This is a genomic window from Rossellomorea aquimaris (assembly GCF_000935355.1).
In the GTDB taxonomy this organism is placed as follows: Bacteria; Bacillota; Bacilli; order Bacillales; family Bacillaceae_B; genus Rossellomorea; species Rossellomorea aquimaris_B.
Genome location: NZ_JXZC01000002.1, coordinates 229,130 through 459,815 on the forward strand (window position 1 = coordinate 229,130; position 230,686 = coordinate 459,815).

206 protein-coding genes, 1 tRNA gene, 1 other RNA gene, 2 pseudogenes and 4 riboswitches (2 of these 214 cut by a window edge) are annotated in these 230,686 nt (G+C 43.4%); of the genes and pseudogenes, 50 read left to right on the plus strand and 160 right to left on the minus strand.

All coding sequences use genetic code 11. From position 1 onward, the window contains the following. The 3 genes from qoxB to TV75_RS08270 form a co-directional block, all read right to left on the minus strand. On the minus strand, positions 1-972 hold the 5' portion of the coding sequence (gene qoxB, locus TV75_RS08260) for a cytochrome aa3 quinol oxidase subunit I (protein ID WP_044338258.1). The gene continues 993 nt to the left of window position 1, outside the view; 972 of the gene's 1,965 nt are visible here — the first part of the coding sequence; its start codon is at positions 970-972; its stop codon lies off the left edge, out of view. A 16-nt stretch (positions 973-988) separates the two neighbouring features. Beyond that, positions 989-2,005 (minus strand): cytochrome aa3 quinol oxidase subunit II, encoded by a 1,017-nt coding sequence (gene qoxA / locus TV75_RS08265; protein ID WP_052504467.1) that lies wholly within the window; start codon positions 2,003-2,005, stop codon positions 989-991. A 363-nt stretch (positions 2,006-2,368) separates the two neighbouring features. Continuing rightward, entirely contained in the window at positions 2,369-3,196 is an 828-nt protein-coding gene (locus TV75_RS08270) for a DUF2935 domain-containing protein (RefSeq protein ID WP_253275495.1), read from the minus strand. Positions 3,197-3,344: 148 nt separating this feature from the next. Here TV75_RS08270 and TV75_RS08275 point away from each other — a divergent pair, with 148 nt between their 5' ends. Further along, the gene (locus TV75_RS08275; protein ID WP_044338259.1) at positions 3,345-3,833 is read left to right on the plus strand and encodes a hypothetical protein; all 489 of its coding nucleotides are present in this window, start codon (positions 3,345-3,347) and stop codon (positions 3,831-3,833) included. 121 nt (positions 3,834-3,954) lie between these two features. Here the strand turns inward: TV75_RS08275 and TV75_RS08280 are convergent, their stop codons facing one another. Beyond that, positions 3,955-4,473, minus strand: a complete 519-nt coding sequence (locus tag TV75_RS08280) for an undecaprenyl-diphosphatase (RefSeq protein ID WP_044338260.1) — start codon at positions 4,471-4,473, stop codon at positions 3,955-3,957. Between the two features lie 260 nt (positions 4,474-4,733). Here TV75_RS08280 and TV75_RS08285 point away from each other — a divergent pair, with 260 nt between their 5' ends. After that, positions 4,734-6,146 carry a PQQ-dependent sugar dehydrogenase gene (locus TV75_RS08285; protein WP_044338261.1) on the plus strand — a complete coding sequence of 471 codons (1,413 nt, stop codon included), beginning with the start codon at positions 4,734-4,736 and terminating at the stop codon, positions 6,144-6,146. A 2-nt stretch (positions 6,147-6,148) separates the two neighbouring features. On the opposite strand, the gene TV75_RS08290 is transcribed toward TV75_RS08285, so the two are convergent. From TV75_RS08290 to TV75_RS08310, 5 genes are all read right to left on the minus strand, one after another. Beyond that, positions 6,149-6,709, minus strand: a complete 561-nt coding sequence (locus TV75_RS08290; RefSeq protein WP_044338262.1) for a hypothetical protein — start codon at positions 6,707-6,709, stop codon at positions 6,149-6,151. 199 nt (positions 6,710-6,908) lie between these two features. Further along, positions 6,909-7,187 carry a glutaredoxin family protein gene (locus tag TV75_RS08295; RefSeq protein ID WP_044338263.1) on the minus strand — a complete coding sequence of 93 codons (279 nt, stop codon included), beginning with the start codon at positions 7,185-7,187 and terminating at the stop codon, positions 6,909-6,911. A 28-nt stretch (positions 7,188-7,215) separates the two neighbouring features. Beyond that, positions 7,216-9,672, minus strand: coding sequence for a heavy metal translocating P-type ATPase (locus tag TV75_RS08300; protein WP_044338264.1), 2,457 nt, complete (start codon positions 9,670-9,672; stop codon positions 7,216-7,218). A gap of 18 nt (positions 9,673-9,690) precedes the next feature. Beyond that, positions 9,691-9,906 (minus strand): heavy-metal-associated domain-containing protein, encoded by a 216-nt coding sequence (locus tag TV75_RS08305; RefSeq protein ID WP_044338265.1) that lies wholly within the window; start codon positions 9,904-9,906, stop codon positions 9,691-9,693. Between the two features lie 23 nt (positions 9,907-9,929). Continuing rightward, positions 9,930-10,391 (minus strand): CopY/TcrY family copper transport repressor, encoded by a 462-nt coding sequence (locus TV75_RS08310; RefSeq protein WP_156142356.1) that lies wholly within the window; start codon positions 10,389-10,391, stop codon positions 9,930-9,932. A 462-nt stretch (positions 10,392-10,853) separates the two neighbouring features. Between TV75_RS08310 and TV75_RS22305 the strand changes: the two are divergent. Then, a pseudogene (locus TV75_RS22305) lies at positions 10,854-10,969 on the plus strand (response regulator transcription factor); the annotation flags it as partial. Between the two features lie 20 nt (positions 10,970-10,989). Continuing rightward, positions 10,990-11,910: a F510_1955 family glycosylhydrolase gene (locus TV75_RS08315; RefSeq protein WP_044338497.1), complete on the plus strand. Its 921-nt coding sequence runs from the start codon at positions 10,990-10,992 to the stop codon at positions 11,908-11,910. A 140-nt stretch (positions 11,911-12,050) separates the two neighbouring features. On the opposite strand, the gene TV75_RS08320 is transcribed toward TV75_RS08315, so the two are convergent. From TV75_RS08320 to TV75_RS08385, 15 genes are all read right to left on the minus strand, one after another. After that, complete coding sequence (locus tag TV75_RS08320; RefSeq protein ID WP_437176707.1) at positions 12,051-13,550, minus strand: MATE family efflux transporter; 1,500 nt, start codon at positions 13,548-13,550, stop codon at positions 12,051-12,053. Positions 13,551-13,903: 353 nt separating this feature from the next. Next, positions 13,904-14,267, minus strand: a transfer-messenger RNA (tmRNA) gene (ssrA, locus tag TV75_RS21455). Between the two features lie 150 nt (positions 14,268-14,417). Beyond that, positions 14,418-14,888, minus strand: coding sequence for an SsrA-binding protein SmpB (gene smpB / locus TV75_RS08325; RefSeq protein WP_044338267.1), 471 nt, complete (start codon positions 14,886-14,888; stop codon positions 14,418-14,420). Positions 14,889-15,007: 119 nt separating this feature from the next. Continuing rightward, positions 15,008-17,353 carry a ribonuclease R gene (rnr, locus tag TV75_RS08330; RefSeq protein WP_044338268.1) on the minus strand — a complete coding sequence of 782 codons (2,346 nt, stop codon included), beginning with the start codon at positions 17,351-17,353 and terminating at the stop codon, positions 15,008-15,010. Positions 17,354-17,380: 27 nt separating this feature from the next. Next, on the minus strand, positions 17,381-18,127 hold the full coding sequence (locus TV75_RS08335) for an alpha/beta hydrolase (protein WP_044338269.1): 747 nt from the start codon (positions 18,125-18,127) through the stop codon (positions 17,381-17,383). 363 nt (positions 18,128-18,490) lie between these two features. Continuing rightward, a complete protein-coding gene (secG, locus tag TV75_RS08340) occupies positions 18,491-18,718 on the minus strand; it encodes a preprotein translocase subunit SecG (protein ID WP_044338270.1) in 228 nt (75 codons plus the stop codon). A gap of 158 nt (positions 18,719-18,876) precedes the next feature. Then, positions 18,877-20,169, minus strand: a complete 1,293-nt coding sequence (gene eno, locus TV75_RS08345) for a phosphopyruvate hydratase (RefSeq protein ID WP_044338271.1) — start codon at positions 20,167-20,169, stop codon at positions 18,877-18,879. Between the two features lie 13 nt (positions 20,170-20,182). After that, positions 20,183-21,718 carry a 2,3-bisphosphoglycerate-independent phosphoglycerate mutase gene (gpmI, locus tag TV75_RS08350; protein ID WP_044338272.1) on the minus strand — a complete coding sequence of 512 codons (1,536 nt, stop codon included), beginning with the start codon at positions 21,716-21,718 and terminating at the stop codon, positions 20,183-20,185. Next, on the minus strand, positions 21,711-22,475 hold the full coding sequence (tpiA, locus tag TV75_RS08355; RefSeq protein WP_044338273.1) for a triose-phosphate isomerase: 765 nt from the start codon (positions 22,473-22,475) through the stop codon (positions 21,711-21,713). Before tpiA ends, gpmI begins: the two co-directional genes overlap by 8 nt. A 63-nt stretch (positions 22,476-22,538) precedes the next feature. Next, on the minus strand, positions 22,539-23,723 hold the full coding sequence (locus TV75_RS08360; protein ID WP_044338274.1) for a phosphoglycerate kinase: 1,185 nt from the start codon (positions 23,721-23,723) through the stop codon (positions 22,539-22,541). Between the two features lie 182 nt (positions 23,724-23,905). Further along, positions 23,906-24,913: a type I glyceraldehyde-3-phosphate dehydrogenase gene (gene gap, locus TV75_RS08365; RefSeq protein ID WP_044338275.1), complete on the minus strand. Its 1,008-nt coding sequence runs from the start codon at positions 24,911-24,913 to the stop codon at positions 23,906-23,908. A 56-nt stretch (positions 24,914-24,969) separates the two neighbouring features. Continuing rightward, on the minus strand, positions 24,970-25,989 hold the full coding sequence (locus TV75_RS08370) for a sugar-binding transcriptional regulator (RefSeq protein WP_044338276.1): 1,020 nt from the start codon (positions 25,987-25,989) through the stop codon (positions 24,970-24,972). A 148-nt stretch (positions 25,990-26,137) separates the two neighbouring features. Further along, positions 26,138-26,383 carry a glutaredoxin family protein gene (locus TV75_RS08375; RefSeq protein ID WP_044338277.1) on the minus strand — a complete coding sequence of 82 codons (246 nt, stop codon included), beginning with the start codon at positions 26,381-26,383 and terminating at the stop codon, positions 26,138-26,140. Positions 26,384-26,504: 121 nt separating this feature from the next. After that, positions 26,505-27,845 (minus strand): RNA polymerase factor sigma-54, encoded by a 1,341-nt coding sequence (gene rpoN / locus TV75_RS08380; RefSeq protein ID WP_044338278.1) that lies wholly within the window; start codon positions 27,843-27,845, stop codon positions 26,505-26,507. A 311-nt stretch (positions 27,846-28,156) separates the two neighbouring features. Then, positions 28,157-28,228 (minus strand) — tRNA-Arg (locus tag TV75_RS08385). 570 nt (positions 28,229-28,798) lie between these two features. Between TV75_RS08385 and clpP the strand changes: the two genes are divergently transcribed. Then, positions 28,799-29,395 (plus strand): ATP-dependent Clp endopeptidase proteolytic subunit ClpP, encoded by a 597-nt coding sequence (gene clpP, locus TV75_RS08390; RefSeq protein ID WP_044338279.1) that lies wholly within the window; start codon positions 28,799-28,801, stop codon positions 29,393-29,395. A 96-nt stretch (positions 29,396-29,491) separates the two neighbouring features. On the opposite strand, the gene TV75_RS08395 is transcribed toward clpP, so the two are convergent. The 13 genes from TV75_RS08395 to TV75_RS08455 all read right to left on the minus strand — a co-directional run bounded on the left by TV75_RS08395 (position 29,492) and on the right by TV75_RS08455 (position 45,998). Then, complete coding sequence (locus tag TV75_RS08395; protein WP_044338280.1) at positions 29,492-32,368, minus strand: ATP-binding protein; 2,877 nt, start codon at positions 32,366-32,368, stop codon at positions 29,492-29,494. Continuing rightward, positions 32,352-32,726 carry a response regulator transcription factor gene (locus tag TV75_RS08400; RefSeq protein ID WP_044338281.1) on the minus strand — a complete coding sequence of 125 codons (375 nt, stop codon included), beginning with the start codon at positions 32,724-32,726 and terminating at the stop codon, positions 32,352-32,354. The genes TV75_RS08395 and TV75_RS08400 overlap by 17 nt, the downstream gene beginning before the upstream one ends. A gap of 3 nt (positions 32,727-32,729) precedes the next feature. Continuing rightward, entirely contained in the window at positions 32,730-35,963 is a 3,234-nt protein-coding gene (locus TV75_RS08405; RefSeq protein ID WP_044338282.1) for a hypothetical protein, read from the minus strand. Continuing rightward, positions 35,960-37,342: a glycosyltransferase family 2 protein gene (locus TV75_RS08410; RefSeq protein ID WP_044338498.1), complete on the minus strand. Its 1,383-nt coding sequence runs from the start codon at positions 37,340-37,342 to the stop codon at positions 35,960-35,962. Before TV75_RS08410 ends, TV75_RS08405 begins: the two co-directional genes overlap by 4 nt. Positions 37,343-37,368: 26 nt before the next feature. Next, the gene (locus TV75_RS08415; protein WP_052504469.1) at positions 37,369-38,412 is read right to left on the minus strand and encodes a HEAT repeat domain-containing protein; all 1,044 of its coding nucleotides are present in this window, start codon (positions 38,410-38,412) and stop codon (positions 37,369-37,371) included. Next, on the minus strand, positions 38,413-40,014 hold the full coding sequence (locus TV75_RS08420; protein ID WP_044338283.1) for a GGDEF domain-containing response regulator: 1,602 nt from the start codon (positions 40,012-40,014) through the stop codon (positions 38,413-38,415). Between the two features lie 368 nt (positions 40,015-40,382). Beyond that, entirely contained in the window at positions 40,383-40,640 is a 258-nt protein-coding gene (locus tag TV75_RS08425; RefSeq protein WP_044338500.1) for an HPr family phosphocarrier protein, read from the minus strand. Positions 40,641-40,668: 28 nt separating this feature from the next. Further along, on the minus strand, positions 40,669-41,610 hold the full coding sequence (gene whiA, locus TV75_RS08430; protein ID WP_044338284.1) for a DNA-binding protein WhiA: 942 nt from the start codon (positions 41,608-41,610) through the stop codon (positions 40,669-40,671). A gap of 57 nt (positions 41,611-41,667) precedes the next feature. Further along, complete coding sequence (locus TV75_RS08435; protein WP_044338285.1) at positions 41,668-42,630, minus strand: gluconeogenesis factor YvcK family protein; 963 nt, start codon at positions 42,628-42,630, stop codon at positions 41,668-41,670. Continuing rightward, positions 42,627-43,520: an RNase adapter RapZ gene (rapZ, locus tag TV75_RS08440; RefSeq protein ID WP_044338286.1), complete on the minus strand. Its 894-nt coding sequence runs from the start codon at positions 43,518-43,520 to the stop codon at positions 42,627-42,629. The genes TV75_RS08435 and rapZ overlap by 4 nt, the downstream gene beginning before the upstream one ends. A 43-nt stretch (positions 43,521-43,563) precedes the next feature. Beyond that, positions 43,564-44,022 carry an 8-oxo-dGTP diphosphatase gene (locus tag TV75_RS08445; protein WP_044338501.1) on the minus strand — a complete coding sequence of 153 codons (459 nt, stop codon included), beginning with the start codon at positions 44,020-44,022 and terminating at the stop codon, positions 43,564-43,566. Positions 44,023-44,455: 433 nt separating this feature from the next. Beyond that, complete coding sequence (locus tag TV75_RS08450; protein WP_044338287.1) at positions 44,456-45,172, minus strand: GDSL-type esterase/lipase family protein; 717 nt, start codon at positions 45,170-45,172, stop codon at positions 44,456-44,458. A 511-nt stretch (positions 45,173-45,683) separates the two neighbouring features. Next, positions 45,684-45,998 (minus strand): MerR family transcriptional regulator, encoded by a 315-nt coding sequence (locus TV75_RS08455; RefSeq protein ID WP_044338288.1) that lies wholly within the window; start codon positions 45,996-45,998, stop codon positions 45,684-45,686. A 182-nt stretch (positions 45,999-46,180) separates the two neighbouring features. Between TV75_RS08455 and TV75_RS21460 the strand changes: the two genes are divergently transcribed. After that, positions 46,181-46,333, plus strand: a complete 153-nt coding sequence (locus TV75_RS21460) for a Fur-regulated basic protein FbpA (protein ID WP_082051203.1) — start codon at positions 46,181-46,183, stop codon at positions 46,331-46,333. Positions 46,334-46,385: 52 nt separating this feature from the next. Here TV75_RS21460 and trxB read toward each other — a convergent pair whose 3' ends face one another. The 15 genes from trxB to hprK form a co-directional block, all read right to left on the minus strand. After that, entirely contained in the window at positions 46,386-47,333 is a 948-nt protein-coding gene (trxB, locus tag TV75_RS08460; RefSeq protein ID WP_044338289.1) for a thioredoxin-disulfide reductase, read from the minus strand. A gap of 150 nt (positions 47,334-47,483) precedes the next feature. Continuing rightward, positions 47,484-48,995 carry a tetratricopeptide repeat protein gene (locus TV75_RS08465; RefSeq protein ID WP_044338290.1) on the minus strand — a complete coding sequence of 504 codons (1,512 nt, stop codon included), beginning with the start codon at positions 48,993-48,995 and terminating at the stop codon, positions 47,484-47,486. Between the two features lie 123 nt (positions 48,996-49,118). Further along, positions 49,119-49,748, minus strand: coding sequence for a bifunctional phosphoribosyl-AMP cyclohydrolase/phosphoribosyl-ATP diphosphatase HisIE (hisIE, locus tag TV75_RS08470; protein WP_044338291.1), 630 nt, complete (start codon positions 49,746-49,748; stop codon positions 49,119-49,121). Further along, the gene (hisF, locus tag TV75_RS08475) at positions 49,745-50,503 is read right to left on the minus strand and encodes an imidazole glycerol phosphate synthase subunit HisF (protein ID WP_044338292.1); all 759 of its coding nucleotides are present in this window, start codon (positions 50,501-50,503) and stop codon (positions 49,745-49,747) included. The genes hisIE and hisF overlap by 4 nt, the downstream gene beginning before the upstream one ends. Then, positions 50,497-51,231: a 1-(5-phosphoribosyl)-5-[(5-phosphoribosylamino)methylideneamino]imidazole-4-carboxamide isomerase gene (gene hisA / locus TV75_RS08480; protein WP_044338293.1), complete on the minus strand. Its 735-nt coding sequence runs from the start codon at positions 51,229-51,231 to the stop codon at positions 50,497-50,499. Before hisA ends, hisF begins: the two co-directional genes overlap by 7 nt. Beyond that, positions 51,228-51,863 carry an imidazole glycerol phosphate synthase subunit HisH gene (gene hisH, locus TV75_RS08485; protein ID WP_044338294.1) on the minus strand — a complete coding sequence of 212 codons (636 nt, stop codon included), beginning with the start codon at positions 51,861-51,863 and terminating at the stop codon, positions 51,228-51,230. Before hisH ends, hisA begins: the two co-directional genes overlap by 4 nt. Positions 51,864-51,866: 3 nt before the next feature. Beyond that, positions 51,867-52,454 (minus strand): imidazoleglycerol-phosphate dehydratase HisB, encoded by a 588-nt coding sequence (gene hisB / locus TV75_RS08490; RefSeq protein ID WP_044338295.1) that lies wholly within the window; start codon positions 52,452-52,454, stop codon positions 51,867-51,869. A gap of 51 nt (positions 52,455-52,505) precedes the next feature. Further along, on the minus strand, positions 52,506-53,780 hold the full coding sequence (gene hisD, locus TV75_RS08495) for a histidinol dehydrogenase (RefSeq protein ID WP_044338296.1): 1,275 nt from the start codon (positions 53,778-53,780) through the stop codon (positions 52,506-52,508). A gap of 188 nt (positions 53,781-53,968) precedes the next feature. Then, positions 53,969-54,592, minus strand: a complete 624-nt coding sequence (gene hisG / locus TV75_RS08500; RefSeq protein ID WP_044338297.1) for an ATP phosphoribosyltransferase — start codon at positions 54,590-54,592, stop codon at positions 53,969-53,971. Then, the gene (locus tag TV75_RS08505; protein ID WP_044338298.1) at positions 54,589-55,776 is read right to left on the minus strand and encodes an ATP phosphoribosyltransferase regulatory subunit; all 1,188 of its coding nucleotides are present in this window, start codon (positions 55,774-55,776) and stop codon (positions 54,589-54,591) included. The genes hisG and TV75_RS08505 overlap by 4 nt, the downstream gene beginning before the upstream one ends. A gap of 752 nt (positions 55,777-56,528) precedes the next feature. After that, positions 56,529-57,068 (minus strand): acyltransferase, encoded by a 540-nt coding sequence (locus tag TV75_RS08510; RefSeq protein ID WP_044338299.1) that lies wholly within the window; start codon positions 57,066-57,068, stop codon positions 56,529-56,531. Further along, positions 57,065-57,715 (minus strand): pyrophosphatase PpaX, encoded by a 651-nt coding sequence (ppaX, locus tag TV75_RS08515; RefSeq protein ID WP_044338300.1) that lies wholly within the window; start codon positions 57,713-57,715, stop codon positions 57,065-57,067. Before ppaX ends, TV75_RS08510 begins: the two co-directional genes overlap by 4 nt. Further along, the gene (locus TV75_RS08520; RefSeq protein WP_044338301.1) at positions 57,687-58,652 is read right to left on the minus strand and encodes a nucleoside recognition domain-containing protein; all 966 of its coding nucleotides are present in this window, start codon (positions 58,650-58,652) and stop codon (positions 57,687-57,689) included. Before TV75_RS08520 ends, ppaX begins: the two co-directional genes overlap by 29 nt. A gap of 19 nt (positions 58,653-58,671) precedes the next feature. Then, positions 58,672-59,508 carry a prolipoprotein diacylglyceryl transferase gene (lgt, locus tag TV75_RS08525; RefSeq protein ID WP_044338302.1) on the minus strand — a complete coding sequence of 279 codons (837 nt, stop codon included), beginning with the start codon at positions 59,506-59,508 and terminating at the stop codon, positions 58,672-58,674. A 68-nt stretch (positions 59,509-59,576) separates the two neighbouring features. Then, positions 59,577-60,512, minus strand: a complete 936-nt coding sequence (hprK, locus tag TV75_RS08530) for an HPr(Ser) kinase/phosphatase (protein ID WP_044338303.1) — start codon at positions 60,510-60,512, stop codon at positions 59,577-59,579. 246 nt (positions 60,513-60,758) lie between these two features. On the opposite strand from hprK, the gene TV75_RS08535 reads away from it, so the two are divergent. Next, the gene (locus TV75_RS08535; RefSeq protein ID WP_253275497.1) at positions 60,759-61,439 is read left to right on the plus strand and encodes an N-acetylmuramoyl-L-alanine amidase; all 681 of its coding nucleotides are present in this window, start codon (positions 60,759-60,761) and stop codon (positions 61,437-61,439) included. A gap of 123 nt (positions 61,440-61,562) precedes the next feature. On the opposite strand, the gene TV75_RS08540 is transcribed toward TV75_RS08535, so the two are convergent. From TV75_RS08540 to uvrB, 6 genes are all read right to left on the minus strand, one after another. Further along, on the minus strand, positions 61,563-61,919 hold the full coding sequence (locus TV75_RS08540; RefSeq protein ID WP_044338305.1) for a phage holin family protein: 357 nt from the start codon (positions 61,917-61,919) through the stop codon (positions 61,563-61,565). Further along, on the minus strand, positions 61,919-62,122 hold the full coding sequence (locus TV75_RS08545) for a PspC domain-containing protein (RefSeq protein WP_044338306.1): 204 nt from the start codon (positions 62,120-62,122) through the stop codon (positions 61,919-61,921). The genes TV75_RS08540 and TV75_RS08545 overlap by 1 nt, the downstream gene beginning before the upstream one ends. 21 nt (positions 62,123-62,143) lie before the next feature. After that, positions 62,144-63,283, minus strand: a complete 1,140-nt coding sequence (locus TV75_RS08550) for a DUF4097 family beta strand repeat-containing protein (protein WP_044338307.1) — start codon at positions 63,281-63,283, stop codon at positions 62,144-62,146. A gap of 22 nt (positions 63,284-63,305) precedes the next feature. Beyond that, positions 63,306-63,620: a DUF4870 domain-containing protein gene (locus TV75_RS08555; protein ID WP_044338308.1), complete on the minus strand. Its 315-nt coding sequence runs from the start codon at positions 63,618-63,620 to the stop codon at positions 63,306-63,308. A 475-nt stretch (positions 63,621-64,095) separates the two neighbouring features. Then, complete coding sequence (gene uvrA, locus TV75_RS08560) at positions 64,096-66,969, minus strand: excinuclease ABC subunit UvrA (protein ID WP_044338309.1); 2,874 nt, start codon at positions 66,967-66,969, stop codon at positions 64,096-64,098. A 7-nt stretch (positions 66,970-66,976) separates the two neighbouring features. Next, on the minus strand, positions 66,977-68,959 hold the full coding sequence (gene uvrB, locus TV75_RS08565) for an excinuclease ABC subunit UvrB (protein WP_044338310.1): 1,983 nt from the start codon (positions 68,957-68,959) through the stop codon (positions 66,977-66,979). Positions 68,960-69,584: 625 nt separating this feature from the next. Here uvrB and TV75_RS08570 point away from each other — a divergent pair. Beyond that, a complete protein-coding gene (locus tag TV75_RS08570; protein WP_044338311.1) occupies positions 69,585-71,576 on the plus strand; it encodes an N-acetylmuramoyl-L-alanine amidase in 1,992 nt (663 codons plus the stop codon). A gap of 74 nt (positions 71,577-71,650) precedes the next feature. On the opposite strand, the gene TV75_RS08575 is transcribed toward TV75_RS08570, so the two are convergent. The 7 genes from TV75_RS08575 to TV75_RS22100 form a co-directional block, all read right to left on the minus strand. Then, a complete protein-coding gene (locus TV75_RS08575; RefSeq protein ID WP_044338312.1) occupies positions 71,651-71,881 on the minus strand; it encodes a CsbA family protein in 231 nt (76 codons plus the stop codon). A 72-nt stretch (positions 71,882-71,953) separates the two neighbouring features. Next, positions 71,954-72,595, minus strand: coding sequence for an HD domain-containing protein (locus TV75_RS08580; protein ID WP_044338313.1), 642 nt, complete (start codon positions 72,593-72,595; stop codon positions 71,954-71,956). A 73-nt stretch (positions 72,596-72,668) separates the two neighbouring features. Further along, on the minus strand, positions 72,669-73,424 hold the full coding sequence (locus TV75_RS08585) for an alpha/beta fold hydrolase (protein ID WP_044338314.1): 756 nt from the start codon (positions 73,422-73,424) through the stop codon (positions 72,669-72,671). A 70-nt stretch (positions 73,425-73,494) separates the two neighbouring features. Next, entirely contained in the window at positions 73,495-74,670 is a 1,176-nt protein-coding gene (locus TV75_RS08590) for a phosphoglycerate dehydrogenase (RefSeq protein WP_044338315.1), read from the minus strand. A 2-nt stretch (positions 74,671-74,672) separates the two neighbouring features. Continuing rightward, on the minus strand, positions 74,673-75,752 hold the full coding sequence (serC, locus tag TV75_RS08595; protein ID WP_044338316.1) for a 3-phosphoserine/phosphohydroxythreonine transaminase: 1,080 nt from the start codon (positions 75,750-75,752) through the stop codon (positions 74,673-74,675). A gap of 751 nt (positions 75,753-76,503) precedes the next feature. Next, positions 76,504-77,826 (minus strand): TrkH family potassium uptake protein, encoded by a 1,323-nt coding sequence (locus TV75_RS08600; RefSeq protein ID WP_044338317.1) that lies wholly within the window; start codon positions 77,824-77,826, stop codon positions 76,504-76,506. Positions 77,827-77,829: 3 nt separating this feature from the next. Beyond that, the gene (locus TV75_RS22100) at positions 77,830-78,486 is read right to left on the minus strand and encodes a potassium channel family protein (RefSeq protein ID WP_044338318.1); all 657 of its coding nucleotides are present in this window, start codon (positions 78,484-78,486) and stop codon (positions 77,830-77,832) included. Between the two features lie 243 nt (positions 78,487-78,729). After that, positions 78,730-78,865: riboswitch (cyclic di-AMP (ydaO/yuaA leader) on the minus strand. Between the two features lie 199 nt (positions 78,866-79,064). Here TV75_RS22100 and TV75_RS08610 point away from each other — a divergent pair. Continuing rightward, the gene (locus tag TV75_RS08610; RefSeq protein ID WP_044338319.1) at positions 79,065-79,913 is read left to right on the plus strand and encodes a DUF1206 domain-containing protein; all 849 of its coding nucleotides are present in this window, start codon (positions 79,065-79,067) and stop codon (positions 79,911-79,913) included. 99 nt (positions 79,914-80,012) lie between these two features. Here TV75_RS08610 and TV75_RS08615 read toward each other — a convergent pair whose 3' ends face one another. Continuing rightward, positions 80,013-80,903, minus strand: coding sequence for a polysaccharide deacetylase family protein (locus TV75_RS08615; RefSeq protein WP_172655680.1), 891 nt, complete (start codon positions 80,901-80,903; stop codon positions 80,013-80,015). 268 nt (positions 80,904-81,171) lie between these two features. Here TV75_RS08615 and TV75_RS08620 point away from each other — a divergent pair, with 268 nt between their 5' ends. The 4 genes from TV75_RS08620 to TV75_RS08635 all read left to right on the plus strand — a co-directional run bounded on the left by TV75_RS08620 (position 81,172) and on the right by TV75_RS08635 (position 85,874). Continuing rightward, complete coding sequence (locus TV75_RS08620) at positions 81,172-82,368, plus strand: hypothetical protein (RefSeq protein WP_044338320.1); 1,197 nt, start codon at positions 81,172-81,174, stop codon at positions 82,366-82,368. A 23-nt stretch (positions 82,369-82,391) separates the two neighbouring features. Continuing rightward, a complete protein-coding gene (locus TV75_RS08625; protein WP_044338321.1) occupies positions 82,392-83,084 on the plus strand; it encodes a response regulator transcription factor in 693 nt (230 codons plus the stop codon). Continuing rightward, positions 83,065-84,459 carry a sensor histidine kinase gene (locus TV75_RS08630; RefSeq protein WP_044338322.1) on the plus strand — a complete coding sequence of 465 codons (1,395 nt, stop codon included), beginning with the start codon at positions 83,065-83,067 and terminating at the stop codon, positions 84,457-84,459. Before TV75_RS08625 ends, TV75_RS08630 begins: the two co-directional genes overlap by 20 nt. Before the next feature lie 179 nt (positions 84,460-84,638). Continuing rightward, entirely contained in the window at positions 84,639-85,874 is a 1,236-nt protein-coding gene (locus tag TV75_RS08635) for a dicarboxylate/amino acid:cation symporter (protein ID WP_044338323.1), read from the plus strand. 46 nt (positions 85,875-85,920) lie between these two features. Here the strand turns inward: TV75_RS08635 and cobD are convergent, their stop codons facing one another. The 50 genes and pseudogenes from cobD to TV75_RS08885 all read right to left on the minus strand — a co-directional run bounded on the left by cobD (position 85,921) and on the right by TV75_RS08885 (position 132,789). After that, complete coding sequence (cobD, locus tag TV75_RS08640; RefSeq protein ID WP_044338324.1) at positions 85,921-86,997, minus strand: threonine-phosphate decarboxylase CobD; 1,077 nt, start codon at positions 86,995-86,997, stop codon at positions 85,921-85,923. Next, positions 86,972-87,937 carry an adenosylcobinamide-phosphate synthase CbiB gene (gene cbiB / locus TV75_RS08645; RefSeq protein ID WP_044338325.1) on the minus strand — a complete coding sequence of 322 codons (966 nt, stop codon included), beginning with the start codon at positions 87,935-87,937 and terminating at the stop codon, positions 86,972-86,974. The genes cobD and cbiB overlap by 26 nt, the downstream gene beginning before the upstream one ends. Continuing rightward, entirely contained in the window at positions 87,934-88,641 is a 708-nt protein-coding gene (locus TV75_RS08650; protein ID WP_052504471.1) for an adenosylcobinamide amidohydrolase, read from the minus strand. The genes cbiB and TV75_RS08650 overlap by 4 nt, the downstream gene beginning before the upstream one ends. Before the next feature lie 91 nt (positions 88,642-88,732). After that, on the minus strand, positions 88,733-89,929 hold the full coding sequence (locus TV75_RS08655) for a PDZ domain-containing protein (protein WP_044338326.1): 1,197 nt from the start codon (positions 89,927-89,929) through the stop codon (positions 88,733-88,735). Positions 89,930-90,165: 236 nt separating this feature from the next. After that, positions 90,166-91,611 carry a S41 family peptidase gene (locus tag TV75_RS08660; protein ID WP_044338327.1) on the minus strand — a complete coding sequence of 482 codons (1,446 nt, stop codon included), beginning with the start codon at positions 91,609-91,611 and terminating at the stop codon, positions 90,166-90,168. Between the two features lie 174 nt (positions 91,612-91,785). Then, complete coding sequence (metX, locus tag TV75_RS08665) at positions 91,786-92,859, minus strand: homoserine O-acetyltransferase MetX (protein ID WP_044338328.1); 1,074 nt, start codon at positions 92,857-92,859, stop codon at positions 91,786-91,788. A 407-nt stretch (positions 92,860-93,266) separates the two neighbouring features. Beyond that, on the minus strand, positions 93,267-94,562 hold the full coding sequence (locus TV75_RS08670) for an O-acetylhomoserine aminocarboxypropyltransferase/cysteine synthase family protein (RefSeq protein WP_044338329.1): 1,296 nt from the start codon (positions 94,560-94,562) through the stop codon (positions 93,267-93,269). A gap of 351 nt (positions 94,563-94,913) precedes the next feature. Next, a riboswitch (SAM riboswitch) is annotated at positions 94,914-95,031 on the minus strand. 95 nt (positions 95,032-95,126) lie between these two features. Beyond that, positions 95,127-96,266, minus strand: coding sequence for a trans-sulfuration enzyme family protein (locus TV75_RS08675; protein ID WP_044338504.1), 1,140 nt, complete (start codon positions 96,264-96,266; stop codon positions 95,127-95,129). Positions 96,267-96,392: 126 nt separating this feature from the next. After that, positions 96,393-96,776, minus strand: coding sequence for a DUF302 domain-containing protein (locus tag TV75_RS08680; RefSeq protein ID WP_044338330.1), 384 nt, complete (start codon positions 96,774-96,776; stop codon positions 96,393-96,395). Between the two features lie 99 nt (positions 96,777-96,875). After that, the gene (locus tag TV75_RS08685) at positions 96,876-97,457 is read right to left on the minus strand and encodes a peroxiredoxin family protein (protein ID WP_044338331.1); all 582 of its coding nucleotides are present in this window, start codon (positions 97,455-97,457) and stop codon (positions 96,876-96,878) included. After that, positions 97,450-98,067, minus strand: coding sequence for a hypothetical protein (locus TV75_RS08690; RefSeq protein WP_044338332.1), 618 nt, complete (start codon positions 98,065-98,067; stop codon positions 97,450-97,452). Before TV75_RS08690 ends, TV75_RS08685 begins: the two co-directional genes overlap by 8 nt. A gap of 22 nt (positions 98,068-98,089) precedes the next feature. Beyond that, on the minus strand, positions 98,090-99,148 hold the full coding sequence (locus TV75_RS08695; protein ID WP_044338333.1) for a HAMP domain-containing sensor histidine kinase: 1,059 nt from the start codon (positions 99,146-99,148) through the stop codon (positions 98,090-98,092). After that, entirely contained in the window at positions 99,141-99,827 is a 687-nt protein-coding gene (locus TV75_RS08700; protein WP_044338334.1) for a response regulator transcription factor, read from the minus strand. The genes TV75_RS08695 and TV75_RS08700 overlap by 8 nt, the downstream gene beginning before the upstream one ends. A 9-nt stretch (positions 99,828-99,836) precedes the next feature. Beyond that, entirely contained in the window at positions 99,837-100,550 is a 714-nt protein-coding gene (locus TV75_RS08705; protein ID WP_044338335.1) for a cytochrome c biogenesis CcdA family protein, read from the minus strand. An 81-nt stretch (positions 100,551-100,631) separates the two neighbouring features. Next, complete coding sequence (locus TV75_RS08710; protein WP_044338336.1) at positions 100,632-101,201, minus strand: class I SAM-dependent methyltransferase; 570 nt, start codon at positions 101,199-101,201, stop codon at positions 100,632-100,634. A 331-nt stretch (positions 101,202-101,532) separates the two neighbouring features. Continuing rightward, a complete protein-coding gene (locus tag TV75_RS08715; RefSeq protein WP_044338337.1) occupies positions 101,533-101,907 on the minus strand; it encodes a hypothetical protein in 375 nt (124 codons plus the stop codon). 60 nt (positions 101,908-101,967) lie between these two features. After that, positions 101,968-102,213 carry a type B 50S ribosomal protein L31 gene (locus tag TV75_RS08720; protein ID WP_044338338.1) on the minus strand — a complete coding sequence of 82 codons (246 nt, stop codon included), beginning with the start codon at positions 102,211-102,213 and terminating at the stop codon, positions 101,968-101,970. Between the two features lie 30 nt (positions 102,214-102,243). After that, on the minus strand, positions 102,244-102,513 hold the full coding sequence (rpsN, locus tag TV75_RS08725; RefSeq protein WP_044338339.1) for a 30S ribosomal protein S14: 270 nt from the start codon (positions 102,511-102,513) through the stop codon (positions 102,244-102,246). Positions 102,514-102,698: 185 nt separating this feature from the next. Continuing rightward, on the minus strand, positions 102,699-102,875 hold the full coding sequence (locus tag TV75_RS08730; RefSeq protein WP_156142357.1) for a hypothetical protein: 177 nt from the start codon (positions 102,873-102,875) through the stop codon (positions 102,699-102,701). A gap of 185 nt (positions 102,876-103,060) precedes the next feature. Beyond that, a riboswitch (cyclic di-GMP riboswitch) is annotated at positions 103,061-103,151 on the minus strand. 145 nt (positions 103,152-103,296) lie between these two features. Next, on the minus strand, positions 103,297-104,652 hold the full coding sequence (locus TV75_RS08735) for a murein hydrolase activator EnvC family protein (RefSeq protein WP_044338341.1): 1,356 nt from the start codon (positions 104,650-104,652) through the stop codon (positions 103,297-103,299). Positions 104,653-104,691: 39 nt separating this feature from the next. Then, positions 104,692-105,576, minus strand: a complete 885-nt coding sequence (gene ftsX / locus TV75_RS08740) for a permease-like cell division protein FtsX (RefSeq protein ID WP_044338342.1) — start codon at positions 105,574-105,576, stop codon at positions 104,692-104,694. After that, positions 105,566-106,252, minus strand: a complete 687-nt coding sequence (gene ftsE, locus TV75_RS08745; protein ID WP_044338343.1) for a cell division ATP-binding protein FtsE — start codon at positions 106,250-106,252, stop codon at positions 105,566-105,568. Before ftsE ends, ftsX begins: the two co-directional genes overlap by 11 nt. Before the next feature lie 509 nt (positions 106,253-106,761). After that, a complete protein-coding gene (gene cccB, locus TV75_RS08750) occupies positions 106,762-107,073 on the minus strand; it encodes a cytochrome c551 (protein WP_044338345.1) in 312 nt (103 codons plus the stop codon). Positions 107,074-107,154: 81 nt separating this feature from the next. Beyond that, positions 107,155-108,027 carry a YitT family protein gene (locus tag TV75_RS08755; protein WP_044338346.1) on the minus strand — a complete coding sequence of 291 codons (873 nt, stop codon included), beginning with the start codon at positions 108,025-108,027 and terminating at the stop codon, positions 107,155-107,157. A gap of 543 nt (positions 108,028-108,570) precedes the next feature. After that, positions 108,571-109,672, minus strand: a protein-coding gene (gene prfB, locus TV75_RS08760) for a peptide chain release factor 2 (protein ID WP_156142358.1) whose coding sequence is annotated in 2 segments (ribosomal slippage) — positions 108,571-109,599 and positions 109,601-109,672 — 1,101 coding nt in all. Because the reading frame shifts where the segments join, the coding sequence is not laid out codon by codon here. 496 nt (positions 109,673-110,168) lie between these two features. Next, positions 110,169-112,679, minus strand: coding sequence for a preprotein translocase subunit SecA (secA, locus tag TV75_RS08765; RefSeq protein WP_044338348.1), 2,511 nt, complete (start codon positions 112,677-112,679; stop codon positions 110,169-110,171). A gap of 463 nt (positions 112,680-113,142) precedes the next feature. Further along, positions 113,143-114,273 carry a YecA family protein gene (locus TV75_RS08770; protein WP_044338349.1) on the minus strand — a complete coding sequence of 377 codons (1,131 nt, stop codon included), beginning with the start codon at positions 114,271-114,273 and terminating at the stop codon, positions 113,143-113,145. Between the two features lie 129 nt (positions 114,274-114,402). Beyond that, positions 114,403-115,239: a DUF1028 domain-containing protein gene (locus TV75_RS08775; protein ID WP_044338350.1), complete on the minus strand. Its 837-nt coding sequence runs from the start codon at positions 115,237-115,239 to the stop codon at positions 114,403-114,405. Between the two features lie 155 nt (positions 115,240-115,394). Further along, a complete protein-coding gene (hpf, locus tag TV75_RS08780) occupies positions 115,395-115,973 on the minus strand; it encodes a ribosome hibernation-promoting factor, HPF/YfiA family (protein WP_044338351.1) in 579 nt (192 codons plus the stop codon). A 392-nt stretch (positions 115,974-116,365) separates the two neighbouring features. Then, positions 116,366-116,929 carry an REP-associated tyrosine transposase gene (locus TV75_RS08785; RefSeq protein WP_044338352.1) on the minus strand — a complete coding sequence of 188 codons (564 nt, stop codon included), beginning with the start codon at positions 116,927-116,929 and terminating at the stop codon, positions 116,366-116,368. 187 nt (positions 116,930-117,116) lie between these two features. Continuing rightward, positions 117,117-117,872 carry an ABC transporter permease gene (locus TV75_RS08790; protein WP_052504472.1) on the minus strand — a complete coding sequence of 252 codons (756 nt, stop codon included), beginning with the start codon at positions 117,870-117,872 and terminating at the stop codon, positions 117,117-117,119. A gap of 6 nt (positions 117,873-117,878) precedes the next feature. After that, positions 117,879-118,223, minus strand: a complete 345-nt coding sequence (locus TV75_RS08795; protein WP_044338353.1) for an MmcQ/YjbR family DNA-binding protein — start codon at positions 118,221-118,223, stop codon at positions 117,879-117,881. A gap of 85 nt (positions 118,224-118,308) precedes the next feature. Beyond that, entirely contained in the window at positions 118,309-118,650 is a 342-nt protein-coding gene (locus TV75_RS08800) for a flagellar protein FliT (protein ID WP_044338354.1), read from the minus strand. Further along, complete coding sequence (fliS, locus tag TV75_RS08805; protein WP_044338355.1) at positions 118,647-119,051, minus strand: flagellar export chaperone FliS; 405 nt, start codon at positions 119,049-119,051, stop codon at positions 118,647-118,649. The genes TV75_RS08800 and fliS overlap by 4 nt, the downstream gene beginning before the upstream one ends. A gap of 22 nt (positions 119,052-119,073) precedes the next feature. Next, complete coding sequence (locus tag TV75_RS08810; RefSeq protein WP_044338356.1) at positions 119,074-120,597, minus strand: flagellar hook-associated protein 2; 1,524 nt, start codon at positions 120,595-120,597, stop codon at positions 119,074-119,076. Between the two features lie 15 nt (positions 120,598-120,612). Then, positions 120,613-120,972, minus strand: a complete 360-nt coding sequence (gene flaG / locus TV75_RS08815) for a flagellar protein FlaG (RefSeq protein ID WP_044338357.1) — start codon at positions 120,970-120,972, stop codon at positions 120,613-120,615. 499 nt (positions 120,973-121,471) lie between these two features. Then, a pseudogene (locus tag TV75_RS08820) lies at positions 121,472-121,585 on the minus strand (flagellin); the annotation flags it as partial. Between the two features lie 337 nt (positions 121,586-121,922). Continuing rightward, entirely contained in the window at positions 121,923-123,023 is a 1,101-nt protein-coding gene (locus TV75_RS22500) for a flagellin (RefSeq protein WP_052504473.1), read from the minus strand. 157 nt (positions 123,024-123,180) lie between these two features. Beyond that, on the minus strand, positions 123,181-123,402 hold the full coding sequence (gene csrA / locus TV75_RS08830; RefSeq protein WP_044338358.1) for a carbon storage regulator CsrA: 222 nt from the start codon (positions 123,400-123,402) through the stop codon (positions 123,181-123,183). A gap of 4 nt (positions 123,403-123,406) precedes the next feature. Then, complete coding sequence (gene fliW / locus TV75_RS08835; protein ID WP_044338359.1) at positions 123,407-123,850, minus strand: flagellar assembly protein FliW; 444 nt, start codon at positions 123,848-123,850, stop codon at positions 123,407-123,409. An 18-nt stretch (positions 123,851-123,868) separates the two neighbouring features. Beyond that, the gene (locus TV75_RS08840) at positions 123,869-124,459 is read right to left on the minus strand and encodes a DUF6470 family protein (protein WP_044338360.1); all 591 of its coding nucleotides are present in this window, start codon (positions 124,457-124,459) and stop codon (positions 123,869-123,871) included. A 75-nt stretch (positions 124,460-124,534) separates the two neighbouring features. Further along, the gene (flgL, locus tag TV75_RS08845) at positions 124,535-125,440 is read right to left on the minus strand and encodes a flagellar hook-associated protein FlgL (protein ID WP_044338361.1); all 906 of its coding nucleotides are present in this window, start codon (positions 125,438-125,440) and stop codon (positions 124,535-124,537) included. Between the two features lie 10 nt (positions 125,441-125,450). Then, the gene (gene flgK / locus TV75_RS08850) at positions 125,451-127,013 is read right to left on the minus strand and encodes a flagellar hook-associated protein FlgK (RefSeq protein WP_044338362.1); all 1,563 of its coding nucleotides are present in this window, start codon (positions 127,011-127,013) and stop codon (positions 125,451-125,453) included. 29 nt (positions 127,014-127,042) lie between these two features. Continuing rightward, positions 127,043-127,537: a flagellar protein FlgN gene (locus TV75_RS08855; protein ID WP_044338363.1), complete on the minus strand. Its 495-nt coding sequence runs from the start codon at positions 127,535-127,537 to the stop codon at positions 127,043-127,045. A gap of 14 nt (positions 127,538-127,551) precedes the next feature. Continuing rightward, positions 127,552-127,821, minus strand: coding sequence for a flagellar biosynthesis anti-sigma factor FlgM (gene flgM, locus TV75_RS08860; RefSeq protein WP_367379307.1), 270 nt, complete (start codon positions 127,819-127,821; stop codon positions 127,552-127,554). Positions 127,822-127,934: 113 nt separating this feature from the next. Continuing rightward, positions 127,935-128,351: a TIGR03826 family flagellar region protein gene (locus tag TV75_RS08865; protein ID WP_044338365.1), complete on the minus strand. Its 417-nt coding sequence runs from the start codon at positions 128,349-128,351 to the stop codon at positions 127,935-127,937. Positions 128,352-128,412: 61 nt separating this feature from the next. Further along, on the minus strand, positions 128,413-128,790 hold the full coding sequence (locus TV75_RS22590) for a ComF family protein (RefSeq protein WP_367379308.1): 378 nt from the start codon (positions 128,788-128,790) through the stop codon (positions 128,413-128,415). 313 nt (positions 128,791-129,103) lie between these two features. Then, positions 129,104-130,597, minus strand: coding sequence for a DEAD/DEAH box helicase (locus TV75_RS08875; RefSeq protein ID WP_082051209.1), 1,494 nt, complete (start codon positions 130,595-130,597; stop codon positions 129,104-129,106). A gap of 223 nt (positions 130,598-130,820) precedes the next feature. Beyond that, entirely contained in the window at positions 130,821-131,672 is an 852-nt protein-coding gene (locus TV75_RS08880) for a DegV family protein (RefSeq protein WP_044338367.1), read from the minus strand. A 214-nt stretch (positions 131,673-131,886) separates the two neighbouring features. Then, entirely contained in the window at positions 131,887-132,789 is a 903-nt protein-coding gene (locus TV75_RS08885; protein ID WP_044338368.1) for a DMT family transporter, read from the minus strand. Between the two features lie 281 nt (positions 132,790-133,070). Between TV75_RS08885 and murB the strand changes: the two genes are divergently transcribed. Next, positions 133,071-133,991: a UDP-N-acetylmuramate dehydrogenase gene (gene murB / locus TV75_RS08890; RefSeq protein WP_044338369.1), complete on the plus strand. Its 921-nt coding sequence runs from the start codon at positions 133,071-133,073 to the stop codon at positions 133,989-133,991. A gap of 209 nt (positions 133,992-134,200) precedes the next feature. Here the strand turns inward: murB and TV75_RS22505 are convergent, their stop codons facing one another. The 5 genes from TV75_RS22505 to TV75_RS08910 form a co-directional block, all read right to left on the minus strand. After that, on the minus strand, positions 134,201-134,326 hold the full coding sequence (locus tag TV75_RS22505; RefSeq protein ID WP_299743027.1) for a hypothetical protein: 126 nt from the start codon (positions 134,324-134,326) through the stop codon (positions 134,201-134,203). 127 nt (positions 134,327-134,453) lie between these two features. Then, positions 134,454-134,915 (minus strand): DUF4878 domain-containing protein, encoded by a 462-nt coding sequence (locus TV75_RS08895; protein WP_044338370.1) that lies wholly within the window; start codon positions 134,913-134,915, stop codon positions 134,454-134,456. An 83-nt stretch (positions 134,916-134,998) separates the two neighbouring features. Further along, the gene (locus tag TV75_RS08900; protein WP_044338371.1) at positions 134,999-135,886 is read right to left on the minus strand and encodes a helix-turn-helix domain-containing protein; all 888 of its coding nucleotides are present in this window, start codon (positions 135,884-135,886) and stop codon (positions 134,999-135,001) included. A gap of 749 nt (positions 135,887-136,635) precedes the next feature. Next, the gene (gloA2, locus tag TV75_RS08905; protein WP_044338508.1) at positions 136,636-137,022 is read right to left on the minus strand and encodes an SMU1112c/YaeR family gloxylase I-like metalloprotein; all 387 of its coding nucleotides are present in this window, start codon (positions 137,020-137,022) and stop codon (positions 136,636-136,638) included. 75 nt (positions 137,023-137,097) lie between these two features. Beyond that, positions 137,098-138,024 carry a manganese-dependent inorganic pyrophosphatase gene (locus TV75_RS08910; protein WP_044338372.1) on the minus strand — a complete coding sequence of 309 codons (927 nt, stop codon included), beginning with the start codon at positions 138,022-138,024 and terminating at the stop codon, positions 137,098-137,100. Positions 138,025-138,191: 167 nt separating this feature from the next. Here TV75_RS08910 and TV75_RS08915 point away from each other — a divergent pair, with 167 nt between their 5' ends. Both TV75_RS08915 and TV75_RS08920 read left to right on the plus strand, forming a co-directional pair. Then, complete coding sequence (locus TV75_RS08915) at positions 138,192-138,410, plus strand: hypothetical protein (RefSeq protein ID WP_044338373.1); 219 nt, start codon at positions 138,192-138,194, stop codon at positions 138,408-138,410. Positions 138,411-138,526: 116 nt separating this feature from the next. Continuing rightward, positions 138,527-139,300, plus strand: coding sequence for a plasmid pRiA4b ORF-3 family protein (locus TV75_RS08920; protein WP_052504474.1), 774 nt, complete (start codon positions 138,527-138,529; stop codon positions 139,298-139,300). Here TV75_RS08920 and TV75_RS08925 read toward each other — a convergent pair. Continuing rightward, positions 139,297-140,349 carry a DctP family TRAP transporter solute-binding subunit gene (locus TV75_RS08925; protein ID WP_044338374.1) on the minus strand — a complete coding sequence of 351 codons (1,053 nt, stop codon included), beginning with the start codon at positions 140,347-140,349 and terminating at the stop codon, positions 139,297-139,299. The two genes, TV75_RS08920 and TV75_RS08925, sit on opposite strands and share 4 nt — an antisense overlap. A 74-nt stretch (positions 140,350-140,423) precedes the next feature. On the opposite strand from TV75_RS08925, the gene TV75_RS08930 reads away from it, so the two are divergent. From TV75_RS08930 to TV75_RS08955, 6 genes are all read left to right on the plus strand, one after another. Continuing rightward, entirely contained in the window at positions 140,424-142,034 is a 1,611-nt protein-coding gene (locus TV75_RS08930) for an ATP-binding protein (RefSeq protein ID WP_044338375.1), read from the plus strand. Beyond that, a complete protein-coding gene (locus TV75_RS08935) occupies positions 142,018-142,707 on the plus strand; it encodes a response regulator (RefSeq protein ID WP_044338376.1) in 690 nt (229 codons plus the stop codon). The genes TV75_RS08930 and TV75_RS08935 overlap by 17 nt, the downstream gene beginning before the upstream one ends. 441 nt (positions 142,708-143,148) lie before the next feature. Then, on the plus strand, positions 143,149-144,147 hold the full coding sequence (locus TV75_RS08940) for a TAXI family TRAP transporter solute-binding subunit (protein WP_044338377.1): 999 nt from the start codon (positions 143,149-143,151) through the stop codon (positions 144,145-144,147). Positions 144,148-144,189: 42 nt separating this feature from the next. Further along, the gene (locus tag TV75_RS21110) at positions 144,190-144,663 is read left to right on the plus strand and encodes a DUF1850 domain-containing protein (protein WP_052504475.1); all 474 of its coding nucleotides are present in this window, start codon (positions 144,190-144,192) and stop codon (positions 144,661-144,663) included. A 12-nt stretch (positions 144,664-144,675) separates the two neighbouring features. After that, on the plus strand, positions 144,676-146,841 hold the full coding sequence (locus TV75_RS08950; protein ID WP_253275499.1) for a TRAP transporter permease: 2,166 nt from the start codon (positions 144,676-144,678) through the stop codon (positions 146,839-146,841). Between the two features lie 15 nt (positions 146,842-146,856). Then, the gene (locus tag TV75_RS08955) at positions 146,857-147,648 is read left to right on the plus strand and encodes an SDR family oxidoreductase (protein WP_044338379.1); all 792 of its coding nucleotides are present in this window, start codon (positions 146,857-146,859) and stop codon (positions 147,646-147,648) included. Between the two features lie 49 nt (positions 147,649-147,697). Here the strand turns inward: TV75_RS08955 and TV75_RS08960 are convergent, their stop codons facing one another. After that, positions 147,698-148,768 carry an SDR family oxidoreductase gene (locus tag TV75_RS08960; protein WP_044338380.1) on the minus strand — a complete coding sequence of 357 codons (1,071 nt, stop codon included), beginning with the start codon at positions 148,766-148,768 and terminating at the stop codon, positions 147,698-147,700. Positions 148,769-148,954: 186 nt separating this feature from the next. Further along, entirely contained in the window at positions 148,955-150,955 is a 2,001-nt protein-coding gene (locus TV75_RS08965; protein WP_044338381.1) for a penicillin-binding transpeptidase domain-containing protein, read from the minus strand. A gap of 445 nt (positions 150,956-151,400) precedes the next feature. On the opposite strand from TV75_RS08965, the gene trhO reads away from it, so the two are divergent. Beyond that, complete coding sequence (trhO, locus tag TV75_RS08970; protein WP_044338382.1) at positions 151,401-152,366, plus strand: oxygen-dependent tRNA uridine(34) hydroxylase TrhO; 966 nt, start codon at positions 151,401-151,403, stop codon at positions 152,364-152,366. Positions 152,367-152,415: 49 nt separating this feature from the next. Here the strand turns inward: trhO and TV75_RS08975 are convergent, their stop codons facing one another. Continuing rightward, positions 152,416-152,949 carry a DUF6241 domain-containing protein gene (locus tag TV75_RS08975; protein WP_052504476.1) on the minus strand — a complete coding sequence of 178 codons (534 nt, stop codon included), beginning with the start codon at positions 152,947-152,949 and terminating at the stop codon, positions 152,416-152,418. Between the two features lie 220 nt (positions 152,950-153,169). Here TV75_RS08975 and TV75_RS08980 point away from each other — a divergent pair, with 220 nt between their 5' ends. Beyond that, complete coding sequence (locus TV75_RS08980) at positions 153,170-154,336, plus strand: 3-phenylpropionate MFS transporter (RefSeq protein WP_044338383.1); 1,167 nt, start codon at positions 153,170-153,172, stop codon at positions 154,334-154,336. Between the two features lie 232 nt (positions 154,337-154,568). On the opposite strand, the gene TV75_RS08990 is transcribed toward TV75_RS08980, so the two are convergent. Beyond that, the gene (locus TV75_RS08990; RefSeq protein WP_044338385.1) at positions 154,569-155,501 is read right to left on the minus strand and encodes a C40 family peptidase; all 933 of its coding nucleotides are present in this window, start codon (positions 155,499-155,501) and stop codon (positions 154,569-154,571) included. 485 nt (positions 155,502-155,986) lie between these two features. Here TV75_RS08990 and TV75_RS08995 point away from each other — a divergent pair, with 485 nt between their 5' ends. The 3 genes from TV75_RS08995 (at position 155,987) to TV75_RS09005 (ending at position 157,744) form a co-directional block, all read left to right on the plus strand. Then, positions 155,987-157,033 carry an acyltransferase gene (locus TV75_RS08995; protein WP_156142359.1) on the plus strand — a complete coding sequence of 349 codons (1,047 nt, stop codon included), beginning with the start codon at positions 155,987-155,989 and terminating at the stop codon, positions 157,031-157,033. Between the two features lie 147 nt (positions 157,034-157,180). Beyond that, on the plus strand, positions 157,181-157,432 hold the full coding sequence (locus tag TV75_RS09000) for a hypothetical protein (protein ID WP_437176706.1): 252 nt from the start codon (positions 157,181-157,183) through the stop codon (positions 157,430-157,432). A 69-nt stretch (positions 157,433-157,501) separates the two neighbouring features. After that, a complete protein-coding gene (locus tag TV75_RS09005; protein ID WP_052504477.1) occupies positions 157,502-157,744 on the plus strand; it encodes a hypothetical protein in 243 nt (80 codons plus the stop codon). 133 nt (positions 157,745-157,877) lie between these two features. Here TV75_RS09005 and TV75_RS09010 read toward each other — a convergent pair whose 3' ends face one another. Then, the gene (locus TV75_RS09010) at positions 157,878-158,294 is read right to left on the minus strand and encodes a hypothetical protein (protein ID WP_044338388.1); all 417 of its coding nucleotides are present in this window, start codon (positions 158,292-158,294) and stop codon (positions 157,878-157,880) included. Positions 158,295-158,653: 359 nt separating this feature from the next. Between TV75_RS09010 and treP the strand changes: the two genes are divergently transcribed. From treP to TV75_RS21470, 10 genes are all read left to right on the plus strand, one after another. Beyond that, a complete protein-coding gene (gene treP, locus TV75_RS09015; RefSeq protein WP_044338389.1) occupies positions 158,654-160,069 on the plus strand; it encodes a PTS system trehalose-specific EIIBC component in 1,416 nt (471 codons plus the stop codon). 336 nt (positions 160,070-160,405) lie between these two features. Further along, on the plus strand, positions 160,406-162,091 hold the full coding sequence (gene treC, locus TV75_RS09020) for an alpha,alpha-phosphotrehalase (protein WP_044338390.1): 1,686 nt from the start codon (positions 160,406-160,408) through the stop codon (positions 162,089-162,091). 235 nt (positions 162,092-162,326) lie between these two features. Continuing rightward, on the plus strand, positions 162,327-162,692 hold the full coding sequence (locus TV75_RS09025; protein ID WP_052504478.1) for a YwqH-like family protein: 366 nt from the start codon (positions 162,327-162,329) through the stop codon (positions 162,690-162,692). Beyond that, positions 162,689-162,967, plus strand: coding sequence for a DUF5344 family protein (locus TV75_RS09030; RefSeq protein ID WP_044338392.1), 279 nt, complete (start codon positions 162,689-162,691; stop codon positions 162,965-162,967). Before TV75_RS09025 ends, TV75_RS09030 begins: the two co-directional genes overlap by 4 nt. Positions 162,968-162,983: 16 nt before the next feature. Beyond that, complete coding sequence (locus tag TV75_RS21115; protein WP_052504479.1) at positions 162,984-164,453, plus strand: LXG domain-containing protein; 1,470 nt, start codon at positions 162,984-162,986, stop codon at positions 164,451-164,453. A gap of 19 nt (positions 164,454-164,472) precedes the next feature. Then, positions 164,473-164,718 carry a hypothetical protein gene (locus TV75_RS09040; RefSeq protein ID WP_044338393.1) on the plus strand — a complete coding sequence of 82 codons (246 nt, stop codon included), beginning with the start codon at positions 164,473-164,475 and terminating at the stop codon, positions 164,716-164,718. Positions 164,719-164,985: 267 nt separating this feature from the next. Then, a complete protein-coding gene (locus TV75_RS09050; RefSeq protein ID WP_044338395.1) occupies positions 164,986-165,294 on the plus strand; it encodes a DUF4176 domain-containing protein in 309 nt (102 codons plus the stop codon). Beyond that, positions 165,284-165,667 carry a DUF4176 domain-containing protein gene (locus TV75_RS09055; protein ID WP_253275500.1) on the plus strand — a complete coding sequence of 128 codons (384 nt, stop codon included), beginning with the start codon at positions 165,284-165,286 and terminating at the stop codon, positions 165,665-165,667. The genes TV75_RS09050 and TV75_RS09055 overlap by 11 nt, the downstream gene beginning before the upstream one ends. 11 nt (positions 165,668-165,678) lie before the next feature. Continuing rightward, on the plus strand, positions 165,679-165,927 hold the full coding sequence (locus tag TV75_RS09060; protein WP_044338396.1) for a hypothetical protein: 249 nt from the start codon (positions 165,679-165,681) through the stop codon (positions 165,925-165,927). Between the two features lie 72 nt (positions 165,928-165,999). Continuing rightward, entirely contained in the window at positions 166,000-166,167 is a 168-nt protein-coding gene (locus TV75_RS21470; RefSeq protein WP_082051210.1) for an aspartyl-phosphate phosphatase Spo0E family protein, read from the plus strand. Positions 166,168-166,204: 37 nt separating this feature from the next. Here TV75_RS21470 and TV75_RS09065 read toward each other — a convergent pair whose 3' ends face one another. After that, on the minus strand, positions 166,205-166,810 hold the full coding sequence (locus TV75_RS09065; RefSeq protein ID WP_044338397.1) for a hypothetical protein: 606 nt from the start codon (positions 166,808-166,810) through the stop codon (positions 166,205-166,207). Between the two features lie 118 nt (positions 166,811-166,928). Here TV75_RS09065 and treR point away from each other — a divergent pair, with 118 nt between their 5' ends. Beyond that, complete coding sequence (gene treR / locus TV75_RS09070; protein ID WP_044338398.1) at positions 166,929-167,651, plus strand: trehalose operon repressor; 723 nt, start codon at positions 166,929-166,931, stop codon at positions 167,649-167,651. Positions 167,652-167,818: 167 nt separating this feature from the next. On the opposite strand, the gene TV75_RS09075 is transcribed toward treR, so the two are convergent. Then, a complete protein-coding gene (locus TV75_RS09075; RefSeq protein WP_044338399.1) occupies positions 167,819-168,496 on the minus strand; it encodes a response regulator in 678 nt (225 codons plus the stop codon). A 29-nt stretch (positions 168,497-168,525) separates the two neighbouring features. After that, the gene (locus tag TV75_RS09080; protein WP_044338400.1) at positions 168,526-169,668 is read right to left on the minus strand and encodes a sensor histidine kinase; all 1,143 of its coding nucleotides are present in this window, start codon (positions 169,666-169,668) and stop codon (positions 168,526-168,528) included. A gap of 538 nt (positions 169,669-170,206) precedes the next feature. Here TV75_RS09080 and TV75_RS09085 point away from each other — a divergent pair. The 3 genes from TV75_RS09085 to TV75_RS09095 all read left to right on the plus strand — a co-directional run bounded on the left by TV75_RS09085 (position 170,207) and on the right by TV75_RS09095 (position 173,112). Beyond that, on the plus strand, positions 170,207-170,851 hold the full coding sequence (locus TV75_RS09085; protein ID WP_044338401.1) for a YigZ family protein: 645 nt from the start codon (positions 170,207-170,209) through the stop codon (positions 170,849-170,851). 370 nt (positions 170,852-171,221) lie between these two features. Beyond that, a complete protein-coding gene (locus tag TV75_RS09090; RefSeq protein WP_044338402.1) occupies positions 171,222-172,283 on the plus strand; it encodes a glycosyltransferase family 4 protein in 1,062 nt (353 codons plus the stop codon). Between the two features lie 355 nt (positions 172,284-172,638). Then, positions 172,639-173,112: an SRPBCC family protein gene (locus tag TV75_RS09095; RefSeq protein ID WP_044338403.1), complete on the plus strand. Its 474-nt coding sequence runs from the start codon at positions 172,639-172,641 to the stop codon at positions 173,110-173,112. An 11-nt stretch (positions 173,113-173,123) separates the two neighbouring features. Here TV75_RS09095 and TV75_RS09100 read toward each other — a convergent pair whose 3' ends face one another. The 4 genes from TV75_RS09100 to galU all read right to left on the minus strand — a co-directional run bounded on the left by TV75_RS09100 (position 173,124) and on the right by galU (position 178,511). Then, positions 173,124-174,935: an LTA synthase family protein gene (locus tag TV75_RS09100; RefSeq protein WP_044338404.1), complete on the minus strand. Its 1,812-nt coding sequence runs from the start codon at positions 174,933-174,935 to the stop codon at positions 173,124-173,126. A gap of 173 nt (positions 174,936-175,108) precedes the next feature. Then, the gene (locus tag TV75_RS09105; RefSeq protein ID WP_052504480.1) at positions 175,109-176,245 is read right to left on the minus strand and encodes a glycosyltransferase family 2 protein; all 1,137 of its coding nucleotides are present in this window, start codon (positions 176,243-176,245) and stop codon (positions 175,109-175,111) included. Between the two features lie 72 nt (positions 176,246-176,317). After that, entirely contained in the window at positions 176,318-177,628 is a 1,311-nt protein-coding gene (locus TV75_RS09110) for a UDP-glucose dehydrogenase family protein (RefSeq protein WP_437176708.1), read from the minus strand. Positions 177,629-177,638: 10 nt separating this feature from the next. Then, positions 177,639-178,511, minus strand: a complete 873-nt coding sequence (galU, locus tag TV75_RS09115) for a UTP--glucose-1-phosphate uridylyltransferase GalU (protein WP_044338406.1) — start codon at positions 178,509-178,511, stop codon at positions 177,639-177,641. A gap of 322 nt (positions 178,512-178,833) precedes the next feature. Between galU and TV75_RS09120 the strand changes: the two genes are divergently transcribed. Beyond that, positions 178,834-179,634: a glycosyltransferase family 2 protein gene (locus tag TV75_RS09120; protein ID WP_052504481.1), complete on the plus strand. Its 801-nt coding sequence runs from the start codon at positions 178,834-178,836 to the stop codon at positions 179,632-179,634. A 630-nt stretch (positions 179,635-180,264) separates the two neighbouring features. On the opposite strand, the gene TV75_RS09125 is transcribed toward TV75_RS09120, so the two are convergent. The 3 genes from TV75_RS09125 to TV75_RS09135 are packed head-to-tail and all read right to left on the minus strand — an operon-like array spanning position 180,265 to position 183,017. After that, the gene (locus tag TV75_RS09125) at positions 180,265-181,233 is read right to left on the minus strand and encodes a hypothetical protein (protein ID WP_044338408.1); all 969 of its coding nucleotides are present in this window, start codon (positions 181,231-181,233) and stop codon (positions 180,265-180,267) included. Between the two features lie 5 nt (positions 181,234-181,238). Next, complete coding sequence (locus TV75_RS09130; protein WP_044338409.1) at positions 181,239-182,612, minus strand: O-antigen ligase family protein; 1,374 nt, start codon at positions 182,610-182,612, stop codon at positions 181,239-181,241. A gap of 51 nt (positions 182,613-182,663) precedes the next feature. Continuing rightward, on the minus strand, positions 182,664-183,017 hold the full coding sequence (locus TV75_RS09135) for a hypothetical protein (protein WP_044338410.1): 354 nt from the start codon (positions 183,015-183,017) through the stop codon (positions 182,664-182,666). A gap of 225 nt (positions 183,018-183,242) precedes the next feature. Here TV75_RS09135 and TV75_RS21800 point away from each other — a divergent pair, with 225 nt between their 5' ends. Further along, a complete protein-coding gene (locus tag TV75_RS21800) occupies positions 183,243-183,398 on the plus strand; it encodes a hypothetical protein (RefSeq protein ID WP_156142360.1) in 156 nt (51 codons plus the stop codon). Here the strand turns inward: TV75_RS21800 and TV75_RS21120 are convergent. From TV75_RS21120 to TV75_RS09155, 4 genes are all read right to left on the minus strand, one after another. Next, the gene (locus tag TV75_RS21120; RefSeq protein ID WP_052504482.1) at positions 183,395-185,677 is read right to left on the minus strand and encodes a SpoIID/LytB domain-containing protein; all 2,283 of its coding nucleotides are present in this window, start codon (positions 185,675-185,677) and stop codon (positions 183,395-183,397) included. The genes TV75_RS21800 and TV75_RS21120 overlap by 4 nt on opposite strands. Before the next feature lie 64 nt (positions 185,678-185,741). Next, positions 185,742-186,545, minus strand: coding sequence for a hypothetical protein (locus tag TV75_RS09145; RefSeq protein WP_044338411.1), 804 nt, complete (start codon positions 186,543-186,545; stop codon positions 185,742-185,744). 12 nt (positions 186,546-186,557) lie between these two features. Next, entirely contained in the window at positions 186,558-188,618 is a 2,061-nt protein-coding gene (locus TV75_RS21125) for a cell wall-binding repeat-containing protein (protein ID WP_052504483.1), read from the minus strand. A 202-nt stretch (positions 188,619-188,820) separates the two neighbouring features. Further along, complete coding sequence (locus tag TV75_RS09155; RefSeq protein WP_044338412.1) at positions 188,821-189,918, minus strand: glycosyltransferase; 1,098 nt, start codon at positions 189,916-189,918, stop codon at positions 188,821-188,823. Between the two features lie 220 nt (positions 189,919-190,138). Here TV75_RS09155 and TV75_RS09160 point away from each other — a divergent pair, with 220 nt between their 5' ends. Beyond that, the gene (locus TV75_RS09160) at positions 190,139-191,572 is read left to right on the plus strand and encodes an oligosaccharide flippase family protein (RefSeq protein WP_044338413.1); all 1,434 of its coding nucleotides are present in this window, start codon (positions 190,139-190,141) and stop codon (positions 191,570-191,572) included. A gap of 16 nt (positions 191,573-191,588) precedes the next feature. Beyond that, a complete protein-coding gene (locus TV75_RS21805; protein ID WP_156142361.1) occupies positions 191,589-191,744 on the plus strand; it encodes a hypothetical protein in 156 nt (51 codons plus the stop codon). A 357-nt stretch (positions 191,745-192,101) separates the two neighbouring features. Here TV75_RS21805 and TV75_RS09165 read toward each other — a convergent pair whose 3' ends face one another. The 6 genes from TV75_RS09165 to TV75_RS09190 all read right to left on the minus strand — a co-directional run bounded on the left by TV75_RS09165 (position 192,102) and on the right by TV75_RS09190 (position 205,340). Then, the gene (locus TV75_RS09165) at positions 192,102-193,211 is read right to left on the minus strand and encodes an LCP family protein (RefSeq protein WP_082051213.1); all 1,110 of its coding nucleotides are present in this window, start codon (positions 193,209-193,211) and stop codon (positions 192,102-192,104) included. Between the two features lie 155 nt (positions 193,212-193,366). After that, positions 193,367-195,208, minus strand: coding sequence for a cell wall-binding repeat-containing protein (locus tag TV75_RS21130; RefSeq protein ID WP_052504484.1), 1,842 nt, complete (start codon positions 195,206-195,208; stop codon positions 193,367-193,369). A gap of 107 nt (positions 195,209-195,315) precedes the next feature. Continuing rightward, positions 195,316-197,367: a S8 family serine peptidase gene (locus TV75_RS21135; RefSeq protein WP_052504485.1), complete on the minus strand. Its 2,052-nt coding sequence runs from the start codon at positions 197,365-197,367 to the stop codon at positions 195,316-195,318. An 816-nt stretch (positions 197,368-198,183) separates the two neighbouring features. After that, a complete protein-coding gene (locus TV75_RS09180; protein WP_044338414.1) occupies positions 198,184-202,407 on the minus strand; it encodes a cell wall-binding repeat-containing protein in 4,224 nt (1,407 codons plus the stop codon). Positions 202,408-202,906: 499 nt separating this feature from the next. Further along, a complete protein-coding gene (locus tag TV75_RS09185; protein ID WP_044338415.1) occupies positions 202,907-204,220 on the minus strand; it encodes a cell wall-binding repeat-containing protein in 1,314 nt (437 codons plus the stop codon). Between the two features lie 172 nt (positions 204,221-204,392). Next, positions 204,393-205,340 (minus strand): NAD-dependent epimerase/dehydratase family protein, encoded by a 948-nt coding sequence (locus TV75_RS09190; RefSeq protein WP_044338416.1) that lies wholly within the window; start codon positions 205,338-205,340, stop codon positions 204,393-204,395. 304 nt (positions 205,341-205,644) lie between these two features. Between TV75_RS09190 and TV75_RS21140 the strand changes: the two genes are divergently transcribed. The 3 genes from TV75_RS21140 (at position 205,645) to TV75_RS09205 (ending at position 209,235) form a co-directional block, all read left to right on the plus strand. Then, on the plus strand, positions 205,645-207,021 hold the full coding sequence (locus TV75_RS21140; protein ID WP_052504486.1) for a cell wall-binding repeat-containing protein: 1,377 nt from the start codon (positions 205,645-205,647) through the stop codon (positions 207,019-207,021). A gap of 128 nt (positions 207,022-207,149) precedes the next feature. Beyond that, positions 207,150-208,550, plus strand: coding sequence for a cell wall-binding repeat-containing protein (locus TV75_RS21145; protein ID WP_052504487.1), 1,401 nt, complete (start codon positions 207,150-207,152; stop codon positions 208,548-208,550). A 127-nt stretch (positions 208,551-208,677) separates the two neighbouring features. Next, positions 208,678-209,235: a hypothetical protein gene (locus tag TV75_RS09205; protein ID WP_044338417.1), complete on the plus strand. Its 558-nt coding sequence runs from the start codon at positions 208,678-208,680 to the stop codon at positions 209,233-209,235. 43 nt (positions 209,236-209,278) lie between these two features. On the opposite strand, the gene TV75_RS09210 is transcribed toward TV75_RS09205, so the two are convergent. Then, entirely contained in the window at positions 209,279-210,424 is a 1,146-nt protein-coding gene (locus tag TV75_RS09210; RefSeq protein ID WP_044338418.1) for an acyltransferase family protein, read from the minus strand. Positions 210,425-210,544: 120 nt separating this feature from the next. On the opposite strand from TV75_RS09210, the gene TV75_RS09215 reads away from it, so the two are divergent. Beyond that, entirely contained in the window at positions 210,545-211,279 is a 735-nt protein-coding gene (locus tag TV75_RS09215) for a PIG-L family deacetylase (protein ID WP_044338419.1), read from the plus strand. 221 nt (positions 211,280-211,500) lie between these two features. On the opposite strand, the gene TV75_RS09220 is transcribed toward TV75_RS09215, so the two are convergent. The 7 genes from TV75_RS09220 to TV75_RS09250 form a co-directional block, all read right to left on the minus strand. Next, entirely contained in the window at positions 211,501-213,954 is a 2,454-nt protein-coding gene (locus TV75_RS09220) for a cell wall-binding repeat-containing protein (protein ID WP_044338523.1), read from the minus strand. A gap of 172 nt (positions 213,955-214,126) precedes the next feature. Then, positions 214,127-218,098, minus strand: a complete 3,972-nt coding sequence (locus tag TV75_RS09225; RefSeq protein ID WP_253275501.1) for a cell wall-binding repeat-containing protein — start codon at positions 218,096-218,098, stop codon at positions 214,127-214,129. Between the two features lie 240 nt (positions 218,099-218,338). Then, a complete protein-coding gene (locus TV75_RS09230) occupies positions 218,339-219,868 on the minus strand; it encodes an AbgT family transporter (RefSeq protein ID WP_044338420.1) in 1,530 nt (509 codons plus the stop codon). A gap of 184 nt (positions 219,869-220,052) precedes the next feature. Next, positions 220,053-221,360 carry a hypothetical protein gene (locus TV75_RS09235; protein ID WP_052504489.1) on the minus strand — a complete coding sequence of 436 codons (1,308 nt, stop codon included), beginning with the start codon at positions 221,358-221,360 and terminating at the stop codon, positions 220,053-220,055. Positions 221,361-221,366: 6 nt separating this feature from the next. Beyond that, positions 221,367-222,599: a M20 family metallo-hydrolase gene (locus TV75_RS09240; protein WP_044338422.1), complete on the minus strand. Its 1,233-nt coding sequence runs from the start codon at positions 222,597-222,599 to the stop codon at positions 221,367-221,369. Then, positions 222,596-223,918: an amidohydrolase gene (locus tag TV75_RS09245; protein WP_044338423.1), complete on the minus strand. Its 1,323-nt coding sequence runs from the start codon at positions 223,916-223,918 to the stop codon at positions 222,596-222,598. The genes TV75_RS09240 and TV75_RS09245 overlap by 4 nt, the downstream gene beginning before the upstream one ends. After that, the gene (locus TV75_RS09250) at positions 223,915-225,117 is read right to left on the minus strand and encodes a M20 metallopeptidase family protein (RefSeq protein WP_044338424.1); all 1,203 of its coding nucleotides are present in this window, start codon (positions 225,115-225,117) and stop codon (positions 223,915-223,917) included. The genes TV75_RS09245 and TV75_RS09250 overlap by 4 nt, the downstream gene beginning before the upstream one ends. A gap of 255 nt (positions 225,118-225,372) precedes the next feature. On the opposite strand from TV75_RS09250, the gene TV75_RS22510 reads away from it, so the two are divergent. Further along, complete coding sequence (locus TV75_RS22510; RefSeq protein WP_052504490.1) at positions 225,373-226,545, plus strand: SEC-C metal-binding domain-containing protein; 1,173 nt, start codon at positions 225,373-225,375, stop codon at positions 226,543-226,545. 102 nt (positions 226,546-226,647) lie between these two features. On the opposite strand, the gene TV75_RS09260 is transcribed toward TV75_RS22510, so the two are convergent. The 5 genes from TV75_RS09260 to TV75_RS09280 form a co-directional block, all read right to left on the minus strand. Beyond that, entirely contained in the window at positions 226,648-227,424 is a 777-nt protein-coding gene (locus tag TV75_RS09260) for a MetQ/NlpA family ABC transporter substrate-binding protein (RefSeq protein WP_044338526.1), read from the minus strand. A gap of 60 nt (positions 227,425-227,484) precedes the next feature. Further along, positions 227,485-228,150 (minus strand): methionine ABC transporter permease, encoded by a 666-nt coding sequence (locus tag TV75_RS09265; RefSeq protein ID WP_044338425.1) that lies wholly within the window; start codon positions 228,148-228,150, stop codon positions 227,485-227,487. Further along, positions 228,140-229,153 (minus strand): methionine ABC transporter ATP-binding protein, encoded by a 1,014-nt coding sequence (locus TV75_RS09270; protein ID WP_044338426.1) that lies wholly within the window; start codon positions 229,151-229,153, stop codon positions 228,140-228,142. Before TV75_RS09270 ends, TV75_RS09265 begins: the two co-directional genes overlap by 11 nt. Positions 229,154-229,224: 71 nt before the next feature. Then, positions 229,225-229,330: riboswitch (SAM riboswitch) on the minus strand. Between the two features lie 483 nt (positions 229,331-229,813). Next, positions 229,814-230,509, minus strand: a complete 696-nt coding sequence (gene chbG / locus TV75_RS09275; protein WP_044338427.1) for a chitin disaccharide deacetylase — start codon at positions 230,507-230,509, stop codon at positions 229,814-229,816. 20 nt (positions 230,510-230,529) lie between these two features. Further along, positions 230,530-230,686, minus strand: partial view of a GntR family transcriptional regulator gene (locus tag TV75_RS09280; protein WP_044338428.1) — the final stretch only. The gene runs 569 nt beyond the window's last position; only the last 157 of its 726 coding nucleotides appear in the window; its start codon lies beyond the right edge, outside the window; the stop codon is at positions 230,530-230,532.

Sequence of the window (230,686 nt, forward strand, 5' to 3'; positions counted from 1 at the left end):
AACGAAGCTTAACCCTGAAATGGCTACAAGTGAGATGATCATTGATTTATAACCAAACAATGTTTTTCTTGCAAATGTTGCAATGATTTCTGAGAAAATACCGAAAGCAGGCAAAATAACGATGTATACTTCCGGATGTCCCCATAACCAGAATAAATTCGACCAGAGCATCGGATTCCCTCCGGCTGTAAGCGTGAAGAAATGCGTACCGAATAATCGGTCAAATGTCATAAGCGCCAGTGTCACCGTTAAGATCGGGAAAGCAAATACGATGATGAATGCTGTGATCAATGTAGTCCACGTGAACATCGGCATGCGAAGAAGCGTCATGCCCGGTGCACGCATTTTGATTATCGTGACAACAAAGTTTATCCCCGTTAATAACGTACCAATTCCTGAGATCTGCAGTCCAAGGAGGTAATAGTTAATTCCCGGTCCCGGACTCCCTTCAATCGCTAGTGGTGCGTAGTTCGTCCATCCTGCATCCGGTGATCCACCGAATACGAATGACATATTGAATAGGATCGCCCCAAACATGAATGACCAGAAGCTTAAGTTATTCAAGAATGGGAATGCGACGTCCCTTGCACCGATTTGGAGAGGGACTACGACGTTCATTAGTCCAAGTAAAAATGGCATCGCCATGAACAAAATCATGATCGTACCATGAGTCGTAAAGATTTCATTGTAGTGCTGTGATGATAAGAATTCATTATTAGGCACCGTTAATTGCGCCCTCATTAAAAGGGCATCGACTCCTCCGCGGAAGAGCATGATCAATGCAGCAATGATATACATGATCCCGATTTTTTTATGATCAACACTCGTGATCCAGTCATTCCACAGCCATTTCCATTTTTTAAAGTACGTAAGGGTCGCTACGATCCCAATAACGGTGAAAACGATGGAAATGTTGGCTCCAAGAATCAACGGATCATTGAGTATTAAATTATCTTTAATAAAATCAAACATCTAGAGTCCTCCTTTCTTAGTGCTCATGTCCTTCGTTATTTTCATGGTCTTTATGCTCTTCATTTTCATGGTCTTCATGATCCTCCATGTCTCCGTGATCACCGTGATTTCCATGACTTGACTCAGCATCTTTATCCGCACCATGTGAAGAGGCCTCCACACCATATTTCTCACGGATCGCCATGGCATACTCAGAGTTCTTACCATGGTCGACTATGGATAAGTGAGTAGATGAGAAAGTCATCTTGTCGACGGTCTCAGGAAGCATAAGCTTTTCATATGTTTCTTCCGTCAGCTTAGGCTCATTTTCCTGAGCATCTTTTACCCACTCTCTATACTTCTCTTCTTCCAACGCAACAAAATCAAACTTTTGGTGTGTCATTCCTTCACCAGTGAAGTTTGAGTTTCTTCCATCATAAGTACCCGGCTCATCAGCCTGTAAGTATAAATCGTTCACCATTCCAGGCATTCCATAAATCTGTCCGCCGATTTGCGGCACCCAGAAGGAAGCCATGGAATCTGCAGCCGTCACCTTGAACAAAATGGGATGATCTTCCGGTACATTGACATAATTCACTGTCTCAATACCTTCCTCTGGATAACTGAAGATCCATTTCCAATCGGCAGCAGTCGCATGGATCACAATCGGATCTTTATGAGCAGTTGCTTTAGGAGCTTCCTTTAATTCATATAATGCCTTTGTATTTGGGATAGACAAGGCGATAACAATCAGTACAGGAATAAGCGTCCATATAATTTCTAATTTTGTACTCCCGTGCATTTCGGGCTTGTAATCACTATCCTTTTTACTGCTTCGATATTTTAGGAGAATAACAGTAAAGAAGGAAAGAACGACAACCATGATGCCAAGCATATAGTAGATTGACAGCATGATCAGATCTTTCTGCAAGGCCCCAACCGGCCCTTTCGGATCGAGAATGATCATTTCACTTCCCGAGCTGAATATGATGATGAAAAATAATGAAACCAGACTGATCAAGACAATCAAGTATGGCTTGAATTTATTGAACATAGGGAAATCACCCTCCTTTATGTCGGATTTATCACTGTAGACCTATACTATCAAATTCTATTAAAAGGTACCCTTGTTTCACCAAACTTTAAACAGATTTTCGAAATTTCGTCGAAGTTTATTCACAGAACGGTAACAATGTTGGAAAGAATTGCTCGGAAGACAAAAAAATAACTCTCAAAATTATTCAACAATAATTTTGAGAGCGTTTTATGGTTTGATTATTTAGAAAAATAACGTTTTACCCGATTATTCCTACTGCCATTCACCTTCCATTAATTCATTCGTATCCATGAATCTTTCCTGCTAAACATAAATGAATTCCTTTATACCGATAAACTTTCAAGTATCCCCTGCCATCTATTATAAATAGCTGGCTCTTTTTAATGAGCAAGTCCCGGCTGCCTCCTTGAGCTTTGGAGAATAATAGCTGAGCTTTTTAATGAAATAACAGGTTTCTGGAAAATGATGCTCTAAAAAACGGAGAGTGGTTTTATTCAGCAGTTTTTTCTTATTGTATTTCATGACCATCCCAGAGATATACTGACTCATTTCCAATGTCGTTTGACCAACTTCATAGGCGAATTCCCTCTGTCTGGCGAAGCCAGGTTGCTTAAATCTGAGATATCCTTTCAGATGCCGGTTTTGAATGATATATGCTTGATATTGGTTAATATAAGCCTCCGCCTGCCTGCTCGCGTTAATTTCAATGGGATCGAGTACGTTTTGAAATAACACGGCGTGCCCCAGCTGATCTTCAAGCCATAAATCCATCAAATCCACCAAGGGAAGCGGCTCCGGCTCTTCCCCCTTCTTCAGATACTCTAAAATCCGCAAGTATTCCTGGTTTTCTGCAAGCGTGCCATTTAGGTAGGTAGGGGATAAATTAAGATTCACTTTATTATCGATCCTTAACGATTGCAGCATGCCTTCAAAATCAAAATAGCCTTTGGCCACTGGCCAAACTTTATTTGAAAACCGGACCATGGTTTCATCCCGATGGTCTGCTGTACGCGGCACACGGTTCAATTGGTCGATTAGCCCCCCAAATAGTTGTATATATTGCTGTGAAACATCCACATACTCTGCTTCAGCTGCAGATAAGTGGTCCCTGATGAAATAAGCATGGTCCTGTAATACTTCAAGCCAGAATAAGTGCTCCTCCCATGTCGTGATCATTTGATTAGCCACATCTTTACCTCCTTTTTATTATTTATATATTTAATCAGGAGTTAAAAAAGAAGGACTTCATATAGATTAAAGAATGCTCACAAAGATACATAAGTTTTTCATAAAAAAGGAAGAATATTTACCACTATGATGTAAAGGATGTCCTTCTATGAAGAATAGGAAACAAATGATTACGTTAATGACCTTGCTCCCCTGGCTGTCCCTTCCACTTCTGCGCAAAAAAACGTTAAAAAGATTTCTACCCGGCACACTATTTATGTGCGTATATTTAGTAGCAGAGGGCATATTAGCTACCCGGAGGAAATGGTGGTGGTTCCCTTTTTCCATAAAACCGAATGTATTGGCTGAACTGCCATTGATCCTGGGTCCCTTTTTTGTTGGATCATTTTGGATTTTCAAATACACCTACGGGAAGTTCATGTTCTATTTTCTAGTTAATTTGATTGTTGATTCTTTCTTCACCATCTTCATGTTGAATTGGTTCAAGAGAATCGGATATGTCACCCTGATCAGGTTTACAAGGATACAACTGTCCTTACTCTTTTTATTAAAATCGGTATTGATGTATGGATTTCAGTATTTTTATGAAAAAGTTTTTTCAATGAGGAGGAACAAGGAGGAACAAGCGGAAAGTTAATAGGTCACCCTGTGGTCCCCGCAGGAAAAAAACCTCTCATCGTAAGAGAACGATGAGAGGTTTTTTATGCCGTTGCTATTTTCGTATATTTTATTTCCACGCCATTGAAATGAATCTACACTCAGTTCTGTGTTCTTTCATCCATAAATTTTCCAGTAGTTTTCCCCACTGCCATGCTGGTCATGGAGGCCATAATGGCACTTCCGATAATATCAGATGGATAATGATGTCCCAGCCAAATGCGGGAAAAACCTGTCAACACAGATAAAATCCACATGATCGAACCAAGGAAACGATCATAAAGAATAATGGACGTAGAAACGGCACATGCAAGCAAGGTATGCTTACTTGGAAATGAAGAATCCGTTTTTGAGGGAATGAGTATGCCGACCCTCCGTTTGGCAAATGGACGCGGTTTAAAGTAGAATATATTAACCAAAGTGTGAAGAAACAAAGTAATCCCCGAAGATACCACGGCATTCCAAGACACCCTTCTATAATGTTCATTTCGAAACCACATGAGTATCAAAACAAGTATATACACATAACGAATCTTTTTTGATAAAAAGATCATCAGCACATCAACCGGGGCCGAGCGTCCAGAAAGCAGGTTGATTGCCCTGAATAGTTTATAGTCCATAAGTATACCTCCATTTATAGATACCAATAAAATTCCCTTTTAAATCGTGATGTATGTAATAACCCGTATATGAATTCATTTTTATTGATTTAAAACCAATTCATAAAGACAGCAATAGTCAATACTTGTTCACAGCATCATCCGTAAACACGGGATGTAAACCAAGCTGACTCCCTCGATTCCCGCCTGATTTTGTACTAATAAAAGGTTCAAATCATATTCTGATAATAAGAAAATAATAAGAAGGAGGGCAAAGTCAGTTGATAAACCTAAAAGTTGGTTTACAGCCCATCGTAAGTAAGATCAATTTACCCACTGTTTTGAAAACGGCTATACTCCCGGGTGACTCAAAGGAAAGACTATTCATCGCAACCCAGGTTGGGGAAATCTTTTACATAAGAAATGGAGTGATCAGGACCTTTATAGATATACGCTCGCGAATTCTAAAATTGGGTGTTTCCGGGCGTGGATATGATGAACGGGGATTACTGGGGCTGGCGTTTCATCCAGATTTTACTTATAACGGTCTCTTTTATCTTCATTATTCAGCCGCCGGAACAGAGGGATCAGGTGCTCTTTCTGATTCTTTTAAGCCTGACCCGTGTGATTCTGCAACATTAAACCTAAGGTGGAGAAACAGAGAAAAGCAATATGATCATATTGATACGATCGAAGAATGGATGTTACAGTCGAATGGAAAACACAGGAAACGTCGGACATTGCTTAATTTAAGAAGACCATTTTATAATCATAATGGGTTCAATAGTTTAAATTTCTCACCCGAAACAGGTAAACTTGTTTTAACAACCGGAGATGGCGGGTCTGGCTATGATCCATTTAACTTAAGCCAGGACGACCTAGAAATCGCTGGGAAAATAATTGAAATTGATGTAAGTAAGGATACACCCATCATTGACCCGCCCATTGTCACTCGTTTCAATGAACTTCCTACATCTATTCAGGAAACGCTAACTGTAATGGCCAAGGGGGTTCGCAATATACCAGGTATTTCCTTTCAAAGATATAATAATCAATATATTAAATATGCGGGAAATGTCGGACAGAATCTGGTCGAGTCTATTTTCTCATTTGTTCATTATCAACCAATACAGGTTACTCAGCTAGTTCAAGCGTCTTCCATGAACTTTAAATATGACAAAGAAGGTTTTATTAACTTTGGCTGGCGGGGCTGGGAAGGTGATTTTCCTGCTTCGATTATAGGAGCCTGCCCACAAAATCCTGACTTGGATGAGAAAACCATTGCTTTTTACAATGAAGCTGTAACACTTTCAGGGAACCGACTTCATCCATTAACTAGTTATTTTCATAAAGACACCAGACCCGATACGTTTGAAGGAACCGCACTTACAGGAGTCCAGCCTTATATGGGGAAACGAATCCCTGGGTTAACAGGAAGCGTTGTGTTCACCGATCTTGCCCGGAAAGGTTCCACCCCTCAGGTTAGAGGGGCTTTAGCTTACACCACTGTAAGGGGAAATGGTAAACCAAATGAGTTTAGTGTGATACAGACCGATTATGAGTTTGGGTCTCAATCCTCCTATTATGTTAATTTGGGGACGAATCTGAAGCAAACAAGATTATATTTAGGGGTTTATCGCTCTACGAATGTGACTGACCTTAACCAAGGCACTGTTTTTGAAATCATTCCATAATCCTAAATAATCATCCTCTTTAATCTTTTATAAAGGATTAAAGCCATTTCAACCCATAACCAACTATAAAGAAAAGCAAATAAAAATATAATTCCCGTTGTAAGAAATGAAAAGGAACCAGGGGATGCCGGCCCTAATACGGGGAAGCCAAGAATAAATAGCAGACTCATAATTCCTACCATTAAAAGAATGGCACCTGTAGCAACGATACTTATTCTCTCCCCAAAAAAGTGAAAAGCCCCCCCTATACCTATTCCTAATAATCCTGTTGTAAAAGGGTATACAATTAGTTCAGTTGGCTGCAGGATGAATAACAACATCATTGTTAGAAAATAGGACATCATCCCAAATGGAATGGAAAAAATGGAACACAACAGAATAGGTGCAGTGGCAAGCGGACTTATTAAATATCCTATACCTGGTAAAATGCCGCCAGCAGCCTGCAGGATGGCAGCAATACAGGAAAAAATAGACACTAAACTGAACTTCATTGTTTTTTTATGATTTTTGAATATTCGTTGAGATGAACGAACGTCATCAGAAACAGGTTTAAAATCATTCACCTTTCCACCCCACTCAAATTGGTATCAGTTACCCTACATACTATTTACCATTTATTAGAGGCGGAACTATTATGAATGATCTATCTATTTCCCATCTTAGCATCGGTTTGGGGTGGAAAATAAGCTGTTACGTAATAATAAGTTGATTTCCTTTGCAAAAAAAAAGCCAGGCCATATTGGCCCGCTTTATAGTTGACTATTATTTTACCAACCATTTCTTGATTTCCTCTTTATTGTTTTCAAATCCAATAAAATTCTTTACAAGCTTTTTCTTACCGAATAGTCCTCTCTTGTAAAAGGCAAAGGATGGGACCACCCTTGTGCCGGAAACTTCTCTAAGGTCTTTTTCAAACCTTTCCTCTTCGCCTACATTTTTATGAACATAGTCAATGTTATGTCCGCTCAAGTATTCTTTAGCAGCTTGACAATCAGAACAGGTCGGACGGGTATAAAGCTCTAATATAAGGTTGTTACTCATTTGTATCCTCTGCTCCTTTCTTATAGAACTAAACTCCTGATGGTTTGAAGCCTTTCAGGCGAAGGGCGTTCAGCAACACGGATACGGAGCTGAAGCTCATCGCTGCTCCTGCGATCATAGGATTTAGTAAGGGGCCTCCGAACAGATACAGGATTCCCATCGCAATTGGAATACCTAGGATATTATAACCAAACGCCCAGAAAAGGTTCTGTTTGATGTTCTTTATGGTCGCTTTACTTAGTTCGACGGCTGTCGGTACGTCCATGAGGTCACTTCTCATCAGAACGATGTCCGCTGACTCCATCGCCACATCTGTACCGGAGCCGATGGCAATCCCGATATCAGCTTGCGCAAGGGCGGGTGCATCGTTTATTCCGTCTCCGACCATCGCCACTTTCCTGCCCTCTTCCTGAAGCTTCTTGACTTCATTGGCTTTGTCTTCAGGCAGTACTTCACTCAGCACGCGGTCAATTCCGACTTCTCTCGCAATGGCTTCCGCGGTCCGCTTATTGTCTCCCGTGATCATTGCCACTTGGAGACCCATTCTGTGAAGCTTTTCAATCGCTCTAACGCTTGTTTCTTTCACCGTATCGGCCACTGCAATGATGCCTGCGATTTCCTCTTCGATGGCGATGTACATCGGTGTTTTACCCTCGGCAGCGAGCCGGTCCGATACTTCTGCCAATTCACCGACTTCGACTCCATTTTCATCCATCAGCTTGCGGTTTCCGAGCAACAGATCGTCTCCGTCTACCGTCACTTCGATTCCCTGGCCCGTAATGGCATCAAAAAAGTCAGTCTTGCGGAGGGAAAGTCCTCTTTCCTCTGCCTCCCGGACAATCGCTTCTCCAAGAGGATGCTCAGATCCTTTTTCAGCTGAAGCAGCAAGAATGAGGAGTTCTTCTTCTGAAATGGATTCTGACGTGACGATATCCGTCACCACCGGCTTTCCTTCTGTGATGGTGCCGGTTTTATCGAATACGATGGTTTGGATTTTATGTGTCGTTTCAAGGGCTCCGCCGCTTTTAATCAACACGCCATTTTCCGCACCTTTTCCTGTACCGACCATAATCGCCGTTGGTGTCGCGAGTCCCAGCGCACAAGGACAGGCGATGACGAGAATCGAAATCGCGATCGTAAAGGCGAAAAGGCCTGATTCCCCTGCTATATACCAGGCGAGACCGGAAAGAATGGCAAGAACGATGACGATAGGAACAAAATAACCAGAAATGATATCCGCCATTTTGGCGATCGGGGCTTTTGAACCCTGAGCCTCTTCGACCAGCTTGATGATTTGCGATAATGCCGTATCCTTCCCGACTTTGGTTGCCTCGTATCGGATGGTGCCATTTTTATTAATGCTTGCACCGATGACGCTCGAGCCACTCGTTTTCTCAACAGGGATACTCTCCCCTGTCAGCATCGCTTCATCGACAGAGGTCTTTCCTTCAATCACCACTCCATCGACTGGGATTTTTTCACCAGGCTTTACGATGATGATGTCTCCGACTGCCACTTCTTCCACCGAAATCTCGACTTCTTCTCCATCTCTTACGACAGTCGCTGTTTTAGGGGCGAGCCCCATCAGCTTCTTGATGGCTTCAGATGTTTTCCCCTTCGAAAGAGCCTCAAAATATTTCCCCAGTGTAATGAGGGTGAGGATGACGGCTGCCGATTCGAAATAGAGGTTACCCGCATACCCTTCACTGCCTGCTATGATCATGATGGTAGCGAATAAGCTGTAAAAGAAGGCCGCCCCGGTCCCCAATGCAACCAGTGAATCCATGTTGGGATGTCGTTTGACAAGTGTCTTAAACCCTACGCTAAAGAAAGGTCTCCCCATCATCATGACGGGAACGGTGAGAACCAGTTGAAGTAAGGCAAATCCAGACGGGTTCATCATCGGATCGATGGCCTCGGGTAGAGGCATCCCGAACATATGCCCCATGGAAACCAGCAGCAGGGGCACTGTGAAGACGGCTGAAACCCAGAAGCGTTTCCACATCGTCTTGATGTGCTGCTCTTTCTTATCCCTGTCTTCGTCCACTGTATCTTCTGCGTCAGCGTCCTCATGCGCTTCGTACCCGGCATCTGAGACCGCTTCCTTGATATCGGACACGGTGACGACGGAAGGATCATACTCTATGACCATTTTCTCTGTCGCCATATTGACATTCGATTCTTTGACTCCATCAAGCTTTCTTGTGGCCTTTTCCACGGATTGCACACAGGATGCACAGGTCATGCCTGTCACACTGAATGTCTTCTTTTCCATATCGGTGACCGCTTTATAGCCTGCGTCATCCACGGCTTTCTTAATGTCTTCAAGTGAGAGTTCGTTTTCATCATAGGTAATATTCAGTTTCTCCGTTGCAAGGTTTACGCTTGCTTGTTGAACACCAGGTAATTTCTTTGTTGCTTTCTCAACGGCCTGGGAACATGAGGCACAGGTCATCCCTTCGATGCTTACTGTTTTGTCCGTCATTGTGCCAACCACCTTTTATTATTTACTTGGTTGTGTTGCATATCCCGCATCGGAAACGGCTTTACTCAAGCTCTCAGGAGATTGCTTCGATTCATCATACTTCACCTTTGCGGCTCCATTTTCGAGATCCACTTTTGCTTTTTCCACTCCATCCAGACCATTCAGGACCGTTTCTACCTTTTTCACACAATTTCCACATGTCATTCCAGATACGTTCAATAAAGTTTTTTCCATTGTTAAAACACTCCTCGATTTTTTTAATGATGGCATTTCATACCGGGATCTTTCTTGCATGTACACTGTCCGGGTACGCAATTGCATGCGATCTCATCAACAGCATCCTTTTTCTTCGTTTGTAGAACTTGTTGGAGCAAGGCAATGTCATCATGACTCAGCGTTGCTTCTTCAATCAAATCGGCAATCGTTTTGCCGACTGCCCTGCTGCATATATGAGTGAATAATCCTGACTTCAGTGTTTTAAGGCTTTCCTCCTCACTGACACCTGCCCTGTAGATGAACCGGTTGCCGATTTTCTCGGTTGTCAGCATTCCTTTTTTGACCAGACGCCCAATAAAGGTTTTCGTCGTTGCCGGCTTCCACTCTTTCTTTTCCCGCAGAACGGCGCTTATTTCCTTACTGGTCACTTCCTTGAGCGTCCAGACGACTCTCATGACTTCCCATTCAGAATCCGTGATTTCCGGTTTTTCTTCTTCGGGCAATGATATCCCCCCTATTCGTTTACATTTGTAATCGATTTACATTTATAGTTTACAACTGTAATCGTTTTTGGTCAACTGATTTGTTTTGTTTTTTTAAAAATGGGCGGTTATTTGACGACTAGATAACATTTTTATTCTGTACCACTTGTTAAATTCTATAAACGTATTTACCTGTTGACCGTAATAAAAAAGAGATGAACCCAAGGCCATCTCTTTTTTATTATGTAACTGGTGATAATTCGCTTTCTGTGACTCCTCCTGTGGGTGGAGTGAGGTCCACCCTGTAGACGTCCATTTCTTCTGCTGAATGAATCTATAGAGAACATAGGGATAAGTGTGATATTTTCGTGACATATACAAAAACTAAATCCTGTCTTGATTCTGCCCCGTCAAATCAGTCATTATGCACACATTTTTCATATTTTCCCGTTACACTGGTAATGAAAATCATACATTTCTGGCGACCAATTCTTCGACTCCCACATCAGAAATCTGAGGGATAAATAGAAAAGGCCGCATTCCCGATCGAACACCATTTGAAAACCATATGGGGAATCGGGGATCAGTGGAAAATTTAATGAAGAAAGCAGGAGAAACAATGAAACAGATCAAAACATTTTTTCTAGTATCTTTATTAGGCATCATGGTATCTGGCTGCTCTGCATCAGATGAGGAATATTCCTACGTCAAATCGGAAGATACGACCATCGACCACATCCACGGAATCGGATATCCAAATAATAAAGGAGAATTGGTGATTGCTACTCATGATGGGCTAATGAAATACAAAGATTCCACCTGGTACGAAACCAATAGCAATAAACACGATTATATGGGTTTCCAGCCGTATAAAGACGGGTTTTATTCCAGCGGGCACCCGGAAGAAGGGTCAAAACTAAAAAACCCCCTGGGTTTGGTCAAAAGTACAGATGGCGGCAAGTCATTGGACAAGTTGGCATTCTACGGCGAAACCGACTTTCATTATCTCGGTGCAGGTTACCAGTCCAGGGCCATTTATGCGATTAACCAAGAGCCCAATTCGGAGATGGATACAGGGCTTTACCGCTCCATGAATGAGGGGGGAAATTGGGAAAAGGCCGATATGAATGGGTTTGACTCTACTTCAATCGGAAATATTGCGGTTCACCCTTCAAAGAAAGAGATGCTGGCCATCTCCAGTAAGGATGGGGTATTTGTATCACAAGATGGCGGAGACTCCTTTACAAAGGTGGAGAACACTCAAACGACAACCAGCATCTACTTAACTGAAAAGGCAGGGCTTTTCTCCAGTATTGTAGAAGGAAAGATACAATTATATAAGCTGGATCTTGACTCAAACAAAATTCAACCCTCCCCTACTCCAGAACTATCTCAAGACAATCCGATCATGTATATCTCATCTAACCCTGAACGCTCTGATGAGTGGACGGTCGTGACCTATAACAATGATATCTACCAAACGACTAATAATGGGGAGACATGGGATGAAGTTGTGGATGAAGGAAAGGTTACAAAGTAGGATATTTCAAAGGGCGTGGAGACCATTCGAATGGTTTCCACTCCTTTTTATTTATGCGATTCTCTTACACTCTTCTGCATAATTGAAGCATCCATCAGCATATTTCTGGCAGTGAGGAGCGAAAGATGGCTCCATCTTTTTTAGTAGTTATTCACACAGCCTGACATACTTTCCTTCGTCGTTTGAGGATGGCAATGAGATTCTGGATCTTCTTCCGGCTCTACTTTCACCACAATCCACTTGTCACGATGAAATTGTACGGTTAGTACGACGGCTCGAAAAGCAATATCCAGGCCTATGGCTATCCAGACACCAAGCAGCCCCCACTCCAACTGCACACCTAACACATAAACAAGTAACGTTCGGATAGCCCACATACCGATTCCAGTTAAGTACATCGGAAATTTCGTATTATTCGCTCCTTGAAATGCACCTGTTAAAATAAGGACAACCGCTAGAAATGGCTGAAACACTCCTGAGACCTTCAATGCTGTTCCGATGTTCTCAATCACTGCTTTGTCTTCTGTAAATAAACTGCCAGCCGATCCGCCTAAGCTAAATAGTAATATCCCGAAGACCGTCATACTTCCTATCGCTAAATACATACACAATTTTGCATATGTTTTCGCATCATCAAATCTTCCGGCTCCCACCTGTTGACCAACCAGAATCGTTGCTGCTGTGGCAAATCCAAACCCGATCATGTAAGAAAAGACTTCGATATTACCTGCAATCTGATGGGCTGCGAATACATTTGTCCCAAGAGCGACAACAAATCCAAAGTAAACAATTTGACCTGCCCTCATGATCAATCGCTCTCCTGCTGCGGGAGTCCCTAGGATGAACAGTTCTTTTAGATGAACAGAATCTACTTTCCAATACTCTTTTTTGAACGTTAATGAAGTATTTTTTTGAATAAAACCGAATAGGATAAAGGTTCCCAGAACACGGGCAAGGACAGTCGCACTTGCTGCTCCGATTATCCCCATTTCAGGTATAAACCAAAACCCAAAGATTAACACATAATCCAGTACCGCATTCACTATGTTGATGACAATACTCGTTTTCATCGGTGACTTTGTGTCTCCCGCCCCCCTGAGAATGGCACTCAAAACGAACATAAGCGCCATAAATACAGATGGGATCGCAACGATCCTAAAATATGTCACCCCCGCATCCAGTACATTATTATCAATCCCCATTAATTTAAGCAATGGCTCTGCAAAGAAGATGGTAATGATTCCTGTGATTAGACCAATTACTATCGTAACAATGATCGATTGTTGAGCAATATGTCGGGCTTTCTCTATTTTTTGGGCACCTATAAAGTTAGCAATATATACATTAGCAGCTACGCCAAGTGCCATGAATAGTGCAAAATAGATGGCAAGTATAGCGTTTGTTACCCCTACAGCCGAAACTTGTATTAATCCCAACTTAGATACAAAGTACGTATCTACAAAACCTAAAATAGTCTGAAAAAAGTTCTCCACGACTGCGGGCAGTGCGAGTAGAAGAATCAGCTTTACCTTTTTTCCAGTAGTATCTGCTTCATTAACATTTTCCCCTTTAATATGTGTTGTCAGTGTCCGTCCCTCCCAGCATCTTTCTATACGACATCTATATCTTTCCCGAAAAATATGAAGAAATTATGCAAACAAAAAGACGCTCATATTTAATGATGAGCGCCCTCTTGAAGATTCAATATTTTAGTTTGGTTTGTCCCCTATAGACATTCCCATGCCTAAGTCCATCGGGTAACGGTTTTAAACGGAAAGTACAGTCCAGATCATTTAAAACAAAAGGTAACTTTTGAGGAAGAGTTTTTCAAATTAATATTTAAAGATAATTCCTTCTCACTAATAATGAACTAAAAAAACCATGTTTATGCTAATAAGCAAAAACATGGTTACACTTACACTTGTATTACAAAGAGGATACATACAGGGATCCTCTTATGATTTTATAAAATAAAAACCACCAAATATGTATTTGGTGGAGACGGTGGGAATCGAACCCACGTCCAGAAACATCGCCACTTAAGCGTCTACGAGCGTAGTCGATATATTCGCAAGTTCACTGCAGCTTCTGCCTATCGACGGGCGTCCGTGCAGCTAGTCTGATTAGTCTCTTCCTTTGTCCTCAGACGGTGGACTCCGGCGTAGCCTACTAAGAGTGAGTCCCTTACCCTACCACATAGGCGATGGAGGGAGGAACAGCTAAAGCGCTATTACGCAGCTAAAGCTAAGTTATTGTTAGTTTTGCCAGTTATTATTGGCTTTGACGTTTTATCGTGGACGATCCCCACGGCTCGCAACCTAAGCTCGAACTATCCCTGTCGAATCCGTAACGTCCCCATGATAGAAAGGGAAGAACGGGAAAGAATAAGTTCAGCGTGTAAGTCACTTATTCAATTGTTCTTACAGCCACAAGATTACCTCGCGACATCTACTAGTATAACAAATCCTGAGATAATTGCAAATGCCAGATTCCGGAAATCTGTATAGTTACATTCCTTTTTGGCGCTGAGCCAGTTCTCTTTGGATAGAGCGGTTGGCTTCTTTTCGTTTTAAATCTTCACGTTTATCATACTTCTTCTTACCACGGGCAAGGCCGATCAGAAGCTTAGCTACACCATTTTTGATGTATAGCTTTAATGGAACGATACTATATCCTGCTTCCTTCGAATCACCGATTAATTTATTGATTTGCTTTTTATGCAGCAGCAGCTTACGTGTTCTGAGAGGTTCGTGATTAAATCGATTTCCCTGTTCATAAGGACTGATATGCATATTGTGAACGAAAATCTCTCCATTTTGAACACGGGCAAAGGAATCCTTCAAATTCACGCGGCCGCCCCGGATCGCTTTAATTTCGGTCCCTTGCAGTACTAGACCCGCCTCATATGTTTCTTCTACGGCATAGTCATGACGGGCTTTCTTATTTTGGGCAATGAGCTTGCCTTCTCCCTTTGGCATTGGAATCCCCTCTTTTTCTTTCTAGCGTTTACTGTTTATTATCTCATAACTCCAGGAAAAATTGTACCGAAACACTTGGAAAAGAAGAGGAGCAAAGGATATCCCATGCTCCTGAACCTTTATTTCTTCTTTTTACGTTTGCTTCGAGGCGCGTTTTCAAAATGTTTCTTATTCGTCTTTTTCTTCTTGTTGTTTTTCGGTGGACGCGTTGACCACTCTCCGTCTTTTTTACGGTTTGAGGATCGATTCGATTTAGAGCGGTCTGAAGATTTCCCTTTGTCTGTTCTGAATGAGCGGACACGGTCTTCGCGCTCCTTACGATTGTTCTTCATGCCTACGATTTCAAAGTCGATGGAACGCTCATCCTTATTGACGCTCACGACACGAACAGTGATCTCATCTCCAATTCGGAATACGTTTGCCGTTCTTTCACCGATCATGGCGAGATGACGTTCATCAAACCGGTAGTAGTCATCGGTCATATAACTCACATGAACAAGACCTTCAATCGTGTTAGGTAATTCGACAAACAGTCCGAAGTTCGTAACGGAACTGATGATACCGTCGTATTCCTCTCCCACTTTGTCTTCCATGTATTCTGCTTTTTTCAGTTCATCGGTTTCACGCTCTGCATCCACTGCACGACGCTCACGACTTGATGTGTGCTCAGCGATGTGGCCCATTTGAGCGCCCCATTTTTCACGGGTTGCCTGATCAAGTTTTCCTTCGATCAAATAGGTTCTGATCAAACGGTGGACAATCAAGTCAGGATAACGACGGATCGGTGATGTGAAATGAGTGTAGAACTCTGTCGCCAGTCCGAAGTGGCCCAGACTTTCAGGGTCATATTTCGCCTGCTGCATGGAACGAAGCATCATCGTTGATACAACCATTTCCTCAGGTTCACCCTGTACGTCTTCGACAATCTCCTGAAGGGCACGAGGATGGATGGAATTGGCTGTTCCTTTTACGATTAAACCGAAATTGGTAATGAACTCGAAAAAACGCTGAAGCTTATCTTCTTTGGGATCTTCATGGATACGATAGATGAAGGGCACTTCCATCCAGTGGAAATGTTCGGCAACCGTTTCATTTGCCACCAGCATGAACTCTTCGATCAGCTTTTCTGCGACCGAACGTTCACGAAGCACCACATCCGTCGGTTCTCCTTCTTCATTGACAAGCACTTTCGCTTCTTTAAAATCGAAGTCGATGGCTCCACGCTTCATGCGTTTCGTACGAAGAACCTGTGCCAAATCTTCCATTTCCTCGAACATCGGTACCAAAGGCTCGTATTTTTTACGAAGTTCTTCATCTTTATCGACAAGGATTTTGTTTACATCTGAATACGTCATTCGTTCTGTCGTTTTTATGACGCTTTGGAAGATTTCGTGTTTCACGACATCGCCATCAGGTGAAATTTCCATATCACAGGATAAAGTTAATCGATCGACCTTGGGATTAAGTGAGCAGATACCATTCGATAATCGGTGAGGGATCATTGGGATGACCCGGTCTACCAAGTATACAGACGTACCTCTATCAAAAGCTTCCTGATCAATCGGAGAGCTTTCTTTTACATAGTACGTTACGTCCGCAATATGTACCCCAAGCTTATAGTTTCCATTATCAAGCTTTGTTACCGTTACGGCATCATCAAGATCCTTGGCATCAGCACCATCGATGGTGACGATTGTCTGATCCCGCAGGTCTTTTCGGTTGGGAATTTCTGATTCGTCTATTTCACTTGGCACATTATTCGCCTGATCCATGACTTCTTCAGGAAACTCAACGTCAATTCCATGTTTATGGATGATCGAAAGAATATCGACTCCCGGATCATTTTTGTGACCCAGGATTTCAATGACTTCACCCTCTGCACTCTTGCGCCCTTCAGGATAGGAAGTTAATTTTACGACTACTTTATGTCCTTCCGTTGCACCCATTTGAGCAGATTTCGGGATAAAGATATCACTCGCAAACTTCTTATCATCCGGAATGACGAATCCGAAATGTTTACTTTCCGTAAACGTACCAACCATTTGGTCGACACCGCGCTCTACGATTCTCACGACGGTTCCTTCTCTGCGGGAACCTGAAGAAGAAGTAGACACTCTTACTAACACAATATCACCATGCATGGCGTTATTCGTTTCATTAGGAGGGATGAAGATATCGTCCATACCTGATTCTTCCGGTATCACAAACGCAAATCCTTTTGCATGAGCGGATACTTTCCCTCTTACCAGATTCATTTTGTCGGGCAGGCCATAGCGGTTGCTTCTAGTGCGAACGACCAACCCTTTCTCTTCCATTACGACAAGAGCTTTTACGAAATCCTTGAAGTTCGTGGACCCTTCTATTCCGAATGCTTCTTCAAGCTCCTGTACCGTCAATGGCTTGTATGCTTCTTCCTTCATGTAGGAAAGGAGCCTATCCACATGCTCTTTAATATTTTCGTCCATGACAATCCCTCCTGATCATCGAATTCATCAAACCGTCCAGTCCAATTTCTCTAAGAAACCGTAGACGTCTTCATGAAGCTGTTCTTTTTCTTTATCCAATGTAATGACATGACCGGACTCTTCGTACCACTTGATATCTTTCTCATCCGACTCCACGTTGTCATAGATGATATTCGCAGAATCTGTATTGATCATATGGTCATGCCTTGCCTGTACTACAAACGTCGGTGAATAGATCATATCCACGTTTTCACGCACATCTGCAATCAACTCCTGCAGGGCCTTCAATGTATTCATCGGCGTTTTCTTGAACTCTTCTATTTCTTTTTCAATTTGTTCTTCCGGTTTTCCTTCAAATTTCTTAAATTCACGGGCGTATTCCACTACCCCTTTATACATCACGTCTTCACTTTTTATATACATTGGCGCACACATAGGGACAATACCCTTTACAGGTACAGTGTAACCTAATTTAAGAGAAAATACCCCTCCGAGGGAAAGGCCCGCGACGGCAATCTCTTCGTACCCTTTGCTCTTTAAATGTTCGTATCCGTCCATGACGTCCTTCCACCAATCTTCTGGACCCGTGTGGACCAGTTCTTCAGGGGGAACACCATGTCCTTTATAGTGAGGGGCGTGGGAAGAATATCCTTTCTTTTCTAAATAACGTCCAAGCATTCGTACATCGGCGGAATTTCCGGTGAATCCGTGAAGCAATAGTACGGCACGGGGACCTGCTTCAAAAGTGAATGGTTTTGGTAATGCGGTTTTCATGACTATTAACTCCTTTTATCTCATTTTAAACAAACGTTTGATTAGTTGTTAAAAACCTTGGTTTCAAGGTCCTCAGCATGTTAAACGGTTGTTTAAATGATTTCTTTATGTAATCAGATTTTAGTGGTTTTTTTATTAAACAAACGTTTGATTAGTAGCTGGAAAGCTTGATTTCACAGGCTTCGTTCAGTTAAACGATCGTTTAAACCACTCTTCTTCTCTATTTTTAGCAAACATTGGTCAGACAATCCAATATTTCGCTTGAAAACTAAGTTTCTTTTCATGCATAGAGGGATAACTCAGCTATACCACTTGCATGATAAATAAAAAAACCTGACCTTAATGATCAGGTTTTTGTACGTATTAGATAGCTACGATGGCAATGGTTAGTACGAAGAATAGTACCGATAATACGATCGTGATTCTGTGTAGTACTAAGTCGATACCACGAGCTTTTTGTTTTCCGAAAAGTTGTTCTGCACCACCAGAGATGGCCCCTGAAAGTCCAGCACTTTTACCTGACTGAAGTAATACAATGGCAATAAGTGCGATTGATACGATAATAAGTAAAGTGACGAGTATTGTGTGCATGAGTCCCACCTCCTGATACGAACATAACATTACTACTAGTTTACCATAGGGATTATGCAGTGGACAAGGTAATATTGTTTGAATTGTGGAAAGAGTTGGTTAGGGATCAATTTAAAAAGCAGCCCTGTCGTATGACAAGACTGCTTTTAAATCACTTATTAGCGATTAACGTTATAGAATGTTTTCGCTCCAAGATATTGAGCTGTGTGAGCCAATTGATCTTCGATGCGAAGAAGTTGGTTGTATTTCGCTACGCGGTCTGTACGTGATGGAGCACCCGTTTTGATTTGACCAGCGTTTGTTGCTACTGCGATGTCAGCAATTGTGCTGTCTTCTGTTTCACCAGAACGGTGAGAGATGACTGCTGTGTAACCAGCGCGCTTCGCCATTTCGATTGCATCGAATGTTTCAGTCAGTGTACCGATTTGGTTCACTTTGATCAGGATTGAGTTACCGATACCCTGCTCGATACCTTGAGAAAGCTTAGTCGTGTTTGTAACGAATAAGTCATCCCCAACTAGTTGAACTTTCTTACCGATACGCTCAGTCAGAAGTTTGAAACCATCCCAGTCGTTTTCGTCAAGACCGTCTTCGATTGAAACGATTGGATATTTGTTACACATTTCTTCATACCAATCAACCATTTCTGCAGATGAACGAACAACGCCTTCTCCAGAAAGATGGTATTTACCGTCTTCTTTGTTGTAGATTTCAGATGCTGCAACGTCCATAGCAAGAAGAACTTCTTCTCCTGGCTTGTAACCAGCTTTTTCGATTGCTTCAATAATTGTAGAAAGTGCTTCTTCGTTTGACTTAAGGTTTGGAGCGAATCCACCTTCGTCACCTACTGCAGTGTTGTAGCCTTTACCTTTAAGAACTGATTTCAGGCTGTGGAAGATTTCAGTACCCATGCGCAGGCCTTCTTTAAATGTAGAAGCTCCTACAGGCATGATCATGAATTCCTGGATGTCTACGTTGTTGTCAGCGTGCTCTCCACCGTTAACGATGTTCATCATTGGCACTGGAAGCTGCTTCGCGTTGAATCCACCAAGGTATTGATATAATTCCACTCCGAAGAAGTCAGCAGCTGCACGAGCTACAGCCATGGATACACCAAGGATAGCATTCGCACCCAGTTTACCTTTGTTTTCTGTACCGTCAAGAGCGATCATTGCCTGGTCGATTGCTACTTGCTCAGTGATGTCATAACCGATCAGTTCTTCAGCGATTTCGTTGTTTACGTTATCGACTGCTTTTTGTACCCCTTTACCAAGGTAGCGGCCTTTTTCACCGTCACGAAGTTCAACTGCTTCGTATTCACCTGTTGAAGCTCCAGATGGAACTAGTGCGCGTCCGAAAGCACCTGATTGTGTGTAAACTTCTACTTCGATTGTTGGGTTACCGCGTGAATCCAATACTTCACGAGCGTATACGTCTGTAATAAATGGCATATAAAATCTCTCCTTATTTTTTAATTAATGATTTTCCAGTCATTTCAGCTGGTTGATTGACATTTAACAAATCTAGCATGGTTGGAGCAAGGTCTCCCAGTATTCCTCCGTCACGAAGTTCGATTCCTTCTTTCGTAACGATGACAGGGACCGGGTTCGTTGTGTGTGCCGTCATAGGGTTGCCCTCTTCGGTCAGAACTTCATCTGCATTCCCGTGGTCCGCTGTGATGATGGCCGTTCCACCTTTTTCAGTGATGAGGTCAATGATTTTCCCTAGACACTCATCCACTGTTTCCACGGCTTTGATCGTTGGCTCAAGCATTCCTGAGTGTCCAACCATATCCGGGTTTGCGAAGTTCAGGATAATTGCATCCTGACGGTCTTCACGAATTTCTTCAAGTAAAGCATCCGTTACTTCATAGGCACTCATTTCAGGCTTTAAGTCATACGTTGCCACTTTAGGAGAATCGATGAGAATTCGTTTTTCTCCCGGGAATTCATCTTCACGGCCACCGCTCATAAAGAAGGTGACATGAGGATACTTCTCCGTCTCGGCGATACGCAATTGTTTCAGTCCGTTTTGAGAAAGAACTTCCCCTAAAGTATTATCAAGATTTGTCGGTTTGAATGCAACAAATCCATCAACTGTTTCACTGAATCGTGTTAAGCAGACAAAGTGAAGGTTCTTCGGATGCTTTTCTCCACGCTCAAATGAACGGAAGTCTGCATTCGCAAATGTATTTGAGATTTGGATGGCACGGTCCGGACGGAAGTTGTAAAAGATGACAGCATCCTCGTCTTTGATTGTTGCTACCGGCTCTCCGTTTTCTTTTGTCATAACAGATGGAATGACGAATTCATCGTAGATTCCATTTTCGTAAGAATCGTTCACAAGTTCCATCGGATCATGATAGCTTGGGCCTTCACCGTACACCATGGCACGGTAAGATTTTTCTACACGTTCCCAGCGCTTGTCACGGTCCATGGAATAGTAACGACCAGAAATCGTCGCAAATTGACCCACGCCGATTTCTTTCATTTTGGCTTCAGCATCCTGGATGTATCCTTTCGCTGTTTGCGGCCCAACGTCACGTCCATCAAGGAAAGCATGAACATATACATTTTTAATGCCTTCTTTTGCTGCTAAACCAAGAAGAGCATAAAGATGTTCAATGTGACTATGGACCCCTCCATCAGAAAGAAGTCCAAAGATATGAAGATTCGTTCCTTTTGCTTTCGCATGGTTGATCGCATCCAGGAAAGTGGCATTGGTTTCAAATTCACCTTCACGAATCGCTAAATTCACACGTGTTAAGCTTTGGTACACGATACGTCCGGCACCAATATTTAAGTGACCCACTTCGGAGTTCCCCATTTGTCCTTCAGGTAGTCCTACCGCTTCGCCACTTGCAGTTAATTGATTATGAGGGTACTGATTCCACAAACGATCAAAGTTCGGCTTGTTCGCTTGGGCAACAGCGTTTCCTTCTTTTGTATTACGGCAAGCAAAACCATCTAAGATGATTAACGCTACTGGTGACTTACTCATGTGTGCTTGCCCCTTCTAAAAGCTGCAAGAAGCTTTGTGGTTCAAGGCTTGCTCCACCCACAAGGGCTCCATCGATATCCGATTGGGCCATGTATTCTTTGATGTTGCCAGGTTTTACGCTACCGCCGTATTGAATTCTCACTGCGTCTGCTGCTTCTTGAGAAAATTCTCCTGAAACCACTTGACGGATATGAGCACATACTTCGTTCGCATCTTCCGCTGTAGATGATTTACCTGTTCCGATTGCCCAAATTGGTTCATAAGCAATGACAGTATGTTTCACTTGATCTGCCGATAGGCCGGCAAGTGCTTTTTTCACTTGGTTACCAACAAGTTCTTTTGTTTCATTATTTTCACGTTGCTCTAATGTTTCACCTACACAAACGATCGGCGTTAATCCATGTTTGAAAGCAGCAAGTGTCTTCTGATTCACAGACTCGTCTGTTTCATTGAACATTTCACGACGCTCAGAGTGTCCAAGGATGACATATTGTACGCCTAAGTCAGTAAGGGCTACAGGACTCACTTCTCCCGTGAACGCTCCGTTTTCTTCAAAGTGCATGTTTTGAGCACCAATTGCCACTTTTGAATCCTTTGTTAAATGGACCAGGCTTTCTAAAAATAGGGCTGGTGAACAAATGACAGAATCAACCACTTCTTGATCAGGTACAAGTCCTTTTACTTCTTCAGTAAAGGATTTAGCTTCTCCAAGCGTTTTGTTCATTTTCCAGTTACCTGCAATAATCGGTTTACGCATTGTACTCATCCTTTCTGTTCTTTTAAATCGTTTCAGCAAAATTGTTGGTCTTTGATGAAGCGATTATTTATCGTTAAGAGCCACTACTCCAGGAAGTTCTTTTCCTTCCATGAATTCGAGTGATGCTCCACCACCTGTAGAAATATGACTCATCTTGTCAGCATAACCGAATTTCTCAACGGCTGCTGCCGAGTCACCGCCACCGATAACAGAATATGTATCTGTTGCATCGGCTAACGCCTCCGCTACGGCTTTCGTTCCGTTTGCAAATGTTTCTAATTCGAATACACCCATCGGTCCGTTCCAGATAACAAGCTTAGAGCTTTTGATCGTATCCTGGAATAACGCTCTAGTCTTAGGTCCGATATCAAGTGCTTCCCAATCAGAAGGAATCGAGTCGATATCCACTTCCTTCGTATTTGCATCATTTGAGAAGTCATCAGCAACGACTACATCAACAGGCATAAGGAATTTAACACCTTTATCTTCTGCTTTTTTCATGAATTGCTTGGCTAAGTCAATTTTATCTTCTTCAAGAAGGGATTTTCCTACCTCATGGCCTTGGGCTTTCACGAATGTGTAAGCAAGTCCTCCACCAATGATCAGGTTGTCCACTTTGTCTAATAGGTTGTCAATGACACCGATTTTGTCTTTTACTTTTGCTCCACCGACGATGGCTGTGAATGGGCGTTCAGGGTTGGACAGGGCCTTTCCTAATACATCCAGCTCTTTCTCCATCAGAAGGCCTGCTACAGCCGGAAGGTGCTTTGCCACTCCTTCAGTTGAAGCATGCGCACGGTGGGCAGCACCGAATGCATCGTTCACATAAAGGTCTGCAAGGGCTGCGAATTCTTTCGCAAGCTCAGGATCATTCTTCGTTTCTCCAGGGTAGAAGCGAACGTTTTCCAGTACAAGAACGTCACCTTCAGACATGTCGCCGATCTTTGATTGAACAGCTTCACCATACGCTTCATCTGCTTTGGCTACGTTTTTCCCAAGAAGTTCGGAAAGTCGTTCAGCCACAGGTGTTAAACGCAGCTCTTCCACCACTTCACCTTTCGGACGGCCTAAGTGACTAGCCAGAATGACCTTCGCTCCGCCATCTACTAAGTACTTGATTGTAGGGAGAGCAGCTTGAATACGGGTTTCATCTGTGATCTTGCCTTCTGACATCGGGACGTTGAAGTCCACACGGCAAAATACGCGTTTCCCTCTTACATCGACATCTTTAATCGACTTTTTGTTCATCGTAAAAGGCCTCCTTTAGTTTTCAGTTTCTACATCTTTTTCAAAAAAATAGAAATAGCAATAAGAAAAGGGAGAGGGGAATCTTCCCCGCTCCCCTTCATCACATCTTCATTATAGATGGTGGGACAAAATTTATCCATCAATCACCATGCTAATGATGTCAATTTACAAAACTTTATGGATTAAAGTCCTTTTGAAGCGATATAACCAGCTAGGTCTACTACACGGTTAGAGTATCCGCTCTCGTTATCGTACCAAGAGATCACTTTTACCATGTTGTCTTCTAGAACCATTGTAGAAAGTGCATCGATTGTAGAAGAAGCCGGGCTACCGTTGTAGTCAGTTGATACTAAAGGCTCTTCGCTGTAAGCAAGGATTCCTTTAAGATCGCCTTCAGCAGCTTCTTTAAGAGCTGCATTCACATCTTCAGCCGTTACGTTCTTATCAAGTTCAGCAACCAAGTCTACTAGAGAAACGTTTGGAGTTGGAACACGAACCGCTCCACCGTTCAGTTTCCCTTTAAGCTCAGGAAGAACTAGAGATACAGCCTTCGCAGCACCAGTAGTTGTTGGAATCATGTTCTCAGCAGCTGCACGTGCACGACGGTAATCTTTATGTGGTAAGTCTAAGATTTGTTGGTCGTTTGTGTAAGAGTGGATTGTTGTCATCATTCCACGCTTGATTCCGAATTTATCGTTAAGAACTTTCGCGAATGGCGCTAAGCAGTTCGTTGTACAAGATGCGTTAGAGATAACATCGTGGCTAGCCGCGTCGTATTTATCTTCGTTAACACCCATAACCACTGTGATATCTTCATCAGATGCAGGAGCAGAGATGATGACTTTCTTCGCACCAGCTTCGATGTGTTTCGCAGCGTCAGCACGCTTTGTGAAACGTCCAGTAGATTCAACAACGATATCTACACCAAGATCTCCCCAACCAAGTTGAGCAGGATCGCGCTCAGCGAGTACCTTTACTTTTTTACCGCCGACTACAAGGTAGTCACCGTCAACAGTTACTTTCTCTTGAAGAGTTCCGTGAACTGTATCATATTGTAAAAGGTGAGCAAGCATGTTTGCATCAGTTAAGTCATTAACTGCCACTACCTCTACGTCGTTATTTTTAAGTGCAGCACGGAATACATTACGTCCGATACGTCCAAATCCGTTAATACCAATTTTTGTTGCCATGAATAATTTCCTCCTTTAGATAGTTAAGGATGATTTTTTTTATATTTCAAAAGGGCTTACCCTTTTAAAAGCTCTCTTGCTGCTCCCTCATCCGTGATGAGCACGGTTTTCGGTGGGGCACTCTTCATATACGCCCGAATCGCTTTCGCTTTCGAGTTGCCGCCAGCGACGGCAATGACGCTTTCGATGTGACTTAAATCTTCTAATTGCAGGCCGATCGTTGGCACCTTATGTACCACTTCACCCGCTTCGTTAAAATAATAACCAAATGCCTCACCGACAGCATGACCATCTGTGATCTTCTCAAAGTCTTCATCAGTGGTCTTTCGTCTTTCAGCCATTGTGATAGCATCTCCAATCCCATGGAGAACCATGTTAGCCGATTTGATCAAATTCAAAACTTCTTTGATCATCGGTTCTTTCAAGAAGGACTTGTATACCTCTTTACTAACCTGATCCGGCACATACAAAACACGATGTCGCGTTCTCGTATGCTCAGCCATCTTGGCACATATGGTGTTAGCCTGGTTTTTAACATCTTCCCCGATTCCACCCCGAGCAGGAACAAACAAGGTTTCTTCAGAGAAATCAGGTGTCAGCCTTTCTGCCACGGCTGCCATCGTCGAACCTCCAGTCACAGCGATGATAGTATTTCCTTTCAGGCGACGTTTCATACTAGAAGCTGATGCACGCCCTAATTCTTCTTTTACCCAAGGAGACTCATCACTATTCCCAGGAACGATTACAATTTCATGAAGATTAAGTAAAGATTTTAATTCCCGCTCCATTACGTTGATTCCAGAAACCTCTCTCATCATGCTTTCCAGGTTCTCCAAAAGCTGAATACCATCCTCCGTCATGATCATGCCAGAGGTCTTGATATCAATGAGATCTTGGTTGTTAAGGAACTCCACTTCGCTTCTCAGTACACGTTCGGTCAGGCCCATGTTCTGAGCAAGACTTCTGCGTCCGACAGGCTGCATGAACCGGATGGAACGAAGAATTTGATGCCTTTTTTGCATAACTTCAAGCAGGTCAGGTAATAATCGCTTTTGTATGTCAATTAAAGATTCCATAGATAAAAGCTCCTTCAAATGAAGTGCGTGGATATGATGGACTATAAAAGTCCCACCTAGACATATTATGTCCCACTACCTCCAAAAAAATTCATCCCTGCTTTCAAAGTTTATTTTATCAGGGTATGAATCGTAATTCAACTAGAAACTATCGGGTTTTTTCATGTAAACGCTTGCTGAGCGTAAAATAATCAATTTGCCCATACTGAAGGATTTCCCCGTCCAGTTCCACGACAGGGATCATGAGTCCGAAACGTTCTGTCAGTTCATCACTTTCCTCGATGTCGATCTCATTTATCGCGAAGCCCAGTTCATCCTGGAGGAGCTTTAAGGTGATTTTTGCGTCTTCGCATAATCCGCATTGGGTGCGTGTGTAGAAAATGACTTGGTTCATGTACTTCCCTCACTTTATACTAGGTTGTGTTGGTGGGTCCGGTCAGTGATTTTGTCCGGTGCCATTGTCCGGTGCCAGGCACCAAACTCACTTTTAGTGCCTGGCACCAACAGAAATCGTTTTATTCATACCTCTTCCTCATCGTCGAAGAAGTGATGCCCATTTGATCACGGTATTTGGCAATTGTCCTTCTAGAAACATCATAGCCTTTATCCAATAGTATATTGACAATTTTCTGGTCGGACAGCGGCTTTTTCTTGTCTTCTTCATCAATCAGCTTTTGGAGCTCATTTTTCACCGTCCGCGCGGAAGCCGCTTCGGAATCCTCGAGACGTACCGATTTAATCGCCGAAGTGAAGAAATACTTCAACTCGAAGATTCCATACGGTGTCTGCATATATTTCCCCTTCACAGCGCGGCTGATGGTGGATTCATGAACATCGATCTCATCGGCCACCTGCTTTAATGTCAAAGGCTGGATGGCCGATGGACCTTTTTGAAAGAAGGCCTTCTGCTTTTCAACGAGCATCTTCCCCACCTTGAGGATCGTTTGCTTTCGCTGTCTTAAACTCTGCAACAACCACTGGAAGTCCTGCTCCTTTTCCTGAAGATAGGACTGGACTTCCTTATCAGGGTGATGCTTCAAGAAATCTGTGTACTCTTCATTATATGAGACGTTGACGGTTGTGCCATCATACAACGACACGGTCACGTTATTCCCATCGATCACATGCACGACCAGTTCAGGAATAATGTATTCAGCGATTTGCTGAGAATATTTTGAGCCGGGTCTCGGATTGCAGTGCTGGATGAAATCAGCCGCCTGCTGGATGTCTTTCAGCTCAACCCCAAGATCCTTCGCGATTGCTTTCCACTTCTTTTCGGCAAAAGCTTGAAAATGGTTGTCTACAATCATGGCAACCAGAGAGGGAACGTCTGCCTTCTTCTGCAGCTGAAGGGAAAGACACTCCTGCAGACTCCTTGCTCCTATCCCTGCCGGTTCCAATTCCTGTAATCTATTAATATAGTGATCAAGTTGAGCCCTTTCCAGACCATGTGTTTGAAGGAAGGATTCTTCGTCCACCCTCAAATATCCATTGTCATCCAAGCTGTATATTAATTCTTCCATTACCTTTCGATCAAAGGAAGTAAGCGATTTCAAATTTAATTGAACAGATAACGCATCCGCAAGAGTCCTCTTAGGCACGGATACATATTCATACCAATCCACCGTATCTTCATGGTTGCCTGAATTTCGTTTATAAGTATAAGGTTCTCGTTGATGGAGGGGGTCTAGCTTAGGCGGTTCTAATTGTATAAGGGGATTCTCTAATTGCTTAGCTTCTAAATAAGCATTCAGTTCCATCGTAGAATATTGGAGGATGGTGATGGCTTGAGAAAGCTGTTGCGTCATTTGAAGTTTCAGTTGTTGATTTTGAAATAGTCCTGCTTTCAAATTCATGATTATTAACCTCCCATTTATCTATTCTACAATAAAATCGGTTGTTCGTTAATGGGAATTCGTTGGTAGTTGGTGGGTTTGTACTATTATATAATTCTTTCCTTCAAAACTTTACGGAGAGAGCGGTAGTTGATTTCCGCTGCAGGTGCTCGCTTTCCGCTCCAATCAACTGTCGTGGTGTAGATGTTCTTACATCATAATAACAACTCTTATTAATATTATTCACAGTTTATTATCAGTAGAATTAATAGAATCCACAAAAAAAGACCTCATGCCTGCTGATAAACTCAACAAACATAAGGTCTCTGGTACGCCCTCGGAGGGAATCGAACCCCCATTTTAAGAACCGGAATCTTACGTGCTATCCGTTGCACCACGAGGGCATGAAATAAATAACCGTCACGAATACATATTATAAGGTAGATATTGCTTGTTTGCAATAGATATTATGGTTTATGTCTTTTTTAGATTATCTATTAATATCTTTTAAATTAGTTAATTCTTAACTCTAACAGGATTTGACTTACTCATTATCTAATTATCTATCCTGTTAAAGAACCACAGAGTGGATTGAAGCGGAAGGCACTTGACTCCTGCGGGAATAGCGGGAAAGTTGAGACCCCACAGGGCAAAGCCCTAGGAGGCTCAACTCACGCCCCGGGGAATCTTGTGCCTGCAGCGGAAAGGAACGGTCTATGATTCACTTTATACTGTTTTAGAAGGTAGATACTTCATTCACAGAAATTGATCTTCTACTAACTTAAATAACAACAATCTTCCCAAAACACCCCCGTTTAAAAAAGGTATGAATGGGTATCATGTAGAAAGGATTTATATACAGGATAATAAAGGAATCGTTTAGTTTGACCTTTATTGACCATGGGTGTATGATAACAGTACAAAGTGAATAAGTAACTCTAACAAATAAAAAGGATTTCTAAGGAGGAACCAGGATGAATTTAATTCCTACAGTAATTGAACAAACAAACCGCGGTGAACGTGCCTATGACATTTATTCACGTTTATTGAAAGACCGTGTCATCATGCTTGGAAGCGGAATCGATGACAATGTGGCGAACTCCATTGTAGCACAGCTACTATTCCTTGAATCTGAAAACCCGGAGAAGGATATCTCGATCTACATAAACTCTCCTGGCGGAAGCATCACGGCAGGTATGGCCATCTATGATACCATCCAATACATCAAGCCTGATGTACAGACGATCTGTATCGGTATGGCGGCTTCAATGGGTGCGTTCCTTCTTGCAGCAGGTGCAAAAGGCAAGCGTTTAGCCCTTCCAAATGCTGAAGTGATGATTCACCAACCACTTGGTGGAGCTCAAGGACAGGCGACAGAAATTGAAATCGCTGCAAAGCGTATTCTTTTCCTTCGTGAGAAACTGAACCAAATCCTGGCTGATCGCACAGGTCAACCACTTGAAGTGATTTCAAAAGATACGGATCGCGATAACTTCATGACAGCGGAAAGAGCGCTTGAATATGGTTTGATCGACCGCATCATCACTCGTAACGAAATGAACAATAAATAAGAATTTTAAAAGCCTTCGCGACTGGTCGCGAAGGCTTTTTTTTGGCGATCAACACTAAATAAAGAAGAGGCTTCCTTTAATGGAAGCCTCCCTCTTTTATTTTTTTTCTGACTTTTTCTCACAAACAGGCACCAAAATTTCACCGTTCATCCCTTTTTTCAATAAAAGGTGCAGGATGGTTTTGGATAGCCTGCTTGGATGGTATGGTTTGACGAGATAGTCATTTGCCCCAAGCGTGAGCCCCTTTTCTTTCTCATCCAAAGCCGAGGATACGATGATCGGGACTTGGGCGAGATGTTCATCCTCTTTCATCTTCTCGAGGACATCCCATCCGGACATGCTTCCTTCAAGCATGATATCCAGAACGACGGCATCCGGTTTCTCTTCCTTCATTTTGGTTAAGGCTTCATTTCCCGAGGGGGTATGCTGTACCTTGAAGCCACTGTCGGAAAGTTCGGTTTTGAGTAAAGATGCCAGATTGATATCATCTTCAATGACGATGATATTCATGCCATCCCCGCCATGTTCATCATCCTTGAAGGTTTCGATCGTTACGATCGGCAAGCGGATGGTGAACACACTCCCTTTTCCTTCTTCGGATGTCACTGTGATCTTCCCTTCATGGGTTTCGATGATTTCCTTTACGATCGTCAGACCCAAACCGGTCCCGCCGATCCTTCTTTGATCAGAATTATCGACACGATAAAACTTGGTGAACAGGTTGGGAATGGCTTTCTGTGGAATTCCAAGACCTTCATCACGGATTTCGATGGTGATGCATTCTTCCCCTTCACGGAAAATGACGGTGATGACCCCTCCGTCAGGGGAGTACTTGATGGCATTGCTGATTAAATTGGTAAATGCCTGGGCAAGCTTATCCCGATCACCCAGTACGATTGTACAGTCTGTCTCCCTGGCAATATTAAAGGAATGATGGGGAGCATTCACCTTTTGGGTATCAATTACCTGCTGCATGATCGGTACGACATCTTCAAATCTCCGCTCGAAGGTCTGTCGCCCCGATTCCATACGCTGGACATCCAGGAAGTCATTGATCAGTGACGTCAGCCTTTTCGCTTCCTGGTAAATCGTCGTTAAGTATTTCTTCGTTCTTTCGGGCTTTAATTCTTTTGTCAGCATCAATTCCGTAAAGCCAAGCACACTTGACAGCGGAGTGCGAAGTTCGTGACTGACGGTGCTGACGAATTCCGATTTCATTTGATCGACTTCGAATTCTTTTGTAATATTCCTGTGAACGAATATGGTGCCGATCTGCTCATCCCCACGATAGAGGGATTCGGAGTATACCTGGAACACCTCTTTACTGTCCGACAGCCGGTAAATAAGAAGATGTTTACCGGTCTTTCCTCCCTTCACAATCGATTCATAATACTCATGCAGTTCCTCTTTGTCTTCGACCTGGGCAATCAGTGCCTGCTTCCAGGTGTGATAGCATGACTGTTGAAGTTCGTCTATTTCACCCTCGATCAAGGCAGACAATTTCGTATTCATCAATAAGTTGTTTCCGTCTTTATCGATGAGCTGTATCCCCTCTTGAATATTATTGAGAATATCCTGCGTTAACTGACGATTGGTCTCACTCTCTTCAAACAGGGTGATCTTCTGCAGGGAAATTGAAATTTGCTTTGCAAGGCTCATGTACTCCACCAATTCATGCTTATTGAAATCATTGCCGAACCGGCTGAATACCATGATGGCTTCCACTTTTCGATCAGCTGAAAGCACGGGTAAAAATAGATCATATGAGTACAGGGTTTCTTCATGGTACCCCTTCTCTGCCGGCGTCATTTCCCTTTTGAGGGAGAAGGGTTCTCTCGAATCGAATAATCGCTGGTGAATCCCGTTATAGATATACGTTAAAAACTGGGCAGCCCCGTTTTTGGAAATACCGAACGAAGCACTGGACTTCTGTTCATCCATAAGGACAATCATCCCACGGGAGGCCCCCATCACATGACTCATGCTTTCGACGATGCTCTGCAGTACCTCTTGCTTGTTCAGGGAGCTTGATATCCCATGAATGAATTCGTTTCTGCGTTCCAGCTGTGCCTCCCTGTTCTTCGTCATATTCAGGAGGTGCTCAAGCTCAGATTGCTGTGATTCCAGCTCATCCTGCTGCGCCTGCAATTCTTCATTCTGGGCAAGGAGATGCTCTTCCTTCTCCTGGATTTTATAGATCATCTTTTCAAAGGCCCGTGACATCTTACCGATTTCATCTTTTCTTTTATTGTTAAACGCCCAATTCTGGTATGCATCGCTCTCTGCAATTTGCTCTGCTGCTGAAGCCACTTGATCGAGAGGCTGACCGATTTGCTTGGCGATCATTCTCATTAACCTCATCAGAACGAGAAGCATCAGAAAGACAAAGACAATGAAAGCTGTCTGACTTAGAGACTCTTTCCGTTTCACCTCATCATAAGCACTTCGTTTACTTTGTTCGATAGAGTCAGCATACCCGTTCAGCTGGGTCTGGAATGTTTCGATCCTGGCTGTGGCACCACTGGCCGAAGCCTCTTTCACAGCCTCTATATCCCCCTTTTCAAAACTGTCAATGATAGGTGGGACCAATTCCTTAAAGTATAGGTTGGAAAACTCCTCCACATCTTTCACGAATAGCTGATCTTCAGGTTCCATTTGTAATTCCTTTAACTTACTCAACGTATCATTCACTTTTTTCTCTTGATTAAAGATACTCTCTTTGAATTCCTTCCTTCCAAAGGCGATGTATCCCCTCGCATCAAAGAAAGCCTTTTGAAAATCTCTATCCAATTGTTCAGCTACGTCTTCTTTTTGATTTAGCCCGTCTCTTTGTACCTGATAGTCATTAGCAATCGTCTGATCATATACATACAAAAATGCCGCACCAATGAAAAAGATGACAATAAAGCCGCTCATCAACCCGATGAACTGATTTCGTAAACTTGTTTGAAAAAACTCATTGATCTTCTTCATTCAAAATATCCTCGATCCGCAGAACAAGCTCTGCCGGACTGTACGGTTTGGCAATGAAATAATCGGCTCCCGATTTCAAAACAAGATCTTTATCCGTCTGCTGGCTCTTTGCAGACACCATCATGATCTTTACCGTGCTTTTACCGGGTGAATTTCTCACCCTTTCGATTACTTCCAGACCAGTCAGCAATGGCATCATATAATCGAGGAGAATGAGATCATAGTCATTTTCCATGATGTGATCGATCGCTTCCTGACCGTCTGCCGCTTCATCCAGCTCATGCCCTTCGTCTTCCAGTGTATCCACCATCAACATCCGAAGGACTTCTTCATCTTCAGCAATCAATATTCTCGCCATGTGTTATTCCCCTTCTTTCTCAAAAGCTTTCTTCATTTCGTAATAGGACTGCTTCAATCTCTCATGGGAGGTCGGGTGGTCCCATGTTTCCCATTTGTATGGATAAAACTCTGCAGGATCGATAAACCCATTTTCATTCCGTTCAGGGTATGAAAATACCTTTTCTCCATCCGTTTCATATAGACCGATTTTGATAGAATCAAGGGTGATGGAGCTTTGGATACCTTTTTCTGACCAGATATCCCCCATTGCTTCTTTCAGGCTTGGGTCCTTTATATTCAGCAGCTGCCAGGGTATACGGATTTCATATTGCCCTTTTGAGGAGTCAACACTGATATCCGTCAAGGAATCATACGCTTCATCCTGAGGATTCGAGGTACCGAACTGGAGAATACCGGTTTCATAGGATTGAAACGGGATGTTTTCTCCTTCAACCTCCAGCGATTTGTTCAGTGTCAGCCGGATTGGGTGGTACTTGCCGTTATCTTTCACTTTGGCATATTTCTCTTCCTCGATCATGTGGAGGACGTGCCCGTAGTGATAGTAATGGGTATCGTAATAGCTGTCTATCCACAATCTGGCTTCTTTGGTTCCCTTAATATGCAGTGCAAAGTCTACACCTTTTGTAGACACACCATTCATATCAGGTAGCGTGGATTGCCCCTGATCCCCAATCGTATCAAAGAGCAGGTAGGTATCTTTCCCTTCTTCTATGCGGTCAGAATCTACACGAACATATACAAATCGCTCGTCACTCGTCACATACATGCTGTGCCCGTCTTTGTCGAAAGCCGGTTGGATTCCATTGAAGGACCAGTCTTCCCCTCGCCCATCCACATGGATCATGCTGCTTTTACTAGCACCAGGGTCGAAGCTCACCATTCCAAACTGCTGCTCATTCGTCTGGGCATTCTGCCAGAAAGGGCGTCTGTCGGGGTTGTCATAATCCATCGTATTCCACGTCCGTTTGAACCATTCATCCTGCCAGGCGAACACCATTCCCCCCGCCATTTTTTCTTCCACAATATCTTCGAATAATTTCCTGTCGATTTCACCCTGCTCTTTTTCTGAATGATGTCCCTGATCCATCCCGTAGACGTTTTTGTGAGTGAGTCCCCTGGACCCCGGTACACCGAATTCCGCTACAACTAACGGCATGGAGTGGGCTTTCTTCAAATCATTCAGATAGCCTGCATAGTTATTCTTCTCTCCCCGGTGATCGATATAGTCGACATACTTCTGCTCATAATTCAGAAAATCCGGATAATACGGATAGATATGATAGGAAGCAAATAGACCTGTTTTCAATTTATCCGTTCCCTTCATGACGTTAGGGTCAACCGACACCATGTCTTCTTTCTCCAATGGTTCACTTGGATGCTCCAACAGATCAGTCGTGACCCAGTTCGTGAAGCTCACCGGTCTTTGCCACTGATACGTATCGGCTTCATACTTGATTCCTTCGTTCATTCGTTGGGTCAGCCAGATCTCGAATGGCTGCGCCTTTTCGGTTCTTATATATTCGCCTTCGAAGTCCTGGAGTCCTTTATGCTTTTCATTTGTTGCAAGGACCACTTCGGGATCCCACTCTACCCCAAAGATCCACCCAAGGACGTACGGGGAAATATCATACGTGTAAGATCCCGACGCGTGACCTTTTCTCTCAGGTATTTCAGCGTTCCCATGAACCAGATCGATGGTCTTTTTGATTTCAGACGCAAATTCATCCGTGTTCTCTTTCGCAAACGCATCTTGGGACTTCAAGAATATCTCTTCATTGACCCATACCCCGTGGAATAAATACAGAGGCTCTTCCGCCATCTGATTATACTCGTAAAAGGCTTCATAAAATTCTGGAGGATGGATGGTATAAATCCGGAGGGAGTTGGCTTTCATCGCTCCGATTTGCTTGAACCACCTCATGTATTCTTCTTTGGAAATGGCTGTTTCACCGGGAAAAGAACCCGGTCTTGCGATCCCCATGTTCACCCCTTTGATGAGGAGATCTTCCCACTTCCCGTCCTTCTTTACCTGAATATAATCAGCGTCTGTCTTTCCTGCCAGCTTCAGACCCTTCTCATTGGTGATTTCGACGGTTTTCTTCTTCTTCGTGTCATCATCCATTTGGATATCGTTCAAGATAGCCGTCATCATAGGAGTATAGGCTTTCCAGTAAAACTGGGATGAATCATCGGGTTTCGATGATCCCGTCCACTTTCTCCAGGATGAAAACCCGACCGTCTGATAAAGGCCTGGCACATCTGCCTGATCCGCATAATCCCCGCTAAAATAGTAAGTGTCGTATTGACGGTTCTGACCGTGGACGACAGCCGGGACTGTCACCGGCAGATTCAAGGCTTTCATGACATCCTTCCCGCTCTTTGACAATGACAGCGTGTAGTCAGCCATGACCTCATCGGGGTTGATCGCTTCGACAATATCGAACCAATAGGAATAAGGGGTGCTGATTTTTTCACCGATCAACTTTTCACCATCAGGAGTAGTGGAAAAAACCACTCCCTTATCCCCGATGTCTTCCTTATCAAGTACCACCAGACGATCATTTTCTTCCACCAGTACATAGCCTGGACCTTTGAAATTATAGGCCTCTTCATACTGTTTCTCATAATTATCCCTCACCCACTGGGGCACTTCACTGTTTTCCAATTCAGGGAAGTACCTTCCGATCCATCCGGACCACTCCAGATTGAAAAGGGAATAGAATTTCTTGCGCGTTGCTTCCTCAGTAGGCTGCGCCATGGAATTGAACTCGGCGATCAATGTTTTTCCATCCTTCACCGCCATGTCCTTCAGTGCGTCCATATCCTTGTCCGTCAAGCCTCCATAAAGCTTGGTGGACCGCTTGCCTGATAGATTCTTATTATGAAACTCTTCTTCATACACCCCATACGTATCGGCTATGTAGACCGCATCATATTGGTCTGTGGAAGAAGGGATGTTCTTTATATTGTAGGTTTGGTCCTTTTTCGGCACAAATCCTATATAGTCTTTCTTCAGGTCGTACCTTTCCCCATTGGATTGAACATATTTCTGTTGATTCAAGAGCCACATTAACCCCTTATGTTCCCTGTATGTCGTATCAGGTACCGTTTTATCGATGATCAACAGGTCCAAATCTTTATCTCCCTTCACCTGCCAAAGCCAAAACGGGGCAGAGATCAAGAGGACAATACCGACGATGAACAAAACAAACCAATAAGATTTCAGCTTTCTCATTTTGAAACTCCTTTTCTTGCCATTTCTCCCCATCCCCTCTTTTTGCGGAGCACGTCTAGTATCCCCTCACATCGCCAGAGAACGGTCAATGGACGGTACCATAGCGTCTCGGTCAATGAATAAGCAAAAAGCCGCCCGATATCGGATGGTTTCGGGAACTTTCTGACAGACCATTCTTCAAGGAGGACAGCTGCCATGGACAATACCGATCCATAGAGGATGGATAACAAGAATAATAGAATGGCAAATTCCAGATATACGCCGCCCAGGAAGATGGAGAAGATCATGATGACGTATCCCATCAATTCAACGACAGGTCCCAGGAATTCTATGATTAAGAAATATGGCATGGACACCATCCCGATCGAACCATACTTCGGGTTAAACAGGAGCTTACGGTGGATCCAGAGGCTTTCAAATAGTCCCCGGTGCCATCTGCTGCGTTGACGCCTCAAGTATTTCAATGACTCAGGTGCTTCCGTCCAGCTGACGGGGTCGGGAACATAGACAATCTTTTTATTCGCCTTTTGCTCCTTCACATACCGGTGAAGCCTGACAACGAGCTCCATGTCCTCCCCTACGGTATGGGAGTATCCGCCGGCATCTACGACCCAGCGCTTCGAGAAGACACCGAATGCACCGGAAACGATCAACAATAGGTTGTGTCTGCTCAAACCGATCCTGCCCATCAGGAATGCCCTTAAATATTCGATCACCTGCATGACGACAAGGGGCGAACGGGACAAACTCACCTTAATAATTTCCCCGCTTTCAATTTCACATCCATTGGCAATCCGGATGCTTCCACCCGACGCGATGACTTCCCCATCTGATTCAACAATCGGTTTCATCACTTTCAGGAAAGCCGTCCTCTCAAGCACTGAATCCCCATCGATGGAACAGAAATAAGGAAAGTTCGATACGTTGATCCCGGCGTTCAAAGCATCAGCCTTCCCTCCGTTCTCCTTGTCGATGACCAGGAGGTTATTATACAGTTTCGACTGATATACTCCCCTCACCGGCTGTGTATCCAACTGCTTACGGATGACCCACTTGATTTTCACCAATTGAAACGCTTCGATGAGTTTCTCCAGCGAATCATCGGTGGAACCGTCGTTGATGATGATGATTTCGTATTCAGGATACTCTATGCTCAGGAGTGACCTCACCGTTGCCATGATCCCCACTGACTCATTGTATGCCGGAACCAATATGGACACAGGCTTCGTTTGGTGCAGATGCATAAGCTCCTCGTACGGTTCCCATTCATCAAGGCCATAGGTTTTCCTTAATTGAAACAGGGAAATCACGAGGAGAATTGTATAAAAAGAGATTACGAGTATCATATAAATGAGCACGAACCATCCAATGATCATCATGATATTTCCCCACTCTATCGTAATATTCACGAAACCGTCCCCCTCTCAAGCCACTGCGCTGCCATATCCCTTGCATATTCATCCTCTGCATGGACAGCTATTCCCCCTAACACGCCTTTACCATTCTTAAGACGGAGAAGGGATTGAGCTGCCCCGGACCTGACATAAAAGGACGGGTCGCTCATAAGTTCCAGTAAATATGGGGTCAGTTCCGGGGAACGGATGTATTCGCATGCTTTAATGGCCATTAACCGTTCCTGCCACGAGTCTGCTCGTAAGTGAACGGAAAGTTCCGGTATATCAAGATAGAATTCCATCCCCACCACTGCCTTCAACGCACGGACCCGGAGCTCAGTGGAGTCCCCTGTCAATAACTGCTGCAGGAAAGCAATATGCTCCATTCTATTCTTCACGCCGATTGAATCGATGAGGGCATATTTCATCACATCAGGAAGCTCGTCAAAGACGTGGACCAATGGCTGGAACTGATCTTTCCCGAATGACTGAAACAGCAGGCTGTACTCAAATTCCGTCAGTTCATGTAAAGGATCTGTCAGTCGTGGAAGCAGATCACGGTCATTGAAGAGCACATCTATTTTCAATAATTGAATTTCTTCCGATTTACTGATGGAACGGGATTCCCGAAGTTCTCTCAACGGCTCTCTCATACTACTCATTCTGAAATCCTGTATCCAATAAAGAGCATTCATCCGGATACTCCATCTTCTGTGCCTCAACTGAGACAGAATGAACGGCTGGAGATGGTCTTCCGCAAACCCCTGTAACCTCTTGAGAATGTCTGGTGAGGAAAGAACCTTTGAAAAGCCGGCCAACAGCTCCACCAATGCCCGGGTTTCCAGGGGGGAACTGTTCAGGAATCTCTCATCCCCGACACCTTCATGTAAATATTGGAAAAGGGCTAATTGATAGTCTTCTTTATACCGCTCGACTTTCGCCCGATTTTTATTCACAATCATTTTCTTTATGATTAAATACAGGCAAAGGCCCGTCAACACAAACAGCAAACTCACCAGCACAATAGAAAAATAATAAATTTCCTTCGAAAACAATTACCTCATCCTTCTCAGCATTTGACCCAAACGGGCCTCAAGCTCTAATAATTTAAAGGGCTTTGTCATATAATCATCCGCTCCAAGCTGAAGGGATCTTGAAATGTCCTTTTCACTCTTCCTTGATGTCAGCATAAGGACCTTATATCGGTCGGAATCACTTTTTGAACGAATGCTTTCCAATACCTCCAAGCCATCCATCTTCGGCATCACCCCGTCTAAAATCACGAGACAGGGGTGTGTGGCATGCCAGTCGGACCCCACAAAGGCAGCTCCATCATTGAATGTCTGGATGTCGTACCGGGTATGCGCCTCCCCAGGCAGTTTCGATACGATGTCCTTCATCACGGTCCGGATGATCGGATCATCATCCACGATGGCAATCTTGATCGTTTTATGAGGGATATTCTCCCGTGATTTCCCATCGATCTTCACGTTGTTCCTGCCGCTTTCCTTTGCTTCATAGAGGGCCTGATCAGCCAGTTTAACCCACATATCAAAGGGCTTCGTCGGATCTGCGATTTCCGCCACACCTGCAGAGAATGTACAGGAGAATTCCTCTTCTGCCCCGAACAAGATTTGATTGAACCCCTTACGTATATCATCGACCAGGGTGAACGCTTCTTTTACTGAAGTATGGGGGAAAATGATGACAAATTCTTCCCCGCCAAAACGAAAGACCGTGTCCCCGATTCTCGTTTCTGACTTCAGGTGTGAAGCGAATTTCTTTAATACTTCGTCCCCCACCAGGTGACCATAGCTGTCGTTCACTCCTTTGAAATGATCCAAGTCCAGAACGGCCACACAATAGGAGTTGCCTCTTCGTGCCCACTCACTTTGCAGTTGGGCATACGCCTGCCCCAAGTATTTACGGTTATACACATGCGTCAATTCATCGATCAGGACCAATTCTTCCATCTGCTTTTTTCGTTCCATCTGCCTTTTCACACGCACAATGAACTCATCCAGATCAAAGGGCTTAGAAATAAAATCGTCGGCCCCCATCTGATAACTTTTGATACGGACGTCCTTACTGTTCTCCGCACTTACCATGATCGTTGGGATGAACTGCTGCTTCAGCTTTTTCTTGAAAAAGTCCAGCACTTCAAATCCATTCGTACCATCCATATGAATATCGATTATGGCACAGTCAGGCTTCACGTCGTAGTAGGACATGACGGCCTTATCAGGGTTGGCGATGGGTACCACATACCATCCTATTTTCTCCAGTTCTTCCTTCATGTACATGAGGAAAGAGGTGTCATCATCAATGAGCAACAAGACAGGTTCTTCCCCGGTCCTTGTTTGCTTTCCTGGAAATACCTCCGTAGACTCTTCTTCATACTGATAACAGAATTGGATGATATCAAACAATTCTTCCTTCACTTCTGAAGTCGTCCACATCCGCTCTTCTTGTTCTTCATATTGCCCCATCAATTCCCGGGCCCGGTTACCGATTTTATGTAATCCTAGCACCGAAGCAGATCCGGCCATAGAATGGATGAACCGGTATACTTCTTCATGGGAGATGGAAACGGAGGCCTCCCACTCTTGTAATTTTTTTCGTACATTATTAAAGAAATGCTTTGTGTATTTTTCCATTCGGCATCGTCTTCCTTTATCGTAAACTTCTGATTCCCGGCATCCTTTTAAACGTATGCCGTACAAACAGGAAAATCATGACTCTTATAAATTTGTAAGAATTTTCATCAAACTTTTTTCATTATACTCCCATATTTACTAGTTTGATAGGGGGTGAGAAAAAATCTTTTCGGTCTTATTGGACATGTTAACCAAGAAGTCCTGAAAGGTATAATGTAACAAAATATTCCATTAACATCCAACCAGGATATTGAAAAATGAAAAAAAGGGTCTAAAGAAGTATGATCACACTGTTTCAAAACAAGCACAATAAAAAAAGCCAATGCCCACTCCCTGGTCATTAGCTTTCCATTGATATGAAGTTGATCTTATGCTTCTTTTTGTACAAATCGCTCCAGGGCAACCAGTGCTTCTTCTTCGTCACTTCCGTCCGCTACTAGCGTAATGGCAGAACCTGTTGAAATGGCTAAACTCATTAAGCCCATGATGCTTTTTGCATTGACTTTCTTTCCATCCTTTTCTAAGAAGATTTCAGATGAGAAGCGGTTCGCCTCCTGAACAAATAATGCCGCCGGGCGTGCCTGAAGACCTGTTTTCAATTTTACTTCCACTTGTTTTTCCACCATAATCATTTCTCTCCCCTTTGCCCAAAATTTACACTTTCTCTCCCGCTCGGAGTTTCTCAGCAAGCTGGTCGATTTTCCTTAAGCGGTGATTGATACCTGATTTACTGATGGTGCCGCCTGACACCATTTCCCCTAGTTCTTTCAATGTAACGTCTTGATAATTCACTCGTAATTCTGCAATTTCTCTTAGTTTATCGGGTAAAACCTGTAATCCTACATGCTTTTCAATAAACTTGATGTTCTCGACCTGCCTTAAAGCAGCACCGATGGTTTTATTTAAATTAGCCGTCTCACAATTCACAAGGCGATTAACGGAATTTCTCATATCCCTGACAATCCTTACGTCCTCAAATCGGAGAAGGGCATTGTGGGCCCCGATGATATTTAAGAATTCCGTGATTTTCTCTGCTTCCTTCAAATACGTAATGAAGCCTTTTTTGCGTTCAAGGGTTTTACTATTCAACCCGAAGGAATTCATCAGCTCGGACAACGCATCGTTGTGTTCAGAATAAAGAGAAAAAATTTCTAAATGATAGGATGAAGTTTCCGGATTGTTAACAGAGCCTCCTGCAAGGAACGCTCCCCTTAAATACGAACGTCTGCAGCACTTCTTCTTAATCAGGTCTTCCGATATATTATGAATAAAGGTGAAACCTTCACCTAGAATTTTCAAATCCTCGAGAATCATCTTTGAATCTTCTTTGATTCGTACAATGTAGACATTGTTTTTCTTTAACCGCATCTTCTTACGCACTAAAAGCTCTACCGGGGTGTCGTATCCCTTTTTGATTAATGTATAGATTCTCCTGGCAATGGCGGCGTTCTCTGTTTGAATATTTACGACGAGCTTTTGATTCGAGAATGACAATGAACCATTCATGCGAATCAATGCGGATAATTCTGCATTCGCGCAGCAATCCTTTACTTCAATGTTCGTTAATTCTTTTTTCGTTTCGGACGCAAACGACATCCCCATCACCTCCTAGCAAACGCTTGCACAACCTTATACAAAGGAAATTTCCGTAGTTTATCTGGTTGATTTTTTTAGATAAGAATAAATGATATCAGCGACCTTCTCAGTGTTATGACGAACAAGATGGTTGTCATAGGAGAGAATCTCTTCTGCAATCACTTCTAAGCCCATGGACTTTAATTTTTCTAGATCAAAGTGAACGGGCCTCGCTTGTTCTTCATTATAACGGGCCTGCACCTCTTTCGGTACCTGCTTTTTATTGACTAAGATATAATCAATGCTTGGCGTTTCCAGGTGATCGTATAAAGCCTTCACATGATCACTTGCTGAATAGTCCAGTGTTTCCCCTGCCTGGGTCATGATGTTGCAGATATACATCTTCTTCGCTTTCGCCCGGCATACCGCTTCACCAATCCCCGGAACAAGGAGATTCGGTAAAATACTAGTATATAGGCTTCCCGGTCCCATCACAATTAAATCGGCTTCCCTAATGGCACGCAAGGTTTCTCCCAACGGCTTGATGCTATCCGGCTTTAAGAAGACCCTTTTGATCTTCTTCCCGGCTTTCGGAATGGCCGATTCTCCAGTGACGATCGTCCCATCCTCCATCTCCGCCTTTAAGATGACACTTTGATTCGCCGAAGGCAAGACCTTCCCCTTCACATTCAATACTCTGCTCATTTCCTGAATCGCATGAACAAAATCACCGGTAATGGAAGCAAGGGCAGCAATGATCAGGTTTCCTAACGCGTGACCGGAAAGTTCATTCGTTGTTTCAAAACGATGCTGAAACATTTGTTCCACCAGTGGCTCCACTTCTGAAAGGGCAGCCAGGACATTCCGTATATCCCCTGGAGGGGGAATATCCAAGCTGTCCCGCAAACGACCTGAGCTGCCACCGTCATCAGCGACAGTGACAATGGCCGATATATCTATAGGGTGTCGTTTTAATCCACGAAGAAGGACGGGCAAGCCCGTACCTCCTCCGATCACGACGACCTTGGGTGTATGTGTCATGTTGTTAGACCCTTTCTCTTCTGAATATCCCGATGAGAAATTTTTGTTTGATAGTCTTTTTCAAAATGATGGCCAAGATATTCTGCTAATGCAACCGATCGATGCTGCCCGCCTGTACAACCAATCGCCACCACAAGCTGACTCTTTCCTTCCCGCTTGTACTGAGGAAGCATGAACGAGAGTAAATCGGTCACTTTCTCGATGAATTTATTCGTTTCATTCCATTTCAACACGTAGGTGGACACTTCTTCATCCAACCCCGTTTTCGGACGCATGTGATCGATATAATGCGGGTTAGGCAGGAAGCGTACATCAAACACCAAATCGGCATCGATCGGGATACCGTGCTTGAAACCGAAAGACACGACATTCACCGTGAAAATCGTCTTTTTATTCACCGAGAATTCCGTTAGAATCTTCTCCCGAAGCTCTCTTGGCTTCATGGTTGAAGTTGTATAAATCAACTGCGCGCGCCCCTTCAATTCTTCAAGGAGCTCCCTTTCCTGACGGATCCCCTCGAGAGGCAGTCCCGATGGAGCCAGCGGGTGGGATCTGCGCGTTTCCTTGTAGCGTCTCACAAGGGAAGAATCATCTGCATCAAGGTATAGTACCTGCGGTGTGACCCAAGAGGTTTCCGCCAATTCATCCAATGCCTTAAATAAATGATCAAAGAATTCTCTTCCCCTAAGGTCCATAACAAGCGCGACCTTATTCATTTTATTACCGGACTCTTTCATCAGTTCCAAAAATTTTGGCAGAAGAGTCGGCGGCAGATTGTCCACACAGAAGAATCCTAAATCCTCGAAGCTCTGAATGGCAACGGTTTTTCCAGCTCCGGACATCCCTGTTATGATTACTAATTGAACATCGTTTGTAGAACCTGTACTCATACTCTTCCCCCATTTTTTCGTAATGTTCTATTTAAAAAGTTCGTTAACTTGGATCTAATCGATAAGACAATAACTTAAAATCAGGAGTATAGGTAAACGTTCCATAAATCGTATTCTTTCCGTGTAAGAGGTAATCCAGGATATGATAATCCCCTTCAGCCATCGGGAGGTCCTTAATATCCTCGATCGGATGCCATTTAATCTTGCCTTCCTCTGATTCCTGGAGGTTGACGCCATCCGCTTCGGTTGCAAAGAAAGAGAACATCATCCACTCCGATGCAATCTGATCGCCATCTTTAATAATGAACGTAAAGACGCCTTTCAAGTCAGGATTCTTCAAATAGATGCCTGTCTCCTCACGATACTCTCGAATGACGGCATCCCTGATCGATTCACCGGACTCCATCTTTCCACCCGGGGCGACCCACCAGTTCCTTCTTGGCTTTTGGAGAAGGAGCACCTTGTCTCCATCCAGATATAAACAATTTGTGACACGTTGCACTACCTTCACCTCAATCTTGATGAATAGGGATGCAATGAATACATTCATCCCACTTTCAGTCATTCTCATTCCTTATATTATACTATGATTGTAGACAAGCTACAATGTCTTGGCTTGCTGTTTGAAGGTTGTCGATTGAAATCGAAAGATATTGGGACAGGTTTTGACATGGTGAGGAATTGTAAATAATAGGTACAGACCTATCGGAGTCACTATAACAGGAAAAAAAACAAAAAAAAATAGACACAGGCGAGTCCTGTGTCGTCTACGGGATTTATTACTTAAAAGGGGGTCAATTTCTTATTCTCTATATTACCCGAAAATTGTTTCACTAGTGTTACAACAGATTTAAAACGGTATTACGGAATTGTTAATGTTTCAAAGAGGTTTTTGCAAATTCTCTCGAAAGCTAACGAATCGTGTCAAAACAGGGTTAAAAGTCATAATTCTTCATGATTTGATCTGCGATTAATTCATACCCTTTCCCATTTGGATGAAGGGAATCATGGAAATAGTTTTCCTTGGACTTCCCTTTGAATAATGGATTCGTCGATACGTACTTCACATTGTCATGTTTTTCTGCTTCCTTCATCATCGACTTATTCCAATCCTCGACGTACGCTTCGATTTTGTCGCTGTCTTTGTCCGGGTACGGGTTGTATAAGCCCAAAACGATGATATCCGCTTCTTTGCTCGCTGTCCCGACAATGTTCAGGATCTTATCCAGATGGTCGAGATAGTCCTTTTTTGCATCCATGATCTCATCATGGTGTAAAGGGAATAAGTCTCCACCATTGTTCTTGATTAAATCATTCGTTCCAATGTTGATGATATATACATCCGCCTCACTTAAATCCTCGGCCACCTCAGGCTTTACGATTTGACCGAGCAACTGATCCGACTGCTGCCCTGGTACTCCAAGGTTTTGGAAGTTATACGACAACTTTGTATGTTTTTGATTTACTTTCTCTTCTAAACGTCCTATATAACCCGCTTCCTCTTTATCACCATATCCATAGGTGAGGGAATCTCCCAATGCAATCACGCGCTTCTTCGATGATGATTGGGTCTCATCTGCAAAAAAACTGAAATAGGTGATGGGAATAAGGGCAAACAGTGCGATCACAGCTGCGACCTTCAAAATTTTCATGGTTGATCCGACCTTCCAAAATAAACTGGGATGACTTTCATAATAGTGGTTATTCCCTCTTAATGAAGTTGTAATCCTGTTTATTTATGGAAGTTGCCTGATGAACGGTCGGTTCTTCATTTCTTTTAATGATGGCTTCGAGGAGCGTAAACTTTTTGGGTAGAGGAAAGTGTCTTGTAGATGCTATTTGTATGGATTTGAGTCCTCTTTAAGTGGAATGCGTCGATTGGCGGCATATTTCTAAGGGAATTTCCCTTAGTGAGCAGTTGTTCTGTATGCAGAGTAGGGTATTAATAGAGGTTTAGTTGAAAAAATTCAGCCGTTTTCGGTGATAATTGAGCCGGAATTGATAAAAATCCAGCCGTTTTCGGCATTAATCCGGCCGATATCAGGATTAATTCAGCCGTTTTACTTTTTTAACCACAAAAAAGCATCAAATACCCACCCTACACATTTTGCTGATTCACAAAACCCCGTCAAAAACGAGCTTCACTCCGGAGGTCCGTCCCCCTTACTTCTTCTGAACACCAAACCGCGCATTGAGTTGACCCCTTATCATTTTTTGCTTTGCTTCTTTTCTTTCTTTTCTGGTTAATTCATGTTTGATTTCTTTTGTGGTGACCCCTTCTTCTCGCTGGTCGGCGATATCCATTAGTCGTTCTACGTCGGAGAAGGAGTATTTGCGATAGCCCCGATTGGAACGCTGTGGAAAGATCAGATTCTTCTCTTCGTAATAACGGATCTTCCTCTCGGTCAATCCGGTCAATTCACTGACGACACCGATTGATATCACTTTTTTATCCTTATAGGAAGGTTCATTCTCCACGTTCTCCTCATCCTCCTGAGCAGGGAATATCTTGATTATACATGTACCTCTGACTGATTTGGACTATTATGTTAGAAAACCTCACAAAGAATTCTAAATTGGAAGAAAACTTAACGAACTAGAAGATTTCTACATTCATTCCCCTTACACTATGGGTAAGAATCCAAAAGGAGTGAACACGCATGCCATTTTTACGTGAAGCCGTTGAAAAGCAGAGGCAACAATTTATTCGTCGGTTAGTAGAAGCTGGTGTTTACAAGTCATGTGATGAAGGATTGAAGAAGCTGACGTTGTCGGAATTGGTGTATGTATTTAACAAGCATAAGAAGAATTAGTTCATAAAAAAAGCCTTACGAAAGGATTTCTCCTTTCGTAAGGCTTTCTAATTTAACCGTTTTTGACTTTTTCTTTCAGCTCTTCGATATAATGCTGAGCCGTTTGAGCGGCGATACTGCCGTCACCCGTTGCTGTAACGATTTGGCGGAGTTGCTTTTCACGGACATCTCCGGCTGCAAAGATTCCAGGAACCTTTGTTTCCATTTGTTCGTTTGTTTCAATGTAACCTTCGGAGTTGATGATTCCAAGGTTAGCAAATGGCTTTGTCAGTGGAAGCATTCCGATGTAGATGAAGACACCATCCGCTTGGAAATCTGTTTCTTCTCCATTTTCTGTGGAGACAAGGGTCACACTGCCCACTTTTCCATCTTTGTCGTTGATTTCTTTAACCGTGTGGTTCCAGATGAAATCAACTTTCTCGTTATCAAATGCACGCTGTTGCAGGATCTTCTGAGCACGAAGCTCACCGCGGCGGTGAACGATCGTTACTTTGTTAGCAAATCTTGTCAGGTAAACCCCTTCTTCTACAGCGGAGTCTCCTCCACCTACTACAACAAGGTCTTTTCCTTTAAAGAATGCTCCGTCACAAACTGCACAATAAGATACTCCGCGTCCGCCAAGCTCTTTCTCGCCTGGTACACCGATTTTTTTGTATTCAGCACCCGTCGTGATGATGACGGCACGCGCTTTAAATTCTTTTGAACCGGTTTTGACGATTTTGAAGTCTTCTCCGTCAACGATCTCTTTAATATCCCCGTATGCGTATTCCGCACCGAATTTCTTTGCATGATCAAACATTTTATTTGAAAGATCAGGTCCAAGAATATGGTCGAAGCCTGGATAGTTCTCCACTTCTTCCGTATTCGCCATTTGGCCACCCGGCACTCCTCTTTCAAGCATAAGCGTTGAAAGACTTGCGCGAGACGTATAAACAGCTGCAGTCATTCCTGCAGGGCCTGCACCTACAATGATTACATCATAAATTTTTTCTTCAGACATAATGACATTCTCCTTCCGAAACAGTCGTAAGCATATTCTTTATTAAAATACTATGGTTAGAGGTTGTAATGGTGCTGAGCCTTCCACCCATAGTATTAACTTCCTACACCTATCCTATAAAAAATAGGGTCATATCGTCCAAAAATATGCTCACGGAAGGTAACTCTCAACGACTGCAATGTATTTTGTCAACGTACTTGTGGATAAGTTGAATCGATCACATAGCTGCTTCTTCGTGATCTTTTCATTTCGCAGCCTACTCCAGACGAATTCTGTCGCTGCTGCAAAAGCTTTGGCATTCTTGAAGGTTTCCCGTTCTTTTATGCCTCTGTATGCGATCGTGAACCAAGTTAGGAACAATCCGGACTCCACGCTCGTAATCGGACGGTGACCGCCGTAAAGGTGAAGGGCCACTTGATGCATATTCTGTATCTCCTGGTTCACTTTGATCGAGCTGTTTCCGTTGCTGTTCAACACCTGTGCCAAATACACCTTCTCGACAATGGAAAGGTCCTCAACATCACAAAAGTCGGCGTGAGTCAGGATGGCTCTTTGATTATCGGAGATGGACGTAAGAAATAGACCAAATAACTTCTCTTCGGTATATTCACTTTGCAGCTTTTTTAAAATCGATGTGACGTGATTTTCAAAGCCCTCTGCCTGCTTTTGGTCGTTCCAAGGCTCGAGTCCTTCTTTTTCAGGATTGATATCAAGTACCCTTTTCCACGCATTGCGGGCAGTATCCTCATGACCCGTTTCATAAGCAGAATAAGACAACCAATAATAAAAGCTCGCATCGCCCTCGAAGCCAATCTTCTGAAGGGACTTCAACCAATCATACGCCCGCTTCGAATGACCAACAAGCGCAAACGTGGCCCCGAGCTTGTAACGATGCTCATGAAGTAGGGGACGGACCTTCTCAAGACCCCGGATCAATTCATCCAGCTCGTCATGACGCTTTTGGTAGAAATAAAAAACAGCCGTATTGCACAAGGCATGAAGATTCCCGGGATTCTTCTCCAGCACCTCTTCCAACGTAGCAGCTGCTTGATCGACTTCTCCTAAATAGAAGTAGGCAAGTGCCAGATTATTATAAGCTGACCAAAATTCCGGATAATCTTGAATGACCTTCTGTAAGGTATCCACGGCTTTTTGAAAATGTCCTGATTCAAGAAGATCTCTTGCTTTCTCCTGTTGGACGATGAGCTCATCATGCTCATATAAATCGTCCACAATCAGATCGGAATCGAGCTCCAGAAGTTCTAATAAGTCTTCTGCATCCTCGACGAATTCACCATATTCTTCTTTGTCAAGATAAGCTGAAACCTGTTCGTACGCCTCTTTGAATAAGCCTAAATGGGCATAATTGTTGGCCAGAAAATAATGACACTCTGACATTCTTGGATCCAAATCATCCAAGATTTGATGCAATAAATCATTGGAACGCTTGTATTCACCAAGCTCTGTATACACAATCGATAATTGACAGGCAATCATCGGTTCTACTGGTTCTAATTGAAATGCTCTATTTAAATATTTTAATGATTTCTTAAGCTCTCGACGTTGATAAGCCTTCATCCCTTTGTTGTAGTAATACTCGCCAGTCGGGACAAAAGACAACACTTTCGCTTGCTCACTACCTAATTTTGACCCTTTTCTCATCAAAGTCCTCCGAAACGTTCATAGTATAACTACAGTAGTATATCATACAATACCCCTGTACTAAACTACCATATTTTGAAGGACGGACCTTTGCGCATGCGCAAAGGTCCGTCCCTCAGGGAGTTATTTATTATGACGTTCCACAAGTACTCCTAGTACATCATCGAGTGGAAGTTTTTGTTCTCTTAATAGGACGAGGACGTGATAGAACAGGTCGGCGACTTCCCATTTCAGTTCTTCAGTGTCCCTGTTTTTCGCGGCGATGATCACTTCTGACGCCTCTTCGCCTACTTTTTTAAGGATTTTGTCTACACCTTCTTCAAAGAGATATGTCGTGTATGCTCCCTCTGGTCTATCGATTTCACGATTTTCAATGAGTTTTTCCAGAGTAAGGAGGATATTTTCTGTTGATGATGCCTCATCCCCATACACTCCTCCATGAAAGCAGCTCTCTTCACCTTTATGACAGGCAGGACCTTTTTTATCGACGAGGACCAGGATGGCGTCTTTATCACAATCCCACGTGATATTCTTGACCTTTTGGGTGTTACCGCTTGTCTCTCCTTTATGCCACAGCTCCTGGCGTGAACGGGAGTAAAACCACGTTTCCCCTGTCTCAACCGTTTTTTTGAGAGACGTTTCATTCATATAGGCCAGTGTCAATACTTCTTTAGTCAAAGCGTCCTGGATGATGGCAGGTACCAATCCTTTGTCATCATACTTAACGGATGCGATCCAATCGTCATTTGTCATCGTACATGCACCTCCTGCTCTCTTAAGTAGCTCTTTACTTCTTCAACGCTCGTTTCTTTATAGTGAAAAATGGAGGCAGCTAGGGCCGCATCGGCCTTGCCTTCCGTGAATACTTCCTTGAAGTGCCCCGCATTACCTGCGCCGCCTGAAGCAATCACCGGTATCGAAACCGCTTCACTTACTGCCTTCGTCAGGGCCAGATTGAACCCCTGCTTTTCTCCATCGCTATCCATGCTGGTTAACAAGATTTCCCCCGCACCGAGAGATTCCACTTCTTTCGCCCATTCAACGGCATCCAGGTCTTTCAGCTTTCTGCCTCCATGGGTGTAAACTTTCCAACCTTTGCTCTCTTCATCATACTTGGCATCGATGGCCACTACGATACATTGAGATCCGAAGTAATCGGCCCCTTCACGGACAAGCTCTGGACGCAGGACGGCTGCAGTGTTAAGGGATACCTTATCTGCCCCTGCCCGCAGGATGGCTTTCATATCTTCGACTGAGTTAATCCCTCCACCTACTGTAAAAGGAATCGCTAATTCGGCTGCCACATGTTGAACGACCTCGACCATGGTTTTTCTGCCTTCGTGGGAGGCGGATATATCCAGGAATACAAGTTCATCGGCACCCTGCTCGTCGTATACCTTGGCAAGCTCAACGGGGTCGCCTGCATCTCGCAGCTCCACAAATTGAATGCCTTTTACCACCCGGCCATCCTTCACGTCCAAACAAGGGACGATACGTTTCGTTAACATGTTTTCACCTCATTTATAGCTTCACTCACCGTGAACTTTCCTGTATAAAGTGATTTTCCACAAATCGCACCGGAGACGCCTCGGTTTTCGTATTGCTTTAAAGTCTTCAGATCTTCAAGTGAGCTGATGCCTCCAGACGCAATCACTGATTTCCCCGTTTGTTCGGCAAGGTCCACAACCGCTTCAACATTGGGACCAGATAGCATTCCGTCTGTGGCAATATCGGTGAAAATGAACGTTTCAGCGCCGGCTTCAGCCAGTTCTTTTCCTAGATCGACCGCTTTAAGGGCAGACGTTTCCAGCCATCCGTGCGTTGCCACATAGCCATCCTTTGCATCGAGTCCAATGGCAATCTTATCACCATATTCCGACAGCCATTCCTTCACTAATCCTGTGTTGGAAACAGCGATACTGCCAATGATCACACGGTCGACGCCCCGGCTTAAATAGTGCTCGATATCCTCTTTGGAGCGGATGCCTCCCCCGATCTGCACCTTGGCATCCAACCTTTCAGCTACGGCAATCACGAACTCATCATTGATCCGGGAGCCTTCCTTCGCCCCATCAAGATCCACCATATGAATCCACTCGGCCCCTTCCTCAGCGAATTTCTTCGCCATATCAAATGGGGAGTCTCCATAAACCGTTTCCTGATTATAATCACCTTGAACGAGACGGACGCATTTTCCGCCCCGCATATCGATGGCTGGATAAATCGTAAAACTCATGAGACCGCCTCCTTCACTCGTTTTGTAAAGTTTTCTAACAGCTTCATACCAAGCTCTCCGCTTTTTTCAGGGTGAAACTGCATGCCATATATATTTTCCCGGCTCACGACTGCCGGAATTGCGACTCCCGCATAATCAGCACTTGCAGCAATCACGTCTTGAGATCCTTCGTGCACATAATAGGAGTGAACGAAGTACACATAGCCTTCTGATAACCCTTCTAAAAGGGAAGATTTTTTTTGGTACCGCAGAAGATTCCATCCCATGTGGGGGACTTTGAAAGAGTTTCCTTGGCTGTCCTTTTTCGGGATGTGAAGCACTTCACCGGGAAGCAGGGCCAAGCCATTCGTCCTTCCATTCTCCTTGCTTTCCTCGAACAGGAGCTGCATGCCCAAACAAATGCCTAAGAGCGGCTTCCCGCTTTGGGCAAAAGTGAGGATGGTTTCTTTTAAATGTGTGGTTTCGAGAAGGTTCATAGCATCTTTAAATGCTCCCACTCCCGGTAATATCAACCCATCTGCGTTCAGTAATTCCTCTTGTTGATCACTGATGAAATAAGGAACGTTCAACCGTTCAAGTGCTTTACTGACGCTGAACAGATTCCCCATCCCATAGTCTACAATGCCGATCATGAATTATAACATTCCCTTCGTAGACGGAACCCCTTTTACCCGGGGATCGATCGTGGTTGCCTCATCAAGGGCACGACCCAGTGCTTTAAAGATCGCTTCAATGATATGGTGGGTATTGTGACCATAATGAACTATGACATGAAGGTTCATTCTTGCCTCGAGAGCAAGTTTCCAAAGGAATTCATGAACAAGCTCCGTATCAAAGGTCCCGACTTTCTGACTTGGAAGTTCTGCACGGAACTCAAGGTGCGGACGGTTACTCAGGTCAACAACGACTTGAGCAAGGGCTTCATCCATGGGAACCATGGCCGAGCCGTAACGCTTGATCCCTTTTTTGTCTCCCAGTGCTTCCACCAATGCCTGTCCCAAGCAAATCCCGATATCTTCTGTCGTGTGGTGGTCATCCACTTCAATATCTCCATTTGCTTCGATCGTACAATCAAATTGTCCATGTTTTGTGAACAAATCCAGCATATGACTCATGAATGGGACGCCTGTCTCTACTTTAGAGTTCCCCTCTCCATCGATTCCAAAATTCAACCGAATATCCGTCTCATTCGTCTTTCGCACAATCTCTGCACTTCTCACCATGATGTCCTCCTTTTTGGAGGGACGGACCTCTGTGAGGTCCGTCCCCCTAGCTTATTTCTCTTTATCGAATCGAATCTCAACTGCTCTTGCATGGGCTTCCAGTCCCTCTAATCGGGCAAGTTTCGCGATTTTTTGATAATTTTGCTGAAGTGCTGTTTCACTATAAGAAATAACACTTGTCTTTTTCATGAATTCGTCTACATTCAACGGACTTGAAAAACGCGCTGTCCCGTTAGTCGGGAGAACGTGATTCGGTCCCGCAAAATAGTCCCCGACAGGCTCGGAGCTGTAGCGGCCGAGAAAGATCGCTCCTGCATGACGGATTTTGGCCATCGTTTCAATTGGCTTCTCTGTAAGAATCTCCAAATGCTCTGCAGCGAGTTTGTTTACAACATCGATTCCTTCTTCCATATCTCTCGCCACATAGATCGCTCCGTAATCGGTTATGGATCGACGGGCGATCTCTTCACGAGGAAGGGCAGTAAGTTGTTGTTCAACTTGTAAGGAAACGTCCTCAGCAAGTGTCGCCGAATTCGTCACAAGAACGGCAGATGCAAACACGTCATGCTCGGCCTGGGATAGAAGGTCTGCGGCAATTTCATCGGCCCGCTGATGTTCGTCGGCCAGGATCACGATTTCACTCGGACCTGCGATCATATCTATATCCACATCACCGAACACTTCCCTTTTTGCAAGTGCTACGTAGATGTTCCCCGGTCCTGTTATTTTATCCACAGGAGTGATGGATTCAGTCCCATACGCCAGTGCGGCTACGGCTTGAGCCCCACCCACTTTGAAGATGTCTTCCACTCCGGCAATTTTTGCAGCAACCAGGACTCCGGCAGACAGCTTGCCATCCTTACCCGGTGGCGAAACCATCGTGATCCGTTTGACTCCCGCTACTTTAGCCGGCAAGACATTCATTAATACTGACGAAGGATACGCAGCCGTTCCACCTGGCACGTACACGCCGACTGAATCAAGCGGCGTCAGCTTTTGCCCAAGCATCGTCCCATCCTCGTTGGTTGTAAACCATGAGGATCTCTTTTGCTTGGAGTGAAAGTCACGGATATTATCCGCAGCTTCTTCAATGATCGAGACCATCTCAGCATCCATAGAAGCGAACGCTTCCTCAATTTCATCCTGAGACACCTTGTAGTCCTCTAATTGAACCCCATCAAATTTCTCTGTATACTCACGGACAGCCTGATCTCCATTCTTCAGCACAGAAGAAATGATCCCCTGAACCGCTCTACGCTGCTCCTCCGTACCACTATCGATCGAGCGCTTAATCGACGCCCCGCCTATATCCTTAATAATCTTCATACCATTCACCAGCCTTTTACGGGGACGGACCTGCACACGAAGAGCAGATGCCGCGAACCCTATGTAATCTATATTTGGAGGGACGGACCTTGCCGTGAATGGACAAGGTTCCGAACCTCGGAGTCTCTTTATCAGTGTCGCAATCCCTGTATTAACAGGTTCCAGGCAAGGTCCGTCCCTCTTGCCCATTATCCGATGATGCGTGTCAGCCGGGTGACGAGGTCTTCGATTTTTTCGTCTTTCATACGGTAGCTGACGGGATTGACGATGAGGCGTGAGGTGATGTCGACGATGGTCTCGTATTCCACCAGTCCATTTTCCTTCAGGGTCCTTCCCGTTGAGACGATATCGACGATGCGATCAGCGAGCCCGATTAAAGGAGCGAGCTCAATGGAACCGTTGAGTTTAATGATTTCCACTTGCTCTCCCTGCTCCCGGAAATAGGATGAAGCAACATTCGGGTATTTTGTTGCGATTTTCGGTGCCACATCACTCATCTTTGTATCCGGTAACCCCGCTACCGCCAAATAACAACCACTGATCCGTAAGTCCAACAGCTCGTAGACATCCCGTTCTTCCTCGAGCATGACGTCCTTCCCGGCAATCCCTAAATCTGCGACTCCATGCTCCACATATGTCGGAACATCCATCGGCTTCGCCAAAATGAATCGTAAGTCCTCCTGGGGAACTTCGATAATCAGCTTTCTAGAATCATCGAATTCAGGCGGCAGATTGTAATCTGCCTTCCTTAATAGTTCTACTGCTTCTTCAAATATCCTGCCTTTAGGCATGGCAATGGTTAATGAACTCATGATGTCTCACCGCCTTTCCGGTCCTGTCCCACAACGAAGTGAACATTGCTGAAGCCCTTCGTAAACTCATCCACATCTCCTACGCCCTTCCAGTTCTGCAGCACCACTTTAACTTCTTCGCTTCGCAGCTCCCGAGCAAGACCAATAGCCTCTTTCCTGCGCTCATCACTGAACAGCACACATTGCTGAAGAGTGGAAGTTAACTCAACCTGCATCGCTTCAAGCACATAATCGAGACGCAATCCAAAGCCTGTTGCACCGGAGTTCTTCCCGAATTTTTCAAGTAGCTTGTCGTAGCGGCCGCCATTTCCGATTGCAAACCCTACATTTTCTCCGTACACTTCAAATAAAATGCCGGAATAATAACTCATATGGCTCACCAGACTCAAGTCAAACTTCACATATTGCTCCACTTCATAATCTTTTAAAATACTCCAAAGTTCTTTCAGTTGTTCGAGAGCATCAAGCCCTTTTTCCCCCTCTAGAAGGGAATGCGCTTCTCCCAACACATTTTCAGATCCACGCAATTGAAGAAATCGGAATAGTCGCTCTTTATCGATGGACGAAAGCGCCAGCTCATTTACATGTTGACGGTATCCAACATAATTCTTCTCATACAAAAATCTTCTTAACGTATTCGCACGCTCTTCTGTCCCAACGATCTGAGTGAATAGCTCTTGAACGAATCCAATATGTCCGATGGAAATTTTGAAGTTATCCAATCCTGCTTCTTTTAGGACGGATACCATTAACGCAATCACTTCAGCGTCTGCGCTGACCGAGTCATCACCGATGCATTCGATTCCGACCTGCTCAAACTCGGCCGGACGTCCGCCTTCCCGCTGCTGTGCCCTAAACACTGAATTGGAGTATGCCAATCGCAGCGGTGCCTCATCTATTAACAATTTTGACGCGGCGATCCGGGCGATGGGAGCTGTCATATCAGGTCTTAACACGAGGGTATGACCCTGCTGATCCAGGAGTTTGAATAGCTGCTGATCCAAGATGGCAGATGCCTCACCAACCGTTTCATGATATTCAAGGCTTGGGGTTTCAATAAATTTGTAACCCCACAGCTTCATCGTTTGTTCCATTTTCTTTTTCGTCAGATCTTTGATTTCGTATAAATCAGGGAATGTATCTCTCATTCCCAATGGCTTCTCGAACATAAATAACTTAGTCATAAGAACCACCTTTGGCGTATTAATTCATCTATTTTTCCCCGATTCGGGGTTTGCTACTAATTCTCGATTATTCAGAAATCCTTTAGTTCGCTAATGTGCTAATAAAATAAAGTTATTTGTAGTGTAGCGTTTCTTTTTTTATTCGTCAACCGTTTGATTTGCGGATTTTTTTATAAATGAAGGCTCTTTTCGTAAAGTTTTTTGCTATTGTAGATGAGAAAATACTAGTTGATTTCCGCTCCAGGATGCTCGCTTTCCGCGGGGCTGGCGGTGAGCCTCCTCGGCTACGCCTCCGGGGTCTCACCTGTCCAGCTATTCCCGCAGGAGTCGAGCCCCCTTCCGCTCCAATCAACTTTCTGAGCATGAATCCTTAATGTAAAACAAATAAAACAAGTTTTTTAGCAAACAATCTCATTTAAGGTAAGTAGAGATCTTCCTTTTAATAAGAATTATATTTTCAAGTTATATTGTTTTCTGGTACACCTTGAAGCTCTGTCATTAAAATTCTATTAAAGATGTTGAGGGGAACTGCGCAGACTCCGGTGAATTTTGGTCGTGCCGAGACCCCGTTCGGCTAAGCTGAGTAGGCTCAGCCGAACACTAGCAGAAAGTGGAGCAGTTCCCTCATCATCATCCGGCACACACTAATTGACAGAGCCTTACAAAACTTATGATAAAAACAACAATCTTTGCGAAAAGAGCGTAAAACAAAAAAGGCAAAAATAGAACTCAGTCTATCTTTGCCTTTTCCCTTATTCTTCTCTTTTCAATCCGTAGATTGCATCTTCTCTCCACCGTTCGGCCAATTCGTCCTTGGTATAGATGACTCTCATCGGGTTCCCTCCGACGAAGGCCCCTGCCGGAACGTCTTTATGGACGAGGGTTCCCGCTGACACGATGGCTCCGTCACCGATCTTAACGCCTGGCAGAATCGTGGTGTTTGCACCGATCATGACTTCCGATCCGATTTCCACGTCGCCTAATCGGTATTCCTTGATCAAGTATTCATGGGCCAGGATCGTAGTATTATACCCGATCACCGTGTTCTTGCCGACAGATATTTTTTCCGGGAACATGACGTCAAGCATCACCATAAGAGCGAATGAGGTTTGTTCACCGATGTCCATCCGTAAAAACATCTTGTACAGCCAATTTTTCATCCCTAAAAAAGGAGTATACCTCGCCAGTTGAATGACGATGAAATTTTTGACTACCTTCCCAAAAGGAACGGTCCTGTAAATATGCCAGAGAGAGTTTGCTCCTTCCACAGGGTAGCGGGTCGTTCGTCTCATGTAGCCGGAACTCCGACAATCTTTAGTAAATCTTTCATATTATCCAGCATAAAGTCCGGTTCGTAGTGAGCCAGATGCTCTCTTCCCTTTGCACTCCACGCGACACCTGCCGTTAATACACCTGCATTTTTCCCAGCTAAAATATCGTGGTGATTGTCCCCGATCATGATCGCTTCCCCTGGTGAAGATCCCAATGCCACTAAAGCTTTCTCGATTGGTTCAGGATGTGGTTTCGCGTTCTCCACTTCGTCCAGGGTGATGATGACTTCAAAGAAAGGCCGTAGATTCATGAGATCCAATCCTTTTAACACAACATCCCGTACTTTCGTTGAGACAATCGCTAATTTGTACCCATTTTCGTAAAGTGCTTGAACGGTTTCATATACCCCTTCAAATTCAGTCACTAGAGCATCATGATGCTCATGATTATAGGCACGGTAGTGGGCACACATTTCGTCCATCCGGTCGGGATCCAATCCCCCGAATGACTCTTCTAATGGGGGTCCCATAAAAGCATGAACGTCTTTTTCCTCGTACTGCCCTGGATAATAATGATTCAATGTATGCAAAAAGGAAGAAATAATTAAATCGTTGGTGTTGATCAATGTTCCGTCTAAGTCAAACAATATGGTTGTAATCCTGCTCATAATGTCTCTCCTTTTCTTTCTTTGCATCGACTCTATTCCAATAGTACGCAACCGCCATCGTTAACAGGATCGCTGTGACCAGCCTGATGATCAGGAGCGGCAGTACCGGGATGCCAAGTGGGATGAAGATTAACGTATCCTCCACCACTGCGTGGCATGAGACTAAGAAGATGAATGCAATCGTGACATCCTTCTTGCTCACTCCCTCCTCTTTTACCGCCTGGATCATGACGCCTGCTCCGTATGCCAGACCGATGACTAGTCCCGCTACCATCGTGGAAGACGTATTTGCATTCATGCCAAGCGCCCGGGTTGCAGGGGACATCCAGCGTGAAAACACATCCATCCATTTCAGATCTTTCATAATCTGAATAATCATCATAAGTGGAATGACGATAAGAGCTAATTGCAGGACACCGAATCCTGCTTTTTCAAGTCCCAGGAGAATGATTTCTCCCCATCCATCCGGCTCGGCTTGCTCGGGAGGCATCATTCCATACTTGGCGATATCAGATCCACCGTTCCAAACCAGATTGATAACAACCGCCGAAACCAAGGCCAATCCGACCCTTACCGCTACAATCAGCCAAATTTTCACTCCCACTTTGGCAGCCACTGTTGACTCAATGATGAGATTATGAGAGAAAGAGAGCATCACCGCAATGATGAACACTTCTTTTACCGTTAAATCAAGGGACAGGATCCCCCCGATTCCTGCATACAAGTTAAGGAAATTCCCCAATACCAGAGGAATGGCCGCATCACCTGAAAGACCGAGGAGTTTCATAAAAGGAGAGATTTTCTCCATGACCCAGGGAAGGACAGGCGTGTATTGAAGCAAAAACACAATCAGTGTGATTGGAAAGATGACCTTACCTAATGACCAAGTGGTTTTCAAACCTACGAGGCCGCCATTTTTCAAAGATGAGATCCACATTCTCCCTACTCCCCTTTTGTTAAGCGTTTACGCTATCCGTTTTCTCATCGTATGCCTTTTTCGCAAGACCTGCTTTTCTTCTGTAAAAGAACAATGCAAGAGCTCCAATAATAAGAACAATGGATATCACTTGAGCGAAGCGTAAAGGTCCCAGCATCAGACTATCCGTTCTCAAACCCTCGACAAAGAACCGTCCGATGGAATACCAAATCACATACGTAAGGAAAAGTTCTCCTCGACGGAGGCTGCTTGCTTTTCTTCTCAAAACCAGGAGAAGAATCAGGCCTGCGAAACTCCAAAGAGATTCGTATAAGAATGTAGGATGATAATAGGCTCCATTAATGTACATTTGATTGATAATGAAATCAGGCAGCATCAGGTTTTCAAGAAACGTACGGGACACTTCTCCACCGTGAGCCTCCTGGTTAACAAAATTGCCCCAGCGTCCTATTGCCTGACCTAAAATAATACTGGGTGCTGCAATATCAACAAGCTTCCAGAAAGGCAGCCCCTTTACTTTGGCGAAAACAATGGTGGTAAGAACCGAACCGATCAATGCACCATGAATGGCGATTCCACCATTCCACACTTTGATGATGTCCCCGGGGTGATCGGCATAATAATCATTCCATTCAAAGATGACATAATAAGCACGGGCACAAATGATGGCGATTGGAATTGCCCAAACGAGCAAATCGATGAATGTATCGGGATGAAGACCCAATCTTTTGCTCTCACGAATAACTAAATAGAGTCCTAATGCAATTCCCAGGCCGATAATGACACCGTACCAGTGTACTTGGATCGGCCCAAGTGAAATGGCAATGGGATCGATTGGCGTAATGTTTTCGTTCATTTTGTCTCTCCTTTTTTTTCATAAAGATAGAATGTGATCGTTAACACCGTTTACGTTTTATGTAAGGATCAGATATCTTCATTCTCTCCATCTTCAATCACATCAGACAGACGGCTTGTAAATTGCTCTGCTGCATTTACGCCCATCCGTTTCAAACGGAAATTCATGGCGGCCACTTCAATGATAACCGCGAGATTTCGTCCAGGACGAACAGGTACGGTTAGTTTTGTAATATCAGTATCAATGATTCTCATTTTTTCTTCATCCAGACCAAGTCGGTCGTACTGCTTCGCTTTATCCCACAGCTCTAAATTAATACAAAGAGTGATGCGTTTATAACTGCGTACTGCTCCTGCTCCGAATAACGTCATCACATTGATGATGCCTAACCCTCGGATTTCTAACAGATGTTCAATTAATTCAGGAGAACTGCCGATTAGCGTATCCATGTCTTCTTGACGGATTTCTACGCAATCATCCGCTACAAGCCGGTGTCCTCTTTTCACAAGTTCCAGAGCTGTTTCACTTTTACCTACTCCGCTTTTCCCGGTGATCAAAACCCCGACTCCATAGATATCAACCAATACACCGTGGATGGCCGTTGTTGGAGCAAGCTTACTTTCTAAATAATTAGTGAGCCTTGAAGAGAATCGTGTTGTTTTCATTGAAGAACGCATGACAGGAACATCATAACGATTCGATGCCTCCACTAGCTCAGGCGGGATCTCAAGGTCTCTTGAGATGATGATACCAGGCGTGATATCTGTACAAAGAGCTTCCATTCTGCGCTTCCGTTCTGCATCATCCAGCAATTCAAGGAAAGATAACTCGGTTTTCCCCAATAATTGTATACGCTCTGCGGGATAGTAATTGAAATAACCAGCCATCTCTAAACCTGGACGGGAAATATCACTTGTTGTGATCGGTCTATGTAAACCTTCTTCTCCACCGACAAGTTCTAATTTAAACTTATCGACGATATCTTTTGTGCGAACCTTTGCCACAAATAGCTCCTCCTTCACGATACACTCGCTTCACATTGATAAGCGTACTCTAACCTATTTTAGCAATTATAGAGAAAAGCGCAAGGCAGCTTCCTCGTGACAAACGAAAGGATGCCTATTTCCATTTTCGGTTCAGCTCGATGTCTGCTCATTCCTGAAACCTAAAGGTCCGTCCCTCTTTCAAAGGTACCCATAAAACGACTTTTTCCATATATGAGGGTTGAGAGATTCGTTCAGGGGAGGATGATGAGGTTGAAGATTATGTTGGACGCCGGGCATGGGTATGAGACAAGGGGGAAAAGGACACCGGATGGAATGAGAGAGTATGAATTTAACAGGGATGCCGCAGCATATTGCAAAAATGAGTTGGAAAAATATGATGTGGATGTTTACTATTCTCACTCAGATTCAAAAGATATCCCATTACAATTGAGAACGGATCGAGCAAATAACTTAAAGGTGGATGCGTTCGTATCGATTCACGCGAATGCGTTTGGTTCCGGAGGGTGGAACGATGTATCGGGTATTGAAACGTATGCCTACACGACACAACCTTCCAAAAGCACTGCCTTGGCGCGGGAGATTCAATCTCACTTGGTTGCCTCTACTCAGAGACGGGATCGTGGTGTGAAATTTGCCAACTTTCATGTACTAAGGGAAACGGCCATGCCCTCTGTTTTAATTGAATGCGGGTTTATGACAAACCCTGAAGAAGCAGCCCTGTTAAGAACCAGAACCTACCGTCAAATCTGTGGAAAAGCAATCGCCAATGCCCTTGTTGCCTTCTACAAATTGAAGCCAAAAGAGCACAACTCACTTTACAAAGTTCAGTTAGGAGCATTCTCGAAAGAAGAAAATGCCCGCAAACTGGCAAACCGCCTAATAAAAGCAGGATTCACTCCTTACATCCATATTGAAACAAAGTAGGAATACACCAAATGAGGATACATGCTGGTAAAGGAATGCTCTGTCTATAAGGTCCTTTCGCTTTTGTTCATGACGAAAAAAAGCGCCTGTCTCATTGGCCAATGAGACAGGCGCTTTCCCTTATTATTTCTCTTTCATCGAATCAAACACCGTTTTTTGAATCACCAGATTGGCCAGGGACAAAATGATCGACGCCAGAAAAGCCATGCCAAAGCCGGATAACTCAAAGCTGCTTCCCATCAGACCATCCGTCAGGAGTAACGTGATGGCATTGATGACAAAGAGAAACAGTCCAAGGGACAAAATGGTGACCGGCAATGTCAGAATGATCAAAATGGGCTTAACGAGAACATTCAGGACAGACAGGATAAAGCTTGCCCCTATCGCTGCCCCGAACCCCGACACTTCAAACCCGTCAAAAAAACCTGCTAATGCAATAAAGATTACTGCATTGATTAAAATTCCGATTATCCATCTCATTATCTGATGGCTTCCTCCTCATGTGGCAGCACGAAGGCTAATAAAGCGTATACGATGATAAGGGGAAAGAATCCCGTCGGAATGAGCAGGATGATGAAAATCACCCTTAGAATCGTAGCATCAATTCCCACATAACGGGACAATCCTCCAATCACCCCAGAAAGCTTTCTGTTTGACCTTGATCGTGCTAATTGTTTTTTCATCTTTATTCCTTCTTTCTCATCTTATGCGTTGTCCTTATTAACATTCTTCTGTTCATGCTTTTTTATGAGGACAGATCCCGCTTTTGTTTCTGCAAAAAGATGAAGCTTATCTAATGAGTCGGTTTTACGACTGAAACGAATCGACTTTTGGACCACTTCGTTTTTTTCTTCTAGTACATCAATACCCGGCAATTCAAGTTTAAAACTACCGAAGTTTGATTTTGCCTCTCCGGAAATGTTGATCTTTTCAGGAACGAGTAAATCGATATTGCCCGTTACCGTTTTCGCGTGAAGTGTATCCGCTTTTTCCCCCGTTAAGGCACAAACGATGTTTCCATTGAGGGACTGTACATCCGTATAAGAGATATCTCCTTCCACATGCACCTTGCCGTTAATGGATTCGGCTTCAATATGGTCTGCTTTCGCATTCATGATGGAAATCGCACCATTGGAGGTTTCGACCTCGGCCTTCTTCGTCGTCAGATGGTCGATATGAATTTTCCCATTCGCCGCCTTGGCACGAAGATCCTGGACCTCTAATTTTCCGGCTTTCAAACCTCCATTGAATAAACGGACAGAAACCCTCTTATATTGATGCTTTGGAATGTATAGCTTAGAATCTACTTTCATCCACTTTAATTGCGTCGAGTAATAAAGCGTATCCCCGTCGACCGCAAAGGACGTATTTTCCATAAACTGCTTTCTCGCCTCTTCGTGATCTTCCGTACGATATACCTTGGCCTCGCATTCCACACGGACTTCCTCACCGTCCCAAGGAATAAGTTCCACCTTCCCATTGGCCACATCTATATCAATTTTCTCAAAATGAGTATTTGGCTGTTGGTAAACATGAGATAATTCAACCGATTGATTCCATTGAAAGTCAAAGTCAAAATTCTTGATTTTGTTTAACGCCGAATTCATGAAATCCAGAAGCTTCTCTTTCGGATTGCCCGAATGGGTAGAGGTAGAGTGTTCTTGATCACCCTTTTTACCATCTTGAAAGAGAGATACAAAATCATCAAGAAAATCCTTTTCTTTTGCCTTTGAGGTTGAGGTATTCGGCTTTTGATCGAGTGCTTCCAATAATGCCACTGCTTCCTGTGCCGAAATCGTCCCATTTTCCAGCATATCCAAAATGCGTTTACGTTCTTCATTCATACTCTTTCATCCCCTTTATTGATTATAAAAGTACTTTGATTCCCTTATACACATTCCAAATGACAACGACAACACTAAGTAATATAGCTAAACCGATCATGATGACGGTAAAAATCGGCAATCCCGCACCACTCGCGAAAACCCCCATATCCAAAAACAAGCCTGCAATGATTAGGGGAACCGCAACGACCGGTAATAAGTGAGATAAAAAGGCTGCTTTTGCGTCCTTTTTCACATAAGGTTGATCTGATACAAAATAAACAATCAGCGGAAAAAGGAAGCCTGCAAAAAATATACTGAAATAGCATAGGGCTGATAATACCTTATTGGTCTCCATCTTCATCCTCTCCTCTACTACTATTTACGATACGTGAAGGAAAAGGTTTCAATGCATTTGTTTGTAATCCTATTTTCACATAGAGGAAATGTTCTTCCCTCCATCTTGAGGCTGAATTTAGGTAGGTATGGAGGTGTGGTTTTGGTTGGTGGATTAGGTTGGGAATGGTTATTTAGTTAAAAAGAGAGGTGGGACAAAACCAAAAAAATAAGTGTAGGTTATTAAATACCGCTAATGATTTCCGTGCAAGACTACGCTTTCCGCGGGTAGCCCGTGAGCCTCCTCGGCAAGCCTGCGGGGTCTCACATAAGCTACTTTTCCCGCAGGAGTCTTCGTCTTGCACTCCAATCAACCGCTGGTAACTGCTAAAATCATGTACTCTAAAATAAATATAAAACCCGAAAACTCCCCCCACTCGGAGGCAGAATTTTCAGGTTTACCTTAGACTAAAATAATTTTGTCCCAGCCTTCTTCACTAATTCGTCACTTCTTCTTTTTCACGGATTTTCTTTTTCATCCGTTCACGATCGCGCTCGAGCACAGGTTTCAGATACTTTCCTGTGTAGGAGCCTTGTACTTCGGCCACTTTTTCCGGGGTTCCGCTTGCAACAATCGTACCACCTTTGTCTCCACCTTCAGGGCCAAGATCTACAAGGTAATCGGCTGCTTTAATGACATCGAGATTGTGTTCGATGACCAGGACCGTATCCCCGTTTTCTACAAGACGCTGCAGTACAACTAAGAGTCGCGCAATGTCATCCACATGAAGGCCAGTTGTCGGCTCATCTAAAATGTAGAGTGAGCGGCCGGTAGAACGGCGATGTAATTCTGACGCAAGCTTCACGCGCTGGGCTTCCCCACCGGATAATGTGGTCGCTGGCTGACCCAATGTGATATAGCCCAATCCCACATCAAAGATGGTTTGAAGCTTACGCTTGATCTTCGGGATGTTTTCGAAGAATTTCACTGCGTCTTCGACTGTCATTTCAAGTACATCGGAAATATTTTTATCTTTATATTTCACTTCAAGTGTTTCCCGGTTGTATCGTTTCCCGTGGCAAACTTCGCATGGAACGTATACATCTGGAAGGAAGTGCATTTCGATCTTGATGATTCCGTCTCCGCGGCATGCTTCACAACGGCCGCCTTTTACGTTAAAGCTGAAGCGGCCTTTTTTATAGCCGCGCACCTTTGCTTCGTTGGTTGTGGCAAACACATCCCGGATATCATCGAATACCCCGGTATAGGTAGCAGGATTCGATCTTGGGGTACGACCGATGGGTGATTGATCGATGTCAATGACCTTATCAAGGTTCTCAATCCCCTTCACTTCTTTATGCTCACCAGGCTTCGATTTCGCATTATGAAGCTTTTGAGCCAGTGACTTATGGAGGATTTCATTGATCAGCGTACTTTTTCCGGATCCCGACACACCTGTCACCGCTGTGAAAATCCCCAATGGTAGCTTCACTTTGACATTGTTCAAGTTATTTTCCTTCGCTCCCACAATTTCTAAATACCTGCCATCAGGCTTACGTCTTTCCTGTGGAAGAGGTATGAATTTCTTTCCTGACAGGTATTGGCCCGTCAATGAGTGCGGATCTTCCATTACTTCTTGAGGAGTCCCGGCAGAGACCACTTCTCCCCCATGTACTCCTGCTCCCGGTCCTATATCGATAAGATAGTCCGCAGCCATCATCGTATCTTCATCATGTTCCACTACGATCAATGTGTTTCCTATTTCACGCATGTTCTTTAAAGTGTCAATCAGTCGATCATTGTCCCGTTGATGCAACCCAATGGATGGCTCATCCAGAATGTACAGGACTCCCGTCAGACGGGAACCGATTTGAGTGGCTAATCGAATACGCTGGGCTTCTCCTCCTGATAAGGTTCCTGCTGCACGGCTTAGTGTGAGGTATTCAAGCCCTACATTTACAAGAAAACCGAGACGTTCACGGATTTCCCTCAAAATAAGGTTGGCAATCTTCATATCCTTTTCGGATAGCTCGAGTTTATGGAAAAACTGCTCTGCTTCTTCAATAGAAAACGCGGTTACTTCCCCTATATGAAGAGAATCTACTTTGACGGCCAGGCTCTCTTCTTTCAAACGGTGTCCGTTACAGGTTGGACAATCTTGCTGTGCCATGTATTTCTCCATCTGTTCACGGATATAATCAGAACTTGTCTCACGGTATCGTCGCTCCACATTCGGGATGACACCCTCGAAACGAAGATAGTTTTCACGGACTTGACCGAAGTCGTTCTCGTAACGGAAGTAAATCTCATCCTTGCCGGACCCAAAAAGGATCTTATCCATTTGCTGCTTGGGAATATCCTTTACAGGCATATCCATCGGAATTTCATAATGATCACATACGGCCTTTAGAAGAGATGGATAGTATTGGGAGCTTGTCGGTTCCCACGGAGCAATGGCATGCTCGTCGAGACTGCGATCCCAATTGGGAATCACAAGCTCCTTATCGACCTCAAGCTTTGTCCCTAATCCGTCGCAGCTTGTGCAAGCACCGTATGGACTATTGAAGGAAAACATTCTTGGCTCCAGTTCCGTAATGGAAAACCCACAGTATGGACATGCGTGATGCTCACTGAATAAAAGCTCTTCTTCCCCGATTACATCGATGATCACCTGACCATCTGCCAATCTAAGTGCTGTTTCAAGTGAGTCAGAAAGCCTCGCTGCCACACCTTCCTTCACAACGATCCGGTCAATGATCACTTCGATGGAGTGCTTTTTATTTTTTTCCAAGGAGATTTCTTCCCCAAGATCCTGTACTTCACCGTTTATACGAACTCGAACAAACCCTTGTTTTTTGATTTCTTCAAGGGTTTTCACGTGCGTTCCTTTTCGTCCCGACACAACAGGTGCCAGTACTTGAAGCTTTGTTCTTTCCGGATACTCAAGAATTCGGTCGACCATCTGCTCAATTGTTTGGGAGGAAATTTCAATCCCGTGATTTGGACAAATCGGTTTCCCTACTCTTGCAAACAACAGTCTTAAGTAATCGTAAATTTCGGTTACCGTCCCTACTGTCGAGCGGGGATTACGACTGGTCGTCTTCTGATCGATGGAAATTGCCGGGGACAACCCCTCAATGGCATCGACATCCGGCTTATCCATTTGACCTAAGAATTGACGGGCATAGGCAGAAAGGGATTCCACATAACGTCTTTGTCCTTCTGCATAAATGGTGTCAAAGGCTAAGGAAGACTTTCCGGAACCGGAAAGCCCGGTTAATACGACCAGCTTATCCCGTGGAATCTTTATATCTATATTTTTCAGATTATGAGCCCTGGCTCCTTGTACGATTATTTGATCTTGCGCCATATCTCTTTCATCCTTCCGCCTTGAGCTCAAGAATGGTATCACGAAGCTGTGCAGCCCGCTCAAAGTCCAATGCCTTGGCTGCTTCCTTCATTTCCACTTCTAAGCTAGCAATAAGTTTTTGTCGCTCCGGTTTAGACATATTCGAAACTTTTGTCTGTTCTCCTTCGTAAACCCCTGCTTCTTCTGCAGCATGGGTTGCCCTGATGACATCCCGGATTTCTTTTTGTATGGTCGTCGGTGTCACGCCGTGTTTTTCATTGTATTCTTCCTGGATCGTCCGACGACGTTCTGTTTCATCAAGTGCTTTTTGCATAGAGTCGGTAATTTTGTCCGCATACATGATGACTTTACCGTTACTATTACGGGCTGCACGGCCAATCGTTTGAATGAGTGAACGTTCAGAACGCAAGAATCCTTCTTTGTCAGCATCCAATATGGTGACAAGTGACACTTCAGGTATGTCCAATCCTTCTCGAAGTAAGTTGATCCCGACCAAAACATCATATTTCCCCAGACGAAGATCCCTGATAATTTCAATGCGCTCCAATGTTTTGATCTCTGAATGCAAGTATTGAACTTTTATCCCGATCTCCTTCAGGTAGGCGGAGAGATCCTCGGACATCTTTTTCGTTAAGGTGGTCACCAGGACACGCTCGTTTTTCTCGATCCGTTCATTGATCTCACCCAATAGATCATCAATCTGTCCTTCGATCGGCCGCACCTCGATGATTGGATCCAGCAGTCCGGTCGGCCGGATGATCTGCTCGACCATTTCAGGACTGTGTTCCAACTCATATGGCCCTGGAGTTGCCGAAACGTAGAGGAGCTGCTGGGTTTTCTTTTCAAACTCTTCAAAGCGCAGGGGACGATTGTCCATGGCTGAAGGCAGGCGGAAGCCGTGATCCACAAGCACCTTTTTACGGGCCTGGTCCCCGTTGAACATCCCCCTGATTTGAGGTAGTGTCACATGGGACTCATCGACCACAATCAGGAAGTCGTCAGGGAAATAATCCAGAAGGGTATATGGAGTCGACCCGGCTGGTCTCAGTGTCAGGTGACGGGAATAGTTTTCAATCCCCGAACAAAAGCCCATCTCCCTCATCATCTCCAGATCATAGCGGGTACGCTGCTCTAAACGCTGGGCCTCCAGCAGTTTATTTTCTTCTTTCATGACGGCGAGCTGCTCTTCGAGCTCTTTTTCAATGTTCTTAATGGCTACCTGCATTTTTTCTTCACGGGTTACGAAGTGGGAAGCAGGGAAAATCGCGATATGTTCACGATCACCCATGATTTCGCCGGTCAGTGCATCCACTTCACGGATACGGTCAATTTCATCTCCAAAAAACTCAACGCGCATACAGTGTTCATCCCGGGAAGCAGGGAAAATTTCCACTACGTCGCCCCTCACCCGGAAGGTTCCACGTTGGAAGTCTATGTCATTTCGTTCATACTGGATATCCACCAGCTTGCGGAGTAATTGATTTCGTTCGATCTCCATCCCGGTTCTGAGGGAAAGGACGAGCTCCCGATATTCTTCCGGGTTACCTAAACCGTAAATACAGGACACGCTGGCTATGATGATGACATCTTTTCGTTCAAACAAAGCAGATGTGGCAGAGTGCCTGAGTTTATCGATTTCATCATTGATGCTGGCATCCTTCTCGATAAACGTATCCGTTTGAGGAACGTATGCCTCCGGCTGATAATAATCGTAGTAACTAACAAAATATTCAACGGCATTATCAGGAAAAAACTCTTTGAATTCGCTGTAGAGCTGTCCTGCCAACGTTTTATTATGAGCAATGATGAGGGTCGGCTTTTCAACCTGCTTGATAACATTGGAAACAGTGAATGTCTTTCCGGTCCCTGTTGCCCCAAGCAAGGTTTGATGACGTTTCCCTTCATTTATACCTTTAACCAATTTTTCAATTGCCAGGGGCTGATCTCCCTCTGGCTTATATTTAGACTTGAGCTCGAATTGATCTTTCACCGTGAAACCTCCTATAATAAAGGACTGCTACCTTGTATTTACCTACTTATACCCATCTTAAACACTGTCCATTCATCTATACACATTCTACCACATTTCCTACATTATTAACCAATAATAAGCGAACAAAAGTTCGTTTTTCTTGATATTTAAGGCTCGGACCTCATGAAACGTCCTCTTGGTTGTGGATAACATTCGGTGAAGTAGCAAATTAGAGGCTTGAATTGTGATTTCGACATTTTACGGGAGGTGACAAAGAAATTTTCGACACAATCCGAGCATTTCTATACACACCCTGTGTACAACTATGTGTATAAGTCGATATACCTTGTGGAAAATCCCTAAACTTATTCACAATTCGTCAAATTTTTTGTGCACAATGTTGATGAATGCGTATTCAATTTGTGAATAACACGTCCAATACTTCATTTATTCACACTATTCTTTATTTATCCACAATTAAGAAACCAATAACTGAAATGCTCTCTACCACATCATAAAGATTATCCCTCCATCAAATATTCATTTAGGCATATACCTAATAATTAATTGACTATTCTGTCTAATTTCCAATAAGCTTTTTTATAAGTTCTACAAAAAAATACATATTGTTCAGGAGGAATGTATGAAAAAAACTAAATGGCTACAAGTCGCCGGTTCCCTTAGTTTAACGGGATTTCTGCTGAGTTCCACCATTACCCCGATGGCACCATCGATCACCTCTCATGGAGTGGCCCAGGCGGCCGATTCACTCGAGTTGCAAAAAGCGTTCCAACAAGCAGCGCAAGAATTCAATGTCCCGGTTGAAATCCTGCTTTCAGTTGGTTATAACGTATCCCTATGGGAGCATCATGACGGCAAGCCAAGTGCTTCAGGAGGCTACGGATTGATGCATCTTACGGATGTTAACACTGATAGTTTAGAAGATACCCACAGCGATGAACCCGCTCATATGTTTTTATCCGGTAAAGAGGACAGAGACGCTCCGACTTTAGATGAATCAACACTAAAAGTCGAGTCTACATTAGATATCAATGACCCCAAACTTCACACTCTGAATACAGCAGCTGAACTACTCTCTCTTCAACCAGAAACGTTAAAACAAAATAAAAAGCAAAATATCCGGGGTGCTGCAGCACTGTTGGCACAGTATGCCAAAGATACCTCTGGTGAGACATCTTCTGATGTAAATGAATGGTACGGGGCCGTAGCTAAATACAGCGGTTCATCCGACTACTCAGGAGCAAAGGACTTTGCTGACCGTGTATACGAGACAATCAACAACGGGGTGACGAAACATACAGAGGATGGATCTTCCTTAACATTAGCACCTAAACAAACCACACCTAATCAGGAAGCGATCCAATCATTAAACTTAAAAATGGATACAGAAGAAACTGGGGCCGATTGTCCGAATGGCCTTGCATGTCATTACGTTCCGGCAGCTTACAAGAAGATTGACTGGGGCGGCGGGACCTACTATGAAACTTCCTACGGCAATTACGATATAGCAAACCGGCCGCATGACAATCAGGAAATCAAGTACATCGTCCTCCACGACACGGAAATCAGCTATGATTTAACCAAAACCGTATTTCAACGTGAATGGACGCAGGCTTCCGCTCATTATGTGATCCGTTCTTCCGACGGTGATATAACACAGATGGTGGACAATAAGGATGTAGCCTGGCATGCCGGAAACTGGTACTTCAACTCCAAGAGTATCGGGGTCGAACATGAAGGAATCGCCATCGAAGGGGCAGCCTGGTATAACGAGCAGCTCTATCATGCATCCGCGCGTTTAGTGAAGCACCTTTCCAAAAAGTATAATATTCCATTGGACCGAGATCACATCATTGCACATGATGAGGTACCCGGAACGACTGCGACAAGACAACCTGCAATGCATTGGGATCCAGGCCCATTCTGGGATTGGGCTCATTATATGCAGATTCTTGGAGCTCCCCTGGAATCAGGGAAAGGACAGAAAGACATCGTCCAGATCCGTCCGAATTTCGAAACAAACAAGCCAATCCTTCAGACACCAAAGGGAGAACCTGTACCTGAACAATCGGCAAATTTTGTGTATTTGTATACAGCCCCAAGCTTTGATGCTCCGTTGATCAAAGATGCTGCCTTACCGAATGCCCACCCATATGATGCCTCCAATTGGGGCAACAAGGCGGTTACAGGGCAAACCTTTTACAAGGCAGATCAACAAGGTGACTGGACAGCGATTTGGTACGCAGGACAAAAAGCGTGGTTTTATAATCCTAAAGGAACGAATACCACAAAAGGATCAGGCATTGTGATCAAACCTAAAGAAGGAACGACCGGTATCCCTGTCTATGGACTTGCTTATCCGGAAGAAGAAGCTTTTCCTGATGGCATCCCTGTAAGAGGAATGTCCCCTCTTCAGTACACGCTCACCTCTGATCAAATGTATGTAGCAATCGAAAAAGTAAAAGGAAGCTACTATAGTGCGCCTGTTTACACGTACAATCCAGAGACGACACATAAAATCGTCTGGGGGAATGATGAGTTTTATCTTATTCACTTAAACCATCGCCTGGCATTTGTAAGAGCCAGCGATGTCGATGTTGTAGCTGCTCCATAAAAAAACGGGCTGTCTTTTATTAATAAAAGGCAGCCCGTTTTTTTTCAAGAACTTCTATTCATCTGTCATCTGAATCATGCACTTCTTTTCGCTTTTTTCATCATCCGGTCGCTATACCAGAATCCGACGGTCAGTGAAGCCGCGTCTACGACAATCAGCAACCAGGAGTCCGTATAGCCCTTTGAAACCGAAGCTGCAATGAGGGCTACGGTCAAGATCAATCCTACATAGTGATTGTACGTAACCCGTGTGAACAGAACGACAAGCAAACCTGGCAAAAATATACCTAAAATGATTTTGGACACGTTCAACTCTCCTTAAAGATAAGGGAATAACACATATTCTACCGAAGTTTTCCCTATCTGGAAAGGATTTTCCTACTCCTCACCCTGCTGAATTAATTTCTGGGTCCTTTCCTTCAACTCACTATGAGGGATGAATTTTTCAGAAAGCATATCAGGCAGGATGTATTCCAAGAAGTATTGTACGCACTCCAGGTCCTTGTATTTCACAATCGTCGACAGGGCTTCTTGATAAATCTCAATAAATAGAGGCTCCGGATTCCCTTTTTGGATTTCTCCAAAGGATTCATACAGAAGATCGATTTTATCGGCGACAGATAGGACCCTTCCTTCAAGGGTATCGTCTTTCCCCTCTTTAAATCGTTCTCTGTACACGTCTTGAAATTGCGGGGGAAATTCTGTAGTAATGAATTTATTGACCATCTGATCTTCTACCTGGCTGAAGAGCTCACGCAACTCTCCCGAAGCATACTTTACAGGGGTCTTGATATCACCCGTGAAAAGTTCCGCGTAGTCATGGTTCAAAGCTTTTTCATAGAGTGCTTTCCAGTCAATTTCTTTCCCGCTCTGTTCCTCCACCGTTCCTAAAAACTGTGCAATTTTGGTCACCTTAAACGAGTGGCTGGCTACGTTATGCTCATGATACTTAAATCTCCCCGGACAGCGAATGAGGGTTTCTAGATCCGATAAGCTCTTAAAATAATGATGAATTCCCATGTTATTCTCCTCTCATTGATCGACTTTACTTTATGAAAATAGTATCAAGTAGAAGGAGTAAGAGCAAAGATAATCACCCTTCTATTTCTCCTAACAGTATATTATTTAGAGCATCGTGATAACGTGTGGGTATTTGATGTGAGGCTCCTGGTATCACATATATTTTCTTAGGATAGCAATCGTTATACAGTTTAAGCTGAGAATTGATCCAATCCGATTTCTCCCCATAAATCAAAAGTAGCGGGATGGCAAGCTTCTCGACTTTCTCTATCCCATCATAATGAAGTGACTCCTCGTAGAACTGATACCAAATATGGGGGTTCGCCTTATTCATATGACCCCTCAGCTTCTCCCGTTCGAGCTTGTCCTTGAAATGCGCTCTGGAAATAATCCCTGATAGGCGGGCCGGATGGTCACGAACTATTTTCATGCCCATATGGTGCATCCATTTCAACTTGGGATTCGTGACTTTCGGGTAGCCCCCGACTAGAATGAGGGTGGAAACCCGCTCTTTATAGGTACAGGCAAATGATTGTCCCACTATACCTCCTGCAGAATATCCAAGCATCACACAGACAGCAATGTTCAGGTGGTCGAGGATCGCCTTTATGTCATCTACAAACTCAGAGATACTGATACTCTGATCCATAGTAAAGGAGTCCCCGTGACCTGTTAAGTCTGGAATAATCAGGCGGAAATGCCTGGAAAGCACATGCTGCTTTATGAAGGTCATCCTCCCCATTCCCGGGGGATGAATCAAGAGGAGAGGTGTGCCCTTTCCTAAATCATCAAAATAAAGATCTCTATTCTTAAAATGGATCATCGCCATAAAAATAAATCCTCCCTCAACCGCTTTACTACACATTGTTCTCGGGTTAAGGGAGTTCTAGTCACTTTATTTAAATGAGTCGGACGGAAACAACACCGTGTATTTCCTTCATCCTGCTTTTCACTTGATGTTGTTCTTCTTCGACGAGTTTCTGATCCAAATCAATCATGGTATAGGCCCACGTATGTTTACTGCGGTTGATCATATCTGCAATGTTGACCGCGTAACCTGAGAGAACATTGGCGATTTGACTCACCATATTCGGAATGTTCTGGTGCATGACCGTTACTCGCATTTTTCCGCTATAAGGCAGTTCCACATCAGGCAGGTTCACAGCATGCTTAATATTTCCCGTTTCGAGATATGTTTTCAGCTGCTTTGTCGCCATGATGGCACAGTTTTCTTCAGATTCTACGGTAGATGCGCCCAAGTGAGGAACAGGGACGACATTTTTCATGCTCAATACCTTATTATTAGGGAAATCCGTCACATACTTACGGACTATTCCTGCTTCAAGGGCCTTGTCGAGGGCATCTTCTTCCACTAGCTCACCTCTAGAAAAGTTTAAAATCGTCATACCCTTTTTCATCTTCGTGAACCCTTCTTCTCTCACAAAGCTTGCCGTTTTGTCTGTTAATGGAATGTGAAGCGTCACAAAATCACACTCTGCCCATACTTCTTCAATATGATGAGCGCGCTTCACATCCTGGGATAAACGCCACGCTGCGTCGACGGATATAAATGGATCATAGGCGACCACATCCATACCAAGGGCAAGGGCATCATTTGCGACAAGGACGCCAATCGCTCCCAAGCCTACAACACCAAGCTTCTTCCCTTTAATCTCACTTCCTACAAATTCTTTCTTCTTTGCTTCTACCACACTCGGTACGTCTTCCCCTGTTTCTTTTAACGTGTTCGTCCAGCCGACCGCAGAATACAGGTTACGGGAAGAAGCGATCAAATTGGCCAGTACGAGCTCCTTCACCGCGTTTGCATTGGCACCTGGCGTATTGAAGACTACGATTCCTTTTTCCGTACAGAGATCGATCGGGATATTATTGACTCCCGCGCCTGCCCGGGCAATGGCTTTGACTGAAGCCGGAAAAGAGTAATCATGCAGGTTCTTGGATCTTACCAGAATTCCATCGGGATCCCCATCCCCATTCAAATGGTAGTTCAGGTCATCCTCGATCAGTGAAAGTCCGCTTTGGCTGATGGCATTGTACGTATTGATTGTAATCATCCTCATAATCCTCCTTGATCAGACTCAAATTTTTTCATGAAATCGACTAGTGCTTCCACCCCTTCGATAGGCATTGCATTATATAAACTCGCTCGCATCCCACCCACAGAACGATGTCCTTTTAAAAACTCAAACCCTTCTTCTTTGGCTTCTTTTAGAAACCTTCCGTCCAGCTCATCATTACGTGTTGAAAAAGGAATGTTCATTAAGGAACGATTTTTTTCCGGGACAGGGTTATGGAATAAAGATGATTCATCTATACAGTTGTATAAGAGGCCAGCCTTGCTCTCATTTTGAGCCTGCATCCCTTCCACACCGCCATTCTCCTTCACCCACTCCAGTACAAGCTTTAATACATAGCTGGAGAAGGTCGGAGGCGTGTTGAAGAGAGAATCATGTTTTACATACGTTTCATAATTCAGCATCGTAGGACACGTATCCGATGCTTGACCGACAAGGCTGTCATGAATGATCGCCACTGTTACCCCCGAAGGACCCAGATTCTTTTGAGCACCTGCGTAGATCAGTCCAAAAGAGGAAACATCCATTTTCTCAGATAGAATATGGGACGACATATCGGCTACAAGTGGAATGCCCCCTGTTTCAGGCCACTCATGGTAACGCGTTCCTTCAATTGTATTGTTGGATGTAATATGTACATAGCTTGACTGTGGTGAAAAATCTTCTGGTGTATAAGCAGGGATCTCGAACTTTTCTTGAGGTGATACAGTTCGGACATTTCCAACCTTCTCCGCTTCTTTCACAGCTTTTTTCGACCAGCTGCCTGTCACGATATAGTCAGCCTCTTGATGTGAACCGAGAAGATTGAGAGGAATCATGGAAAATTGCAGGGATGCTCCACCTTGCATAAATACGACATGGTAATCATCCGGGATCGAGAGCAGTTCACGCAATAAACTCTGAGCTTCTTCTATTATATTTTGGAAAGGAGCAGATCGATGACTCAATTCCATCACAGACATACCCGTTTCTTGATAGTTCAATAATTCATCTTGAACCTTTTTCAGAACAGGCTCAGGTAACACCGCAGGACCAGCAGAAAAATTATACACACGCTTCAACAACAGCACCGCCTAAAGTTCAGAATTTTTCAACAGTATAATCGCGTCCATTGGTTTAGTCAATATCAAAAACCTGAGATGAAAACGCTTAACATGACCGTTTTTAGGCTCATGCGTGAGTATGGATAGTTTCTTTGTCGTTTTTAAAAAACGCTCTTTTCGTAAAGAGTGTTTTTTTAACATACGATCTGCAAGGCTCTGTCAATTGGTGTGTGCTGGATGGTGAGGGGAACTGCTCCGCTTTCCGCGGACGTTCGGCCGAGCCTCCTCAGCTTCGCTTCCGGGGTCTCGGCACGCCCGTACTTCCGCAGGAGTCTGCGCAGTTCCCCTCACCATCTTTAACAGGATCTTTGTGACAGAGCTTCAAGGCGTTGACCAGAAAACAAAATAACTAGTAAAAATAATTCTTCTTTCTTAACACAATCAATCTTTACTTACCTAAAATGAGATTGTTTGCTAAAAAGCTTGTTTTAATTGTTTTCGATTAAGGATTCATGTTTAGAAAGTTGATTGCAGCGGAAGGATGCTCGACTCCTGCGGGAATAGCTGGACAGGTGAGACCCCGGAGGCGCAGCCGAGGAGGCTCACCGCCAGCCCCGCGGAAAGCGAGCATCCTGGAGCGGAAATCAACTAGTACTTTCTTCTCTACAGTAGCAACAATCTTTGCGAAAAGAGCCTTAAAAAAGAAATAAAAAAAGGCTTTCCCATTTACCCGCGAGAGGCAAGATGAAGAGAGCCGATTGTATGAACATTAACCTGTTAATATATCTTCTTTTGGATAGCGTATCTTTTCTTTGTCCGGTCTTGATAGGGAGAAGGCCAATGTGAGGGGGCCCAGTTTCCCGACAAACATCACAATGATGATGATCCATTTACCTATGGCCGTCAAAGATCCGGTAATCCCCATGGACAACCCCACCGTTCCAAAAGCTGATACCACTTCGAAGAGAATAGCCAGGAAAGAAGCATTCTTTTCAGTCATATCTAGAAAAAACAGAGCGGTAAAGACAAGGAGCACACTGATCATCGACACGGCCAAGGCCTTAAAAATATAGTTTTGATCGATCGTACGACGGAAAATACGAATTTCTCTTTTCTCCTTTAAGAAAGCAAACACACTCAATGAAATTACGACAAAAGTGGTCAGCTTGATTCCTCCACCCGTTGAAGCACTTCCGGCCCCGATGAACATCAAAAGAATTGTGAGGAGCAATGTGGAGCGCTCCATGCTGCCATAATCTAGCGAGTTAAAACCAGCCGTGCGGGGGGTGACAGCTTGAAAATAGGAAGCGAATAGTTTATCCAGGAATGGCAATTGAGCCAGTGTATTCGGGTTATTATACTCCAGGATGAAAATCATCATAAAAGCGAATACATTGATGACCAATGTCCCAACCACCATGATTTTCGTATGGAGGGACAGCCTTCTGATCGTTTTCGATTTCCATAGGTCCACTAAAACAGTGAATCCGATCCCCCCTAAAATAAACAGAAACGAAATCGTGATATTGACGACGGGGCTTCCCACGTAACCCATTAAACTATCGGACCAAAGAGAGAATCCTGCATTATTAAACGCAGAAATAGAATGAAATAAACTGACGTACAGCCCTCTTTTCCATCCGAATTCCGGGACCCATTCAGACGCCAATAAAAGTAAAGCGAAGCCTTCTACAAGGAAGGAAAAGATAAATAAATATTTTACAAGTTTGATGACTCCTCCTACAGACGTCTGATTTAAAGCCTGTTGAAGGAGAAGTCGTTCTTTAAACCCAATTTTCTTTCCAAGCATCATAAAGATCAGGACGGCAAAGGACATGATACCCAGTCCCCCGATTTGGATCAGGCTCATTATGACCACTTCACCAAAAAGGGTAAAGGCAGCTCCCGTATCCACTACCGCAAGCCCAGTCACCGTCATGGCCGAAGTGGTCGTGAACAAGGCATCCAGCCAGGTAATCGATTCCGTGGTGGCAAACGGCAGCTTGAGCAAGCCCATTCCTACTATGATAAAAAATAGAAACGTCACAACGAGAAGCTGAGGAGGGCTTAACCGGATCACCTTATGCTTCATAAGTTATACACCTTCTTTTTCAAATCGGTTGATATCCCTGTTATGTCCAATGACGATGAGTAAATCTTCCATTTTTATGACTTCATCGGCAGAAGGGGATACAATGACTTCCTCCCCACGATGAATGGCAATGATATTACAACCGAATTTCGCCCGGACGTCCAGATCAATTAAGGTTTTGCCCGCGACCTTTTTAGACGCACGCACTTCTACGATACTGTGTTCTTTCGATACTTCGATATAATCAATGATCTTTTCTGACGTAATGTGGTGGGCAATTCTTCGTGCCATGTCACGTTCAGGGTGAATGACTTTATCGGCGCCTATCCGGTCCAATACCTTCTGATGATAAGCGTTTGAAGCTTTCACCCATACCTCTTTAACCCCTAATTCCTTTAAAAGTAAGGTGGTAAGAATACTTGCCTCTATATTATCCCCAAAGGACACGATCACGTGATCAAAATTTCTGAGCCCTAGGGATTTCAAAACGGATTCATCCATCGCATTCGCTTGTACGGCATGCGTGGCAATATCTATATATTGTTGGACAACATCGTGATGAATATCAATGGCTAATACTTCAACATCCAGGTCAGCTAATTCCTGAACCAAATTTCCTCCAAATCTCCCTAATCCAATAACGGCAAACTGCTTTTTCATGATGAAATCCTCCAAAAAAAACCTTTTTAATAGCTTAACCATATAGTACTTCTTCATTACAGCATAGGCTCAGGCAACTCGAACTGAGGCCACAAACATAAGACGATCCTGGCGGAAACCTTTGCCTTTTGGCTGGTTTGTCTTATGGCCTCTTGCCTAAAGCCTACAGAAGCCAAACATCTAAACAACGCAAAAAGACCAACAGGAACTAAGCCTGTGGTCATCCATAATCGATCACAAGTATCATCCTCTCCCATTACGCTTACGAGGTTAGCTGACGGATTCGGGTCATGGAAGTAGCCCTACCTTTCCTAGAAAGGATTCACCCCTTAAATACTCGGGTCCCCCGCTTCAAAAATGAATTAAGCGATAAAGAATATTTATTTGATGATAGATATATTACTCCTCTCCTAATTCGTTGTAAATAGGTTTTATGTAAAAATTTCTTTAAAGAAAAAGGCAATTTTAGATTAATCCATCCAGCATTTACTGTTCGGTAAAAAGGTTTCTTTTTTCCGTTTCCGGGGAATAGCATACATAAGTCTTACGAAAATAGAATCAGAAAGGAAGAAGCGTAAATGGCAGGAGTTTCATCCATTACATCATCAAGCACGAGTTCATCTGTTTCATCAAATGATATAAAACCCTGGATTAAGGGATTTGCTCGGATTGGATATATCTCACGAGGATTAGTTTATATGCTGATCGGTGCTTTAGCCGTTATGGCGGCTCTCGGAATAGGAGGAAGCACTTCGGACTCGAGTGGTGCCTTTTCAGCAGTGGCGAGCAAACCCTTTGGGGAAGTCATTCTGTGGATATTAGGTATTGGTCTGATCGGAATCGTTCTTTGGCGCCTCATTCAAGTGGTGAAGGATCCGGAACATGTGAAAAACGATGGGAAATCCATGTTTAGAAGACTCGCTAATCTGATCAGCGGGATTGCCTATGGTTCCTTGACTTATAATGCTTTCGCCATTGCGATGCATGCCAAAAGCTCCGGTTCGGGTTCTAAACAAACCTTATCCGCCAAGTTATTGTCTCAGCCCTTTGGTCAATGGATTGTCGGGATTGTCGGACTCATCATCATTGGATATGCACTCTATGAAATTCATAAAGCTTATACTGAGAAATACACGAACAAATTCAAACGTCATGAAATGTCCGAAAAAGAATGGGAACTGGGAAGGAAGACAGGAAAGCTCGGGTTATACTCCAGGGGCACCGTCTTTTTATTGATCGGCTATTTCTTTATTCAAACTGCAATCACTGCCGATCCGGATAAAACGCAAGGGTTGGATGGAGCACTTTCTAAGATAGCTCAACAACCTTTTGGACAATGGCTGCTCGGAATCGTAGCGGTCGGATTATTTTTATATGGTGTTTTCCAAATGTTAAAAGGGAAAAACCGTCATATGAGTATTTATTGAATACCAAAGGAGCAGCCAATCGGCCGCTCCTTTGTTCTATTCAGATATCATATACACTTACTGCTTCTCTATTTAAACTCAATCGACCTGATTCATTCCTTAAAACGTCACTGGTTCCATTTGTTCAGTTAATGCTTTCATGTTATACCCTTGATCCGTCAGCTTCTGAAGTAGGGACTCTAAATAAGCGAGTGTCGTATGCTTTTCATGCATAAGAATGATTTTTGACTGATTTTCATATGGAAAAGAAGCTAACTGTTCCAAGACACTGTGAACAAACTCCCCATTATGAGATTTCCAATCTTCACTATCCACATTCCAATCCCATAGTCTTAATCCCTCTCTCTTTACTGCTGTCAAATATTCCGGTTTCATATTGGGTACAGACCCATAAGGAACGCGAATCAGATCGCTGCGAATACCCGTAATGTCCTCTAAAGTAGACTGACCCGTCAGCATCTCCCGTACAACTGATTCACTAGATTGATAGATTTCACATACATCATGAGTGACACCATGCAGCCCTACACCATGACCTTCTGCCACCATGTGCCGTACGGCCTCAGTATGTTCTTTCATATTCGGTTCCAGCATAAAGAATGTCGCTTTCGCTCCATACTGATCAAGTACTTGTAGAATCTCTTCCGTATTTTCATTAGGTCCATCATCGAATGTTATGTAAACCGTCTTTTCATCCCCGGCATTCCCTTGGTCAGTCACATTGGCCGAATGTTCTTCCATTTCCTCTTCCTCATCATGATTGTCATCTTTCACACTTACAGCTTCACTGGAATTAGCTTCATGTTTCTCTTCATGGGAATTGCTCCCATGATCCTCATCCCCTACTACAGGTCCTCCCGATACGCCTTCCTCTTTTTCAGAAGGTTCTCCCTGGACTACTTTTTGTGGAGTGATTGTTTCCTTTGAAACCTTCGCTTCACCGATGTTAAGTAGCCACGAAGTAGAAAGAATGAGTAATAGCACGATCATTCCCGCCAATCCTCCCAACTCAATGGGCTTAATCCATTTTCTTTTTTTCCGTTGTCTCCCCATGTCGATCACCTTTCTGCATTCTTGTTACGTTTAATGATAGGATCATAGATGATGAAAAGGGTTACTTTCCGGTTACAAAGCAAGCGCGACTTTTGTAACTTTTTTGTTACTTTTGTCGATTGAGTTTACACTATACTAGTGAAAGCTATAGGCAGGATGTGATGATCAATTGAAGAAGATTTTGTTCCTTATGGGATGTCTTATAATGTGCACGGGTTGCTCTTTATTCCAATCCAACACTTCATTACTGAAGCCGCCTGAACTTCCGGTTAAACAGCAGGAAGTGAAACAAGCGATTGGAAAATATGTTCCTTCACAGGCGGAATGGGTTTCACCGATTGAAAACAAACAAGCAAATAAAATGATTGAAGCAGATTTAGATCATGATCAAACGAACGAATTGATCGTATTTTATAGACTACCTGATCAAACTTCTCAAATGGAAGCCATTGTTCTAAAAGAAGAAAAAGGTGAATGGAAGGAAAAAATGAAATTGAAGGACCTTGGAAGGGAACTACATAAAGTGGAATTCCTGGACTTTAATCAGGATGGCTACAAAGAAATACTGGTTGGGTTCTCTTTCTCAGAAGACGCTTCAGACAAAGCATTGATCGTGTACGACCTGACTAAAGGTAAACCACAGAAGCTGTTTGAATCCCAATATAGTGCGTTTTTTTCAGGGAACTTCACGAAAGATGATCAAGGGGAGATCCTCCTCGCGTCACTGGTACCAAACCAGTCCCATTCTGTACGTCTTTATCAATTCAGCAATCATAAAATGAACGTGTTAGATGAGCTGAAATTAGATCCATATGTATACCCTTACTACCACTCCTTAGCCGGGTCCATTTCCCCTTCAATAAAAGGAGCGATACTGGATGCAGGTGTGGGTGCTCATTCGTCTACGTCATTCATTATTGGTGTAGAGGGTGAGAAGTTGAGGAATGTCCTACCGGAAAACATGAAGGAGGAAGAGCTTTTCAGGGCATATGCCGTGAATAGTGAAGATTCGAACGGAGATGGAATCCTTGAATTCACTCTTCAAAAAGAGGCAAGCGATGATGATCTTGCCTATTCTGAAATGCCTTTCATCAATGAGTATTATCAGCTCACCGATCAAAAACAAGCCGAGCTCATTCATCGATACTACGAAAATGCAGCTTATTTATACAGGTTCGAGATTCCACAAGACTGGCCTTCTGTAAAAGTGGAGGAATCAGAAGACGGACGTTATGTGCAATTTCTTTCCATGAAAGAGGGCAGCGTGCTATATGATGTATACGCGATTGACAAAGGTCAACCACTGCCAAAAGGGTGGAATCCATTATATGAAACCAATCAATTCACATATGTAACAAAATACTCAACGGCAATAGGCAAGCGTCTCTTCCAGCCTATCTGAGGTGAAAATGGAGGTGTAGTTGGATGAAGCACATTTTGATTATTGAAGATGAAGAATCCATCCGTGGCTTTATCGAGATTAACTTAATGCGATACGGATACGCTGTCTTGCAAGCTGGTAGCGCAGAGGAAGGAATCGACCTGGTCAAGAAGGCACAGCCCTCCATCGATATTGTCTTACTCGATGTCATGCTCCCCGGTATGAACGGTTTTGAAGCATGTAAAGAAATCAGGAATTGGAATCCATCCATTGGAATCATCATGTTAACGGCCAAAGTGCAGGAAATGGATAAGGTACACGGGTTGATGAACGGGGCAGATGATTATATTCCGAAACCATTCAGTCCGAATGAACTCATTGCCAGAATTGAAGCGTTACTGAGAAGAATGAATGTTCATCGGGTCAAGGAGGATAGCCAGTCCCCTATCACGCTAAACGAACAGAAGAGACTTCTATTCGTTCAAGGAAAGAAGATTGACCTTTCTCCGATAGAGTATGAATTGCTCAGCATCATTTTCAAGGCAAATGGAGAAGCGGTCTCCCGCAATGATTTGTTGGATGAAATATGGGGACTTCAATACGCAGGTGATCCGAAGATTGTGGATGTGAATATTCGACGAATCCGTCAAAAGATTGAAAAAGACCCTTCCCATCCTCACTATATCCTGACGGTTTGGGGATATGGGTATCGCTGGAATGATGAAAATGGGAATTAAAAGAAGATTACTCATTCAGAACGTCTCTCTTATCACCTTAACCATTCTATTATTTTTGGGCATTCTCGTTTCAGGAATCTATTCGTATTACTACAACGGTACAATAGATATGCTGAAGAATCATGCTGTCAACTCGTCACAGTTTGCGAATAAGTATATGGACGTGCACTCCTTTACTTTGAGGAATGAATTGACCAATATCCAAAATAATTTCTCCATCCCTCAAGCCGAAACACAAATATTGAACGCGAGTGGAGACTTATTATCCTCTTCGACTGGCTTTATTCCAGATAAAAAGCCTGCCTTCAAGGATATTGAGGAGGCATTTCGAAACGGCAGCGGAACTTGGATCGGTGACCATCCTATTACAGGTGAGCATATTTTGGCTGTTTCGGTACCGTTGAATGGAGAGAATAACACCATTGGATTGATCCGGTTTATTACATCCCTGGAATCACTCGATAACAATTTCCGAACGATCTTGCTTTCTTTATTTTTAATTGGACTCGTTATTTTGCTTATCGTTTTTATGGTAAGTACACTTTTTGCTCGTAATTTAACGAATCCAGTGATTGAACTGACCGAAGCATCACAGAAGCTTGCCAAAGGAGAATTGGAAACGAGAATTGTCGGACAGTACAAGGACGAATTCCAAACATTGAGTACGTCCTTTAATGACATGGCGAGAGAACTCCTTAAAACGGAGAAAATGAAGAATGAGTTCATCTCCTCCGTTTCCCACGAACTTCGCACTCCCCTTACGAGTATTAAAGGATGGAGCGAAACATTGCTGACCGGTGATTTACAAAATGTGCAAGAAAACAAAACGGGATTAACCGTCATTTCAAACGAAACGAATCGATTAATTGGAATGGTAGAGGATTTATTGGATTTCTCGCGCTTTTCAAATGGATCATTTACGATTCACCCCACTACCTTTTCTTTCAATCGGACTCTCAATGAAGTCATTCTACAGCTGGACCAAAAACGGAAACAAAAAAATATATCCATTCTGTTGGAAAGCGATGAGACAATGGATCTATTCGCCGATGAAAATCGTATCCGACAAGTGTTGATCAATCTCTTAGATAACGCAATTAAGTACTCGGAGCCGAATTCAACGGTTTTTATTCGTTATATCCAGACGAATTCCCATTTTACCTTTGAAATAGAAGATGAGGGGCATGGAATCGACCCGGAACACCTGCACCAAATTGCCACCTTATTCTATAAGGAGAGGGAGAATTCAGATGGGGTAGGGTTAGGATTAGCGATCTGTAAAAATATCGTTGAATTGCACCATGGAAAATTGTTTGTAAAAAGTGATAAAGGTTCAGGTACAACTGCCGGTTTCACCATTCCCTTACGTTCTTAAAGAGCTTGGATATTGCATCCAGGCTCTTTCTTTATAATGGATTAGGCATGAATTTTGACACTCCTTTCATTCTATTGTATCTTATGACAATGAATCCTCACTAAACCTATCAGGATTATGAAAATAGTATTTTTGTGATATTTGGGGAAATCTACTACTAAATAGAAGGAGTGGCTACAATGAAATCTCTTTGGAGAGGTTATCTAGATACATCCCTGATTGTGAAATTGACCGTCGCTCTCGTATTGGGAATTGCGGTCGGAATGATATTCGGAAAAGATGCATCCGTCCTTTCTCCCCTGGGGGATATATTGATTCGCTTGCTGAAATTTCTTATCATCCCTCTTATCCTGTTTACATTGATGGTCGGCGTGAACCAGACCAATGTGAGCAAACTCGGGCGAATGGGAGGAAAAACGTTCTTATATTATTTATTCTCATCGGCATTAGCGATCGTGGTAGGGATTGCCGTTGCAAGTATCCTCAACCCGGGAACGGGCATGACCCTCGATACGACGGAGAAATTTGAAGTACCCGAGAATCCAGGAGTGACCAGTGTACTCCTGAACATTATTCCTGAGAATATCGTCACGGCATTCACGGATATGAACCTCCTGGGAATCATCTTTACTGCCCTTGTGTTTGGTATTGCGATTTCCTATTTAAGGTCATCATCCGAGCATCATGAACTGGGTGAACAAGTATATAAAGTCGTGAACGGGTTAAACGAAGCGACCCTAGCGATCATGAAAGTGATCCTTCAATATATTCCGATCGGTATCTTCGCCATCATGGCTGAAACGGTAGGGAAACAAGGATTGGATACACTATTGTCTCTAGGAAACATGATCCTGGTTCTTTACATTGCTTTGTTTGTTCAAATTGCCATTTATATCATCGCCTTACTCTTCTTTAAAATCAGCCCAGGCAGGTTCTTTGCCCAAGCAAGGACACCGATGATTACGGCATTTGTGACTCAGAGCAGCTCGGGTACCCTGCCTGTAACTTTAAACGCTGCGAAAAACCTTGGTCTGCCGAAGAGCTTATATGGATTCAGCTTACCCCTTGGGGCCACAATCAATATGGATGGTGCTGCAATCCGGATTGCAGTGTCCGCTGTTTTCGCGGCTAACGTAGTCGGCAATCCATTAAGCTTGACTGACATGCTGGTCGTCGTCCTCGTCGGGACACTGGCCTCGATCGGAACTGCCGGTGTTCCAGGAGCAGGCATCATCATGATTGCCACTGTCTTCGCACAGCTGGGGTTACCGATGGAAACCGTCGCCCTCCTGACAGCGATTGATGCCCTGGTTGGAATGGGTTGTACGGCTCTTAATGTGACAGGGGATTTGGTTGGTACGTCGATTATTGATAAGACGGAGAACAGAGACAATCAGGAAGCAGCTTCCGTATAAAGTTCGAATAAAAAACAAGCTTGAGGTGGCTCAAGCTTGTTTTTATTTAAGGACGGGATTTCCATTCCGTTAAGGCATCCATCAATTTTCCGTGCTCTAATTCTCCCTTAACGGCAAACCTTAACCACCTTCCATCCAATCCCTTGAAATTATGGGTATGGCGGCTCACAATCCCATTCTCCAACAGAAAGCGAAATAACTCGGTTTGCTCGTTAAGCGATGGATCCCTTAAGAGATAAAAGTTTGTCTGACTTGGTGAATAGCGAAATTGGGATTCGTCGAAAAATGCAAATAACTTCTCCCTCTCCTTTTTCACCATGTATTGAGTCTGACGGATAAAATCCTTTTCCTCCAAGAGTGTTTCCCCTACTCTTTGAGCGATCCCGTTTACACTCCAATGAACCTGATAGTTTTCCAATTCTCTCACCACTGTTTCCCCAGCCATAAGAAAACCTAGGCGGATCCCAGGAATACTAAACATTTTCGTCATGCTTCTTAAAACAATGAGATTTGTATATTTCTTTACCAGAGGGGCTACCGTTATCTCTTCCAAAGGAAAATCATAAAATGCTTCATCCACAATCACGCAACACTGCTCATTATTAGCTTCCATAATGATTTCTTCTAACTTGGAAGCAGAATACAATACACCCGTCGGATTGGTAGGATTACATATAAAGACAGCATCCATTTTCGGCAGAGTGACTTTCAATCGATTCAGATCAAGGTCCCAATCATTCTCTTTTAAAATAAAATGATGGATTGTGCAATCATTGATTTGACAAGCCTTCTCGTACTCCGAAAAAGTGGGATGAATGATCATAACATTGGAACGGGACAACCATCTACCAATTAGATGAATCAGTTCTGCGCCGCCATTACCAATGAGTATCGCTTCTGGCTCTATCCCTTCCTTCCGTGCAATGCTTTTTCGTAATGCTACAGAATGCGGATCAGGATACGTAACGATCTCATCTATCAGGTCTTTCCATATCTTTTTTAAACCAGTGGGTGGACCAATAGGATTAATATTTGCACTTAGATCAACGATTTGTTCAGGCATCCTAATATCCATTGCTTTATATGTATTCTGCGGATTAGATCCATGATCTGGTAATACCAAAAATAATTCCTCCTATCCAAAGAACGATGATAAAGATGAAACAAGCCTTCTGCATTCGGACAATGGTTTTCGGGATATGATTTCGTTCTAACTCGAAAGCCTTCCTTCCCATTTTCGCCCGATCTGAGACCACTCCTTTATAGGTATTGAGTCCCCCCAGTTGTATTCCTAGGTTCGCAGCTACAGCCGCCTCTCCCCAGCCGCTGTTTGGACTGGGGTGTTTCTTGGCATCTTCCTGTAGAATTCGAAAACCTTCTCTGTAAGAGAAAGATTCAGGTCGTTTACAGAAATATAGGATTACTCCCGTAATTCTACTTGGAATCCAATTCAGTACGTCATCCAGCTTGGCTGACGCCCACCCAAAATCGATGTACCGCTTGTTCTTGTATCCCACCATGGAATCACACGTATTCACACATCTGTACACGATGGCTAGTGGAGCACCGCCGATCAACGCCCAAAACAATGGAGCCGTTATCCCATCGCTAGTATTTTCCGCAACGGTCTCAACAGTTCCCCTTACGATTTCACTTTCATTTAAGTGTTCTGTATCTCTCCCCACGATATAAGAAAGCTTCTCCCTCGCTGTTTCCATGTCGTTTTTTTCAAGGGGGTGAAATACTTCTAAAGCCGCCAATTTAAGGCTCTTCTGGGAGATGGTCGTCATGATGATGATTGCTTCTATCAAGATCCCTATAATGGTATGAATAGAATAACTTGCCCAAATGATGCAGGAGGTAAGAATAAATGCCGATATTAACAATATCGATACCATCACTATGCCTTTACTTTTTAGAAATCTTCCTCTATTCAATCTACGATCCATACGAGAAATCGCCTTTCCCATCCATTTAACAGGATGAGGCCAGTCTGGTGGATCTCCAATCCATAGGTCCAGCACATAGGCAATGGTTATAGCAAACAAGTGATGAATCATCATGAGACCCCCACCCTTTTCTTATACTTGGATATCGCTTGGATGGTACACTCATAGACTCCCTTACTAATCCTTTTTCCTAAAGGAGTAATCGTACCAGCATATTCCAGAAGCACTCCCTCTTCAGTGCTTGCGATCAATACACTGTCAGTAGAGGTTCCCGTTGCCCCGCTCCCTGTTATGGGATCTTTTACATTATGAGCTTCAAGAGCTTTCACCTTGGCTTCTGTTGCAGTCATAATCCCCTGTACGCTTGCCGCCTCTGTTACTTTCCCATTGATAAACACCCAGATATTAATCGTGCCCGGTGAATGATCAAACGAATGACGGTCACTCCTACTCGCATCAACTGCATTGCCTACTCCTGCGGTAACGACAATGAATACAGAAAATGATCCCTCCTCATAAAATCCCCAGCAGACATCTTCCAATTGAACAGCCGTCATCATCCCAACCGTGTCTTCCACCTTGGCACCCATTTGCTCAAGGAATCTTTTCATTTCTTCATGGTGGTCTTCACTATTATAGTTTTTCGATACATGGCGATTGACGAATGTTGAATACCAACCTGTCCCGGCATTGGTCACTGCAGAGGATATTGTTTTGAGTGGAATCGGTGATTGAAGAATGATTTGGTCCTTGGAGTGACTAAGTAAGTGTTGATTGATGATGAAACGATTTTGAAACTCTTTATTTCTGCTATACATATCATCTGTTCCTCCCAGGAGATAATAATATCCCTATCACTATGTCTAATAAAAAAGCAAACTACTGTCAGTAGTTTGCTTGAAGAAGAATCTATGAAACCTGATGGTGTTCCCACCCTGAAGACTCATCCGCAAAAATGATTCCCAACTCGTGATGATCACCTTCGTACAGGGCTCCTTGCGTAAAACGGTTTTCCCCGTTCGTCCCAAGTACCTCAAGCTTACAATACGCCCCGTTCTTTTGAAGGGCTTCATAAAACGCCCTTTCTGTATTCACTTCGACTCCATTTACTTTCAGGACGATTTCCCCTACTTGAAGCGTCAGTTTCTTTGCAGGAGAACCAGGTAGAATTCCAAGAATCATGACTCCCTTAGACTGTCTTTTAAAGAAGTATGGCTTGGAATCCTCAGTACTCCGGTAGCGATAAGAAATCCATACCCGTCCTACCATCGCCACAACAGCTGCCCCGATTGAAAACATAGGAGCCCAGAATCCCGTTACAGCCAGCGTCAACACGAATGCACCAAGCCAGAAAACCCTGTGACCTGTATGCTTAATCGCAACTTCAGGCAAGGTACTTTTAACAAGCTGCTGAAAACCAAGAAGGAACGGCACACAAAGGAGCGAATACGCCTCTGTCCCCATTGTAAACACCGGCCACCATTCAAATGGAGGGGGCAATGTTCCAACAGGAATCGGTACAAACATCGGCACAAGCCATAATTTCTTCCCTTGATGAGCCCCTACCTTAAGACCTCGGGCACTCTTTAGTAAACGCGGTGACGTATGCTTCCACCCGTTCAATCGAATCAAGCTTCCTTCAATCATGGTCAACACACCAAGAAGCACGACGATGGAACCCAGCAGCCCTACATTCAAGGTTTCTACATATGTATTCACATAGGGGATCTCCCACTCGAAATAATCCACCGCAAACAGTAAGAAATACGAAAACCCTACAGTCATGGTCGCAGACATAAGCTGAAAACGACTCGTTAAAGCAAACAGGAGTGACAACACCCCTATAACCATGATTCCAGCGAAAGGAATGACAACCCCAGCTCCAACTGTTACGACAGAAAACAGCAATCCAAGTACAATCCCATATGAAAATAAAACCCGAGTATCGTGATATCCGTCCAGCAATCTCGTATTAAAGTCCCTTCGCTCTCTTTTGACACGATAATAGCCCGTCATGATAGCGAAAAACACAGACAAATATAAAACAGGATGAAGAAATAACTTTCCAAATCCCTTCACTACCTCCAGCAACCAAATCTCAACCAATGATCCGTCACCACCTTTTTTAAGAAAATTTGCATTATCTACTATTTTATCAAAAGAAACCCCTAAAACCTATTGCAATTTTATTTGATAGTTTTACGATTCGATTTCATTTCCGACAGCATTCCCCATATTTTCCCGGGAAATGATGTCGGATAGACGGGAAAAGCAAGTGATTATGGGTGATTTTCAAAATGAAAATAGAGCCAACCATCATCATGATGGTCGGCCCCAAGTAATTAACGCTGTGCTGTTCTTTCAATATATTCCAAAGCCGCCTGGAGCTGCAGGTCATTCTTCTCATCCTGAACCGCTTCAAAGATTTCTTCCTGCAATCTTTCCGCCGTTACAGTATCAATGATTCCTGTGACATCAATACTCTCCTGACTTTGAAAATCCTTTACGGCCTTTTCCGTTTCCTTACTGAAATACCCATCCACGCGGTCAATGGAGAATCCAAGTCCTTGAAGCATTTCCTGGGCGTTTTGAACCTGTTCATTGTTCATCCCTTCTTGAAGAGGCTTTTCCACTTGAAGCGGGTGGGCATAGAAATAGGACGGCTGTCTGACAGGGATATCCGGTTTGATCCCCTTTTTATGAATCCAGTTTCCATTTGGAGTCAGCCACTTGAACATCGTCAGCTTGATATTACTTCCATCCCCCATCGGAACGGCTTGTTGCACGGTGCCTTTCCCAAAGCTCTTTGTTCCGATGAGCGGATATCCTTCAGCCTCTTTTAAAGCACCAGCCAGGATTTCAGAAGCTGAGGCACTTCCTTCATCTATCAGCACGACTACAGGGTAAGCCTTTCTTGCTTTACTGTTTGAGAAGGATTTCATCACTTCTCCACTTCGCTCTTGAATTTGAACATACGGCTTTTTCTCCGTTACAAATTCTTTAAGGATTTCTTCTACACTTGAAAGAAGACCTCCAGGATTCCCTCTCACATCCAAGACCAATCCTTCTACCTTTTTCTTTTCAAGTTCTCCTAATTGCTTCTTAAAATCAACGGCTGTATTTTCTGAGAAAGTAGTAATCTGGATGTAGCCTGTTTTCTTTCCATTGATTTCTTTCACATCAGAGAGGACCGTCTCAACAGGAATCTCATCGCGTTTCACGGATACTTTGATCGGATCCGTCAGTCCTTCCCGCGTAATTTCCAATTGAACCTCAGTACCCTTCTTCCCTCTGATTTTCAAAGTAGCTTCGTACAGGTCAAGTCCTTCGATGCTATTTCCGTCGACTTTAATGATACGGTCATTCGGTTTCAGTCCTGCTTCTTCCGCAGGAGAATTTTTAAAAGGGGCGACAATGATCAGCTTTCCGTCCATGATCGTGACTTCTGCCCCGATTCCTTCGAATGAAGAATCCAATGCGTCATTGAATTGGGAGGCTGTCTCGGCATTCATGTAAACCGAGTATGGATCATCGAGGGTCTTCAACATTCCTTGAATGGCACCTTCTACAAGCTGCCCCTTGTCCACATCCTGAAAGAATTTGTCACTGATCAGATCATAAGCCACTTCCACTTTGTGAAGCTTATCATTAAGCTCGCCTTTTCCGTCAAACTGAGCAAGCTCGTCCCCATCCTTGCCCGTCCATTCCAAGCCGCCATACATTCCTCCAGCACCGATCAGCATACTGATGATGATTGTGATGATGAGCTTTCTGCCCGTCCACTCCATATATTCCCCTCCAGCTTGTAGTTGGTCTTTGTATAGATAAGAGTGGCGCGACTAAGGACGCCAGCCTTCCTTATCCAACGAAAAAGACACCACACAAAAACGCGCTAAGGCGGTGCGATGTCTTTGCTTATCTAACTATATGCCGGAGGGGGACGAGTTATGATAAGAGAGCTCTTATTTTGAACCTGTAAAAACTCTTTGAACGTGATGGTTTTTGAGATGAGAAGCAATGATTCCTCCCCACTTTTCAAATTCCACCAGGAATCCGTCATGACCAAAGGAGGTGGGGATAAAGTAATGTTCACTCTTTGGCACAAGCTGAGTAAACTCTTTTAAATATTGAGGTGAATAAATTAAATCTCCTTCATAGCTGATGGAAATCAATTCGCACTGGTAGTTCTTCGCTACCTCTTCTGTTCCTCCTCTTCCCCTTCCGATATCATGTGAGTTCATCGCTTTCAGCAAGGTTAGGTAGCTGTTTGGATCAAACCGCTTCCCTAATTTCTTTCCTTGGTAATCGAGATAGCTTTCCACATTGAACAGTCCGTTTTGCTTTTCACGTTGGAAACGATGATCGAACAGCTCCTGCGTCCGGTACGTGACCATACCGACCATTCTGGCAATCTCCAATCCTTTTAAGATAGCGCCTGGTGGATAATGCCCCTTTTGAAATTCGGGGTCCTCTTCAATCGCTGTGATGCCAATGTGATTAAAAGCAAGACCATAATCATTTAAGGCAGGGGTTACGGCAAGGGCGAATACTTTATTGATATAGGCAGGATAGAGGGCTCCCCATTCCAAGGCCTGCATCCCTCCCAGTGAGCCTCCGATGACTGCCTCGATGTGGTCGATTGTAAGTTGTTGGAGTGCTTCATATTGGGCATGGACCATGTCCCTTATCGTAATACCCGGGAAGTCCGGACCGTAACGCTCTCCGGTATAATGATTGGTTGACGCGGGTCCCGTACTTCCTTCACATCCTCCTAAAACATTGAAGGCAATCACATTAAAATGTTCGGTATCAATATATGACCCGGGACCAATCAGCCCATCCCACCATCCCCGGTCTTCACTCGTCCCCTTTACGATATGGGTCCCGGTGAGGGCATGGCAAACCAGGATGGTCGGGCCATCTTTGTTTCCTGTTCGTTCATACGTAAGATCAACATTTGTCAACGTGGTGCCTGACTCTAATGTTAGGGATGGGATGGTAATGGAGCTTACTTCATATGTGGATGGCTTCTCCATTCCTCCACCTCCTTTTTTTGGTGTTGTGGAGGGGGTGATCAGGATTTTATTCCGGATTTCCCCCGCCGTAAAACAGTTGATTTCGGATTCGTTTTTGGATATGGCGCTCAACCGCAAAAATTGAAAATTCGCCGTTAAGTCTCTCGCAAAGAATTCAGATTTTCATTCGAGGGGACAGCTAGCAGCCTGTTCGCTGATAAAATCCTGATTTCGCTGATATATTGCGGATTTCGCTGATAAATGGTCCGATTTCGCTGATATATTCGAAATTCCGCTGATAAAATCAGATTTTCTCTGATAACTCCCTTTCATAAACCCCGAATGCCCTAAAAATAGTATCTAAATCCCCGTTTTCACCCTTTAAAGTGATTTCAATTACGATTTTAGGGCTGAATTCTCCCTTTCAATCATACCCTTGATGTTTCCAACGCCACTTCAATGGCATGATCCAAGTCCTCGATCAGGTCCTTCGCAGACTCTAATCCAACAGAAAGTCTCACCAGATCCTCGGTTACACCTGTCGCACGAATTTCCTGCTCGTTTAATTGCTGATGGGTCGTGGATGCCGGGTGGATAATCAATGATTTGGCATCTCCCACGTTGGCAACGTGAGACCAAAGGGAGATATTATCGACTACTTTCCGTCCAGAATCCCTGCCGCCTTTTATACCAAAGACGACTATGGATCCCGCTCCATTTTTCAAGTATTTTTGAGCAAGTTTATGAGACGGATGCTGAGGTAATCCTGGATAGGATACCCACGCAACACCATTGTGCTGATCTAAATGCTCCGCAATCTTCAAGGCATTCTCGGTGTGACGTTCGATGCGAAGATGCAGCGTTTCCAATCCCTGCAGCAATAGGAATGCGTTTTGTGGACTTAAGCAAGCTCCCAAGTCACGGAGCAGCTGCACCCTTAATTTCGTAATGAAGGCTGCGGGTCCCACATCCTGTGCGTAGCGCAGTCCATTATAGCTCCGGTCCTCTTCCGTGAAGCCCGGGAACTTTTCATGATTCCAATCAAACTTCCCACCGTCAATGACGACTCCCCCTATTGCCGTACCGTGACCGCCAATCCATTTTGTTGCAGAGTGAATGACGATATCCGCTCCCCACTCGATCGGCTTACATACATATGGAGTGGCGAATGTGTTATCGATGATCAACGGAATATGATGGTCATGAGCCACTTTTGCCACTGCTTCAATATCAAGGACGTGAAGACTCGGATTACCGATGGTCTCAGCGAATACCGCTTTTGTTTTAGGAGTGATCGCTTTTCTGAAGTTTTCCGGGTCATCGGGATTTACAAAATGGACCTTGATTCCATATTTCGGTAGAGTCGTAGAAAATAAATTATACGTTCCACCGTAGAGATTGGTAGCCGCTACAATTTCATCACCTGCTCCGGCGATATTTAAGATTGATAGAGAGATCGCGGCCATCCCGGATGAAACACCCAGTGCTCCGATTCCCCCTTCTAGAAGTGCCAGGCGTTTTTCCAATACGTCTACTGTCGGGTTCATGATGCGGGTATAAATGTTCCCCGGTTCTTCAAGGGCAAATAATTTTGCCGCATGATCACTGTTATCGAAGACGTAGGATGTTGTTTGATAAATGGGAACTGCCCTTGAACCTGTGGATGGGTCGGGCTCCTGGCCACCGTGAAGCAGTAGTGTGTCGAAATCGAATGATTTTGTCATAGAGAATTCCTCCTGAAATGGTTTTTAATTTTGGACTTTGCGTTTGGATGTTTTAGACGTTTGCCTGTTGATGTTTGTTGGATTTTTGACTGTTGAATTTTTGTGTTAATTTGACTGTTGAATTTGGAATGATATTTGACTGTTAAAATAATGCGTTTATTTGACTGCTGAATTTCCCACTTATTTTAACTGTTAAATATCGACCCATTTTCTCCTGTTGAATAACGGCTAAAATTCTCCTGTTGAAATCAGAGACTCAAAAATCGAAGAAGTAAGTTTCCTTAAGAAGATAGAAGAGGAAAAAATAAAAACCCTCTTCCTAAGAAGAGGGTCTAATTTAATAGGGTCCTCCTCTTATCTTTCAGGCAGATCGCCTGCAGGAATTAGCACCTTTTCATGCAGCTTGAAAGCGTACATGAAGGTTGCCGGGTTTCATCGGGCCTAGTCCCTCCACCTCTCTGGATAAGAGCATGTAGTTGTCAATGTGAAAATTCTTGCGTTGAGATGAATTATAAGGGGTAACCGACCTCAACGTCAAGGGTATTTTTAGAATTTTTACATTATTTAATTTTTAACCGAAGCTGCAATCGCTTCGGTGAATTGCACGACGATGTCTTCCCCATCCTCAATACCTAACGATATGCGCACGACATGTGTGTTTATGCCCAGTTTTTCCTGAGCTTCTTTCGGTAGGGCGCGATGGGACGTTCCTAACGGATAGGAAACCGTCGTCTCCACCCCGGCCAGGGACGGGATGATTTTGACCCAGCCCAGTGACTTGAAGAATGAGCTGATATCGCATGTGTCGGATAGCTCGATGGTCACGATGGCGCCATTTCCCTTATCGGATAAATCTCTTGGGTAATAGACTTCCTTCACATATTCATTTGCTCGAAGTTCCGCCGCCAGAACTTCGGCATTCCTTGCTTGAGTCCCCATCCGAAGAGCCAATGTTTTTGCTCCGCGGCATGTCAGCCAGGCTTCAAATGGACTCAAGTTCGAACCGATGTTGACGACTTTTTCCCTCGCTTTTTGAACGAGCTCTTCTTTTCCGACGACGACCCCTGCTGTGATATCACTGTGTCCTCCGATATACTTCGTGGCACTGTGGGCGACCAGATCCACTCCTTCTAAGAAAGGCTGGCGCAGGAATGGTGTGGCAAATGTGTTATCGATCATGGTTTTCAGGTTGTGTTTTTCAGCGAATCCGACCATTTTCGGAATATCTTCCACTCGCATGAACGGGTTTGTGACGGTCTCACTGTATAGGAGTTTGGTTTGTGGAGTAATGGCTTTCTCTAATTCTTCCACACTTGTAAAATCAACGAATGAAGTAGAAATACCGAATGATTTCAGCTCTTCTTTCAGCATATGGAACGTACCTCCATATAAATCCTCGGCGGCAATGATGTGATCGCCTGATTTCACAACTGCGAGGATTCCCACAAGGATGGCCGATAATCCAGAAGAAGTTGCGACACCTGCCGGGGCCCCCTCCAGGTCTGCCACCATCTTACCAAGCTCGTCCGTATTTGGATTTCCCGTTCTTGTGTATAGATAAGGGGACTTTCCTTCATAGAAACCTTCCAGCTCCTCTAAAGAGGTAAAAGAAAAAGCAGACGTCTGATAAATGGGAGTCGTCTTACTGCGGATTTCCTCCGTCCCTTTTAACTGGTTGTGTACGACCTTGGTTGTAAATTTCATCTCTCTTTCATCCTTCCTGAATCTTTGTATTTTTAAAAGTGTATCATATTCAGAAGATTGTGAGGAGTAGGACGTATTGGAGGGCATAAAAAAACACCTGCCCAATTGCAACAGGTGCTCTACATTTTATTGAACGTTATCTAAACATCCGATCAAGCGATTTTCAATATCCGATGCCAGGTTTTTCAGTTCATCGTTATCCACCATTTCGATCAGCTTGCTTGGTTTTGCCATACCGATCTTGGTGGTACCACCTTCTGTGTATACCGTCACTTTGCAAGGGAGGAAGTAGCTTACGAGCATGCTTTCTTCCAGCACCTTTTTCGCTTCATGTGGATTACACACCTCTAACACGACTACTTCTTCGTTGAAATCAAGCCCTTTATCCTGTAGCTTCTGGGCAAGATCGAGATTCCATAACACGCCAAAGCTTTCATTTTTCAGGGCCGTTTCTACCGCTTCCACTGCTTCTTTCACACTCATTGAAACTTCCTTTGTGTAATGAAACATGTTCACATCTCCTCCTTTATCTATCTCTAGCCTACATTCTGTTAATACCTCATAGTGTATCAGGTCAAACATCGAAATTCAGAGGTCCGTCCCTCTTCATTATTCCATTCCTTCGACCATCTTACCCATCATTTCTTCGTTCATTGGTCCGACGATTTTGTGTTGGATGATGCCTTTGGTATCGATCATGTAGGTGGTCGGGATGGTGAATGCCCGGTATTCGTCTCCGATTTCTCCCTTTTCATCCATCGGTATGGGGAAGGTGAGTTCGTAGCCGTCGATGAATTCCTGGACAGCTTTTTCCCCATCATCCATGGATGTCAGGTTGACGGCAAGGATTTCTACGTTTTCTTTCTCTGCATTCTCTTCGTAGTAACTCTGCATATGGGGCATTTCAGCTTTACATGGCGGACACCAGGTAGCCCAGAAGTTCAGGATCACCTTCTTACCTTGATAATCTGAAAGCTTGACGGCTTCACCATCTAAGGTGGTTAATTCAAAATCCGGAGCGCGGTCCCCTTTTGCGAGACCCTGCTGTGCATTAGAAAGGTCCATGGATTCATTGGCTAATTGGGCAGCCTCTTCCCTGGCCTTCTTTTCCTGTTGATCCTGAAAAAAGTTCACTAAGAAAATGCCGATAAGAAGTGCAACGATGGCCAAAGCAAAATTTCGTTTATTCAATGTGTTTCCTCCTTACGTTTAAAAGAAAGATGAGATAAGTCATCATGACCAGATAGGTCCAGGTGGTGACGGTAAATTCAAAGCCGCTAATGAAGGCCCTTAGAAATAGCTGGACTAAAGTAAACATGATCAATAACTGGCCTGCCCAGGTATCTCCGCCTTGATCACCGGCTTTTTTACTAAAGAATACAAGGATCAATAGATTGAGCAGTACCTGAATACCAGCTAGTAGATAGTGGTTATAAAGGATATGAAGGACCGCTTCATAGACAAGAACTGTGACCATCCATGAAATTATAATTGTTGTTGGATGATCAACCTTTTTAACAATTATGTAAGTAAGAGCTGCTATCAGTCCTAACCAGTATCCAATGACTCCTCCGTGAAAATAGAGGATGGTAATTGGATGTTCTATCACCGTTTGAAAGTCAATTACAATCACACTCAGCTTCCAGACGAGTAAAAAAGTGAAAATACTATTGGAGTACCAGTCGCTTGCCTTTCTATTCCAAAAGAAGAGGAACAAGAAAGTGATTATGAACGAAGCGATAATGGCTCCCCATGAAGCCGGGAATGTGAAGGAGCCTATGGTGTACCACTGTTGTGTCATAATATTCTCCTTAAGTCGTTCTTTATTTAGGGATTGGAAGTCGTATTTCAAAGGTATGGTAATGACTATCTGTTACGAGGGAAAGGTGTCCTCCATGTGCTTCCACAATTTCTTTTGCAATTGCGAGCCCCAGTCCGGCTCCACCTGTCACCAGTGATCGGGAAGCATCCACTCGATAAAAGCGTTCGAAAATAAGCTCACTTTCTTCAATGGGAATTTTTCTTCCCTTATGTGAAAAACGGGTTATATAATGTTCTTTCTCCATATAGCCTTCTATCCTTACCTTTTTCCCATTGTCATAATCCACAATATTTTGAAGGATATTGCTAAGGACTTGATTAAGTCCATCAGTGCTGCCTTCCAGAGTGAAAGGCTTAAGATTGTAGTCCACTTTTATACCTTTCTCAAGGAATTTGACGTGAAAGATGGTGAGTCGTCTCTTTATCAGTTCGTGGATCAGGATTTTTTCATGGTTGAAGTACTTCATTTCTCCATCTGATGTCCATTGATTGATTCGGACGAGTTGTTCCAGTAATCGTTCGATTCGTGTGGTTTCTTCTTGAAGTGAACAATACATCTCTTGGTCCCCTTCAATGACCCCTTTTTCAAGTCCTTCGAGATAGCCTGATAAATTCGTCAGGGGGGTCCTTAACTCATGAGAAAGATCTCTCAGCAAACGATTTTGCTTTGCTTTTATGATAGCCGTTCTTTCTGAAAGTTCATTGAAGGCATCATTCAGCTCCTTCACCTCATAGATCAGAGGATTCTTTAGCTTTGTCGGATGCTTTCCTTTTTGCAGCTCTTGAGTTGCTGCTGTTAATTTCTTTAGTGGATGAATCAACCATTTTAATAAAATAAAATGAAATCCGCCTGCAAGGATGAATGCAAGAATACTTACTTTCACTAAATACTCATTTAGGAGGGTTTCTAAGTCAGTTCCTGTAATCTCTTGCTGATTTACGAGTGTACAAGCATAGTTTTTCACGGTAAATCCTGCAATGACGATGACTATGGCAATGATAATGGTGTTAAGGAAAGTCAACTGGGTGAAGATCCCCCACACTTTTTTCCTCTTAAGCATCAAACTTATACCCCATCCCTCTAACGGTTTGGATAAATGCTTGATGAGTCAATTCTTGAAGTTTTTGACGAAGGTGGCGAATATGGACATCGATCGTTCGTTCCGAAACCACTTTTTGATTCATGTCATACAGGGAATCAAGAATCTGTTGCCTTGAAATCACTTGACCAACATGCGTCATTAAAAAATGAAGGATTCTGAATTCAAAAGTCGTTAATTCCAGGACTTCCCCTTTATAGGTGACCTCGCCCTTCAAAGGCTTCAACGTCAATCCTTTCCGACTGAGCTTCTGGCAGCGTGTCCCTGTTCTGCGCAGCACTGTGTCCACGCGCGTGACGAGCTCAGATGGACTAAATGGCTTTGTGACATAATCATCCGCTCCAGCTTTCAATCCGTGGATACGCTCTTCTTCACTCGTCTTTGCCGTAACGAAAATAATGCCGATATCACTTTTCTCTTCTTCCCTAATCCACCTGCAAAGCTCTTCCCCTTGAGTTTTAGGAAGCATCAAGTCCAGTATCGCAAAGCATGGGTCATGCTCTTTGAATAGTTGTTTCCCTTCTTCCCCCTCACTTGCTTCAAATACCTCGTACCCTTCTTTTTCAAGGAAAAGCTTTATCAGATTACGGATTTTCATATCGTCTTCAACAATCAGAATCGTTTTATTTTGAACCTTCATACTTTCCTCCTATGTTGAGAAGAGACTAAATACAGATAGATACGAGCTGATTTGCTGCATCTTCCCGCTGAACACGAGAAATCCCAATGCAATCATCAATGCTCCATTGATTTTAGAAAGCTTTGGCAAGATCTTATTCACCATTTTCATTACGGTAAATGTCTTCGTGATCATCAGTGAGATAAGCAGGAACGGTACCGCTAAACCAATCGAGTACACAATCAACAGCACGACTCCTTGAGTCAATGTACTGGTGGCACTTGCCAATAAAAGGATGGAAGAAAGGGTTAGTCCTACACATGGTGACCATCCGCTGGCAAAGGCCATCCCCAGCAGGATAGAACCTAACGCCGTTCCCTTCTTCCTTGTTTCAAACTTTCTCGAATCCTTCATTAAGAAAGAAAAGCTAAGCCAGCCCATCATCTGTAAACCAAACACAATGATGAGAATCCCTGCAATCTGTTCGATATAGATTCTATATTCTGAGAAGATCTCTCCAAGGAAGCTGGCAGAAGCCCCCATTAGAATGAAGATGAGGGAAAACCCTGCAATGAAACCAAATGACCTAAGTAAAACCACCGATCTTTCCACCTGCATTTGTCCTTCTCTTGCCTGACCACCTGTTAAATGACTTACGTAAGCAGGGAGAAGCGGGAACACACAAGGTGAAAAAAAGGATAGTGCCCCGGCGGCTAATGCGAACCAAATAGATACTTCCGTCATACTGATCACTCCTTTACATGAACAGTATGAACAGGAAATGTTAATCTTTGATTAAGATAGCTATCTTTATTTACTATATTCCTACCCTTTTTTCACGACAATATAATAAACCGATGGATGCAAGTGACCCACTGTTGTGTGGAACCCGGATGATTGGAGCTGTCGATCGAGCTCCCCTGAAGAAATCCGATGATCCAGAGGCGGTCCCATTTCTGACTTTACCCTTTCCCAATCCAGGATCAGCCAGATGCCTTCTTCCTTCAGCATATCGTGTAAATCCTGAAATACTTTGATCAGATCGGGAACTTCATGCAAGACAAAAGCGGATACGATTTTATCCAAAGTACCTTTGTTGAAGCTGAGATATTCAAGGGATGATTTCACATAAACGATATTGTCTACATTTTCTTCATTGGCACGGTGTTTCAGATATTCCAGCATTTCCTGCTGCAGATCTACTGCCTGTACCTTTGATTCTACCGTTTTCGCAATGGGAAGGGTCAGGTAGCCATTTCCACAGCCTAAGTCGGCGACGATATCGTCTTTATTGAGTTTGAGAAGTTCGAGAACTTTGTCCACTGGTACGAGCTCCTGACGTCTTGGGTCGAGGAGCTTTGAAGCTTTATGGTGTTCGAATAAATCTCCGGCCATCGGGAATTCCTCCATTCGTTCTTCATACCCTACTATGTATTAGTATCCTGAATCTTTTATATACAAGCAAGTTATTTACTCATAGTTTATCCTATAGGAGAATTATTACAGATTGCATGAATAAATGTGTGTCGAAATTTTGAATAATAAAAGGATTCTCCATGAAGGAGAATCCTTAATTTCTGCTTTTGTAGGATAGGGACTTCCCTTATGATCATAGGAAATTATAGAAGGGAAAACACCGGTTCCCTGATCTTCGATATTCCCATTTCCTACTGAGTATTTCTTTTATAACGAAATGATTACGATTTAAATTATAAAGTTCTACTTCTTATTTAGTATAAGCATGATTCATGGAAAAGAAGAAGTAGCTTGTATTTATTGCTTCTGACCCTTTCATCGATCGAATGGTGTCTGTATAATCAATCCACGTTACATTTCGCAGCTTCTGATCTAACTTGGCATTAATCTCTTGTTCAATTTCCCTCATCCGTTTCATCAGCTCTCCAAAGTTCATGTTAAAATGAGAGGCTGCCTGTTGATGAGGAGTATGTTTCACAAGTAAGGCCATAAATTCCTCAGACGTCTCGGATCGGCTCGCCAATTCATCTTCAAGATCGACCACATATTGATAGATCTCCCTTTTTTCATTTGGCAGGCCCTTAACAATATCCCGAGCAGCAATTTCCATTAAATGTTCGTTCATCGTATTCACCCCGGCATAAGTCTATACCTTAACCTATTCTCTCTAGTGGAACGACATGCACTATTTCATGTTGTATTTTTTCAAGAAGCGTTCTGCACGGCCTCCTCTATCAGAGAACTTCTGTCTTCCTGTATAAAACGGATGCGTATCCGAACTTACTTCTATTTTTAATAAAGGATACGTGCTCCCGTCTTCCCAGTCAATCGTTTCATTGGATGTTTTCGTAGATCCTGTTAAAAAGGAAAAACCGCTGTTCGTGTCCATAAATACCACTTGTTGATACTCTGGATGAATGTCTTTTTTCATTCTTAATTCCCCACCTTAACGTTTAATGTATTACCAGCTTGATTTTTTGACGCCGGGTATTTGCCCTTTATGAGCAAACTCTCTGAAAGCGATACGGGACATCTTAAATTTACGGAGATAGCCTCTTGGTCTCCCTGTAACTTCACAACGACTGTTTAATCGGGTCGGCGAGGAATCCCTCGGCAGCTTCCTTAACGCTTCATAATCACCCTTCTCCTTTAACTCCCTGCGTAAATCTGCGTATTTCTGAACAAGTTCCTGACGTTTCTTCTCTTTCACTACCTTTGATTTCTTTGCCAAAATGGTTCACTCCTCTTTCTAATCGTAATCATTACGTTTTAAGTGCGTATGGTTATTAAACCATACTCTCTTTCTTTTTGCAACGATATTAATTTCCTATAATTTATTGGATTGAACTCTCTTATACTGTTAAAAAATAGATAAAACCGAATGCCATTCATGACCGGCATTCGGTTTTATTCGTCTTATGCTGCCTTTAGCCCTTCTAAAATATGCATAAAGTATGTAACTGTATTTCCACCACGGCGATTGATGATTTCGATGTCCTGTACAACTCTCTTTACTTCTTCTGCACCAAGACTTTCGATAAGCATTTCACTGATCTCTTCAGCTGTATATTCACCTACATAAGTAGACTTCAAAGCAGTACGATTCCTTCTACAGAAACTTCTTAATTGCCTTTTTAATTCAGTCAATTCCAACATCATCATCCTTACTACAGATTCAAATCTTATCAAACAAGTCGTATAAAAAAAGCCCACCAAAAAGGCAGGCTAAATGATACTAATTAAAATTTTCGAAATAGTATTCATTGTAATCCATTGTTTTCGGTAACCCGGCCATCGTTATTCTCATCTGAGAATGGTAGACCCGTGGCTTTGCGTCCTAATCTTTCAATTAGTTTGCCCTTATCAATTTGTAGAAACTACAGTTGTCATTATACTAAATAGTGTAATATTTGAGAAGATTCTTAATGGAAATAGTGAATATTCCCTAGACTTACATTGAACTAAAATATCGGCAAAAAATAGACCCCGCTTCTAAGGAAGTGGGGTCGTAAAATTAGAAGTTAATATATTGACGTGGGTTTACAGCATTAGATTTCGATGCATTCCATGAACCTGCATGAAGTTCAAAGTGTAAATGCTGTCCGAAAGAGTATCCTGTGTTACCCATGTATCCGATTCTGTCTCCCTTGTTAACTGCTTGTCCAGTGCTAACAGACGAAGAAGCCATGTGGGCATAAACCGTTGTGAAGGTTTGTCCGTTGATTGAGTGAGTGATATATACTACGTTACCGTAGCTTGAGCTATAGTGACTCTTGATGACGTATCCATCCGCTGCTGCAGAGATTGGAACACTGCCGCGCGCTGCGATATCTGTACCATAGTGAAAACGCTTTTTACCGTTCAACACGTCCCAGCCGAAGTTTGTAGTAATCGTTCCGGAAGCTGGAGATGTCCAGGCACCGGCACTTACTGGTGCACTTGGAGCTGATGGCGCAGGTGCTGAAGATTCAGAAGAACCACCGCTGCTGCTTGTAGTTGCTTGTTGTTGTTCCGCTGCACGCTTTGCCGCTTCAGCTTCTGCTTGACGCTTGCGTTCGATTTCACGCTGACGTGCAAGTTCCGCTAGACGTGCTTGTTCAGCCTGGATTTCACCTTCAAGCTGATGTTCCATTTTAGAAAGCTCATCAGATTCATTTTGAAGATCTTTTTTCTCTACTTCAAGAGAAGCCTGTTGTGCTTCAAGCTGCTTGAATAACTCAGCTTTTTGAGTTTTTTGACTATCAAGATCCTTTTTAAGAGTCTCAAGACTTGCTTTAGTAGATTCCAGGTCTGCAAGCTTGCCTTCTACTTCTTCTTGTTTCTTTTCTAATTCAGCCTGATCACGTTTTTGTTCGTCCATGATCTTTTTATCGGCACTTACGATTGTATTTACTGCTGTTACACGGTTGATGAAGTCACCGAAGCTGTCCGCGCCAAGTAGTACATCAAGATAATTTGCAGAGCCGCCTTTTTCCTGGATCGCACGTGCACGCTCTTTTAATAGTTCGTTACGTTCTTCAATTTTTTCTTTTAGTACTTTAATTTCTTCTTTAAGTTTATTGATTTCTGCAGTGGTTTCATCAATCTCTTTTGTTTTTTCGGCAATCTTTGCTTCAGTATCTTTTAATTTTGTACTGATCTCAGCAATTTGTGATTGAATTTCTTGCTGTTTATTGATGTTTTGGTTAATCTCTGATTTTTTCTCATTGATCTTTCCGTTGATTTCCTCTTTTTTAGAAGAAATGTCATCTTGCTGTTTCTTTAAATCCTCCACGGAGGAATGAGCGTTAGCGGTTGTTCCCAATGTTGGTAAACTTCCGATTGTTAAGGCTGCTGCAATTGATAATGATATGAAATACTTCTTGTTCAAGCGGCATGCTCCTTTCAGCTTCTATCAACCTATCAAATTTTACACTTTTAAGAACTTACGAACAGACATAAAGCTTCCCCATGCCCCGATCAAGCAACCCATTAATAGAATTAATCCGTTTACTTGATAGATAAAGGGGGTAAAATCCAATATCTGAATAAAATGGTTTTGTAGTTTTGGTTTAATAAAGTCATAAGCATAGTAGTAACCTGTTGTTACAAGAGCGATCGGGATAATAGAACCTAAAATTCCAAGCCATAATCCTTCTAGTATAAATGGCCAGCGCACAAACCAGTTGGTTGCACCCACGAGTTTCATTATCTCGATTTCCCTTCTTCTGGCGACAATCGTAATTTTTATCGTATTGGAGATAAGGAACATGGCTGTAAACAACAGACCGATGATTAACACCAGGCCAACGTTTCGGCTCATCTCAAGTACGTTAAATAATTTTTCGATCTTCGCTTCACCATACAGTGCTTCATTCACATTCTCATACTTGCTGATTTCAGCAGCAATCTTCCCTGTGTCACGAGGATTCTCTGCTTTTACGATAAACACATCGTATAATGGATTATCTTGTTCAAATAATCTGAAATCGTCTCCCAGATCTTTCACAAGATTCTGAAGCTCCTCTTCTTTAGAGGAATACTCTACGGATTCCACTCCACTTATTTGGTTAATCTTCTTTTCGATTTCATCTATTTGAGCTTTTTCAGTACCGACCTCGAGCAGAACGCGCACTTCAACGTCTTTTTCAATATCGGTTGCAACCTTGTTCATGTTTAGCATCAATACCATAAACACACCAACGAGCAGTAAGGTTACGGTAACGGCACTCACTGACGCAAATGTCATCCAGCCATTACGTCCGATGCTTTTGAAACTCTCTCTAAGGTGTCGACCATATGTCCTAGCTTTCATAACCGTAATCACCTCGCTGTTCGTCACGAACAATTCGGCCATTTTCAATGGCAATTACCCGATGCTTGATAGTATTTACGATTTCCCGGTTATGTGTAGCCATGATCACTGTCGTTCCACGGTTACTGATCTCTTCAAAAATGTTCATGATATCCCAAGATGTCTCAGGATCCAGGTTACCTGTAGGCTCATCCGCAATCACAAGCTTCGGCGTATTCACGATGGATCTTGCGATGGATACACGCTGCTGCTCTCCCCCGGACAACTCATCGGGGAGCATTCTTGCTTTGTGCTTTAGCCCTACCAGATCCAGGACTTCCATGACTCTCTTCTTGATTTGCTTTGGATGTTCTTCTATTACTTCAAGGGCAAAGGCAATGTTTTCATAGATTGTCAGCGATGGCAATAGCTTGAAATCCTGAAATACAACCCCAACGTTTCTTCGTAAGTATGGAACTCTACTATTTTTTAATTTTGCGAGATTGATACCATTTACAATGATATCTCCTTTGGAAGGACGTTCTTCGCGGTACATCATTTTAATAAAAGTAGACTTCCCGGCGCCACTTGGACCCACAACATACACAAACTCGCCTTGCTTAATGTGGACGTTAAAGCCATTAGCAGCCATGACACCGTTGCTGTACTGCTTGTAGACGTCTTTCATTTCTATCATTTTAAAATCACCTAATTTGTATTATGTAGTTACCCTCTTGGCTGTTATCGACATATGTACGCGGTATGAGCTCAACGTTTTTACCATAATTAGACACAAAATGGCGAAAAAACTCGAATTGCTCTCCCGAAAATTATTATAACATCACTTTATACGATGTTAAGGAAAAAAATTATTACATTTACGTTTCAAAACATATAATAATGTGAATTTTTTACCTATTTTACTGTCGATTGTACCTATTACGAACGAAAAAAGTAGTCTTTTATAACTAGTATCTGGTGCTAATACCAGATTCGGAAGTTTGAGGATCCATTTCATCAAAATGCTAAGCTGGCGCTATTCTGATTTGGTTACTAGGTTATAACGGAGGACGGTTTGAGTACTGGTTACCAGCTATGGTTATTGGGATTAGCTCCTGTAACAAATATTTAAAGAAGAGAAAGGGTAAAACTTGTGAAGCATCAAAAAAAAAGAAGAATCCTCTTACAAGGACTCTTCTTCCTCACTTATTTCTTATTCGCCAACCACTCTGCCACTGCTTCTGCTTCTTCACCTTTAATGAGTCCTGCAGGCATTTGACCTTTACCATTTTGAATGACTTCCAAAATTTGATCTTTGTTTAATTCAGCACCAATTTTATTTAGGGCTGGACCCATTCCGCCTTCAAGGTTACCACCGTGACAGCTGGTGCATTTATTGTTTACGATTTTTTCAGGGTCTACTCCGCCAGAGCTTGTTTCTGTACTCTCTTCGCCGCCACCGCAGGCTGCAAGTACCAATGAAGCGCCAAAAACAATTCCAAGTAGCTTTTTCTTCATTTTTTCTCCCCCTAGGAACACATTTTTATGAGTAACGGGATATACCGAGGTCCGTCCCTCTATTACATAATTATACCAAGGTTAAACGCGTTTGAAACCTTCTCCCAACACTTCAGAAGCGTCCATTGTGACGACGAAGGCAGAGGGGTCAATGGTTTTGACCAGTTGTTTCAGTTTTGTGAATTCTGTTTGATCGACCACGCACATAAGGATCGGGCGCTCATCGTCCGTATAACCACCGTATGCAGATAGTTTTGTCACACCACGATCGATTTTATTCAGGATTCCTTCACGGACTTCTTCCTGTCTGTTTGTAATGATAAGAGCCATTTTTGAACGGCTGATGCCGACTTGGACTAAATCAATCGTTTTACTGGTCACGTATAAGCCGATAAGGGCATATAAACCACGCTCGATGTCAAACACGATGGCTGCCGACAGAACGATCATTCCATCAATAAGCGCCACACACGTGCCAAGGGACAACCCTGTGAATTTGTTTACGATCTGGGCTGCAAGGTCCGTCCCTCCTGTAGATGCCTTACCTCGAAAGACAATTCCCAACCCCAATCCTACACCGATCCCGCCGAATAATGCGCCTAATAAAGGGTCCTCTGTCCATGGCTCCCAACTTTCTGTTAAAAACACCACTAATGGTAAGAAGACCGTACCGATGGCTGTTTTCACGCCAAATTGAAGGCCCAGGAAGATTAACCCTGCAATGAACAACGGAATATTAAATGCCCACTGAACAAAGGCTGGCTTCCAATCGAACAGACCTTTAAGGATGGTCGATATCCCGCTCACCCCTCCTGAAGCCACCTCATTCGGCAATAAGAATACATTAAACGCAATAGCCACAATCGTTGACCCAAACACAACAAACAAATACTCTAACAACTTCTCTTTCCGTGGATTAAATGCCTGCTCACGACGTCTCTCCTTCAAACCCATCCAGTACGACTCCTTTAACCTATGTATTTATAGTATGAGTACAACCTCTTCCTTTATGCAGAGGGACGAACCTCTTATCACGGATCCTGCCTCGTCTTTTGAGATTAGGGTTGTTCACCAATAGTCTTTTCTAATGACCGCAGAGGTAATGAATTGAGATGATAAATAGACATATCAACCCTTCAAACACGCTCTGTATCAACCTTTGAGAGTATAGCATGGGTACTTGGAGGTGTAAATGACACTTCAATACCGTGGTAAAGCACTAATGGATTGGGGTGCAGCGGTGAGGGACGGACCTTGGATAATGGGGGGCGGATAACAGAATATCGGACTTTCACTAAGAAAAATTTAGATTCGACCTTCTGCAAAGGGGATAATGGCAGTCGTTGGTATGTACTTATTCATCTATGTAGAGTATATTCCAAGCCCTCATTTATACATATAATGGAAGAACTTCATCACTCTTTGAGGTCCGTCCCTAAATAAATTTAGAAAAAAGCTGAACCCTCCATTGGATAGGTGGGTTCAGCTTGAGAATGATTATTGAATTTTGGAACGCAGGTAGGCATTGATGAATGGGTCGATGTCGCCGTCCATGACGCCTTGTACGTTACCGGATTCAGTGTTGGTTCTGTGGTCTTTGACCATTGAATATGGGTGGAATACGTATGAGCGGATCTGACTTCCCCATCCGATTTCCTTTTGTTCTCCACGAATTTCCGCAAGCTCTTGCTCTTGTTCTTCGATTCGCTTCTGATAAAGCTTGGCTTTAAGCATTTTCATGGCTGACTCACGGTTCTTGATCTGAGAACGCTCAGATTGGCAGGTTACCACGACATTCGTCGGTAAGTGAGTGATACGGACAGCCGAGTCCGTCGTATTGATGTGCTGTCCACCGGCCCCACTTGCACGATACGTGTCGATTTTCAGGTCTTCCGTACGGATTTCGATTTCGATTTCTTCATTAAACTCAGGCATGACTTCACAAGATACGAAAGAAGTGTGGCGACGGCCTGAAGAATCGAATGGAGAAATACGCACAAGACGGTGTACGCCCTTTTCAGCTTTTAAATATCCATACGCATTGTGACCTTTAATCGCAAGGGTGACACTTTTGATCCCGGCTTCATCACCTGGAAGATAATCAAGTGTTTCAACTTTGAAGCCACGTTTTTCTCCCCAACGTGTGTACATGCGAAGAAGCATGGAGCCCCAATCCTGAGACTCGGTTCCACCTGCACCTGGGTGCAGCTCAAGGATCGCATTATTCTTATCATGTTCTTCACTTAGAAGAAGCTGAAGCTCGTAGTCATTTAGTCGTTTGACTAAATCACCCAGCTCCTCTTCAAGGTCCTTTTGAAGTTCTTCGTCCGGCTCTTCTTTGATCAGTTCAAGGGTCAGCTCAAGGTTTTCATGGGATTCAAGCAATGATTTGTACTCATTTACGAGATCCTTCAAACCGTTTCCTTCATTGATTAATCCTTGTGCTTTCTGCTGATCATCCCAGAAATCGGGTTGAACCATGATTTCGTCAAGTTCTTGGATTCTCGCCTCTTTGTTTTCTAAGTCAAAGAGACCCCCTGAAGTCCGCTAATGTCTTAGCTGATTTTTCTAACTCTGCTCTGATTTCTGATAGTTCCATGTGTGGTCACCTCTATAGTTATTTGGGTTGTTCATTTATTTTGTATAGTTGATACGTGGAATGGAGTGGCATGTTTCTATTAGAGAGTGCTGGTTGATTTCCGCTCCAGGTGTTCGCTTTCCGCGGGGCGTGAGTTGAGCCTCCTCGGGCTTTGCCCTGCGGGGTCTCAACATTCCAGCTCCGGCGGCTAGCCCCTCGAGATCATAAGCTAAATGGTCCAAGAAGGCAAAGAACGCCTTCCCGGCCCATTCAGCTTATGCTTGTCGGGGCTGTGCGAGCCGCCTCCGCTTTTCGTACTTTCCCGCTATTCCCGCAGGAGTCGAGCACCTTCCGCTCCAATCAAGTTTAAAGTCATGCTTTCACATAACTTATTAATAAAACTCTAGTAGAAGAAAACATCCAATCATTAGTAAAATCTTTCCCAGGCATCCATTAAAAACGGAAAAGTACCTGGCACTTATTTTATCAAAATAAGCACCAGGTAGCATCTTTTTATTTATCCAGTTATGCCGTGGCAGTGTTTGTACTTTTTGCCGCTTCCGCATGGGCATGGGTCGTTGCGCCCTACGTCTTCTTGCTTGCGAACTGGTTGTTTCTTAGCCTTACCGCCTTCTTCTTTCGGGTTCACCGCTTGACCTTTGGCTACTTCCTGACGTTCAAGATTGTTGCGGATTTCAGCTTTCATGACGTATTTTGCCACGTCTTCTTCGATTGCGAGCACCATGCTTTCAAACATGGCAAACCCTTCATGCTGGTATTCACGCAGTGGATCGGTTTGACCGTATGCACGCAGGTGGATACCCTGGCGCAATTGATCCATCGCATCGATATGGTCGATCCATTTCGTATCAACCGCACGTAGCAGGATGACTTTTTCAAACTCGCGCATTTGCTCCGGCGTGAGCTGTTCTTCTTTTTCATCGTAACGATGCTTCACGTCTTCATAGATCAGATCCATCATTTCTTCCGGTTCTTTTCCGCGAAGATCATCGACTGTCACATCGTCTTCAGGAAGAAGATTGGCGTTCACATAATCAACGATTCCTTGAAGATTCCAGTTTTCCATGTCTTCTTCTGCTGTATGGGCTGCTACCTGACGCTCGATGGCTGATTTGATCATGCCTTCAACAATGTCACGAAGGTTTTCAGAGTCGATTACTTCATTACGCTGTTTATAGATGATTTCACGTTGTTGACGTAATACATCATCGTATTGCAGAAGCTGTTTACGAGCATCGAAGTTGTTTCCTTCCACTCGTTTCTGGGCCGATTCAACGGCACGGCTGACCATTTTACTTTGGATTGGCTGCGTATCATCCATTCCAAGGCGTTCCATCATGCTCTTCATATTGTCAGAGCCGAATCGACGCATCAGTTCATCTTCCATAGAAAGATAGAACTGGGTCACACCGGGATCTCCCTGACGTCCGGAACGTCCACGAAGCTGATTATCGATACGGCGTGATTCATGACGCTCGGTCCCGATAACGGCAAGACCGCCACGTTCGATGACGCCTTCTCCAAGCTTGATATCCGTACCACGGCCGGCCATGTTTGTCGCGATCGTTACAGCACCAGGCTGACCCGCTTCCAAAATGATTTCCGCTTCACGGCCATGATTTTTCGCATTCAATACATTGTGGCGTACGCCTTTTTTCGTCAATAGTTTAGAGATAAGCTCTGACGTTTCAACGGCAACCGTACCAACCAGAACAGGCTGTCCTTTTTCATGACGCTCTTTGATATCCTCGACTACTGCAAGGAATTTCCCTTCTATAGAAGCATAGATCAGATCGGCACGGTCATCACGGACGATCGGCTTGTTTGTCGGAATCACAATAACGTTCATATTGTAGATATTACGGAACTCTTCCTCTTCCGTTTTCGCCGTACCGGTCATACCGGAAAGCTTTTCGTACATACGGAAGTAGTTCTGGAACGTGATCGTTGCCATCGTCATACTTTCGTTCTGGATTTCAAGGCCTTCTTTTGCCTCGATCGATTGGTGAAGTCCGTCACTGTAACGACGACCTTTCATCAGACGTCCTGTGAAAGAGTCAACGATGACGATTTCGCCTTCCTGAACCACATAGTCCACATCACGGTGCATGCTGACGTGAGCTTTTAATGCTTGATTGATATGATGGTTCAGGGTTACATGTGAAATATCAAAAAGGTTATCAATGTGGAAGGATCTTTCCACTTTGCTGATTCCGTCTTCCGTTAATTGAACACCTTTTGTTTTTTCATCATATGTGTAATCTTCATCTTTTTTCAGCGTACGTACGACGGCATTGGCCTGGATATAAAGCTGAGGCGTGCGCTGTGCGTTACCGGAAATGATCAGAGGTGTACGTGCTTCATCGATTAAAATCGAGTCAACCTCATCGATTACGGCAAAATGAAGCGGACGCTGCACCATTTGATCTTTGTACAGGACCATATTGTCACGAAGGTAGTCGAATCCGAATTCGTTATTCGTACCATATGTGATATCCGCTTTGTATGCTTCACGCTTTTCGTCTTTGGACATAGAGTTTAAGTTCAGACCTACAGAGAGTCCCAGGAAATTATAAAGCTTGCCCATTTCCTCAGCATCACGGCTGGCCAGGTATTCATTGACTGTGATAACGTGAACGCCTTTTCCAGTGATGGCATTCAAGTACACAGGCATAGTCGCTGTCAGCGTTTTACCTTCACCGGTTTTCATCTCGGAGATGTTCCCTCCATGCAGGGAGGCACCACCCATAAGCTGAACGCGGTAAGGGTACTGACCCAACACGCGGCGCGCGGCTTCCCGTACGACAGCAAAGGCTTCAACCAGCATATCCTCCAGGTCTTCACCCTTTTGGTAACGCTCCTTGAAACGCTCCGTTCTTTCACGGATTTCATCATCCGTCAAACGCTCCATATCGGGGCCTAATTCTTCTATTTGATCAGCCAGTTTTTCCAGCCTCTTTATTTCTCTTTTATTCGCATCGAATACTTTGTTTAATAGACCAAGCATGTATAAACGCTCCTTTATCTGTGTTTAAATGAGAGCCGAACGTCACTAATATAACAAATGAAAATGAAATTCAGATGAGATTGTCGAAAACTCATGTAAAAACTCACCATCATCAGCTTCCAATCACTCTACGTTAAAATTCGCTACAAAATCCAAATATCCTCCCACAAAAACACGATATATTCCCTACCAATCTTACCACTATCCTATATGGGTTACAACTCAAGGAGGGACGGACCTCCCAACCTCACCCGTTTCAATGGTTGGATGCTGCACTATCAGCCCGTGTTCGTGGATGGATCAAGTGTTGCGAGTGATGAGGGACGGACCTCACCTACTTCATCAATCCATCAAGGATTGGCGACTTTAAAGCAATTCCATATATAATTGGTGAAAGGTGAGGTCCGTCCCCCTAAAACAAAAAAGCCGCCTATGCAGGCGACTTTTAGGTGTTTTGTATTGGTCAGGCTTTGGTTGCTTTCAGTAGTTCGTAGACGGTGTCCTGGTAGCTTTCCCAGATTTGTTTGCTTCGTCTTGAGATGCTGTTGGCTGAGACATCGAAGTATTCTGCCAGTTCCTTTTGGACGTGGCGGATACTGATTTCGTCGATGTTTTTCGCCATGTCCACCAGTGCTCCGGAGTAAATTTTCGGATTACGGATCGTTGGGCGCTCTGTGTAAAAGTATTTTTCCAATACGGCTACGAGCAGCTCACTTTCTTCTTTGTCTTCCCCTTTTTCAGTCAGGAAGTTTTGAAGGGATGTGATTGCTTCAACGTATTCCGGAGTTCTCCAGATTTCTACTCCTTCGATCGCTTCTTCGGATTTCTGATCCGAATCTTTGGAAGTGTCTCTTTCATCCGTGGCTTTAGTAGATGCTGCTGCTTTACCGCCCTTCTTCTTCTCGGCACTATAAAGAACGAATCCCACATCCGCTATTTCCAAGTACTGCCCTGAAAGGTAATCATGCAGACTTCCAAACTCTCCTTGTTCAAAGCGGATCTTGACCAGTTCCATCGCTGCTTTCTCAATCGCAGGATAAATGAAGTATTGAGCGAATGGAAGATACTTGTCCCCATTCGGCAACAACAGCCCCAAGAAGAAACTATTCTCTTCCAGCTTACCGAATTTTTCCGTTACAATCAGCACATCACCAGAGAGGGCTTCTTCCACACGTAACGTATTGTCATCCAGCTTCTCGACTGAACCTGCCGTCACGCGAACGTTTTTCCACGACTCCAGTACTTCAGCGGTCTGAGGACGAGTCACCGTGCTCAACTGCTTATCAACAAATCGTTCAATCAAACGAACACCGTCGGCATCCTTTTGAGTCGCTCCGTACCAGCTGACAAATGCCATTTCATAAATATCCGGATCCGCTTGCATCAGATCCATCTTCGCCAAGTAATGATGATAGGATTCTTCCATCTCTGTTGACTGCGCCGTAGCAATATAATCATAAAGTTGCGCCTGAAGCACATCCAGCTCCTGACTCACCAACGTATCTATATTCACAACATTTTCTTTTTCACAGCATTTCTTATATTTTTTCCCACTGCCGCATGGGCATGGTTCATTTCTTCCGACTGTACTCATGTTTGTATTTACCTCCAACTTCTTGAGTCCCGTACACAAATGTTCATTATATAACATTTGTGACGTTCCTTAAACTGTTTTAGAACAAGAAAAAAGAACCAATCGCTTTTGGACCGGTTCTTTAATGATCTATCGTCCTTGTTTTTTCATATAATCCAAGACATCTAAATCGATATAATTCTCATCCTGCTCCCGCATTTCAAAGTTCTCGGTGTGGAGATAGTCTTTCAAACTCTGATGAAGGGACTGTCTTTCTTTTGCATAGCCAAGACGGGTAAGTTCCCGCTCAACTTCATCGTGGATTTCACCTTCCAGTAATACGACTCTACCAGGATCTGATTCTTTAAAATAGAGCTGATGCAACAGATAGATTCGCTTCAGTTCCTTAATAGGAGACGCGTGATCATCCACCCTGAGATCGATGTACCGATCATTGAAGCCACCATATCCACCGCTTTCCTTCACCACTAGAAGCGCAGCAGACTGCATACCCCGGGAATCACCTCCCGCTTCCTGACCGGCATCGAGTGCATGGAGTAATCGTTCAGCCAGCGATCCGGTCGTCGACTCAAATGTCTCCGCCATCGCCTTTACGGTATTTTCATCAACTAAAATATTCCCTTGGGCAGCAAAGTGCTTTCCTATTTGTCCTCCAGCCCAATCATAGCAGCCTTCTCCTGTGAAAGTAGCAGGGTTGCCTCCAGCATCAATCAAACCTACTTGACGTAAAGGACGCTCCGGATCATCCTGTGTGATGATATCAAGCGCTTCCTCTGCCGTCTTTCCTTCTTCCATTAATTGAAGTGCGTGGGGTCCGTACGAGGTATTCGCGTATGACTGAGTCGCCACGGCCCCTACACCCGCTTTCGCAAAAGGTACGACGGATCCAACACCGAGGAATTTGGATTGAACCGCAATCCCCCACTCTTTTTCTTCCGGGTCATAGCCTACAATGGAATATGTCATGGTGATGTCCTCCTTAAGTTTTCTATTACCATCTTCCTATCTTTGAGGGTGAAAACATAATGTCTACCTACAAACTTCTACAATAATTGTCAAAAATCCTTTTTATCAAAAAGATCCTGCAGTCATGTAGACCGCAGGATCTCCTCATCAAATAGTTAGTTCGTTTCAATCAAGCCATACTTCCCATCACGACGCTTGTACACAATATTCGTCGCGTTTGTCTCTGCGTCCGTGAAAATGAAGAATGTGTGACCCAGCATGTTCATCTGCAAGATCGCTTCTTCACTGTCCATCGGCTTAAGATTGAACTGCTTCGTTCTTACTACTTCCGTATCGTCCTCTTCCTCCAATTCCACGGCAGCTGCGCCGTTAGGAGAAACATGATTCAGATCTTCCTGAGCCGCGAAGAATTCCTTCGGGCTGCCCTTTTCACGCATTTTACGGTTCACTCTCGTTTTATGTTTGCGAATTTGACGCTCCAATTTATCTACAATCAGATCAATGGCCGCATACATATCTGCGTTGCGTTCCTCTGCACGTAGCACTAATTGCGGCATTGGAATAGTCACTTCAGTTTTCGTATTTTTATCAGGATACACTTTTAAATTAACATGTACATTTGCATCAGGAGTTTCATTAAAGTAACGGTCTAGCTTGCCAATCTTCTTCTCCACGTGTTCGCGAATCGCTGGAGTTACCTCAATGTTCTCGCCTCGAATGTTGTAGTTCAACATGTAAACTCCTCCTTTTAAAAATAAAGCTATGTTTATATATTCTCCATTCCCTTGATTATTCCTTCTTAAACTTTCTAAATTTTTTGTCAATTTTTCGTAAAGTTTGTAATGTGGTGTCGAAAGTGTTGATGGGTGCGGGATTGGAGAATGAAAGAGTGAGGTGATGGTTGCGAGTATGTAGGGTTCACCTTTGGCTCTTTCTATTATTATTTTCTCACTTTTTGAGGAGATTAAACGGTGGGAATTTGGAGGTTTTGTGAATGGTTTGGGGCGGATTTGTGAATGAGGTTGATTGGCATTGGTGTTTTAAATTTAGTACCTGGTACAATTACTTTGGATTGTACCAGGTACAATGACTAACAAATGCACCTCGTACAAAATGAAATAAACAGTTATATCGGCTGGTTCCAATCCTTAATATTAAATTTTGTTTCTACATAAAATTTATATTTCTCGTTTGGATGATCACCAAGATTTGAAAGAATCTTTTGAGTATCGACAATTGATTTATAACCTGCATTTATAAAACTCTTATAGCTGCTCCAATTATAGTCTTCTGGTTGTTTAGAGTACTTGGATTTCACCGGGTTCAAATGAATGTAACTACTTGTATCGATAAGCTGCTTAGAATTATTAATTAGCTTGGCATAATATCGGTCCTGAAACACATGACCAATATAGTTGTATTTCCGGTTAAAATACCTAGCATAAATGGAATGAATGTAATGGATAATCTCTGAAGGAGAGTCATCGAGTGTCCCAATTATGAGATGAACATGATTGGGCATGAGGCAATACGAATGGAGAATGAATGGAGTTTTTTCTTTTGCTCTTTGTACTAATCCTAAATAATGATTAAAATCTTTTCTATCTCGAAAAAGATTATTCTTCCTGTTACCTCGTGCGGTTATGTGATAAATAGCTCCAGGATACCAGACCCTATGATTTCTTGTCATTAAATCTTCCTCTCTTTAATAAAGTTACAACTTTTATTCTTATTCGACATGATTCGAAATTTCCCTTCTCATATGTGTGTGAAAGTTGATATGTACCTGGTACATCTGGACCTTTTTGTACCAGGTACATATCTGACCTCTTGTACCAGGTACAAATTGGATTCATTGTACCTGGTACAAGAGAGAACTAAACATCCACATCCCGCCGACCAAAAAACCACCCCGCCAATCCACCAAATCCAATCAGATACACCACAATCACACCAACAGAAAACAAAAACGTCATCCCTTCAAAAGGAGGTGTGCCGAAGAAATACTGCTGCAGATCCGTGTTTGCAAACAACAAATACTTCCCCCACTCCATTCCCCTCTCGTTCATTACAAGTAAGAATGTCCCTGCAGAGAATGTCAGAAAGATAGTCGATCCAATGGCAAAAGAACCGCTTCTCGTCAGTACAGATAGAGTGAAAGCAAAGGAACAAATCACGACCAACTCAAGAAATCTCAGCACATAAGCCCCCGCTACAATAAAAACGTTCAAGCTGAAGTCAAAGAAGCTGTCGTAGAACCAGAGTATGCCCAGTATGGACGAAAATAAGAAATGTGCGGTTGTCAGAAGTGTTGCTATGACAACGACCGTTAAGTATTTTGAGAGCAATATTCTCACACGGTTGACAGGGCGAATGAGCAGCAGCTTGATGGTACCTGTCGAAAACTCACTGGATACGATGTCGCCTGCTATGATGAGGCAGAAGACTTGGAGGACAATGAGCAGGTTTGAACTGATTCGCATGTATTCCCAGAAGGAGAATTGGATTCCATCGAATAGCATGTAGACGAAAAGGGATGCGATGGAGTTGATGAATACGATGACTCCAATGGAAATCCACATGCGGGGACGGGATAGTTGTTTTATGAGTTCATTGGTTATTAGGTTGATCATATGTCTTCATCCGTTTCGAACTTGATTTGCCAGTTTCTTGGGAGCCACTCTCAAATAGCCTTCGTGAATCAAGGCTTCAATCGCTTGCCTTCCTACTTCCTCGGTGTCTACTAACACCCAGCCATGTCTTCCGATGTACGGGGCTTTCGTGTAACCTGGCTGTTCCAGTAAAATTTCTTGCGTGGTGGGGAGGGTTTTAATAGATAAGGAGAGATTGTTCTCCTCGCCAATGATCACAAATGGCTTGTCCTTCACCCGGAAGGAAGTGTGGCCGAAGCCGTCTATATGTTCATGGACTTCAGGATAGGTTACGCAAAGACTTCTGATTTCATCTACCAGACTATTTTTCATACCGGCTTCCCTCCAGCATTTTTTCTATTATTATAGCATGAGAGTATTTGGAAATAGAAAAAAGCCTCGCATATTGGCCGAGGCTTTATTTCTTTTTATCGTAGAACATTCCGTCGTATTGTAAGGATTCGTATGGATTTGCATATTTCTGAACGGAGGTTCTTTTCCTGGATAACCCGTTCATGTCCCGTTTTATTGAAGACTGCAATTGTGAGAGTTCCTTATCTATTTCTTGACTCCATGTGATCATTTGCTTTCCAAGCACTTGCTCCTCTTCGGTAAAAGGGGGCCTGATCGCTGTGATTAAACTTTGTCTTTTATCTAAAAGAGACTCTATTGTTTCGATCGTGAATTCTCGATTTTCTATGTGTTCCAACGCTTCTTTCAATTGCTTCGTAATGGTGTGACAACGAACGACCGAGCTCACGCCTGTCCCACCTGACCCCCGTGCTGCTTTTGACGGTTCAGCTGAATGACTTCTTTCCACGTGTCGCGGAACTCTGTGATGAGGCCTTCCACTTCTTCTAAAATAGAAGCATCATTCTTGATATTGGCTTCCGTCAGACGGCGATTGATGTAGTCGTATAGGGACATTAAATTTTTCGATACTTCAAGATCCATGTTTAACGTAACCATCAGCTCATTCACGATGGCCTGTGTCTTCTGGATATTTGTATTCTTCAGTTCAATATTCTTATCTTCCATCGCTTTTTTCGCTATATGGATGAATTTAAGGCTTCCGTTATAGAGCATAAGGGTGAGTTCACCTGGTGACGCGGTGTTAACCGAGTTGTTCTGGTATGCTGCATAAGGGTTGTTGATGGCCATAGTGACACTCCTTTAGGTATGATTAGCCGCCAAATTGGTTCATGAGGAACATGGATTGCTGGTTTGAACGCTGGATCGCTTTTTCCATGGCGGTGAATTGGCGCCAATAGCGGTCTTCGACTTGGATCAGACGATTTTCAAAGCGATTCATTTGATTGTCCATATTGTTCAATAGGCGACCAAGGGTAAATGTATTATTTGTACTGGATGCTTTTCCGGCTTTTTTCTCAATGCTGTCCATTGTATTTTTCAACGTTTCACGAAGACGACGGGCTATTCCCTGCTCACCTGGAGTCTCTCCATTTTTCGCAAAAATTTCGTATAGAGCATTCGGATCTTTTGATATTGCTTCTTTCAGCTTGCTCTCATCAATGATCAGCTTTCCACGGTCAAGGTAGTTACTTGATGTTTTGATTCCTATTTGCGCCAGCTGGTCGACTCCTGATGTACCGCCTAAAACTGGTGTGTACATGTCTGTACGCATTTTGTTCAGACCCGATGTTAAGACGGAATCATTCCGAAGCGTCCCACTACGGGACTTTTCTTCCCATAATTCGATTTCTTTTTCTTCCATCGACTCTTTTTGTTCAGCCGTCAATGGTTGGAAATCCCGGTATTTCTTTTCGTTCATTTCACCGTTTACTTTTTCGATGAGTTTGTTGTATTCGTCGACGAACTTGACGATTTTCTCTAGTATTTTATCCGTGTCAGGCTGTGACGCGAAGGTTACATTGGTATTGGATGCGTTTTTCAATGTTAATTCAAAGCCGTTGATCGTGAACGTATTGGACGAACGTTCAGTCGCCATTCCATTATATGTGAATTTGGCATTCTCTCCAATGGATCCTCTATTATTAGCCACGGCAGTAGCATTGTCAGCATCAAGCTTCAGGTGGGTAGTAAACAGATCTCCCTGCAGTTCAATTTCAGCACCGCCGGCATTGGCACCTGTATTCTTACTCATGACAGACATTTGCTTTGTGTGCTGGTCATAGAACATAGTGACGCCGGTCTGCGCATTGATCTTCGCGATTAAACTGTCCAACGTTTCATCTTCAGCATTAAATTTGATTTCGGTAAAATCAGCCGCCATCGTTCCGTCTGCTTTGATTGCCTTTACTTTGATGCTCTGCTCACCCGTCATCCCGAACGATTCACTCAACTTCTTTTTGGGATCAACTGCTCCCCCATCAGACTGGGTAATCGCCGAGCTGTACATAGTAGCGGCAGTAGCTAACTTTTCCACATTCAATGTTCCTGAGAAGTCGGTGGTAGAATTGATATTCTTAACGGACACTTCATTCGGGTTCGACACAGATACCGTTTTCTGAGTGTACGTCCCCTGCTTCATTACTCCGTCAAAAATTAGATTACTAAAATCAAACATCATTTTATTCATGTCACGGTAATCATCCCGCTGCCATTCTAGGAATTGTTTCTTCTGTTCCAGTTTATCCAAAGGAATCCGCTCTGCCTTCATCAGGTCTTTAATGATTTGATCCGTGTCCATGCCACTGGCAAGTCCACCAATTCTCATATCAGCCATATGTATCTCCTTCCGCTAAATCTTCTTATCGACCATCAAACCAACAAATTCCGTCATCGCCGCATGCATATCAAGAATCTTCTTTGCTGGTATTTCTTTCACTATTTCATGCGTACGATCATCCACGATCGTCACATAATATTCCTGTAATTTATCATGAAATTCAAATTTGAGGTGTGTATTCGAAGTGGACATAAACTCATTCATCCCGTGGACGACATCTACCATCTTTTCTTTTGTGACAGGTTCTTTGGTTGAGGTTTCTTCATGGTGTCGTGCCTGTGCTTGAATTTGTTTCACTTCTTCACTGGTTTGGTTCTCTAATCTAGTAAATGATTGTATTCCTGAAACTTTGCCTGTCACTTTATCAATCATCGTTTGATCCTCCTGGGGGTTATATGGGTTATATCGGAATTTGGTGGGGAAAGTTTAGTAGTTAGATATCCTATTCATTTTTTATAAGTAAAAAAGAGACCCTATTACTAGAGCCCCTCTTAGAAAAATTAACGAAGAAGTTGTAAAACCCCTTGTGGTTGTTGGTTCGCTTGCTTTGCGACTATGTCTTTCGATCATAGAATAGACTATATCTTCACCCTTATTTTTTAAGGGGCTGGGCACTTCGAACAGCTTTTGCTGCCCTACGAGATTCATAATCATAGCTTTGCCTTAGACCGTGTTCTCTAGTCGTTGAACCTTCTCCAGAGTTTCCTCACAGGAGCTTGGCTGCTGATTATCCATTGGTGCATCTCTATCATTTTCCGACCATTCCGCCTACTGTTTCCAGTTTCGTTGTGGTTGATAAAGCTTTAGGAAGTTCCAGCAATTCACCCAGTAATACTCCAGCTCGTTACCAAACTGGACGCCCTCTAATCAACTATCTCAGAAGTTGTAAAACTCCTTGAGGCATTTGATTGGATTGAGCTAACATTGCTTGCGCTGCTTGAGAAAGAATAGAATTCTTTGTTTGGTTCATCATTTCTTTCGCCATCGTGCGAACATTTACTTTCATAAATGACCAGACTATATCTTCACCCTTTAGCAGGGGTTGGGCACTTCGGATCCACAATGCTGATGACCACTGTTTCACCTACGGATTTCATCACCATAGCTTGCGCCTTAGATGGTCTATCCTAGTCGTTGAACCTTCTCCACTCTTTCAAGACAGGAGCTTGGCTGCTGATTGCCCAATCTCTTCTTTTGTTAAAGCCATCACGCTTGTCGTTTCCAACTACGTTGTGGCAAGAAGAGCTCTAAGGGGTTTCCAGCAATTCACCCAATTATGATCTCTAGCCGTTACCAGCCAGGACGACTGTGCTTGTCGCTGTTTAGGCAGCTAAAGCATAATCTACGTCACGGATGCGAGATTCCGCTGCAGTTAGGTTTTCAGAAGAAGTATTTAAGTTGTTAATAGTGTGTTCTAATCGGTTTTGTTGAGCACCAAGTGAACTTCTCTGTGCAGAAACTTTTTGAATCGCATTGTTTACAGTCTCAATAGCTGTTGCTGCACCGAACTTACTTGAAACGTCGAGATCTTTTACGCCAAGTGCTGAAGCCTTCATATCTTTAATTGAAATAAAAGAGGTTTGTCCTGCATTTGCTCCAATTTGAGTCATAATTGAACCCGCTAAATCACTACTAGCATCTTCTTGCTTCCCAAATACTAAAGTTACACTTTCTCCGACCTTCATTTTCCCATCAAAGCTATCAGCTGCTAAAGTAGTACCTCCAGTAACTACAGCACCAGCTATAGTAATTGTATCATCTGCGGATACAGAAACATCAGTAGTAACCTTACCATCTGGACCATATACTTTGTAATCCGCTGCATCAAATCCAGTTGTTGCTGCATCCCCAGTTCTAACTATCATGTATGCCCCATCTTTTAATGCTTTTGTAGCATCAGTTGATGCAGTTGTATTTAATCCATCAATTGCAGTTTTTGTAATAGTGACTCCTGAATTGTTATTAACTGCTGCACTACCAGCAATTCGCTCAGTAACACCTTTGGCTGAACCGTCTAATAACTTTTTAGTATTAAACTCAGTTGTGTTACCAATACGATCTACTTCTGAAATTAATTGTTTTACTTCCGCTTGAAGTTCTTTTCTATCTGCATCTGTATTTGTATCATTGGAAGACTGAACAGCTAATTCTCTCATACGTTGAAGAATATCATGGGTTTCGTTTAAAGCACCCTCAGCAGTTTGAATTAAAGAAATTGAATCTTGAGCGTTACGAGACGCTTGTTCTAATCCACGAACTTGACCACGCATTTTTTCTGAGATTGCAAGACCTGCTGCATCATCTCCAGCTTTGTTAATACGAAGTCCAGAAGATAGTTTCTCCATTGATTTAGCTTGTGCTCCAGAAGCACTATTCAACTGACGATAAGTATTCAAAGCCGCAATATTATGATTAATTCTCATACCAATATTTCCTCCTTGAAATCAAGCCCACATCCATGTGAACTATAAAAGTTTAGTAGTCTGCAACGAGTCACAAAGGTCGGCCGCCCTCCTCCTCATTGCTTACACTACTAATATCGGTCGATTTTACTAGTGTTTAATAGTTTGAGAAAAATAATTACTCATTTTTTGGTAATAGATTGAAAAGGTTGTCAATTCCTTTCGAAGCCTCGGTGTTTTCTTCTTGAATTGAAAGGTAGACTTCTTTCCTGTGAATGTCGACGTTCTTCGGGGCATTGATACCCAGTTTGACCTGATCCCCTTTTACAGAAATGACCGTCAGCTCAATATCATCCCCAATCTGAATGCTTTCTCCCGTTTTCCTTGTCAGTACTAGCATCCCCTCACCCCTTCTTTCCTGCTGGCTGAGCAAAGATCAGGTGCTTGATTTGGTAGTCTGTGTTGTTCAGGATGACTTGTTTTCCTTTGCGATTTGCCAGATTGATAATAATCGGAGCCTGGAGATTTGCGGTTGATTCATGAAGGGTTTCCCGTACAGTCAAAATAGAAAGCACCTGCACCTCTTTTTCGGAAGGGTTTTCTAGTAACTCCACACTCGCCTGATCCAATTCAAAGTCATATTCTTTAAAGAATACAAACGGATCCGTGACCACGAATCCAAGTTGGGGTGTCGTCACCGATTGCAGGATATGAAACCATTCATTTTCAGGTAAGGGCAATAATATAAACTGCTTTTCATCTCCAAATCCGGGAATTCCGTGTTCAAATATCAGGACTTCCTCTGAATGGATGTCAATGGCGCCGTGGTATTTTGTATCTATGTTCATCCTTCTCATTCCTTCGTTTTATATTTCTTGTTCGTAGTTGATGCCGACATGCTTCAAGTTCGCGAAGTCGATTTGTAAATCGGCGTATCGTTTCAGGCTGATGTCGACTTTGGCAGGCGTATAGTGGATGGTCGGTTTCTGTGGACGAGTATTATTGATTACTCTTTGAGGTTCGAAGTTCACTCTGACACTTCCCGGATCATACCCGATCTTGACGCTTCCGAGAGATGGAATCCAGCCAATATTAAAGTCGTATATAGGGTTTTCGCTGTTTCGTTTTGCCTGGGCTGCTATCGCGTTTCCTCCATGTTCAATCATCATGAGTTCATCGCCGTCCTGGGCCACCCGGGCAAGCCCCCGTAACCAATCTTCGTACCCTTGTTGGGAGTATTCTTCTATCCTGCGGCGCACGGATTTCAAATCCATGTCTGCCCTTGCCTCTGTTTGATCGATGGTTAATCTGGATGGTCTCCGTTCAATCTCCATTTTCCCGGCTGGCTGTTGGATATCGAGTTCTGCTTTGGGTTGTTCGATATCCATTCGTCCCGGAGTCGTGTGGATCCCGAGTTCCGCGGGAGTTGATTGTAATCGTATTTGTGGGATGTTCATGAGTATTCACCTCCAAAGAAAAAGGGACGAACCCTTAAGGTGACAAAACACCTTAAAGGGTCAGTCCCCTTGCTTTTATCGTAAGAAATCCATCAATGTCGGCTGCATGATTCTTGCCCCTACACTGAGGGCGGCACGGTGGACACTTTCCTGGGTTTTCAGGTCGGTGATAACCCGTTCGATATCGGCGTCTTCGTTATCCGAAAGAATACGGCTGGCGGTCACTTCCTGCTGTGCCAATCGGTCATCGATCATTTCCAGCCTATTGTAGCGGGCGCCCAGGTCTGAACGTTCCGCTGAAAGTGTATTCATCACTTCATCCAAGTTCTCGAGTTCCGTATCAAGACTTGAAACATCTCCCGATTCCAATGCTTTTTGGATTGAGTGTACTGTATTGAATAATTGTTGACTAAAAACTTTTGATGGGTTGACGTTTGCTTTTAGTGATACGCCCTGTGACACTTCAATGGTGTATTCGCCGTTCGTCCCATTGAGTATGTTATCAGCTACCTTCGGGGCGGTCCCGTCTGCAGGTGATCCATCCTTCATTGGAGAATTCCCGACATCCGTTCCATTAAAGATGTATCGTCCTGCCACTTTTGTTTCAGCCACACTGACAAGGTCCTTTTTTATTTGTTCAATTTCAACGGCCACCGCTTTACGGTCTTCTTCACTCAGGGATCCGTTCTTCCCTTGCAGTGTCAATTCCCGCACACGCTGCAGTCCCTGATTGGCATGATCGATTCCGGACTCTGAATTTTCCATCCATAAGTAAAGTTCTGATAGATTCCTCTTATATTGTTCGATTCCCGTCAGATTGGAGCGATAGAACATGCCCTTCATGGCAACAACAGGATCATCGGAAGGCTTGGTAATTTTCTTCCCCGTCGCCAACTGGTCCTGCAGCTGCCCCATCCGTCCATAGGATGAACTGAGATTTCTCATCGAGTTCGCCGTCAACATACTTTGAGTTACACGCATATTCGTTCACCTACCTTCCAACGGTTCCCATGCCGTTGATGATTTTATCGAGCATTTCGTCCTGCAGCGTGATCATTCTGGCAGAGGCGTTGTAGGCATGCTGGAATTTGATCATGTCCGTCATTTCTTCATCAAGGGAAACCCCACTTACGGACATCCTGCGTTCGTCAACAGCTGATCTGAGGACATTCGAGTTGCTCGCGAGTCTTAAAGATTCCTGTGATTCAACCGCCATCCTTCCAATAACTGATTCGAAATGACCCTGAAAAGATGACTCTTTTTCCCCATAAGGTAATTTAGTGGTTGTGATAATATCAGCGAGGGCCAGCACATTTGTTGCATCCCCCAGGGTAGGATTGTCTGCACTGGCTGTGGCTATGTTGTCGAGATTGCTAAGTTCATCAGCTATTTGAATCCGTTGAGCGAATCCCTTTTTATTATCCGGATCCAAGTCTGATGAAGGATCTTTTGAATCCTGAAAGAATTTAGGTGTTTCTACTGTCGATGTCGGATTATTGATTTGTTCAGCTGTTACACCTTGTTGATGCTGTTCATTAAAGGCTTTCGCAAATTCAAACGCCATGCTGTCTAATTCTTGGAGCATGGTGACATAAGATCCTTCTGCCTCACCTTTTTCATTTTCAAATCCATATGTATCGACAAGGGCCCTCAATTTCCCTTCACCTTTTGATAAGAAGTCATTTATAGCGATCGTTTCCCCACCGATTGTGACAGAATCAACCGTATCTTGATCTCCATTAAATGAAAGATTGAGTTCCTTAGCTCCACTCTTATCGACCAGGTCCACCGGATTCTTTCCGTCTTTACCTACTAATGTTATGGTCACGGAACCTTCAGCCATTGGAGAAGACCCTCCACCGTTCGACTGATAACTTGTTTTGATCGTGACCTGTTTTGATAACTCATCGATTAAACGATCCCGTTCATCATACAAATCGTTTGGGAGATAGCCGTGGGGTTCTACTTCGGAAATTTGTTTATTAATGCTATCAATCTGCCTTGTAAGAGAGTTAATTTGCGTTTCACTCACAGTCAATTCATTTTTCAAATCGTTTCTCACGCTTGTTAATGAAGATGATAAATAATTAAACGTTTCTGCAACAGCGATTCCACGCTGACGTACGACAGACCGGGCACCTGAGTTCGTAGGGTTGACTGCTAGATCCTGAAGGGATTGCCAGAACATATCCATCGTTTTCGACAAGCCTGAATCAGATGGTTCATTCATCACTTCCTCCATCTTCTTCATGGCTTCCATTTTCGTATCCCAGTAGCCAAGCTTATTATTTTCCCCTCTATATTGGGTGTCCAGGAAAGAATCACGAACACGCTGGATCGATCCGGCTTCAACGCCTGTTCCGATTTGACCGGGAATTTGCGGACGGTTCATGGAGGGAGCCGGGTAAGGTTCCGTTTGGGCAAAATTGACCCGTTGTCGGGTGTAACCGGGGGTATTTGCGTTGGCGATGTTATGACCTGTCGTATAAAGGGCTCCTTGTTGGGTGTACATTCCCCGTTTAGCCGTTTCAAGGCCCATAAAAGTGGATCGCATGGTGTTGCCTCCGTTTCAAATGATTGGTGTTATGCTTTCGAATCGAACATGGATCTTCCTGCAGGTATCGTCTTTTCACCGTTTGGACGGGAATACGTTAATTTTTCTGATTGAGGCTGCAGCAACGACAGGTTCATATTGACAAATTGAAGAGATTGATAGACAAGCCTTTGATTAAGTTCGTTCCGTGCCTTTAACTCGGCTATCATATCAACAAGCTTTCGCTGCCAGATGCCAAGAATCTCTGCATCTTCAGGTGCACTGTATTCCATACACAAAGAGATTGTTGGGGTTTTCTCCATTCGGACTCCTAGTGAATCAAGATAGTGATTGGACTCCCGTTGTCTTTTGATTTCAAGCGTATTGATGGCTGCCAAATGCTTTTGCTCATCCTTTAGAACTGCGTCTAGCTCGATCATGGCACCTTTTTTAATTACATCCGTCTTTTCAACCGAAAGATCGAACAAACTCTTGTGCAACTTATAAAGTTTTTCCAACGTTGCAATCAATGAAGTTGCCGGCATGTCTGTTCGCTCCTTTAATTTCCGTTATAAAAATTCTTTAATCCTTTAGCAATCGCTTTAGGGTCAATGGTGTAGTTACCGTTCTGTACCTGGTCCTTGAGTGCATCTACTTTAGCCTGGCGTTCCTTGCTGATTTTAGAGACCTCCTGCATCTCTTTGGCAGCAGAAGAGATCTCAATCTTGTCAGAAGCCGTTTTCCCAGTCTTGCTGATTTGATCCATTTTGTTAAGATTGCGCTTATAAGGATTAATGTTTTGATTTCCGATATTGTTAATCTTCATCATTTTTCCCTCGCTTTCATCACGTCCATCGTCTCTACCTAGTATATCGGATAAAAAAACGGTTTGTTTAGTTCAAAAGACTGGTTAGTTCTTCCTGATTTTCTTGCGTGACGTATCTAGTTCTTATTTCTTACTGTGTAATACGTTTTTTGATTCGATTCCTTCACCTTACTCTTCCATTCTTGCTCCGACTCAAACTGCTTCAGCTCACTGACAAGTTCTGAAGAACAATCGTTACAAATCCTCCCCGTCCCAATAATCTTCCCGCATTTATCACACGGATACCCCATGTTCGGAAACTGCCTTGTCTGGATGCGCCCCTTCTTCACCCATTTATAGAGAAGCTCTTCGTCCACACCCGTCACTTCAATCACACGATTCATGGTGGCCGCACGGTTCTCCCGTCTCTTCAGGAATTGGTAGACTGCCTCGTACGTATTCTCTTCTTCTTTATAGCACGTATCGCATACATCCCTGAATTGATTTCTCATAAAAATCGCGTTGCAACGTGGACAGTTAATGATCTCTGACATCGTTCCATTCCTCCCTGATTCACTTCTATTATTCTCTATATCGGCAGATGCGAGCGTTGCTTTAACCTCTTGCAAGAGTCAAAGAGGATACTTCTCTGGCACCCGCTTCTTTCAGCAATTTAGCTGCCTGCCTCAACGTCGTCCCCGTCGTATAAATATCATCAAACAGAAGGACCCTCTTTCCCTTAACATCCCCTACACCCAACTGAAACACCTGCTCCTGCTGAAGCCGCTCCCTCCGAGTCTTCTTTGACTGCTTTTCCGAGTGGATGCGGGTAAGGAGACAAGAGGGACGGACCTCTGCTTCTTCAAGGAGGGCAGTGGATTGATTGAATCCTCTTTCATATAAACGCTCGTTGCTTAGCGGGATCGGAGTCACTAGATCAAACTCACTTTTTTCAATATAGTTTTTGAGAATAGGAGCAAATGGTTTTGCCAATACATAGTCTCCTCGATATTTGTATCGAGCAAGATACTCTTTAAGAAAATCATTATATTGATAGAGTGAATCGTTCTGTCGCAGAACCCCTTTCCACTCATGGTCAGACTCCCACCTATCACAATCCAGGCACTGCTCCCCTTTTATAAAATCATAAGGCAGCTCTTCCATGGACCGGGAACAACCTGAACAACGCTTTCCCTCTATTATTACCAGCTGTTTTTCACACTTATTACAAAGCAACGGAGGTACTCTGTAAAATAAACTTTTCCAGGATAAGACCTCCATTAGTTCTTCCCCACAGTACAAGCAGTTACTTACCATCGATCATTCCCCGCTTTCCGGCTTCCTTGTTCATGCCGTCGATATGAAGGAGCGCTTTGATCATCTCACCGGTGCGACCGAAGTGAAAATAGACGATGTCACCCTTTGGAAAGTCCGCACTTCGCCCCACTCTCCCTGCAATCTGAACAAGGGCGCTTTCCGTGAAGATCTTTTCTTCAGCTCCAAGTACGGCCACATCGATATTGGGTATGGTGACTCCCCTTTCTAAAATGGTCGTGGTGAGTAAAATAGGAATCTCTTTCTTTCGCATTTTTATGACTTTTTCTTTTCTTTGGGGATCTTCTGCATGCACAGATTGGATGAGAGGATCGATTTCTTGAAAGAGAGGAAGGGCTTTTTCCATGATTTCAACGGTGGGGAAGAAGATCAGGGCTTGTTTGGACTGCTCTAGTTTTAGGGACGTCCATTTCTTCAGTCCAGTAGGAATTCGGTTTTTCTCTAGGGATTTCTTCCAAAGTCCGCACCATGCAAAGCGTGGCAGGGGAATCGGATGGCGGTGGAAACGGGCTGGGATTTGGATGAAGGATTGCTTCCCTGTCGCACATTGCTTCTGTGTCTTTCGATCAGGTGTGGCTGTGAGATAAATGATTGAGGACTGAGTTTTCCGCGCTTTTTCTACTGCCGACTTCAAAGAATCATCATAGGAATATGGAAAGGCATCCACTTCATCGATGATCATGATGTCAAATGCTTTTTTAAACCGGTAAAGCTGGTGGGTGGTGGTTAGAACGAGCTGGCCATAGGTGTTTCTTTCTTCAGACCCGCCGTAAAGTGTGATGATCGTCGTGTCAGGGAAGACCTTTTGAAGGCGGGGAGACAGTTCAAGAATGACGTCGGTTCTGGGCGCGGCAATGCATACCCGTTTGTTTTGCTGAAGAGCTTCATGGATCCCTTCAAAGAGAACCTCGGTCTTTCCTGCCCCGCATACGGCCCACACAAGCAGGTCCTTGCTCGTATGGACTGCTGAGACCATTCGCTTGGAAGCTTCTTTCTGCGCCTCTGAAAGAGTTCCAAGCCATTGAAAAGTTGGAGGTGATTCAGGAACCGGTTCAGGCCCATGCCATGTCAGAAGCGTTGTGCACTCCGATACCTTTCCCATCATGATGCAATTCCGGCAATAGGTACACGTGTTGTGGCATCTTGAACATGAAAAGGAAGCGAACAAATGAGGCCTTTTGTTTCCACAACGGTGGCAACAGCTCTTTTCCACACCCTTTCGATAGGAAACATATCCATTTAAATAATGCTCATGCAGGACATCAATCGAAATTGGGATTTCGTCTAAAAGCAGGGATCGGCCGCTGAGAAAGGATTGAAGCTCTGAAGAGAAGGTGAAGGATTCATTGAGGGGTTGAGATGGGATGGAAGATATATCTGAAATCCGCTGTAAAATGGTACTCTCTCCTATCAGCAGGGATTCCGGGGTTAAATGGTTACCTGTAAAAGCAAAACGCAAACACATCACTCCTTTTTGGGATAGTGTTGTATTCTACACAAAGCTGTGAAAATCCTGCCTAATAAAAAGGTGCCAGGCACAAAAACGTTGTTTTGTGCCTGGCACCGGGAGTTCGGAAGTGTACCTGGTACATGATGACCTGATTGTACCTGGTACAAAATCTTATCATTGTACGTGGTACAAAAAGCGCAATCTGTACCAGGTACAACCAATTCAAAAACCCCAAAACCTACCGACTCATCTTCCGAGCCCATCCCATCCCCATCGATCCCTCACCTAAATGAGTACCGATAACAGGACCGAAAATACTGACATTGAACTCCACATTCGGATACTTCTCCTGAAGCTCATTCATCCACTCAATCGCATCTTCTTCGCGATTCGCATGGATGATCGAAGCTTGAAACTCTTCTCCTGAAGACACGGCTTCTTCAAGCAGTGACTCCACCCGCTTCAATGCTTTCTTCTTCGTACGGATTTTTTCGAACGGGACGATGACTTTATCCACAAAGTGCAGAAGTGGTTTTACCTGCAAAAGGCTTCCGATGATTGCCTGTGCCTGTGATAATCTGCCTCCGCGTTGTAAGTGAGCCAGGTCATCGACCATGAAGTATGCCTGTACCGATTGCTTCATTTCATCCAGTAACGCAACGATTTCTTCAGCGGTTTTCCCTTCACGGCCAAGCTTGGCCCCTTCAATCGCATAGAAGCCCTGGATCATGCAGCTGATCTCGGAATCATACGCATACACGTCGATTCCCTCGACCATTTCCCCTGCTTGAACGGCACCTTGATACGTTCCGCTGATCCCACTTGATAAGTGAATGGAAATGACGGCATCGTAGTCCCTTGAAAGCTTTTCGAACAGCTCGACGAACTTCCCGACAGGAGGCTGTGAAGTTGTTGGAAGTTTTTCCTGGGTGCTGACCTCTTCGTAAAATTCACTTGCCGTAATATCAACTTCTTCTTGATAGGTTTCTCCTCCCAAAATGACGCTGAGAGGGATCATATGTATGTTCAGTTGATCACGCAATTCTTTCGGGATGTAGGCTGTACTATCCGTTACAATTGCCGTTTTCATAGAATTACCATCCTTATTGTTTATTTTTAAGCCCGTGCTTTGAGCTTGTTTAGTCTACCTTATGTATCCTTTTCATTTTATATGAAAACAAGTTGGTTTGCATCTGTTTATCGGGACTTTCGGGTCCACAAAACGAATCAAACGTTTGTTTAAGACTCAGAACCCTTAAGCTATAAGGGATTCCATGTCCTAATCAAACGTTTGTTTAAAGGTCTTACCTCGTACCGACAGGCATGGTCGAGACCAGTTTTTTCGATTTTCTGGAAGACAGGAACACTCCTGCAAAGATAATCAATAAACCTAAAATGAGATTATGTGTCACAGGCTCCCTCAGCAGGACAAACCCCCAAATCATCGCTGTACCCGGAATCAAGTATGTCACAGTCGATGCAAATTCTGGTCCTCCATTGGTCATGATGTAAAAATAGAGAAGCGTCGCCACTCCAGAACCTAAACAGCCCAACCCGAGAATGCCAAGGATCACTTCACCGGATAGCAGGCTTCCTACCGATATCGGATCGGTCAACATCATTCCCACAAATCCCACCGCTGCACCGATCAACAATTGGAACGTAGAAATCACCACTACACTCGTTCCCGCCAGGTATTTTTTCGTAAACTGTGAAGCAAACGCGTAGCTCATTGTCGCAAGCACCATCGTCCCTACCCCTACAAAATCAGAAGTGAAAATCCCGCTCACCTCGAAATTCATCAGGACGAGGATCCCTATAAACCCAACGACAATTCCAATCCACTGAAATCCAGTCAATAGGACAGAGAAAAATAAAAATCCCGCCAGTGCCGTCCAAATGGGAGTCGTTGCGTTTAAAATGGAGGCCGTGTTACTATTGATCTGTGTTTCACTTAACGCAATCAGAGTCCAGGGCAACGCGGCATTACCAATCCCGACAACAAACAACTTCCACATAGGGAGCGATTTCTTCTCTCCTTTTTTCCTCTGTATAAAAAAGATCGGAAGAAGCACAAGAGCACCGGCTAAACAGCGTAAGAATACCGTCCCCCATACACCTACCGGATCCACCAGCCATTTGATAAAAACGAACGACATCCCCCAAATCAGACTTAAGCCAATCAACGCTATATATAATCTGGCCAAACCGCTTCCTCCTTTCCAACTTGTATAATTTAATAGTTAAATAGACGTTATAACATATTTTGTTAATACTATCCTATCTTACTTTGCCAGCGATGGAAACATTCTTTTTTTGTATTTTCGACCTATGATCAAGCATTCTTTTCCAGTTGGAAGAGGTTCATTCGGAGGGGATTCACATCTGCCAACTGAAACCATTTAACTTTCATGGGTTTTCGTCATATAATGGTTGGGTAGGATTTAACTTAGAGAAGACGAAAATTACTTTATAGGACTGATATAGAATGTACAATAAGGAAAAAGTGTTTGAAGAATTATCAAAGGTGATGCATTCTGACAATATCAAACGTGACGAATTGTTACGAGAGCATCTGTATACGAAGTTAGGCGGAAAAGCAGATTTCTTCTTGACTCCGACCACATATGAAGAAGTTCAAAACATCGTGAAGCTATCAAATGAAGTGGATGTTCCATTTACATTATTAGGGAACGGATCGAATTTGATTGTAAAAGATGGTGGAATCCGTGGGATCGTTCTTCATTTAAAGAACTTCACAGACATCAAAACGACCGATCAACTGATTGTCGCTCAAAGTGGCGCAGCGATCATCGATGTGTCGAGACGTGCGTTAGCTGAAAAATTATCAGGACTTGAATTCGCCTGTGGGATCCCGGGTACCGTTGGTGGTGCTCTATTCATGAACGCCGGGGCTTATGGAGGAGAAATCAAAGATGTTCTGGATTATTGCCATGTCGTCGACCGCGATGGGAACCTGGTAAAACGTACAGCCGCAGAATTGGAGCTTGATTACCGCCACAGCAATATCTCTGAAAAAGGCGATATTGTACTGGAAGCAACCTTCAGCTTGAAACCTGGCGACTACGAAGAAATCAAGGCCGTCATGGATGACCTCACTGACAAGCGTGAATCCAAGCAGCCGCTGGAATATCCATCTTGCGGGAGTGTCTTTAAACGACCACCTGGTTACTTTGCCGGTAAGCTTATCCAGGACAGTGAGCTTCAAGGAACGAACTTCGGTGGCGCTGAAGTCTCCACGAAGCACGCCGGTTTCATCGTGAATAAGGACAATGCGACAGCCTCGGATTATATTTCACTTATTGAACACGTTCAAAAAACAGTGAAAGAAAAATTTGATGTGGAACTTGAACGGGAAGTACGCATCATCGGTGAAGATCTAGAATAAAAAAGTCAGGAATCATTTGATTCCTGACTTTTTTATTGGCCATACAGCATCATCGGCGATAAAAATCCATAATTAACGATTGAAGCGCTTAGAGCAATAGTTGTATCCCCAATGTTTGAAATATGTACTGGATGAACGGAAATAAACCGAAAAAAACAGCCTAAAAGAGTTTTAGACTGATCAGGGTTTATTCGATTTGGTTGTTTACACTATCTTTTTTTGACAATGGGGGCGGGCTTCGTTCTACGGAATTCCCTGAGCTTGATTACTTGGGATTGAGATACTTTCGCATCCAGCTCATATGCTTCACGAGCTTTAAAGTAGAGTAACGACATAGCTAATGCCCTCCTTATAAAATAATTAGTTTCATATTACCCGATAAAATCTAAATAAAACCAATATAGAAGAAAAAAATCAGACGTTTTTCACTTTGCCTTATTACCATGATCATGACACCTTTTGTCAGAAGCTATAATCCCACAGGATCTTCCATTCTCCTTCTTCCAGTGCCACATAACAGATTTGACTGATGGTCAGCTCTCCGAATTGACTGTCAAAAAATAGATCGACCTCTGCTTTTCTTACATTCTTGAACGTCAGGCCTTCCTCGTTAAACGTGAACTTCTCTAATTTCTCTATTTTCCCCACTTCCACCTCAAACTCGTCTACCCCCATATGCCCCATGAATACATGGTTCTTCGTTTGAATGTAAGAGGATTTAGGGAACTTGTTCTGCATTTCCGGATGAAACAATTCCCACGCATTTCCGAAATCACCGGATTGTTCAAATCGATAAAATTCCTTGATGACCTCTTCTGGTGTATCAGGTTCCCGGCTTTCCCCCACCATCATGAATAGGGCCACTACGATCAGAATGGAGGCAATCGCCCCAATGACCAGAGGAATCGGGCTTTTCCTTCTCATAGCTCCACCACTCCCTGTCTATAGTAATCTTTATGAGGGACTTGCTGGATGTATGAAAATAAAAACTCGATTTGCCTAGAGGTTTATGAGAGTGTTTTTTTTGTTATTTCTTCTACTTTGTTAGTCAAATAAGTTAAATGTTCATCATTTTCAAGCATTTCAAAGATTAAGATCGATTTTTTAATATAAAGTAAGGCTTTTTCGTAATTCTCTTCCAATTCGAAATTATATCCAATATGATAATGAAGCTGCCCCAAACCGTACAAATGCTCTTCTTCAATACACCATTTTATTGCTTCTTTACAATACTTTATGGATTCCTTGTAACTTCCCAATCTTGTTAAAACCCTTGCAATATTGTATAGCAGGCGTGTTTTAATTGATTTATCGTTTAGTTGACCGGTAGTATTTATAGCTCCTCTGACTTCCTCATAGTAACCAAGAGCTTCTTGATATTTTTCCATACCAAAATAGAATGCACCAAAAGCAAGAAGAATCTCCATTTCCCTTTCTGACAATGCTTTCTTACTATTCGCTGTAAGAGAAAATGCTTTTTCCAGAAGTGGAAAGGCATCCTCATAATTATGTTCGACTTCAAATTTATAGATTCCCTTATGCCAATAAAGAAGCTGAAGATTAGCCTTTTCTTTAAAGAGTGGGTTATTTTCTTCTGCAATCACCATCTCCATCATTTCACTATATCTGTGCTTGATTCTTAATTTTCGCAACTGACGCTCAACTTCTTTTACGTAATCAAGTCGTGGAGTTGTCCCTATTTCAAAGAAATAGTTAACATCCACTCCGAGTTTTTTTGAAATTTGATAGAGAGAAGTCGCACTTGGATAGATGTCCCCTTTTTCAATTCGACTGATGAGAGCTTGTGTGCAAATCCCTTCTGCTAACTCACCCTGAGTCAATCCTACTACTTTTCTGAGCTCTCTAATCTTCTTTCCAATAACAGAATAATCCACAGTCTCACCACCTGAAAATATTAATATATTTATACTTTAACAGAAAACAATCAATATTTTCAGGTATATCCTCATATTTCACTACTAAAGCCATTAGATCAGAAATCCATGCCTTCCTAATCTATGGTTTAATAAAACTACGACAAATTACAATACCTTTGGACGGCACTTCTCCTTGTGGGAAGTGCTCTTTTTTGAGGGACGGACCTCACACTCCAACGGCTATACACAAACGGTGCCAGGCACAAAAAAGAGGTTCTGTGCCTGGCACCCCATTTCATAATATTAATATATTAATAATTATAAAGATAACAGAGATATTCATCAGAAATGCCGGTATATATTCACCAAAATCCTGCCATAATGACAATGCACACATTCACAATCTATGTTTTAATATACCTAACGACAAATTACAATACCTTTGGACGGCACTTCTCCTTGTGGGAAGTGCTCTTTTTTTTTTTGAGGGACGGACCTCACATTCCAACGGCTAAACACAAATAGTGCCAGGCACAAAAAAGAGGTTCTGTGCCTGGCATCCCATTTCCCAATATTAATATTTTAATAAATATAAAGATAACAGAGATATTCGTAAGAAATGTCTCTGTATATCAACCAAAATCGCACCTCAACGACAATACACGCGTTCACAATCTATGATTTAATATACCTAACGACAAATTACAATACCTTTGGACGGCACTTTCCTTAATGGGAAGTGCCCTTTTTTTAGGGACGGACCTCTTCTAGCTTTCATACATTTCTAAAGGGAGTCCATCTGGATCTTCAAAGAAAGTGAAACGTTTATGAGTATATGGATCTATCCTTATTTCTTCTGTTTCAATCCCTTTTTCAGTTAGAAGACCTACACTCTCCTCGATATCCTCTACTTCAAATGCTAAATGGCGTAACCCTTGGGCTTCTGGATAGCTGGGACGTGCCGGTGCGTCAGGGAATGAAAATAATTCGATGACGTATTCACCATTTAACGCTAAATCAAGTTTATATGAGTCCCTTTCCTTCCTGTATATCTCTTGTTTTATTTCAAAACCCAGTTTGTTGACGTAAAAGTCTTTTGATTGATCATAATCTGAGCAGATAATGGCGATATGGTGGATTTTCTTAAAGTTCATTGTCATGGGTCACAAGCACCTCCTGTTTTCACGAAAAAAAGAAGCAGCCCATAGACTGCTCCTCCCAATTCTTTATTACTTCATCGCATCCGTCAATACAGGTACGATCTGCTTCTTACGTGATACAACACCTTTTAAAAGGGCTGTATTGTTTTGTAGGGTTACATTGAATGCTTTTTCCACTTCCGCTGCTTTACTTCCAAGAGCCAATGCCGTTGAATCATTTTCCAGGATGTCAGTGACAACCAGTAGGAAAAGATCCAGTCCTTTTTCTTTGATCAGTGTTTCCATCGCAGCTTCGACTTCTGCCTGACGTCCGAATACGTCATTCACATCGACAACGTTGATTTGAGCGACTTCAACTTTCGCGTTACCCATTGAAAATTCTTTCGCATCAAGGGTTACAAGCTCCGCCACTGATTTCGTGCTCATGTTCGCACCGGCTTTCAGCATTTCCAATCCGTAAACTTGAGCGTCAACTCCAGCGATTTCAGCCAGTTCGTTCGCTGCTGCTACGTCTTCGTCCGTGCAAGTTGGGGATTTGAATAGTAAAGAGTCTGAAATGATTGCTGAAAGCATTAATCCAGCCATTTGCTTCGTTACTTCTACTCCTTTTTCCTTGTAGATCTTGTTTAAGATCGTTGCCGTACATCCAACCGGCTCTGCACGGTAGTATAAAGGATCTGCCGTTTCGAAGTTGGCGATGCGGTGGTGGTCGATGACTTCAAGAACGCGTACTTCCTCGATGTCTTCCGCGCTTTGCTGACGCTCATTATGGTCAACAAGGATGACCGTATCCGTTTCACCGGCAACCTTTTCAACCAAACGAGGTGCGTCAACGTTAAAGTAATCAAGGGCATATTGTGTTTCACCATTCACGTCACCTAAACGTACAGGCTCAACGTCCATCCCAATCTTTGTCTTCAAATCAGCATATACAAGTGCAGACGTAATCGTATCTGTATCTGGATTTTTGTGTCCGAAAATAAGTGTTTTACTCATCATCATTCTCCTAACTCTATGTAATGGTCATCTTTGATTTCATTTTCTTATATTACCATATTTAAAAGCAAAACCGCATCCGTTGGGGAAGATTTTTTCCAGTGATTATGAAGGCAACATTCCCAAATTCTGTGTTATACTAGGTGGACAAGGAGGTGACAAATAGCATGGATCAGGTATTACAAGCTATAAGAGAGCTGCAGGGGCAAATGACACGTTTTGAAGACAATATGAATGAACGCATGACGAAATTAGAAAAAAGAATGGATAAGCTTGAAGGTAATCAGCAAGACACCCAGGATAATATTACGCTTTTAGTAAAAGAAAATTGGGAACACAAAAAGGAACTTCATAAAGTGAAACGACGAGAGGGTATGGAACAGTAACCTCAAATTTTCCCACTCCCACTCTTCCCTCTTTAATTAGCACTGCCTCAAGTTGCATTCCTATAGTAAAAGTTTCATGCGTCCCATTTTATTCCCCAAACCAAAGGAGGATACCCATGCTGAACCGCAATGATCTCCTGCATCTTCTCATCAATAAAATAAAGACCTCAGATGAATTCAATCACCTCTCTACACAAGATCAGAACAGGCTTGAATCTGCCCTCAACCAGCAATTCCTTGCCCCCGATCTAAACCAAATACTTCAAGAGGAAATGTATGACGAAATAGATGAAGCATTCACGATTTTAGAGAAAAAAACCTTCCAGATAAAAATCTCGATCAAAGGTGCAAAACCACCCATTTGGAGACGAGTGCTCATACCTAATACGTTATCCTTCCATCAGCTTCATGAAGTAATCCAAACCGTGATGGGATGGACAAATACACATCTATACTCATTCCATGGAAGCCCGGGTGTTTTTGAATGCCCTGACGAAGAATATGAATTTCGTTCAGATTCAGCACGTGATTCCAATACATCAATCATTGGAAACTTTTTAGTGAGTGAGAAAGATACGATTTCTTATACCTATGATTTCGGTGACGATTGGGAACATCAGATTCTCTTAGAGAGTATCACATGGAACCAAGGACTGACCTTCCCCGTTTGTATAAAGGGAAAGCGAAATTGCCCCTTAGAAGACAGCGGAGGCATTCATCACTATCAACATGTTTTGAAGGTTCTATCAAATAACGAAAAAATGGACGAGGACGCCCAGTTTTTCAGAGAACGGTTTGGTGATCACGATCCCGAAAAATTCGATCTGGAAGAAACCAATGAATTGTTAAAAATAATGTATCTTGAAGATGAAATGGCAGACGATTACTAATGTCTGCCGTTTCTTTCACTAATCTCCCTCATGATTTCCCTCCCAATTTCATCTTCATACTCCTCATACAAGGGAGCCAGTTTCTTCATCCATTCTTCCTTTTCCGAATTCAGCAGTATATGGATGTCCAAATCTGTATTCCTCTTTAATTCACGCAAATGATCATCATTGATTTCGATGGAATGCCGGCGGATCCAATCAGTCGTTTGCTTCATCGCTTCATCAATTTCAACCCGGTACTCTTCAGGCAAGTCATCCCAAAATTCTTCATTCACTAATACGACATAGCCCAAATAAGAATGATTGCTCACTGTCAGGAACGATTGATGGTCATAAAGCTTCTTCGAGTAAATATTCGAAATGGTATTTTCCTGTCCATCTATAAATCCTACTTCTAAGTTCTCGTATATTTTATTAAAAGGCAGGTGACTTACGGCAGCCCCCATTCTTTGATAGTGTTCTTCTATCACTTCACCGGGCATCGTACGGAAGTGGAGACGGCTGAAATCACCCGGCCTGATCAAGGGTCGCTGACTATTGGTGATTTGCTTAAATCCGTTATACCAAAAGGTTATTCCTTTCACGTTTTCTTGTTTTTCTACCTTTTTCAGTAATATCTCTCCTACGTTTCCTTCAAATGCCCGTTGAACATCATCATAACTAGTAAAAGCAAAGGGTAAGTCGAACACACTATACTCTGGAACATAAGCAGACACTTTAGACGTGGCAGGGATGATCATTTGTACATTATTATTTTTAAGGGCATTCCATTCACTGATGTCTGAATAAAGCGATCCGTTCGGATAAATTTCAACCTTCACTTTCCCCTTGGTATTCTTTTCGACGAGGGCTTTAAAACGCCTGATCGCTTTTCCTTTCGGTGTGTTTTCAGAAACAACATGACTGACTTTTATGACGATGCCATCTTTCAGCTTTTCTTGATCGTCATCATATTCCGAGGTAAAGCCGTTCTGAGATTGAAATCCGACAAAATAGGCTGTAGCGATTCCTGTTAAAATAAACACCCCTATAAAGAAAAATGTTCTCATTATTGGACCTCCCCTCTCTCCGTTCTATTAAAAATGGTACAATAACTTTGAATGAAGAGGAAGGAATATTCAGAATGAATCGAAAACAAATGCCCATTCGTTGGAAGATGACGATATTATCCTTTGGTGTCGTCCTGTTTGCGCTCATCATTGGATTTATTATATTTGTCGGAAAATCGATTGAAATGAAGAAAGAAGAGTTAGGAAACCAGGCACTTATTACAGCCAGGACGGTAGCGAATCTTCCTACCGTTCAGAGTCATCTCGAGGATTCCGGAGGATGGGGGGAAATCCAGCCCATTGTAGAAAATATCAGGACAGTAAATGGCTCTGACTACATCGTCGTCCTCAATATGAACCGGATCCGTTATTCACACCCGTCGGATGAGCAGCTTGGGACCATCTCTGCCGGAAAGGATGAAGGTCCTGCTTTTGCCGAGCATAGTTATGTGACGACAGCCAAGGGGGAAGTCGGTACGGCGGTCAGGGGGTTCGTGCCGATCATGAACGATCAGCACCAGCAAATCGGTGTGGTCATTGTAGGTATCCTGCTCCCCTCTACACTCGATATAATGAAGGATCTCCAAAATGAACTCATCATTATAGGCACCATCACTCTCCTCTTCGGCATCATTGGTTCATGGTTACTGGCAAGACAAATAAAGAAAGACACCTTTCACCTTGAGCCCCATGAAATAGGAAAACTCCTGGTGGAAAGGACCGCTACTTTTCAAGCCATGAATGAAGGGATCATTGCCATTGATAATCAAAAAAGGATCACCGTCTTCAATGAGAAAGCCAAGGACATATTGGTATTAAAAGGAGACCCGACCGGAAAATCCATTCAAGAGGTCCTTCCTTCTTCAAAATTACCGGACGTGTTACACAAGAAGGAACCGGTTTATCATGAAGAAATGAGATTAGGGAACAAGATCGTATTAAGCTCCAGGGTTCCAATTCTGGTAAACGGGGACATCGTCGGGGCCGTTGCCGTGTTTCAGGACCGGACGGAGATGACTCAACTGGCTGAAGAACTGACTGGAGTGAAAGAATTCGTTGAGGCATTGAGGGTCCAAAACCATGAACACCAGAATAAATTACATACCGTTGCCGGCCTGATTCAATTAGAAGCAGGAGAGAAGGCTCTCGATTATATCTTTCAATCCTCTCAAGAAGAGGAACACCTCACTGCCACCCTGACCCGGCAGATCAAGCTTGATAGTTTGACAGGATTACTATTGGGCAAGATCAGGAGAGGAAATGAAATGGGGATAAAAGTAAAGGTCGATCCCGATAGCTACCTGGAATCCCTTCCCCCTCTGCTTGATGAACATGATTTTGTCATTATCTTAGGTAACCTGATTGAAAATAGCTTTTATGCCCTAAAAGATTCCGGAGAAGATTCCAAAGTCATTACTGTCTATCTAAAAGACGACCCGGACACGTTTCATATTGAAATAGAAGATAATGGAGCAGGAATGACGAAAGAACAGCTTCCCCACTTATTTCAAAAAGGATACACGACCAAAGGAAAAGACGGCTCAGGCATCGGACTCTACTTGATTCATAGCATTATAGAGAAAGCAGACGGTCATATTAAAGTGGAGTCAACCCCGGGTGAAGGGACGTTATTCCAACTCACTTTTCCAATGAATGGAGGGAACAATCATGAAGGAGCCGATTAATGTACTGCTTATTGAAGATGATCCAATGGTTCAGGAAGTCAATCGAATGTTCATAGAACGTGTACCCGGCTTTACAGTGTGTGCGATTGCCGGAAATGGACAGGAAGGTGCGGACAAGGTTGCATCCTTTAAGCCCGACCTTGTCCTCCTGGATAACTTTATGCCTAAACAAAATGGTCTTGAAACCTTACAAGCTTTCCGGCAGCAGGATACAGACGTGGATGTGATTGTCATATCAGCGGCACAGGATAAAGAAACCATCAAAACGATGATGAGATTAGGAGTATTCGATTACATCATTAAGCCTTTTAAGTTTGAACGATTGAAACAAGCTCTTGAGAAATACCAATTGTTCAAACACCAAATGGCTGGAGAAGGACCGGTTGGTCAGCAGGAATTAGATCGGCTTCAGCGTGTTCCCTCCTCCATCGAACCACAGGAAAAGAAAGAAGAATTACCAAAAGGATTAAACCAGCAGACGTTACAGCAGATCATTCAATTTATAAAAGACCAAAAAAGCCCCTTATCAGCAGAAGAAACCGCTGAAGGAATCGGCATCGCCCGTGTGACAGCACGAAGATATTTAGACTATTTACAGAAATCAGGTGAGGTTCAAATCATGATTGAGTATGGCGGTATTGGACGCCCGATCAATCGATATCAATGGCAGTAAGAAAGAGGCTGGGACAAAAGTGTTCTAGTCTAAGTAAAACCCGAACTCATTTGCATTATTTTCCGCAAATGAGTTCGGGTTTTTAATATGTTCAATATACTTTTAGATTTTAGCTCTCTCCAGCGGTTGATTGGAGTGCAAGACGAAGACTCCTGCGGGAAGAGTAGCTTATGTGAGACCCCGCAGGCTTGCCGAGGAGGCTCACGGGCTACCCGCGGAAAGCGAAGTCTTGCACGGAAATCATTAGCGGTATGAAGAATCTACACTGTAATTGTTCGTCTTTACGTTGTGGTTCTTTAGTTTTGTCCCGGCCTCTTTTTTGTTCTCCTCAACCGCACTCCCGGACCAAAAAGACCAAAACGTCCTTTAAGTTCTAAATATTCTAATTTTATTTTGTAAGCGTTATCATATTTAATAGGTAACTTAAAGGAGGACGAAGCGATGAAAAAATTAAAATGGATATCGATAATAGCCATCATTTCATTACTACTGGCGGCATGTGGAAGTGATGGCGCAAGCGGCGGCGATTCAGGCAGTGGCGGTGATTCTTCCAGCCAATCCATCGTATTTGGGACAGGTGGGACGTCTGGTGCTTATTATGCGATTGGCGGATCTTTAAAACCGATTTTCGAGGAAAGTGATTCGATTGGGAATGTAACAGTGGAATCAACAGGAGCTTCTGTAGCCAATATTCAGAACATCACCGACGGATTAAATCAAATGGCGATCGTCATGAGCGATGTTGCCTATGATGCCGTAGAAGGAAAAGGCCAATTCGAAGGCAATAAAATAGAGGTGCAGGCTCTTGCAGGCATGTACCAAAACGTTGTCCAGGTTGTCGCTATGTCTGATAGCGGAATTAAGAGTATTGAAGATTTAAAGGGTAAGAAAGTGGGCGTCGGTCAGGTAGGCTCCGGCGTGGAACAGAGTGCGAAGAAAGTATTGGAAGCAGCGGGTTTATCATATGATGACCTTGAAAAAGTCACTCACACCGGGTACGCGGATTCTGTACAGGAAATGAAAAATGGCACACTTGATGCCGCATTCTTCACATCGGGTGTACCGAACAGTAATATCACAGACCTTATGCAGCAGAATGATGTATCGTTTGTTGAAATCAAAGGAGATCTTGCTGATAAGCTAATGGAGAAATACCCATTCTATAAAACATTTACGATCGAGTCAGGAGACGAGGCAAAGTACAACCTGGATTCAAAAGTCGAAACAGTCGGCATCCAAAATATGCTGATTGTATCGAAGGATGTAAGTGAAGACACAGTGTACGACTTAACAAAACGTTATTACGACTACTTAGGAACAGATGCAGTCGCGGTTGCACCGCTTAAAGAAGTCAACCGGGACGAAATGGCGAAGGGCCTCATTGCTCCATTGCACCCGGGAGCAAAGAAGTTTTATGAAGAAAAAGGATTACTGGAATAATCGAGAAAGGGCATCAATCCTGGTGCCCTTTTCATTCTATCTATGAGAAAAAGAATCCTGGGTGCCTCTGCCCTGCTCCTTCTTACCCTTCTCGCCGTTGTCCCGATGAACACGATGGTCTTATCCTATGAGAATAAAAATATAGTAGTGCAGCCTTTTTTCAACCAGAAGGAAGTGTCCATCCGCTGGACACATTCTGTAGAAAAAGAAGATTGGGAGGAATTTTTTCTCATTGAAAATACGACCATCACCTTGACCTCCACCCGTTTCAAAACGTTTGGTGCCGGTGTCCCGGATGTCGCAGGCGAGGACACATTTATCAAAGACGGATGGGTGTATATGACGGATATCCATCAACCTGTTGGAGACTCATTGCGCTTCCAGACAGGTAAAAATACGAATCATCGTATTTCATTTAATGAACGAACTTTAGTACTTGATCCACAGCGGTCCTACCAATTATCGGTGAGGTCCGTCCCTATGTATCAACTGTTTTATATGATTGTTAATGATTAAGCGAGGTGACTCATGATGAGAAAACAAAAGAATACATCCGTGGAAGAGTTGGATCGGGAGGGAAATACGAGAAGCGGGTTTCCCAAAGTAATCGGGCTGTTTATTTTAGTATTAGCAGCCGGGATTGCACTTTTCCATCTATACACGTCTTATGCAGGGGCGTTAGTCGATGTAAAGCAGCGAAGCATCCACTTGTACGGATTGATGGCGATTGGATTTATCCTGTACCCTTTTATCAGTAAAAAGAAAGGCCACCCTGTTCCATTTTATGACTATATCTTAAGCGGGTTGTCCTTGTTCGTTGGTATTTATATGTTATTCAGTGCAGAGCGCATCATTAAAATGGGTGGACAAATCAACGATACCGATTTCATTGTCGGGATACTCGTCATTGTCCTTCTCCTCGAACTTACAAGGCGTGTGACCGGCTGGGGATTGACCCTTCTTGCCCTTGGGTTTTTAATCTATGGTCTTTATGTGAAGCTGGCCATTTATCCGGAATTAAATTCTCAAATCACAATGACCGTGACAAAGAAAATGATATCCCAGCTTGTTTACATTACGGAGGGGATCCTCGGTACAGCGATCGGCGTATCGGCAAGCTACATCATTCTCTTCATCTTGTTCGGAGCATTCCTTAGCCGCTCGGGCATGGGGAAATTATTCAACGACCTGGCACTGGCCGTCGCAGGACACACAAAAGGCGGGCCTGCTAAAGTTGCCGTCATCGCCAGTGGATTTCTCGGTTCCATCAATGGTTCGGCTGTTGCCAATGTCGTGACAACCGGGGCTTTCACCATCCCATTGATGAAAAAAATCGGCTATAAGAAAGAATTTGCAGGGGCTGTTGAATCCGCTGCAAGTGTCGGTGGGCAGATCCTTCCCCCAATCATGGGTGCAGCCGCCTTCATTATGGCAGAGAATCTAAATATTCCTTATACGAAAGTGATCTTGGCAGGTATCATGCCTGCACTGCTATTCTACATCGGCATCCTGCTTCAAGTGCATTTTAGAGCTTCCAAACGCGGATTGCATGGTGTACCGAAATCAGAATTGCCATCCGTGAAAGCAGTTCTGGCCGAAAGGGGACATTTAATCATCCCGATGGTGATTCTCCTGTTCTTATTATTCTCAGGAAAAACACCATTCTACGCTGCGTTCTGGTCTATCTTGGCAACAATTATCATTTCCGGTTCGAAGCAGGTCCTTACTTTATCAAGCCTACTGGGAGTATTTTTCATTTTCCAACCACAATTGAATGGCCTCCTTTCAGGAGAAGGCATCCCTCCCCTTAAAAGCGGATGGTGGGAACTCCTGTTGATCGTGGTGATACCTTTAATCATCAATCTCGTTAGAAAAACAAAAAACCTGGAAGCAGAAGAAATCGGTTTAAAGGATTGCGTACAAGCATTGGAAGAAGGAGCGAAAACGACGATTCCGGTTGCGGTCGCCTGTGGTGCTGTTGGAATTGTCGTCGGTGTTGCCTCACTCACTGGAGTTGCACTGGAGCTTGCAAACAGTATTGTCGGTATTGGTGAAATGATCGACAGCCCGCTCCTACAGCTCGTCATTACGTTACTGCTGACAATGGTCACTTCCATCGTGCTGGGAATGGGCTTACCAAGTATCCCAACCTATATCATCACGAGTACCATGGCAGCACCGATCCTTTTACAGCTGCCATTGTTCCGTGAATTGGCCGGGTCGACGGAAACAGCTGTGTTTGTTGCTCACATGTTTGTGTTCTACTTTGGAATCTTCGCAAATATCACCCCGCCTGTCGCACTGGCAGCCTTTGCCGGAGCAGGCATCAGTGGCGGTGATCCGACTAAGACCGGATTCCAGGCGATGAGACTTGCCATTGCAGGATTTATCGTTCCGTTCATGTTTGTGTTCTCCCATGAAATGTTAATGGTGGACGCATCTGTTACGAGTATTCTTGTCCTGACCGTAACATCTGTTATCGGAGTGTTCCTGTTATCCGTTTCCATTGAGGGCTATTTCAAAAAGAAAATCCCTGTCAGTATGCGCTTGATTAGTGCTGTAGCCGCTTTTCTCCTGATTTATCCCGGCTGGGTGACAGACATTATCGGCTTCACCGTCTTCGTCTTTGTCCTGTTTTGGAATTACCAGGGAAAGGGTACACCTATGAATAAAGAGATCAATATTCCAAATTAAATGAGGTGGATGTTAATGGATTTTGGTTTAAAAAATAAAGCAGTGATTGTCACTGCTTCCAGTAAAGGATTAGGAAAGGCAACGGCGCTCGAGCTTGCAAAAGAAGGCGCTCACGTGCTTATTTCAAGCCGAAATGAAGAAGAGCTTCAATCTACTGCAAAAGAGATCATTGAACTGAGCGGGAATGAACAAGTCTATTTCGCAACATGTGACATGACAAAACCGGAAGACATTCAAGCACTCGTTGAAACAGCAGTGAATAAACTTGGAGGTGTCGACATTCTCGTCAACAACACAGGAGGTCCACCTGCAGGGGGCTTCCAGCAATTTGGTGATGAAGACTGGCAGTATGCCTTCGAGCTCAACCTGCTCAGCTATATCCGTACAATCAGAGCGGTTCTCCCCCATATGAAAAGCAGGAATGGAGGGCGGATCGTCAATATCGCTTCTTCCTCCACGAAGCAGGCAATCGATGGTTTGATTTTATCCAACACCTTCAGAACAGGAATCGTCGGATTATCGAAGAGCTTATCAAGGGAACTGGCCAAGGATCACATTCTCATCAACACGGTAGGTCCTGGCAGGATTGCAACAGAACGAGTCGCTCAATTGGATCAAATAAATGCAGACAAACAACATGTTCCGGTTGAAGAATTTAAGAAGAAAAGTGAAAAAGCGATTCCGCTGGGAAGGTACGGCGAGCCTGAAGAATTTGCCCGGGCCGTCACCTTCCTGGTTTCAGACGCCAACACTTATTTAACCGGTCAATCCCTCGTCGTTGATGGCGGATTGGTTACTGCACTATAATAAAGCAAAGCCCCAATGGCTCGTACCATTGGGGCTTTACTCAATCTGTTTATACCGTTACTTTTCCTCCGTTAGGCTCGCAGCCCGTCCGAATGATCATCTCAACGGTTTCATCCGACATATCCAAATGTGAAATCTCCGTACCCTCGATCAACGCCTGAGTATTGCGATCATCAAACGTCAGTGCACCTGCCAGATACACCTTGAACACCTCAATCAAACCATTCAACCTTACCTCGTCATCATCCAGTACATACTCCCCGGTGTTTTCAACCACAGACAGGTTTTCAAATTGAAGGGCCTCTTTTAACATTTTCAAAAGCTCGATGTTTTCCGGTGGGTTCGGATTGGTAATATGATAGATTTTGTCGGCTTGTGCTTTCTCCGGAGCCAGGCTTAGAATATCCGCTACATAATCCACTGGTACAAGATTGGATGTACCGTTTTTCGCTGCAACCAACCTGTAGGTCCGCTCTTCTCCCCGGCGTCTTGCAGTCTTACGCTTGAACACACCAAGAGCACGCATAAACCCATACAGAGTGAACTGAGAATCCGCTTCGCCTGTTTTTGAATCACCTACAATGATAGCCGGCCGGAAAATGGACACATCCATCCGGTTTCTATAGGAATGAACAAGATGTTCCGATTTCACTTTGCTTTCCTCATATGGATTATGGAACTCTCCGTCTGCAGGGTAAAGCTCCTCCACCCCTTTGTCCAGTTTTCCGACCGTGTACGCCGTACTCACATAATAAAACTTCTTCACACCAAGCAGTGAAGCCAATTCAAGGATATGCCTGGTCCCATCGTAATTAGCAGCAAACAATTCATCACGCAGCTCCAAATCAAACTTCACCAGGGCAGCGAGATGATAAACCGCATCTATTTTTCCTGTCAACCATTCAAGGTCATCCCTGCTCAGTCCGGCATGGGGAATGGTAATGTCCCCTTGAAATATATGAATTCTCTTTTGCTCATCCGCTTCAAAGGAATCTCTTAATCTTTCAGCCTTCTCTACATTTCTCACTAAAATATAGACTTCGTTCACTTTATTTTGTAAAAGGTTCTTGATGAGCCTTCCACCAAGGAAACCTGTCGATCCCGTTAAAAATAAATTCAAATTGATCACTCCTGTTGAATTTCAACCACAAGGTCTATTTTGTCTATCATAGCACATATTGAAAGCGGAATCGTTGTGAATCAGAGAGTTGGAACATGATGTCAAAAAGAGGGACGGACCTCCAGAGGTCCGTCCCTACCTAATCCAGAAAAACCGGTGAGCATATGTCTGCTCACCGGTTCAGGATTACCAGCTATCATAAAACCTCTTCGTCACTTCTACCGTATGCGTACTTCCTCCAGCATCTTCTACATCTTCAAGAAGCATGGCGAGCACCATTGTCGGGTCATTCTGATCGTAGGATACAAATAATCCATTTTCCGTCCCGGTTGTCCCCTGTTCTGCCTTGATTTCTGCCGTACCGGTTTTACCGGCGATCGCTTTCCCTTTTACACTTGCTTTTCCCGCAATTCCTTCCGTGACAACTTTTCGGAAATCCGTTTTCAGCAAGTCCGCTTGTTCTTTCGTCAGCAGGTTTTCTTTCCAAACCTCATGCTCTTCATCCTTTAGTACCCTCGGCTTCATCATGTTCCCATCGTTGATGATGCCGCCATAGGCACTGGCTAGATGTACGATGCTCATGAGAACTTCCCCTTGACCAAAGGCTGAATCGGCCAATTGAACCTCCTTGGAGATGGTTCCGTCATTGGAGATTTGCGACTTGTAAATGGGATAGGAAGTGGGAATCTCTTCTCCAAAACCAAAGTCTTTCAAACCGGCGATAAAGGTTTCTGCCCCCATCTCCAACCCGACTCTTGCGAAATAAATATTATCCGAGAATTTCAACGCACTTTCCAAGTCCACCTTACTGTCATTGTCAAAGACACGGACGACCTTATAATTCCCCCAAGAATCATCCTTCTGCCACTTCTTACCCTTTATATCATAGATCTTATTTGGATCTAACTTTCCGGATTTCAATCCAACAGAAGCTGTGATTCCCTTCATTGTTGATCCAGGTGAATACGCAATCGGAAAACGGTTGCGTAATGGCTTTTTCGAATCGTCCGCCAATTTTTTGTATTTTTCAGAGGACATACCCAATACAAAATCATTCGGATCATAGGCGGGTGTACTGACCAATGCCAACGCTTCACCAGTTTGGGGATTCAGGGCTGCCGCTGTCCCCGCTTCATTCTTCATCTGTTCATAAATTTTCTTTTGCATTTCGGCATCGATGGTCAAGGTAATGTTTTTGCCATCTTCCACCGGTTGTTCTGCGACAGTGACTACTTCTTCAGATTCTTGTTTTTTCAAATAAATCCGCTGTCCATCTTTTCCCCGTAACTGATCTTCATATACTTCTTCGGCTCCGCTTAGACCCATCAATGACTGAGCTGTATAGCCTTTATCCTTTAGTTTCTCCAGTTTTTCAGCAGTTAGCTTTCCTATATAACCGGTCAGGTGGGCGGCAGCTTCTCCATATGGGTATTCTCTTGCAGGTACCCGCTTAGAGTACAGACCGCCTAGTTCTATAACTTCCAGAGCCAAAGGACGCTCGGTAAGGGCAATCTTTTTGATCGGTACAAAAAATTCCGGTTTCACCCAGCTTTGATCAAGTTTCCCCTGAATGGATTCCGGTGACATATCGAGCAGGGATGAAAGCTTCTTTAAGTCACTCTCGTTAAATTCTTTCGGTACAACCCCGAGTTCGAACGCTTCTCCATTCATGGCAAGGGGCTGTTGATTCCTGTCAAGTATATCACCACGCTTGGCGGTTATACTCTCAACGCCTACTTTATCTCCCTTTTCCAGTTCAGGCAGGATAAAAGAAGGTTCCCATTCTACAAACCAATTTTCATCTTCACCCTGTTTTTCTTTTGTTAAAGTGATTCCTTTATCATAGGAAACCTCACCAGCCAGCGTGTTGAATGAGATGGTCAAAGGAAATTCTGCTTTCTTTTCTTTATCCCAGTCCACTTCTTTTTCCGGTTTTTTAAAAGATACCTTTACATCTCTCACTTCTAAATCTTCATAGATGTCCTTGTATCTTGTGACGTAATCTTCCTTCTTAAATGTGTCTTTCGTTGTGGTGGTTAGATAACCGGTGAACATGTCCTCGAACTTTTCTTTGTTCCAAAGGTCCACGTATTCCTGCAAGCGATCATCAGGCTTAGGCTTTTCTTGACATCCGGCGACCAACAGAATGGCAACTAAGAGACAAAACAGCATGACTTTTCTATACATATGTACGGACAACCCCTATATTAGACTTTTCATTCTACTTCTAATTCTTTCAAAAATAACAAATTTTTTCAAATTTAATGTATCTATATGCTTGTATCTCTCGGTTATGATGATGACCTGAAAGTTAGACGAAATTTGTCGTATTTTGAATAGTGGCATATATATTAAATTTTTGCAGATAAAATGATAATGTGGCAGATATTTTTTAGAATGGCCCCGTAAAATCTGATATACGTCAGATACCCATATTTCAAAGGCAGGTAGCTTGGCACTCCACCACTAAAAACCCAATTTCCACCACCTTTTCCTAACAATCCTCAGCTTTTCTCACCCATACATAATGCAATTCTTAAAAAATTTGTTATAATAGTACATCGTAAGAGTAATAAGGAACAGAATCCTAAGATTATATCTTGCAAATATATATCGATAGGTGGAAATAAACATGAAAAATTATAGAGTACTACTGTATTACAACTATGTAGACATCAAGAATCCCGAGGAAGTCACTGCTCAGCATAAAGAATTATGCACGGAGCTTGGCCTTATGGGACGCATCCTGATTTCTTCTGAAGGAATCAACGGAACATGTTCCGGAACGATTGAACAGACAGATGCATATATGGAAGCGATGAGAAAGGATCCTCACTTCTACGACACTGTGTTCAAGATCGACGAAGCAGACGGTCATGCCTTCAAGAAATTGAAAGTGAAGCACCGTCCGGAGTTAGTGACACTTCGTCTTGAAGATGATGTGAATCCGAATGAACTTACTGGTAAATACCTTGAACCAAAGGATTTCTTTGAACAAATCCAGCAGGAAGATACGATTCTTCTTGATGCACGTAATGACTATGAATATGAATTAGGGCACTTCAGAGGAGCCGTGAAGCCGGATATCAAAAACTTCCGTGATCTTCCGAATTGGGTCCGTGATAATAAAGATAAACTGGAAGGCAAGAAAATCATCACGTACTGTACAGGTGGTATCCGCTGTGAAAAATTCTCAGGCTGGTTAGTAAAAGAAGGCTTCGAGGATGTAGCACAGCTTCATGGTGGAATTGCAACCTATGGAAAAGACCCTGAAGTAAAAGGTCAGCTATGGGACGGCCAGCTATACGTATTCGATGAGCGCATCGGTGTTCCTGTCAACCAGACAGAGCATGTCGTTGTCGGGAAAGACTTCTACACAGGTGAACCTTGTGAACGCTACGTAAACTGTGCGCACCCGCCTTGTAACCGAAAAATTCTTTGCTCTGAAGAAAATGAGCATAAATATATGAGAAGCTGCTCCGATGAGTGCCGCAAGAGCTCTGAAAACCGCTACATTAAAGAGCATGGTTTGACTGAGGAAGAAGTGGCAGAGCGTTTGGCAGTGATTGAGAACGAGAAGGAAACTGCGACGATCTAATGAATACATGAAAAAGAACCGGCTCATTACAGCCGGTTCTTTTTTGTTATTATCGTTTCTCTCTTTTCTGACTCTCCATATACTTCTTCTCTTCCTTAGTCGACAGCAACCCTGTTGCTCTTCCGATATTCCCATTCCTCATTTTCCAAACAGCATTATGGTCGCCGACTGCATCTGAAAAGTCCCCTTCTTTCCATCTCACTAAAATTTCGTTGTAGGTTTGCTCATGTTTATATTTGTTAACCTCTAATTGTGAAAGCAAATAATCGATTCGTTCATCGGTAATCTCAAAGTATGACCATTTTTCATCTGCTTTTACCTTTTGATGACTCATGGCGTGTATGTATTGCTGAATCAGGTTTTCACTCAGCGGTGTCTTTACATTTTCCCCGAATGGATTTTCTTTACCCGTTTTGGTTTGTGGTGGAGTGGTTTCCACCCCGGCGGTTGAGACGACGTCCGTTAGGTTTGTATCTTCTGTTGTGCCGGTATTGTTTAAACTGCCTACGGCGATATACACCCCGATGGCCGTTAAGAGCAGGACGCTCCCCACTATGATGGTGAATGATTTTTTTCGTAGCATGTTGAAACTCCCCCTGTATGCTAGTTTCTGTAGTACTTTCTTCTAGGTGTTAGGCTAAATGTCCTGCAAGGACTTGTAAACGAATTGAAATACTACCATATTTTTCATTGATACTAAAGAGATAGTCGCTAAGTTGGTTGTATTCTCAAATCAACTTCTATATAATTACTCAATGTTTGTAAATTGATTTCCAGTCTACATAAAGGGAGTTTTGATAGATTTGAAGAATCAGACGTGGTTGTCGGTTCAGTTCTTTGCGATTTTTTTCACTTGGGGAATTTTCATACCTTATTGGACAGCGTGGCTGGTGGAAAGTAAGGACTTTTCCATTTCGGCTGCAAGTACGGTGATTGCGGTCGGGATGATTGCGCGGTCGTTTTCGAGCTTTTTCTTATTTCCGAAATTGAGTCAGACGGTTTCGTTGGGACGATTGTCTCGATGGCTAGTATTGATTTCCGGGGCTGCTTTGCTGTTGTTCCTGCCTATGAGTTCTTTCGGGATGATATTGGGATGTATGGTGTTATTCAGCCTTGTTTATCCGATGCTGCTTCCGATGGTGGAGAGCATGGCGGCTGTGATGATGAAGGAAGATGGCATCGATTATGGACGGAGCCGTTCGTGGGGATCGATCGGGTATACGGTTGCACTGCTTGCGGTTGGATTCTTGACGTCACTCTTTACCGAGGGCGCAGTGATTTATCTGCTGTTCGGTGGAATTGTGGTCATACTGCTGTCATCCCTGGCTAAATTGCCTCGGTCCATGAGTGGGACCCGCGGTCAGGAGAAACTTTCGTATCGAGGATTGTTGAAGTCCCGTAAGTTTGTCTGGGCAATGGTAATCGTCGTACTGATTCAGGGAGCCCATGCTTCTTACTATAATTATGGTGTCCTTTATTTAAAGGAATTAGATGTTAGCGCCGTTTATATAGGTGTTATTTTAAATATTGCCGTGCTGTCTGAAATCCTGTTCTTTGCGTTTTCAGACCGGCTGTTGAAGGGCAAGAGCATTTCCGTCATGTTCATGATCGCAGCAGGGGCCGCTGTGACGCGTTGGACGTTGCTGTTCCTATACCCTAGCGTCCCTGTATTTGTCTTTACCCAACTTTTTCACTCTTTAACCTTCGGATTGACACATTTTGCATTTATGCGGTTAATTTATGAAGAATTGGAGAGCAAGGATATCCCGGCTGCCCAGGGAGTGTATACATCACTGGGTATGGGATTGAGTACCGCGATCCTGACGTTCATCGGTGGATTCCTGTATGATATCTCGCCTGGTTCCGCGTTCCTCGGAATGGCTATTGTGGTGGTTCCTTGTGTGTTGCTTGGTGGATGGATGTATTGGAAGTATGACCGTGTGGCGGATGGTGTTTTTTCATATAAATAGAGTTATTTTTTGGACCGTTCAGGATGTTGATTCTGGGCGGTTTTTTTATGTGAAGATTTTGGTGTAGACTGCCCCTTTCTTAGTTCCTGATTGGTGATGATGGGTTTATGAGAAGGAAGTAATCTATAATGAGAGTTATTAATCTTATGTTGAATTAATTGATCCTCCCTGTCGAATTTCCTCGGAAATAACACAAAAAAAGCGCCCTGCTTAGGCAGGACGCTCCATAACATTAGTTAAATCTCTTATATCCGACAAACTTAGGATTCCAATACGTGTTGCTCAACTTCGAAATCGTCACACCACTGTCTGAGGCGTGGATGAATTCTCCGTTTCCAAGGTAGATTCCCATGTGGCTGATGCCGGCTTTGTATGTATTTTCGAAGAATACGAGATCCCCTGCTTTCGGGCTTGAGACGAAGGAAGATTTGCTATAGTAGCCTTCTGTGTTGGTACGTGAAATTGATTGTCCCGCCTGGTTGAATACGTAGTAGATGAATCCGCTGCAGTCGAAGCCGGATGGTGATGTTCCGCCCCATGCGTATGGAGTTCCTACGTATTTCTTCGCAATGTCGACGACGTTTGAAGTAGGAGCAGGAGTTTGCGTTCCGCCATCAGACGTTCCTTTAATAGAAAGCTTTTGACCGACATAGATGTTATCAGAAGTTAATCCGTTCCATGATTTAATGGAAGAAACGCTTACATCATAGCGGATTGCGATATGTGATAGAGTGTCACCGGATTGGACCGTGTATGTACTGGATCCCGTTGGAGCTGTAGGCGTCGTGCTTGTACTTCCTGAAGAAACGATCAGCGTTTGACCAGGATAGATGACATCGCTCTTCAAGTTGTTCCATGCTCTAAGTTCAGCCAGATACACATCGAATTTGACACCGATTTTTGACAGGTAATCACCTGATTGGACGGTATAGGTTTTAGCAGACGTGCTTGTTGGCGCTGATACTTCAAGGACTTGGTTTACGTAGATCATGTCGGAGCTCAGGTTATTCCAGTTTTTCAGGTTTGAAACGGATGTATCATATTTATAAGCAATCACCGAAAGGGAATCCCCTGATTGTACGCGGTAAGATGCCGCTTCCGATGAATTGACAGCAACGGACGAAAGTAATGCAGCAGTAGTAAAGGCAATAATGGTTTTCTTCAAAAAAATGTCTCCTTTATCGATAATGTCGAATTTTGTTGCTTGTCCATTATGGAGGAAGAAGACTGATATTTTAATAGGCTAAAATTCTTATATGAAGAAAAATAAGGAAGAAACCCCAGTGTAATAAGGTTTAGTAAATTATGGACTATTTTCCGTTATTGGTAAATCAACTGGCTATTACATATGTTTAAATAGATAGGTGAAAGTCCTTAAATCGAAAATGAACCAGCTCATCCCCTACCTTACGCGCTTTAGAAATTTTTGGTTACGCTTCCATTCGTTAAATGACCACTTTATAGGTCTTTACTCTCTATTCTTTCCACTATTATTCACCCTTTCACCTTTCCTATGGACCAGTCAATCCCAGGTGGTCCCTCCCTATTACCCACTCCCCGATTTCATCAAGAAAATTCTGAATGACAAGACGATTTTAATAGATTAAAATAAGTAGAATTTATCTTTCTATAAACAAGGGGCGGGTTGGATTGGCGGAGAAAATTAGGCTGTCAAACTTTGAATCTCTCAGGGTACTGTCGATGGTCATGATCGTCTTATTGCATTTCGGTACCTATGGATTTTCAAAATATATCGCGATATCAGAGTTAAGCACGGTGAATCAATATCTATTCCATTTCATAAAGGTGCTTTGTATCGTCGGGGTCAATGTGTATGTCTTGATCAGCGGGTATTTTTTATGTAAGTCACAATTCAAAATGAGCAAAGCGTTAAGGGTCGTGCGGGAAACGTTCATTTTTTCAGTTCTTATTTTTGCCGGATTGACGGTTTTACAGTTAACGGATGGGTCCTATACGAGCTTCATCAGGTCGGTATTCCCGGTGTATCTATCCACCTACTGGTTCATCACCGTGTATATCGTATTATTCATGCTTTCACCTTATTTAAATATCTTGATCAATCAGTTATCAAAGAAAGATTACGGGAGATTTCTCTTCCTATTATTTATCATCAATTGTGTATGGCAGTTCTTCCATCCCCTGGGGAGCTTCGGGGTGAACGGCGGCTATAGCATCGTGCATTTCATTTTCCTTTATTTGGTGGCGGGCTACTTAAGACACCATGGACAGTTTCTGTCTGGTTTCAGCAAACACTATTATTTAAGCGTTTACATATTATTGGGAGCCGTTACGGCCCTGGTCATACTGCGAGGGTGGGAATTACCATTTAAGCTGTTGTCGTATAACTCCCCTGTCATCGTGATAATGTCACTTGCGCTGTTCCTGTTCTTCTCGAGGCTAACGTTTGTATCAAAGCCGATCAACCTCATATCCGGATATGTGTTGGGGGTTTATTTGATCCATGAGCATCCGTTGATAAGGCAACGATTATGGAATAATGTGATGGAGTGGATGAGCACCGGGAATGAATCTTTATTGATTGTTCAATACCTGCTGTATGCGGTCGTGGTATTCGGAATTTGCCTGGGAATTTCGTATGTGGTTTATTCGATGATCAATTATAAGACACTCTTGAAGAAAAAGGATCCGGTTAAAAAGGTGAAGATGGCCGGTTGATGGCATCCATATTGAAAGAGAGCACGCCGGCTGGCAATCAGCTGGCGTTTTTTTATTGGAATTTCATACGAATTGTCTGAAAGTGGTTTACACTTAGTAAAAACAGGTAAATTTACATATAAGTGTAAACTATTTAGGAGGGGTACTTTGGAAATCTTGATGTATTTGTTTAATATTCTAATCGCTGTTTATTTGTTTGTGGATGCCAAAAAGCATGGGAAAAATCCATGGTTATGGGGGATTCTTGGACTGCTGTTCAGTTTCATCACATTAGGGATCTACTGGATCATAACGGGCAAGAAGCTTTTGGGATGGTTGATCCTCATCGCCTATGTCATCTGGATCATACTAGGGATTATCGGGGTAGTGGCATTCGGTTTGTTCGAAGCTCTGAGTTAAATTTGATGATGTAAATATATCTGCTTTGTATGGCAGATGTCTTTTTTACAACCCGAAAGGAGGCTCCATATGTGGGAAGGACATACGGAGAAGGTCGATAAAGGTTTTGAACTGATTTATTTCAGACTAACTTATAGAAGGAAAATGATTCGGACCCTTTGGATGACCCTGCTTTTCCCTGTTTTGTATTTTCTACTAAGATTTATGGGCCTGGACCTTTTTTATACGTGGATCTTTATGGCGGCCTTCTTGCTTGGTCATGTTGCACAGATCGCTTATAACTATTATATGTGGAATAAGTATGAGAAATAGTGAAATAGATACTTAATTCTTACTGAAAACTCCTGCCTTTGTGGAATTTAATACAATGAGGGAGTTGACGTTAAAGGATATATGGTGGATTGCAGGGAAAGAGTCATTATTGGCTCTTTTTTTGGTCTTCACTTCACTTCATCCTGTGTAATTCGATATTTTCAAATTTCCCGTTCCAACGCACCTTTACAATTACGACCTCTCCCTTATTGGTTCTGTCTCTATTTTTCGATCCACCCTGAATAAAAAAACGTTTTGTTTTTAGTGGCTGATCAAATGTTGATGTAACACTAGCCTGATCGACGGTTGATTGAAAAGAGTAGGACAATAATCCGGTTGTTGCCAACTCTTCGATCGGTCCTTTATACGTTACGATGAGTTCATCCTCAACTTCGTTGAAAGGAGCAGTTTCACCGGTCCCTCGCTCTTTGTACTCTGCTTCCCAATACTCACTCTCACCAGTAAAAGTATATTCGTAATTGGTTGTTTCACTTGATGTGCACCCGGAAAGAAAGATGCAAAATAAAACGCCACTCAACCATTTCTTCAATGCTCCATACTCCTCTTCTTCCATTAGTACTTACATACATCTATTCAATTTTAAGTATCGCAAACCAATAGAGTTATTTCAATTCCCTCCTCAAAATCACATAAATGAAAACGGCTACACTTTTCCATTGACAACTTGTATATACATGAATACAATAAAACTATATCTTGTATATACAACAAGACCCCTATTGAATGAAAGCGTTTCGTATTATCGCAAGTTTTTTACGAAAGCATAGTGAGAAGCGTTTTTCACATACTATTTAGGGGAATTCCATTAATAGAAATGAAAGCGGGTTCAAGACAACTTTCGACATTATTCGAGAGTTGCCATGCACCATCACTAAGGGAGGGAATTTCATGAGCGTGAAACGTGAAGACGTTCTGGAAATCATTGAAGCGATTGGCGGCAAGGATAATATCCGCACGGCCACTCATTGTGTGACTCGTCTTCGGCTGGTACTGAATGATGAGAAGAAAGTGGATAAAGAAAGATTAGAGGCAATTGATCTTGTGAAGGGTTCATTCTCTTCCAACGGTCAGTTCCAGGTTGTCATAGGACAAGGTCTTGTAAATAAAGCGTATCAAATTTTAGCAGAGGAAACGGGGATCGAGCATGCATCCAAGCAGGATGTGAAAGATGCCGCTACTCAAAACTTGAATCCATTACAGCGTGCGATCAAGGTACTGGCGGATATCTTCATCCCGATCCTGCCTGCGATCGTAACGGCCGGTTTGTTGATGGGTCTGAATAATATTTTGACCGGGCCGGGGATTTTCTATGATGAGAAATCGGTCATCGATGTTCATAAGCAATGGGCAGATTTCGCATCGATCATCAACTTGATTGCCAACACGGCCTTTGTATTCTTGCCCGGATTGATCGGTTGGTCAGCGGTCAAGCGTTTTGGCGGAAGTCCATTACTCGGTATTGTTCTAGGTCTTATGCTTGTTCATCCGGACTTACTAAACGCTTGGTCTTATGCAAGTGCAGAAAAGATTCCTACGTGGAACCTTTTCGGATTTGAAGTCGACAAGATCGGGTATCAAGGACAAGTCCTGCCGATTCTATTCGCTTCCTATCTATTAGCGAAAATTGAAATGTTCCTGGATAAGAGAGTTCATGATTCCATCAAGCTATTGGTAGTAGCGCCAGTTGCACTCTTGATTACTGGATTTGCTTCATTCATCTTGATCGGACCGGTTACATTCTTCATCGGTAACTTATTAACAGACGGTGTGGTTTGGGTATTCGACTCTGCTTCCTGGTTAGGTGGATTGCTGTATGGTGGTCTGTATGCGGTTATGGTAATCACAGGTATGCACCATACCTTCCTTGCAGTCGACTTACAGCTCGTCGGAAGCCAAGGAGGAACATTCCTATGGCCGATCCTTGCACTATCGAATATCGCACAAGGCTCAGCTGCCCTTGCGATGATGTTTGTAGCGAAGAAAGAAAACGAGAAGCTTCGTGGTCTGGCAGGTACATCTGCCATCTCGGCTTATTTAGGAATTACGGAACCGGCGATGTTCGGGGTTAACCTGCGCTACCGCTACCCATTCATCAGTGCCTTGATCGGTTCTGCCATCGGTGGTGTACTGTTAGCGATGACAGGTACAAAAGCATTCTCCATCGGTGTCGGTGGATTACCTGGATTCCTATCGATCATTCCTGAATACTGGCTATCATTCTTCATCGGAATGGCCATCTGTATCGTCGTACCATTCGTCCTGACAATGGTATGGTCAAAATTCAGCAAAAACGAAGCAGCCTAATAAATAGAAAAAGAAAACAGTTGTAACAACTTGTATATACAAGTTAAACTAAGGGGGACAAATCAATTCTAACCACTCACCTGCTTCTCAGGTTACGTGTGATGGATGATTGTCTCCCTTTTTTTAGGGACGGACCTCCTGAAATCCTGTAGTGGTACGGGTTGGTCGTTCCCGAGGGTCAGATATCAGAAGAATATGTGTTGGAGGTCCGTCCCTCTTGGCGGATCTTAAAATAGCAAAATCGCAGAAGAGTCATGTTTGACGGCCATGATTCTGTATGAGTGAAATCGATTGAGGTCCGTCCCTCAAAATTTAATCTAGGATGGTGTTTTAGGTATGAAGCAGCCTTGGTGGAAGAAGTCGGTTGTGTATCAGATTTATCCGAAGAGTTTTTATGATACGTCGGGGAATGGCGTTGGTGATATTAAGGGGATTACGGCGAAGTTGGATTATTTGAAGGAGCTTGGGGTTGATGTGGTTTGGCTGACTCCGATTTACAAGAGTCCTCAGCGCGATAACGGTTATGATATTAGCGATTATTTCAATATTCATGAGGAATACGGGACGATGGAGGATTTCGATGAGTTATTGGAACAGGCTCACGAGCGTGGGATCAAGATCATCATGGATATCGTGATCAACCATACTTCCACGGAGAATCAGTGGTTCGTTGAGTCCCGTAAGTCAAAGAATAACGAGTACCGGGATTTCTATATTTGGAAGGATGGCAAGCCTGATGGTTCCGAGCCGACAAACTGGCAGTCCAAGTTCGGTGGCAACGCATGGCAGTATGATGAAGAAACAGGTCAGTACTACCTTCACCTCTTTGACGTGACCCAGGCTGACTTGAACTGGGAGAACGATGAGGTCCGCAGGAAGCTTTATGACATGATGCACTTCTGGCTGAAAAAAGGCGTCGACGGCTTCCGTTTGGACGTAATCAATCTTATTTCCAAGGATCAGGACTTCCCTGATGATGATGGTTCGGTCGCTCCTGGAGACGGCCGCAAGTATTACACGGACGGTCCCAAGGTCCACGACTATATGCAGGAGATGAACAAGGAAGTCTTCTCTCAATACGACATCATGACGGTTGGTGAGATGTCTTCTACAACAATCGATCACTGCATCAAGTATTCACGACCTAATCGGAACGAGCTTAGCATGACGTTCAACTTCCACCATCTGAAAGTGGATTACCCTAATGGGGAGAAATGGTCGGTCGCTGACTTTGACTTCCTTAAGTTGAAGGACATCCTTTCTACCTGGCAACGTGAAATGAATAAAGGCGGCGGGTGGAATGCCCTGTTCTGGTGCAACCATGACCAGCCTCGTATTGTTTCCCGCTACGGTAATGACGGTGAGTACCATAACGAATCGGCGAAGATGCTCGCGACGACAATCCATATGATGCAGGGTACCCCGTATATCTACCAGGGTGAAGAGTTCGGGATGACAAACCCGAAATTTACAAGCATCGATGAGTACCGCGATGTTGAATCGATCAACATCTTCAATATTTTAAAAGAACAAGGTAAATCCGAAGAAGAAATTTTAGAGATCCTGCGTCACAAGTCCCGTGACAACTCGAGAACGCCTGTGCAGTGGAACGGTGAAGAAAATGCCGGATTCACGAGCGGTACCCCTTGGATCCCAGTGGCTAAAAATTATAGAGAAATCAATGCTGAACAAGCTTTGAAAGAAGAGAACTCTGTCTTCTATCACTATCAGAAACTGAATCGCCTTCGCAAGGAATATGACATTATTGTGGACGGCGACTATCAATTGATTCTGGAAGATCACCGTGATATTTTCGCTTATGTCCGTAATGGCGATGGGGAAAAATTGCTTGTGGTGAACAACTTCTATGGACATGAAACGGAGTTCGTCCTTCCTGATGAGGTTGAGGTTGAAGGATGGTCTAGTGAGGTATTGTTGTCTAACTATGACGATACGGCAAATGCTTATAAGAACATTACGCTCCGTCCTTATGAGTCTGTTGTGTTTCATTTTAATAAGTAAAGGATGAAAGGCATTGCTCCTGCAATGCCTTTTTCTAATGTCCAAGTCAATTTTTTAAAGAAATAGGAGTAAAAAACCATATTATGGGTATATGGTATGCAAAAAGACTCACTCTTTTCGTGTGGAATCTTTCGGGTGAAATTACCCATTTATCCAGACCTCTTCCATTTGATACCATATACTACGTATGTCTTAAACGAATATAAAAAAATGAATATATAAGGGGATGAAAGACGTGTCCTATTTATCCTATTTAACTTCACAACTTCACGAAAAAAAACAACAACTTATCCGACTAAAGAATGCCCATACTTCCGTCAATCAGCTTCAAGGAGAATTTCTCAGGCACCAACCGAGCATCAACCAACCTGAGCTCACCTCTTCCACCTGGCAGGGGGCATTAGCCAGAAAGTTCATTGAAGTCCGCGAAGATGTTTTATTATCCTACAGAGATATTTCTCAAACCCAGATGGACACTGCCATCATGAGCATTGAAGATAAAATTTCCTCCATCCGGTCACAGATTCAATCACTTGAAATTAGTATTGTAAACGAACAAGAGCGTATCGAAAGGGAACTCAGAAGGGAGGAAGGATTGTGAGTCAGGACATTAAGCTGCGTTACGGGGATATCCATGAAGCACTGGCTGATATACAGGCCGCCTCTGAATCATTCGATACATCACTCATCAAAGACATCGCCTCGTCCAACCAATTGGACGTTGTCACGAGACTGAATGAATTAAGCCAACTGTTCGAGGAAGTGGCAAACGTATATAAAACTGTATTAACAGAAAACAATCAATCGGCAAGGAAAGCCATCGAAGACTTTAAAGAAGTGGATCACACGATCTCGGCTTCCATCATGTCTCGCTAGGGGGAGAAACCGGACCATGAAAATGCTCGATAACGCATCGCTACATAGTGGTATTGAAGATTTACTGAACAAATTGGAAGCGCAGAAGAAACAACTCGATGACCTCCAGCGGGCAGTGGGTAACTTCACTGGATTACAAGAGTCATTCAGCGGAAAAGGCGGGGATGCCATCCGTTCGTTTTATCAAGATATGCACGTCCCCTTCCTGACGTTTTATTCTCTTTCCCTTCAAAATTATGAGAGGACACTGTCCAATCTGAAGGGAGCTTCCATTGAATTGGAGTCTGATTCCAATGGGTTGATTCACCAGGGTTTTTTGGACGGGGAGTTAACTGACGGGTTGAACAAATCCGAAACCGTCACTCGTGACCTCGTAGACGAAACAAATCAAACGTTGAACGCCATCACTGATATCGTCCATGTCCCCCACATTCAAGATCAGCGTTTCCTGGGTGATACGAAGAGGGCACATCATGAAATCACCCGGACCCTGGAAGACCTGGCCTCTTTTGACGCTGACCAAACAAAAGCCCTGGATACTGTGGACCATGACATTCAGCTGATGAAACGTTATATTTATGATATACAGGGAATGTTCAAGAACGGGAAGATCAGTGTATCGGAGTACTCGGGGACCGAGCTTGATCAATCGTTTCACAGGCATCCTTTCATGAATACGTTGGAGGAACGATTGAACGAGGAAAGGCTGTTATTATCCAAACTCACCGTATCAAGTGAGTATGATGCCACGAGGCAATTGTTGATGTTGGGGAACCATAGTCCTTCCAGTCAATCTTTCTCATATTCTGAGGATCTCTCTATTTCCAGCGCCGGCACCGCACAGACTGGGTATGGGGTATGTTACCCGGAAAAAGATGAATTTGTCATAGACAAAAAGGTTGAAGATCAATTTAATTCAGATGGTGTGGGAAATGCTGAGCTTTTGTTTAAAAATGATTATGCGGAAGGAAATGTGACTTTCGATTTATCCGGATCCGTCGTTGATACGAAATATATGGATGACGTTCCGGCGTTTCTCGAACAAAAGGTATTATACGGTCAGATGGATACCGATATTCCCTACTCATTTAAATCTGCAGGCGAATCCCTTTTATATGGTCAGAATATCGGCTTTAAAACGGATGCCATGGTCTCAAAAACCACCTTTTCCCACGACTCTTCTCCATTAGCATTGGACTTGGCATTCGGGCAAGCAGATGCCAAGGCAAACATTGAAAATTATACAGCGAGTGCAGGGGTAGGAGTCTCGGCTGCAAAAACGGAATTGAAACTGGAGCCTCTTAATTTCTTCGGTTATGAACCATTGGAAGAATGGTTCGGATTTAATTATGACCCTTATATCGCGGTTGATCTATCATTAGGAAGTATGGGAGTGAGTGGGTCCGTGGGAATGGAAACCGGGGTTTATGCTGCTTACGGGATTGGGATAGGCCTTAAGGGTGGTTTGGAAGAAGATAAAAAATAACTTCACAGGGGGATATTTCATGCCTACAACAAAAGAAAAAACCAGAAAACTATTTCGTTTTCTTCTACTCTTCTATCCGATTTTCGTCGGGTTAATGGGAACAGTGAGCCTGATTGTTCTGGTAACATGGGGAATTCCACAAGATCAATTGCAATCTCAATTACCAGCCATCATGATCATTGCATTGCTCATTTACGGAAGTTGTGCGGTTTCACTCGTTATTCGAGCTATTTTTTTCAAAAAAGAACGTCTTTCTCATGAATAAGACCATAGTGCATGAAACGGGATAAAAGAATGATTACTAGTAAAACAAAATTTAAAAAAGCCATCAGCTTTGCATTACTTTTTTTCGCCACTTTCATCGGAATTAGTGGCACGATTTCATTGTCGATAGTCATTCTCTTGCTATTTCGGGATGACCAATTACAATCCCAGTATCCTGCAATTATCATTTTAGCCTTATTAACTTATGGCAGTTGCGGATTTTCCTTATTCATACGTTCAAAATTTTTCAAGAAAGAAGTGATGTTGGATGATTAATGAGAAAATCATGTTACTTCCAATCGGAACAGTAGTCAAATTAAAAAGTGTAGACAAACCGGTCATGATCTACGGCCGCCACCAAATTCAAAAAAAGTCCGAAAAGGTTTTTGATTACATAGCTGTTCCCTACCCAGAAGGAAACCTGACAGAAGAGTTCAATGTCTTCTTCAATCGAGAGCTGATTGAAGAAATCATTCATCCAGGATTGAAATCACCTGCTGAAGATCTGATGAGAAAAAAAGTGGAATCAGACATTGAACAAAGTAAAAGTATGAGAGGAACCAGCCATGAAAATTAAATTCCTATTGATTCTTACATTTATGGCCTTTACCTTATTGGGCTGCAGCCAGTCAGCGAATGATGAACCTAATAAGCAGGAGGAAGTTAAAGAAGAAATTTTGGATAAGACTAAACTCCTCCCTATTGGCACTGTTGTCAAGCTGACTAAAGTAGATAAATCGGTCATGATCTACGGCTACAACCAGATTCAACTCAGTACCAATAAACAATACGACTACATCGGCGTCCCTTATCCCGAAGGAAATATTTCGCCAGATTATAACGTATTCTTTAACCGGAATATGATTGAAGACGTTCTACATAACGGCTATGTAACGGATGAAGATAAAAAAATCCGTGAAGAAGCCGATCGCGAAGAAAACACATACTAGGAGGTTCATCCATGTTCTCAGATAATCCCTCCCTTAGAAAAATCATCCGGACCTTCCTGCTCGTATTCGCCATTATGGGCTTCATCAGTGGAACACTGCCGCTGGCGACCATCACCCCAGCCCTTCTTTCCGGCAATCCGATGCCTGACCAGTTTCCGGCATTTGCAATTATTGCGGTTGTTAATTATGGGTTCGCTATTATGTTGCTTCTGGTCCGCTCGAAATTCTTTAAGAAGAATCCCGATCAGCACACCAAATAGTAAACTGATTTGATAAATTAGTTAACATTTAGAGGCGGTTGTGGGATAATATATTAAAAAGGAGTTCCTGCCATGAGCATCACGCTAAATGTTCAAACCACCATTCAAGAAATGGAATTAAAACGAGTGCAATTACAATCCTTTGCCCAACAGCATGGATTCACGCATCCCGACACGGTGCTTCTTAGTCAGGAACTTGATGATCTATTTAACGTTTACCACCAATTGAATCAAAAATAAAAAAGGGAAGGCTGCCGACTGGCACAGCCTTCCTTTTTTATTCTGCCGCTTCCTCTTCCCCTTCACTCGCTAAGAAGAAAATCGCCGCAACCTTCCATCCATCTTCTTTCTTATGAAAGACGGTCACTTGCTTACCGGAACGAGTCACTTCCTTCTCACTATTAGGGTCCTTCGTTGTCGCTTCAATTTCTGCATACACATCTGCTTTTTTACCAGCTGCGTAATTGATGATCTTTACGTTTTCAACTGTACGCTTTGAATCAACGGAATCAAAGATTTGTTTGACATAGCGCTCTTCGTCCGCGTATTCGAAATTCACAGGTGTCTTCGAGATGACACTCATGTATGATTCGAAGTCTTCTTCGTTAAATGCATTGATATATTGATCAAAGGCTGCGTTGATCGCCGTTTTCTCTTCTTCCGGGATACCCTCTGCTTCTTTCAGCTCGCTCGCATCTTCAACGATTTGTGTCATCTGATTCAGAGATGCCGCTTCGTCTGTTGCCGGGTCTTCACTTGGCTTTACCTCTTCCGTACTGTTCGTGTTCTCTTCCTTCTTCTCTTCTTCTGCACCACAAGCACCCAATAGTAACGTACTCATGCCAATTCCCAACATGACTTTCTTCCAATGCTGTTTCGACAATGCTCTTCACCCTTTTCTAAAATTTGCGCTATCTCCATTCTATTGAAAATATTCACAACACTCAAGTTCAATCTCATTTCTTCCAATTAATTATGGTAAAATAATAGCAGGTGATATTATGACGAAAAGCAATAAATACAAACAAATCTTCGAGGACCTCTCTGAAAAAATACAGGATGGCACCTATTCAGCAAATTCGATCCTGCCATCTGAAAACGAGCTCTCGGTGATCTATGCCACTTCACGTGAGACAATTCGTAAAGCGCTTACATTACTGGCTCAAAAAGGACTCATTCAAAAGCTCCGGGGAAAAGGCTCCCTTGTACTCGACGTCTCCAGGATGAGCTTTCCGATATCGGGGCTTGTGAGCTTTAAAGAGCTGCAGACTTCAATGGGCCGGGACCAGATCGAGACATTCGTCCATGATTTCGGATTGATTGGTGTCGGTGATCAGCTTGCTTCAGTCCTTGAAACCTCTGCAGACGCTGAAGTCTGGAAAGTCGTTCGCTCCCGTCGAATCGGTGGTGAGAGAATCATTCTGGACAAGTCCTACTTCCTCAAGGAGCAGGTGCCGCTTCTGACAAAGGAAATATGCGAGAACTCCATATATGAGTATTTGGAAGGCGATCTTGAACTTCCGATCGATTTCGCCAAAAAAGAAATCGTTGTCGAAGAATGTACAGATGAGGACCGGCAGTATCTTGATTTGCACGATTATGATCATGTGGTTGTCGTGAAGAATTATGTGCACTTGAAGGATGCTACGCTGTTCGAGTATACAGAATCGCGCCACAGATTGGATATGTTTCGGTTTGTTGATTTTGCACGAAGAAAGCATTAGACGGGTCCACTTCCTGGTTGGGGAGTGGATTTTATATTTGAGTAGCTTGATTATCCCCATCACCATTCTTATCTGTCTAAAACAGCCAAATCCAAAAAAAACGGCCCTTCTCAAAGAAGGGCCGCTCTTTCAACAACAAATTAACAATACGCATATCTCTCTAAACGTTATCGTACTTCCACCCAACCGTTCTTAATCGCAGTGACTACTGCCTGGGTACGGTCATTAACGTTCATCTTTTGTAGTATATTACTTACATGATTTTTGACAGTTTTTTCACTGATATACAGGCCTTCACCGATTCCTCGGTTGCTTTTACCGTCAGCAAGCATCTGCAGGACTTCACATTCGCGGCGCGTTAATAGGTGAAGCGGGCGGCGAACTTCGGATTGTTGGAATCCACCTGAGTTTTGGGCGTTTGCCAGGCGCTTGTATTCTGCTACCAGGTTATGAGTTACCTTCGGATGGACATAAGAACCGCCGTCTGCGACGATCTTCACTGCGTCGACCAGTGCCTCTGAGTCCATCTCTTTCAAGAGATAACCGAGTGCTCCTGTTTTCAGCGCATGGTTTACATAGTTTTCGTCATCGTGGATGGATAGGATGATGACTTTTGTGTCTGGGTATCTGTCCATCAGTTCACGAGTTGCTTCTACGCCGTTTGTTTCAGGCATGTTGATATCCATCAGGACAACATCCGGTTCGTGTGTTTCTACTAGGTTCATGGCTTCTGAACCGTCATCGCCTTCTGCTACTACGTTGAAAGAAGGTTCGAATTCCAGGATTCGTTTTACTCCCTCTCTGAAAAGCTGATGATCATCAATGATAACAATATTTGTTGCCATGTCTTTCGCCTCCCTAAACCTTGGAAAATTTACTTATTAAGCGGAACCTGGATCAGTATCACCGTTCCAGTCCCTACTTTTGAGTCAATCGTGATGTCTCCTTCGAGAAGGTCGACACGTTCTTTCATCCCCATGATGCCAAAGGATCCTGTTTTCTGTTGTTCTTTATCGAATCCTTTGCCGTTGTCTTTGACAACAACTGTTATTTGGTCTTTCTTTACTTCTACTTTAACTTGGATATGTGATGCTTCAGCGTGCTTAAGTGCGTTTTGGACACTTTCTTGTACTAATCGGAATAGAGCGACTTCGAATTTTGAAGGAAGTCTGATATCGAGCCCCATATTCACAAACTGAATGGAGGTCTTCTGGTTATACTCTTCGATTGTACTCAAGTATTTTTTGAGGGTCGGAATCAACCCCAGGTCATCAAGTGCCATCGGTCTGAGGTCGTAAATGATGCGCCGGACCTCGTATAGGGCTGAGCGGACCATCCGTTTGAGGTCGCGGATTTCCCTGATGGCATCGTCTGTCCCTTTTTCACGGTAGACGCGTTCGATCAGATCGGAACGCATTAAGACGTTGGCCATCATTTGTGCAGGTCCGTCGTGAATTTCACGGGATAAGCGTTTCCGCTCGTCCTCTTGTGCTTCAATGATTTGAAGTCCGAAATCCTGACGCTGCTTTGCGTCCTCCAGTGCCTCATTCACTTGCCTTAAGTCACTATTTAAATAATTGAGAACCACGGATATTTGCGAGCAAAGGTTTTCTGCCCGTTCGATCGTGTCCCCGAGTGAGTGTAAACGCCTCTCGAGTTCATCCCGGCGATCTCTCAGCTGCTTTTCTTGCTGTCTATTCATGGATAATCTCATTTGCAGGTCATGAGCTTTCTCGTACGCTTCTCTTACCTGGTCTTCTGAATAGGTTTGAAAATGTTTGCTTACCTCGGAAAGTCTCAGCCGTGCAAACTTGGATTTCTGTTGGAGGTCATCTCCTTCATCAATCACCTTCAAGACCATTTCTTTTACATCCAGTAATTCTTTCATCAAATCTTCATAATCAGTTCGACATTGCTCGCCAATCTGGAAGATTTCATCCTTACTTTCGTCAACCGTATCGACCATCTTTTTCAGGATGCTATCTAACATCTTGGTGTTTATTTTTTTAAGTGACACGGTACACCCCTCTTTTGTTCCACAATAGTAGTCAACCTAGAATAAAGCTTTACGAAAAACTATTCTTGCATAATAATAAGTGGTTTTTCAGCTTGTGTATGTTATGTCCATAGACCTACCATCCCGCTTTAAAATCGTACCTATTATCATTTCAATGCAAAATCACAAAACTCCTTTATTCATCTAGGCATATTCCTATGTAATACCTCTACCAAGGGATCATTCGCTCAAGGTTGGAAGAGAATGAATGGGAATTATCTAGACCATTCGACTTCCCTTTCAGAGCTTTGGAACAACTGAAGTATTACTATCAGCGTCCATTATACCATGTCATATATTGTCGGAGATTAAAGTTTGATTACATTGTATTACCATTATTTCATGTAGAACCAGTATTTTCCGTCTGTATTTGGAAATTGATCTTTATTTATGTGCAATCCGTTCTACTTTTATATATAGTAGATATAGGATGCAAATAGAGATAAAACGCGTATTTCGCCATTATTCATACATAAGGAAATGGAAAGGGGAAACCGTATTGTTACATCACTATAATACCGTCAAGGGTTACGGAGAACATGAAATCAATATAGAACGCTCCAGATTCATCACATACGTCAGTCGTGTGGAATCTGAAGAAGAAGCACAGGAATTCATTGCAGCCATTAAGAAAAAGCACTCGGATGCGAACCATAATTGTTCTGCCTATATGATCGGTGAGAATAATCTGATCCAGAAAGCGAATGACGATGGTGAACCCAGTGGGACTGCCGGAGTGCCGATGCTCGAGGTATTAAAGAAGAGGGATCTTAAAGATACCGTTGTCGTGGTCACCCGCTATTTCGGCGGGATCAAGCTTGGCGCAGGCGGACTGATCCGGGCGTATGGACGTGCGACGTCAGAAGGTTTGAATGCTGCAGGCATCGTCGAAAGAAGCTTGATGCGCATCATGAAGTCCACTATTGACTATACGTGGCTGGGGAAAGTGGAAAACGAAGTGAGGTCCTCCCGTTATCAGTTGAAGGACATCCATTACCTGGAAGCCGTTGAAGTTGAGGTGTATGTCGAGGAAGCCAATAAATCCACGTTCATTGAGTGGATGACGGAGCTCACAAATGGACAGGCTGACATAATAGAAGGCGATGTTGAATACCTTGAAACGCCTGTTGAAACCAACTCGTAAAAATATTTACATTGGAAAAATCTTTTTTCTTACAAAGCCATCATTAAACTCATACTAATTGTATAGAAGTAACACGGAAAAATGACTCTTTAGACGGATAGAGAAATAAGCTTTTTTCGCCTACAATGGTGAAATTAATCGGACATCCTGACGTTTAAATTCATCTGGTTAATGGGTAGTAATAAATTAACTTGTTACTTTTGAAACTTTTCACTAAAATTCGACGTCTAATGAAGAAAGCCTCTGCTTTTTTTGACAAAATAGCCACTACGCATTTTAGTAATTGTTCCCTTAAAAAAAATGTTGCACATCATTAAATATGTGGTATTCTTACAATTGGAGTGCCCATAGAAGAAAAAGAGGTGAACGAATGTACTCTCTAATTGATTTTGTAATTGCTTTTGCTATTTCTTTAGTTGTTTCTGTAGCAGTGACTCCATTCGTAATCAAATTCGCCAAGCGATTTGGCTTTGTCGATAAACCAGACCATCGAAAGGTCCATAAAGGACTCATGCCTCGTGTGGGCGGCTTGTCGATCGTCATAGGTGCATCAGCTGGCCTGTTGTACTTGAATGATCTGATTGCTCCACTTTGGCCGGTCATTCTAGGGGGGGGAATCATCCTGATCGTAGGGATCCTCGATGATCGCTTTACCCTGTCACCTAAAGCTAAACTTGTTGGACAAATCCTGGCAGCTTGTATCGTCGTGTTTGCCGACTTTAAAATTGACTTCATCACTTTGCCGTTCGTGGCAGAGCGTATATATTTAGGGAATTTCAGTTATGTGTTCGGTATTCTTTGGATCGTCGGGATCACCAATGCCATCAACCTGATTGATGGACTGGATGGACTTGCAGGCGGAGTATCCGTCATTGCCATGACTTCCATTATGGCTCTTGCAGCTATGAATGGTCAGTATATGGTGGTTGCCCTTACCGTCATCCTGATCGGTGGGACAATCGGATTCCTATTCTTCAACTTCAATCCTGCGAAGATCTTCATGGGTGATACGGGAGCATTATTCCTTGGCTATTGTATTTCCATCATCTCGCTCCTTGGATTGTTCAAGAGTGTCACGATCTTCAGTTTAGTTGTTCCAATTATCATCCTGGCTATACCGATTTTCGATACATTCTTTGCGATTATCAGACGTATCCTGAATAAGCAAAAGATTTCAGCACCTGATAAATCCCATTTACACCATCGCTTACTGGCAATGGGCTTCTCTCATAAAGAGACGGTCTTGATCATTTATGCGATTGGAGCATTTTTCGGACTATGCGCGATCCTGTTCACACGATCTACACTTTGGGGAGCTATTTTATTCTCCGCTGTCCTGGTGATCATCATTCAGTTGACGGCAGAAGTGGTTGGATTGATCGGTCAGCATAAGCCACTCATCAATACGATGAAGAAATTACGCGAAAGATAAGCACACGCTTTCGTCTATGCGTGGAAAATACTAGATTAGTAGAAAACCTTGGATGATTATCCAAGGTTTTCTTTTTTGTTTGATTTTAGATTGTCCTTTTTTAGCTGGGAATGTAGTTTAAAGCCAGCCTGAAGGCCGATTCTGATGACGGATCTGTAGGTTGTGTTGGCGCCATCGCGGGAGAATTGAACCGGTTTGGGATATAATTGATCCTGATATACGGTAATTGATTATGATTGGTCTTTATTATCATGAATCTGATTAATTGATCCTCCGTGTCGAATTTTCTTGATGAGCGTTCGATACATCAAGGACCGTCCCTCATATTGACCTAAGAAAAGGAGTTGACTCTATTTTGCCCACTATTCGTCAAATTACGTCAATCAACGCTCCTGTGCCCGTTTGTTTTGATTTAGCGCGCAATGTGGATATTCACACTCAAACGACCGCTAAAACCCAAGAGAAGGCCATCGGAGGCGTCACAAGCGGTTTATTGGAGATTGGAGATACCGTCACATGGGAAGCCGTTCATTTTGGCGTTAAACAGCGGCTGACGGCTCAAATTGTCGAAATGGACGCTCCTCACTCATTCACAGACGTGATGGTGAAGGGTGCCTTTAAATCCTTTACACATATCCATGAATTTCGTGAACATAAAAATGGTACGCTAATGAAGGACACATTCTCTTATAAAGCTCCACTGGGATTAATCGGTACACTTGCAAACAAGCTCTTTTTAAAAAGGTACATGCACACATTCATCAAGATGAGAGCAAACGAATTGAAGAAAATCGCAGAACAAAAAAAACACTCCTACCTCATGAGATAGGAGTGCGAGCGTTATTCTTTTTTCTCGAAGTAATTGCTTCTGATGATCAGGTCCGATACCTGCTGAGCTTTCAGTTCGAATTGTTTCTTCTCTTCGGCAAGCTCTCGATCTGATCGAATTGTATTCTCTAGTGGGATGACGGCAAAACTGTCATCGGATGTGAGCATGTTTCTTCCCATTACCACATCTTCATACTTCTTATCGTCAATGCCCATGACATAAGCAAGCGTAGGGAAGATATCGACTTGACCGTAGGCCTTGTCCAGTTCCATCGGTTCCATGCCAGGATTGTAGAGGATGAACGGCACTCTGCCCTCTTCGTCGATCCCTTCAACCTTTGGATTTTCTTTCATCATTTGATCTTTGTAGCTGTTTTCGAAGGCTGCGTGATCTCCGAAGATCGCGATCATCGTGTCATCAAGCATATCATTCGCTTCAAGATCCTCCATCAGCTTGCCGACTGCCATATCCGTGTAGTGGATGGATTGCAGGTAATGGGCGGCTGATGTGTCACTGTACTGGGCTTCAAATTCAAGACCCCTGAATTTCTCCGGGATCACGAAGGGAGTGTGACTTGTCAGTGTAATCAGATAGCCAAAATAAGGCTGCTCCTTTTTACTCAGGAATTCGACCGATTGATGGAAAAATTCTTCATCACTCAAGCCCATCCCGATTTCTTCGCCTTCATGGAACTCCTCAATGGCGTGATATTCATCAATCCCGATATGCGGGTAAGCTTCTCTTCTGTTCCAATACGTTCCCTCGTCCCCGTGGAAGGCATAGGTTGAATACCCTTCCTCTTTCAACAAGCCGGGAAGCGTCGTATAATCATTCGTCGGATAGCGGAAGAATGTACTCCCCTCCATGACCGGCATCAGGGATGTATTCACGACAAACTCCGCATCAGAGCTTCGTCCACCCTTTGTTTGCGGATAGAAGTTGGACGCATAGATACTGTTCTTCAACAGTTTGTTCAGGTTAGGGGTGACTTCTTTTCCATTCACCTTTTTATTCAGCACCCAGTTTTCAAGGGATTCGAATTGCAGGATGATGAGGTTTTTCCCTTCCCCGACTCCTTCGTACTTATTGTTTAAGTACAGCCTTTTTTCCCTATATTCGTCTTTGTTTTTAAACCAGTCTTTCACGAGTTTTTCTTCTTCCTCGTTCAGGTCGATGTAACGATTGTTTTGATAAAACAGGTACATATCCAGCACGCTGTATTGAAGTGGGTTGAACTTCAATATGTAATCATAGCGGTCGTAAATCTTGAAGATCTGAGCATATGGAGTACCGTCCACATAGTGGTTCTTCAATGGTTTCACGGCAAGGATGCTGAAACCTGCAAGGAAAAGGATGATGAAGGTTTTCCATTGCACCTTAGGGATCGAAAAGGATTTCTTTTTCGTCAGGATGAGCAATAGGATGATATCCACTACAAATAGGACATCAAGCCCGTTGATCAGTTCCATGATGCTTGGTCCGAGTCCTGAAAGGTTGGACGTCTGCAGTAGGGCAAAGAACGATAATGGTGTTCCAAAATAGCGGATGTACCATAACTGGGACAATAACAGGAAGGTCGCGACAATATTTAGTCCGATGATGGCCGTTTTTCTGGACCAGGTTTTAAATAAAAATACAAAAGAAAATAACATCAAAATACTGCCCGGAAGCGTCACGAATAAGCTTTTCACTTCGAATAGGCCTTTTCCTAATAACAAATAGAATAATACAACTTTAATGGAAAGACCGACGGCAGAGATGAGGAGGAGCTTGTCCTGCCATATGGACAGCAGTGCCTCTTTTAGCTTGTTTACTAGATTCATAGTCTTAATACCTCGTTTACATAATTGTAATAAAATTTTAACACTTTTCCTTTTACTTATAAAGTCAGGGTATGACATTTTAGTGTAGAAATCGACTTTATAAGAGATGGACACGACAAATAAAGTCGCGAAAAAACCCGATTTGAGGAGACTCAAATCGGGTTTCGTTTCCATTATCTACTAGTTGGTGTCCATGTTGCCTGTCTCTTACCCGAGATCGCTCTCAGTGTGCCGAGGAAGGCTGCATAGTTTACCAGGCAGAAGTAGTATGGGATATACGTTATTTTGTTGCTCGTCACTTTGCCTAATAGTGCGAGGAGATAAAATGCCAATTGTAAGCCGAACATGACTTGATAGAGTGGCTGATCCAGTAAGAATAGATTAATGATAAAGATCGCAATCATATAGTAAGGAACAAGCCATCTTAAGAATTTATGGGACATGTATTTATAGAAGAAATCGAAATTCCTTACAGGATTCAACACATGCTTGTAGCTCATGATCCCTGTGAAGCTTCGCGTTACGATACGGACTTTACGGCCAAATTCTTCGGATGATTTCGGCGACGTCTCTTCCATCGTGATTGCGTTCGGTTCATAGACGAATCTCTTTTGCTGGTTGATGATGATGAGCGGGTTCTGCATATCATCGCCGACGTTCGGATTCATTTCTTTGAATAATTCCTTGCGCAGTGCGTAGATCGAGCCATTTGCTACGATCGTCGTACCGGTTGCCGTCTCGAGCATTTTCAAGAGTTTCTCATATTTCCAGTAAGCACCCTCAGACTCCCCGATCGATGAATTGGTTGGGTTCGTCAGTCTCAGTTCACCACAAACCCCGCCGATTTCTTCATCTTTGAAGTGCTTCACTAGATGATGAACGGCATCCTTATTGTAAAGGGAGTTCGCATCTGAGAATACAAGGACTTCTCCAGTTGCCATTGGGACGGACTTGTTCAGTGCCGCTGTCTTTCCTTTTCTTCCTTTCACGACATTCAGCTTCACGTTCGGGTATTTCGCCACGAACTCATTGACGATGTCGTTCGTTCTGTCGGATGAATCATCTGACACAACGATGATTTCAAGCTTATCCTGTGGATAATCAAGATCCACGGAGTTTTGTACTTTTTCAGCGATGACTTTCTCTTCGTTGTATGCTGCGATAAAGAGCGTTACCTTTGGTTCATAGCCTGTATCGGTGATTTGATCCTTTTTGACAACTCCTGATATGAGCTTCAGCAGGATCGGATAACCGGCATAGATATAAACCGAAAGGAGGATCAGCAGCCAAAAGATTATTTCCAGTATCATATCATGACTTCCTCTCATCTAACCTTATATACCAATTGAAGGTGGACCCTGATGAAGGATCCACCTATCATGTTATGCCTTGACCGTTTTTCTTCCGATTGACGCATAGTAGAATCCGTTCTCTTCCATAAGAGCAGGATCAAAGATATTACGTCCATCAATGATGACTTTGCTATTTACTAGTGTAGCTACTTTTTCTAAATCGAGCTCTCTTACTTCATCCCACTCTGTCAGAATCAGGATGGCATCCGAGTTCTGGATCACTTCATACAGGTCTTGTCCTGTACGAAGGTTTGGAATGAGCGCCTTTGCGTTTTTCTCTGCAATACGATCATATGCCGTGATGTCCGCTCCAAGTTCCTGCAGTTTAGGGATGACATCGACAGAAGGTGCGTCCCTCATGTCATCTGTATTCGGCTTGAACGCAAGACCAAGGACAGCAATTTTCTTATCTGTCAGGTCGCCATCGAAGGCTTCTACCAGCTTGTCTACAACCTTGAAGCGCTGAAGGCCGTTCACCGCTTCAACGTCTTTGACGATCTTGAAGTCGTAGCCCACTTGGTCGGCAATCTTGACAAGGGCACTTGTATCCTTAGGGAAACATGAACCTCCGTAGCCGATTCCAGCGTTCAGGAATTGAGGGCCGATACGCGGGTCATACCCCATTCCCTCTGCCACCTTCGTCACGTCTGCACCAACAAGTTCACACACGTTCGCCACTTCATTGATGAAGCTGATTTTTGTTGCAAGGAACGCATTGGACGCATATTTGATCATTTCAGAAGTTTCAATATTTGTCACTACGATATTTTTGGTAAAAGGAGCATGCAGTTCCTTCAGGATCGCTTCTGCTTTCTCTGATTCCACTCCGATGACCGCTCTTTCCATATTCACTGTATCGTAAATGGCCGATCCTTCACGAAGGAATTCAGGGTTGGATGCGACATCGAATTCTTCATGTCCGACAACCTCTTTGATGACACCCTTGATCATGGCGCCTGTTCCGACTGGAACCGTGCTCTTCGTCACGATCACCTTATAGTCATGAAGGTGCTCTGCAATCGAACGGGCAGCCGCTTCGATGTATTGCAGGTTCGCTTCCCCGTTCTCTTTAGGAGGAGTTCCGACTGCAATGATGACAAGGTCCGCGTCCTTCATCCCTTCAGCATAATCCGTTGTGAAGGATAGGCGGCCTTCGCTGATGTTCTTTTCTACTAATTCGGTCAAGCCCGGCTCGTAAATAGGGATGATCCCATTTTTCAGGTTCTCTACTTTTTGAGCGTCTATATCCAGGCATGTCACGTTATTTCCGGCGTCACTGAAGCAAACGCCTGAAACAAGCCCTACATAACCTGTACCAATTACACAAATGTTCATCTTAATTTCTCCTTGTTCATTCTGAAATGATGTCTTTTAACCAGCTTTTCAATGGACCTTTCAGGTCATCTCGCATTAAAGCAAACTCTACTGTTGCTTGAACAAAGCCGTATTTGTTTCCAATATCGTATCTTTTACCATCAAAAGAATAACCGTAAACATTTTGCTTCGTATTTAATTCTTGAAGAGCGTCTGTCAATTGAATTTCATTCCCTTGACCAGGCTCCAGGTTTCCTAAAATGTCGAGTACATCCGGTGTGAGGACGTAGCGTCCCATGATGGCCATGTTGGAAGGAGCATCTTCCAGTTTCGGCTTTTCCACGAGCCCTTTGACTTTGAATAGCGGGCCGTCATTATTAGGGTCTGCCACGTCGATGACACCATATTTGGATACGTCCTCGTCAGGGACTTCCTGTACGCCGATGATGCTCGCTTCTTTTTCTTCGAATTCATCGATCAGTTGTTTTAGACAAGGTTTCTCGGAGATTACGATGTCGTCTCCTAGAAGGACGGCGAAAGGATCATTTCCGATGAATTTTCTGGCACACCAGATGGCATGTCCGAGTCCTTTTGGCTCTTTTTGACGGATGTAGTGAATGTCCGCCATATGAGAGATTTGTTTGATTTGCTCGAGCTCATCGTATTTCTCTTTCATGGCAAGCATTTCTTCAAGCTCTAAAGACTTGTCAAAATGGTCTTCGATGGCACGTTTTCCACGGCCCGTCACGATCAGGATATCTTCTATCCCTGAATTGACGGCTTCTTCGATAATATATTGGATTGTAGGTTTATCTACAATTGGTAGCATTTCTTTCGGCTGTGCCTTTGTTGCCGGCAGGAATCTCGTACCTAAACCCGCAGCCGGGATAATCGCTTTTTTTACTCTCAAAGAACTCACCTCTTAGTTTTGTGTAAATCAATTGTTCTTATTCTACTGATTCGAAGTCTTTTAAATAGTGTCTGCAGATTTTGGCTCATTTACGCCTGTTGGTGAGAAAACGCCCGAGCAAATTTCTTTGCTCATGCGTTTTCTCACCAACAGGCTACCTTTCAGCTATCCGCTGAAAGGCGAGTGAAACTTTGGTTTCACTCGAATGAGCCAAAATCTATTAAAATTCATGTGTATTATACCATATGTTGTTGATTTCTTAATCTCACGGGTTTATTGTGCTATAATATAGCGAGTAATTTCAGATGTGAGGATGAAGAAAATGATTAGTGTAATCGTACCAACTCTTGGAACGAAGCCAGAGGAATTGAAACGATTGTTTGAAAGTCTTAATAATCAATCATACAAAGACTTCGAAGTCATTATTGTATCACAAGACAATCACAATTATATTACATCCGTTTTAAAAGATGTTAACTTTAAATACAATCATATAGAAATTGATCGTAAAGGGTTGTCACTTGCCCGGAACGTTGGTATTGAGCATGCGAGTGGAAGCATTCTGACGTTTTCGGATGATGACTGCTGGTATAATGACGACTCGTTCCAGCTTGTTGTCGATTATTTCAATGAGAATCTCGAGACCGATGTGGCATGCTTCCAAATCTATGATCCGATTAAAGGCGTTTACTATAAAGAATATGACGAAGAAGAGCAGAAGCAGGTTACAACCGGTAAGCTGTTGAAGAAGTCTTCCATCGAGATCTTTATCCAGACGGCGAATATCGAGTCCTCCCTGATCCGATTCGACGAGAAGTTCGGCTTGGGTGCGATTTATCCTTCCGGGGAAGAGAATGTCTTCTTATTCGATTTAGCGAGAAATCATAAGTCCATCAGCTATTATCCGAAGGTTGTCGTGAATCATGAGAAGCCTGAGATGCAGACCCGATTATATGAGAAATCGTTTATTGGAAAAGGGCCTTTGTTCAAGAGAATGTACAATACCCCTACTGCGGTGGTTCTATTGACTCTCTTCACGTTGAAAAAGTACCGTCATTTAGATGAGCCGTTTAGCTATTATGGTAAAGCATTCAGGGAGATTTTTAGGTATGAGAAGAAATAGTGTTTGTTGGATTTGATTAGATTTGCGGCAGGTGCCTGGTTGTGGTGCCTGCCTTTTTTGTGGCGAATTCCATAAAATTAAAAGGCTCTTTTCGCAAATATTGTTGTTTTAACATGAGTTCTGCAAGGCTCTGTCAATTAGTGTGTGCTGGATGGTGAGGGGAACTGCTCCGCTTTCCGCGGACGATCGGCCGAGCCTCCTCAGATTCGCTTCCGGGGTCTCGGCACGCCCGTACTTCCGCAGGAGTCTGCGCAGTTCCCCTCACCATCTTTAACAGTTTTTTTGTGACAGAGCTTCATCGTGGGCTAGAAAACAAACTAATTTGAAAAATACTTCCTTGAGACAATCAATCTCTCCTTACTTTCAATGAGATTGTTTTCTATAAAGCTTGTTTTAATTGTTTTCGCTTAAGGATTCATGCTCAGAAAGTTGGTTGGAGCGAAAGGATGATCGACTCCTGCGGGAATAGCTGGACAGGTGAGACCCCGGAGGCTCACCGCCAGCCCCGCGGAAAGCGAGCATCCTGCAGCGGAAATCAACTACTACTTTCTTCTCTACAATAGCCACAAACTTTACGAAAAGTGCGAATTAAAAAGGTGCACCCCACTTGCCCGGGTGCACCTCAAGAAATCACTTTTCTTTTAAAATGACTTCCGTAATCATGTCATTTTCTTTCGTTAACTTCAGCTCGTTTTGTTCGAGGTCGAGCTCATTTTCAAGATCGCCATGGATCTTTTCGAATTCCGCTGCCGGGATGTTTACCGGGAACTTGATTTCCACGAGTCGCTTATCTTCGTTTAATCCAACAAAGGAATTGAACTCTTTATAGTAGTAGTAGAATTCAACCTCGCCTTGTCCTTCGAAGATGTAAACAGGATCACCGTATTTACGGAACAGGTTCTTTTCTGAATACCCGATTGGCAATGGCGTTTCTGGTAAGAGACCTGCATCCACGTATTGCAGGAATTCGTCTGATAGTACTTTTCTGTTGTTCTTTTCGTAATCGATCCGGAAGCTCAGCATGCCGGACTCTTCAAGAAGCTCTTCGTCCGTTAGCTCCAGGAACTCTTCTGTCGCCAAGTCTTCATTCAGAGCACCTATCAGCTCGACGATAGGAATTTCTTCTTGAGCCAATAGTATTTTGGTGATTTTACCTTCTTCCACTTCGAACACAACGCTTTGTTCATCGATAATCATATATACATACGATGTTGTCGCATTTTCATCTGCTTTGTATTCAAACATGTCCAGCTCTAAGTTGTTATCAATGACCTTTTGCAGGTTATCTCCTGCATTGATCGTGTCAGAAATTTTGAACTTTCTGTTGGATGTGATCAGGTAGTCTGCTTCTCCACCCGTGAAGTGGACGCGAAGCTTCTGTTCTGGATCATCCAGGGCTTCATCTTTGGATTCGGGATCTTTCATGACCTTAAAGACTTCCTGATACCTTTCGCCTAAGCCGAAATTCAGGAGTGAATATTCGTTTCCGACCGATTTATATTCACTTTTCTGCACCTCTTTTGTTTTCACGCCAACGATGATGCCGAACAAAAGAACCACAAAGATCAGATATGAAAGAAAGATTTTGTAAGAACTCAACTGTATCACTCCATTACATTTTGCTTATCTTTGTGTTTCATTTCACCGATTTTCACTAGCACGGCGATGACTAATAGAACTGCCCAGAATCGTGGTGTGACATAATCCGCTCTGTATAAGGATGTGACCATCAGGTGAAAGTACTCTACCAATGCAATGAAGTAGTACATGTTCTTCATGCCGTTCTTCAATAGGAACACGGCGATGGAAATTAATCCTGTCAATAATAGAAGGAGTCCGATGACACCTTGCTCGAATAGCACATCGATAAACATATTGTTTGCCGAGATGGCCAGGCTCATCTGGGTATGTGGCACAATCTTGGTACCCGCCAGGAATTCATAAGCTCCAGGTCCGTATCCAAATAGTCCCGATACGATGGAATGATCGAACAGCCACTGGAATGGCATGACGTACATATAAATCCGGCTTGATTGTGTCGGATCAAAAAGGTTATCCCTTCTTCCCCAAATCGGAGAGAAGAATTTCGCCAGTAGATCCGGGTTTACGAGATAAAGTCCGGCAATTCCGATGATCCCCACCAATGGAATCATCCAAAGGATCTTTTTCGGGAATTTTGGATGGAACATGAGATAGACCATCAAGAAGCCTATCACGAGTACCAGATTGAAATAGGCGCTCACGGAAAACGTAAAGGCCAGGATGAAAAGCGTCGGGATGAGTACGACGACTGCATACACCCATTTCCGTTTCACAAACAGGAATGCCAGGATGATCAGATCGATCAAGAACGGTCCCATATAGCTTGGTTCATTGGTGAATGACGTGATCCGGAAGTCGAACAGCGTCACTCCCTCAACGCTATGAACGAAGGAACGGGTATCTAAATTAAGGAATGGAATGTTAAACATGAAATAGGCAAGCTGCCAGAAGGCTACTGCCACTAACAATGCTATCGACAACGGATAGACTTTGATGATGCTTTCGTTATCCTTTGGCTCATTCACAAGCAACCGGTAGCCGAAGTACACAAACATGAAAAAGCTGAGATAATAGGCAAGTCGCGTGATCATCGAGCTTTTCAGGTAGTTCATATACTCAACACTATTCAATACCGTAGCAGTATAAAAAGCAGAAAGGATTGCCAGTGCCAATGAGATAAGAAATAGAATCAGGAAGCGTTTCAAGTATTTATCAAACTCTGAGGTTTGCGTCAAACGTTTTCGATTGAGTACGTAATACAGGAATAACAGTGAGCCAACCCCCAATGTCAGCACCGCAGGAACGGGTACGGGGAGAAGCTTGATGTATTTAGCTTGAGTAGAGAACTGGGCGAAGAACAAATATCCGGCCACTAAAATCAGGATGATCTGCTTCATCCTCGGCTCATACTTGTTCATGAGTGTGGAAAAATTCATACTAAACTCCTCATTGTCTTTTTAGTTTATTGAAGGCATTTCATAAGAGCCTTATTGAATATAGTCTATATCTTTCAGTAGAAGAATTCCGTCCTTCTTCTCCCACTCCGTCATATAAACCAATTCATTTTCTTTATTAAAACGATAGAACTTATTAACAGCTTCGGTATGGAAATAACTTTTGCGTTGAGATGTCAGTTTCTCTTTAAGATAGTTGAAGTCCTTTTCTGTCACTGTGTTGTCAGGACTCAGCATATATTTAAAGGCATCCCAATCCGTGTTTTCAATATTATTGCGAATATATTGATCCGCTTCCAGCAGGTTTCTGAATTTCAATGGCTGATCACCGCAGCCACTTAAAAATAAGGTAATTAAAATGAGTAGAACGGCAAACTGTCTTTTCATTGCAAACTCCTTTCCTATGAGGACCGTCGAATTCGTCTTTCTTATGTAAAAAGGGACGCACCCTGTTACGTCTTGATAATCAAACAACAATAAAAAATTATACATGAAAACCAACCATTTGAAAATGCTTTGTTCCCTACACCTCTACGCTTCGTCACCCTTGTCAATACTGAAAAATGACGCAAATTCTCTATGATTCCGTTATGTTAAATATGTGTTACAAACGTGATTTATAGTCATAATATTGGAAGATTGATCTATATGAGGGGAAGTTACTCATTTTCAGCTGCCGATTATCTGGCTGGTAGTGGGGCTGGATGGGCTCCAATCCCATTAAAAAACTGCCATCCCGAAGAATGGCAGCTCCTTGATTCAAATTAATTCGCTAAAGCCTGTTGGATATCTTGACGAACCGATTCCGAGATGGCACCTTTACCGCCTAAGAAGTAGGTATCGGCCAGGACAGTACGCTCATCCAGCCATGCTTTCACATTGTCGGGTAATTGATCCTTACGCGTCAAGATTAATGGTGATTTCATCGCTGCTGCCAATGAAGATGCAGGCAGGGCATCGATGAAGACGTCTCCGCGCGCGAAGAATAATGTCTTTTCTTCAAACTCACTGCTGTATTTCTCTGCAATGGTCAGACTTGTTTGGTAACGGTCATCTCCGTATACCCTTGACACATCTGAAGCAAGACTCATCAGTTGGCGTTCCACTTCAGTAGAAACAGCGGACTGACCGCCAATGATCGTTACTTTATTAATCGTATTCTCTTTCATGTAAGCTTCAACACTTTCATGAAGAGAATCTTTTGTTGTGTAAAGAATCGGGATTTGCATCATGCTTGCATAGGATGCAATCGACAATGCATCCGGGGATTTCTCGTCTTTTGTCACAACAAAGATTTCATGATTGTTGTTAATTTCATCTGCCACTTTCACTGCTGTCTCATAACGCTCTGCCCCACTGATGCGGGTAACATCGGATAAGCCTTTCAATTGATTCTCTACATTACTGCTGATGGCATTCGTACCGCCGAGTAAGTAGACCTTTTCAGGCTGAAGACGCTTAATTTCATCAAGGACTGTATCCGGAAGCGATTTAGATGTTGTTAATAATAATGGAGAATCCAATTTCTTCGCCAGTACACTTCCTGTTAAAGCATCGATGGATAAATCGCCGCGGCCGATGACAACTGCCTTCGATTTATTCTCCCAGCCATACTCTGATACACTTACGCTTGTTTCATAGCGGTCAATCCCTTCAAGCTCATGAGAATAGTCATTCAAGTCCAATTCTCTATTCACGCTTGTTGTCGGGTAGTAGTAGCCAAGGATCGTCCTGAAGTTATTTCCTTCTTTCGACATTTGGTAAGCGCCGTATTGGCTCATCCCGATTCCGTGGCCGAAACCGCCCCCGTTGATTGTGTATAGCTCATCTGTTTCTTTCAATTCTTTTACATAAGGGCTCTTCATGATCGATGTTCCCAGCATAAAACGAATGTTATAAGAGCGATCATTAATCGTTTTCGTTTGCAGCTTGATGGTTTCATCTTCATTTTTCACAAATCCACTATCTTTTTTCTCAAAATAAGTGAACGATACGGTTCCCTTTAATACATCTGTCGAAGTGAAGGAAGAATCCGGGATATCAAAAGAGACATCCTTAATATCGACGATTTTGATTTCACTCTTTTCATCAAGATGATTTTTATTTTTTAACCATGATTTCATGTTGGAAATGATCGTTTGATCTTTTTCCTTCGCGTCCGACCACCATGCTTCTGGTTTCTTAAGATCTAACTCGCTTGCGTCGAATTGAGATTTCGCAAGAGGGACTGCCCAATTTCCATGCGGTGAGATTTTCGCATCATAGATGTCCGGCTTTGTCTCCAGGTAAGGAACTAAATCTGAGCCCCACACATTTTGATTCGAGAATACTCTTCCCCCGTTAGATGAAGAATAAAATGCTTCCGCATAGCTGTCGCCTTTTTTCAGAACTTCTCCTTGTGTTTCATTGACCGCTTTTGTTGTATAGGTGTTCCAATCATAGCCTTTATAGACTTGATCACTTTGTCCATCGTAAATCGTCCAAGGATTTGGATTACTAGGATTATTTGCTTTTTTCAATACAAACGTTCTGGCTGCTACAGCTTGAGCCTTCAAGGCATCCAGTCCGCCATTGCCACCCCAGGAAGCAGGCATTTCTGCCGGGACCACGCCTTTTAAGTAGTCTTCCAGATTGATATGATTTACGGGTCTAACATATTTACTGGATTCAACCGTAAACTCAACTTCTCCTAAGTATTGCTTGTCATAATTCCCTTTTATCGTCATGGAACGGTCCATCGCTTCCGTGATCGTTGGCATGATCGATACGTTGCCATCGAACTTTTTCACTAGTGTAGAACCTTTGTAAAGAGATAGATTCCCTGACTCCACCTTGATTGTGTAGGCAGTTCCGGGCTGGATGAAAATCGATGTCCCTTTCACTTGATAGTCCCCATTTACACTAAATGGAAGTGAACTCTTACTTCCGATATAATTCTGAAGTTTGACAGAAATGGGCTCACCAGCTGCACTTGTATCAATCGGTGCTGCCATCATTCCCGTAACCATCGTGGAAAGAACCAGCATAGATAGTAACTTCTTCTTCAATGTTTTTTCCTCCTTGGGATATGTACTTGAGGAAGGTGTTCCACATGGGAACACCTTCAGGATTTTATAGCTCTTCTACTTTTGTCAAAACGGATTCGATTTTATATCCGTTTTCCCCGGTTTCTTCATATACTTCTTTGATCATGCCGATCCCGGGAGCATAATACATCGTATTGATGGTATTCACGTTTCCGTTTTTTACCGTGCTTCGAACCGCGACGACATGTTCATACGTGTCGTAAGGAACTTTGATCGTTTCATCTTCACTGATGATTTCCCATCGTGTTGTGTCACCTTTTCCTTTATGCTTGATGTCGGCCAGCGGTTTTGCTTCTTTATCCGGAGAGAAGCTGTCCAACATGCTTTCTTTCACGTTCTTCGGATTACTTTCTTCATACACGACTTGAATGGCATCTTGATCCCATTTTAGGATTTGAAGAGTGACCATCTCTCCCACTTTGAATACACGCTGAACATGGGTTTCATTGTGATCGACCACTGTCTCCGTTAAGCTGAAGTCCTTATTTTCAAAGGTTTTGACCATGTTTTTTTCTGGCTTCAGCTGTTGAAGTAACATGTTTACTTCTTCTTTTTCTTTTTCCGTCGTTTCATTGTCTTCTTCAGTTGTTTCTTCTTCGGAGCTTTCGGACGGCTCCTCTGCTTCCACTTCCTCCACTTCTTCCTGAACAGTAGAGTTATCCGACTCTTCATTTACAGAAGTATCTTCATTCGACGTTTCACTTTCGGTTGTTTCAGGTTCTTCCTTCGTTGTTTTCTCACTTGGAGAGGAAGCATTGCATGCGGTGAAGACAGTCATAGACAAGATGAGCAGAGAGACTAGAAAGATATTTTTACGACTGTTTAACACTGGGTGTCCTCCTTAATACAAGACATTCTTCATTTTTTCAATGATGCTGTCATCGACTTTTCCGCCTACTTTGATGACTTCTTTAACGCCACCAACAGGTTGATACTCAAGGATGAAGTCCTCAAGGTGACTATCTAAAGAGCCGCCTACCAATACGATCGGCGCCTTTGTTTTCACAGATAGGGCAGATGCGGTTAAAGCATCAGGGTAATTCGTTCCAGTGGAAACGATGAACTTATCCGATCCCATCACTGATTTGAATTTTGTCAGTACTTTTGCAAGTGTTTTATAACGGTCTGCTCCGGAGAGTCTTTCCACATTGGTTGAATAGCGTTTGATCGATTGTTCAACCGTTGATGAAATGGCACTTCCCCCACCAAGGACCTTCACTTGCTTTCCTTTTATATACGATAAAGCGTTAGAATTGATGCTATCTTGACCAGTCAGCACGATCGCCCATTGATTGGCTGAGGCAATCGGTGCAGCACCAAGGGCATCCGCATAATTCTTGCCTGATGCGACGAATACACCTTTTACATTCGTCAGCTTTTTGTTGATTAGAAGATTCGTATCATAGCGGTCAGCTCCACCGACTCTTGTAACGGTAAGTCCAAGCTTCGCCAGTCGATCTTGAACCGCAGTTGAAACGGCTCCTTTACCACCAATTATGTGTACTTCTTTTGCATTCAGTCTCACAAGCTCTTTTTCTACTTCTGAAGGAAGCTGGTCCTTACTGGTTAATAGAATAGGAGCGTTATCCAATTGAGCTGCAAGAGGCCCTACTGAAAGTGCGTCTGCGAAGTCATATGCTGTTGCGAGTACGACGGCTTTTTTCGCTTTGGAACTTGAGAAACCGTTAGGATAAAGGTCTTTGGAAACCTTGATCGCCGTTTCCATCCGGTCGAGGCCGATCAGGTTTGTATCATTAATGAAACGATTGATTTTAACTCCATCGATACTCGACCAAATGACGCCCTTGGAATCAATATCAACCACTTTTAATGGTGTTGCCTTCCATTTAGCGTAATCGATTGCACTCTTGACATCGTAATACGACCATAAACTTTTTCCTGCTTCTGTTTGAACACTGTACTTTTTGGGTAAATAATTAGACCAAAGGATTTTTTCAGTGTGTTCATCCACTACTCTCGTATTTGTCAGAGTTCCTGCATATTGGATCGCGTCTTCTTTGATCGGGAAGGTTTTAAGCCTGTCATTCCCTTTTTGATAGACACTGTATTCATTCAAATTCTCATACACTTTTTTCTGCTGGTATTTATCGAATACATATGTATTGGATTGAGACTTGGAGTATTGAATGGCTTCCTCTTTCGTCTTATAGACTTTAAGTCTCTTATTCTCTGCGTTATATACTTCATACACTTTGAAGTAGGAAACGATTCCGTTCTTGATACCCTCTGCAGCATTATTTTGAAACGTCCATGTTTTAATCAGGGCTTCCTCTGTCGGATTTGACATATACCCCATCTCCAATAAGAGTGACGGCATCTGCGTGTTACGGATCACATAAAACGCCTGATCATTTCTCATTCCTTTGTCTGTCAGTCCGATGGCATTCACCGTACTCGGGTGAACCGTTTCTGCTAATCTCTTGGATTCACTTCCATACGCTACCTGAATCGGATCGGGTGGATATTCCTCTTCCCAGGCATATTTATTATCATAGTGATACGATTCGAATCCACGTACATACGGGTTTGTAGGGGCCGCATTGTGATGAACCGAAACGAATACTGTCTGGTCATTCTTTCCCTTGGCAAATGCATTGGCAATGTCTGTACGTTCTTGAAGACTCAAATATGTAGTTAAATTATCGTGAGTCATATACACGTTGAACCCTATTGCTTTCAGCTTATCCCGTAATTTTTCAGAGATTGCCAGATTGGCATGCTTTTCATAAAAACCAGTTGAACTCCCAGAATATCCTGTTGTACCTGAATCCCATCCTCCGTGACCTGGGTCAATGACTACATTCTTCTCAGCCGATGCCAGAATCGGTATGACTAGAAACATAGCCATTGTCACAACAAGCATCGCAATCTTTTTCTTCATTTTTTTGCATTCTCCTCCATTTTATTAAAATTTTCCTTTATTCTACCATTAATATCGACAACAGTTGACATACTTTTGACATGTTTTCGTAAACTTTTACATAATTATAAAAAAAGACACTCAATTCTCCATCATTAGGATGCTTGAGTGTCTTTCATATTTGTAGGTTTGAAGAGAAGTGAGTGACCGTAAATCGAGTTGTTTAACTCTTCCCTTTTATTATTTCATTATAAAGATCTATCATTCTCTTAGAATTCTCTTCCCAATCGTAATGATTGATGACATGCTCCCTGCCGTTTCTCCCTAACTTCACTCGTTCTGAAGAATCCTTATATAGATATAGTAGTTTGTCGGCCAGTGCTGCCGGATCCTTAGATGGGATCAGGTAGCCTGTTTCCCCGTCCAGCACGACTTCCGGCAGGCCGCCGACATTGGTTGCCACAACCGGTACACCACAAGCCTGGGCCTCTACAGCCGAAACCCCGAAGCTTTCAATCAAGGAAGAAATGACAAATATATGAAGAGACGAGATGAAATCAGGAACATCCTCATGCGCGATTCTTCCTAAAAACTCTACATTCTCAGCTATGCCGAGGTCTTCTGTCAGTTTCATATATTTCGTCATATAAGGTCCGTCCCCTGCCAGCTGCAGACGAACGTACTGGCGCTCGGATCCCAGTGTGTCCAGAAAGAGTTTAAAGCCCTTCAGGAGATATTCGATTCCGTACTTCGGCTCCATCCCTTTAGCGATCCCGATTCTGAATTGACCTTCGACCTTCTCCATCAGGTCCGGTTTGAATTGTGTCGTATCCACACCAAATGGGGTGATGGCCAATGGCTTGTTTGCATCTATATATTTTTTGGTTTCCTGTTCTAATGCGGGACTGGTGGAACAAATATAATCTGCCTTCTTCAATGCGTATTGAAGGATGATTCGATTCATCATATTCCGCTTTGGGAAATCATAGATGTCCGATCCCCATACCGATAGGATGTAAGGACTGAATCCTGTCAGCGCCCCTATCAGCCCGTAGCTCGAAGCATAATGGGAATGGATCAGATCAGGCTCATACTTCCGAATGATTTTCTTAAGCCTCGAAACCGTAAATAAATAAGAAATCTTGTGATTCAATTTCAGATTTAAATAGACTCTGCTTACATTCTCCCAAGGGATGTGTTCAGTAGAGTCTTTGTGGTTCTCTAAGCTAATATTCATGACCTCGATACCTATCGAATTATAGTAATCAAGCCATTTCTTCGTATGTACATTATTCGCTGGTGCTAATAATAAAACCTTCATAACTCGGGTACCACACTCTCTTTTTTACTACTGACTTGCTGCAACGGCGGTAAACCTACCTGCCCGACAAAAGAAATATATTCAACAATATCGTTTGTGATATAATATACTAATTGATTTGATACTTCTTATCATAATATAAAAAGCGATTAAATTGAATTTATTTGTAAAAACTATATAAATTTTGTTAATAAATTGGATCAACAGAGAGGTATTTTTCATGTTCAAACATACGTTCATTTATTTTCTTTCCAAAGGTGTCCCTGGGATCATCAATTTCGTTGCGATTGCTTTATATACACGTCTGTTATCGCCAAGTGAATACGGTGAATACGCCCTGGTCATTGCGGCGGTCACGTTTGTGAACACCACCCTATTCCACTGGCTCCGATTGGGTCTGCTTCGCTATAATCCAAAATACGAAGGCAACCAGAAAGCCATGTTCATCAGCTCCATTACGGCTACTTTCATATCCATGACGGTCTTAACTGTTTTCCTGGGTACAGGGGCTTTCATTGTCTATACCCCTTTCCATTCGATGGCTCTCTTATGGTTCCTGGGTATTGGATTGCTCACCATGCAAAGTATGTTTGACCTGTTTACTGAATACTTGCGTTCTGAGCTATCGTCCAAACTATTTGGAGTAGTGACCGCATTAAAGGTGGTACTATCCCTTATTGTAGCTGTTGTTCTGATTAAATTCTTTGGCTTCGGGGCAGAAGGAATCATCCTTGGTTTGATTATCGGAATCTTCTTATCCATCGTCTTCTTTATTCCAAAGTACCTGCACTTGATTGACATTAAGTTGATCGATCGCGACATGATCAAGGAAGTCGTGAAGTATTCGATTCCATTCATTGCAGCCCTTTCAATGGAAGCCATCATCCTGAATACGGACCGTTACTTGATCGGATGGTTAATGGACAAGGCATCTGTCGGAATCTATGCCGTTTCCTACGACCTGGCCAAACAAATCCTGTTCCTGCTGATGATGATCATCAATCTGGCTGCTTATCCGCTTGTAGTCAAAGCACTTGAAACAGGCGGGATCAAAGAATGTCAGAAACAATTAAATGAAAACACGTCCCTGCTGTTACTTGTATCGGTCCCTGCGACAACGGGAATGATCCTGCTGAGCGATTCCTTTACGGGAATCTTCCTGGGGGAATCCTATCAAGGGAAAGCAGCGACGATCTTTTCACTGATTGCCCTTGCGATCTTTATCCAAGGCTTTAAAATGTACTATTTCGACCTGGCCTTCCAGCTCGGGAAAAATACGAAGCTTCAGATCTGGCCGGTGTTGGCCGCCGCTGTACTGAATGTGGTTTTGAACTTACTCTTAATACCGGAGTACGGAATATTCGGCTCCGCTTACGCGACCATCATATCCTACGTCGTATCGGTTCTGTTGAGTGCTTTAATCGGGAAGAAGATTTTCCCGCTCACCTTCCCGTTTAAAGAAGTCGGAAAGATCTTTATCGCGACCGGTGTCATGGCGCTTCTTGTCTGGCCGGCACTTGCCATTGATGGCATCTTCGGATTTATCGTGCAGATTGCAGTCGGGATTGCGGCCTATGCGGCTGTAGTATTGGCTCTGAATATTAATGGCATACGTCAGCTTGTGATGCGTCGATTGAAGAAATCTCCTCAGTGATTGGGGGGATTTTTTTGTGGGTTTGATGTTGGGGTGGTGGATTGGATGGTTTGTTTGTACCTGGTACAATTGGTGGCTTCTGTACCTGGTACATTTTGTGGTTGTTGTACCTGGTACACGAAGCCATTCGAAGCTAGAAACCAAGCCAACGGGCAAATCATCTATAGAATAGTTACCGTTTTGCCAGTTTTCTTTCAATCCTGGATTGATTTTAGCTTAAGATTGTCTTTTTCAGCTGGGAATATGCCATTTGATTGGATTGCTCGCCGATCCAGGGGTTGAATACGGGATAAGGAGAGGTTGTCGCGGAGGAATCGATCCTGATCGGAAGGTGATTAATCCCAATTCATGATAATTGATCCTGCTTCAGCTTTTTCAATCCTCGATAAAATTAATCGATCCCTATTTCAATTAATTGATCCTCCCTGTCGAATTTTCTTTACCGTTGCCCGCACCAGGCTCCAAAACATTTCATAACAACAAAAAAACCACGGAGCATCACTTCACTCCATGGGTTGAATCTATCATTTTATTCCTCATAACCACTTGTATCCTCGATTTCAGTCGATTCCTCATAGACACCGGAGTCCTCGGTTTCATCATAACTACCAGTATCCTCAACACCAGTTGAATCCTCGACCACGGCATCGTCACTCACCGCTTCTTCCTCGACATATTCTTCATACGACTTAGGTTCTTCACCATTCAAGAAGTCTTTTAATGCTTCGGTATTCGCCTCCATGTCTACGTCCAGCACGGCACCGACGCCTTCATATCGAGCATTTTCAAACGAATTGTCGATTGGCAATCTCATTGTATCGATCTTATCAACCGGGTTCAGGACGAATTCTTTTGCAAGACTGATGCGGTCCATGGATCCGATATTCGTTTCGATGTAGGGTGAGACTGTCCCCATCAGTTTAGGGATTTTGGATACGCCGTTTAATGACAACATTTCATCTTTCAGGGCATTGATGACTTCCTGCTGGCGCTTGACGCGGCCGAAGTCTCCCTCTGCGTCATGGCGGAAACGGGCATAGCCCAGTAGTTCTTTACCGTTCAACTTTTGCAAGCCGGGTTCCAGTGTCACATTGATGTTGGTGGACATTTCTTTTTCTACATTCATTTCGATTCCATCCGGCGCGAGTGCATCCACGACTTTCTGGAATCCTTTAAAGTCCATTAACGCATAATATTGTACATCTATATCGAAGTTCTCTTTCAGCGTTTGACGAAGAAGTTCAGGTCCCCCAAGGAAATAGGAAGTATTCAATTTATACTTGCCGTATTCCGGAACGTCTACATACATATCCCTCATTAATGAAACCAATCTGGCCTCACCTTTTTCGGGATCGTATTGGGCAATCATGATCGTATCCGTACGGGATTTTTCTTCGCCCCTTGTATCTGATCCGAGAAGTAGTATATTCACTTTTCCGTGTTCATCTTTTTTGCCATTGAATTCAGGGATTTCTTCAGATGCCGCCTGTGTTTTACCGGCATTCATTTTTCCAGTTTGATATTGATAGAGAAAGTACGCAGTGCCGATACTTAATCCCAGGAAAGAAAGTGCAAGAAAAATCCGGAAGAATCTCTTCCTTCTTCTCATCCGCTGTCTATAGTCATTACGAGTCTTCATGTATGTTTTCACCTTTCAAATCGAAGATCAATACGAAGAATAATTTTATCATGAAATAGATTAAAAAAATAGAATCTTACATAAATGTAATCTCTGTTTAATAATCCTACCAAAAAAGACTCTACCGATGATCGATAGAGTCTTAGAATTCTATATTAATAATACAACTTTTTATAAAGTTCTCCAAGCTCGTCTTCCACATTCATGGCACTTGGTCCTCCTAGGAGGACGAACTCTTTATACTGTTTAGCTGCCATAAAGTTGTTCACGCTTGTCGGCAGCTGTTCCGGGTTGGATAAAAGAAGTGGTGCCTTTTTCTTTGCTGCGAGTACTGATCCTGATAAGGCATCTGGATAGTTCTTCCCGCTCGCAAGAAGTGCCTTCTCGTCCGGGTTGGCAAGTGGCAGCTTCTTCGCGATTTCAAGGGAGGTTTCATAACGATCCACTCCGCTTACTCTCTGCTCGCCTTTTACCTTTTTCATGACTGCGTCGCTGATGACGCCCGCTCCACCGACAACGATCGTGCTGTCCACTCCGGTAAGGGCTTCACTCGTATAGGTTGAAACAGCGTCCTTCGCTGTTAGAAGGATTGGATATCCTTTAACAGATGCATATGGGGCCACGGAAAGAGCATCTGGGAAGTTTTTGCCTGACGCGATGATGGCTTTATCAGGATTCGGATTCACTTGCTCTGAAATGCGCTGGGCTGTTTCGTAGCGATCGATTCCACCGATCCGTTTGGCATCCAATCCCATTCCTTCAAGAGCATCCTGGACTCCTTTGCTGACTGCTCCTTCTCCACCTAAAATGATGACCTTGGAAGCTTTCAATCGCTTGATTTCAGCTTTCGTTGCATCAGTCAGTTTGTTTTTTTCCGTTAATAGAAGCGGGGCATCGTTTTTATAAGCAAGAGGGCCACCCGTCAGCGCATCCGGGAAGTTATACCCTTGGGCCAAAACGACCGTATCAGCCTGATTCCAACCCTCCTTGGAAATGTCGACGGCCGTCTTGATCCGATCGGTTCCTGATAGCCGCTCACCGATCTTGTTCAGTTCGCTTGAAGCCACGTATGCCGCTTGTTTATTGTCTTCACGTTCGGCGTTGTACCAGACGAAGTGATTCGGATTCGTGGATTCATCATATTCAAACCCTTTAAGGATCTCAAGGACTTCCGTTTCACCGCTTGGAAGTTTCGCTGACACTTCCTTGGACTCAGAAGTCGGTCGTTCCCTGAAACGTGATCCATCCGCAGAAATCACTAAATCCCCTGGTTGATACGAATGTTTGGTCGTATGGGCAAGACCCTCTACTTTATACTTTTTTTTATTGAATAATAAATAATGGTTTGGCTCTCCTGTATAGGTGAAATCCTCTTTAGCAAAAGAAAGTTCTACTCTATCATTCTTGAAGATGCCTGGGTTTCCACTTGAAAGCTCTGCATATACCCGTTCCTGGTAGCTTCTGAAGTTCCTTTCACCAGACTCGGACTCCATATAAATTGGACTATTTACTTCTACCTGGCCGTTATATGCTAAAAGGGCAAAATACCAGTTCTCGATGATGTCACGCTCATTGTCCCCGACCGTTGGGATGCTGGTGGAACGATCCCAGTTGGATAGACCCTTCTCTCCAAGCTTCCACTTTTCATTCAGGATTTTGATACCTGCTTCAATATTGAAGGCGATGTCACTTTTCAAGCGTTCCTCATCATAGCCGGCTGTATCGGTCACCTGCATGATCCCGATGCCGCCATCATCCGAAATATTCGGTTCTCCATCTGCCGTGAACTGCTTCCAGCCGCTCTCTTCAGCTGCCACTGCCTTCACGATTTCAGCGGGAACATCATACTTCATCGCTGCTTCCGTCAGCAGTTTATTGATTTCATATTTAGACGGGTTTTCATACCCCGCTGCCTTTGAAGTGATTGGACACGCCAGTGTTGCGCTAAGTGCCACAGCCGCTATTCCTGATACAACTTTCTTCATTTTAGAATTCATTGCGTTCCCCTTTTAAATGTTATTTTATTCCACCTTAACATAGTATCTAGTAAACTATAACCCTTCATTTACAAAAAAAAGATAGAGAGGCAATCTCCCTATCTTCCTTATTCCATCATATACTGATCGATTTCCCATGCTTTCTCAATGGATAAAGCACCTGGTCCACCCAGAATGTGATAGTTGTTGCGATTGGTTATCAAATGGATTGATTTCTTCAGGTTCACGTTATCGTTTCTATCTACGAGAACCACCGGGCTTTCTGTTCTTGCAGCCAGCGGGCTTATGCTAAGGGCATCGGGGAATTTAGCTCCTGTGGCAAAATAAAGGGAATCTGAATCTGCCGAAACAAATATCTGATGGACCTTATAATTGGTTTCGTAACGATCCAAGCCATATATACGGAAATCCCCAGGCAGACTATCTACCACTTTATTAGAAAGGATTCCCTGACCACCGATGACATACGTCTTGGAAATTTCATTCTCTTTTATATAGGTACTCACCGACTGTGGAACCTTTTCTTTTTGAACAAAAAGTACAGGATATTGCATGCTGCCACTATAGGAGGCAACCGAGAGAGCATCAGGATAGTTTTGACCTGAGACGACAAATGCCTTGTTGGTTTTGTAGGGAATCACGCTATTGATCGCTACGGCCGTTTCATAACGGTCCACGCCAAATAATCGCTTGGTCTCGATTGATAGATTGTTAATCTCATTTTCTACATCCTGAGAGATGGCATTCCCCCCTCCAATCATCAAAACATGAGAGGGATTCAATCTTTTCAGCTCTTCCTTTACGGACCCACTCAATTGATTGTTCTTGACTAATAGAATCGGGCTATCCAAATGAGATGCCAATGGAGAAGCAGCTAAGCTATCAGGGAATGAATCACCGCTTGCTAAAATAACAAACGATCCAGTCAATTTGGTTCCACCGATCTTCAACTCTTTCTCCTCCAGCAAGGACCATCCACTTTTAAATATTTCTACAGCTGTTTCAACAGAATTCAATCCGTAGAGACGGTTTTTCGTTTGGACATAGTTCAGCGCTTCTTCCGCATTGATCAACCCTGTTCCAAGTCTATCGACTTCTGGTAATGGGGTGGTTGAGTTTTCAAGAACATCCTTCACCTGCATTCCTTTTAGAAAGGGGTACTGCTGTTTGACCATGGAAGAAACCGAGCTTACAATGGCCGTTGACATACTGGTACCATCCAGTGCTTGGTAACCGTCCATCCATGTGCTGAAAATGTTGGTTCCCGGTGCGGATACATCTATTGTCTCCCCGTAATTTGAGAACGTGGATCTTGTCAATGTAGCAGAGTCCACACTGCCTACAGCCAGGACATTGGAGTAGGTTGCCGGGTAAAGGACGGCGTGCTCATTATCGTTACCAGCCGCTCCCACGACCAGGGCACCCTTGTCCACAGCGTAATCAATAGCATCCTCGAGTGCTTGCATATTGCTATAGCTGCCCAGACTCAAATTGATGATATCCGCTCCATTGTCAGCTGCATAACGGATACCTTGAATGACCGTGGACATGTAGGTGGTCTTACCTTCAAACACTTTTACAGGCATGAGCTTCACCTTTTCAGCAGCAGAGGCTATACCCATTTTGTTATTGGTCACAGCTCCCACCAGACCCGCTACATGGGTGCCATGTCCCGACCTATCGACAGGCGGCTCTTCTTCGTTAATGAAGTTCTTTCCTTCTACTAATCTACCGCGTAGCTCAGGATGCTTCAGATCAACACCTGAATCGACGATCGCCACGGTAACTTCTTTAATGGGATTGTATTGTTCCCAAGCATCCAGCACCTTCATGACCTGAAAGTCTTGGGATTGATTATTAAAATATGTATCATTCGGCGGAGCAGCTTGTGTGTAAACGAGCTGATCGACCTCAGCATATTCTATGTTTTTATTATTATTCAATTTTGATAGAGTGCCAGGAACGTCTTTTGAAGGTACTGATATGACCTCTAGTTTTCCTTCACCCTTGTCTGAAGACTGTGTCGACACTTCACCTTCCTGATCCTTGTGAACCACTAATAGTTGAACCTTCTTCCCATCATCCGCTTGCACTACTCCGTTTGGAAGCAGGGTACACCCAAATAAGAAGACAATTGAAGCGATTATTCTCATTTTCATCAAGCCACTCCTCTCTCCGTTGAATGTCATTTACATCATCTGTAAAAAGTATATAAGATGGTGGAAGGCCTGTCCATGAATTCAAGAAATTTTCAGAATGATAGGCTGAAAGACCTTGGTGTCATCTGTTACCATCTTAAAGAAGAGAGTACTAGTTGATTTCCGCTACAGAATGCTCGCTTTCCGCGGGGCTGGCGGTGAGCCTCCTCGGCTGCGCCTCCGGGGTCTCACCTGTCCAGCTATTCCCGCAGGAGTCGAGCATCCTTCCGCTCCAATCAACTTTTTAAGCATGACTCTTTTAAAAGATATAAATAAAACAAAAATCTTTGCCTATAGCTCTTTTTGCAAAGATTGTTGTTTCTTTAATATGACCTGCCTGGGCTCTGTCAATCAAGTTTGTGCTGGTTGGTGAGGGGGAATTTAGTAGAGCTAGCTTTCAACTTAACCATCAAAGTAAGGATAACTGTCTGCGAATACCCTTTGAGTTTAATTGCTACAAACGCTCAGCATATATATCTACAATATGAGCTTTTTTTGTTTGTATATCAGTCAATAGGCAGTCAGCACAGAGTGGATTGTAGCGGAAGGCACTTGACTCCTGCGGGAGATAGAGGAAAGGTCGAGACCCCACAGACGGAACGTCGAGGAGGCTCGACTTCCTCCCCGCGGAAAGCAAGTGCCTGGAGCGGAAAGGAACGGTCTATGTTTTCACATCTAACTAAAACAGACGTGATGTAAATCCACAATGTTTACGAAATTGCAAATGAAAAAAGCCACCCGCTATAAATAGCAGGTGACCCTATTAAACTTACCCTATTAGTTTGATACTTTTTCTTGAAGGTCTTCTCTTGCACCTTCACCTACTGCACCTTTACCACCAAGTACAGTGACAGAAGAGATTTTGTTCTGGTACAGATATTTCGTTAAGAACGCATCTACTTCTTTCGGTAATCCATTTGGATCTGTCAGCAATAACAATCCTGCGTTATCTGTTACTAGTGGAGCTGCAGATAATGCATCCGGGAAGTTCTTACCGCTCGCAACATATAGCTTATCTGTGCTATTCGCGAACTCTCCAAGGATTGCTGCGAGTGTACCGTAACGGTTCACACCAGAAAGGACTTTCACATCGACAGCTACTTTCTTGGCTTCAGCTACTACACTCTCAGGAACAGCAGATTTACCACCAAGCACATAGACTTTCTCGTCTTCAAGGATCGCTTTCGCTTCAGCAGACAGAGCTTTACCGTCTGTTAAAACGATCGGCATGTCGTTGGCACCGGCAATCGCTGCAGCACTCAGGGCATCTGCAAAGTTTTTACCAGTTGCAACGAATACACCATTTCCTTTGAATCCAAGCTCTTGAAGCTTCGAAACGATGGCAAGGTTTGTACCGTAACGGTTTGGCATTCCATCTGTTTCTAAACGTTCGATATCAGAAGAATTGATCGAGATGCTGTTCAATTGTGTAAATACATCGGCAGAAACGACACCTTCTCCACCAAGGATGTACACATTTTCAGCACCAAGACGTTCGATTTCAGCAAGGACTTCCTTAGAAAGCTTCCCATTGCTGCCTACAGGTAAGATTGGGGCATCGATAGCAGATGCTAATGGACCTGCAGATAATGAATCAGGGAAGTTGTATCCAGTTGAAAGGATAACTGTTTTGTATTCATGGTCATCGGCAAAGCCGTCTTTATGAAGCTTCTTGGAAACTTCGATTGCTGTTCCGACACGGTCTTGACCGGAAACTTCAGTGATGATGTCCCCGTCTACCTTGATTGGAAGCAGTGATAATACTTCATCCGTCTTCGCATCTAGTAAATATACAGCACCGATTGAGCTCATAGACTCGGATGGAGTTGTAATGTTTACATCCGTCGTTAATGATTTTCCTACTTTAAGGGTTTGTGAAGCTTTAACATCCACTTTACCTTTCCCTTTTTCACCAGGAGAAAGGACACCGAACTCATTGATTGAAAGATCAAGAGTCGTCGTTGGATCCATAGTTGCATACCCTTCAATGGCGATTTTGTACGTACCATCCGGTAATGAAGTCAGGGAAACTTTTTCGTCGGATGTAGCACCTGCAGAATATGCTACAATATTCTCTTCGGAATCATAGATATATAAATCGACATCATCAGTAGCATGTGATGGATTTGAAGTTTGAACTTCCAAAGATACGTTGTTCTTCACTTTGATTTCTTGATAATAAAATTCATTGTTACCAGGTACTTCTACTTTCTCAGAAGAAAGCTTAGGCGTACTGAACGGTGCACCGACAACCTTCACATCTCTTGCTTCAGATAAGTAGTTTGAGAATGTAACAGATTTAGTCATTTCAGTTTCAGGTGCCACATGACCCAAATCAATTTCACCTGGTTGAGCAACTACATCCTGAACAACAGCCTCTAATTGATATTTATTGACTTCCTTACCTGCTTGTGGTCCGGAAGTTCCATATACATGTACTTCCCATACCCCTGGTTTAGGAGACTTGAAGACATGATCTTCAACGCCTAATCCACCGGAACCGTATCCTGCATATCCTTGGAATTCACTCACTTCAACTCCATCAGGATTGAATACGATCGCGCGTACGCGGCCTTTATAATCATCATTTTCACTGATCGCATTCAGTGAGAAACGGACTTCACTTACGCCAGGTTTTACGTCAAACGTATAACCTTTTGTTTGAGAAGACTGAACTTCACCTTCTTCGCGGAAGCGGAAACGATTTTCCTGGTTAAATTCATGACCAGTAATGATTGTTTGAGCTGATCTAGCTTCTACATAAGGAGTCGATGCATCATCAAATACTAGAGTCTCAGCATTTACGCCTGTCTCTAATTTCGACTCATCGTACTTCACTGTAATCGTTTTACTTTCTCCGGCTTTAAGATCTAATTTTGATACAGATGGACTAATCCAATCGCCAGTCGGGGATACATCAAGGCTCTTGGCTTCATCTGTCTTGTTCTCTACTAATACTTCCACTGTTTCAGGAATTTCTTTATTTCTTACATATAGACCCGGACCGCCGGACACTTTTTCTCCGTGATAGACCGTTACGTCTACGTCTTTAATGTCTGTGATGAAGTTTTTGCGCAGATACTCATAAGCTGCAGGAACATCGATCAGTCCGCCACCTTCTTGGGCGCGGTTGTAGCCATCTAAATGATTGGCTGTTTCAATCAACGCTTCACGTGCGATTTCATAGTTAAATGGAATACGATCTTTCTCAGCAGCAGATTTAAGTAACGCCACCGCTCCAGCTACGTACGGTGAAGACATACTTGTACCCTGCATGACTACATAAGGTCCGTTTTGTACCGGATGAGCGGCATAAGCAGATCCAGGTCCGACGATATCAGGCTTTTGATTCCCTACCTCGTTCGGTCCTACAGAAGAGAAGTACCATAATCCTTGTCCTTCTTTAGGAGTGCCGTCTGCGTTTTTACCATATGGATAAGAATTGTATTCTTTTGCCCACATGTCTGCAGTGATATGTGCACCAACAGAAATGATAGGTGCTACGTCACCAGGTGATCCGACTGTGTCTGCACCAGGACCCGAGTTACCGGCAGATGTAACGAATACGATATCTGTATCTTCACTTAAAACCGTCATTAATTCTCCATAGGATCCTAAACCATCATTCAGATCCGGGGAAGAACCTAAGCTCAAGTTTGCAACATCAACGCCGAATCCACCTTCGGATTCAGGAAGCGCAGCATCGACCATGGCCTTTTGAATACTGAATGTAGGAGCTCCGCCGGCTGCTTTGAACACACGCATACCGACAAGCTCTGCTCCAGGTGCAACCCCTTCACCTGCAACGGCACCGAATGCATTCGCTTTTGCCGGGCCATTTGCAGCAGAGATACCTGAAACGTGAGAACCGTGTCCGTTGAAATCAGTGAATAAGTTGATCTTCTTCAGACCGGCACCGAACCAGTTCAATTCCATATCATTGACACGGAAGTTCGCTCCAAGCATATCATCTTCCACATTCACATCGAATGTGCCTGTTTCATTGTTTGCATACGCTGTTTCATCCGTAAAGTCATTATCCATATCCGTATCGATATAGACTTTATCCCCCACCAATAGCACAGCAAAATTATCTGAATTACCATTCACTCCATCCGCATTTAAATCCTGGTTCGTCCAGTTAGGATTCGTTTTCGGATATGGATTTGATTCAAATGCCGTTTTCCCGAAGAAAAACTTGTCATCAGAAGCGTCAAGTCCTGCTGTATTATATGTAGTTTCTCCTACTGTAATGGAGTCACCTTCAGCATGTCCACCATCAAAAAATACATCGCCCTCTGAAAGGTAGTTGATTCCATCACCGAGATATTTTTTATAACGCTCTTCGATACCGTATGCAAGTTGACGGTTTGAAATCGTGTAGTCTCTTACTGCAACAATTTTTGAATCCCCGTATTTACGCGTTCCTTCTTCAAGGCCTTCTGTAAAGGATTCATGACCTGGATCTGGACCTGAGTCAATGATCCCGATACGTGTACCAGTACCATCAAACTTATCGTGGAAGTCATCCACTCCGGTTGGAGCATGGGTTTCAGCCTGATTCGGTTTCACGACCGCATCCTCATCCACTTTATTTTGATCCTTCACTTCAAGCTCAGGGTCATTCACTTCCCCTAATTGGATTTCAGCATTCTTTCCTACTGTGCGGACACTCTTAAGATCAAGAACTTCCATTACCTTCCGAGTTGGTACATCCGCTAAGTAAACATAGTTCTTATAATTCTGTTTTACTTTTACGCCAAGCTTCTCTAATTGACCAGTCGCATCTACTTTACCGTTACCTACGATGACAAGCTCTTGAACAGCTTGATCACTCATAGACAGTGCCACAACTTCTGAGAAATTCGAAACCTTGAACTTTTTCGTTTCCTGTAAAGCGGCTTCCGCTTTATCAGGATTGAAAGCTGTTACTCCAGCGAACGAGGAAGCTACTAAAGCTGCACTTGCCATGACCGAAAATACCTTTTTCTTAAACGTCAATCCCTTTTCCCCCTTGATAGATTAATAGTAATGGTCCGAAATACTCCGCATCTTCCAAAATAATATAATTATGGAAAAATTCGAACTCTATTTTCCATTTTAATCTCAGTTAGTTCTTTAGTCAACAAAAGGAGATGTTATTTTCAGAAAAAATAATATATTTTTACTATTGTGTTTTCAGTTTTATTAAATTACTTATTTAGATTGTTTTCTTGTTGCTAAGCGAGTGCTGGTTGATTTCCGTTACAGGTGCTCGCTTTCCTCGGGGCGGGCGGTGAGCCTCCTCGGCTTCGCCTGCGGGGTCTCACCTGTCCCGCTTCTCCCGCAGGAGTCGAGCACCTTCCACTCCAATCAACATTAGGGTTTTTTACTTTCTCTAGTTAAATTCAACTATCTATTTGAAAACAAAATTATCTTAAAGAAAATGTTTAAGGACTATTGAATCGGGTAAATAGAAAAAAACTGCCTGCCGATGGCAAACAGTTTTTCTATCATTCTATTAATTTACAACTTTCACTGCGCCTAGATAACGGGGCTTCCAGTATACGTTGCTCATACTTGTGATTTCCACTCCATCATTACCGGCATGGATGAATTGGTTGTTTCCGATATAGATCCCGCCATGTGATGGGCCTGGTTTGTATGTTTCAAACATGACGATATCGCCGACTGCCGGTGTGCTTGAGCGGCTTCCGAAGTTCCAGATGTCAGATGTCGTTCTGGGCAGGTCAATCCCATACTTATCATATACGTAGTTAAGATAACCACTGCAATCAAACCCGCTTGGAGTCGTGCCACCCCACTTGTAAGGTGTTCCAATATATTGTTTTGCCGTCTTGATTAAACCATCTGTATCAAATCCAAATAGACTTTGGGCTTTCTCTGATATAACGGACGTTCCACCGATGATCGTAAACTGATTGATACCCAATTTATCCACTGTCGACTTAACGGAAGTCGGGACACTATTGGATTGAATCAGCATAACTGGCGAGCCTTTCTTGGCTGCAAGAACGGACCCTGTCAAGGCATCAGCATAGCTTTCACCCGTGGCAATGACTGAACTATTTGTAGCAGAATAATATTTCTCGGCGACTTTTGTTGCCGTATCATAACGATCTTTCCCTGAAATACGGGTGGCTCTTGGCAATTGATTCTTGACGCCGTCACTTACCACACCTGTACCTCCTACAAGAATGGAAGAACTATATTTACTTAACGCTTTTTTCGTCTCTTCAGGGACATGATTTTTCTCTGTTAATAGAATCGGCATTGATTTACTTGCAGCAACAGGTGCAATCGCAAGACTATCCGGGAAATCCCTGCCGTATGTAACAATGGCTTGTGAACCGCCCACTAACGCAGCGATTTTTGCCGCTGTTTCATATCTGTTTTCCCCTGCCACCCTTGTGCTTGTAATGCCTAACCCCTTAAGCTGAGTTTCAACTGAAGATGAAATAACGGAACTTCCACCTAATATGTATGCTTTACTTGGATTTAATCGATCCAGCTCTTTTTTCACGCTATAAGGAATACTATCTTTGGTTACTAATAATATCGGTGCGTTATACTTATCCGCTAACGGTGCACCTGCCAACGCATCGGGAAAGTTATTCCCCACTGCAATGACGACGGTACTGGCACTGGTCCATCCTTCTCTTGAAACTTTCACTGCCGTTTCATACCGGTCGACACCGCTTACTCTCTCTATCTGTGTACCTGCAGCTGATGCAGGGTTCTGGAAAAACAATAGGAACATGAAGCTTATTACCGTGACGAAAGTAATAGATACAGGTTTGCGATAATTAGACATTTCTCAATTCCCCTTCTCTATAAATCTACAAAAACTATCTTATCATTAAAATTTTCAAAATAATTTTACATTTATGTAACAATATTCGTCATATTTACCCCTTTTTTGTAATATACTCTCCTTCAAACGACACAAAAAAGGCCCATTCCTGTTGTCGGAACGGGCCTTTTCGTTATTCGTTTTCTTTATTCCAATACTCCAATAGTCCTTCTCTCATAGAGAACTTTGGATCAAATCCTAAAGATTTAAGCTCAGATATATCAGAGTAAGATTCTTTAATATCTCCCGACCGTTCTTCCAGCTGATCGATAGGGAGTTTTGTTTTGGTAATTTCTTCATACATGCCGATCAGTTCGTTCAAGCTTGTCGAGTCTCCTGTACCAACATTAAAGACTTTACCGATTGCTGCCGGATCTTCAGATACAAGAAGATTCGCCTGGACAACGTCTTTTACATAGATGAAGTCCCTTGTTTGTTCGCCATCTCCATATAAGGTGAAGTTGGTTTCTTCCTTGTTGACCAGCTGTTTGAACTTATCTGTTAAGATCGATACCACACCCGAATAGGGTGACGATGGATTTTGTCTGTTTCCAAAGACATTGAAGAAGCGAACGGCCGTCGTCGGGATGTCGTATAATCGGCTGAATGCCAGCACATATTGCTCCGAGGCAAACTTATCGATGGCATATGGCGTCAATGGCCTGATCGTTGATGTTTCTTTCTTGGGAAGCGTCGGCTCATCCCCATACACCGCTGCAGAAGAAGCAAAGACAAAGCGCTCCAATCCTCCTTGTTTGCGTGTTTCTTCCAATAAGTATAAGGTAGCTTCCAAATTGGTTTGATGGGTATGAAGGGGATCTTCTACTGAAGCCGCTACACTGGCAATCGCACCTAAATGAAAGACTTTCTTGAATTGATGCTGTTGAAAGAGCTTTTCAATGGTTTCTTTAGAAGAGATGTCCCCTTCTACAACAGTTAACTTATCGTCCTTCGGAAGGTTATCCATTGAACCCATCGAGAAATTATCTATCACTACCACTTGTTCGTTTTTATTTAATAATTCTTCTACAATATGAGAGCCGATAAAGCCGGCCCCGCCTGTGACAAGGATCTTGCTCATTTATGTTGTTCCCCTTTCAGTATGGAGAGTTATACTTTTAATTTTTCACTGATGTAAGTATAGCAAAAATCACAATCGGATTCTATTCGGTCATTAAAATGTAAAACACCCTTAATTTTACCCTATTCATTCTTTCTAAAAACGTTTCTATTCCTGTCAAAAAAAGGCGAAAAATATTTAATTGAAACTATCTATGCAAACGTTGCAAACGCGATTATACTATTCTAGATGTTATGAAATAGTGGTACGGGATTACCATAGACATCAGCTTAAAAACAGATCAAAACTATCGGGGGAAAGAAAGATGAAAAAGTGGTTCACTGCTTCAGTTGGTTCAGCACTGCTTGCATCAAGTTTATTTGGGGGATCGGTATTGGCGGAAAGTCCTTCTCAAGAAAAGATTGAGCTTTTAGGCTACGATCGCGAGGGCTTCTTCGTTGAGGAAGAGCCGAATAATACGTTTACCAATTCCAATGAAATTGTTCTTGAGGATGCCGCAAAAGGGACATTCACAAAAGATGATGTTGATATGTATAAGATTCAAGTAGACAATGACGATCCATTGGTGATATACGGAGGATCATGGGACGAAAATCCCGGGATTCTATTAGATGTCACTCTTTACGATGAAAACAAGAATGTTATAGAAGCAAATGAAATAAGTTCAGATGTGACAGATGGTTTCATGGCCGATTACACTGTTACACCAGGCACTTATTATATGTCTGTAAAGGATAAAAAGAATCTCGCAACTGGCGAAGAGTATGTAGTGATTCCCTCTCAATTTACATTTGAATCATACGTAGACCGTATTTTCGGTGCAGACCGCTACGAAACCGCCCTTGAAATTGCTTTACAGGGCTGGGGATACGGGACAGATGAAATCATCCTGGCTACAGGAAGCAACTTCCCTGACGCATTGGCCGGTGCACCGCTTGCGTATCATAAAGATGCTCCTATTCTATTAACTACTAAAGGTTCCCTTCACCCATCTGTGGAGGAAGCGATTTATGAATTAGGTGTCAATAAGGTGACGATTCTTGGGGGTCCAGGCGTCATTTCGGATGATGTAGTGAAGGAATTAAAGGCGCTGGATGTATCTGTTACACGCATCAGCGGAAAAGATCGTTATGAAACGGCAGTGGCCATCTCTAAAAAGCTGCCAAACAATGACGCAGCCGTAGTCGTCAGCGGAAAGAATTATCCGGATGCCCTATCGATTGCGTCCATCGCTGCACAATACGGATACCCTATTCTACTATCTGACAAAGAAAGCATCCCGGCAACAACGCTGACACAGGCGAAAACATATGAGATGAACTATGTTATTGGCGGGACCGGAGTCATCAGTAATACAGTCGCTAAGAAGCTGAACAATCCGATGAGGATTGCAGGTAGAGATCGCTATGAAACCAATGCAAATATTATCCGCGATTTTAACGTTCCTACTAACTTCGTCTTCGTTGCGACGGGCACTCATTTCGCCGATGCTTTAACAGGTTCGGTTCTTGCTGCAAACTGGGGAGAGCCGTTGTTACTGACACCTCCAAATGAGTTACACCCTGACATCAGAGACTTGATGATGGATTACACATTCGGTGTGACAATCCTTGGTGGAGAGAAAGCGATCCAACCTAAGGTAGAGGACCAGATTTGGTCGATCATTGAAGAAAACGAATAATACTGAACGCGCTCTTTTGAGGAGCGCGTTTTTTTCATGTTACCCTGAAATAGTGAAAATCATTGTGATAAAATAAGATTATACAAGATTTCACAAAAATAGAGAGAATATCAAAATGGGGGAAAAAGATGAAAAAGTGGTTTATTACTTCGGTTGGTTCCGCCTTATTGGCATCCAGCTTATTTAGTGCGTCTGCATTCGCAGAAAATCCGGCAGCTACGCTACAACAACAAGTGGAGCTTTTAGGTGATGAAGAGGAAGAATTATTATCAGAAGAAGAACCAAATAATACGTTTGAAGCTGCAAATCATATAACAGCAGGTGAACTTGTTAAGCCTACATATGTAAAGGGGACTCTTCCAGTAGAGGATGTCGACCTATATAAAGTAGAGTTAGATTCCGATATCCCATTGTATTTATACGGTTTGTTTTGGCAGGAAACGACCAATATCCCTTTGGAAATCACCTTATATGATGAGAACAAAAATACCGTTGAACCAAACGACTTATTTGTTCAAGAAGAAAATGGATATGTAGCCCTTTACCCTTCTAAGCCTGGTACTTACTTCATTTCTGTTAAGAATAAAAGTGATTTAGGAGTGGATAAAGAATATTTGTTGATGGTCTCACAGTTCTATTTCCATCCTAATGTAGAACGGATCTACGGTGCGGATCGATATGAAACGGCTCTTCAAGTTGCATTAAAGGGTTGGGATTCCGGAAGTGATGAAATGATTTTAGCTACGGGAGCCAATTACCCTGATGCCCTGGCCGGAGCACCACTGGCTTACCATAGGGATGCTCCAATTCTATTAACTTCCAAACATACCCTGCATCCTTCAGCCCAAAAGGGAATTGAAGAATTGGATGTCAAAAAGGTAACCATCCTGGGCGGACCAGGTGTGATATCTGATAACGTAGTAGAAGAGATTAAGGATTTAGGGGTTTCTGTTACCCGTATCAGCGGGAAAGATCGTTATGAAACAGCAGTTGCCATTTCTAAGTCTCTTCCCAACCATGATGCTGCGGTTGTCGTAAGTGGAAAGAATTACCCTGATGCTCTTTCCATTGCTTCCATAGCTGCACAAGAGGGCTATCCGATTCTGTTAACTGAGAAGGACACAATCCCTGCTTCCACCCTTGCTCAAGCAAACACATATAAGCAAAACTACGTCATCGGGGGAACAGGTGTCATCAGTCAGTCAGTCCTGACTAAATTAAACCATCCAACAAGAATTTCAGGTGTGAATCGGTATGAAACGAATGCAAGCATCATTCAGAAGTTTAACGTCCATACTGGTTCTGTTTTCTTTGCAACCGGGACTCAGTTTGCCGATGCATTAACAGGTTCCGCCCTTGCAGCACATACCGGCGCGCCTTTATTATTGACTACCCCGGAAGGATTACATCCAGCCATCAAAGATCTGATGATCGATTACACTTATGATGTGAAGATCCTTGGTGGGACGAAAGCCATTCAACCGAAAGTAGAGAAGGACATTTGGGCAGTCCTGGAAGACAACCAATAATCCGTAGAATACGCGTTCATTTCAGAGCGCGTTTTTTTATTGTGTATATTATATAGAATTTTCTGTATATTAATGGTAAGATAGTAGCATATTTTACACTATACATAAGAAAGAAGGCATACTACCCATGAAGTCTCTTACACAAACAGTCGCTACTATCTTTAAAAAACTAGTCATACACCTTGATAAGGACGAACTTCGAGAAGAGGTAAATAATCAATTACTCCAAACGATGAAAAGCTCATCAACAGAGGATGAATACACAAAAAACTTGGTGAAAGCCATTGTTTTTCATGTTGAATCAACAAAAGCCCTGCATGGAATTCTGCAGCCACTACTGTTAAATGCAAAATATCCTAACCTGGATGGTGTTTCGCAGCTCATGAATCGCGCCCAAGTACGCATTGAAAATGACACGGAGGGACTGATCCCCCTTTATCACGAGCGGATCGAGAGTGAAGAATCCGCTAATGATCTCGTCACCCAGTTGGAAATTTACTTTACGACAACCTTCACCGAACTTCGATTAACGTACCGTTTCGTCGACGCATTCGGTACAGAGAGCAATAAAAAGCTGTTCCAACCTTTATTTGATTTTCCGGCTGAAGAGGTTGGAGAAACCATTCTGAAATACACAAGAACCTATGCCAGCCTTATATTTGAAAAGACTTTAAACCAGAAATAGAAGAAGGTCCGTCCCTCAGAGTAAGGGACGGACCTTCTTTCTTTTATACTTTCAAATACCACTTCTTCCTATGACAAACAAAGGCAACGACTGTCCAGAAAATCAGGTTCAATAAGCCATAAGCCAGCTGCGGATGAGGGGCAAACGTCGCCACCCATTCATTGATAACCCTGGAGAGCGATTTTTCTATACCGTCATCCGTGACTGAAAGATGGATCAGCACAGAACCGAGCATGAATTTACCGAAATAGATCAAGAAGCTGTTGCGTCCATATGCTTCCAGGAACCAAACAACCGGCTTCAGCGCTGTCTCTTTGGCATCTTCTTTTCGTTTATCAAAAATCAAATACAAAATCGATAGCATACCAGCTGAGAATCCAGCGGCCAATAGAGCAAACGCAGGTGTCCATAAACGTTTGTTATACGGGAGGAAATGATCCCAAGCGAGAGAGGCGGCAATCAATAGAACGCCTATCCCCAATAGTTCCCGCCATGCTCCCGTCTCTTTGCGGGTCAAGATCAATCGCCCGAATGCATATCCGAAAAGGACGTTTGATAAGGCGGACAAGCTGGTGACCAGTCCTTCAGGATCATAGCCACGCTCGCCGTGATGGTATAGATGCTTTTCGCCGAACACCGCGCTATCAATTGCGTGTGAAGGATTACATTCCGGCTGAGGCAATCCGCCTTCACAGGATTGACCTGTATAAAGGATGAGGCCCCCATATACCGACGATACCAACAACGCAATCAACATTAACTTCAAAGGAGATTGCACAAACTTGGTGATCGCTACCGTTACAACTCCAAGAAGGGCAAACATCTGTAAAACCCCGGTCAGTCGAATGGTCGAAAAATCCAATGTCCATTCCACAATGATCGTGAAAATGATACCGTACACAATCAATCGGACGGTCCGCTTTAAAATTTTCTCCCATTTCACTCCTCGCTGATAGGCAATCGCCATACTCACACCAAAAATAGTGATGAAGGTTGGTAAAATGATATCAATCAACGTGACCCCATACCAATCCGCATGACGGAAATAGGGATAGTCCACCTTCCCATAAGGAATCGTACTCAAAAACACGGATAATGCTACAATAATCCCCCTTAGCATATCGAGGGAATAGACTCTTTTTTTCTTTTTCACTTGCACCTGTTTCTCTGTTGGTTGAACTTGTTCCATACTCCGTTCCTTTCACTTCACGTTCTTTACTTTCCTACTATGAAAGTATACACCAGCCCCAAAAACTTTGATAGAATCAATTAGTAAAGATTTAACTATTTTTCTCACCTGGAGGTCCACATGCGAGTTGTCTATCTATCTCTCATTTTATTACTATCCGCGTCACTAAGCGCTTGTACCCTTTTTGAAAAAGAACCTGATATCTCTGTCTTTTACGCCCCGCACGCAGACGACGAAACGCTCAGTTTGGGTCCTTCCATTCTGCGGCAAATTGACAAGGGAAATGAAGTAGCCGTGGTGCTGCTGTCACATGGTGAAGCCAGCCAGTCGATCAACAAAGTCAATGAAAACTTACAAGCAAAAAACCTGCCACCCATTTCGAAAGAAGAATTCGGAGACTCACGGGTAAAGGAATTTAAGAAATCTGTTGAAGAATTGGGAGTCGATCCGGAGAACGTTTACGTATACGACCTTCCAGATGGAGATATAAAAGAAGATGAAGTCATGAAGATCATGAAAGAAATGAACGAAAGCTACCCTGAAGCCAGACATCATGCCTTATCCTATCATGACCCTCACCGGGACCATGCCACGTCAGGAGCAGCTTTAAAAAAACTTGTTGAAGACGGGACCATTCAATCAGCTCTTTATTATCTACCGGTTCAAGAATTTGAGAACTTGGAGTACGACGACACTTATCCATTGCCTGATGATCTTAGTGATGAGTATAAGAACAGTTTGGATGCTTATCGAATTTGGAAGCCTGATGAAGGGTTTTATCGTATTGGGTATACTTCGGTGGAGTCTTATTTTGTGGAGGCTAGGAAGTTTAGGGAGAGTCGTTGGCATAGGTAGGGAACATAAATCCTAGTTTTTAACTATCGGGGATTATTTTTCCAACAATCAGAATTCCTCAAGAAAGAATATGAAGGAGATCATGCTCTTTAAGGGAGCCGTTCCTGTAAACAACAATTGTCTAAAAACAACAATAAGTATATAGCCTTCACCATCCAGTACAATTTTAAAATCAATAAGAAGCCATCGAAATCAATCGATGGCTTCTTATTATTTAAGATTTATTTCATCAACTTCTCAACGACAACATCACTTACAGCATTTTCTCCGCCAAGAATTTGGAAATCCTTCGCTTTCATCTCTTCAATGGCATCAGAAGTGACTTCTGGAAGATCATTAGGCTGTACTAAAAGCATAGAAGCATTTTCTTTAGCTGCAAGTACAGAACCTGCCAATGCATCGGCAAAATTCTTTCCAGTCGCTAAGTATACCTTGGTTGATGGATTAAGTTCAGTCGCGATTTCTGCTGCCGTGCCGTAACGGTCTTGACCGAAGTAGCGAGTCGCTTCAGGAAGTGATTTCATGACATCCTTACTTACAACAGCTTCTCCACCGGCTACAATCGTACTGTCAATCCCTTTTAGAGCTTTCTTCGTTTCTGCTGGTAGTTTATCAGAATCCGTCAATAGGATCGGGTATCCATTGCTCGCTGCATAAGAAGCGATGGCAAGGGCATCAGGGAAGTTTTTACCGTTTGCCACTATTGCTTTCTCTGGGGATCCCCCAAGACTCGCAGCGATGTTCACTGCCGTTTCCCAGCGATCATCCCCGCCGATACGATCGACATCAAGTCCCATTCCTTCAAGCTGATACTTCACATAGTTACTTACAGCACCTTTTCCACCAAGAATAATGACATTCTTAGCACCAAGACGCTCGATTTCTGCTTTAGCCGCTCCATTTAATGTACCTTTTTCCGTTAACAGGATCGGTGCATCATGTTTGTATGCAAGAGGAGCACCTGCAAGGGCATCAGGGAAAGAATCTCCGCGGGCAAGGATCACCGTATCCGCCGATTCCCAACCTTCTTTCGAAATTTCAACGGCTGTTTCGTAACGAGTATCACCAGTCAAGCGTGTTACTTCCGGTGCTTCTTCTTGTACGATGCGATCTTCGATAGCCGGTGAAATAGGGCTGTTTTTCTCAAGGTAAGAAGTGAATACCTCAAAATCGACAACGAATAATTCCGTCATGCGGCCTTCTTCTTTCGCTTCCTTGAACATTGTATATCCGTCTCCACCATCAGCAGTGAATGCGTTTGTTGCCACAGAGTACATCATTTCAGGGTCAATCTCTTCAAATCCGTCGGCAGTCATGACTTCTACATGCCACACACGTTCTCCGGCAGGTTTAGTCACATCATACTTATAGTTGATACCGGATACTTGAAGGAATTCACCTGGTGCGTCTTTTCCTTCGACTCTGGCTACACTGTGTTCAAGGGCAGCTACGATTTCTTCGCCGGTCAGGTCAAGTGTCACAAGATTGTTTCCAAATGGCATCGTCGTCAGAACTTCTCCAAGTGTGATATCTCCAGCATCGATTGACGCACGGATCCCTCCACCGTTTTGAAGGCCAATATAGGTTTCCACAAACTCATTTGCCTTCGCAACCATACCGTCTGCAATCAAGTTTCCTAGGTTTGTTTCTTTTCGGCGTACATCTGCACGTTCGCCATCAAGAGCTACTTTTGTGTTCCCAACCACTTCTTTTTTCATTTCATCAAGCGGCTTTTTGAACTCTTCTACCTTCGCAAGAGCCTCAGCATCCTGTTCATAGCTTTCAAGGTCCAGCACTTCTCCATTATGGCTTGTTACTACACCTTCATCGTCGAATGATACATCCAATAATCCAAGCAGGTTCAAATATTCACCAGCTTGAACAATCAATGTCGGCTCTTCCTTCTCAATCACCACAGGCTCTTCAAGAACCGTATGGGAATGCCCACCTACGATGACATCGAGTCCATCCACTTCCTCAGCCAATTCTAAGTCATTCGAGTATCCAAGGTGAGAAAGGGCGATGATTTTGTTGACGCCTTTATCTTTAAGCATCGCGATCGTGGCATTCGATTTTTCAACTGCATCTTCAAAGACAACATTTTCTCCCGGGTTGGAGATGAATTCTGTATCTGGAGTCGTTAATCCGTAGATTCCCACTTTTTCTCCATCTACTTCTTTGATCATGGCTGGATAAACGTTGCCGCCGTCACCCGGTTGTCCGATTTCGTTTTTAAACAGGGGTTCTAAATCCGTGTCGCCTGTAACGGTAACGTTTGATGACACCATCGGGAAGTTCATGTTTTTAATGAAGTCTGCAAGGGTTTTAGAATCTTTATCGAATTCATGATTACCAAGTGTCATGGCATCGTAGCCAAGCTCGTTCATGAAATGTAGGTCAGCTTGTCCAAGATATTGACGGAAATAAAGGGTTCCCGAGAATACGTCACCGGCGTCTACCAGTAAAGAATTCGCTTTTTCAGTGCGCAGTTCGTTTACTGCTGTTACTAAACGGGGATAGCCTTCAACATGAGCATGCGTATCGTTGGTATGCATGATCGTTAAATCAAAATCTTCCCCTTCTGCTGAGGCTGCAGTTGCCGGGGATACTGCAAAAATCGCAGCGGCCAGAGCTGCAGTTGATAATACACCGTATAAAGGTTTTTTAATATTCATTTGGTTAATCCCTTCCCTTTCATATGTAGGTTTTTGTCGAAATTTCATCCACTAAACCCATTATATAGTAACTCCATGACAAAATGTGATAATTTTACTAAATATTAAAACAAATCTGGTTCTTTTTACATATCAGGGCAGGGGAGAAATTCCCCCCGCCTTTTTCTACATTCTATTTCTTTAGCTGGTTTACAACTTCTTCACTAACGGCATTTTCCCCACCAATAACACGAAAGTTAGAAATATCATCCATATCAATTGCTTCCATAATATCTTCTGGTACTTCCTCTTTCTTCACAAGAAGGATTTCAGCACCCTCTTTTGCTGCAAGGACCGAACCTGCCAGAGCATCGGCAAAATTAGTCCCTGTTGCCACAATTGCATTGTTAGTTTGAGGAGTTAAGTGTTTCGCAATTTCGGCTGATGTTTCGTAACGGTCCTGCCCACTATAACGGGTCGCTTCATCAAAGCTTTCAAAAATGTCTGTACTGATCGCATTCTCGCCACCCACGACGATTTTTTCGTCAATGTCTTTTAATACTTTACTAGAGGCTTTTGACAACTTGTCTTGAGCAGATAGTACAATCGGATATCCATTCTGTGCGGCATAAGAAGCAACAGAAAGGGCATCGGCGAATTGGTAGGCATTTGCTACAATCGCCTTTTCAGGATCCCCATCCAATTTGGCAGCGATATTTGCCGCTGTTTCAAATCGATCGTCACCTGTGATACGGTCTGTTTTCAAACCTAATCCTTTAAGCTGATATTGAACATACTTGGATACAGCACCTTCGCCACCAAGGATGATCGCTTTCTTCGCACCTAAACGCTTGATTTCATCTTGTACCTCAGCGTTCAAACTGCCTTGTTGCGTCAATAAGATCGGTGCATCATGTTTGTAAGCAAGCGGAGCACCTGCAAGGGCATCAGGGAATTTATCGCCTCTGGCAATGACCACTGTGTCTGCTGACTCCCAGCCTTTTTTAGAGATCTCAATGGCCGTTTGGTAACGATCATCGCCTGAAATGCGTTCTACCTTATTTTCAAACTGAATCTTAGCGAGGACAGGATCGTGATCACTCGCACGTCCATCTTCTTCACTAAAATCAGAGTTGATGTTGATACTATCGATCATCGTTGTCTTTGCCAGATTATTCGTCACTAGAATATGATCAAGAACCTGAGAGTTCCCTTGATAAATATACGTGTATCGTTCCTCTGCAGGGAGCTTTTCCATCAGATTGGTCAACACGTCCCCTTCGAGCGTATTGATCGGGGCAGAGAATTCGAAGTCGTTCAAGTCACCAAGGACCACAACATTTGCATCTTCGACCTTTTCGTTCACATCATTTACAAAATCATTCAGTACCTCGGCTTGTTTCAGTCGCTGTACCTCACTGCCAAGCACAACCGGATGATCTGCACCGAATAAAGCCCCGTCTCCACCTTTAGAGTTAAAGTGGTTTGCTACGACGATGACCTTTTCACCGTTAAACATGAATTCGGCTGCCAAGGCTTTACGCGAATCATCAAATGCTTCGTTTGTTGGATCGATGCGTCCCGGGTTATGAGTAAGTCCATCTTCATTTACACCCACGGAAGTAAACGCATCCCCGGCCTCTTTATCAGTCAGTTGGACACGCTCCGGATTGTAGATGAAACCTACACGGATGTTTCCACCAGGCTGCCCGCCATCTGTTTTATCAACAGGGGCGATATCGGTGAATTCATAAGTCGGTCCGCCTGCTTCTTCAATGGCCTTGATGATTGTCTCATAGGACGCACTTGCATCTGTCGTACCATCATCTGTTGGTCCATTATTATCCTGAACCTCGACCAGGCCAATGATATCCGGCGTTTTCATATTCGAAACGATTGAATCAGCAATCTTTTCTACTTTGCTTTCTTCAATTCCAGCATAGAAGTTTTCAATATTATAAGAAGCGATCGTTAAATCTTCTACTTCCGGAGTGATCGACGTTACTTCCTGCGTTGTTCCCCCATCAACTACAGTAGGGAAAGTTCCTGTTGGACGAATCTTAAAGTTGCTATAATCATAGCTTACGTTTCCGGTGACGGAACCATCCAGCATATCACCTGTTTTCACATTGATATTCATGCCGTCCACATCGATCAGCATGCGCTCAGGATTATAATCTTCAGGAGAAATCAATACTCCCCCCGCTCTTGTGCGAAGCTGATCTTCGCTTGTATTCACCACTACAGGGAGTTCATCATATTTCACCGGACCTGTAATCGTGGCATCCGGGATCTCAATCAGCATTCCTTCAAGACTTTCATAAAAGTCCAGCCCGTCTGTTTCCGGATCAAATGATTTCATTTCATCATCTTCAATGATTTCTGTCGGCGGTACGCGGTCTACACCCATCACGATGGCTGCAGGTACTGTATTGTCTGATGATTCTACAGTAACGGCTGATGCCGTGATTTGAGTTGTGAGAAGATCTTTGGCATCTGAATATCCATCTTCTCTCCACTCTTTTACTTGTCCGGCCACGTTTACCTTGTCACCGACTTTTACAGAATTGCCTTTCGCATAAACATAGATCCCTTCAGAAGTCGCCAGACTATCGTCCGGTGTCTCTTCCTGCATATAAAAGGCATTGGATCCGGCCTTCGCCGTCACAATTCCTTGAACGTTAGAGACAGTCATGTTTTCGTAAGGAGAGGCATGGGAATCCCCTTGAATATCATGAATGCTTAAACCATCAGCTGATTTAAGGATTTTGTAAGTGAAAGTGGAAACATCGCTTGTGCTGCCATCTTTTACAACAACTGCTTTAATCGTTGCATCGGCAGTAAGTTCGATCGGTGTTGTATATTCTGGACTGGAAGCTGTCGGGTCCGTCCCGTCCATTGTGTAATGAATCGCTCCATCTTCCGTTGCCGTTTGAAGTGTGACCTCCGTTCCTTCCACAACAGATCCCGAAGCCGGATCAGCCGTTACGGAGAAGGCCGTTTCAATGACATCTGACGTGTTACGCGGGACCAGTTTATATTCGTCATAGTTATAGTCCACCACGCCGCGAAGGATTTCGTACGTTTTGCCAATTTCAAGCACCGTACTATCAGTTGGTTTGATGACGAACTCACCGGAGCTGTCTGTCGCCGTGAAGTTACCGTTGCTGTCTTTCGATTCCACGGTCACATCCGTAAATTCAACATACATCCCTTCGTGTTCTTCACCATTTTCAGCTGAGAGATCTGTAGAAATTAGGGAGGCAGGTGAAGGAACCCCCTTGTCTTCTTCTGTAATTTCAACGTTTGAAGCAGTCGCTTGGATTTGCTGCATACCATAATAATCGCCAAGTTTTCCCTCAGCTACTACTTCATCACCCGGCTCGGCAGTAAGTCCGCTGGCACGGACGATGACACCTGCAGTACCATCCTGGATAAACAGGTTTGTTTGTCCGCCTGCTTCAAAGGATGCTGTCGCAATACCCTGTACTTTAACAACCGTGCCTTTAGGGGCTGTGCGTGCTTCAGCGATGGTGGATAGTTCAACAGGGGTTGGTTCAGGAGCCGGTTCATCTGATAGATGCGTACCGAGATTACTGAATACATCCTTGCCTAAATTCGTCCATTCTGCAGATGGATCGAATGCATCGGTTACGTCTGTATCTCCTGTGGTCACGGAATCATTGCGGACGATGGAGACGTCACTTGCGAAGGAGGCTTCTGAACCAACCTGGCCGATCGAATCAATCACCGTGCCGTTTTTCTTTAATGTGATGGGATCATTCCCATTGAAATTGATGATAAAGCTGTCTTGGATATCTGCTTTATCAAGGATGGCCTGAACAGCCTGTTCATGGGCAAGTACTAAAGTATCCCCTGCGTTTAGAGTTCCAGATAAAGAAAAAGACTTATCCGTAGTCACTGCACCATTGCTATGTAATTCTAAGGAGTAATTTGATAAATCAATTGCTTCACCAGTACCGTTATAAAGTTCAATTGCTTTATTGTAACTGGATCCTTCGATATATTCAGAGATAATTAAGTCCTGAAACGCCTCGTCTGCAGCGGATACGTGCTGAGATAGAGGAGGTGCAAACATGCTTAAGGCCATACTTGAGGCAACTGTTACACTTAACAATTGACGCTTCATTGTTTTCCCGTTCATTTTCTTCCCCCTGTTCGTAGTTTAGTAAAGTGGTAGATTCGCCACCATCTACCAGTATACAACAGGATTTGTCATAATAGTGTAAAAATAGGGTAAATTAACTGAAATTTGTTACCGCTTACATTACGATTAAGTAAATTTGAACTATTAAAATTGACAAAGCCCGGTTCTGGAGCGGATGAACAGCTCTTGAACCGGGCTTATGATTATTTAGTAGTAAAATAGTGGTATCACCACTTTTTACAGGTACACTCCTACCCCTGGACCAAAAGGGATACCTAATAAAGCAAACGTCAATAGTAATACGATCCAAACAGATAAGAAAGCAATCGTATAAGGAAGCATGAGTGAAATCAAGGTTCCAAGTCCCGCTTTCTTATCGTATTCCCGCATGAAGGCGAGTATCACGATGATATACGGGTTCATCGGGGTGATGATATTCGTCGATGAATCCGCGATACGATAGGCCGCTTGTACAAACGCCGGGTTATATCCAAGTGTCGCAAACATCGGGATAAAGATCGGTGCTTCCAATGCCCATTGAGCAGATCCACTGAAGATTAATAGATTCAATAATGCTGTCAACAGGACAAAACCGATGATGGCTGCGAGCCCTGTCATATTGATCGATTCCAGGAAGTTCGCTCCGCTGACCGCTACCCATGTCCCAAGATTCGTCCAATCAAAGTAAGCGATGAACTGTGCCGCCGCAAAAATCAGTACGATATAACCTCCCATGTCTTTCATGGCTTCTGTCATATATTTCGGTACGTCCCTGCTTGATTGAATTTTCTTCACGGTCACCCCGTAAGCAACCCCGATCACGATAAAGAAGAATAGCGTAATGGGAATGATACCGGATAAGAAGGTAGACGGAATCAGTCCACCATCTTCATTTCGCATCGGAGAATTAGGCCATGCAATCGAAACGACTAACAGGACGATGAATGCTAATCCTGCGAGGGTTGCATTTCGAAGTCCCTTTCCTTCCAAAGGACTTTCTTCTTCTAATGTTTTGTCTACTTTCCCTTTGTATGTTCCTAAACGCGGTTCCACAATTTTTTCGGTTACGAGAGCTCCCACAACCGTAAGAAGAGCAACAGATGCAATCATGAAGTACCAGTTATCCACCGGTGTCACCGTCACTTCAAATGCTTTGGCAGCTTCTGTTGATATCCCTGCGAGTAGCGCATCGGTTCCGGTAATGATAAAGTTTGCCGTAAATCCTGCTCCTACTCCGGAGAATCCGGCAGCAAGACCCGCCAGAGGATGTCTTCCCACCGTATAGAAAATCATGGCGGCAAGTGGAGGAATGATAACGAAGGCTGCGTCTGACGCCAGGTTCCCCATGATCCCTACCATAATGACAGCGTATGTAATCAATCCTTTTGGAGCGTTTAAAACTGTTTTCTTGATTGCCGTCTCTAGCAGTCCTACCTTTTCCGCAAGACCGATCCCGAGCATCATCGCCAGTACGAGGCCGAGTGGAGCGAAGCCGGTAAAGTTATCGAGCATGGAGGTCAGGATGTATTGAAGTCCCTCCCCAGAAACAAGGCTTTTGATCGCCAATTCTTCCCCATTTTTCGGGTGGATCACCGTCACACCCAGACTTGAAATGAACCAGGAAAACAAGATAATAAAGAAAGATAAGTACACAAACAACATGAATGGGTCAGGGAGTTTATTCCCTACCTTTTCAATCCCACCTAAAATTCGAAGGTATCCCTTCTCCTTTTGAGGTGTATTCGGCTCTAAATTAGGGTTTGTCATGAGGTCACTCCTTCAAGATTTTGTTTTAAGGAATAATTCCTTTTTACTTCCGTTAATAAGTATTTCTATACTATTTGCATAAATCCTCTTTATTTTTTAATATTTATGAGAAAATTTTAAATTTACGGATTACTGATTTAGACAAAAAAAATCCCCTGCTTGAACAGGGGATTTCATGTTCTCATTATTTAAGCTGGAAACGATACAACTTTCTCGGCCTGCCTCTGCCACCGCTTTGTTCTTCGCCGCTGATTTCCACAATTCCGATCCGTTCCATTTCAGTAAGGATTCTGCGTCCGTTCCGTTCGGTGCTTTTTAACCAGCGGGACAGGTCCTGGGACGTGATCTCCTCTTTGTCATAGTGACGGGATAGAGAAAGGATTTTTGAAACGATGGCCGAACTGACCGCAGCCTCTTTAAAGACTTCCTTCCATTCATTCCCCCAGTTGTTGAGAGAATAGGTAATGGACTCCGACGATGGAAGGATTTCGGTTACCGACTTATCTTCATTTACACTTACAACAATGGAGGATTCATGTTTCCTTGCATGCTGAAAAGCAAGACGCACATGGTGTTCGGCTTCTAGGACCGTGACCCCGAAACCGATCCCCACACGGATATCCAGCTCCGTATGGGCCTTCACTTCCAGAGTCAATGTAGAAAAAATCGACTCCTTCTCATGAAGATCGAGCTCCCCTCTCGTTGTATAAACGAAGAATAATCCGTCCCCTAATTGCACCATGGAGCCATTGATCTTCTGGGCAATATCCAGAAGGTTCCGTTTTAAATCCAACTCTTGATGTTTCATTTTATAAGAGAAATGTGACTCGTCCAGTGTCTGGGTGGAATAGATGACTTCGATTCCCACGATGGCAATCTGGGATTTCCGATATTTTCGGGATTGGGCCCTCTCTAACAAAAATTGCAAAATCATTCGAATGGATAAATTCGTCGGCACGACACGGTAACAAGGGATGCCTGCTTCCGTGAGACGTTTTTGGACACTTTGAATACACGTGATTGCCGTCTCGATTTCACCTTTTTTGTAAAGGGAACGGTGATAGTCCACAAGTTCATCGGGACTTCGATATCCTTCATATGGATAGCTTGAAATCATCAGCTGATTAAAGGAGTGAAATTGGACGGCTGTTTCTATTTCCTCCTTTGAAATCGTATCGATACTGATTTTATTCAATAAAGTCCGTTCTTTCATTTGTGCTTCCAGCAAGGCCCCGAAAAAGCTGGAGCCATGAAGGGGAGGAAAGCTTCCTTCCTTTTCCGTGATCCATCCTTTTTCAAGGGCGTAATAGAAAGGGGATTGTCCTGAAAAGAACCATTGATCAACCAAGCCGCGGTTCTTATCAAGAATCCCTTCAATTTCGTCCACCCCATGATAGGGGAAATTTATGAGCTCGATATTGTCAAAATTAGCAGCCACATGATTGATCCGTTGTATCGAATCATCCGGGCCAATGACACCAATTTTTATCATCAACGATTATTCACCTGCTTCTTGCTGCAAAACTTCAGCTAGAATCTCTACTCCTGCATGCAAGTCTTCTAGAGAGCTATATTCCTTCGGGTGATGGCTGATCCCTTTTTCACAAGGAATGAATACTAAAGCGGATGGCCATTTCACTGCCATGTTCATGACATCATGCCCTGCCCCGCTGTCCATTTCAAATGTTTTGTAACCCAGTGATTCCCCCGCCCGCTTGACTCTGGCTGTCAGCTCTTCATCCAATAGAATAGAAGGATTATCTACAAGAGTTTCTATGTTGATTGTAACATTAAATTCATTCTCTAAGCTTCGGCACTTTTCAATTATTTTATCTGCCATGGATCTCTTTAGGGCATCATCGACGGAACGGATATCGATCCCTGCTTCTGCTTGGCCCGGAACGACGTTCATGACGTTCGGTTTTACGTTCATCGTGCTGACGGTTGCCACGAGTGGTTTCTGTGACTGGTTTGAAAGCTTTTCCGCCTCTTGAGAAACAAATGTAATAAGGGGAGCAAGAGCCACAAGGGCGTCCTTTCGTTTCCCCATTGGAGTCGTTCCCGTATGGCCCGCCATCCCTTCCACCTTCACCTTCAATCGGATGGGGCAGGCCACACCCCGGACAATCCCGAATTGAGCGCCGTGATCTTCAATCTGGGTCCCCTGTTCAATATGCAGTTCGATGAAAGAGAGAATTTCGTCCTTGGTGCGTTCAGCTTCTTCAATGGATGACCAGTCTAACCCCGTTGATTCCACTGCGTCTTTAATGCTGACCCCGTGGCGGTCCCTTACGTTTTCTACTGATTTATCAAGAATCCCTGCCACACTTTTGCTTCCCAGTGTAGAAACACCGAATCGGGCTGATTCTTCTGAAGCAAAGCAGACGACTTCAATCGGGTTATGAGGTTTGAAACCACGTTCTTTTAAAGCTTTGACGGCTCCAAGGCTGCAGAGTACGCCCGCTGCCCCATCGTATCCACCTCCATTTTCAACAGTATCGAGATGAGATCCAGTCATGACAACATGATCGGTCTTCCCTCCCCACCTGGCAAAAAGGTTTCCAGCCTGATCCCTGCGTACGGATAACCCCAACGTTTCGGCTACATCCCTAAACACACTCATGGAGGCAGTCTCTTCCTCGGAATATCCTAATCTCGTAAATCCATCGGGCTGTTCCATCGTTTCAACCAGATTTAAAGCTTCTAGAGTTGTACTCAACCATTCTTTCAACTCGTAACCTCCTCTTTTTGTCGGGATAATTTCAAAATAAGACGTGCGAAGGCATCCACCGCCACTTTCAATACTCCCTCTTCAAAATCAAATTGATGATGATGATGTCCGTTTTCCAATGAGGTTCCAAATACCATGAAGGTTGCGCTGCCACCCTGATTTTGGACTTCATTTATCATATAGGTCACATCCTCTGAAGCCTTTAACGGTATATCATCGAGAATTTCAGATATAAATGGACTTTCTTCTCCCACTTCCTTTAACCACTGAATCCATTCAGGGTTACATGCTGCTTCAACCGTCTTGCCAACCACATCAATACCGGTTTCCACATCATAAAGATCTCCCGATGCTTGAAGGATCCGCAGGGCTTCTTTCAGCATGTACTGATTGATGGCAGTCGTTTCCCCCCTTGTTTCCATTTCGAGATGAGCCTCATCGGCTATGATGTTTCGGCCTCCACCCCCTTGAAGCTTCCCGACATTGACCCTGGTCGCCCCTTCAGAGTGTCGCGGGATATTATAGAGGTGAAGGCTTGCAGCGGCAGCAGCCAATAAGGCATTCTTCCCTTTTTCAGGCTCGAGACCCGCGTGTGCAGCCTTTCCTTTATACGTAACGTTTATTTTGGAGGATGCTAGAAATGAATGAGTCGTAGCATACACTCGTCCAAGCCTCGTATCCCGGATTCCGATATGACCGCTTGCAAAGTAATCGACATGCTCAAGCCAGCCTTTTTTCACCATGGCTTTTGCTCCCCGTCCACCTTCTTCAGCAGGCTGGAAGAGGAGAGTGAACCTTCCGCTAAGCTGATCTTTGTAAGCTGACAGGAAATTGGCCACTCCCAGGCCGATGGCAGCGTGACCGTCATGACCGCAGGCATGCATGATTCCTTCATTTTGGGAACGAAAGCCTTCTCTCATTGGCAGATGGTGATCAGGATCATTCGCTTCTTTTATGGGCAGGGCATCGATATCGAATCGGAACGCCATATGAGGACCGGGCTTTCCTGTATCGAATGTGGCAGCCAATCCTGTATGCCCGCCTTTCATTTTGTCGAGCCAGCTCTTTTCCACACCTTCTCCCATGGCTCGTTCTTCTTGAAGGAGTAAATATTCCGGTGTGGGAACCCCCATTCGCTCACTGGACTCCAATGCATCTTTTCCAAGATGAATCGTAAAGCCAAGGTTGATTAGTTCTTTTCCGATCAGATAAGACGTGACATATTCAGTGAATCCAAGTTCGGGATTCTGATGAAAGGTACGTCGGAAGGCAGCGAGTGCCGGCGAGATTTCATGAATAAAATGTTCAACAGTGCTCATTCTTCTTGACTCCTTTTTTCGAATTTTTTCAAGGTATCCAGTGCAAGTTGAGCCATCACTTCGACCCCTTTTCGTAAAGCACTTTCATTTAATTTAAAACGCGGGTCATGGAGGGGATACTGGGTTTCTGTTTCCTTCACAGATGTTCCCAGCCAGTAGAAGGCACCGGGATATTTCTGCAGGAAACGGGAGAAATCCTCTCCTCCAAGCGACGGGGAGACCACTGGAGTAGAATGTTCCCCAAGTACTTTTTGAGCAGCGTTCCGCACTTCATCCGCCCATTGAGGAGTGTTGATCGTAGCTGGGTATCCATCTAAATAGTCTATGGCCATGTTGGCCCCGAAGCTTTTCCCGATTCCTTCAATAATGGAATGGAAACGATCCTTCACCATTTCTTTCACTTCCGGTTTGAAGGTCCTGATGGTCCCCTCTAAGGTCACTTCATCAGCAATGACATTGTAGCGGTAACCTCCTTCTATTTTCCCGATGGTCAGGACGGCAGAATCGATTGGATCCGTATTCCTGCTCACGATCGTTTGAAGCTGGGTGATGAGGTTATTGGCAATAATGATGGCATCATTCGATTGATGGGGCATACTCGCATGTCCGCCGGAACCTTTGACGGTAATCTTGAAGCGGTCTGAAGCTCCCATGATTTCATGAGGCAGCACGCCGACTTCTCCGACAGGCAGATCCGGCCACACATGCTGTCCGAAAATGAGGTCCGGAGTATATTCATCGAATACTCCATCGTCCATCATTTGCTGAGAACCTCCTACAGGGGCATTCTCCTCCGCCGGTTGGAAGACAAGAAGGATCGTTCCTGCCATCTCCTCCTTCAGTTGATTCAATACTTTTCCTGCACCAACAAGCATGGCAGTATGGGCATCGTGACCACAGGCATGCATGGTGTTTTGAATGGTGGATTTATAGGCTAGATCATTTTCCTCCTGGATCGGCAGTGCATCGATATCGGCTCTCAGTGCGACCGTGCCCCCAGGTTTTTCTCCTTTAATGATGCCAAGCACTCCAGTTTTGGCATAGCCCGTTTTAAAAGGGATACCTGCCTCGGACAATTTTTCCTGAATCGTTTTCGATGTTTCGAATTCCTCTCCGCTCACCTCAGGATGTCGGTGAAGGTGTCTGCGTAATTCAATGACTTCATTCTCTACTGATTGGACAAGCTGCTTTAACTTCATGAAAAATCTCCTTTTTCCGTCGATTGATTATTTAAGGAAAAGTTCCTTAATAATACCGTTAATACATATATTCGATAAAAACTTGGAAAATCCTTTGCGATTCGAGAAAAAGAGGGACGGACCTCCGTTTTTTCGCGGAAGCCCGTCCCTATCACATTTTCCTGTTCTGGCTTTGGGTTAGAGGTCCGTCCCTCTTTCCTTTTCCTTACTCACCCATTACACTATAGGGAAATATGAAAGATAAAGGATGGTAGGATGAAAGGTTTTGTTGAAAGGGTCGAGCCTTATTTTTTGAGTGAGGACCCATTTGTGCAGAGGTATGCCATTGAAATGTTGGAGGATACTTATTTACCTGAAGGGGATACGTTTTTGACTGGATTGAAAGCCGTTGATCGGGGACCAGTAACAGAATATTCATCCCCTGTTCTTCCTGGTTTGATGTACTTACCCCTTAATGAAGAAGGGTTGAAAGAAGTAGTAAATCGACTAGATGCCATAGCCGAAAAAGATAACAACCGACTGTTCTACATTCAATTAGTTAAAAACGCCAGCACGGAATTATTAATCACATACAGAAATAGAGTAAGGCAATATGTTGGTGAGGAACAGTTAAAAGAAGTAGAGAAGCTTCCTTCTTTAACGATAGAAGAGCTATATATGGCGTTGGCTGATGTTATGGTCTACTTGGATGAACATGAGTTTAATCAAGCCCTTTATGATCATGGAAAAAGAATGATCAAAGAACTTGTTAAAAAAGGCGGCATCGAAAGCTGGGAAGTGCAGAATGGACTTCAGAACAATATAGATAAAGAGGAATTTTTCGGGTTTGAAGGAATTTATAATGTCTACATGGCAGGTGAAATGAAAGAGGAAAGTGTAGTCCCTCAATTAGCGAATCTCTTCAAAAATGAAGAAGAAGGAGACTTTTTATTTGAGGAGACGGCAAATGCCCTGGTCAGAATAGGGACGGACCTGGTAGTGAGTGAAGTTGAAAAAGTAGCACTCTATGGAAATACCTATTTCTACGCTTTGGATGTACTTGGAAGGATCAAAACCAAAGAAGCTGAAAGAGCATTACTCAGACTGTTTGATCAAGCGGAAGACCTAACCGCCAAAACGATCATTGCAGATAATCTATGCCGCCATTTATCAACAATGGCCATCCCCAAGATAGAAGGTTTAATTGAAACCGGGTATGAAGATGGGCTGCTTTGTTTAGAGGAATCACTATATGTCAATTGCGTCATGAATGGCATCCAACACCCTAAACTTCCAGAATGGAGACACTTTCTGGAGCTAATGGAACTTGAAATGTTGAATGAGCCACCTGCTCTAATAACGCAACCCGTCATAAACGACGAAAAAGTAGGGCGCAATGACCCTTGCCCATGCGGCAGCGGAAAGAAATATAAAAAGTGCTGCCTATAAAATGAGGGACGGACCTCCGCATTCTGCGGAAGCCCGTCCCTTTCACATTCTTATACTAAATTTCCTGATTGGAGGTCCGTCCCTCTAATCCGTCCAACCACTCTATTCCATCCACTCAGGCTTACCAAAGCCTTTGAATTCTTCGTCGATCACTTTTTCGAATCCGTCTGCTTCGACGACTGCTTTGATGTCTTTCGCCAACTGTGAATCAACGTCCTTCGTATTTACAACCACTCGGTTACGATACTGATCAGGCATGTTCTCCAGTTGAAGTGCATCAAGTAAGTCCATCTTGGCAGCCAGGGCGTAGTTCCCTGGAACCGCTGATAAGTCTACACTTTCTACAGCCCGTGGAAGCTGAGCCGCTTCAATCGGTTTAAACTGCAAATTTTTCACGTTTTCAGCAATGTCTTTTTCTGATACCGTCAACGGATCCGTGTCCGGCTTTAACGTGATCAATTTCGCATCTTCTAAAATCTGAAATGCGCGTGCTGCGTTCGTCGGGTCGTTTGGAATGGTAATGGCGCTGCCTTCTTTGATATCTTCAATCGAATCAAACTTCTCCGAGTAGATTCCCATCGGAGCAGTAGGTACGACAATCACTTCGGATAATTCCATGTTATGCTGTTTCGCAAAAGTTTCCATGTAGATTTTATGCTGGAAAAGGTTCGCATCCAGATCTCCCTGGGACAGTGCATTGTTCGGCTGGATGTAATCACTGAACTCCTTCACTTCAACCGTGTATCCTTTTTCTTCAAGACCGGGCTTGATCGCTTTTGTCACCATATCACTGTATGGTCCTGATGTCGCTCCGATGGTCACCTCTTTTTTATCTTCCGAGCTTGTCTCGTCCCCTCCGCAAGCTGCAAGAATACTCATTGTTACCGTTAATGCCACTAATAAGATCCACTTTTTCACTTGTTGTTCCCCCTAGAGTAGTTATCGTTTATCGACTAATCGTGCAAACACATCACCCGTATATTGGATGAGTTGAACCAAACAAATTAAAATGACGACGGTCGTGATCATCACGGTATTGTCATATCGGTAGTAACCGAAGCGAATCGCCAGGTCCCCGACTCCGCCTCCACCGACGATGCCGGCCATGGCTGAATAGGCGACTAAACTGATCGTTGTAATCGTGATCGCCTGGATCACCGCTGGACGAGCTTCCGGTAACAGCACGTCCTTGATGATCATCCAGGGGCTTGCCCCCACTGAAACCGAAGCTTCGATGACACCTTTATCAATCTCCCGGAGCGACGTTTCAACCATTCTCGCAAAAAACGGAATTCCCGCAACAGAGAGTGATACCGATGCTGCCGTCGGTCCGATCGTGGTCCCGGTCAATAATTTGGTCAATGGTAAAAGTGCGACCAATAGAATGATGAACGGAACCGAACGCACCATATTGACGACAAACCCTACGACCTTTTTGATCAAACTATTTTGCAAAAATAAACCTTTGTCTGTTACGAAAAGAAGGATCCCGAGGGGCAACCCCACTAAAATCGCAACTCCCAGTGAAATTCCCACCATATACACCGTTTCAAAAAAGGCTTTATTCAATTCTGGTAAAATCGCAGTCAATGAATCAGGCAGCATTCTCAAGCACCTCCAAGCTCTGCGTCTTCAGCGTGATGAACCGGATCGCGGCTTCGATTTCTTCATGGGACCCGATCAGTTCCATGATGAATATCCCCAGGGGAACTTCCTGAATATATTCGATCTTGCCGTGAAGGATGTTGCCGCTCACTTTGTATTTCTGGAACACTTCTGAAACGACGCTTTCCTCTGCGATCGACCCTTTGAATTGGATTTTGATCAGCTTACCTTTCCTTGATTCCACGAGGTGTGCCGGGAGTTCAAATTGAAGAATCGTTTCGATGAATTGCTTCGTTAAAGGCTGCTTAGGTTCTGCAAACAAGTCGTATACCGGACCTTCCTCCACGATTTTCCCATCCTGCATCACGGCCATCCGGTCGCAGATTTCCTTCACCACTTCCATTTCGTGGGTGATGAGCACGATCGTCAACCCTAGTTCTTTATTAATCTTTTTTAAGAGTTGCAAGATTGATTTGGTCGTATTCGGATCAAGTGCCGACGTCGCTTCGTCGCAAAGCAAAACCGATGGGTTGTTCGCCAGTGCCCTTGCAATCCCGACTCTCTGCTTTTGTCCTCCGCTGAGCTGGGCCGGGTAGGCGTCCGCTTTGTCTGAAAGACCGACCATCTCCAGGAGCTCGACGACTCTGGGCTTGATTTTCGATTTCGGAACACTGGCCGCTTTCAAGGCAAAAGCCAGATTGTCAAACACCGTCTTGGATTTGATCAGGTGAAAATGTTGAAAGATCATGCTCGTTTTCTGGCGGGCTAACCTTAGTTGTTTGGAGGTGAGCTTCGTAAAATCCTGTCCATCAATGATGATTTCACCCGATGTCGGGGTTTCTAGTAGATTCAGGCAGCGAATGAGTGAACTCTTTCCTGCTCCGCTGTATCCGACGATCCCGAAGATTTCGCCCTTTTCAATTTTTACTGAAACGTTATCGACACCGACCACGGTTTGCTTTTTTGTTTTGTAGGTTTTAACTAGATTTCTAATCTCGATCAATGTGCACACCCCTTTTTTGTCCCAATAAAAAATGCCTCTTTCAACTGAAAGAAGCATCGCCTGTTTATCTCGACTTATCTCTCAGAATGAAATCATTCTGCAGGAATTAGCACCGTTCCAATATTGGAGGTTGCCGGACGTCGTAGGGCCTGATCCCTCGGTCACTCTGGATAATTGAAAGTATGTAATTTTCTAATTTTTTAATCTTATAGAGGATAATACTGGGTATGTGAATGGAAGTCAATAGGGAATTTTTCAGTTGTTTTTATGTAAGCGTTATCTATATTGATGCACTGGGATAGGGATTTTTTTAGGGGGAGCGGATATGGGTTTAATCTGGGGGGACGTTCATCCGTTTTTTTACAGTCGATAATATATTCTTAAAGTCGATAATATATCTCTAAAATTAATAATAAAAACTCTAAAGTCGTTAATAATACTTCTCTCCCCCCTATCAATCCATGTATTTCACAACGATTTCAGATAAAATCCTGCCTTATGATCATCTCAAAGACCAAAAACCACACTCATAGCGATAAAAACCGCTTCTTTTCACCTTGAATCTCCAAAACCAATACAAAAGGCACTGCCTTCCAGAGCAGCACCCCGATCATTTGTCATAACAACTCGCACCAACTTGTAATCTTTCAATCAACCAAATTAAAACGTCCACTCCTTAATCCCCGTCAACACATCCAACTCCCTCAACCTCTGCTCACAATAAGACGAATTCTCTCTCAAGTATGTATCAACATAAGCCGGATGACACATAATCTCAAGCGTCTCACCTTCCTCCCTGCTGTCCAATATCCTCTTTAATCCTTCAACCGACACTCCGTCACCATAAAAGTCCATCGAGAAACGGTCGGTTAACACATTCATTCCATCAAATCCATCACAGGGCACATTCCGGACCGGCACCCCAAAGCGCTCCGACAACCTCTTCACCACAGGGATCAAAGGCCGAAAGCTATGAACATGGTGATGACTGTCGATATGGGAAAGGGGCAGACCGAATGATAAAAATTTATCCACCTGAGCCTCCCACTCCATCTCAACCTGATCCACATTGATTTCTTTTTCTTCAAAAATCCTGCTGGTGTATCGGAAAAGGCCTCTTTCATCCTGTAGTGATGCTACCCCGCCCGAAACGGGTCTCCCACATGTCAGCGTTAAATGGATCCCAACCTGTAATTCCGGATAAAGACGTGCTAATTCCACCGCGTGTAAGGTCCCCGGCATATTGACCAGCATCGTTGTCGAGTTGACGATTCCAAACCGGTGACTATCGACGATTCCGTAGTTCACCCCCCGGCATAAACCAAAATCATCTGCGTTGACGATCACATTCCTCATAATCCCCCATCCCCTTTTCTCTAATAGGTTCTTTCAACAAGAAAGCTCGCTTTATCTCCTCTGAAGATCGCTTTGGAAAATTCGATCACCGATCCATCCTCTACATAAGCCGTCGTCTCGATCATAAAGCAAGGCGTCCCCTCTGATACCTCAAGCTTTTCTGCCACTCGTTCATCT

Coding starts and splice junctions, on each gene's coding strand:
- qoxA (WP_052504467.1), bottom strand. CDS start 2,005: ATGTTCAATAAATTCAAGCCATACTTGATTGTCTTGATCAGTCTGGTT.
- TV75_RS08275 (WP_044338259.1), top strand. CDS start 3,345: ATGAAGAATAGGAAACAAATGATTACGTTAATGACCTTGCTCCCCTGG.
- TV75_RS08280 (WP_044338260.1), bottom strand. CDS start 4,473: ATGGACTATAAACTATTCAGGGCAATCAACCTGCTTTCTGGACGCTCG.
- TV75_RS08295 (WP_044338263.1), bottom strand. CDS start 7,187: ATGAGTAACAACCTTATATTAGAGCTTTATACCCGTCCGACCTGTTCT.
- TV75_RS08300 (WP_044338264.1), bottom strand. CDS start 9,672: ATGACGGACAAAACAGTAAGCATCGAAGGGATGACCTGTGCCTCATGT.
- TV75_RS08305 (WP_044338265.1), bottom strand. CDS start 9,906: ATGGAAAAAACTTTATTGAACGTATCTGGAATGACATGTGGAAATTGT.
- TV75_RS08315 (WP_044338497.1), top strand. CDS start 10,990: ATGAAACAGATCAAAACATTTTTTCTAGTATCTTTATTAGGCATCATG.
- smpB (WP_044338267.1), bottom strand. CDS start 14,888: ATGCCAAAGGGAGAAGGCAAGCTCATTGCCCAAAATAAGAAAGCCCGT.
- rnr (WP_044338268.1), bottom strand. CDS start 17,353: ATGGACGAAAATATTAAAGAGCATGTGGATAGGCTCCTTTCCTACATG.
- TV75_RS08335 (WP_044338269.1), bottom strand. CDS start 18,127: ATGAAAACCGCATTACCAAAACCATTCACTTTTGAAGCAGGTCCCCGT.
- secG (WP_044338270.1), bottom strand. CDS start 18,718: ATGCACACAATACTCGTCACTTTACTTATTATCGTATCAATCGCACTT.
- eno (WP_044338271.1), bottom strand. CDS start 20,169: ATGCCATTTATTACAGACGTATACGCTCGTGAAGTATTGGATTCACGC.
- gpmI (WP_044338272.1), bottom strand. CDS start 21,718: ATGAGTAAGTCACCAGTAGCGTTAATCATCTTAGATGGTTTTGCTTGC.
- tpiA (WP_044338273.1), bottom strand. CDS start 22,475: ATGCGTAAACCGATTATTGCAGGTAACTGGAAAATGAACAAAACGCTT.
- TV75_RS08360 (WP_044338274.1), bottom strand. CDS start 23,723: ATGAACAAAAAGTCGATTAAAGATGTCGATGTAAGAGGGAAACGCGTA.
- gap (WP_044338275.1), bottom strand. CDS start 24,913: ATGGCAACAAAAATTGGTATTAACGGATTTGGACGTATCGGACGTAAT.
- TV75_RS08370 (WP_044338276.1), bottom strand. CDS start 25,989: ATGGAATCTTTAATTGACATACAAAAGCGATTATTACCTGACCTGCTT.
- TV75_RS08375 (WP_044338277.1), bottom strand. CDS start 26,383: ATGAACCAAGTCATTTTCTACACACGCACCCAATGCGGATTATGCGAA.
- rpoN (WP_044338278.1), bottom strand. CDS start 27,845: ATGAATTTGAAAGCAGGACTATTTCAAAATCAACAACTGAAACTTCAA.
- clpP (WP_044338279.1), top strand. CDS start 28,799: ATGAATTTAATTCCTACAGTAATTGAACAAACAAACCGCGGTGAACGT.
- TV75_RS08395 (WP_044338280.1), bottom strand. CDS start 32,368: ATGAAGAAGATCAATGAGTTTTTTCAAACAAGTTTACGAAATCAGTTC.
- TV75_RS08400 (WP_044338281.1), bottom strand. CDS start 32,726: ATGGCGAGAATATTGATTGCTGAAGATGAAGAAGTCCTTCGGATGTTG.
- TV75_RS08405 (WP_044338282.1), bottom strand. CDS start 35,963: ATGAGAAAGCTGAAATCTTATTGGTTTGTTTTGTTCATCGTCGGTATT.
- TV75_RS08410 (WP_044338498.1), bottom strand. CDS start 37,342: ATGATGATCATTGGATGGTTCGTGCTCATTTATATGATACTCGTAATC.
- TV75_RS08420 (WP_044338283.1), bottom strand. CDS start 40,014: ATGGAAAAATACACAAAGCATTTCTTTAATAATGTACGAAAAAAATTA.
- TV75_RS08425 (WP_044338500.1), bottom strand. CDS start 40,640: ATGGTGGAAAAACAAGTGGAAGTAAAATTGAAAACAGGTCTTCAGGCA.
- whiA (WP_044338284.1), bottom strand. CDS start 41,610: ATGTCGTTTGCGTCCGAAACGAAAAAAGAATTAACGAACATTGAAGTA.
- TV75_RS08435 (WP_044338285.1), bottom strand. CDS start 42,630: ATGACACATACACCCAAGGTCGTCGTGATCGGAGGAGGTACGGGCTTG.
- rapZ (WP_044338286.1), bottom strand. CDS start 43,520: ATGAGTACAGGTTCTACAAACGATGTTCAATTAGTAATCATAACAGGG.
- TV75_RS08450 (WP_044338287.1), bottom strand. CDS start 45,172: ATGAAAATTTTGAAGGTCGCAGCTGTGATCGCACTGTTTGCCCTTATT.
- TV75_RS21460 (WP_082051203.1), top strand. CDS start 46,181: ATGCCATTTTTACGTGAAGCCGTTGAAAAGCAGAGGCAACAATTTATT.
- trxB (WP_044338289.1), bottom strand. CDS start 47,333: ATGTCTGAAGAAAAAATTTATGATGTAATCATTGTAGGTGCAGGCCCT.
- TV75_RS08465 (WP_044338290.1), bottom strand. CDS start 48,995: ATGAGAAAAGGGTCAAAATTAGGTAGTGAGCAAGCGAAAGTGTTGTCT.
- hisIE (WP_044338291.1), bottom strand. CDS start 49,748: ATGACAAATGACGATTGGATCGCATCCGTTAAGTATGATGACAAAGGA.
- hisF (WP_044338292.1), bottom strand. CDS start 50,503: ATGTTAACGAAACGTATCGTCCCTTGTTTGGACGTGAAGGATGGCCGG.
- hisA (WP_044338293.1), bottom strand. CDS start 51,231: ATGAGTTTTACGATTTATCCAGCCATCGATATGCGGGGCGGAAAATGC.
- hisH (WP_044338294.1), bottom strand. CDS start 51,863: ATGATCGGCATTGTAGACTATGGGATGGGGAATCTGTTCAGCGTCAGT.
- hisB (WP_044338295.1), bottom strand. CDS start 52,454: ATGGTGAGAAGTGCAGAGATTGTGCGAAAGACGAATGAGACGGATATT.
- hisD (WP_044338296.1), bottom strand. CDS start 53,780: ATGAAGATTATTAAGGATATAGGCGGGGCGTCGATTAAGCGCTCGATC.
- hisG (WP_044338297.1), bottom strand. CDS start 54,592: ATGAGTTCATTAACCATTGCCATGCCTAAAGGCAGGATATTTGAAGAA.
- TV75_RS08505 (WP_044338298.1), bottom strand. CDS start 55,776: ATGACTAAGTTATTTATGTTCGAGAAGCCATTGGGAATGAGAGATACA.
- TV75_RS08510 (WP_044338299.1), bottom strand. CDS start 57,068: ATGAGACGAACGACCCGCTACCCTGTGGAAGGAGCAAACTCTCTCTGG.
- ppaX (WP_044338300.1), bottom strand. CDS start 57,715: ATGAGCAGGATTACAACCATATTGTTTGACTTAGACGGAACATTGATC.
- TV75_RS08520 (WP_044338301.1), bottom strand. CDS start 58,652: ATGTGGATCTCATCTTTGAAAAATGGCGGCCTCGTAGGTTTGAAAACC.
- lgt (WP_044338302.1), bottom strand. CDS start 59,508: ATGAACGAAAACATTACGCCAATCGATCCCATTGCCATTTCACTTGGG.
- TV75_RS08535 (WP_253275497.1), top strand. CDS start 60,759: ATGAGGTTGAAGATTATGTTGGACGCCGGGCATGGGTATGAGACAAGG.
- TV75_RS08540 (WP_044338305.1), bottom strand. CDS start 61,919: ATGAGATGGATAATCGGAATTTTAATCAATGCAGTAATCTTTATTGCA.
- TV75_RS08545 (WP_044338306.1), bottom strand. CDS start 62,122: ATGAAAAAACAATTAGCACGATCAAGGTCAAACAGAAAGCTTTCTGGG.
- TV75_RS08550 (WP_044338307.1), bottom strand. CDS start 63,283: ATGAATGAAGAACGTAAACGCATTTTGGATATGCTGGAAAATGGGACG.
- TV75_RS08555 (WP_044338308.1), bottom strand. CDS start 63,620: ATGGAGACCAATAAGGTATTATCAGCCCTATGCTATTTCAGTATATTT.
- uvrA (WP_044338309.1), bottom strand. CDS start 66,969: ATGGCGCAAGATCAAATAATCGTACAAGGAGCCAGGGCTCATAATCTG.
- TV75_RS08570 (WP_044338311.1), top strand. CDS start 69,585: ATGAAAAAAACTAAATGGCTACAAGTCGCCGGTTCCCTTAGTTTAACG.
- TV75_RS08580 (WP_044338313.1), bottom strand. CDS start 72,595: ATGGGAATTCATCATTATTTTAAGAGCTTATCGGATCTAGAAACCCTC.
- TV75_RS08585 (WP_044338314.1), bottom strand. CDS start 73,424: ATGGCGATGATCCATTTTAAGAATAGAGATCTTTATTTTGATGATTTA.
- TV75_RS08590 (WP_044338315.1), bottom strand. CDS start 74,670: ATGATTACAATCAATACGTACAATGCCATCAGCCAAAGCGGACTTTCA.
- TV75_RS08600 (WP_044338317.1), bottom strand. CDS start 77,826: ATGAAGCATAAGGTGATCCGGTTAAGCCCTCCTCAGCTTCTCGTTGTG.
- TV75_RS22100 (WP_044338318.1), bottom strand. CDS start 78,486: ATGAAAAAGCAGTTTGCCGTTATTGGATTAGGGAGATTTGGAGGAAAT.
- TV75_RS08610 (WP_044338319.1), top strand. CDS start 79,065: ATGGCAGGAGTTTCATCCATTACATCATCAAGCACGAGTTCATCTGTT.
- TV75_RS08615 (WP_172655680.1), bottom strand. CDS start 80,903: ATGATCGTGCTATTACTCATTCTTTCTACTTCGTGGCTACTTAACATC.
- TV75_RS08620 (WP_044338320.1), top strand. CDS start 81,172: ATGTGCACGGGTTGCTCTTTATTCCAATCCAACACTTCATTACTGAAG.
- TV75_RS08625 (WP_044338321.1), top strand. CDS start 82,392: ATGAAGCACATTTTGATTATTGAAGATGAAGAATCCATCCGTGGCTTT.
- TV75_RS08630 (WP_044338322.1), top strand. CDS start 83,065: ATGATGAAAATGGGAATTAAAAGAAGATTACTCATTCAGAACGTCTCT.
- TV75_RS08635 (WP_044338323.1), top strand. CDS start 84,639: ATGAAATCTCTTTGGAGAGGTTATCTAGATACATCCCTGATTGTGAAA.
- cbiB (WP_044338325.1), bottom strand. CDS start 87,937: ATGATGATTCATCACTTGTTTGCTATAACCATTGCCTATGTGCTGGAC.
- TV75_RS08650 (WP_052504471.1), bottom strand. CDS start 88,641: ATGTATAGCAGAAATAAAGAGTTTCAAAATCGTTTCATCATCAATCAA.
- TV75_RS08660 (WP_044338327.1), bottom strand. CDS start 91,611: ATGGAGTGGACGGGCAGAAAGCTCATCATCACAATCATCATCAGTATG.
- metX (WP_044338328.1), bottom strand. CDS start 92,859: ATGGAGAAGCCATCCACATATGAAGTAAGCTCCATTACCATCCCATCC.
- TV75_RS08670 (WP_044338329.1), bottom strand. CDS start 94,562: ATGACAAAATCATTCGATTTCGACACACTACTGCTTCACGGTGGCCAG.
- TV75_RS08675 (WP_044338504.1), bottom strand. CDS start 96,266: ATGAAATTTACAACCAAGGTCGTACACAACCAGTTAAAAGGGACGGAG.
- TV75_RS08680 (WP_044338330.1), bottom strand. CDS start 96,776: ATGTTTCATTACACAAAGGAAGTTTCAATGAGTGTGAAAGAAGCAGTG.
- TV75_RS08690 (WP_044338332.1), bottom strand. CDS start 98,067: ATGACACAACAGTGGTACACCATAGGCTCCTTCACATTCCCGGCTTCA.
- TV75_RS08695 (WP_044338333.1), bottom strand. CDS start 99,148: ATGCTTAAGAGGAAAAAAGTGTGGGGGATCTTCACCCAGTTGACTTTC.
- TV75_RS08700 (WP_044338334.1), bottom strand. CDS start 99,827: ATGAAGGTTCAAAATAAAACGATTCTGATTGTTGAAGACGATATGAAA.
- TV75_RS08705 (WP_044338335.1), bottom strand. CDS start 100,550: ATGACGGAAGTATCTATTTGGTTCGCATTAGCCGCCGGGGCACTATCC.
- TV75_RS08710 (WP_044338336.1), bottom strand. CDS start 101,201: ATGGCCGGAGATTTATTCGAACACCATAAAGCTTCAAAGCTCCTCGAC.
- TV75_RS08715 (WP_044338337.1), bottom strand. CDS start 101,907: ATGAACGAACATTTAATGGAAATTGCTGCTCGGGATATTGTTAAGGGC.
- TV75_RS08720 (WP_044338338.1), bottom strand. CDS start 102,213: ATGAAAAAAGACATTCATCCAGAGTATCAACAAGTGGTATTTATGGAC.
- ftsX (WP_044338342.1), bottom strand. CDS start 105,576: ATGAAAGCTAGGACATATGGTCGACACCTTAGAGAGAGTTTCAAAAGC.
- ftsE (WP_044338343.1), bottom strand. CDS start 106,252: ATGATAGAAATGAAAGACGTCTACAAGCAGTACAGCAACGGTGTCATG.
- cccB (WP_044338345.1), bottom strand. CDS start 107,073: ATGAAGAAAAAGCTACTTGGAATTGTTTTTGGCGCTTCATTGGTACTT.
- TV75_RS08755 (WP_044338346.1), bottom strand. CDS start 108,027: ATGGGTTTGAAGGAGAGACGTCGTGAGCAGGCATTTAATCCACGGAAA.
- secA (WP_044338348.1), bottom strand. CDS start 112,679: ATGCTTGGTCTATTAAACAAAGTATTCGATGCGAATAAAAGAGAAATA.
- TV75_RS08770 (WP_044338349.1), bottom strand. CDS start 114,273: ATGAGTACAGTCGGAAGAAATGAACCATGCCCATGCGGCAGTGGGAAA.
- TV75_RS08775 (WP_044338350.1), bottom strand. CDS start 115,239: ATGACATATTCCATTGTAGGCTATGACCCGGAAGAAAAAGAGTGGGGG.
- hpf (WP_044338351.1), bottom strand. CDS start 115,973: ATGTTGAACTACAACATTCGAGGCGAGAACATTGAGGTAACTCCAGCG.
- TV75_RS08785 (WP_044338352.1), bottom strand. CDS start 116,929: ATGACAAGAAATCATAGGGTCTGGTATCCTGGAGCTATTTATCACATA.
- TV75_RS08790 (WP_052504472.1), bottom strand. CDS start 117,872: ATGATCAACCTAATAACCAATGAACTCATAAAACAACTATCCCGTCCC.
- TV75_RS08795 (WP_044338353.1), bottom strand. CDS start 118,223: ATGAAAAATAGTCTGGTAGATGAAATCAGAAGTCTTTGCGTAACCTAT.
- fliS (WP_044338355.1), bottom strand. CDS start 119,051: ATGGCCATCAACAACCCTTATGCAGCATACCAGAACAACTCGGTTAAC.
- TV75_RS08810 (WP_044338356.1), bottom strand. CDS start 120,597: ATGGCTGATATGAGAATTGGTGGACTTGCCAGTGGCATGGACACGGAT.
- flaG (WP_044338357.1), bottom strand. CDS start 120,972: ATGATTGATAAAGTGACAGGCAAAGTTTCAGGAATACAATCATTTACT.
- TV75_RS22500 (WP_052504473.1), bottom strand. CDS start 123,023: ATGAGAATTAATCATAATATTGCGGCTTTGAATACTTATCGTCAGTTG.
- csrA (WP_044338358.1), bottom strand. CDS start 123,402: ATGCTAGTACTGACAAGGAAAACGGGAGAAAGCATTCAGATTGGGGAT.
- fliW (WP_044338359.1), bottom strand. CDS start 123,850: ATGAACATAGATACAAAATACCACGGCGCCATTGACATCCATTCAGAG.
- TV75_RS08840 (WP_044338360.1), bottom strand. CDS start 124,459: ATGAACATCCCACAAATACGATTACAATCAACTCCCGCGGAACTCGGG.
- flgL (WP_044338361.1), bottom strand. CDS start 125,440: ATGCGTGTAACTCAAAGTATGTTGACGGCGAACTCGATGAGAAATCTC.
- flgK (WP_044338362.1), bottom strand. CDS start 127,013: ATGCGATCCACTTTTATGGGCCTTGAAACGGCTAAACGGGGAATGTAC.
- TV75_RS08855 (WP_044338363.1), bottom strand. CDS start 127,537: ATGCCGGCAACTTCATTGATTGCAACGTTGGAAAAACTTTATAAGTTG.
- flgM (WP_367379307.1), bottom strand. CDS start 127,821: ATGATGAAGATTAACAATATCGGAAATCAAAACATTAATCCTTATAAG.
- TV75_RS08865 (WP_044338365.1), bottom strand. CDS start 128,351: ATGTCAGAGATCATTAACTGTCCACGTTGCAACGCGATTTTTATGAGA.
- TV75_RS08875 (WP_082051209.1), bottom strand. CDS start 130,597: ATGTGTTTGCGTTTTGCTTTTACAGGTAACCATTTAACCCCGGAATCC.
- TV75_RS08880 (WP_044338367.1), bottom strand. CDS start 131,672: ATGAAAACGGCAATTGTAACGGATAGTACAGCCTACATCCCGAAAGAA.
- murB (WP_044338369.1), top strand. CDS start 133,071: ATGTACAATAAGGAAAAAGTGTTTGAAGAATTATCAAAGGTGATGCAT.
- TV75_RS22505 (WP_299743027.1), bottom strand. CDS start 134,326: ATGTCGTTACTCTACTTTAAAGCTCGTGAAGCATATGAGCTGGATGCG.
- TV75_RS08895 (WP_044338370.1), bottom strand. CDS start 134,915: ATGAGAAGGAAAAGCCCGATTCCTCTGGTCATTGGGGCGATTGCCTCC.
- gloA2 (WP_044338508.1), bottom strand. CDS start 137,022: ATGAACTTTAAGAAAATCCACCATATCGCCATTATCTGCTCAGATTAT.
- TV75_RS08910 (WP_044338372.1), bottom strand. CDS start 138,024: ATGAGTAAAACACTTATTTTCGGACACAAAAATCCAGATACAGATACG.
- TV75_RS08915 (WP_044338373.1), top strand. CDS start 138,192: ATGGATCAGGTATTACAAGCTATAAGAGAGCTGCAGGGGCAAATGACA.
- TV75_RS08920 (WP_052504474.1), top strand. CDS start 138,527: ATGCTGAACCGCAATGATCTCCTGCATCTTCTCATCAATAAAATAAAG.
- TV75_RS08925 (WP_044338374.1), bottom strand. CDS start 140,349: ATGAGAACATTTTTCTTTATAGGGGTGTTTATTTTAACAGGAATCGCT.
- TV75_RS08930 (WP_044338375.1), top strand. CDS start 140,424: ATGAATCGAAAACAAATGCCCATTCGTTGGAAGATGACGATATTATCC.
- TV75_RS08935 (WP_044338376.1), top strand. CDS start 142,018: ATGAAGGAGCCGATTAATGTACTGCTTATTGAAGATGATCCAATGGTT.
- TV75_RS08940 (WP_044338377.1), top strand. CDS start 143,149: ATGAAAAAATTAAAATGGATATCGATAATAGCCATCATTTCATTACTA.
- TV75_RS21110 (WP_052504475.1), top strand. CDS start 144,190: ATGAGAAAAAGAATCCTGGGTGCCTCTGCCCTGCTCCTTCTTACCCTT.
- TV75_RS08950 (WP_253275499.1), top strand. CDS start 144,676: ATGATGAGAAAACAAAAGAATACATCCGTGGAAGAGTTGGATCGGGAG.
- TV75_RS08955 (WP_044338379.1), top strand. CDS start 146,857: ATGGATTTTGGTTTAAAAAATAAAGCAGTGATTGTCACTGCTTCCAGT.
- TV75_RS08965 (WP_044338381.1), bottom strand. CDS start 150,955: ATGTATAGAAAAGTCATGCTGTTTTGTCTCTTAGTTGCCATTCTGTTG.
- trhO (WP_044338382.1), top strand. CDS start 151,401: ATGAAAAATTATAGAGTACTACTGTATTACAACTATGTAGACATCAAG.
- TV75_RS08975 (WP_052504476.1), bottom strand. CDS start 152,949: ATGCTACGAAAAAAATCATTCACCATCATAGTGGGGAGCGTCCTGCTC.
- TV75_RS09005 (WP_052504477.1), top strand. CDS start 157,502: ATGTGGGAAGGACATACGGAGAAGGTCGATAAAGGTTTTGAACTGATT.
- treP (WP_044338389.1), top strand. CDS start 158,654: ATGAGCGTGAAACGTGAAGACGTTCTGGAAATCATTGAAGCGATTGGC.
- treC (WP_044338390.1), top strand. CDS start 160,406: ATGAAGCAGCCTTGGTGGAAGAAGTCGGTTGTGTATCAGATTTATCCG.
- TV75_RS21115 (WP_052504479.1), top strand. CDS start 162,984: ATGAAAATGCTCGATAACGCATCGCTACATAGTGGTATTGAAGATTTA.
- TV75_RS09040 (WP_044338393.1), top strand. CDS start 164,473: ATGCCTACAACAAAAGAAAAAACCAGAAAACTATTTCGTTTTCTTCTA.
- TV75_RS09050 (WP_044338395.1), top strand. CDS start 164,986: ATGATTAATGAGAAAATCATGTTACTTCCAATCGGAACAGTAGTCAAA.
- TV75_RS09055 (WP_253275500.1), top strand. CDS start 165,284: ATGAAAATTAAATTCCTATTGATTCTTACATTTATGGCCTTTACCTTA.
- TV75_RS09060 (WP_044338396.1), top strand. CDS start 165,679: ATGTTCTCAGATAATCCCTCCCTTAGAAAAATCATCCGGACCTTCCTG.
- TV75_RS21470 (WP_082051210.1), top strand. CDS start 166,000: ATGAGCATCACGCTAAATGTTCAAACCACCATTCAAGAAATGGAATTA.
- treR (WP_044338398.1), top strand. CDS start 166,929: ATGACGAAAAGCAATAAATACAAACAAATCTTCGAGGACCTCTCTGAA.
- TV75_RS09075 (WP_044338399.1), bottom strand. CDS start 168,496: ATGGCAACAAATATTGTTATCATTGATGATCATCAGCTTTTCAGAGAG.
- TV75_RS09090 (WP_044338402.1), top strand. CDS start 171,222: ATGTACTCTCTAATTGATTTTGTAATTGCTTTTGCTATTTCTTTAGTT.
- TV75_RS09100 (WP_044338404.1), bottom strand. CDS start 174,935: ATGAATCTAGTAAACAAGCTAAAAGAGGCACTGCTGTCCATATGGCAG.
- TV75_RS09105 (WP_052504480.1), bottom strand. CDS start 176,245: ATGATACTGGAAATAATCTTTTGGCTGCTGATCCTCCTTTCGGTTTAT.
- TV75_RS09120 (WP_052504481.1), top strand. CDS start 178,834: ATGATTAGTGTAATCGTACCAACTCTTGGAACGAAGCCAGAGGAATTG.
- TV75_RS09130 (WP_044338409.1), bottom strand. CDS start 182,612: ATGAATTTTTCCACACTCATGAACAAGTATGAGCCGAGGATGAAGCAG.
- TV75_RS09135 (WP_044338410.1), bottom strand. CDS start 183,017: ATGAAAAGACAGTTTGCCGTTCTACTCATTTTAATTACCTTATTTTTA.
- TV75_RS21125 (WP_052504483.1), bottom strand. CDS start 188,618: ATGAAGAAAAAGATTGCGATGCTTGTTGTGACAATGGCTATGTTTCTA.
- TV75_RS09155 (WP_044338412.1), bottom strand. CDS start 189,918: ATGAAGGTTTTATTATTAGCACCAGCGAATAATGTACATACGAAGAAA.
- TV75_RS09160 (WP_044338413.1), top strand. CDS start 190,139: ATGTTCAAACATACGTTCATTTATTTTCTTTCCAAAGGTGTCCCTGGG.
- TV75_RS09165 (WP_082051213.1), bottom strand. CDS start 193,211: ATGAAGACTCGTAATGACTATAGACAGCGGATGAGAAGAAGGAAGAGA.
- TV75_RS21130 (WP_052504484.1), bottom strand. CDS start 195,208: ATGAATTCTAAAATGAAGAAAGTTGTATCAGGAATAGCGGCTGTGGCA.
- TV75_RS21135 (WP_052504485.1), bottom strand. CDS start 197,367: ATGAAAATGAGAATAATCGCTTCAATTGTCTTCTTATTTGGGTGTACC.
- TV75_RS09185 (WP_044338415.1), bottom strand. CDS start 204,220: ATGTCTAATTATCGCAAACCTGTATCTATTACTTTCGTCACGGTAATA.
- TV75_RS09190 (WP_044338416.1), bottom strand. CDS start 205,340: ATGAGCAAGATCCTTGTCACAGGCGGGGCCGGCTTTATCGGCTCTCAT.
- TV75_RS21140 (WP_052504486.1), top strand. CDS start 205,645: ATGAAAAAGTGGTTCACTGCTTCAGTTGGTTCAGCACTGCTTGCATCA.
- TV75_RS21145 (WP_052504487.1), top strand. CDS start 207,150: ATGAAAAAGTGGTTTATTACTTCGGTTGGTTCCGCCTTATTGGCATCC.
- TV75_RS09205 (WP_044338417.1), top strand. CDS start 208,678: ATGAAGTCTCTTACACAAACAGTCGCTACTATCTTTAAAAAACTAGTC.
- TV75_RS09210 (WP_044338418.1), bottom strand. CDS start 210,424: ATGGAACAAGTTCAACCAACAGAGAAACAGGTGCAAGTGAAAAAGAAA.
- TV75_RS09215 (WP_044338419.1), top strand. CDS start 210,545: ATGCGAGTTGTCTATCTATCTCTCATTTTATTACTATCCGCGTCACTA.
- TV75_RS09220 (WP_044338523.1), bottom strand. CDS start 213,954: ATGAATATTAAAAAACCTTTATACGGTGTATTATCAACTGCAGCTCTG.
- TV75_RS09225 (WP_253275501.1), bottom strand. CDS start 218,098: ATGAACGGGAAAACAATGAAGCGTCAATTGTTAAGTGTAACAGTTGCC.
- TV75_RS09230 (WP_044338420.1), bottom strand. CDS start 219,868: ATGACAAACCCTAATTTAGAGCCGAATACACCTCAAAAGGAGAAGGGA.
- TV75_RS09235 (WP_052504489.1), bottom strand. CDS start 221,360: ATGATAAAAATTGGTGTCATTGGCCCGGATGATTCGATACAACGGATC.
- TV75_RS09245 (WP_044338423.1), bottom strand. CDS start 223,918: ATGAGCACTGTTGAACATTTTATTCATGAAATCTCGCCGGCACTCGCT.
- TV75_RS09250 (WP_044338424.1), bottom strand. CDS start 225,117: ATGAAGTTAAAGCAGCTTGTCCAATCAGTAGAGAATGAAGTCATTGAA.
- TV75_RS22510 (WP_052504490.1), top strand. CDS start 225,373: ATGAAAGGTTTTGTTGAAAGGGTCGAGCCTTATTTTTTGAGTGAGGAC.
- TV75_RS09260 (WP_044338526.1), bottom strand. CDS start 227,424: ATGAGTATTCTTGCAGCTTGCGGAGGGGACGAGACAAGCTCGGAAGAT.
- TV75_RS09265 (WP_044338425.1), bottom strand. CDS start 228,150: ATGCTGCCTGATTCATTGACTGCGATTTTACCAGAATTGAATAAAGCC.
- chbG (WP_044338427.1), bottom strand. CDS start 230,509: ATGAGGAATGTGATCGTCAACGCAGATGATTTTGGTTTATGCCGGGGG.